This is a genomic window from Brevundimonas sp. MF30-B, from assembly GCF_004683885.1.
Lineage (GTDB): Bacteria > Pseudomonadota > Alphaproteobacteria > Caulobacterales > Caulobacteraceae > Brevundimonas.
On record NZ_CP038440.1, the window covers coordinates 1 to 215,000 of the forward strand.

General features: G+C 68.0%; 197 protein-coding genes, 3 tRNA genes, 2 rRNA genes, 1 other RNA gene and 2 pseudogenes (1 of these 205 running past the window's edge). 87 read left to right on the top strand and 118 right to left on the bottom strand.

The genetic code is table 11. The features are described from left to right. Positions 1–203 precede the first annotated feature (203 nt). The 8 genes from dnaA (at position 204) to dxs (ending at position 9,155) form a co-directional block, all read left to right on the top strand. Entirely contained in the window at positions 204–1,610 is a 1,407-nt protein-coding gene (dnaA, locus tag E4M01_RS00005; protein ID WP_245158314.1) for a chromosomal replication initiator protein DnaA, read from the top strand. 130 nt (positions 1,611–1,740) lie between these two features. Further along, positions 1,741–2,859: a DNA polymerase III subunit beta gene (gene dnaN / locus E4M01_RS00010; protein WP_135065906.1), complete on the top strand. Its 1,119-nt coding sequence runs from the start codon at positions 1,741–1,743 to the stop codon at positions 2,857–2,859. 145 nt (positions 2,860–3,004) lie between these two features. Next, a complete protein-coding gene (recF, locus tag E4M01_RS00015) occupies positions 3,005–4,123 on the top strand; it encodes a DNA replication/repair protein RecF (RefSeq protein WP_135065909.1) in 1,119 nt (372 codons plus the stop codon). 97 nt (positions 4,124–4,220) lie between these two features. Beyond that, a complete protein-coding gene (gene lpdA, locus E4M01_RS00020; RefSeq protein ID WP_135065912.1) occupies positions 4,221–5,630 on the top strand; it encodes a dihydrolipoyl dehydrogenase in 1,410 nt (469 codons plus the stop codon). Between the two features lie 49 nt (positions 5,631–5,679). Beyond that, on the top strand, positions 5,680–5,934 hold the full coding sequence (locus E4M01_RS00025) for an exodeoxyribonuclease VII small subunit (RefSeq protein ID WP_135065915.1): 255 nt from the start codon (positions 5,680–5,682) through the stop codon (positions 5,932–5,934). Then, the gene (locus tag E4M01_RS00030; protein ID WP_135065918.1) at positions 5,934–6,278 is read left to right on the top strand and encodes a tRNA-binding protein; all 345 of its coding nucleotides are present in this window, start codon (positions 5,934–5,936) and stop codon (positions 6,276–6,278) included. The genes E4M01_RS00025 and E4M01_RS00030 overlap by 1 nt, the downstream gene beginning before the upstream one ends. Beyond that, on the top strand, positions 6,275–7,189 hold the full coding sequence (locus E4M01_RS00035) for a polyprenyl synthetase family protein (protein ID WP_135065921.1): 915 nt from the start codon (positions 6,275–6,277) through the stop codon (positions 7,187–7,189). Before E4M01_RS00030 ends, E4M01_RS00035 begins: the two co-directional genes overlap by 4 nt. Before the next feature lie 55 nt (positions 7,190–7,244). Beyond that, positions 7,245–9,155, top strand: a complete 1,911-nt coding sequence (gene dxs / locus E4M01_RS00040) for a 1-deoxy-D-xylulose-5-phosphate synthase (protein ID WP_135065924.1) — start codon at positions 7,245–7,247, stop codon at positions 9,153–9,155. Positions 9,156–9,159: 4 nt separating this feature from the next. Here dxs and E4M01_RS00045 read toward each other — a convergent pair whose 3' ends face one another. Further along, positions 9,160–10,656, bottom strand: coding sequence for a von Willebrand factor type A domain-containing protein (locus tag E4M01_RS00045; protein WP_245158315.1), 1,497 nt, complete (start codon positions 10,654–10,656; stop codon positions 9,160–9,162). A 448-nt stretch (positions 10,657–11,104) separates the two neighbouring features. On the opposite strand from E4M01_RS00045, the gene E4M01_RS00050 reads away from it, so the two are divergent. Beyond that, positions 11,105–12,940, top strand: a complete 1,836-nt coding sequence (locus E4M01_RS00050) for a monovalent cation:proton antiporter-2 (CPA2) family protein (protein ID WP_135065930.1) — start codon at positions 11,105–11,107, stop codon at positions 12,938–12,940. 12 nt (positions 12,941–12,952) lie between these two features. Here E4M01_RS00050 and E4M01_RS00055 read toward each other — a convergent pair whose 3' ends face one another. After that, entirely contained in the window at positions 12,953–13,786 is an 834-nt protein-coding gene (locus E4M01_RS00055) for a metal-dependent hydrolase (protein ID WP_135065933.1), read from the bottom strand. 47 nt (positions 13,787–13,833) lie between these two features. Between E4M01_RS00055 and E4M01_RS00060 the strand changes: the two genes are divergently transcribed. Next, positions 13,834–14,433: a TetR/AcrR family transcriptional regulator gene (locus tag E4M01_RS00060; protein ID WP_135065936.1), complete on the top strand. Its 600-nt coding sequence runs from the start codon at positions 13,834–13,836 to the stop codon at positions 14,431–14,433. A 22-nt stretch (positions 14,434–14,455) separates the two neighbouring features. Here the strand turns inward: E4M01_RS00060 and E4M01_RS00065 are convergent, their stop codons facing one another. The 3 genes from E4M01_RS00065 to E4M01_RS00075 form a co-directional block, all read right to left on the bottom strand. Beyond that, complete coding sequence (locus tag E4M01_RS00065; protein ID WP_135065939.1) at positions 14,456–15,556, bottom strand: hypothetical protein; 1,101 nt, start codon at positions 15,554–15,556, stop codon at positions 14,456–14,458. Between the two features lie 71 nt (positions 15,557–15,627). After that, a complete protein-coding gene (locus E4M01_RS00070; RefSeq protein WP_135065942.1) occupies positions 15,628–15,930 on the bottom strand; it encodes a PadR family transcriptional regulator in 303 nt (100 codons plus the stop codon). Positions 15,931–16,588: 658 nt separating this feature from the next. Continuing rightward, entirely contained in the window at positions 16,589–18,769 is a 2,181-nt protein-coding gene (locus tag E4M01_RS00075) for a malate synthase G (RefSeq protein WP_135065945.1), read from the bottom strand. Positions 18,770–18,902: 133 nt separating this feature from the next. On the opposite strand from E4M01_RS00075, the gene dusA reads away from it, so the two are divergent. From dusA to E4M01_RS00090, 3 genes are all read left to right on the top strand, one after another. Then, a complete protein-coding gene (gene dusA / locus E4M01_RS00080; protein WP_135065948.1) occupies positions 18,903–19,937 on the top strand; it encodes a tRNA dihydrouridine(20/20a) synthase DusA in 1,035 nt (344 codons plus the stop codon). Beyond that, positions 19,934–20,758 carry a sulfite exporter TauE/SafE family protein gene (locus tag E4M01_RS00085; RefSeq protein WP_135065951.1) on the top strand — a complete coding sequence of 275 codons (825 nt, stop codon included), beginning with the start codon at positions 19,934–19,936 and terminating at the stop codon, positions 20,756–20,758. The genes dusA and E4M01_RS00085 overlap by 4 nt, the downstream gene beginning before the upstream one ends. A 365-nt stretch (positions 20,759–21,123) precedes the next feature. Further along, positions 21,124–22,233, top strand: a complete 1,110-nt coding sequence (locus E4M01_RS00090; RefSeq protein ID WP_135065954.1) for a DUF4917 family protein — start codon at positions 21,124–21,126, stop codon at positions 22,231–22,233. A 38-nt stretch (positions 22,234–22,271) separates the two neighbouring features. On the opposite strand, the gene E4M01_RS00095 is transcribed toward E4M01_RS00090, so the two are convergent. The 5 genes from E4M01_RS00095 to E4M01_RS00115 form a co-directional block, all read right to left on the bottom strand. Further along, entirely contained in the window at positions 22,272–23,000 is a 729-nt protein-coding gene (locus tag E4M01_RS00095) for a hypothetical protein (protein ID WP_135065957.1), read from the bottom strand. Positions 23,001–23,006: 6 nt separating this feature from the next. Further along, complete coding sequence (locus E4M01_RS00100; protein ID WP_167765441.1) at positions 23,007–23,504, bottom strand: Panacea domain-containing protein; 498 nt, start codon at positions 23,502–23,504, stop codon at positions 23,007–23,009. 192 nt (positions 23,505–23,696) lie between these two features. After that, complete coding sequence (locus E4M01_RS00105) at positions 23,697–25,352, bottom strand: ADP-ribosylglycohydrolase family protein (protein ID WP_167765443.1); 1,656 nt, start codon at positions 25,350–25,352, stop codon at positions 23,697–23,699. 50 nt (positions 25,353–25,402) lie between these two features. Then, positions 25,403–26,059 carry a DarT ssDNA thymidine ADP-ribosyltransferase family protein gene (locus E4M01_RS00110; RefSeq protein WP_135065965.1) on the bottom strand — a complete coding sequence of 219 codons (657 nt, stop codon included), beginning with the start codon at positions 26,057–26,059 and terminating at the stop codon, positions 25,403–25,405. Next, complete coding sequence (locus E4M01_RS00115; RefSeq protein ID WP_371682906.1) at positions 26,059–27,459, bottom strand: 3'-5' exonuclease; 1,401 nt, start codon at positions 27,457–27,459, stop codon at positions 26,059–26,061. The genes E4M01_RS00110 and E4M01_RS00115 overlap by 1 nt, the downstream gene beginning before the upstream one ends. Before the next feature lie 316 nt (positions 27,460–27,775). On the opposite strand from E4M01_RS00115, the gene E4M01_RS00120 reads away from it, so the two are divergent. Next, positions 27,776–28,963, top strand: a complete 1,188-nt coding sequence (locus E4M01_RS00120; RefSeq protein ID WP_135065968.1) for a DNA cytosine methyltransferase — start codon at positions 27,776–27,778, stop codon at positions 28,961–28,963. Here E4M01_RS00120 and E4M01_RS00125 read toward each other — a convergent pair. Then, a complete protein-coding gene (locus E4M01_RS00125; protein WP_135065971.1) occupies positions 28,950–29,459 on the bottom strand; it encodes a hypothetical protein in 510 nt (169 codons plus the stop codon). The genes E4M01_RS00120 and E4M01_RS00125 overlap by 14 nt on opposite strands. A 340-nt stretch (positions 29,460–29,799) precedes the next feature. Further along, a complete protein-coding gene (locus E4M01_RS00130) occupies positions 29,800–30,030 on the bottom strand; it encodes a helix-turn-helix transcriptional regulator (RefSeq protein ID WP_209316052.1) in 231 nt (76 codons plus the stop codon). Positions 30,031–30,638: 608 nt separating this feature from the next. On the opposite strand from E4M01_RS00130, the gene E4M01_RS00135 reads away from it, so the two are divergent. From E4M01_RS00135 to E4M01_RS00150, 3 genes are all read left to right on the top strand, one after another. Then, positions 30,639–30,911 (top strand): sigma factor-like helix-turn-helix DNA-binding protein, encoded by a 273-nt coding sequence (locus tag E4M01_RS00135; protein WP_135065977.1) that lies wholly within the window; start codon positions 30,639–30,641, stop codon positions 30,909–30,911. Positions 30,912–31,053: 142 nt separating this feature from the next. Next, a complete protein-coding gene (locus E4M01_RS00140; protein WP_167765446.1) occupies positions 31,054–35,496 on the top strand; it encodes an RHS repeat domain-containing protein in 4,443 nt (1,480 codons plus the stop codon). Positions 35,497–36,235: 739 nt separating this feature from the next. Then, complete coding sequence (locus tag E4M01_RS00150; protein WP_209316053.1) at positions 36,236–37,903, top strand: recombinase family protein; 1,668 nt, start codon at positions 36,236–36,238, stop codon at positions 37,901–37,903. Here the strand turns inward: E4M01_RS00150 and E4M01_RS00155 are convergent. Continuing rightward, positions 37,874–37,950 (bottom strand) — tRNA-Arg (locus E4M01_RS00155). The two genes, E4M01_RS00150 and E4M01_RS00155, sit on opposite strands and share 30 nt — an antisense overlap. 165 nt (positions 37,951–38,115) lie before the next feature. On the opposite strand from E4M01_RS00155, the gene trxA reads away from it, so the two are divergent. Beyond that, complete coding sequence (gene trxA, locus E4M01_RS00160) at positions 38,116–38,451, top strand: thioredoxin (RefSeq protein ID WP_135065986.1); 336 nt, start codon at positions 38,116–38,118, stop codon at positions 38,449–38,451. 64 nt (positions 38,452–38,515) lie between these two features. After that, complete coding sequence (locus E4M01_RS00165) at positions 38,516–38,701, top strand: hypothetical protein (RefSeq protein WP_135065989.1); 186 nt, start codon at positions 38,516–38,518, stop codon at positions 38,699–38,701. Positions 38,702–38,705: 4 nt separating this feature from the next. On the opposite strand, the gene E4M01_RS00170 is transcribed toward E4M01_RS00165, so the two are convergent. The 16 genes from E4M01_RS00170 to E4M01_RS00245 all read right to left on the bottom strand — a co-directional run bounded on the left by E4M01_RS00170 (position 38,706) and on the right by E4M01_RS00245 (position 53,095). Next, entirely contained in the window at positions 38,706–39,980 is a 1,275-nt protein-coding gene (locus E4M01_RS00170) for a folylpolyglutamate synthase/dihydrofolate synthase family protein (RefSeq protein ID WP_135065992.1), read from the bottom strand. Between the two features lie 5 nt (positions 39,981–39,985). Then, on the bottom strand, positions 39,986–40,891 hold the full coding sequence (locus E4M01_RS00175; RefSeq protein WP_135065995.1) for an acetyl-CoA carboxylase carboxyltransferase subunit beta: 906 nt from the start codon (positions 40,889–40,891) through the stop codon (positions 39,986–39,988). 123 nt (positions 40,892–41,014) lie between these two features. After that, entirely contained in the window at positions 41,015–41,845 is an 831-nt protein-coding gene (gene trpA / locus E4M01_RS00180; RefSeq protein WP_135065998.1) for a tryptophan synthase subunit alpha, read from the bottom strand. Next, entirely contained in the window at positions 41,842–42,264 is a 423-nt protein-coding gene (locus tag E4M01_RS00185; RefSeq protein ID WP_135066001.1) for a hypothetical protein, read from the bottom strand. The genes trpA and E4M01_RS00185 overlap by 4 nt, the downstream gene beginning before the upstream one ends. A 15-nt stretch (positions 42,265–42,279) precedes the next feature. Continuing rightward, positions 42,280–43,494: a tryptophan synthase subunit beta gene (gene trpB / locus E4M01_RS00190; RefSeq protein ID WP_135066004.1), complete on the bottom strand. Its 1,215-nt coding sequence runs from the start codon at positions 43,492–43,494 to the stop codon at positions 42,280–42,282. Between the two features lie 32 nt (positions 43,495–43,526). Then, positions 43,527–44,165 carry a phosphoribosylanthranilate isomerase gene (locus tag E4M01_RS00195; protein ID WP_135066007.1) on the bottom strand — a complete coding sequence of 213 codons (639 nt, stop codon included), beginning with the start codon at positions 44,163–44,165 and terminating at the stop codon, positions 43,527–43,529. Next, on the bottom strand, positions 44,162–44,575 hold the full coding sequence (locus tag E4M01_RS00200) for a type II toxin-antitoxin system VapC family toxin (protein ID WP_167765448.1): 414 nt from the start codon (positions 44,573–44,575) through the stop codon (positions 44,162–44,164). The genes E4M01_RS00195 and E4M01_RS00200 overlap by 4 nt, the downstream gene beginning before the upstream one ends. Next, the gene (locus tag E4M01_RS00205; RefSeq protein ID WP_135066013.1) at positions 44,572–44,835 is read right to left on the bottom strand and encodes a type II toxin-antitoxin system Phd/YefM family antitoxin; all 264 of its coding nucleotides are present in this window, start codon (positions 44,833–44,835) and stop codon (positions 44,572–44,574) included. The genes E4M01_RS00200 and E4M01_RS00205 overlap by 4 nt, the downstream gene beginning before the upstream one ends. Before the next feature lie 18 nt (positions 44,836–44,853). Then, positions 44,854–46,068 (bottom strand): FAD-binding oxidoreductase, encoded by a 1,215-nt coding sequence (locus tag E4M01_RS00210; RefSeq protein WP_135066016.1) that lies wholly within the window; start codon positions 46,066–46,068, stop codon positions 44,854–44,856. Between the two features lie 54 nt (positions 46,069–46,122). After that, positions 46,123–46,863 carry a pseudouridine synthase gene (locus E4M01_RS00215; protein ID WP_256359963.1) on the bottom strand — a complete coding sequence of 247 codons (741 nt, stop codon included), beginning with the start codon at positions 46,861–46,863 and terminating at the stop codon, positions 46,123–46,125. Next, a complete protein-coding gene (locus E4M01_RS00220) occupies positions 46,860–47,759 on the bottom strand; it encodes a class I SAM-dependent methyltransferase (RefSeq protein ID WP_135066019.1) in 900 nt (299 codons plus the stop codon). Before E4M01_RS00220 ends, E4M01_RS00215 begins: the two co-directional genes overlap by 4 nt. A gap of 70 nt (positions 47,760–47,829) precedes the next feature. Continuing rightward, positions 47,830–48,903: a substrate-binding domain-containing protein gene (locus E4M01_RS00225; RefSeq protein WP_135066022.1), complete on the bottom strand. Its 1,074-nt coding sequence runs from the start codon at positions 48,901–48,903 to the stop codon at positions 47,830–47,832. A gap of 274 nt (positions 48,904–49,177) precedes the next feature. Then, entirely contained in the window at positions 49,178–49,855 is a 678-nt protein-coding gene (locus E4M01_RS00230; RefSeq protein ID WP_135066025.1) for a redoxin domain-containing protein, read from the bottom strand. A gap of 30 nt (positions 49,856–49,885) precedes the next feature. Beyond that, positions 49,886–52,036, bottom strand: a complete 2,151-nt coding sequence (locus tag E4M01_RS00235) for a protein-disulfide reductase DsbD (protein WP_245158316.1) — start codon at positions 52,034–52,036, stop codon at positions 49,886–49,888. Between the two features lie 85 nt (positions 52,037–52,121). Next, positions 52,122–52,586 carry an OmpA family protein gene (locus tag E4M01_RS00240; protein ID WP_135066028.1) on the bottom strand — a complete coding sequence of 155 codons (465 nt, stop codon included), beginning with the start codon at positions 52,584–52,586 and terminating at the stop codon, positions 52,122–52,124. 155 nt (positions 52,587–52,741) lie between these two features. Then, positions 52,742–53,095: a YMGG-like glycine zipper-containing protein gene (locus E4M01_RS00245; RefSeq protein ID WP_135066031.1), complete on the bottom strand. Its 354-nt coding sequence runs from the start codon at positions 53,093–53,095 to the stop codon at positions 52,742–52,744. A gap of 138 nt (positions 53,096–53,233) precedes the next feature. Between E4M01_RS00245 and E4M01_RS00250 the strand changes: the two genes are divergently transcribed. Continuing rightward, on the top strand, positions 53,234–54,184 hold the full coding sequence (locus E4M01_RS00250; protein ID WP_135066034.1) for a diacylglycerol kinase family protein: 951 nt from the start codon (positions 53,234–53,236) through the stop codon (positions 54,182–54,184). Then, positions 54,184–55,035, top strand: a complete 852-nt coding sequence (locus E4M01_RS00255; RefSeq protein ID WP_135066037.1) for a metallophosphoesterase — start codon at positions 54,184–54,186, stop codon at positions 55,033–55,035. Before E4M01_RS00250 ends, E4M01_RS00255 begins: the two co-directional genes overlap by 1 nt. A 13-nt stretch (positions 55,036–55,048) precedes the next feature. On the opposite strand, the gene E4M01_RS00260 is transcribed toward E4M01_RS00255, so the two are convergent. Beyond that, on the bottom strand, positions 55,049–55,903 hold the full coding sequence (locus E4M01_RS00260) for a hypothetical protein (protein WP_135066040.1): 855 nt from the start codon (positions 55,901–55,903) through the stop codon (positions 55,049–55,051). Between the two features lie 90 nt (positions 55,904–55,993). Here E4M01_RS00260 and E4M01_RS00265 point away from each other — a divergent pair, with 90 nt between their 5' ends. Then, a complete protein-coding gene (locus E4M01_RS00265) occupies positions 55,994–57,379 on the top strand; it encodes an SLC13 family permease (RefSeq protein ID WP_135066043.1) in 1,386 nt (461 codons plus the stop codon). Here the strand turns inward: E4M01_RS00265 and E4M01_RS00270 are convergent. The 5 genes from E4M01_RS00270 to E4M01_RS00290 form a co-directional block, all read right to left on the bottom strand. Next, positions 57,376–58,170: an exodeoxyribonuclease III gene (locus E4M01_RS00270; RefSeq protein ID WP_135066046.1), complete on the bottom strand. Its 795-nt coding sequence runs from the start codon at positions 58,168–58,170 to the stop codon at positions 57,376–57,378. The genes E4M01_RS00265 and E4M01_RS00270 overlap by 4 nt on opposite strands. A gap of 289 nt (positions 58,171–58,459) precedes the next feature. After that, a complete protein-coding gene (locus tag E4M01_RS00275; RefSeq protein WP_135066049.1) occupies positions 58,460–59,101 on the bottom strand; it encodes an outer membrane lipoprotein carrier protein LolA in 642 nt (213 codons plus the stop codon). 255 nt (positions 59,102–59,356) lie between these two features. Then, positions 59,357–61,795, bottom strand: a complete 2,439-nt coding sequence (locus E4M01_RS00280; RefSeq protein WP_135066052.1) for a DNA translocase FtsK — start codon at positions 61,793–61,795, stop codon at positions 59,357–59,359. 88 nt (positions 61,796–61,883) lie between these two features. Next, positions 61,884–63,221, bottom strand: coding sequence for an MATE family efflux transporter (locus E4M01_RS00285; protein WP_135066055.1), 1,338 nt, complete (start codon positions 63,219–63,221; stop codon positions 61,884–61,886). A gap of 126 nt (positions 63,222–63,347) precedes the next feature. Beyond that, entirely contained in the window at positions 63,348–63,743 is a 396-nt protein-coding gene (locus E4M01_RS00290; RefSeq protein WP_135066058.1) for a DUF1489 family protein, read from the bottom strand. Between the two features lie 74 nt (positions 63,744–63,817). On the opposite strand from E4M01_RS00290, the gene E4M01_RS00295 reads away from it, so the two are divergent. Continuing rightward, entirely contained in the window at positions 63,818–64,201 is a 384-nt protein-coding gene (locus E4M01_RS00295) for a putative quinol monooxygenase (RefSeq protein ID WP_245158317.1), read from the top strand. A 15-nt stretch (positions 64,202–64,216) separates the two neighbouring features. Here E4M01_RS00295 and E4M01_RS00300 read toward each other — a convergent pair whose 3' ends face one another. The 5 genes from E4M01_RS00300 to E4M01_RS00320 are packed head-to-tail and all read right to left on the bottom strand — an operon-like array spanning position 64,217 to position 69,201. Further along, positions 64,217–64,681, bottom strand: coding sequence for a DUF6265 family protein (locus E4M01_RS00300; RefSeq protein ID WP_135066061.1), 465 nt, complete (start codon positions 64,679–64,681; stop codon positions 64,217–64,219). Between the two features lie 28 nt (positions 64,682–64,709). After that, positions 64,710–65,534, bottom strand: a complete 825-nt coding sequence (locus E4M01_RS00305; protein ID WP_135066064.1) for a helix-turn-helix domain-containing protein — start codon at positions 65,532–65,534, stop codon at positions 64,710–64,712. Beyond that, positions 65,527–67,413, bottom strand: coding sequence for an acetyl/propionyl/methylcrotonyl-CoA carboxylase subunit alpha (locus E4M01_RS00310; protein WP_135066067.1), 1,887 nt, complete (start codon positions 67,411–67,413; stop codon positions 65,527–65,529). The genes E4M01_RS00305 and E4M01_RS00310 overlap by 8 nt, the downstream gene beginning before the upstream one ends. A 31-nt stretch (positions 67,414–67,444) precedes the next feature. Continuing rightward, positions 67,445–68,728, bottom strand: coding sequence for an MFS transporter (locus E4M01_RS00315; RefSeq protein WP_245158318.1), 1,284 nt, complete (start codon positions 68,726–68,728; stop codon positions 67,445–67,447). Next, the gene (locus E4M01_RS00320) at positions 68,725–69,201 is read right to left on the bottom strand and encodes a cupin domain-containing protein (RefSeq protein ID WP_135066070.1); all 477 of its coding nucleotides are present in this window, start codon (positions 69,199–69,201) and stop codon (positions 68,725–68,727) included. The genes E4M01_RS00315 and E4M01_RS00320 overlap by 4 nt, the downstream gene beginning before the upstream one ends. 42 nt (positions 69,202–69,243) lie before the next feature. On the opposite strand from E4M01_RS00320, the gene dapE reads away from it, so the two are divergent. Continuing rightward, the gene (dapE, locus tag E4M01_RS00325; protein WP_135066073.1) at positions 69,244–70,413 is read left to right on the top strand and encodes a succinyl-diaminopimelate desuccinylase; all 1,170 of its coding nucleotides are present in this window, start codon (positions 69,244–69,246) and stop codon (positions 70,411–70,413) included. 45 nt (positions 70,414–70,458) lie between these two features. Here the strand turns inward: dapE and E4M01_RS00330 are convergent, their stop codons facing one another. Together E4M01_RS00330 and E4M01_RS14195 are read right to left on the bottom strand one after the other, a co-directional pair. Then, complete coding sequence (locus E4M01_RS00330) at positions 70,459–70,641, bottom strand: hypothetical protein (RefSeq protein ID WP_135066076.1); 183 nt, start codon at positions 70,639–70,641, stop codon at positions 70,459–70,461. A 53-nt stretch (positions 70,642–70,694) separates the two neighbouring features. After that, the gene (locus E4M01_RS14195; protein ID WP_167765450.1) at positions 70,695–70,856 is read right to left on the bottom strand and encodes a hypothetical protein; all 162 of its coding nucleotides are present in this window, start codon (positions 70,854–70,856) and stop codon (positions 70,695–70,697) included. 106 nt (positions 70,857–70,962) lie between these two features. Here E4M01_RS14195 and E4M01_RS00335 point away from each other — a divergent pair, with 106 nt between their 5' ends. Continuing rightward, on the top strand, positions 70,963–72,249 hold the full coding sequence (locus E4M01_RS00335; protein ID WP_135066079.1) for an MFS transporter: 1,287 nt from the start codon (positions 70,963–70,965) through the stop codon (positions 72,247–72,249). A gap of 40 nt (positions 72,250–72,289) precedes the next feature. After that, a complete protein-coding gene (locus tag E4M01_RS00340; RefSeq protein ID WP_135066082.1) occupies positions 72,290–72,724 on the top strand; it encodes an SRPBCC domain-containing protein in 435 nt (144 codons plus the stop codon). A 21-nt stretch (positions 72,725–72,745) separates the two neighbouring features. Here E4M01_RS00340 and E4M01_RS00345 read toward each other — a convergent pair whose 3' ends face one another. The 15 genes from E4M01_RS00345 to E4M01_RS00415 all read right to left on the bottom strand — a co-directional run bounded on the left by E4M01_RS00345 (position 72,746) and on the right by E4M01_RS00415 (position 90,997). After that, positions 72,746–73,720, bottom strand: a complete 975-nt coding sequence (locus tag E4M01_RS00345) for a type II secretion system F family protein (RefSeq protein ID WP_135066085.1) — start codon at positions 73,718–73,720, stop codon at positions 72,746–72,748. Between the two features lie 10 nt (positions 73,721–73,730). Then, a complete protein-coding gene (locus tag E4M01_RS00350) occupies positions 73,731–74,717 on the bottom strand; it encodes a type II secretion system F family protein (protein ID WP_135066088.1) in 987 nt (328 codons plus the stop codon). Positions 74,718–74,720: 3 nt separating this feature from the next. Beyond that, complete coding sequence (locus tag E4M01_RS00355; protein ID WP_135066091.1) at positions 74,721–76,301, bottom strand: CpaF family protein; 1,581 nt, start codon at positions 76,299–76,301, stop codon at positions 74,721–74,723. 3 nt (positions 76,302–76,304) lie between these two features. Continuing rightward, positions 76,305–77,840, bottom strand: a complete 1,536-nt coding sequence (locus E4M01_RS00360; protein WP_135066094.1) for an AAA family ATPase — start codon at positions 77,838–77,840, stop codon at positions 76,305–76,307. A 10-nt stretch (positions 77,841–77,850) separates the two neighbouring features. Then, positions 77,851–78,531, bottom strand: a complete 681-nt coding sequence (locus E4M01_RS00365) for a CpaD family pilus assembly protein (protein ID WP_135066097.1) — start codon at positions 78,529–78,531, stop codon at positions 77,851–77,853. An 8-nt stretch (positions 78,532–78,539) separates the two neighbouring features. Further along, positions 78,540–80,081, bottom strand: coding sequence for a type II and III secretion system protein family protein (locus tag E4M01_RS00370; RefSeq protein WP_135066100.1), 1,542 nt, complete (start codon positions 80,079–80,081; stop codon positions 78,540–78,542). Further along, positions 80,078–80,977, bottom strand: coding sequence for a Flp pilus assembly protein CpaB (gene cpaB, locus E4M01_RS00375; RefSeq protein ID WP_135066103.1), 900 nt, complete (start codon positions 80,975–80,977; stop codon positions 80,078–80,080). The genes E4M01_RS00370 and cpaB overlap by 4 nt, the downstream gene beginning before the upstream one ends. Positions 80,978–81,110: 133 nt before the next feature. Next, positions 81,111–81,626, bottom strand: a complete 516-nt coding sequence (locus E4M01_RS00380; RefSeq protein ID WP_135066106.1) for a prepilin peptidase — start codon at positions 81,624–81,626, stop codon at positions 81,111–81,113. 114 nt (positions 81,627–81,740) lie between these two features. Then, a complete protein-coding gene (locus E4M01_RS00385) occupies positions 81,741–81,920 on the bottom strand; it encodes a Flp family type IVb pilin (protein WP_135066109.1) in 180 nt (59 codons plus the stop codon). Between the two features lie 197 nt (positions 81,921–82,117). Further along, a complete protein-coding gene (gene glyS / locus E4M01_RS00390; protein ID WP_135066112.1) occupies positions 82,118–84,250 on the bottom strand; it encodes a glycine--tRNA ligase subunit beta in 2,133 nt (710 codons plus the stop codon). Further along, complete coding sequence (locus tag E4M01_RS00395) at positions 84,250–85,137, bottom strand: glycine--tRNA ligase subunit alpha (protein ID WP_135066114.1); 888 nt, start codon at positions 85,135–85,137, stop codon at positions 84,250–84,252. Before E4M01_RS00395 ends, glyS begins: the two co-directional genes overlap by 1 nt. Before the next feature lie 87 nt (positions 85,138–85,224). After that, entirely contained in the window at positions 85,225–86,265 is a 1,041-nt protein-coding gene (locus tag E4M01_RS00400) for a fasciclin domain-containing protein (RefSeq protein WP_135066117.1), read from the bottom strand. 203 nt (positions 86,266–86,468) lie between these two features. Beyond that, complete coding sequence (locus E4M01_RS00405) at positions 86,469–87,353, bottom strand: 4-(cytidine 5'-diphospho)-2-C-methyl-D-erythritol kinase (protein ID WP_135066120.1); 885 nt, start codon at positions 87,351–87,353, stop codon at positions 86,469–86,471. A 2-nt stretch (positions 87,354–87,355) separates the two neighbouring features. Then, a complete protein-coding gene (locus E4M01_RS00410; RefSeq protein WP_135066123.1) occupies positions 87,356–89,275 on the bottom strand; it encodes a tetratricopeptide repeat protein in 1,920 nt (639 codons plus the stop codon). Between the two features lie 66 nt (positions 89,276–89,341). Continuing rightward, a complete protein-coding gene (locus tag E4M01_RS00415; RefSeq protein ID WP_245158322.1) occupies positions 89,342–90,997 on the bottom strand; it encodes an electron transfer flavoprotein-ubiquinone oxidoreductase in 1,656 nt (551 codons plus the stop codon). 189 nt (positions 90,998–91,186) lie between these two features. Between E4M01_RS00415 and E4M01_RS00420 the strand changes: the two genes are divergently transcribed. Both E4M01_RS00420 and E4M01_RS00425 read left to right on the top strand, forming a co-directional pair. Further along, positions 91,187–92,002, top strand: a complete 816-nt coding sequence (locus E4M01_RS00420; protein ID WP_135066129.1) for a uracil-DNA glycosylase family protein — start codon at positions 91,187–91,189, stop codon at positions 92,000–92,002. A gap of 94 nt (positions 92,003–92,096) precedes the next feature. Then, positions 92,097–93,773, top strand: coding sequence for a lytic transglycosylase domain-containing protein (locus E4M01_RS00425; RefSeq protein ID WP_135066132.1), 1,677 nt, complete (start codon positions 92,097–92,099; stop codon positions 93,771–93,773). Between the two features lie 312 nt (positions 93,774–94,085). Here E4M01_RS00425 and purQ read toward each other — a convergent pair whose 3' ends face one another. From purQ to purC, 5 genes are all read right to left on the bottom strand, one after another. Beyond that, a complete protein-coding gene (gene purQ / locus E4M01_RS00430) occupies positions 94,086–94,748 on the bottom strand; it encodes a phosphoribosylformylglycinamidine synthase subunit PurQ (protein ID WP_135066135.1) in 663 nt (220 codons plus the stop codon). A gap of 32 nt (positions 94,749–94,780) precedes the next feature. Beyond that, positions 94,781–96,004 (bottom strand): MFS transporter, encoded by a 1,224-nt coding sequence (locus E4M01_RS00435; RefSeq protein WP_135066138.1) that lies wholly within the window; start codon positions 96,002–96,004, stop codon positions 94,781–94,783. A gap of 93 nt (positions 96,005–96,097) precedes the next feature. Beyond that, on the bottom strand, positions 96,098–96,562 hold the full coding sequence (locus E4M01_RS00440) for a YbhB/YbcL family Raf kinase inhibitor-like protein (RefSeq protein WP_135066141.1): 465 nt from the start codon (positions 96,560–96,562) through the stop codon (positions 96,098–96,100). A 196-nt stretch (positions 96,563–96,758) separates the two neighbouring features. After that, on the bottom strand, positions 96,759–96,995 hold the full coding sequence (gene purS / locus E4M01_RS00445; protein WP_135066144.1) for a phosphoribosylformylglycinamidine synthase subunit PurS: 237 nt from the start codon (positions 96,993–96,995) through the stop codon (positions 96,759–96,761). Then, the gene (gene purC, locus E4M01_RS00450; protein ID WP_135066146.1) at positions 96,995–97,753 is read right to left on the bottom strand and encodes a phosphoribosylaminoimidazolesuccinocarboxamide synthase; all 759 of its coding nucleotides are present in this window, start codon (positions 97,751–97,753) and stop codon (positions 96,995–96,997) included. The genes purS and purC overlap by 1 nt, the downstream gene beginning before the upstream one ends. 262 nt (positions 97,754–98,015) lie before the next feature. Here purC and E4M01_RS00455 point away from each other — a divergent pair, with 262 nt between their 5' ends. Beyond that, complete coding sequence (locus E4M01_RS00455) at positions 98,016–98,339, top strand: DUF1476 domain-containing protein (protein ID WP_135066149.1); 324 nt, start codon at positions 98,016–98,018, stop codon at positions 98,337–98,339. A gap of 158 nt (positions 98,340–98,497) precedes the next feature. Here the strand turns inward: E4M01_RS00455 and E4M01_RS00460 are convergent, their stop codons facing one another. Further along, complete coding sequence (locus E4M01_RS00460; protein WP_135066152.1) at positions 98,498–99,118, bottom strand: fasciclin domain-containing protein; 621 nt, start codon at positions 99,116–99,118, stop codon at positions 98,498–98,500. A 128-nt stretch (positions 99,119–99,246) separates the two neighbouring features. Then, complete coding sequence (purB, locus tag E4M01_RS00465) at positions 99,247–100,548, bottom strand: adenylosuccinate lyase (protein WP_135066155.1); 1,302 nt, start codon at positions 100,546–100,548, stop codon at positions 99,247–99,249. 186 nt (positions 100,549–100,734) lie between these two features. Here purB and E4M01_RS00470 point away from each other — a divergent pair, with 186 nt between their 5' ends. Beyond that, the gene (locus E4M01_RS00470; RefSeq protein WP_135066158.1) at positions 100,735–101,532 is read left to right on the top strand and encodes a hypothetical protein; all 798 of its coding nucleotides are present in this window, start codon (positions 100,735–100,737) and stop codon (positions 101,530–101,532) included. Between the two features lie 10 nt (positions 101,533–101,542). On the opposite strand, the gene E4M01_RS00475 is transcribed toward E4M01_RS00470, so the two are convergent. Continuing rightward, a complete protein-coding gene (locus E4M01_RS00475) occupies positions 101,543–101,695 on the bottom strand; it encodes a hypothetical protein (RefSeq protein ID WP_167765452.1) in 153 nt (50 codons plus the stop codon). Positions 101,696–101,793: 98 nt separating this feature from the next. Here E4M01_RS00475 and purL point away from each other — a divergent pair, with 98 nt between their 5' ends. Further along, a complete protein-coding gene (gene purL, locus E4M01_RS00480) occupies positions 101,794–103,992 on the top strand; it encodes a phosphoribosylformylglycinamidine synthase subunit PurL (protein WP_135066161.1) in 2,199 nt (732 codons plus the stop codon). Continuing rightward, a complete protein-coding gene (locus E4M01_RS00485; RefSeq protein ID WP_135066164.1) occupies positions 103,989–104,435 on the top strand; it encodes a DUF305 domain-containing protein in 447 nt (148 codons plus the stop codon). The genes purL and E4M01_RS00485 overlap by 4 nt, the downstream gene beginning before the upstream one ends. Here E4M01_RS00485 and E4M01_RS00490 read toward each other — a convergent pair whose 3' ends face one another. The 5 genes from E4M01_RS00490 to E4M01_RS00510 form a co-directional block, all read right to left on the bottom strand. Continuing rightward, positions 104,436–105,257 (bottom strand): TIGR00282 family metallophosphoesterase, encoded by an 822-nt coding sequence (locus E4M01_RS00490; RefSeq protein ID WP_135066167.1) that lies wholly within the window; start codon positions 105,255–105,257, stop codon positions 104,436–104,438. It abuts the gene before it with no gap. Then, a complete protein-coding gene (locus E4M01_RS00495; RefSeq protein ID WP_135066170.1) occupies positions 105,254–105,799 on the bottom strand; it encodes a 5-formyltetrahydrofolate cyclo-ligase in 546 nt (181 codons plus the stop codon). Before E4M01_RS00495 ends, E4M01_RS00490 begins: the two co-directional genes overlap by 4 nt. 127 nt (positions 105,800–105,926) lie before the next feature. Continuing rightward, positions 105,927–106,087, bottom strand: a non-coding RNA gene (ssrS, locus tag E4M01_RS00500) — 6S RNA. A 272-nt stretch (positions 106,088–106,359) separates the two neighbouring features. Then, on the bottom strand, positions 106,360–108,060 hold the full coding sequence (recN, locus tag E4M01_RS00505; protein WP_135066173.1) for a DNA repair protein RecN: 1,701 nt from the start codon (positions 108,058–108,060) through the stop codon (positions 106,360–106,362). A 40-nt stretch (positions 108,061–108,100) separates the two neighbouring features. After that, entirely contained in the window at positions 108,101–108,943 is an 843-nt protein-coding gene (locus E4M01_RS00510) for an outer membrane protein assembly factor BamD (protein ID WP_256359965.1), read from the bottom strand. A 195-nt stretch (positions 108,944–109,138) separates the two neighbouring features. On the opposite strand from E4M01_RS00510, the gene E4M01_RS00515 reads away from it, so the two are divergent. From E4M01_RS00515 to ychF, 6 genes and pseudogenes are all read left to right on the top strand, one after another. Next, entirely contained in the window at positions 109,139–110,074 is a 936-nt protein-coding gene (locus tag E4M01_RS00515) for a ribose-phosphate pyrophosphokinase (RefSeq protein ID WP_135066176.1), read from the top strand. Positions 110,075–110,163: 89 nt separating this feature from the next. Beyond that, on the top strand, positions 110,164–111,222 hold the full coding sequence (locus tag E4M01_RS00520) for a hypothetical protein (protein WP_135066179.1): 1,059 nt from the start codon (positions 110,164–110,166) through the stop codon (positions 111,220–111,222). Positions 111,223–111,356: 134 nt separating this feature from the next. Beyond that, positions 111,357–111,962, top strand: a pseudogene (locus E4M01_RS00525) (50S ribosomal protein L25/general stress protein Ctc); the annotation flags it as partial. Between the two features lie 171 nt (positions 111,963–112,133). Beyond that, positions 112,134–112,751, top strand: coding sequence for an aminoacyl-tRNA hydrolase (gene pth / locus E4M01_RS00530; protein ID WP_135066184.1), 618 nt, complete (start codon positions 112,134–112,136; stop codon positions 112,749–112,751). Between the two features lie 17 nt (positions 112,752–112,768). Then, a complete protein-coding gene (locus tag E4M01_RS00535) occupies positions 112,769–113,263 on the top strand; it encodes a copper chaperone PCu(A)C (protein ID WP_245158319.1) in 495 nt (164 codons plus the stop codon). Positions 113,264–113,308: 45 nt separating this feature from the next. Next, positions 113,309–114,406 carry a redox-regulated ATPase YchF gene (gene ychF, locus E4M01_RS00540; protein ID WP_135066190.1) on the top strand — a complete coding sequence of 366 codons (1,098 nt, stop codon included), beginning with the start codon at positions 113,309–113,311 and terminating at the stop codon, positions 114,404–114,406. Here ychF and E4M01_RS00545 read toward each other — a convergent pair whose 3' ends face one another. The 6 genes and pseudogenes from E4M01_RS00545 to E4M01_RS00575 form a co-directional block, all read right to left on the bottom strand. Further along, a complete protein-coding gene (locus E4M01_RS00545; protein ID WP_135066193.1) occupies positions 114,407–114,889 on the bottom strand; it encodes a hypothetical protein in 483 nt (160 codons plus the stop codon). A gap of 30 nt (positions 114,890–114,919) precedes the next feature. Continuing rightward, positions 114,920–117,067 carry a methylmalonyl-CoA mutase gene (gene scpA / locus E4M01_RS00550; RefSeq protein WP_135066196.1) on the bottom strand — a complete coding sequence of 716 codons (2,148 nt, stop codon included), beginning with the start codon at positions 117,065–117,067 and terminating at the stop codon, positions 114,920–114,922. Continuing rightward, a complete protein-coding gene (locus tag E4M01_RS00555) occupies positions 117,064–118,449 on the bottom strand; it encodes a methylmalonyl-CoA mutase family protein (protein ID WP_135066199.1) in 1,386 nt (461 codons plus the stop codon). Before E4M01_RS00555 ends, scpA begins: the two co-directional genes overlap by 4 nt. A gap of 108 nt (positions 118,450–118,557) precedes the next feature. Further along, complete coding sequence (locus E4M01_RS00560; RefSeq protein WP_135066202.1) at positions 118,558–120,732, bottom strand: 3-hydroxyacyl-CoA dehydrogenase NAD-binding domain-containing protein; 2,175 nt, start codon at positions 120,730–120,732, stop codon at positions 118,558–118,560. 16 nt (positions 120,733–120,748) lie between these two features. Then, positions 120,749–121,954, bottom strand: coding sequence for an acetyl-CoA C-acetyltransferase (locus E4M01_RS00565; protein WP_135066205.1), 1,206 nt, complete (start codon positions 121,952–121,954; stop codon positions 120,749–120,751). Between the two features lie 397 nt (positions 121,955–122,351). Then, positions 122,352–123,581 (bottom strand): annotated as a pseudogene (locus tag E4M01_RS00575) (PQQ-dependent sugar dehydrogenase). A 168-nt stretch (positions 123,582–123,749) separates the two neighbouring features. Between E4M01_RS00575 and E4M01_RS00580 the strand changes: the two are divergent. Then, a tRNA-Met gene (locus tag E4M01_RS00580) sits at positions 123,750–123,826 on the top strand. Between the two features lie 176 nt (positions 123,827–124,002). After that, positions 124,003–124,305: a hypothetical protein gene (locus tag E4M01_RS00585; protein ID WP_135066211.1), complete on the top strand. Its 303-nt coding sequence runs from the start codon at positions 124,003–124,005 to the stop codon at positions 124,303–124,305. Here E4M01_RS00585 and E4M01_RS00590 read toward each other — a convergent pair. Further along, a complete protein-coding gene (locus tag E4M01_RS00590) occupies positions 124,302–124,886 on the bottom strand; it encodes a TlpA disulfide reductase family protein (protein WP_135066214.1) in 585 nt (194 codons plus the stop codon). The two genes, E4M01_RS00585 and E4M01_RS00590, sit on opposite strands and share 4 nt — an antisense overlap. A gap of 61 nt (positions 124,887–124,947) precedes the next feature. Here E4M01_RS00590 and argH point away from each other — a divergent pair, with 61 nt between their 5' ends. Genes argH through lysA form a run of 3 tightly spaced genes read left to right on the top strand, consistent with a single transcriptional unit; the run spans position 124,948 to position 127,830 of the window. Continuing rightward, positions 124,948–126,312 carry an argininosuccinate lyase gene (gene argH, locus E4M01_RS00595; RefSeq protein ID WP_135066299.1) on the top strand — a complete coding sequence of 455 codons (1,365 nt, stop codon included), beginning with the start codon at positions 124,948–124,950 and terminating at the stop codon, positions 126,310–126,312. Beyond that, positions 126,309–126,542, top strand: coding sequence for a hypothetical protein (locus tag E4M01_RS00600; RefSeq protein ID WP_135066217.1), 234 nt, complete (start codon positions 126,309–126,311; stop codon positions 126,540–126,542). Before argH ends, E4M01_RS00600 begins: the two co-directional genes overlap by 4 nt. Positions 126,543–126,555: 13 nt before the next feature. Then, on the top strand, positions 126,556–127,830 hold the full coding sequence (gene lysA, locus E4M01_RS00605; protein WP_135066220.1) for a diaminopimelate decarboxylase: 1,275 nt from the start codon (positions 126,556–126,558) through the stop codon (positions 127,828–127,830). Between the two features lie 67 nt (positions 127,831–127,897). Here lysA and E4M01_RS00610 read toward each other — a convergent pair whose 3' ends face one another. The 6 genes from E4M01_RS00610 to E4M01_RS00635 all read right to left on the bottom strand — a co-directional run bounded on the left by E4M01_RS00610 (position 127,898) and on the right by E4M01_RS00635 (position 136,793). After that, on the bottom strand, positions 127,898–130,771 hold the full coding sequence (locus tag E4M01_RS00610) for a pitrilysin family protein (RefSeq protein WP_135066223.1): 2,874 nt from the start codon (positions 130,769–130,771) through the stop codon (positions 127,898–127,900). A 190-nt stretch (positions 130,772–130,961) separates the two neighbouring features. Continuing rightward, a complete protein-coding gene (gene lpdA / locus E4M01_RS00615; RefSeq protein ID WP_245158320.1) occupies positions 130,962–132,356 on the bottom strand; it encodes a dihydrolipoyl dehydrogenase in 1,395 nt (464 codons plus the stop codon). Then, complete coding sequence (locus tag E4M01_RS00620; protein WP_135066229.1) at positions 132,356–132,796, bottom strand: hypothetical protein; 441 nt, start codon at positions 132,794–132,796, stop codon at positions 132,356–132,358. The genes lpdA (E4M01_RS00615) and E4M01_RS00620 overlap by 1 nt, the downstream gene beginning before the upstream one ends. A gap of 1 nt (position 132,797) precedes the next feature. Beyond that, positions 132,798–134,417: a 2-oxo acid dehydrogenase subunit E2 gene (locus E4M01_RS00625; RefSeq protein ID WP_135066232.1), complete on the bottom strand. Its 1,620-nt coding sequence runs from the start codon at positions 134,415–134,417 to the stop codon at positions 132,798–132,800. A gap of 1 nt (position 134,418) precedes the next feature. After that, positions 134,419–135,486, bottom strand: a complete 1,068-nt coding sequence (locus E4M01_RS00630; RefSeq protein WP_135066302.1) for an alpha-ketoacid dehydrogenase subunit beta — start codon at positions 135,484–135,486, stop codon at positions 134,419–134,421. A gap of 59 nt (positions 135,487–135,545) precedes the next feature. Further along, entirely contained in the window at positions 135,546–136,793 is a 1,248-nt protein-coding gene (locus tag E4M01_RS00635) for a thiamine pyrophosphate-dependent enzyme (RefSeq protein WP_135066235.1), read from the bottom strand. 144 nt (positions 136,794–136,937) lie between these two features. On the opposite strand from E4M01_RS00635, the gene E4M01_RS00640 reads away from it, so the two are divergent. Together E4M01_RS00640 and E4M01_RS00645 are read left to right on the top strand one after the other, a co-directional pair. After that, a complete protein-coding gene (locus E4M01_RS00640) occupies positions 136,938–137,423 on the top strand; it encodes an Lrp/AsnC family transcriptional regulator (RefSeq protein WP_135066238.1) in 486 nt (161 codons plus the stop codon). A gap of 163 nt (positions 137,424–137,586) precedes the next feature. Next, positions 137,587–138,525: a pirin family protein gene (locus tag E4M01_RS00645; RefSeq protein WP_135066241.1), complete on the top strand. Its 939-nt coding sequence runs from the start codon at positions 137,587–137,589 to the stop codon at positions 138,523–138,525. Here the strand turns inward: E4M01_RS00645 and E4M01_RS00650 are convergent. Continuing rightward, entirely contained in the window at positions 138,497–138,838 is a 342-nt protein-coding gene (locus E4M01_RS00650) for a UrcA family protein (protein WP_135066244.1), read from the bottom strand. The two genes, E4M01_RS00645 and E4M01_RS00650, sit on opposite strands and share 29 nt — an antisense overlap. A gap of 216 nt (positions 138,839–139,054) precedes the next feature. Between E4M01_RS00650 and typA the strand changes: the two genes are divergently transcribed. Next, positions 139,055–140,887 carry a translational GTPase TypA gene (typA, locus tag E4M01_RS00655; protein WP_135066247.1) on the top strand — a complete coding sequence of 611 codons (1,833 nt, stop codon included), beginning with the start codon at positions 139,055–139,057 and terminating at the stop codon, positions 140,885–140,887. 79 nt (positions 140,888–140,966) lie between these two features. Here the strand turns inward: typA and putA are convergent, their stop codons facing one another. Next, complete coding sequence (gene putA, locus E4M01_RS00660) at positions 140,967–144,122, bottom strand: bifunctional proline dehydrogenase/L-glutamate gamma-semialdehyde dehydrogenase PutA (RefSeq protein ID WP_135066250.1); 3,156 nt, start codon at positions 144,120–144,122, stop codon at positions 140,967–140,969. A gap of 103 nt (positions 144,123–144,225) precedes the next feature. Here putA and E4M01_RS00665 point away from each other — a divergent pair, with 103 nt between their 5' ends. From E4M01_RS00665 to mutM, 4 genes are all read left to right on the top strand, one after another. Then, positions 144,226–144,693: an Lrp/AsnC ligand binding domain-containing protein gene (locus tag E4M01_RS00665; RefSeq protein WP_209316055.1), complete on the top strand. Its 468-nt coding sequence runs from the start codon at positions 144,226–144,228 to the stop codon at positions 144,691–144,693. Between the two features lie 234 nt (positions 144,694–144,927). After that, positions 144,928–146,013 carry a glycosyltransferase family 1 protein gene (locus E4M01_RS00670; protein ID WP_135066253.1) on the top strand — a complete coding sequence of 362 codons (1,086 nt, stop codon included), beginning with the start codon at positions 144,928–144,930 and terminating at the stop codon, positions 146,011–146,013. A gap of 168 nt (positions 146,014–146,181) precedes the next feature. After that, positions 146,182–148,038: a DNA helicase RecQ gene (gene recQ / locus E4M01_RS00675; protein ID WP_135066256.1), complete on the top strand. Its 1,857-nt coding sequence runs from the start codon at positions 146,182–146,184 to the stop codon at positions 148,036–148,038. A 9-nt stretch (positions 148,039–148,047) separates the two neighbouring features. Continuing rightward, on the top strand, positions 148,048–148,911 hold the full coding sequence (mutM, locus tag E4M01_RS00680) for a bifunctional DNA-formamidopyrimidine glycosylase/DNA-(apurinic or apyrimidinic site) lyase (RefSeq protein ID WP_135066259.1): 864 nt from the start codon (positions 148,048–148,050) through the stop codon (positions 148,909–148,911). 4 nt (positions 148,912–148,915) lie between these two features. Here the strand turns inward: mutM and E4M01_RS00685 are convergent, their stop codons facing one another. Beyond that, positions 148,916–149,833 (bottom strand): NAD(P)/FAD-dependent oxidoreductase, encoded by a 918-nt coding sequence (locus E4M01_RS00685; protein ID WP_167765454.1) that lies wholly within the window; start codon positions 149,831–149,833, stop codon positions 148,916–148,918. 109 nt (positions 149,834–149,942) lie between these two features. Here E4M01_RS00685 and E4M01_RS00690 point away from each other — a divergent pair, with 109 nt between their 5' ends. Continuing rightward, entirely contained in the window at positions 149,943–150,731 is a 789-nt protein-coding gene (locus E4M01_RS00690; RefSeq protein WP_135066265.1) for an enoyl-CoA hydratase-related protein, read from the top strand. A gap of 15 nt (positions 150,732–150,746) precedes the next feature. Here E4M01_RS00690 and E4M01_RS00695 read toward each other — a convergent pair whose 3' ends face one another. Next, a complete protein-coding gene (locus E4M01_RS00695; protein ID WP_135066268.1) occupies positions 150,747–151,862 on the bottom strand; it encodes a GTP-binding protein in 1,116 nt (371 codons plus the stop codon). A 39-nt stretch (positions 151,863–151,901) separates the two neighbouring features. Then, complete coding sequence (locus E4M01_RS00700) at positions 151,902–152,813, bottom strand: isopenicillin N synthase family oxygenase (RefSeq protein ID WP_135066308.1); 912 nt, start codon at positions 152,811–152,813, stop codon at positions 151,902–151,904. A gap of 208 nt (positions 152,814–153,021) precedes the next feature. Here E4M01_RS00700 and E4M01_RS00705 point away from each other — a divergent pair, with 208 nt between their 5' ends. Next, on the top strand, positions 153,022–153,696 hold the full coding sequence (locus E4M01_RS00705) for an OmpA family protein (protein WP_135066270.1): 675 nt from the start codon (positions 153,022–153,024) through the stop codon (positions 153,694–153,696). A gap of 231 nt (positions 153,697–153,927) precedes the next feature. On the opposite strand, the gene E4M01_RS00710 is transcribed toward E4M01_RS00705, so the two are convergent. Both E4M01_RS00710 and E4M01_RS00715 read right to left on the bottom strand, forming a co-directional pair. Continuing rightward, positions 153,928–155,232, bottom strand: coding sequence for a UDP-glucose/GDP-mannose dehydrogenase family protein (locus E4M01_RS00710; protein WP_135066273.1), 1,305 nt, complete (start codon positions 155,230–155,232; stop codon positions 153,928–153,930). Positions 155,233–155,407: 175 nt separating this feature from the next. Next, positions 155,408–156,580: an outer membrane beta-barrel protein gene (locus E4M01_RS00715; RefSeq protein ID WP_135280302.1), complete on the bottom strand. Its 1,173-nt coding sequence runs from the start codon at positions 156,578–156,580 to the stop codon at positions 155,408–155,410. Between the two features lie 301 nt (positions 156,581–156,881). On the opposite strand from E4M01_RS00715, the gene E4M01_RS00720 reads away from it, so the two are divergent. Genes E4M01_RS00720 through E4M01_RS00745 form a run of 6 tightly spaced genes read left to right on the top strand, consistent with a single transcriptional unit; the run spans position 156,882 to position 161,567 of the window. Further along, a complete protein-coding gene (locus E4M01_RS00720) occupies positions 156,882–157,652 on the top strand; it encodes an ABC transporter permease (RefSeq protein WP_135066674.1) in 771 nt (256 codons plus the stop codon). Between the two features lie 40 nt (positions 157,653–157,692). After that, complete coding sequence (locus E4M01_RS00725; RefSeq protein ID WP_135066677.1) at positions 157,693–158,856, top strand: chain-length determining protein; 1,164 nt, start codon at positions 157,693–157,695, stop codon at positions 158,854–158,856. Then, positions 158,856–159,533: an ABC transporter ATP-binding protein gene (locus tag E4M01_RS00730; RefSeq protein WP_135066680.1), complete on the top strand. Its 678-nt coding sequence runs from the start codon at positions 158,856–158,858 to the stop codon at positions 159,531–159,533. Before E4M01_RS00725 ends, E4M01_RS00730 begins: the two co-directional genes overlap by 1 nt. After that, a complete protein-coding gene (locus tag E4M01_RS00735) occupies positions 159,530–160,369 on the top strand; it encodes a hypothetical protein (protein WP_135066683.1) in 840 nt (279 codons plus the stop codon). Before E4M01_RS00730 ends, E4M01_RS00735 begins: the two co-directional genes overlap by 4 nt. A gap of 27 nt (positions 160,370–160,396) precedes the next feature. Next, complete coding sequence (locus E4M01_RS00740; RefSeq protein ID WP_135066686.1) at positions 160,397–161,143, top strand: ribonuclease; 747 nt, start codon at positions 160,397–160,399, stop codon at positions 161,141–161,143. 46 nt (positions 161,144–161,189) lie between these two features. Then, on the top strand, positions 161,190–161,567 hold the full coding sequence (locus tag E4M01_RS00745) for a hypothetical protein (RefSeq protein WP_135066689.1): 378 nt from the start codon (positions 161,190–161,192) through the stop codon (positions 161,565–161,567). A 108-nt stretch (positions 161,568–161,675) separates the two neighbouring features. Here the strand turns inward: E4M01_RS00745 and E4M01_RS14200 are convergent, their stop codons facing one another. The 3 genes from E4M01_RS14200 to E4M01_RS00760 form a co-directional block, all read right to left on the bottom strand. After that, on the bottom strand, positions 161,676–162,650 hold the full coding sequence (locus E4M01_RS14200; protein WP_167765467.1) for a hypothetical protein: 975 nt from the start codon (positions 162,648–162,650) through the stop codon (positions 161,676–161,678). Between the two features lie 87 nt (positions 162,651–162,737). After that, positions 162,738–163,505, bottom strand: coding sequence for an ABC transporter permease (locus E4M01_RS00755; RefSeq protein ID WP_135066694.1), 768 nt, complete (start codon positions 163,503–163,505; stop codon positions 162,738–162,740). Beyond that, the gene (locus tag E4M01_RS00760) at positions 163,502–164,455 is read right to left on the bottom strand and encodes an ABC transporter ATP-binding protein (protein ID WP_135066697.1); all 954 of its coding nucleotides are present in this window, start codon (positions 164,453–164,455) and stop codon (positions 163,502–163,504) included. The genes E4M01_RS00755 and E4M01_RS00760 overlap by 4 nt, the downstream gene beginning before the upstream one ends. Before the next feature lie 116 nt (positions 164,456–164,571). Here E4M01_RS00760 and E4M01_RS00765 point away from each other — a divergent pair, with 116 nt between their 5' ends. Next, positions 164,572–165,153, top strand: a complete 582-nt coding sequence (locus E4M01_RS00765) for a biliverdin-producing heme oxygenase (RefSeq protein WP_135066700.1) — start codon at positions 164,572–164,574, stop codon at positions 165,151–165,153. Next, entirely contained in the window at positions 165,141–167,309 is a 2,169-nt protein-coding gene (locus tag E4M01_RS00770; RefSeq protein WP_135066703.1) for a histidine kinase dimerization/phosphoacceptor domain -containing protein, read from the top strand. Before E4M01_RS00765 ends, E4M01_RS00770 begins: the two co-directional genes overlap by 13 nt. A gap of 1 nt (position 167,310) precedes the next feature. On the opposite strand, the gene E4M01_RS00775 is transcribed toward E4M01_RS00770, so the two are convergent. Both E4M01_RS00775 and E4M01_RS00780 read right to left on the bottom strand, forming a co-directional pair. Beyond that, positions 167,311–167,919, bottom strand: a complete 609-nt coding sequence (locus E4M01_RS00775; RefSeq protein WP_135066706.1) for a histidine phosphatase family protein — start codon at positions 167,917–167,919, stop codon at positions 167,311–167,313. Between the two features lie 46 nt (positions 167,920–167,965). Then, positions 167,966–168,886 carry a histone deacetylase family protein gene (locus E4M01_RS00780; RefSeq protein ID WP_135066709.1) on the bottom strand — a complete coding sequence of 307 codons (921 nt, stop codon included), beginning with the start codon at positions 168,884–168,886 and terminating at the stop codon, positions 167,966–167,968. A gap of 55 nt (positions 168,887–168,941) precedes the next feature. Here E4M01_RS00780 and E4M01_RS00785 point away from each other — a divergent pair, with 55 nt between their 5' ends. From E4M01_RS00785 to E4M01_RS00845, 13 genes are all read left to right on the top strand, one after another. Then, entirely contained in the window at positions 168,942–169,469 is a 528-nt protein-coding gene (locus E4M01_RS00785) for a GNAT family N-acetyltransferase (RefSeq protein WP_135066712.1), read from the top strand. 91 nt (positions 169,470–169,560) lie between these two features. Further along, on the top strand, positions 169,561–171,192 hold the full coding sequence (gene fliF / locus E4M01_RS00790; RefSeq protein WP_135066715.1) for a flagellar basal-body MS-ring/collar protein FliF: 1,632 nt from the start codon (positions 169,561–169,563) through the stop codon (positions 171,190–171,192). Positions 171,193–171,206: 14 nt separating this feature from the next. Then, entirely contained in the window at positions 171,207–172,229 is a 1,023-nt protein-coding gene (gene fliG / locus E4M01_RS00795) for a flagellar motor switch protein FliG (protein WP_135066982.1), read from the top strand. Between the two features lies 1 nt (position 172,230). Continuing rightward, positions 172,231–172,884, top strand: a complete 654-nt coding sequence (locus E4M01_RS00800; RefSeq protein ID WP_135066718.1) for a flagellar assembly protein FlbE — start codon at positions 172,231–172,233, stop codon at positions 172,882–172,884. Next, positions 172,884–173,213 carry a flagellar motor switch protein FliN gene (fliN, locus tag E4M01_RS00805; RefSeq protein ID WP_371682907.1) on the top strand — a complete coding sequence of 110 codons (330 nt, stop codon included), beginning with the start codon at positions 172,884–172,886 and terminating at the stop codon, positions 173,211–173,213. The genes E4M01_RS00800 and fliN overlap by 1 nt, the downstream gene beginning before the upstream one ends. A gap of 42 nt (positions 173,214–173,255) precedes the next feature. Beyond that, complete coding sequence (locus E4M01_RS00810; RefSeq protein ID WP_135066721.1) at positions 173,256–174,671, top strand: sigma-54-dependent Fis family transcriptional regulator; 1,416 nt, start codon at positions 173,256–173,258, stop codon at positions 174,669–174,671. A gap of 2 nt (positions 174,672–174,673) precedes the next feature. After that, entirely contained in the window at positions 174,674–175,591 is a 918-nt protein-coding gene (gene bla / locus E4M01_RS00815; RefSeq protein WP_135066724.1) for a class A beta-lactamase, read from the top strand. Beyond that, a complete protein-coding gene (flhA, locus tag E4M01_RS00820; protein ID WP_135066727.1) occupies positions 175,588–177,696 on the top strand; it encodes a flagellar biosynthesis protein FlhA in 2,109 nt (702 codons plus the stop codon). Before bla ends, flhA begins: the two co-directional genes overlap by 4 nt. Positions 177,697–177,734: 38 nt before the next feature. Further along, positions 177,735–179,270 carry a CHASE3 domain-containing protein gene (locus tag E4M01_RS00825; RefSeq protein WP_135066730.1) on the top strand — a complete coding sequence of 512 codons (1,536 nt, stop codon included), beginning with the start codon at positions 177,735–177,737 and terminating at the stop codon, positions 179,268–179,270. Continuing rightward, complete coding sequence (locus E4M01_RS00830; protein ID WP_135066732.1) at positions 179,267–179,692, top strand: response regulator; 426 nt, start codon at positions 179,267–179,269, stop codon at positions 179,690–179,692. Before E4M01_RS00825 ends, E4M01_RS00830 begins: the two co-directional genes overlap by 4 nt. 10 nt (positions 179,693–179,702) lie before the next feature. Continuing rightward, positions 179,703–180,743: a sensor histidine kinase gene (locus tag E4M01_RS00835; RefSeq protein WP_135066735.1), complete on the top strand. Its 1,041-nt coding sequence runs from the start codon at positions 179,703–179,705 to the stop codon at positions 180,741–180,743. A gap of 9 nt (positions 180,744–180,752) precedes the next feature. Continuing rightward, the gene (locus E4M01_RS00840; RefSeq protein WP_135066738.1) at positions 180,753–181,190 is read left to right on the top strand and encodes an NUDIX domain-containing protein; all 438 of its coding nucleotides are present in this window, start codon (positions 180,753–180,755) and stop codon (positions 181,188–181,190) included. 123 nt (positions 181,191–181,313) lie between these two features. After that, complete coding sequence (locus E4M01_RS00845) at positions 181,314–181,493, top strand: CsbD family protein (protein WP_135066739.1); 180 nt, start codon at positions 181,314–181,316, stop codon at positions 181,491–181,493. Between the two features lie 67 nt (positions 181,494–181,560). Here the strand turns inward: E4M01_RS00845 and E4M01_RS00850 are convergent, their stop codons facing one another. Continuing rightward, positions 181,561–182,247 (bottom strand): glutathione S-transferase family protein, encoded by a 687-nt coding sequence (locus tag E4M01_RS00850; protein WP_135066740.1) that lies wholly within the window; start codon positions 182,245–182,247, stop codon positions 181,561–181,563. A 47-nt stretch (positions 182,248–182,294) separates the two neighbouring features. Beyond that, entirely contained in the window at positions 182,295–183,284 is a 990-nt protein-coding gene (locus E4M01_RS00855) for a cation diffusion facilitator family transporter (RefSeq protein WP_135066741.1), read from the bottom strand. A 129-nt stretch (positions 183,285–183,413) separates the two neighbouring features. Between E4M01_RS00855 and E4M01_RS00860 the strand changes: the two genes are divergently transcribed. Further along, positions 183,414–184,220: an undecaprenyl-diphosphate phosphatase gene (locus E4M01_RS00860; protein ID WP_135066742.1), complete on the top strand. Its 807-nt coding sequence runs from the start codon at positions 183,414–183,416 to the stop codon at positions 184,218–184,220. Positions 184,221–184,252: 32 nt separating this feature from the next. On the opposite strand, the gene glk is transcribed toward E4M01_RS00860, so the two are convergent. The 13 genes from glk to E4M01_RS00925 all read right to left on the bottom strand — a co-directional run bounded on the left by glk (position 184,253) and on the right by E4M01_RS00925 (position 197,461). Further along, positions 184,253–185,233 carry a glucokinase gene (gene glk / locus E4M01_RS00865; RefSeq protein ID WP_135066744.1) on the bottom strand — a complete coding sequence of 327 codons (981 nt, stop codon included), beginning with the start codon at positions 185,231–185,233 and terminating at the stop codon, positions 184,253–184,255. A 70-nt stretch (positions 185,234–185,303) separates the two neighbouring features. Next, positions 185,304–187,190, bottom strand: a complete 1,887-nt coding sequence (edd, locus tag E4M01_RS00870) for a phosphogluconate dehydratase (protein WP_135066746.1) — start codon at positions 187,188–187,190, stop codon at positions 185,304–185,306. Further along, complete coding sequence (pgl, locus tag E4M01_RS00875; protein WP_135066748.1) at positions 187,190–187,897, bottom strand: 6-phosphogluconolactonase; 708 nt, start codon at positions 187,895–187,897, stop codon at positions 187,190–187,192. Before pgl ends, edd begins: the two co-directional genes overlap by 1 nt. Further along, a complete protein-coding gene (zwf, locus tag E4M01_RS00880) occupies positions 187,890–189,350 on the bottom strand; it encodes a glucose-6-phosphate dehydrogenase (RefSeq protein ID WP_135066751.1) in 1,461 nt (486 codons plus the stop codon). Before zwf ends, pgl begins: the two co-directional genes overlap by 8 nt. A gap of 42 nt (positions 189,351–189,392) precedes the next feature. Further along, complete coding sequence (gene hisIE / locus E4M01_RS00885; RefSeq protein WP_135066754.1) at positions 189,393–190,016, bottom strand: bifunctional phosphoribosyl-AMP cyclohydrolase/phosphoribosyl-ATP diphosphatase HisIE; 624 nt, start codon at positions 190,014–190,016, stop codon at positions 189,393–189,395. Beyond that, positions 190,013–190,780 (bottom strand): imidazole glycerol phosphate synthase subunit HisF, encoded by a 768-nt coding sequence (gene hisF / locus E4M01_RS00890; RefSeq protein WP_135066757.1) that lies wholly within the window; start codon positions 190,778–190,780, stop codon positions 190,013–190,015. Before hisF ends, hisIE begins: the two co-directional genes overlap by 4 nt. Beyond that, positions 190,780–191,523: a 1-(5-phosphoribosyl)-5-[(5-phosphoribosylamino)methylideneamino]imidazole-4-carboxamide isomerase gene (gene hisA, locus E4M01_RS00895; RefSeq protein WP_135066760.1), complete on the bottom strand. Its 744-nt coding sequence runs from the start codon at positions 191,521–191,523 to the stop codon at positions 190,780–190,782. Before hisA ends, hisF begins: the two co-directional genes overlap by 1 nt. Then, on the bottom strand, positions 191,520–192,116 hold the full coding sequence (hisH, locus tag E4M01_RS00900; RefSeq protein WP_135066763.1) for an imidazole glycerol phosphate synthase subunit HisH: 597 nt from the start codon (positions 192,114–192,116) through the stop codon (positions 191,520–191,522). The genes hisA and hisH overlap by 4 nt, the downstream gene beginning before the upstream one ends. A gap of 157 nt (positions 192,117–192,273) precedes the next feature. Continuing rightward, positions 192,274–193,698 carry an imidazoleglycerol-phosphate dehydratase HisB gene (gene hisB, locus E4M01_RS00905; protein WP_135066766.1) on the bottom strand — a complete coding sequence of 475 codons (1,425 nt, stop codon included), beginning with the start codon at positions 193,696–193,698 and terminating at the stop codon, positions 192,274–192,276. After that, positions 193,695–195,002: a histidinol dehydrogenase gene (gene hisD / locus E4M01_RS00910; protein WP_135066769.1), complete on the bottom strand. Its 1,308-nt coding sequence runs from the start codon at positions 195,000–195,002 to the stop codon at positions 193,695–193,697. Before hisD ends, hisB begins: the two co-directional genes overlap by 4 nt. After that, entirely contained in the window at positions 195,002–195,883 is an 882-nt protein-coding gene (hisG, locus tag E4M01_RS00915) for an ATP phosphoribosyltransferase (protein ID WP_135066772.1), read from the bottom strand. Before hisG ends, hisD begins: the two co-directional genes overlap by 1 nt. Before the next feature lie 9 nt (positions 195,884–195,892). After that, positions 195,893–196,177 (bottom strand): YerC/YecD family TrpR-related protein, encoded by a 285-nt coding sequence (locus E4M01_RS00920; protein ID WP_135066775.1) that lies wholly within the window; start codon positions 196,175–196,177, stop codon positions 195,893–195,895. A gap of 72 nt (positions 196,178–196,249) precedes the next feature. Beyond that, positions 196,250–197,461 carry an NAD(P)/FAD-dependent oxidoreductase gene (locus E4M01_RS00925; RefSeq protein ID WP_135066778.1) on the bottom strand — a complete coding sequence of 404 codons (1,212 nt, stop codon included), beginning with the start codon at positions 197,459–197,461 and terminating at the stop codon, positions 196,250–196,252. A 117-nt stretch (positions 197,462–197,578) separates the two neighbouring features. Between E4M01_RS00925 and E4M01_RS00930 the strand changes: the two genes are divergently transcribed. From E4M01_RS00930 to E4M01_RS14595, 3 genes are all read left to right on the top strand, one after another. Then, positions 197,579–198,757: a VWA domain-containing protein gene (locus tag E4M01_RS00930; RefSeq protein WP_135066781.1), complete on the top strand. Its 1,179-nt coding sequence runs from the start codon at positions 197,579–197,581 to the stop codon at positions 198,755–198,757. A 25-nt stretch (positions 198,758–198,782) separates the two neighbouring features. Then, entirely contained in the window at positions 198,783–199,283 is a 501-nt protein-coding gene (locus E4M01_RS00935) for a hypothetical protein (protein WP_135066784.1), read from the top strand. A 288-nt stretch (positions 199,284–199,571) separates the two neighbouring features. Further along, positions 199,572–199,694, top strand: a complete 123-nt coding sequence (locus tag E4M01_RS14595; protein WP_256359967.1) for a hypothetical protein — start codon at positions 199,572–199,574, stop codon at positions 199,692–199,694. A 5-nt stretch (positions 199,695–199,699) separates the two neighbouring features. On the opposite strand, the gene map is transcribed toward E4M01_RS14595, so the two are convergent. Together map and E4M01_RS00945 are read right to left on the bottom strand one after the other, a co-directional pair. Next, on the bottom strand, positions 199,700–200,464 hold the full coding sequence (map, locus tag E4M01_RS00940; protein WP_135066787.1) for a type I methionyl aminopeptidase: 765 nt from the start codon (positions 200,462–200,464) through the stop codon (positions 199,700–199,702). Next, positions 200,461–200,664, bottom strand: a complete 204-nt coding sequence (locus E4M01_RS00945) for a ParD-like family protein (RefSeq protein ID WP_135066790.1) — start codon at positions 200,662–200,664, stop codon at positions 200,461–200,463. Before E4M01_RS00945 ends, map begins: the two co-directional genes overlap by 4 nt. A gap of 126 nt (positions 200,665–200,790) precedes the next feature. On the opposite strand from E4M01_RS00945, the gene queG reads away from it, so the two are divergent. Further along, on the top strand, positions 200,791–201,864 hold the full coding sequence (gene queG / locus E4M01_RS00950) for a tRNA epoxyqueuosine(34) reductase QueG (RefSeq protein ID WP_135066793.1): 1,074 nt from the start codon (positions 200,791–200,793) through the stop codon (positions 201,862–201,864). On the opposite strand, the gene E4M01_RS00955 is transcribed toward queG, so the two are convergent. Continuing rightward, positions 201,825–202,799, bottom strand: coding sequence for an ABC transporter ATP-binding protein (locus E4M01_RS00955; RefSeq protein WP_135066796.1), 975 nt, complete (start codon positions 202,797–202,799; stop codon positions 201,825–201,827). The genes queG and E4M01_RS00955 overlap by 40 nt on opposite strands. 104 nt (positions 202,800–202,903) lie before the next feature. Here E4M01_RS00955 and E4M01_RS00960 point away from each other — a divergent pair, with 104 nt between their 5' ends. The 5 genes from E4M01_RS00960 to E4M01_RS00980 all read left to right on the top strand — a co-directional run bounded on the left by E4M01_RS00960 (position 202,904) and on the right by E4M01_RS00980 (position 207,586). Beyond that, positions 202,904–203,155, top strand: coding sequence for a zinc-finger domain-containing protein (locus E4M01_RS00960; RefSeq protein WP_135066799.1), 252 nt, complete (start codon positions 202,904–202,906; stop codon positions 203,153–203,155). Between the two features lie 100 nt (positions 203,156–203,255). Beyond that, positions 203,256–203,696, top strand: coding sequence for a VOC family protein (locus tag E4M01_RS00965; protein WP_135066802.1), 441 nt, complete (start codon positions 203,256–203,258; stop codon positions 203,694–203,696). Continuing rightward, entirely contained in the window at positions 203,690–204,307 is a 618-nt protein-coding gene (locus E4M01_RS00970; RefSeq protein WP_135066805.1) for a DUF6655 family protein, read from the top strand. Before E4M01_RS00965 ends, E4M01_RS00970 begins: the two co-directional genes overlap by 7 nt. A gap of 46 nt (positions 204,308–204,353) precedes the next feature. Next, positions 204,354–207,263, top strand: coding sequence for a DNA polymerase I (gene polA / locus E4M01_RS00975; protein WP_135066808.1), 2,910 nt, complete (start codon positions 204,354–204,356; stop codon positions 207,261–207,263). Positions 207,264–207,265: 2 nt separating this feature from the next. Continuing rightward, positions 207,266–207,586, top strand: a complete 321-nt coding sequence (locus E4M01_RS00980; protein WP_135066811.1) for a GNAT family N-acetyltransferase — start codon at positions 207,266–207,268, stop codon at positions 207,584–207,586. 10 nt (positions 207,587–207,596) lie between these two features. On the opposite strand, the gene E4M01_RS00985 is transcribed toward E4M01_RS00980, so the two are convergent. Then, positions 207,597–208,868, bottom strand: a complete 1,272-nt coding sequence (locus tag E4M01_RS00985) for a TadE/TadG family type IV pilus assembly protein (RefSeq protein ID WP_167765471.1) — start codon at positions 208,866–208,868, stop codon at positions 207,597–207,599. A gap of 112 nt (positions 208,869–208,980) precedes the next feature. Here E4M01_RS00985 and E4M01_RS00990 point away from each other — a divergent pair, with 112 nt between their 5' ends. Together E4M01_RS00990 and E4M01_RS00995 are read left to right on the top strand one after the other, a co-directional pair. Next, positions 208,981–210,168 carry an NAD(P)/FAD-dependent oxidoreductase gene (locus E4M01_RS00990; protein ID WP_135066817.1) on the top strand — a complete coding sequence of 396 codons (1,188 nt, stop codon included), beginning with the start codon at positions 208,981–208,983 and terminating at the stop codon, positions 210,166–210,168. Positions 210,169–210,428: 260 nt separating this feature from the next. After that, complete coding sequence (locus E4M01_RS00995) at positions 210,429–210,764, top strand: zf-TFIIB domain-containing protein (RefSeq protein ID WP_135066820.1); 336 nt, start codon at positions 210,429–210,431, stop codon at positions 210,762–210,764. Between the two features lie 69 nt (positions 210,765–210,833). Here E4M01_RS00995 and E4M01_RS01000 read toward each other — a convergent pair whose 3' ends face one another. After that, positions 210,834–211,580 carry a Bax inhibitor-1/YccA family protein gene (locus tag E4M01_RS01000; protein WP_135066822.1) on the bottom strand — a complete coding sequence of 249 codons (747 nt, stop codon included), beginning with the start codon at positions 211,578–211,580 and terminating at the stop codon, positions 210,834–210,836. A 123-nt stretch (positions 211,581–211,703) separates the two neighbouring features. Here E4M01_RS01000 and thpR point away from each other — a divergent pair, with 123 nt between their 5' ends. Further along, complete coding sequence (gene thpR, locus E4M01_RS01005) at positions 211,704–212,240, top strand: RNA 2',3'-cyclic phosphodiesterase (protein WP_135066825.1); 537 nt, start codon at positions 211,704–211,706, stop codon at positions 212,238–212,240. After that, positions 212,237–212,791 carry a GNAT family N-acetyltransferase gene (locus tag E4M01_RS01010; protein ID WP_256359970.1) on the top strand — a complete coding sequence of 185 codons (555 nt, stop codon included), beginning with the start codon at positions 212,237–212,239 and terminating at the stop codon, positions 212,789–212,791. Before thpR ends, E4M01_RS01010 begins: the two co-directional genes overlap by 4 nt. Positions 212,792–212,978: 187 nt before the next feature. Here E4M01_RS01010 and E4M01_RS01015 read toward each other — a convergent pair. The 3 genes from E4M01_RS01015 to E4M01_RS01025 form a co-directional block, all read right to left on the bottom strand. Beyond that, positions 212,979–213,055 (bottom strand) — tRNA-Met (locus E4M01_RS01015). A 57-nt stretch (positions 213,056–213,112) separates the two neighbouring features. Further along, a 5S ribosomal RNA gene (gene rrf, locus E4M01_RS01020) occupies positions 213,113–213,227 on the bottom strand. A 69-nt stretch (positions 213,228–213,296) separates the two neighbouring features. Then, positions 213,297–215,000 (bottom strand): 23S ribosomal RNA (locus E4M01_RS01025); it runs 1,077 nt beyond the window's last position.

The following is a 215,000-nucleotide window of genomic DNA, read 5'->3' on the forward strand; positions in this document are numbered from 1 at the left end:
TGAAGACGGTGCGACGCCGATTTGATCGCGCCGGGTTGGAGCTGTCTGTTCGAGAGTGCGATCCCCCCCGCAAAGCCACCGGCTTCGCGGGACAGGAGAGATCGTCCCGAATGCACGGCCTTCCGAAGGGCGCGGTTCGGTTGGTTTTTCTTTCTGCTGCGGGGCAGGCGGTGATGGTGGGGGCGGTCAGAATGGCGGGTGGCATGACGGATCCGGAACATATCTGGACCGAGGCGGCGGGGCGTCTGAAGACCGAGATCGGCGACGGTCCGTTCAGCTCCTACATCGCGCCTTCGGCGGTGCGTCCCGACGGTCAGGGCAATCTGGTCCTGGTGACGCCGACGGCCTACGCCCGCGACTGGGTGCGCAAGAACGCGCTGCGCCGCATGAACGAGCTGTGGCTGGGCCTGGACGGCTTGAACCGCCGCCTGGAGGTGCGCTGCCGCGCCGAGATGGGCTCGGTCCCGCCGCTGGCCTCGCGCTCGACGCCCGCACCGGCCAACAGCAATGTCGCGTCCGGCCCTCTGCCGACCGTGGCCCCGGTCGCCGACGGCGCCCGCGCCGTGCGCGCCGCCGGGCTGCAGGACCGCCTGACGTTCGACAGCTTTGTCGAGGGTCAGGGCAACGCCTTCGCCTTGGCCATCGCGCGCCAGACCGCGGCCTGGGCCGACGGCCATTTCAACCCGATCTTCTTCTGCGGCCCCTACGGCTACGGCAAGACGCACCTGCTGAACGCCATCGCCTGGGAGGCCCAGCGCCTGCGCCCGGACGCCAAGGTGGTCTATCTGACCGCCGAACGCTTCCTGTCGACCTTCATGCGCGCCATGCAGGATCGGTCGATGGCCGCCTTCAAGGACAGCCTGCGCTCGGCCGACATGCTGCTGCTGGACGACGTGCAGTTCGTGGGCGGAAAGACCTCGACCCAGGAAGAGCTGCTGTCGACCCTGACGGCGCTGATCGAGGACGGCAAACGCATCGTCCTGTCGGCCGACAAGCCTCCAATGGCGCTGAGCGAGATCGAGCCGCGCCTGCGCAGCCATCTGTCGGCGGGCCTGACCTGCCCGGTGGAGGCCGCCGACCGGTCGCTGAAGATCGCCGTGGCCGAGAACCGCCTGCGCGCCCTGGCCGGGCTGGGCGTGATCCAGGGCGAGGCGCGCCCCGAGGTGCTGCAGCACCTGGTGGACCGCACCCCCGGCTCGATGCGCGAGCTTGAGGGCGCGGTGAACACCCTGGCCGCCGCCGCCGGTGCGCGCCTGTCGGGCCTGTCGCTGGACGAGGCCCAGGCGCTCCTGGGCTCGGCGCTCCGCACCGGCCCGGAACGCCGCATCACCGTGGACGAGATCCAGAAGACCGTGGCCGAGCATTTCAGCCTGAAACAAGCCGATCTGCTGAGCGAGCGCCGCACACGCGCCATCGCCCGTCCGCGCCAGATCGCCATGTATCTGTGCAAGCAGAACACGACCCGCTCCTATCCCGATATCGGCCGTCGTTTCGGCGGACGCGATCACACGACCGTCCTGCACGGCGTGCGCAAGATCGAGGAGCTGATGGCGTCCGACGAGCAGATCGTGCGCGACGTCGAGACGCTGACCCGCAAGCTGCGGGGCTGAAGCCTCACACAGGCGGGGACAAGCTGTGGACGCCGTTTCGGCTTCCTTGCCCTCCCCGCCTGATCCGCTAGTGTCCAAGCCCCTCTAGTCGCGGCGACGCTTGAGTCGCCGACCCGGGCGAAGACGACACATGCAACTGACCATCGAACGATCCGCGCTGCTCAAGGCCCTGGGCCACGTCCAGAGCGTCGTCGAACGCCGCAACACCATTCCGATCCTGTCCAATGTGCTGCTGTCGGCCGGACGCGACCGCCTGGCCTTCGCCGCCACCGACCTGGACATGGAGATCGTCGACGAGGCCGAGGCCCAGGTGAACGTCGAGGGCCAGATCACGGCCCCGGCCCACACCCTATACGAGATCGTGCGCAAACTGCCGGACGGCGCCGAGGTCAGCCTGACCTATTCGGGCGACGACCCGCGCCTGGTGGTGTCGGCGGGCCGATCCAAGTTCAACCTGCCGGTCCTGCCGGCCGGCGACTTCCCCGTCATGTCGACCGACACGGCCGGCGCGCGCTTCGCCCTGCCCAAGGAAGACCTGGCGCGGCTGATCGACAAGACCCGCTTCGCCGTCTCGACCGAAGAGACGCGCTACTATCTGAACGGCCTGTATCTGCACACCGTGGCCGAGCAGGGCATCCCCCTGCTGCGCGCGGTGGCGACTGACGGTCACCGCCTGGCCCTGGCCGAGACCCCGGCGCCGGACGGCGCGGCCGGCGGCCCTGGCGTCATTGTGCCGCGCAAGACCATCGACCAGGTCCGCAAGCTGCTGGACGACGGCTCGGGCCCGGTCGAGATCCAGGTCAGCCCCCAGAAGATTCGCTTCGAGTTCGGCCAGGCCAGCCTGACCTCCAAGGTCATCGACGGGGCCTTCCCCGACTATCTGCGCGTCATCCCGCGCGGCAACGACAAGCAGGCCGACATCGACAACTCGGTCTTCGCCTCGGCGGTCGACCGCGTGGCCACCATCTCGGCCGAGAAGAGCCGCTCGGTGAAGCTGGCCTTCGACAACGACCGGGTGAAGCTGACCGTGCGCAACATGGAAGCCGGCCAGGCCGAGGAAGAGGTCGAGATCGGCTATTCCGAAGAGCCGTTCGAGATCGGCTTCAACGCCCGCTATCTGCTGGACGTCGCCGGCCAGATCACCGGCGAGACCGCCCTGTTCAAGTTCGCCGACCCCGCCAGCCCGACCCTGGTCCTCGATCCGGGCGATCCGGGCGTTCAGTACGTGCTGATGCCGCTGCGGGTGTGATCTCAGTGGCGAGTGGCGAGTGATCAGTGGCCAGTGCGTCTGCCGCTGTCGAGCCGTGATCAAGGCGGTTTGCGTGCTGGCTGGGACGACCGATATCGCACAGCCATCTCACCACTCGCCACTAATCACTCGCCACTGACCACCCTTGATCACCTCCCTCACCCTCACGGATTTCCGGTCGTACGAGACCGCCCGGCTGGAGACGGCCGGCGGGGCGGTGGTGCTGCATGGGCCGAACGGCGCGGGCAAGACCAATCTGCTGGAGGCGATCAGCCTGCTGACGCCGGGCAAGGGGCTGCGCGGGGCGACAGCCGCCGAGATGGGCCGCAGAGAGCCCGGCGAGGCGTCGGGGCGGGCCTGGGCCGTGGCGGCGACGCTGCAAGGCCCCGAGGGCGAAACCAAGCTGGGCACCGGCGTACAATCGGCCGGCGCGGCCCGGCGCATCGTGCGGATCGACGGAGAGACAGCGCCGCCCGGACGGATGCTGGACCATCTGCGGCCGATCTGGGCCACGCCCGAGCAGGATCGGCTGTTCTCGGACGCCCGGGCGGCGCGCCTGCGCTTCTTCGATCGGCTGGTGTTCGCCGCCCTCCCCGACCACGCGGCGACCGTGGCGGCCTATGAGAAGGTTTTGAGGGAGCGGCTGCGGCTGCTGACCGACGAGGGACGGCCCGCTGATTCACTGTGGCTGGACGCGCTCGAGGCGCGGCTGGCCGAGACGGGCGCACGCGCCGCGGTGGCGCGGGCCCAGGCGCTGGGCGCGTTGCAAGGCGGGATCGACGCGCGCGGCGACCGCCCCTTTCCCCAGGCCGACCTGGGACTTCAGGGCGAGGCCGAGCAGATGGCGCTGGAAGGCGCGGACGAGGCCGACATTCTCGGGCGGATCGGCGAGGGTCTGGCGCGCAGCCGCGCGCGAGACGCGGCCGCTGGCCGTTCGTTGTACGGCCCGCATCGTTCGGACCTGACGGCGCTTCATCGCGAGAAGAACCGGCCGGCGGCCGAGGGCTCTTCAGGCGAGCAAAAGGCCCTGGTGCTGAACCTGATCCTCGCCCAGGTCGGCCGGCTGGCGGGCCAGGCCGCGCCGCCCGTGCTGTTGCTGGACGAGGCGCCGGCCCATCTTGACGCCGATCGCCGCGCCGCCCTGTTCGACGAGATCGAGGCGCTCGGGCTGCAAGCCTTCATGACCGGCACCGAGGCCGATCTGTTCGACGCCCTGCGGGGGCGCGCGCAGTTCGTGCGGGTCGAAGGCGGACGCCTGGCCTGACACGCTCGGAAACTCCATGTGCGGGGCTGCCGGTTGACCCTCGCGGGCCTGACGCTAGTGTCCGCCCGCCTTCCCCGCGCCCGATCCAGAGGACCCCATGGCCGACGCACAATCCGCATCCTACGACGTGGTCATCATCGGCGGCGGGCCGGGCGGCTATAACGCCGCCATCCGCGCGGGCCAGCTGGGCCTCAAGGCCGCCTGCGTCGAGATGCGCGGCACGCTGGGCGGCACCTGCCTGAACGTCGGCTGCATGCCGTCAAAGGCCCTGCTGCACGCGTCGGAGCTCTATGACCTGGCCAACTCCGAGTTCGCCGGCATCGGCATCGAGGTAAAGCCCAAGCTGAACCTGGGCCAGATGCACAAGGCCAAGGACGACAGCGTCGCGGGCCTGACCAAGGGCATCGAATTCCTGTTCAAGAAGAACAAGGTCGACTGGATCAAGGGCCGCGGCCGCATCGCTGGCAAGGGCAAGGTCGAGGTCGAGGGCGACGCCGGCAAGACCGTGCTGGACGCCAAGCACATCGTCATCGCCACGGGCTCCGAGCCCACCCCGCTGCCGGGCGTCGCCTTCGAGGCGGGCAAGGTGATCGATTCGACCGGCGCCCTGGCTCTGCCGGCCGTGCCCAAGCATCTGATCGTCGTCGGCGCCGGCATCATCGGGCTCGAGCTGGGCTCGGTCTGGCGTCGTCTCGGCGCCCAGGTGACGGTGGTCGAGTTCCTGGACCGCATCACGCCGGGCATGGATTCCGAGGTCGCCACCGCCTTCCAGCGCGGCCTGACCAAACAGGGCATGAGCTTCAAGCTGGGCGCCAAGGTCACCGCCGCCAAGTCGGTCAAGGACGGCGTCGAACTGACCGTCGAGCCCTCGGCCGGCGGCGCCGCCGAGACGCTGAAGGGCGACGTGGTCCTGGTCGCCATCGGCCGCCGGCCCTACACCGCCGATCTGGGCTTGGAGACGGTCGGGATCGAGACCGACAAGCGCGGCTTCATCGCCAACGACCACTTCAAGACCTCGGCCGAGGGCGTCTGGGTCATCGGCGACGTGACGCACGGCCCCATGCTGGCCCATAAGGCCGAGGAAGACGCCGTCGCCGTGATCGAGCTGATCGCGGGCAAGGCCGGGCACGTCGACTATGATCTGGTGCCCAGCGTCGTCTACACCGCCCCGGAAGTCGCCTGGGTCGGCAAGACCGAGGACCAGCTGAAAGAGGCCGGCGTCCAGTACAAGAAGGGCAAATTCCCCTTCGCCGCCAACAGCCGCGCCAAGATCAACCACGAGACCGACGGCTTCGTGAAGGTGCTGGCTGACGCCGCCACCGACCGCGTGCTGGGCGTCCACATCTTCGGGCCTCAGGCCGGCGAGATGATCGGCGAGGCCTGCATCACCATGGCGTTTGGCGGCTCGTCCGAGGACATCGCCCGCACCTGCCACCCCCACCCCACGCGCTCCGAGGCCGTCAAACAGGCCGCCATGGGCGTCGAAGGCTGGACCATGCAGGCCTGATCCGCCTTGCCGGTTGCCGCGTCAGGCCGGCCCTTCTAGGTTGCCGGCCATGACCGACGCCGCACCCCAGACCATCGACGACACCCTCAGCTTCGAGGCCGCCCTGGCGCGGCTGGAGACCATCGTGTCGCGGCTGGAATCCGGCCAGGCGCCGCTGGAGGAATCCATCGCCCTGTACGAAGAGGGCGCGCGGCTGAAGGCCCATTGCGAGGCGCGGCTCAAGGCCGCCCAGCTGCGGGTCGAAAAGATCGTCGTCGGCCCCGACGGCGCCGCGCGCGGCGTCGAGCCGGCGGACTTCGGCTGATGACGGCGCCGGTCATCAGCTTCGACGATTTTCAGAAGGTCGACATCCGCATCGGCCGTGTGGTCAAGGCCGAGCCTTTTCCCGAGGCGCGAAAGCCCGCCTTCAAGCTTCAGATTGATTTCGGACCCGAGATCGGCGTCAAGAAATCCTCGGCTCAGATCACCAAACACTACACCCCCGACCAGCTGGACGGCCGGCTGGTGGCCGCGGTCGTGAACTTCCCGCCGCGCCAGATCGGGCCGGTGATGAGCGAAGTGCTGACGCTCGGCTTTCCAGACGCGGACGGCGAAGTGGTTCTGGTCGGGGTCGATCGCGACGCCGTCGTCGGCGGGAGGCTGTTTTGACCGTCCTGGCCGCCAACTCGCCCGAACAGGCGGTGATCGACCGCGTCGCCGAGACCGCCGACCTGGTCACGGTCGCGCTCGACGAGCTGCTGCCCCGCGCCGACGGGCCGGAATCGCGCCTGACCGAAGCCATGCGCTATGCGGCGCTGGGTCCCGGCAAACGCCTGCGGCCCTTCTTCGCCCTGGAGGCGGCGCGCCTTTTCGAACTGGACGAGCGCGCCGTGCTGCGCGCCGCCTGCGCCCTGGAGTGCGTCCACGCCTATTCGCTGGTCCACGACGACCTGCCCTGCATGGACGATGATGACATCCGTCGCGGCCGGCCGACGCTGCACCGCGCCTATGACGAGGCCACGGCGGTGCTGGCGGGCGATGCGCTGCAGACCGCCGCCTTCGACATCATCCTGCACGAGGACACCCACGAGGATCCGGCGGTGCGCTGCGAACTGGCGGCGCGGCTGTCGCTGGCCTCGGGCGCGCGGGGCATGGCCGGCGGCCAGATGATCGACCTTATCGGCGTGCGCGACGACCTGGGCGGGGTCGCCCGGATGCAGCGTCTCAAGACCGGCGCCCTGTTCGCCTACGCTTTCGAGATCCCGCTGATCGTCGCCGACGCCACCAACGCCCAGCGCCACGCCCTGATCAGCTTCGCCCACGACGTCGGCCTGGCCTATCAGATCGTCGACGACCTGCTGGACGTCGAAGGCGACGAGGCGGTCATGGGCAAAAAGGGCGGCGGCAAGGATGCCGAGCGCGGCAAGACCAACTTCGTCACCCTGCTGGGCGTCGATCAGGCGCGACATAGGGTCGCGCACCTGGCCGACCAGGCCCGCAGCCACCTGGACCTGTTCGGGCACGACGGCGAAATCCTGAAGGCCAGCGTCGACTATGTGCTGAGCAAGCGCCGGGGCTAGGAAAGCCGCCCTCGCATCCCCGCTCGCCTGTCGAGCCGTGAATGGCTAGAACACTCTGATGCTCGATACTCCGCTTCTCGACACCGTCACCTATCCCGCCGACACGCGCGGCCTCTCGACCGAGCAGCTGGCGCAGCTGGCCAGCGAAGTGCGCGCCGAGGTGATCGACGCCGTGTCGGTGACCGGCGGCCATCTGGGCTCGGCGCTGGGCGTGGTCGAGCTGACTGTCGCCCTGCACCATGTGTTCGAGACGCCCAAGGACATCCTGATCTGGGACGTCGGGCATCAGTGCTATCCGCACAAGATCCTGACCGGGCGGCGCGACCGCATCCGCACCCTGCGCCAGGGCGGCGGCCTGTCAGGCTTCACCAAGCGCGCCGAGAGCCAATACGACCCATTCGGCGCGGCCCACGCCTCGACCTCGATCTCGGCGGCTCTGGGCTTCGCCGCCGCGCGCGACGCCAAGGGCCAGGACAACCGCGTCGTGGCGGTGATCGGCGACGGCTCGATGTCGGCGGGCATGGCCTATGAGGCGATGAACAATGCGGCCGAGACCACCGGCCAGCTGACCGTCATCCTGAACGACAATGACATGTCGATCGCGCCGCCCGTCGGCGGGATGAGCGCCTATCTGGCGGGCCTTGTCTCGGGCGGCGCCTATCAGAATTTCCGCCGCTTCGGAAAGAAGGTGGCGGAGCACATGCCCCGCCCCTTCCGCAACGCCGCGCGGAAGGCCGAGGAATACGCCCGGGGCATGGTCACAGGGGGCACCTTCTTCGAGGAGCTGGGCTTCTATTACGTCGGGCCGATCGACGGCCACGACATGGAGACCCTAGTCCCCATCCTGGAGAACGCGCGCGACATCACCGACCGTCCAGTGCTGGTCCACGTCGTGACCCAGAAGGGCAAGGGTTACGCCCCAGCCGAAAGCTCGGCGGACAAATACCATGGGGTGGTCAAGTTCGACGTGGTGTCGGGCCAGCAGGCCAAGGCCAAGTCCAACGCGCCCAGCTACACCAAGGTCTTCGGCACCGAGCTGATCAAGCACGCCCGGCGCGACCCCTCGATCATCGCCATCACCGCAGCCATGCCGGGCGGCACCGGCATCGACCTGTTCGGCCAGGCCTTCCCCGAGCGCACCTTTGACGTCGGCATCGCCGAGCAGCACGCCGTGACCTTCGCCGCCGGCCTGGCTGCAGACGGCATGAAGCCGGTGTGCGCCATCTATTCGACCTTCCTGCAGCGCGGCTACGACCAGGTGGTGCACGACGTGGCCATCCAGTCGCTGCCCGTGCGCTTCGCCATGGACCGGGCGGGCCTGGTCGGCGCCGACGGGGCGACCCACGCGGGCAGCTTTGACATCGGCTATATGGGCGCGCTGCCGGGCATGGTGCTGATGGCCGCCGCCGACGAGGCGGACCTGGCCGCCATGATCGCCACCAGCCTGGAGATCGACGACCGGCCTTCCGCCTTCCGCTATCCGCGCGGCGACGGCGTGGGCGTCGAGATCCCCGAACTGGCCGCCCCGCTGGAAATCGGCCGCGGCCGTATCGTGCGCGAGGGCACGTCCGTCGCCATCCTGAGCCTGGGCACGCGCCTGCAGGAATCGCTCAAGGCCGCCGAGCTGCTGGCCGCGCGCGGCGTATCCGCCACCGTGGCCGACGCCCGCTTCGCCAAGCCGCTGGACGCCGACATGATCCTGCGCCTGGCCCGCGAGCACGAGGCCCTGATCACGGTCGAGGAGGGCGCCATGGGCGGCTTCGGCGCCTTCGTGCTGCAACTTCTGGCCGCGAAGGGCGCGCTGGACACGGGCCTGAAGGTCCGCACCCTGCATCTCCCCGACGTCTTCCAGGATCAGGACAAGCCCGAGCTCATGTATGCCGCGGCCGGCCTGAACGCCGAGCACATCGCCGACGCGGCGGCGCGCGCCATGGGCCTGGACGCCAGCCGCGCAGCGCGGGCCTGATCGCTCAAGGCTCTCGTCGGGCTGGCAGCCTTTCGGCCGACCGCGCCATCTGCACGAAGGCGGCGCGCTCGCCATAGGGATCGTCGCCCCGCGCGCCCTGCGCCTGGTCGATGATGCGGTCCCAACTATAGTCGGCCGACATCCAGGGATCGCCCCTCAGCTTCTGGCCGAAGGCGGCGACGGCCAGGGCCCAGCGGGTCGATTCCGGCGGTTGGGCGCTGACGCGGCCGGTCGCGCGGTTGGCGATCACCTGCTGGATCAGCTCAGAGCGGGCCTGCCCCGGCTGTTTATAGCGGACCTGAACGAAGCCGATCTCGCCCGACGGGTCGCCCCCGCCCCTGCCGATCCGGTTTTCCGGGTAGCGGCGCTCGCCCATCTGGGTCGGACCGCCGACGGGCGTGATTTCGTACAGGGCCGTAATGCTGGCGCCCGAGCCGACCTCACCCGCGTCCACCGCGTCATTGGCGAAGTCCTCTTCGTTCAGCAGACGCGTCTCGTAGCCGATCAACCGCCACTCCGCGACGCGGGCCGGATTGAATTCGACCTGGATCTTCACGTCGTCGGCGATGGGGAAGGCGCCCTTGTCGAACTGCGGCCCAAACAGGCGGCGTGCGTCGTTCAGGTCCCCGACATAGCCCGCCACGCCATTGCCAGCCTGGCTGATCGCCTGCATCCGCGCGTCCTGATAGTTTCCGCGCCCGAAGCCGTAGACCGACAGATAGATGCCGGTCCCGCGCTTGTCGGCGACGTAGTCCTCCAGCCGCTTGTCATCGGTGACCCCGACGTTGAAGTCGCCGTCGGTGAACATCAGGATGCGGTTGACCCGGTTGCGGGCCAGATTGGCCTCGGCCTGGTCATAGGCGTTGGTCATGCCGCGCGCGCCGGCCGTGCCGCCCCGCGCGACCAGGCTCTCGACCGCGCAGCGCATCCTCAGCTTCTGCGAGCCGGGCGTGGGCGCCAGCGTCGTGCCGGCCCCTTCGGCGTAATAGGTGACCGCCACGGTGTCCTCGGGCCGCAGCCGGTCGATGACCAGGTTCATCGACCGCTTGGCCAGCTCCAGCTTGTCGGCGCTGGCCATCGAGCCGGAGACGTCGACCAGGAAGGTCAGGTTCAGCGGGCGGCGCTCACTGGCCGGCAACTCATAGCCCTGCAGGCCGACATGGACGATCTGGCGACCGTCGGACCAGGGCGAGGCGACCACCGCCGTGGTCACGGCGAAGGGCTCACGCGCCGATCGCGGCCGGGCGTAGCCGTAGTCGAAGTAGTTGATCATCTCCTCGACGCGCACGGCGTCGCGCGGCGGCGTCCGCCCCTCGTCGATGAAGCGCCGGACGTTGGCGTAGCTGGCGGTGTCCACGTCGGCCGACAGGGTCGACACCGGTTCGTCCGCCGTGCGCTTGACCGGATTGGGCGTGGCGGAGGGATAGCGCTCGGTGTCGAGGCGCGGCTCGACAAGGGCCCCAGGCGGACCAGGGCGACTGCGCGAGCCGGTTACGACCATGTCCTGCGATGGCGCTACGCTCAGTGAAGGCGGCGGCGGCGGCGGCGCAGGCGGAGGCGGAGGCGGCGCGATCGGGGGAGCGGCCTCGGCGGCGCTCCGGAAAGGCGCGGGTTGCGGCGTCGGGGCCGTGCGCGTCAGGCGCGGAGGCGCGGGGGGCCGCAAATCGAAACCCAAGGGCGCGCACGCGGCAGCGGTTGGGGTTCCGTCTAGCGGCTGCAACGACGTGGCGGGCGCGGGCGCGGCGCCTGGCAAGGTCAGACCCAGCCCCAGCCCGATCACGACCCCACTCCTTGCCCGACGCGTCAGCATGATCATTCCTCCCGGTAGAGAGGTCATCGGGCGGACGCGGTTCGGCGAAACTGTGGCGAAGCGGCGTTTCGTCGCGGTGATCCCTCGCCATCGTGTCCTTTCGGCCCCACTATGCGGTGACGCTTAGTGGGAAGACGCCATGGCCGATCCGCACACTGGTTTGAACCTGGGCCACGCAGCCGCCCTGCTGCTGGCCGGCGTCGTGGCGGTGCCGATCTTCCGAAAGCTGGGGCTGGGGTCGGTGCTGGGCTATCTGGCCGCCGGCCTGGCCATCGGGCCTTTCGGCCTGGGAGTCATCGGCGAGCCACAGACTATTCTGCACGTGGCGGAGTTCGGCGTGGTCATCTTCCTGTTCATCATCGGGCTGGAGATGCGGCCGCGAAGGCTGTGGAATCTGCGGCGCGAGATCTTCGGTCTGGGGGCGGCCCAGGTCACAGTCTGCGGCCTGCTGCTGACCCTGACCGCCATGGCCTTCGGCGTGTCCGCTCCGATCGCCTTCGTGGGCGCCATGGGCTTCGTCCTGTCGTCGACCGCCGTCATCATGCAGATGGTCGAGGAGCGCGGCGAGCTGAGCTCGCCATCGGGCCAGCGCGCCGTGTCCATCCTGCTGCTCGAGGACCTGGCCATCGTGCCCCTCCTGGCCATCGTCGCCGTGCTGGCTTCGGTCACCGGCGTCTCGCACGAGACCGCCCCGCCGCTGTGGAGGACCATCGTCCTGGCCCTCGCCGCCGTCGCCGGCGTGCTGATTGCGGGGCGATGGCTGGTCAATCCGGTGTTCCGCTTCCTGGCGCGCTATGGAGGCCGCGAAGTCATGACGGCCGCCGCCTTGTTGGTGGTGGCCGGCGCCGCCTGGGCCATGCAGATGGGCGGCTTGTCCATGGCCATGGGCGCCTTCCTGGCCGGGGTGCTGCTGTCGGACTCGACCTTCCGGCATCAGCTGGAGGCCGACGTCGAGCCGTTCCGCGCCATCCTGCTGGGGCTGTTCTTCCTCAGCGTCGGCATGTCGCTGGACATGGCGGTGGTGATCGCCGACTGGCGCATCGTCATCGGCGGGGTGATCGCCTTCATGATCGTCAAGGCGATCGGCATCTATGTCATCGCGCGCCTGTTCAAGGCGTCCAACCGGGAGGCGATCGAGCGTGCGGCCCTGTTTGCGCAAGGCGGGGAGTTTGCCTTCGTCCTGTACGCCGCGGCCCTGACCGCCGGACTGTTCGACGCCCGCACAGGCGCGGCCCTGACGGCCATCGTCATCCTGTCCATGGCCCTGACGCCCCTGACCACCCTGCTGCTGCGCTTCCTGCCGGAGGAGCGCGGCGTCTCGGCCGAAGACGCCGACGGGGTCGACGCCGCCGACGGCCTGAAAGGGCGCGTGCTGATCATCGGCTTTGGCCGCTTCGCCCAGGTGGTGTCCCAGCCCCTGTTGGCGCGCGACGTGGACGTGTCGATCATCGAGAACGACGTTGAGATGATCCAGGCCGCCAGCCAGTTCGGCTTCAAGGTCTATTACGGCGACGGCACCCGGCTGGACACACTGCGGGCCTCGGGGGCCGAGCGCGCAGAGGCCGTGCTGGTCTGTGTCGACAAGCCCGAGGCCGCCGACCGCATCGTCGAACTGGTCAAGGAGGACTTCCCCCACACCCGCCTGTTCGTGCGCGCCTATGATCGCGGCCACTCGATCCGCCTGATCCAGGCCGGCGTCGACTATCAGGTGCGCGAGACCTTCGAATCCGCCCTGCGCTTCGGCCAGACGGTGCTGACCGAGCTGGGCCTGGACGAGGAAGAGGCGGCGGAAACCATCGCCGAAGTGCGCCGCCGGGACGAGGCGCGGCTGGATCTGCAGTTGACGGGCGGCCTTCAGGCCGGCCGCCAGCTCATGCGCGGCAACATGGTCACGCCGCAGCCGGCGCCCTACGTCACCCCGCGCCGCGAGGGCCGGCTGCTGAACGAAGAAGAGGTCGAGGCGGCCGAGACCTAGGCGGCCATGCCCTTAGGCAGCTTGGGCCAGGCCCTGCTCCGCCTCGGCGATCAGGGCGCGGTCGTCGGTCTGCCACGGATGGAAGCCCGGCCGGTAGAAGCCGAGGTAGTCGGCTAGCACCAGTCGATACAGCCCCGGCTTCAGCCACAGCCACTGGAACAGCTTGAGCCGGGCGCGCACGCCCGTGATCCCGTCCTGGGCCAGCAGCATCAGCGTCGTCCTGCGCACGGTCGAGGTGAACAGCAGCGTGCTCAGCACCATGGCCCGGCGCCGCAGGTTCCACCGCTTGAACGGAGACAGATCGGCCAGGGCGTGCATCAGCACGTCGTAGGCCACCGCCTTGTGCTCGATCTCCTCGATCGAGTGCCAGCGCCACAGCCGCGCCAGTTCGTCGGGCGCATCCCTCAACAGCTCGGGCCGCGCCAGCAGGGCGTGCGCGAAGGCGGCGGTGAAATGCTCCAGCGCCACGGTCGCAGCCAGCTGGGCGATCGGCGGGCGCGAGCGGGCCAGCGCCAGGCGCGCCTCGACAAAGGCCTCGGCCGCCTCGGTGTCGTAGCCGGCCTGGCGGGTGATGGCGTTGAAGGCGATGTGCTCGCGCGTGTGCGCCCCCTCCTGCACCACGAAGGCGCGGACCTGCTCGCGCAGTTCGGGCGGGCAGTCCTTTTCGAAGCGGCGCACCGACTGGATGAAGAACCGCTCGCCGTCTGGGAAGGTCAGGCTGAGCGCATTCATGACCGCCGTGCCGACCGGATCGCCCATCCACCACCGCGGCGTGGACGGCTCGCGCTCGATTCTGAGCGGCCGGGGGGTTATCTCCAGATCGGCGGGTGAAACGTGAACCGTCATGACGGGCCTTTCGCAGCAGGCCGCCACAATGGGATTAGCTGACATCGATGTCAACTAAACAGAGCCCCGCCCCGCGACGCCGCGGCGCCGTCGCGCGCGAAGAGGCGGTCTCCGCCGCCCGCGACCTGGTCATCGAGGGCGGCCCCTCGGCCATGACGCTGAAGGCGGTGGGCGAGCGCATGGGCGTGGGCCACGCCAATCTGATCCACCATTTCGGCTCGGCCGCGGGCCTGCAGGGCGCGGTGATGGACGCGATGATGCGCGACCTTGCCGAGCGGCTGGGGCCCGAACTGGACATGCGCGAACCGGGCGTGGGCGCCCAGCGCCATATGCTGGACGCGGTGTTCGAGGCCTTCGACGGCGGCGGCGCGGCCCAGGTCGCCGCCTGGCTGGCCCTGGCGCGCGAGACGGAGCGCTCAGACTCCTTCGCCGCCGTGGTGCGCGACCTGGCCGAACGCCTTGCCCGGCTGGGCGGCGACGACCCCGCCGCCCGCGACAAGGCCCGCCGCCTGGTCCTGATCGCCGCCTATATGGCCTTCGCCGACGCCCTGATCGGCCCGGCCCTCAAGACCATGCTCGACGCCCCCGCCGACGAACCCCGCGACCTGGCCCTGGCGGCGGCGAGGGGCGTGATCGAAGGGGCTTGAGGACTTCAGTCTTCGGCCCGGCTTAAAGAACGCCGGGAACGGGGCCGGGACCTTGCAGCAAGGCGCTGTCCATCCGCGCTTGCGGCCCTGCTGACGCCGACGAGGATCCGCCGGCCGCGGCCGCACCTCGGCTCGACAGGCGCCAGGCCCGCGGAAGGCCGATGGCGGCGAGCACATAACCGATGATCGCGCTGCCCCCATAGGCGACCAGGGGCGCCGGGTAATCCGCCACGATCGCGGCGATGATGATCACCGCCCACACAGCGCCAAAAGCAGCGTGCGCCTCTCGATGCTTCGGATCCCTGACGACGCCAAGAATAGCGGGCACGACCAGCAGCAGGGCGCCGATCCAGACCGCAGACCCTGCCCAAAGGCTGGTCGAAAACGCCGTTTGGAAAACGCGATCCACAAACGGCGTCGGCGGCACGACGTCCGGCCTGACCAGTGCGACCGCAAAGCTCGCCGCCGCCACGGCGAGACAGACCAGGCTCGTCCTGTCACGGGTCACAATCAGGGTGGCGGCCAGCCCCGCTACCAGCGCTCCGGCCATCGCCCGATCCGGCTGAAGCGCCAGAGCGACGGCGGCAAGCAAAACCCCTAATCCCGTCAGAACGGTTCGACACCGCGCGAAGCCGACCACCAGAAGAGGAAGCAGGACAAGGCTCGGCTGGATCGAGAGGCCGCCGATGATGATCCAGCGGCGGGCGCCGGACGCTTCGTCGCCGAAGGCGGCCGTCAGAAGCAGTGACGCGCCGATCAAGACTGCCAGAATACCAGCCAGGGGGCGGTCGAGAGGGTCGCGACCCTGAAACGGCAGGGTGAGCACCAAGCCGGCGACAAGAGCGGCGAGGTTCATGGTGATCATGGCGCCGGGCGCGCCCGCAAGCCCGAGGTAAGCCAGGCCAAGGACTGTGGCGGCCACCGCGCATATGAGCGTAACGGCTCGGCCCTGCCCGAAACTCTGAAGCGACATCGCAGATACCTCCGGTGCTGTTCCGCTGCCTGGCGACAGCGCCTGCTGAAATGAATGTCTCACGCCCGTCTTCGCCGCCCAGGCCGCGCATCCGACCGCGAAAAGGAGCGCCGCGCCGGGCTGGTCGATGGCCTCTGCCTCCCGGGCCATGGCCTCGCTCCAGGGCCGCAGATGCGGCGGCGTCCAGGATCGGCAAGCGCGCATGATCCGGTCGGCCGCCCTCATGCGAAGCGCCCCGCCGGCAGGGCGTCAGGTGCAGTGGCCGGAGGGTTCTCGGCCGCCAGCTTTCGCCCGGCCGCCGTAAGGCGATACGCATGTCGCGGCGGACGCCCGCCTTCAGCCGGCAGCCATTGCGCCTCCAGATGGCCCTGGCTCTCCAGACGGATGAGCAGCGGATAAAGCGTTCCCGATTTCAATCCGGTCGCGCGACACAGGTCGTATCCGTGCGACCACCGCGGCCCGGCGTCGGCGAGCATCGCCAGCAGCAGGCGGGCGGCGGGTGAGGGGGCGCGCGTTCGGGTCATGCCAAAAACTCTACATATGTAGAGTTAGAGTCAAGCGTGTTTCAGCGCTGCCTCGTCAGGCGATCATTCTGCCGAATCGCCTTCGCCCGCCGCCTGGTGCTGATCGGGGCAAAACCGGGCCTTCGCCGCCCCCTGATCGGCCTGGCCCTCAACACCATGCTCGGCGTCCCGCGGACGAATGCCGCGATCTGGCCCGGCGGCGGCGAAGGGGGTGATTGAGGGGAGCGTGACTCTCTCGGAAAACTCCCAGGCAGGCGCGTTCAGCGCTGCCGCAATCCAGGTAGTGGACGTAACCCGAGAATACTTTTCAAGACGTCCAGCGTCGTTCGTCTCGCAACTTCCTGATGGCGAATCGAACTGCCCACACACCCGAACGAAGCCAAATCACCGCCATCGCCACGGCCATCAAGCCCGGGCCGATCTGCCCCTCAGTCCACGCGACTACGGCAGACCTCCAGGTCACCCAAGCCGCCAGGGAGCCTATCGCCAAGCCTAAGAGGACGGTCATTCCGACATTGAGCAGACGGGCGGCTCTCTCTTCAATTCCGTCTTGCATGGCGGGCCTGCGCTTTATTTCGGACAATGAATTTCAGTTTGGGTTGGAGCCTCACTTCAGACCATAAGACCACACTTTCCGCCACAGCTCGGCGATCAACGTTCAACCGACACCTCTAGATGCCAAGCGACGCGTGGCCGCCCTAGCCCCCGCCTTCGCCCGTCGCCGCCATTCCGTCAGCAGAAACTCCGTATAGCCGTTGGGCTGGGCCTCGGCCTTGAGCACCAGGTCGCAGGCGGCCCTGAAGGCGGGGCCGTCGAAGGCGGCGGCCATGGGGCGATAGGCGGGGTCGTCGGCGTTCTGGCGGTCGACCACCGCGGCCATCCGCTTCAGCGCCGCCAGCACCTCGGCCTCGGTGGTCACGCCGTGGCGGATCCAATTGCCCAGATGCTGGCTGGAGATGCGCAGCGTGGCCCGGTCCTCCATCAGCCCCACGTCGTGGATGTCGGGCACCTTGGAGCAGCCGACGCCCTGGTCGATCCAGCGCACGACATAGCCCAGCACGCCCTGGCAGTTGTTCTCGATCTCCTGGCGCACCGCCTGGGGCTCGAAGTTGCTTTCGGCCAGCGGCGGGGTCAGGAGAGCCGACAGCGGCGGCGCGGCGCGGTCGCGCAAGGCGTCCTGCACCTCGGCCACGTCCACGGCGTGATAGTGCAGCGCGTGCAGGGTCGCCGCCGTCGGCGACGGCACCCAGGCGGTCGAGGCGCCGGCGCGCGGGTGGCCCAGCTTCTGCTCCAGCATCTCGGCCATGCGGTCGGGCGCGGCCCACATGCCCTTGCCGATCTGGCCCACGCGCTCCAGCCCCGTCGCCAGGCCGGCGTCGACGTTGCCGTCCTCATAGGCCTTGATCCAGGCGGTCTGGCGCATGGCCTCCTTGCGCACCACCGGCCCGGCCGCCGTCACCGAGCGGACCTCGTCGCCCGTCCGGTCCAGGAAGCCGGTGTTGATGAAGACGATGCGCCGCCGCGCGGCGTGGATGCAGGCCCTCAGATTGACGCTGGTGCGCCGCTCCTCGTCCATCACCCCCATCTTCAGCGTCAGGGGCGGCAGGCCCACCATCGCCTCGACCCGGTCGAACAGGGCGTCGGCGAAGGCGACCTCGTCCGGCCCATGCATCTTGGGCCGGACCACATAGACCGAGCCCGCCGCGCTGTTGCGGGCGTCCGGCGCGCGGTTCAGGTCGATGCGGCCGATCAGGCCGACGATGGCGATGTCCAGCAGGCTTTCGGGGATGTCGCGCCCGTCGCCGTCCTTCACCGCATCGGTCATCAGATGAAGGCCGACGTTGCGCACCATCAGAAGCGCCCGACCCTTCAGCGTCCGTTCGCCCCCGCCTGGCGCCCGATAGGTCCGATCCGCACTCATCCGCCGCGTCAGGGTGCGCCCGTCCTTGACCAGGTCGGCCGACAGGTCGCCGCGCATCAGGCCCAGCCAGTTGCGATAGACCAGGGCCTTGTCCTCGGCGTCCACGGCCGCGACGCTGTCCTCGCCGTCGGCGATGACGCTCAGCGCCGACTCCACCAGAATGTCGGCCACGCCCGCCGCGTCGTCGCGCCCGATGCGGTGCGCGCGGTCGATCACGATCTCCAGGTGCAGGCCGTTGTGGACCAGCAGCACGGCCTCGGGCGCGTCTTCGCTTCCGCGCCATCCGGCCAGGGCGGCCGCGTCCTTCAGGCCCGTCTCGCCCCACGGCCCTTCGATGACCAACCGTCCGTCCGCGATGCGATAGGCCGTCGCCTGGGCGTGCGAGCCCTGGCTCAGCGGCGCGGCTTGGTCCAGCAGAGCCCTGCCCTGCGCCACGGCCTTGGCGCCCCGCTCCGGGTCATAGGCCCCGGCCGGCGGCGGCCCGCCCAGCGCGTCGGTGCCGTACAGCGCATCATACAGGCTGCCCCACCGCGCATTGGCGGCGTTCAGAACATAGCGGGCGTTGGTCAGGGGCACGATCAGCTGCGGCCCCGACAGGCGCGCCACCTCGTCGTCCACGCCCGTCGTCTCGACCCGGAAGTCGCGCGGCGCCTCGGTCAGATAGCCGATCTCGCGCAGGAAGGCCTGGTAGGCCTCAGGCTCCGGCGCGCCCGGATGCGCCCCGTGCCAGTCGTCCAGCCGCGCCTGAAGCTCGGCTCGCCGGTCCAGCAGCGCCCGATTGCGGGGCGCGAACTCGGCCAGAAGCTCGGCGAAGCCGCTCCAGAAGCCGTGCGCCGTCACGCCAGCCTCCGGCGCGATCTCGTCCACCAGCGCCTCGATTTCGGGCGCGATCGTCAGTCCGTGCGTCGTGTCAGCCATGTCATCCCCGGGGAGGCGGTTCGACGAACCCTAGCAGCCTGCCCCGGCGTCAGCTGAAATAAAAAGTGATAACGGCGGCTCGACCTTGATCGAATTCGCACCAAGACCCCGCCCGGTGTAGAGAGCGCGCCTGATGTCCGACCCCGCATCCTCGCCCGACCCGCTGGCCCGCGCCCGTCGCCTGTCCGTCGCTCCGATGATGGACTGGACCGATCGGCATTGCCGCGCCCTTCACCGCGCCCTGTCAGCCGAGGCGCTCCTCTACACCGAAATGGTCACGGCCCCGGCGGTGATCCACGGCGACCGCGAACGGCTGCTGGGCTTCGACGTGCTGGAGCATCCGGTTGCCCTGCAGCTGGGCGGATCGGACCCGGCGCAGTTGGCGCAGGCTGCCCGCATTGGCGAGGACTTCGGCTACTACGAGATCAATCTGAACGTCGGCTGCCCGTCTGACCGGGTGCAGTCCGGCCGGTTCGGGGCCTGCCTGATGCGAGAGCCCGAACTGGTGGCCGAATGCATGGCCGCCATCGGTGACGCCGTCTCGGTCCCCGCGACCGTCAAATGCCGCATCGGCGTGGACGATCAGGATCCCGAGGTCAGCCTGTTCGCCACCGTCGACGCCTGCGCCGCCGCGGGCGTCTCGGTCTTCATCGTCCACGCCCGCAAGGCCTGGCTGAAGGGTCTGTCGCCCAAGGAGAACCGCGACGTGCCGCCCTTGGACTACGCCCTGGTCCGCCGGCTGAAGCGCGAGCGGCCGCATCTGTCGATCTCGATCAACGGCGGCGTCGGCTCGCTGGACGAGGCGGAGGCGCATCTGGATGCGGCTGACGGCGTCGCGCTGGACGGGGTCATGATGGGCCGCGCCGCCTATCACGAGCCGGCCCTGCTGGGTCAGGTCGACCGTCGCCTGTTCGGCGCAGCGCGCGACATCGACGCCTTCGAGGCGCTGGAGCGCTATCGCCCCTATCTGGCGGCCCGCCTGGCCGAGGGCGTCGCCCTGCCCGCCATGACGCGGCATATGCTGGGCCTGATGCACGGCCGGCCGGGCGCGCGCGCCTTCCGCAGAATCCTGACGGTCGAATCCATCGCGTCCGGCGCCGGTCTCGAGGTCGTCGACCGCGCCGCCGAGGCTGTGCGCGAAGCCGAAGCCCGGCGCGAGGCGGCGTGAGCCTGGATCTGATCGGTGAATACGCCCTGCTGATCATCGCCCTGGCCGGCGCGGGCGCCGTGGCCGGGGTCATCGGCGGCCTGTTCGGCGTGGGCGGGGGCACGGTGTTGGTGCCCGCCCTGTTCTACGCCTTTTCAGTCATGGGCGTCGGCGGCGAGAGCAATCTGCACGTCGCCATCGGCACCTCGCTGCTGACCATCGTCGCCACCTCCTGGCGGTCGCTGGCGACCCACCGGGCCCACGGCGCGGTGGACGAGGTGGTGCTCAAGAGCTGGACGCCCTGGGTGGCCTTCGGCGGCCTGGTCGGGGCCGCCATCGCGGGCCTGGCCTCCATGGAGGGGCTGGGCCTGGTCTATGGCGTCTGCCTGATCCTGGTGGCCGCGCAGATGGGCCTGTTGCCCGAGCGGTTCGTGCTGCGCCGCGACCTGCCCGAACGCTGGGGCCGCAGAGCGTTGGGGACGGCCATCGGCCTGCTCTCGGCCATGATGGGCGTCGGCGGCGGCAGCCTGGGCGGCATGACCATGACCCTGTGCGGCCGCCCGATCCACCAGGCGGTGTCCACGGCCGCCGGCTTCGGCCTGGCCATCGGCGCGGCATCCGCGGTGGGCTTCGTCTTCTTCGGCTGGAATGCGGGCGGCCGTCCGCCCCTGTCGCTGGGCTACGTCAATGTGCCCGCCGCCGTCATCATGGGCCTTCTGACCGCCCTCACCGCTCCCATCGGCGCGCGCCTGGCGCACCGGCTGAACAAGGCGGTGCTGCGCAAGGCCTTCGCCGTCTATCTGCTCGTCGCGGCGCTTTCGGTGGTCATCAAGGCCCTTTGATCCGACGAGCGCAGCTCAGGATCGGAAGGAGAATGGCGCGCCGCCGTGGACGAAGCTGAGAACTATTCTGCTAGCGTCGCCTTGGCTAGCTGAAGTCCAAAACGCGGCAGTCTCGGTCGCTCGGTTGAGAAGGATTCGCGCGCCTTGGGGCTCTGGCGTCGATTGGCCCCGACGGATGATGCCGAGAACTCGCGTGCGAGATTGGCACTCGATGGCTGACCTCTGGGGTGCGCCATAGTTAGATTTTGTCGCCAGCCCGAAAGCGGAGACGCCAGACGGCCGCACTGACGACCAGTTCGGACTTTTCCTGACCTTTGCAGTTGTGCGACCATCGTCATCACTGACCAACAATAAGAGATCGCTCCGTGCCGGGAATTTCGTTTCAGGAGGCGCTGCGACGCTCAGAAAACCAAAAGCGTCACTTGCTGTTAGGCAACGGCTTCAGCATTGCCCTGTTTGCTGACCGATTCCGCTATGCGTCTCTCTTGGAGAGCACCGACTTCAGCCACAACCACGCCGCACGCCAAGCCTTTGACGCACTAGGGACCACCGATTTCGAGGTCGTAATTCAAGCCCTGCGGCAGATGGTGACCTTGGGGTCTCTCTATGGCCTAGACGAGCGCCAAGCCACCCAAATCGCGAATGACGCCGAAGCTCTGAAGGAGTTGCTCGTTCAAGCCATCGCCGGCCGCCATCCTGACCGGCCCTCTGAGATCAACGAAGGCCAGTATGCATCCTGTCGGCGCTTCCTAGCCCACTTCGGTGGCGAAGGCCGAAGAGGTCGACCTGATCGCCGGGGCCACATCTACACGCTCAACTACGACCTACTGCTCTATTGGACTTTACTCCACGACCATGTCTTGCGGTGGGATGAAGCTAATCCGCTGGCCGCCGTCTTTGAGCCGACAGAGGTTATTCGGCACGACGATGGCTTTCGCGCGCCGCCAGACGATTGGGACGCGCCGTACGTGACTTGGGACGGCGAAGCAAATCACAGTCAATGCGTGTTCTTCCTGCATGGTGCGCTCCATCTCTTCGATCATGGGTTTGATCTGCAGAAGATTTGCTGGGAGCGCGCTGGAGGCCGGCCGCTTGTGGATCAAGTTCGCGAAGCGCTGGATGGCGGTCAGTTCCCGCTTTTTGTGTCGGAAGGTTCAAGCGCCAGCAAATTGAACCGCATCAGGCATTCCGGCTACCTGCACAAAGGGCTTCGCAGTTTCTCGGAAATCTGCCGTAAGGAGGGATCGGCGCTCTTCGTGTTTGGCCATTCATTGGCCGCCAACGACGTACACATACTCGACCATATCGTCCGGGGCAGAGTGCCGGTCGTCTACGTCAGCATGTTTGGCAACGAAGACACCGAAGAAAATCGCGCACTGGCTGCGAACGCTGAGCAGCTTGTGCGTTCGCGCGGTGAGCAATTTCCGCTCGAAGTAGTCTTCTATGACGCCGCGTCGGCGCACGTCTGGAACTGACCGCAAGCGGCGCAACTCCACGCTCATCCGGACACGAGCTACTCGGTGATGCCACCTCGGGGGTCGAACAGGTCCGGACCGCGATCTTGGGGCTTCCGTTCGGCCTTCTGCGCCTCCCTCCGCTCAACCTTTCTCGCGCTGTGAATCTCAAAAGCCGCGAGCAGGATACGCAGAGCGTTCTCCAGCTCCGCCGCTGACACAATCCCGAGGTCGTCGCCGTTGGTAACCTCAACCTCGCGTCCAGCACGCGGCGTCTTCTCCCGCAGGTCCACCCACTCCAAGGCCGCGTCTTTGAAGTCACCGACGAAGAACGTCTGACGCAAGATCGTATTGAAGATGGCGCGCTGGGTCGGATCAAGGGTCCGGCCTTTCCAGCACTGTGCCCAGAGCACCCTCAGGCGACCCTCTTCCACCCAGAACCCCGACGGCCGCACCGGGATGGATACGCCGCTGCCGATGGGGAACAGGTAGTGTTCGCACTCGCGGAACCAGGGCACCTTCTTCTCGGCGGCATAGGGCGCGAACGCTGTGACGAGCCCTCTGTTGGGCGCGATGTTCTTCTGGTGCTTGTCTGCCGCCACCTGGCGCAGTGCCCACTCAAGCGATTGACCTTCCATCAACGGCTTGAAAAGCTTGCGTCCGGGATCGAGCGAAAACGGAATCTGCGCGAGGTCGAGTTTCTCCATCTCCAAGACGGTGGCCTTGATCGTGGGTCTGATCAGGGCCACGGCGTGTTGGAGAGAGGGGGTTTTGCGCAGGTCGGCCATCAGCGGTTACACACGCCTCCTTAAGATATCGCGGTAATATGATTCGGTCAGCGAATCCGGGATGACCATCCCCGGCATTGGGCGGCCTTCAGCCGCGGTCCATACCTGATCCCACGGCGCCCCCGGCTCGTGAGTCTTCTGGACCAACCAGAAGGCGGATTTGGTCCCGTAGAACTTCGTAATCTGTTCGACATGCTGGCGCTCTTGGTCACTAAGTCCGACTTCGACCGGTACGTCCTGTCCCGTCGCTAAGTCGATACGAGTCAGTCGCCCTCTGATTGGCTTGTCCCCAAACGTCCGGAGCTGTCGGTAGACTTGAGGATGGACCGGCCCGTGCTGCCAAGCCTCAAACGCGGAGTCCACCAGTGGCTCGTTGTACTGGGCGAGATACCAAGCGTGCGCGAAGTAGATGATCTTGTTCAAAGGCAGGTTGGACAGCGACAGGCCGTATGCCTCGGCGACGTCGAGGACGGCGTTCGCAATCTCCCTGACGTCTCTCGCCAACCTAGTATCCCTCAAGCTCGCACTGGGCGACTGGATCTATCACCCTCCACCATAGAGCAGTTCGCGATATGTTCCAGCGGCCAACGACCACCACAGGCTAGGTAATGGGAAAAGGAGCCTGCCAGGACACTGGGTGTCCAAGGCCCTATACGTCCTAGGATGCTCCGTGACCCGTGTCTCGCGATCCGGTGCTCAACCTCGCTTTTTCCGCGCAATCTGCGCCTTAGCAACGATAGCGGAGAAGGCGACAGCCATCTGGATCGATCCAGAAACGCGCACGATCCGATTAAAACACTCCCCTGTAACCAGGGGATCAAAGTTGGACCGGATAACACGATCAGTCAGCCCATCGATGAAGTCATCGGGGTCCTTTGGCGTTGGCTCCGGCGGCGCAGGGCTCGCACTCGATTCGTTGCTTGGGGTTCGCAGGCCGCCAATGTTTCCGAGCGGTAGACTTGGTTGGCTGTCCCCAGGTTGGCCAATGACACGAAGAGGCTTTACCGTAACTGCCGAAAGCCGGGGGCCGGGCAACAGTTTGGCAGATAGCGTTCGCGGTGAATTTCGGTGCTTTGCTAGTACCGTTTGACCGAACGGTAGCTGCATCCACTGCCAGACGGTATCCCTCGACGCCATCGGCTCGCTCTGAGGTTCTAGCTCCCCGAGACCCGCCATCCCCAACCGACCATCGGACACAAGACCAACTGCATCGGCTTGGCTCTGTGGTGCCTGCCAAGCCGCTATGTCCGGGTAGTTAAAATGATCTGCTTGATCGCCGACACGAATAGAGAACATGCGCGACGCTTCTGCGATCAAATAATCCCGATCCTGAATGGGCCAAGTAGGTGCCGCCCCCTCCAAGGCGCCCATCATCGCACCGGTCATGGTGCCGATCGTATCCGTATCGCTCATTAGCGCATTGGCGGAGGTCACGACTGCAGCTTGGGCACCGTTGTCTGCATGCAGGAGGCACAACACGCTGGCTGCCATTGCAGTGATGGTGCCCGACCCTCGCAAACGAGGCTCGAAGGCTCCTAGGCTCTCCAATACATCTTGGTAGCGCGAAGGATCAACACTGCGTGCAATGGGTGCAATTGCGTCGAGCTTGCGATGAGCTTCCGTTAGATGATCGTTCAATGCGCTTTCGAGCGAAGAGCTGCCCTCGTTCTCCCAGGCAGGAATCCAGAAGGCAGCGATATGCCTATCGCCGGAGAGAATCTCTGGCAGCTTCTCAAGCTCGCCCAGCAATGCATGCATCGCCTCCACGTCAGGGGCACGCTTTTGCTGAAGACAATATTCCAGGGCGAGGGCATGGAAGGCCGCGCCGACAAACCCATGGACGTGTCCATGCGATGTTATCGCGTTCCGACATACGTCGAGCAACAGTGGTGATCGGGCAGCCGCACCATGACACCACACGTGCGGTTGGACCCGCATCGCCGCGCCATTGCCTCCGCCATTCATGTAGCTTTGGTCTTTGGACTTGAAGAAGTTCGAAAACCAATTCACGTCCTGCCGGACTAAATTCGCCGACGCGGCCTTGCTCCCTCGACCTGCCCCCAAAGCGTAGTTTGGCCAGACGGTGAGCTCTATCTTCGCAAACGTCTCAGGATCAAAGATGCCATCGCCTCTGATCGATCGCGAGGTAGCCAATCTGAGTTGAGTGTCATCGGAATAGGTCCCGGCAGGGAGCTTCGCATCGACGCCCCAAGAACCCCCGATCTTCCGTTTCCAGTCAACGGGCTTTTCGATCCGTGAGCGACCAACGCGGCGCTTAACACCCGCGCCATCGACAAGCTCGGTAGTCCAGCCAAGCGAATCGCCAGCAGCCGCCCAGAGGGCAGAATTCACTATATCGTTGAGGCTAACGCCTGGCGAAATCACCCTCACAGCCTCTCGGTTCAATTGGGCATCCCTTCAAATTTTTTGGGACGAATGACCACCTCTACGTCCGTCCGGTCGAGCATGCGAAGCATGGACTTGACCATATCGCTTTGCTCGTCCTCGGACACATAGATGCGTCGAAGTGATGCGAGGCTGAGCCGGCTGGGGTATAGCACCTCGGCCTGCTGGCAGGTGGTTAAATGATCGGCACGCCCTGCTCGGCGAGCCCACCAGTTACCTTCCCGGTGAATGATCTTGGCGAACAGTTTGGCCAGCCCAGTTGGCCCGGCACCCCGCTCACACCCATCGTATTTGTTATTAGTAGTGCCGAAGAAGACGCCCTCATGTTCGAGAATGATCGCATCGAACGATAATATGACCCACCATACGTCTTCGTCTTTATGCCACCTCTTAGAGATATCGAAGAATGACCGATTAATTTCGCTGATCGACAAGTTTATGTAGTCAAGCCAGTCCTTCGACTTATCGAAATGAACAGACTCCTCGGGACGAAACTTCGCGTTGGCGAACGCAACGTTCTCAAGATACTTGTTCGCTGGGAGAAGTCGTCGAGACAAAACTTCGCCCTCGGCTAACATGCCAACTAATCCGCGTTGAGTAGTGAAGTGCAGCACCTCAGTTATTGATCTATTTCTGATAATTTCACCAAGCATCAGACAATTACCTCTTGATATGTCCCATTTTTTAGGAACTTCATCAAGAAGGATGCCTCACTTGGTTTGTATCCCACGACAACCGTCTCCCTCGCGCGAGCGATAGCAACAGCAAATAATCGCCTCATAACAAGGATTTGGTCGTCTGTATCTTCATCCTCCGCATGCGTATTCACTGTGGACATTCCTAGGATGAAAACGTGGTCGAACTCCAGTCCTTTGGCAGAGTGGAAGGTCGATATCGCGATGTTTACAGAACCGATCGGCCAGTCCTCATTTCGGGTTATGTCCGCAAATGGCAACCCTTGCTTTATTAAATGCGCTTTGATTTCTCTAAGAAATCCGCGGCCTGCTGGCTGAAGGAAGGCAACACTCTCTTTTGTCAGGTCGATGTGTTGTTTGATGTAGTCCGTTGCCCAAGTCATTTGACGCGAGTATTTGCCTTTTAGGACAGTTGGAAGCGGCCCAGGCCGAGCCGCCGCCTTCAGGTTTGGCAACGCTCCGTCATCGTCTGCCAAGACCCCCTCCAAGACACCGGCCGCAAACTGAGCAATCGGCACTGTGTTTCGGTGGTTTGCCACCAAGGAGTGATACCGGTTCGGTCGGATTTCGAATCCAGTTTCCTGCCATGTGAAACCGCGCGCGTAGATTCTCTGGACCGTGTCGATCACGAATGTGGCAGCATGTTCCGGTTCGAGGTGCGCACCAATCGCACGGAGTTGATTGGCCGAGAAATCCTGTGCTTCATCAACGATGACTATATCAATACCTGCAGACTGTTTTGCTGCATACATGGATACTGCTAAGTCATTCCAATCCGCGTATCCGTTATCCAATTTCCATTGGGTATACGGCCGAACAACGTTGGTTAGGATTTTCTCTCTTGCTTCCCGGTCTACCCTGGGTGCGAGCCCGCGACCCGACCGTTCTTTCGTCAGATATTGATCGATGTCAGCGGGCAGAAAGCGACCCAAGAGATAGTCGATCTCCTTAGATAGGTATCCTGAGGTGAGCTTCGTCCCGTCACTCTGCCTGGCTAGGTATGCGTCCCGCTGCTCGTCGGTCAGAATTTTGCGGTGGCCAACATGCGACATTGCCCACTTTGCAAATGTGTCGATTGTAATGATCGACTTGGTCGTCGCTAGCTGCGCCTCCGCTAGTGCAGCTACGTAGCCTTTCAGCGTTCGGTTGAAGGTGAGCACCAGAATACGGACCGGTCTCGCGTCGCCTTGGCGCGCTCGGCGCTCTTCCATCATGAAGCTGAGCGATTTAAGCCTCAGGAGGGCCGTTGACGTTTTCCCGCTGCCTGCGGCGCCCCTTATCACTTCCACCCCGAGTCGGCTCTGACTGATTAGAAGCAGCTGCTCTGCGGTCGGTCTCACGATAGGTAGAGTTTTCACCGCGTTCCCCCAGTTTGCCGCTAACGCTAGCGTGCAATCGATCCGTGGGACACTCTAAATACGCGCACGGCCCCGCGCTTGGGATTTGCCCCGTTGGGCCGAGGGGCGCTGGCTTGCTCATGGGCAGAAATCGCGGCGCGGGCAGTTCTAGCGGGAAGGGAGCAACGGATCAGCCCCGCGACCCTGTGCGCCGTAGAGGTGGAAAAAGTCGCTGCGACCACGACGGGGATTCCCTTGCGTCGGCTCATGGTCCAGAGTGGAACGAGCAGGGAACGCCAACTTAGTCGTTCTCTGAGTAAACGGGACAGGGCGATCTATGACGTTCGAAATTGACGCCGACGAGCGCCTTTACCTTCGCCGTGGCGTCAACGCGCCTTGGTACAAGGCACGAGATCTTAGCGACGTCGAACGGGAACGGTTTCGCCAGATCAGCGAGGCTTCTCGAGAAGCCAAAGCCCGTGCGGAGGCTGGCACAAGCCAGCCCCTCCATCTGGTCCCGACGCCGCGCCTGAATCCGCTTAATTTGATGCCTCAGAAGCCGGCCAACGGCCTTAGGGCGCTCAGCTTATTTAGTGGCGGCGGCGGTCTCGATATCGGGTTCGACCGCGCTGGATGCCAGCATGTGGCCTCCTACGATATTCTCGACATGACTGGTGAGGTGCTGTCGAAGGCCCGGCCCGACTGGAAGGTGTTTTCTGGACCGGCCGGCGACGTGACTTCGGTCGACTGGACCGCTTGGCGGGGTCAGGTGGACGTGCTGCACGGTGGGCCGCCCTGCCAACCATTCAGTCACGCCGGCCGGCAAAAGGGCGAAGATGACGTCCGCGATATGGTGCCCGAGATGGTGCGCACCGTAAAACAGATGCGGCCGCGCGCGTTTGTGCTGGAGAACGTGGCGGGTCTGGGCGCGACGAAGTTCCGGGACTATCTGCAGAAAACCATCTTTGAGCCGTTGCGGCGGACATACGATGTGCAGAGCTTCGTCTTGGAAGCGGCGGATTTCGGGGTGCCTCAGAGGCGGAAACGCCTCTTCTTCGTCGGTTTTCGCGAAGAGGATACTGCGAAGCGGTTCCATGTCCCGCCCCGTACACATGCATTCGGAGGCAACTCCGACATCAAGCGAACGATGGGCGCCCGCGAGGCGCTCGGGCTCCCAGACATTGGGATTGACGGTCTTGCACCCACCATCCGAAGCGGACTCACGGGGCCTCGGCACACGACTAGTGTGGTGAATAGTGCGACGGCGGCGCGACATTGGGCTGAGCTAGGCATTTGGCCGAACGGCGTGGCCAAAGATCGCGAAGCGGCCTCAAGGTTTCCAGCCAAGAACGGCGCTTTCCGTCTGTCCGTGGCAGATTGCATGATCCTCCAGGGCTTCCCTGCGGACTGGCCGATCTTGAACGGCGCCGTCTACCGGGCGCTTGGCCTGATAGGCAATTCAGTGGCACCCCCAATGGGCTATGCCGTGGCCTCAGCAGTCGCAAGGGCGCTTAGGCCGGATTAGCGGCGAGCCAACTACGAACGAGCTTGCGGAGTTCTTCGGCGTAGTTCGAGGTGATCGCGGGCCAGTTGGAGAGGTAGGCCGGGCTGACCTTGGGGTTATTCAGCGTGGAGCCGCGCTCGATCACGTAGCGCAGACGATCACGAAAAATCGCGAGCATGCGCTCGGGCGCGATGTCCTCTGCTTCGCCACGGGCGTCCAGATATTGTGCCGCCGAGTACTGCATCTTGTGTAACTTCCGGGCGTCCGCGAGCGTGTAGGCGGGCTTCTGCCCGAGCACGGCGTACATGTCGTACAATGTGAGGCGGGCCGGAGCCAGTTTGGCCAGTTCGAAATCCGGCCGGATGTACTCCCAGCGATCATCGACCCAAGGCTTCATCGCATCAGGAGAGCCGTACCGGCAGAGCGCCAGGTCGTTTCCAGCATACACGCTGACCAGCCAGTGCTTGGTGCGCCACTTCTCAATATGGTCACGACCGAAGTCGCGAACGGTGGTCAAGCCCCCTCCCGTGGTTATCGACTTCAGCTCAAACTCAAGCTCACGTCCATCGATGCGGAGGATCGCGTCGACCCCGTGGCGTGACCGGTTTGGAGGACGTTCCAAGTTGAACATGTCAACAAGTCGGTTCTCTCTGGCGTCATCCTGAGCAGTCAAAGGGCAGCCCCCGTTCGCTCCGCATTCCTGCGGTAGGTATCTTTATCCGGAGTCGGAAGAACCGAAGGTGGCCGAAGGCTATTCCGCTCGGCCAACGCCGACGGTGGAGCCAACCGACGATTGACGCGGCTGCCGATCCTCGCGCCACTTCTGGGGAGTATGATCATGCTGAGTTGGGGTGAAACTAGCATTTTAGGCGAACGCCTGGGCCTCCGCCCGCGTCTCCTGACAGGAAGATCGCACCAGCAGCTTCGAGCGCAGTCTGCAAGCGTTCGAGTGTCCCAGTCTGCATGCCGCCGCGGCCCGCCTCAAACCTGTGAATCGTGGAGTCGGCGACGCCCGAACGTTCAGCGAGTACCTTCACGCTCAGACCCAGGCCAGCGCGAGCCATCCTGATTTGGGCAGGGCTAATCATTTTCGGCGAAAATCTCCGACTACTTGCAGAATTCCGTTGACTCGGTCGGTGAATTCCGCTGAACTCTAACCGAATTCCTCTGAAACTCCACCGTTCAGCCTGTTCTGAACGACCGGGCGGCTGCGCGGGAGGTCACGCATGCCTAGCCACCAACAGGTACCATTTCCTAACCGGAAGGGGAGACGACGCCTTCCTGACCGTCTTTTGGCCGCTGCCTTCCTCCGCAACGCCCGCACCTTCCATGCCATGGCTTGGACCGAGTCTGATCGCTCAGGGCGGAGATCGGCCTACCCGTGCGCAATCGCCATCGAACTTGGCTTGAAGGCGTACCTCCTCCATCGCGGGTTCTCCGACGACTGGAACCGAACCCATCTGCGTCATGATCTGAGGAAGGCTCTGCGGTGCGCCCGGCTGGCTGGCCTGCGAGACATGCCGGTTGGGTTAGCCGAACTCGCCGCTGTCCTTGGACCGCTCTACGCCTCAGGGGATTTGCGATCCGGTGCGGTCGAGCCCGAGCTAACGATCTCGCTCGAAGCCGCCGACAGGGTGATCAGCCGCTTTCTGGATGGCGTCGAAATCGCCATCGGGATGGAGGGAGGGGCAGGGCCATGAGCCTTGGGGGGGTCCGATGCTGGCTAGGGTTCAGGAGGGCCGCAGAACCGACCGGGCACCGTGTTCTGGTGCGAGCGATCCAGCAACTGCCACCTCAATGCCGCGACGTCTTCATCCTGCATCGCTTCGGGGACATGCCGCTGGAGGAGGTCGCAATGCATCTCGGCATCGACCGTGCATCGGCCGAAGCGCACTTGGCCGAGGCGCTCGTCCGGCTGTGCCGCGCGGTGGACGAGACGGAAGCTCGGCAGTCTTCAGAACGCTCGTGAGGATCGAGGGCAGGATAGGCTTTGCGCCGGCATTGTCTGACAAGCTGCACCTTATCGATCAGGATTGATCCATCCACCCACAACCATGAGGATGACGGCACCCGCTAAACGTGCCATTGTTCGACGAACCGAGGGGTGCGGCATGCGAGCTTGGCTGAGCGTTTTGAGTTTGGCTGTGTGGCTGTTGGCCACCTGGGTCGTGCCGGTGCCGGCGGCTGCACAAACCTACACGCCGCCGACCGGGACACGCGGCTGGTGCACGCCTGTCGGGCCGGGCCAGACGGAGTGTTTCCCGTCGCCTGCCGCAGCCTGCTTTCGGCAATGGCAGGTCTATGGACAGCCGTACATGCCCCCGGCGGGCTCCTACCGCGGCGTGAAGGACCGTTCCTCCTGGAATGCGAAGGAATGCGACTGGCACTATTTCGGGACGCCCGCGCCAACCATCGTACAGTTCCAGTGCAGCGGCGGCTACACGGCCGTCGCTCCAGGCCGATGCGTGCAGGGCTGGAACAACTTTCCCCAATGCCTCCCCAGCGACGGCGCGCCGAACTTCGGAGCCCGCGCGGCGGCGTGCACGCCGCGTCCGATCAGCATTCTCTCGGGCACGAAGACGTTCGACACTGTCGATTTCGAGACCGAGACCGGCTCTCTGCTTGTCGAACGTCACTATAGTTCGCTGGCGTTCGGAGGCGCCGCCGGGACACTTCGTAATCCGCCTGTATCCGCCGGCAACTGGCGCTTTGGGTTCTCAATGGAGCTCCAGCTCACGAGCAACCTGTCGTCAGGTGTCATAACCGTTCTGACACCGCAGGGGTTGTTGCTGCAGTTTCAGCGCCAGCCCGATGGCAGCCTGGCTCCCTACACGACGTCGTCGTATCCAGTTCCCCGCACCGATTATTCGTTGGAACTGGTCGGACCGTGGCCGTCCGCCTTGGCTGATCTGCGGACGACGCCTTCGACCTGGCGGCTGCGGTCGCAGCAAGCGGAATGGATTTTCGTCACGCGCGCCGACCCCGTTTCCGGTCAGTACAACGTGGGCCGCCCCTCCACAATGACCGAGCGGGAGGGCCCGACCTGGACCTTCGCCTATGGGAGCGCCGGCGAGCTGACGACCCTCTCGGATCAGTTCGGCAACAGCCTCGGATTCACCTGGATCATGAGTTCGGCGGGCGCTCAGCATCCACTAGCCGTGTCCGAGATCGCTCTGCCGGGCGGACGGTCGCTTCGGTATTTTTACGAAGACGCGATGGGGGGATCGTCCGGGCCCGACCGACTGATGCGCGTGGACTGGCTCGACGCCTCCAATGTCGTCCAGGACAGTCAGTCGTACGTGTACGGCGACGCTCGCTATCCGACATTCGTCACTGAAATAAGAGATCGCGACGGCGTCGGACGCCAGTTCGTTCAGTACCAGATGGACGGCAAAGCCAGCAGCAGCGGCAAGGCGCTCGGGGCCGAGACCTACGCTGTCTCCTACGCTTCAGCCACGGGGTCTCACACCAGAGTGGTGACGACGCCGCTGGGGCGGAGCGTCACCTACCGCTATTCGGCGGGCGGCTATCCGTTCAACACCAATCTGATCGCCATCGACGAGGCCGCTAGCCCCAATGCGCCGGCAGCGTCGCAGGCCTTCTCCTCGACAGCCTTCCGGCTCACGAGCCAGACGGATCAGGAAGGCCGGGTGACGACCTTCTCTCGAGACGCCGTCGGTCGGCCGACGACCCTTGTCGAGGCCTCGGGCACGCCTTCGTCGCGAACCACGCAAGTTGCCTGGAACGCCGCCTTCAATGTTCCGGACAGCATCGCCCAGCCTGGCCTAACCACCACCTTCACCTACGACGCCGCCGGTCGGATCCTGACCCGCACTCAGACGGACACGACAACGCACGCCACGCCCTACGCAACGAACGGACGAAGCCGGATGTGGACCTACGCCTGGACGGCGGGCGGCCAGCTCGCTTCCGTGGACGGCCCGCTGCCGGGTGCCGCCGATACGGTGAGTTACGGCTACACACCCGAGGGCTGGCTCTCGTCGGTGACCGACGAAGTAGGGCTGGTCACCACCATCACCACGCACGACTGGCGTGGCGCGCCGCTGGCGATGGTGGACCCCAACGGCGTCGAGACCCAAATCACCTACGACATTCGCGGGCGGCCAACCTCTATCCTGATCGATCCGGGGCCATCCCAATCCCTCTATCAGGCAGCTTACGACGCAGCCGGAAATCTGCGCCGCTTGACCCTGCCTGAGGGCGGTTGGCTTGAGTATGTTCATGACGCCGCCGACCGCTTGGTCGAGGTGCGAAATGATCGTGGCGAGAAGCAGACCTTCGACGTCAATGCCCTGGGTGAAGCGACAGCCCAGGAAGTCCGAACGGCTGCGGGCTCGTTGACGTCGAGCGGCGAGCAGGCGTTCGATGAACTGGGTCGACTGATCAGACAGATCGGCGCGGCGTCCCAGACGGCCATCCTAGCCTACGACAAGGTCGGGAACCTAACCCAGGTCACCGATCCCCGCGGCAAGGTGTGGGGCAACCAGTGGGACGCCCTTAACCGCCTTGTCCTCCAGCGCGATCCGGAAAACCATGACAACGCCTACGCCTATGCGCCGAATGACGCCTTGAGCGCCCTGGAGGACGGGCGCGGCCTAGAGACCCAGCGCGTGATCGACGGCTTCGGCCTGACCATCTTCGAAAGCAGCCCGGACCGCGGCGAGCGCACCTACTGGTACGACGCGGCCGACCGGCTGGTGAGGCTGATCGACGCCGACGAGGACGAAACGCTCTACGCTTACGATGCAGCCAGCCGCCAGATATCCGAAACCTTTGTCGATGCCGCGTGGGAAAATATTTCCTTCAGCTACGATAGTGTCGCGGAAGGCAACAACGGCCAGGGGCGGCTGACTGGGGTCACGGACCAATCCGGTACCTCCTCTCTGACTTATGACCGCCAGGGACGCCTGACGCAGAGCCTCAAAACGATCCAGGGCCACACCTACACGCTCGCCTACGCCTACGACACTGACGGCGAAGTGACGCGTGTAACTCTGCCATCCGGGCGGTGGGTCGATTACACGCGCGATCCAGAAGGACGCGTTTCGACGATCAACACTCGTTCAACAGCGCTCGGGGCGCCGACGTCGATTCTGGGCGCAATCGAGTACGCCCCGTTCGGCCCAATGATTAGTGCCGTATTCGGAAACGGCCTGGCGTGGGAGCAGGCCTACGACGGAAATTACTGGCAGACTGGTCTCCGCGTCGGCTCCTCTGCGGGCGACTTGCTGTCCCTGACCTTCGCGCGCAACGAAACCGGCGCATTGACCGGCGTGGGCGACGCCGTGACCGGCGATCGCGGTGCCAGCTTCGGCTACACTGACGACGGTCGACTCCAATACGCGGTGGGAGCCTGGGGCGACGAGAGTTACGGCTATGATGCGTCAGGCAATCGCACCGAGGTCCGTCGCGACGACGGGAGCACAGTCAGCTACGAGTTCGCCCTGACGTCGCCGACCAGGAACAGGATCAATGAGGTTCGCGACACCGGCTGGTCGCTGCTACGAGACCTCAGCTACCGCGACGGCGGCGATCTCTACGCCCAGGACTACACGGGCGGATCGGACCTTGAATACCACTATGGCGCGCGCAAGCGGCTTCTGGGGGTCTCGGAAAACAGCGCGGTCACTGCATCCTACAGCTACGACTATCTGGGCCGGCGCGTGGCCCGGACGCTGGCGGCGTCCGGCCAGACCATCCACTACGTCTTCGACGACCAGGGGCGGCTGCATGGGGAGTATGACGGCGCGACGGGGCAGTTCCTGAAAGAGTATGTCTGGCTGGATGACCGTCTCACGGCGGTGGTCACGCCGGGCGGCACCTCCGGCTTAATCTGGTTTGTGCACACGGGACAGATCGCCGAGCCGTTGCTGGTGACGAATGCGAGCGGCGCGGTAGCCTGGTCGGCGGTCACCGACCCCTGGGGGCAGGCCGCCGTATCAGGCACGCCGCTCGTCGAGCTCGACCTGCGCCTTCCTGGACAGTGGGCGCACGCCGAGACCGGCCTGCATCAAAACTGGATGCGAGACTACGATCCAACACTGGGAAGATACGTTCAGACTGACCCCGCAGGACAGCAGTTCGATTTAAACCTTTACGCCTATGCGATCTCTGACCCGTTGAGCGTGACAGATCCTTACGGCCTGTTTCCCATGATTCCCCACAATCCGGTCCAAACTGCATGGCGCGTCGGACGCGGGTACTATGGATTCTTCCGCAGATGGCGACAGTGGGGACACGAACAGTTCCCTGGTGAAGTAAACTCTCGTTCGCGCCACTGCTCTGTTAGCTGCATAACGGGTAGCCAAACATCCATCCCAATCGCGCGGACGGCAGGGGTTGTGAATGAGGTCCAAGGATTCGTTATTCATGACATTAGACGCCTTCCCTCAAGGCTGAGGCGCGACACGCCCTGGGCATTTCAATGGTCAGACTTGAGCGACAACGAACGGGGCTTCGCGGCGGCTAGATGCTTGCCCATAAATTCTGAGCCTGAGATAGTTAGAAATTGCATACTTCAGTGCACACGGTGAGTTATGGCTATGAGCAGATTATCACTACTGAAACTATCACTTCTGCTTTTACCCGCATCATTATTACTTATGTTGCCATCATGCGATCAGGATGGCATGTCGACGGATGATCCTGTGTGGACCCTGTACAGTTCAAATGAGCACGATCAACGTGTGCACGTTGCGACATTCGATGTCATCGATATGAACGGATCAAAACACAGCAATGAGGCACGCTGCAAAGATGCGGCTTTTATTCACAGCTCATATGCTAAGTCTAAGTATTGGTGTGAAATAGGTCGTTATCGTCGGGGGTAACGGCAGACGACGAAAGGATGTCGTTAAAGAGCAGCGCCGTCCGCCCGCTTCAACCCCGCTTCGCGCCCTACGGGCTGCGGCTGGCGCCGCAGGCGTTGACCCGGTCGGCCGCCGCCGCTGAGGGCTTGGCGTGGATCGATGGATCGATCCGCTTTGCGAGAAAGCGGCGACCGGAGATTTGCGAGGGAAGGGTTACGGGTATGCCCGCAGTTTCAGAGCGATCAGCTTGGCGGCTATGTACGTCCAGCCGTCATCAGAGCCGGAGGCGCGTCGGCGCCGGACTCCGCAAGCCCGGCCAGTTGGCGTACAATCGGCCGTCCGCGTCACAGACACCTGGCCTGATGATCTTCCGATCACGCCGGCCGAGCTTCTGGCGGTGGAGGCGTGGTTTGGCGAGGTGCTCGACGAGATTCTGGGTCCGCGCCTCTGAAAGGAGCCGGACGTGAGCGGTACGATCATTACCCCAGGCGTTCAGACCCGAGCGGCCTTGTACCTTCGCGTCTCGACCGGTCGGCAGGCCGTCAACGACCTTTCCATTCCCGACCAGCGCCGCCAGCTTGAAGCCTACTGCGAGACCAAGGGGTGGGAAGCTACGGCCGAGTACGTCGAGCCGGGCAACACCGCCACCGACGACCGGCGCCCGTCCTTCCAGTCGATGATCGAGGCGGCGCTGACCAAGCCGCCCTCCTTCGACGTGATCGTGGTGCACAGCTTTTCCCGCTTCTTCCGGGATCAGTTCCAGTTCGAGTTCTACGTTCGGAAGCTGGCGAAGAACGGCGTCCGCCTCGTCTCAATCACGCAGGAGCTGGGCGACGACCCTATGAGCGTGATGATGCGTCAGATCATGACGCTCTTCGACGAGTACCAATCCCGCGAGAACGCCAAGCACACCCTGCGAGCCATGAAGGAAAACGCGCGCCAGGGCTTCTGGAACGGCGCCCGGCCGCCCATCGGCTACCGCATCGTCGCGGCCGAGCAGCGGGGAGCCAAGATCAAGAAGACGCTGGAGATCGACCCGCTCCAAGCCGAGACCGTTCGCACCATCTATCGTTGGGCGCTGACCGGCGACGGCGCGCAAGGACCGATGGGGCTGAAGACCATCGCCACGCGGCTGAACGAGCGGAATATCCGGACCCGAGACGGCGGGCGGTGGGGGATCGGCACGGTGCATCAGGTGCTGACCCGCTCGACGTACATGGGCGAGCATCGATTCAACACGCGAGACCACAAGACCAAGACGCCGAAGCCTGAGTCCGAGCACGCGATCATGGCCGTGCCGCCCATCGTGTCGAAGGCGGACTATGAGGCTGTTCGGGCGCGCTTAAAGTCGCGAAACCCCAAGTGGACCCCGCCGCGTGTCTCGACCGGACCGAACCTGCTGACGGGCATCTGCTTCTGTGGCGTCTGCGGCGGCGCGATGACGCTCAGAACCGGCAGGGGGAGCGCTGGCGGCCAGTATCGCTACTACGCCTGTTCGACCAAATCTCGCATGGGCGAGACCGGCTGCACCGGCCTAGCCGTCCCCATGCATAAGCTCGACGACGCGATCATCGACCATCTCGAAACCCGATTGCTCCACCCGGACCGCCTCGCGGCCCTGATGGAGCAGCTTCTGGATCGTCGGGAGGAATGGGCCGGCCAGAGACGCGGTCACATCGCCGAGATGCGCAAGCGCGCCACCGAGGCCGAGGCCAAGCTGAACCGGCTTTATGAAGCCATCGAGAACGGTCTGCTGGCGCCGGACGACGCTTCGCTGAAAGATCGGGTCGCCGAACTTTCCGGCACCCGCGATCAGGCCAGGGCGGACGCCGAGCGGATCAGTGCGTCAGTCGAGCGGTTGGCGCCGACGATCACGCCCGACGCCTTGGCGCGGTTTGCTACCGCTGCCCGGCGCAAGTTGCGGGACAGCACCAGCGGCTATCGGCGAGACCATCTGCGCGCCCTGACCCAGCGAGTGGAGGTCATCAGCAAGACCGAAGCGCGCATCATCGGCTCGCGAACCGAGCTTCTGCGCGCCTTGGCGTCCAGCGATGGTGGGAATTACGCCGCCTCAGGCGGAGTTCTCAGTTTTGAACGGAAGTGGCGCACCCGAAGAGATTCGAACTCCTGACCCCCAGATTCGTAGTCTGGTGCTCTATCCAGCTGAGCTACGGGTGCGTGTCGCCGTTGGCGAGGGCGGGTAACTAGCCGCTGATGCGGGGGGATGCAAGCGCTCCGGGGCGGAAAAGGCGCCTGTGCGGCGGCCACGTTGATTTGGCGGCGATTCGCTCCCACATCTCGGCCAGACATGAGGCGCGCGCGTGCGCCGTTCAGGAGAGTTCCATGGCTACGCTCAAGGTCACCGACGACAGCTTCGACACCGACGTGCTGAAGGCGTCCACCCCCGTGCTGGTGGACTTCTGGGCCGAGTGGTGCGGGCCCTGCAAGCAGATCGGCCCCGCCCTGGAGCAGATCTCGGACGAGCTGGCCGGCCAGGTGACCATCGCCAAGGTCAACATCGACGACAGCCCCATGATCCCGTCTAAGCTGGGCGTGAAGGGCATTCCGACCCTGATGCTGTTCAAGGACGGTCAGATGGCCTCGATGAAGGTCGGCGCCATGCCAAAGGGCAAGATCGTGGAATGGCTGGCCGAGGCCGGGGTGAAAGCCGAGGGCTGACCCTCTCGCCGGGGCGGGCCGTTTGCCGGATACGGCGCGCCCGCCGCCGTGCTAGGTCTCGCGCATGACCGAAGACCCGCGCGAACCCATCGACGACGATAAGACGGACGAGACGCCCGTCCAGCGGGCGCTGCGGCTGAAGAAGGCCGCCATCGACGCCCGGCCCAAACCTCCGCGAGGGGGCGGCTTTCAGCGCGAGCAGTCGGCGCGGATCGCCGCCGGCAAGTCCAAGCCCTGGATGAGCCGCTAGGGCTTCAGTCCGGCCAGGTGTCGCGGCTGGCCCCCAGGACCTCGCCAGCCAGGTACAGAGACCCGCAGATCACCACCCGTCCCGCCCCGAGTCGAAGGGCGGTGCGCAGCGCCTCCTCGACCGAGACGGAAGCGCTGGCCGCCAGGCCGTGGCCGCGCGCGACCGCCGCCAGGGCCGCCGGCTCGGCGCAGGCGCCGTCAAAACCGACGGTGAAGACCGTGGCGTCGGACGCTTTCAGGGCCTCGAAGAAACCGCCCGCGTCCTTGTTGGCCAGAATGCCGACGATCAGGGCGGTGGGACGCGGGGCGCGCGCTTGGCGCTCCGCCAGCGTCCGCGCCAGGGCCTGGGCGGCGTGCGGATTGTGCCCCCCATCCAGCCACAGCTCGGCGTCCGCCGCCTTCGCCGCCTCGCCATAGGGGCCGGCGGATAGCCGCTGCATGCGCGCCGGCCAGCGCACGGCGTTCAGGCCTGCCGCGATCGCGGTCTCGGGCAGGTCCAGCTCCAAGGCCGCGGCCACGGCCAGGCCGGCGTTGTCCATCTGATGCGCGCCCGCCAGCGCCGGCGCGGGCAGGTCCAGAAAACGCTCCTGATCCTGGAAAACCAGCCCGCCCCGCTCGCCCCAGGCGTCGAAATCCACGCCCATCACGGTCAGCGGAGAGCCGACGGCCGCAGCCGCGCCCTCGATGGCCGCCATGGCGACCTCGGCCTGTCGCGCCACCACGCCCCGCGCGCCGGCCTTGAGGATGCCCGCCTTCTCGCGCGCGATGCCGGCCAGGTCCGTGCCCAGAAATTCGGCGTGGTCCAGATCGACCGGCGTGATGAGACTCAGCAGCGGCCGCGCGATGACGTTTGTGGCGTCCAGCACGCCGCCCAGCCCGACCTCGACGATGGCCAGGTCTGCCGGCGTCTCGCTCATGGCCAGAAAGGCGGCGGCCGTCGTGCTTTCGAACACCGTGGCCTCGACGCCTGTCGCTTCCACGCGGTCCAGGGCGGCGTTCAGGGCCGCGTCGTCGATCAGCCGCCCCGCCAGGCGGATGCGCTCGTTGAACCGCACCAGATGCGGCGAGGTGTAGACATGGACGCGCAGGCCCGCCGCTTCCGCCATGGCGCGCAGCAGGGCGACGGTCGAGCCCTTGCCGTTGGTGCCGGCCACGTGGACCACCGGCCCCAGCCGATCCTGCGGATCGCCCAGCGCCGCGCACAGGGCCTGCATACGCTCCAGCGACAGATCGATCTTCTGCGGATGCCGCGCCAGCAGACGGGCGGAGATCGGGTCCACGGCCGTCAGGCGGCCCGGCGCTTGCCGCCCATCAGCATGGACAGGATCAAGCCGAGCGTGCGCGGCAGGTCGTGGCGGGTGACCACGCGGTCGACCATGCCCTTTTCCTGCAGATACTCGGCGCGCTGGAAGCCCGGCGGCAGCTTCTCGCGGATGGTGGTCTCGATCACGCGTGGGCCGGCGAAGCCGATCAGGGCGCCCGGCTCGGCCAGGTGCACGTCGCCCAGCATGGCGTAGGATGCGGTCACGCCGCCGGTGGTCGGGTCGGTCAACACCACGACATAGGGCAGGCCCGCCTGTTTGACCTCCTGCACCGCCAGGGTGGTGCGCGCCATCTGCATCAGGCTGAGCGCGCCTTCCTGCATGCGCGCGCCGCCGGCGGCGGTGAAGCACACCAGCGGAACGCCCCGCTTCACGGCCTCGCGCGCGGCGGCCACGAAAGCCTCGCCCGCCGCCATGCCCAGCGATCCGCCCATGAAGGTGAAGTCCTGGACGATGACCACGGCGGCCTCGCCGTCGACGTCGCCGAAGCCGATGGCCATGGTGTCCTTGCGGCCGGCGGCCTTGCGCGCCGCCGTCAGGCGATCCTTGTACGGCTTGCCGTCCGAAAATTTGAGCGGATCCTCGGGCACGTCCGGCGTCGGGATCGATTCATAGCGCCCGTCGTCGAAGGTGAAGCGCAGGCGCGCCTCGGCGTTGATGCGCATGTGACGCCCGCCCGGCGTGACCCACAGGGCCGCCTCCAGGTCCGAGCGATAGATCATCTCGCCCGTGTCGGGGTCCTTGACCCACAGATTGTCGGGTGTGTCGCGGCGGCTGACGATCTTGCGCACGCCGGGCGCGAAGCGGCTGAGCCAGCCTCCGCGCTTCTCGGGCTGTGGCTTGTCGGCGGGTTTGTTCTTGTCGACCATGGGCGCCGCTTTAGACCATTTTCGTTTCGGTCGAAATCGACCGAACCCAGAACAATGGTCCAAAATCAATCTGAAGCGAATATCTGGGTTCTGTGGGACAGGTCCGACAGAACCGATTTCGCTTTAGACGGTTTCCGTCGCGCGCGCATCCCTGACCGCATCGGCCAGGCGACGGACTTGGGCCAGAACGCGCGGCGCGGCGGGTTCGCCGGCCTCGAGGGCTGAGGCGACCTCATCCACGAACAGGGAACCCACGACCACCGCATCGGCGACCCGCGCGATCTCGGCGGCGCGCTCGGGCGTTCTGACGCCGAAACCGACGGCGACCGGCAGGCCCGAGGCGGTGCGCACCCGCTCCACGGCCGGCGCGACCGAGGCGGCCTGCGCCTCCTTCACGCCGGTCACCCCGGCGACTGACACATAGTAGACGAAGCCCGAGGTGCGCTCGGCCACGACCTTCAGCCGCGCATCGTCCGTCGTCGGCGTGGCCAGGCGGATCAGCGACAGATGGCTGGCGTCCAGCGCGTCGCTCAGCGGCGCGGCCTCCTCGGGCGGGCAATCCACGACGATCAGGCCGTCGACCCCGGCCTGGGCCGCATCGCGCGCAAAGGCGTCATAGCCATAGCTCTCGATGGGATTGAGGTAGCCCATCAGGATCAGGGGCGTCTCGTCGTCGCCGCGCCGGAAGGCGGCGACCAGCTCGAGCGTCGAGGCCAGGGTCATGCCGGCCTTGAGGCCGCGCAGCGCCGCGCGCTGGATCGGCGGTCCCTCGGCCATGGGGTCGGAGAAGGCGAGGCCCAGCTCGATCAGGTCGGCCCCGGCCGCCGGCAGGCCGCGCAGGATCTCCAGCGCCTCCGCCCGGCTGGGATCGCCGGTCATGACATAGGGAATGAAGCCCGCCCGGCCCTCGGCCTTCAGCCGGGCGAAACGGGCGTCGATGCGCGCGGTCGTCATTGGGCGGGCGCAGGCTCCGCAGCGGCCGGCTGGGCGGCGCAGACATCGCCAGGCACGGTCGCGAAACCCAGATAGCCCGGCGCTTCGGGCGTAGCGGGTTGGGCGGTGTCGTAGAAGGCCACCATCTGGAGACCGTCGCAGCCGCCGCCCTCGCGGCGCTTGACCAGGATGACGCGGTTGTCGTCTCCGTCGGCAGGCAGCCAGCCCTGAGCCTCGAAATGACGGATGTATTCGTCAGCCAGTGTTCCGACCACCGCGATCGGCGCGGTCACGCAGAAGGCGCGGCCGGCCAGATTGTGCAGATTGCCGCAGTCCGGCGAGGCCTGGGCCACCCCCAGGATCGGCGTGTCGGTGGCGGGCGCGCCCTGGGCCTGAGCGGCGACGGTCAGGGCGGCGGCGAAGACGGTGGTCAAAATCATGGATGCGGTTCGAGCCTAGAGCTCGACTCCCAGATGCTTGGCTACGGTGAAGATATCCTTGTCGCCCCGGCCCGACAGGACCAGCACGACGTCGCCGCCCTCGCCCACGTCGCGGGCGACTTCGCCGATGCGGGCCAGGGCGTGGGCGGGTTCGAGAGCGGGAATGATCCCCTCCAGCTGCGACATCTGCTGGAAGGCGGCCAGGGCTTCGTCGTCGGTGGCCGAAAGATATTCGCCGCGGCCCAGGTCGTTCAGCCAGGCGTGCTCGGGGCCGATCCCGGGATAGTCCAGGCCGGCGGAGATCGAGTGGCCCTCAAGGATCTGGCCGTCCGCGTCCTGCAGCAGATAGGTGCGGTTGCCGTGCAGCACGCCGGGACGGCCGCCCTTCAGGCTGGCGGCGTGGTCGGGGGTGTCCAGGCCGTGGCCCGCCGCCTCGACCCCGATCAGGCGAACGTCCGTGTCGTCGACGAAGGGGTGGAAGGCGCCGATGGCGTTCGAGCCGCCGCCGATGCAGGCCACCACCGCCTCGGGCAGTTTGCCCATCCGCTCCAGCGACTGCTGCTTGATCTCGCGCCCGATCACCGACTGGAAGTCGCGAACCATGGCCGGATAGGGCGCCGGGCCGGCCGCCGTGCCGATGATGTAATAGGTGTCCTCGACGTTGGTCACCCAGTCGCGCATGGCCTCGTTCATGGCGTCCTTGAGCGTCGCCGCCCCCGCCGTCACGGCCGCGACCTCTGCGCCCATCAGTTTCATGCGGAAGACGTTGGGCTGCTGCCGCTCCACGTCGACCGCGCCCATGTAGACCACGCAAGGCAAGCCGAAGCGCGCGCAGACGGTGGCCGAGGCAACGCCGTGCTGGCCGGCCCCGGTCTCGGCGATGATGCGGGTCTTGCCCATGCGTCGGGCCAGCAGGATCTGGCCCATGCAGTTGTTGATCTTGTGCGCGCCCGTGTGGTTCAGGTCCTCGCGCTTCAGCCAGATGCGCGCGCCGCCGTGATGCTCGGTCAGGCGCTCGGCCAGATACAGGGGGCTGGCGCGGCCGACATAGTGCTCCAGGAAGCCGTCCAGCTCAGCCTGGAAGCTCGGATCGGCCTTGGCCTCGGCATAGGCCGCGTCCAGCTCGTGGATCAGCGGCATCAGGGTTTCGGGCACGAAGCGGCCGCCATAGGGGCCGAAACGGCCCTGGGCGTCGGGCCAGGCGTAGGCGTTGGGCAGGATGGCGTTCACGGGCGTCAATCTTTCGCGGGAAGGCGACGAAATCAGGACCGTTTGACGGCCCGCAGGAAGGCCGCAATCCGGGCCGTGTCCTTAACACCCGGCGCGCTTTCCACACCAGAGGAGACATCGACCGCCTGAGCACCCGTCAGACCCACCGCCTCTGCGACATTATCGGGGTCCAGGCCTCCGGCCAGGAACCATGGTTGGGCGAAGCGCCGCCCGCGCATCAGGGTCCAGTCGAACTTCGCCCCCACGCCGCCGGGCAGGACGGATCCACGGGGCGGCTTGGCGTCGAACATCAGCCAGTCAGCCGCGCCGGCCCATTGCCCCGCCGCATCCAGATCAGAGCCGTCGCGCACCGCCAGCGCCCTGATCACGCCCGCGCCCGTCAGCCGTCGCGCCTCATGCGCCCGGCGCGGCGTCTCGGCTCCGTGCAGCTGGATCAGGTCGGGCTTGAGGATCAGCGCCACTTCGGTCAGCAGGGCGTCGCTCGGATCGACCAGCACTGCGACCACCCTGGCTCGCCCTCGCGCCCGCTCGAACAGGGTCGCGGCGTGGATTGGATCCAGGTGCCGCGGGCTCTTGGGAAACACCACCGCCCCCACGAAGTCCGCCCCGCCCGCCAGGGCCGCGTCCAGCGTCTCGGGCGTCGTCAATCCGCAGATCTTGGCCAAGGTCATGGGACGATGACCTCAACGCCCAGGTCCGCCGCCACCGCCGCCATGCCTGCATCCAGCGTGGCCAGGGCGCCGCCATGCCTGATCACGATGGCGATGTGCAGGGCGTCGGCCGCTCTTAGGCGCACATCGCCACGCACCAGCGTCCTCGCTTCGATCAAGTCGGAATCCTGAACCGACAACACCGTCCTCGACGGCAACCAGCCATCCACCTGTATCTCAAGAGCTCGGCGGGTCCGGTCTTCCAGCTTGCGCATGCGAGACTGGACCGCGAGGGCGGACGAAAATTCGGTCAGCGCCCAGCGGCTCAGGACGATCTCCGGCTGACCCTGCAGCCATCGCGTGACGCGTGCTGTGTGGACATCGTTGCTGAACATGGACACCAGCACGCTGGTGTCGAGATAGGCGGTCAAATCTCTCCGTCCCGCATCTTGCGGACCAGGGTGACGGAGTCGATCGGTTCGCTTGGCGACACTCTGACCTTTTCGAGCCATTCCAGATCGACCGCGCCGTTCGTGCGGGCCGGCGGCTCGGCCGGCTCCAGGCGCGCGATGGGCTTGCCGCGCCGGGTGATGGTCACGGCTTCGCCAGCCAGCATGCGGTCAAGCAGCCGGGGCAGATTGTTCTTGGCTTCGGCGACGGAATAGCTGGACATGGCCATCAAGATAGCCATCTGCGGCCCGCTCCGCAATCAAGGCCGATACAGGTCTGCGTCCGGGTCCGCGCGACCACGAATGCCCGCGGCCACGATCTGGCTTGCGATGACCGAATAGGTGATGCCGTTGCCGCCGAAGCCCATGACCGCCCAGGCGTTGGCCATGGCCGGCACGGGCGCGATCGACGGCAGGCCCGTCGCGCTCTCCCCGAAGGCCCCGGCCCAGGTGTAGTCCACCTCGAACTCCACCTCCGGCAGCAGGTCGCGCAGCTTCTTGGCGATGGTCTCGCACTTGCGCTTCAACTTGACGGGATCCTGATGCGCGGCCGGATCGGCCTCGTCCTCGCCGCCGACGATCAGCCGGCCGTCGCCGCCCATGCGGAAATACAGGTACGGATCGGACGCTTCCCACACCAGGGTCTCGCGCAGCCAGGCCGGACAGCGCAGGCGCGGCTTGGACGCCAGGGCCCAGGTCGAGATCACCTCGGCGCCGGGCGTCGGCACGCCCTTGGGAAACTCGTAGCCGCAGCAGAAGACCACCTGGCGCGCCCGCACCGCATGGCCGGCGTCGGTCAGCAGGGTCACGCCGTCGGGATCGCTGGCGGCCTGTTCGACCTCGACCGGAGAATAGACCATCGCCCCATTCGCCTGCGCCCGCCGCAACAGACCGGCGGCCAGACGCGCCGGGTCGCCGCTGGCCGACCCCTGGCTCAGGATGGCGCCGGTCCGTTCGATGCCGAACCGTTCGCGCACCTCGGCCTTGCCCAGGAAGACGCTCTCCAGGCCCATGGCCGCTCGCGCTTCGGCCTCGGCCTCCAGCGCGCGGAACCCGTATTCGTCGCCCGCCAGATACAGGGTCGCCTTGTCGTTCAGCCCGCAGACGATCCGCTCGTCCGCCACGATCGTCTTCAGCGCATCCACGGCCGAGCTCGAGCGCCGATAGGCCCGCCGGGCCTTCTCGGCCCCGATCCGCTCGGTCAGCGCCGTCAGCGGCAGGTCGATCTCCCATTGCAGCAGGGCTGTCGAGGCGATGGTCGAGCCCATCAGGGGCGGCCGCCGGTCAAGCACGGCGACCGAATGGTCGCGGCTCAGCTCATGGGCCATGAAGGCGCCGCTGATGCCCGCGCCGACGATGGCGACGTCGACGCTGACCGCCCGCTCCAGCGCCTTGACCGGCACGCCCAGCCCATGGCTGTCCGCCCACAGCGAACGGCCGGTGCGCAGATCGCGTTTCAGGGTGGCGCCGGTCATGCTGTCTCCGATCGAGCGGAGCGAAAGGGCGCCAGACCGGCCGAAGTTCCCGCGTTACTCGAAGATGGCCGCGATCTCGTCGGCCGTCATCAGGCGCCACTGACCGGGCGCCAGGTCGTCGGGCAGGCCCAGGCCGCCCAGCCGCTCGCGATGCAGGGTCTCCACATGGTTGCCGACCGCGGCGAACATGCGCCGCACCTGGTGATAGCGCCCCTCGGTCACGGTCAGCAGGGCCTCGGTCGGCGAGACGACCTCAAGCACCGCCGGCGACAGCGGCTTGTCCTCGCCCTCCAGCATCAGTTCGCCGGACGCGAACAGCGCGCCTTCGGTGCCGCTCAGCGGCCGCGCCAGCGTCGCGCGATAGACCTTGGCGACGTGGCGTCTGGGGCTGATTACCCGGTGCAGCAGGTCGCCGTCGTCGGTCAGCAGCAGCAGGCCCGTGGTCTGCTTGTCCAGCCGCCCGATGGTCGAGATCGCCGGATCGCGTGCGCGCCAGCGGTCGGGCAGGACGTCATAGACCAGCGCCCCGTCCTCCTTCCTCGAACAGGTCATGCCCAGCGGCTTGTTCAGCAGGATGACCAGGCCCGCGACCGGGTCCAGCGGCTCGCCGTCCACCAGCATCCGCGTCGGCAGGTCGGGCGTCACCGGAATGCGCTGCGACACGTCCGTCAGATCGCGCCCGTCCAGCTCCACGCCCCCGGCGCGCGCCAGCCGCCCCACCTCGGCCCGCGAGCCATAGCCCATGGACGACAGCAGCTTGTCGACGCGGGCGGTGGGCGTTTTGGATGAACTCACTTCCCCGCCTCGAACAACTTGTAGCCATCGGCTTCGACCACGACCCGGGCCCGCTTGAAGGCGGCGTTCAATTCGGCCTCGTAGGGCAGGTGCCGGTTGGCCACCAGCCACAGCGCCCCGCCCTTGCCCAGCAGGCCGGCGGCCTTGCGGATAAAGGCCTGGCCCAGTCGCCGGTCCTCGGCCCCGCCGTCGTGGAAGGGGGGATTGGTGACGACGAAGTCCAGGTCGCCGCTCTCCTCCATCATCCGCACATCGGCCCAGTCGAAGGCCGCGCGCGGATCCTCGACATTGCGCCGGGCCGCCTCGACGGCGCGGCGGTCGATGTCGATCAAGCGCAGCGACGTCACGGCGGGCGACCGCAGCACGACCGTCGACAGGGCGCCGAAGCCGCAGCCCAGGTCGGCGCCCGCTCCCTTCAGCGGCGGCAGGTGCGCAGCCATGACCGTCGTGCCCCGGTCGATCCGATCCCAGGCGAAGACGCCCGGCCGCGACCAAGCGTCCAGCCCCTCGACCCGCTGCAAGGCGCCGGCGGCGATGGCCGCGTCCAGGCCCTCGATACGCTCGGGTCGGATCACCTGACAGCGGCGGTGGTGCGCCTTGGCGGTCTCGCCGATCTCCAGCCCCCAGGCCTTCAGCTCCTTGCCCAGACGCGAGCCGCCCTTGTCCTTGGGCGCCATGACGTCCAGCCGGCCGCCGGGCTTCAGCACATGCAGCGCCTGGGCCAGCACGGCGCGGCGCTCCAGGGCGCCGGGGGGCGCCAGCATCGCCACGGCGTCGGCCGAGCCTTCCGCCATGTCGTCGAACGAGGCGGAGCCGGGGATCAAGGGCGAGGTCTGCACCGCATCGCCGGGCGGGTCGAAAACCGCCGGCGGGCGGCCGTAAATCAGGCTGGTCATCGCCGGCTCTGTAAACGCAAACCGCCCCGGACGCGATGCATCCGGGGCGGTCTGTTGTCGGGCGTCGCGATCAGGAGGCGGGGCGCGTCATCGACGTGCCGGCCGCCGCCTTGGCCTTCTCGGCCTCGTGCTCGGCCGCCTGCAGCGGGATCAGGCCGCGATCCTGCAGATAGCCGCCGCGCGCCGAGGCGCTGTCGGACATGAACTCGGCCACGAACTGCTCCAGGCCCGGCGTCACGCCAATGTGGGCCTTCTTGACGTAGATGTAGAGGCTGCGCGCCAGCGGATAGGAGCCGTCGGCGATGGTCTCGACCGAGGGGGCCACCCCGTCAATCGTCTCGGCCTTCACCTTGTCCATGTTCTGCTCGAGGAAGGAGAAGCCGAACACGCCCAGCGAACCCGGCGTGCGCGTCAGGGTCGAGACGATGGCGTTGTCGTTCTCGCCCGCGTCGATCCAGGCGTTGTCCTCGCGCAGGGTGTGGGTGATCGTCTCGAAGCGGGTCTTGTCGGATTCGATCGCAGCAACTTGCGGCACCAGGGCGCCGCCGGGCGCCATGCCCAGCTCCAAAAAGGCGTCGCGCGTGCCCGAGGTCGGCGGCGGGCCATAGACCTGGATGCGCTGGCCGGGCAGGCCGGGGTTGACCTGGTTCCAGTTCATCGCCGGGTTGGCGACGAAGCCGCCGGCGCCCGGAACCTCCTTGGCCAGGGCCAGATACAGGTCCTGAAGACGCAGGTCGAAGCTGGCGCCGCCGCGGTCGGTCGCCACGACGATGCCGTCATAGCCGATCTTCAGCTCGATGATGTCGGTGACGCCGTTCTGCTGGCACAGGTCGAACTCCGACGCCTTCATGGGGCGCGAGGCGTTGGCGATGTCCGGCGTGCGCGGCCCCACGCCCTGGCAGAAGGCCTGGATGCCGCCGCCGGTGCCCAGGGCCTCGACGCGCGGCGCGGCCGAGCCCGAGTTCAGACGGTTGAAGTTCTCAGCCACGCGCGTGGCGAACGGGAAGACGGTCGAGGAGCCGGCCGCCCAGATGCCGGCGCGGGTCTGACCGCCGCCCGAGCCGCCGCCCGCGCCATCGCCGCACGCGGCCAGGCTGACGAGGGCGAGGGTGGAAACGGCGACGGCGGCGAAACGGCGGACCATGATCTGCTCCCTGAAAGGTTGGGGCGCTTAGACCAGAGTTTCATGACGGTTCGCTGACGCCGCCATGGCTCGCCGAAACCGGCTCCCCGGACCGCCGTCATGCTCGGACACAATCTATCGTTTTCATTTGTCGTTCCCGGGCTTGTCCCGGGAATCCATAACCTCCCCCGTCGAACACCGGACCGCAGCGCATGACAATCCGGCGACGTGGTTATGGATCCCCGGGACGAGCCCGGGGATGACGAGAGCAAAGAGGTGGAAACTACGCCCCCGATCAGGTCCCGACCGTCTCGGGGTATTTGATCGCGCAGCCGTAGGGCGTGGCGTAGGCGGTTTGGACCGGGCGTCCAGCCTTCATGTCCGCCAGCGCCGCCGAGACATAGTTGGTCGCCCCGTCCAGATCTTCGACCTTGTTGGTCGGGCGGTCGTCGATGCCGCCGACGAAGACCAGGCGGCCCTCCGGGTCGATGATGCGCATGTCGGGCGTGGTCTTGGCGTCATACAGCTTGCCCACCTCGCCCGAGGGGTCGAGCAGCAGATGGGTGAAGCCGGCCTCGAACCGGTCCTTCCAGCCGCGGGCGTCGGCGCCCTCGACATGGCCCTGCGTCCCCGGCGAGGACGAGATGATGGTCAGCCACACCACGCCATCGGCCGTGGCCTGACGCTGCAGCGCCTGCATGGCGCCGGTGTAGTGCTTCTGCACATAGGGACAGCCGTCGTTGGTCCACTCCAGCACGACGGTCCTGCCGCGGAAGTCGGCCAGCGACCGCTGAACCCCCTCGGCGTCGACCAGGGTGAAGGCCGGGGCCATCTGCGCCTGACCCGCTTCGGCGGTCGCGGGCGTGCTTTCGGCGGTCTGGGTGGGGGCGGCTTCCTGCTGCTGGCACGCCGCCAGGGTCAGGGCGGCGGCGCTGGACAGGGCGAGGGCGCGAAGCGTGGCGCGGATGGTCATGGGTCGTTCCTCTCTTTTTTCCGGTTGTCGTCAGTCGTTGGTGATCGCCTGGACCAGCAGGCCGTCGGTCAACAGTTGGGGCAGGATTTCCGGTTCGGCCCGGCCGGGGCGGTACATCAGATACAGCGGCACGCCCGAGCGTCCGTGACGTTCCAGCTCGCGGGTGATGGCGTCGTCGCGCCGCGTCCAGTCGCCGACCAGATAGGCTGCATTGGCTTCTGTCATGGCGCGGTCGACGCGGCCCGACGACAAGGCCGCGCCCTCGTTGATCTTGCAGGTGACGCACCAGTCTGCGGTGAAGTTGACCAGGACGGGCCGCCCCTCGGCCAGGGCCGCCTGCACCGCCTCGGCCGACCAGGGCTGCGACGCCAGGGGACCGGTGGACGAAGCTTCGCCCGACGCCTCGGGCAGGGGCAGGCGCGCGGCGGTGACCGTCGCGCCCACGGCCGCCAGCAAAGCCAGACCCGCGACGACGCTCGAAATCCGGCCGCGTCCGCCCTCGGCCTTCGAGCTCTGGCTCAGACCCCAAAGCCACAGGCCCAGGGCGACCAGCAGCCCCGCCGTGAACAGGCCGGCCAGGGCGATCGGCCCAGCCTGGCGCGAGAAGACCCAGACCAGCCACAGGGCCGCGCCATACATCGGAAAGGCCAGGAGCCCCTTCAGCCGGTCCATCCACGGCCCAGGCCGAGGGAAGCGCCGCAGCAGGGCAGGCGACAGGCTGACCAGCACATAGGGCAGGGCCAGACCCAGCCCCAGCATCAGGAACACCGCCAGCGCCGCCGGCCACGGCATGACCAGGGCGGCCCCCAGTGCGGCGGCCATGAAGGGCGCGGTGCAGGGCGCCGCCACCACCACCGCCAGCACCCCGGTGAAGAAGGCCCCGGCCCCGCCGGGCAGGCGCGCCAGCGGCCCTTGTCCGGCCGACTGCAGCCCCGCGCCCATGGCGAAGACACCCGACAGGTTCAGGCCGACGCCCAGCATCAGCAGGGCCAGCACAGCCACCACCGCCGGCGACTGCAGCTGGAAGCCCCAGCCCACCGCCTCGCCCGCCGCACGCAGGGCGATCAGCGCGCCCGCCAGGACGGCGAACGTCGCCAGCACGCCCAGCAGGAACATCAGCCCGTCGCGCCGCGCCTCGCCCGGCTCATGCGCCGATTTCGCCAGCGACGCCGCCTTCATCGCCAGGATGGGGAAGACGCACGGCATCAGGTTCAGGATCAAGCCGCCCAGCAGGGCCAGCAGCCCCGCCTGGATCAGGCCCGACGCGGTCAGGTTCGATGTCGTGGAAGCGACGCCGTCGTCGGCCGCCAGCGTCGCTCCGCCGGTGGTTCCGGCCAGCGGCTCGCCCGGCTCGGCCCGGATCTCCCAAGCCCCGCGATCCGTGGCCAGCACGCCCTCGACCGGCCCGCTCAACCCCGCCGCGCGGGTCCGCCCGCCGGGCTGCAGCGTCAGGCTCAGCCCCTGCGGCCCCGTCACGCCCGGCTGATCAGCCGGATGGTCGATGACCCCGCCCTCGAACGGAAAGAAGACGGCGCGGCCGACCGGCCCGTCCGCCAGCGGCCCGCCCATGGCGCTCAGCGTCAGGACGCCGTCGCGGGCGGTGATCCGCGCCTCGATCCCGGCGGGACGCGGCGCCTGGGTCAGGACACGTTCGATGATCGCGCCATGCCGCGCCGTCAGCGGCGCCTCGCCCTCGCGAACCGGCAGGTCCAGCGCCAGGGTCATCTCGTCGGGCACGCACATCTGGTCGCTGCAGACCATGAACAGCACGTCGGCGCGGATCGGCAGCACCGTGCCGGCCGCGACCGAGGCGGGAACCTCGATCGGCACGGGCAGATAGACTTCGTCGGAATAGCCGAAGTTCATCAGCGTCATCAGCCGCTGCCGCTCGGGCAGAGGCCAGACGATGGCGCCGGCCTGAAGCCCGGCCGGCAGGCTCCAGTCTATGGTGGTCGGTCCGCCGGAATCGCCGGGATTACGCCAGTAGGTGTGCCAGCCGGGCTCGATCTTCTGGCGCACGGCCACGATCACGGTCGAGCCGGGCGTGGCCCATTGCGTCATCGGGACCAACTCGGCCGAGATCCGTTCAGTGCGTTGCTCGCCGCCCGGCCGCGCCGTCTGGGCCGCGGCGGGCGCGGCCAGCAGGGTCAGCCAGAGCAGGGCGAGGGTCAGCAGGCGCACGCGCGGCCTTTCACAGGGCTGGATCGGTCGCCGATCCTAGACGCCCCGGTCCGTCAGGGCCAATCGCCCGCGTCGCCGCAGGGTCTCAGCGGGCGGGCGCGGCCTCGACCAGCACTTCGGTGCGGCGACGCAGGGGCTCGCGCACCCCGCTCTCGGCCACCGAGCCCTCGTCCCCGGCCGCCGCCACGTCGAACGCCGGTGAGGGCCAGCCGGCGGCTCTCAGCGCCTCGGCCACCGCGCGGGCGCGCCGCTGCGACAGGGTCATATTGGCCTCCGACGCGCCGGTCGCGTCCGCCAGTCCGACCACCGTCACCCGGCTGATGTCGCAGCCCTGCAGCTGGGTCGCCGTCATGCCGATCGCCTCGCGCGCCGCCATGGTCAGCCGCGCCGAGCCGTCGTCGAAATAGATGTCGAACCGCTTGGCCGAACACAGGCTCGGATCGGTCACCAGCTCGGACCGATCGCGGAACACCCCGTCGGCCACCGCACAGCCCGACAGGCCCAGCCCGATCGCCGCCAGCGCCACGAAGCCCAGTCTCGATGTGGTCATGACCACCCTCCCTATCCCCAGCCACTGAAGCCCGCCCCGCGGAAGGCGGCAAGGCTTCTCGGCTCAACCAACCGTTTCGTGAACGAAAAGGGGCGGCTCGCCCAGCGAGCCGCCCCTTCAAATCTGTCAGACCGAACGATCTGATAGGACTACTATCAATAGCGACGCTGACCGTTTTCCCAGTAGCACTCGGTCTGACGGTTGTCGTAACAGTAGTAGTAGCGGCCTTGGTTGTCGCGATAGCGCTGCTGGTTGGCGCGGTCCTGGTTGGAGCCGCGGATGGCGCCGGCGGCGCCGCCCACAACCGCGCCGATCGCGGCGCCGGTGCCGGCATTGCCGCTGCCCGTATTATTGCCGATCACGGCGCCGGCGGCGGCGCCGATGGCGGCTCCGAGGGCGCCCTGACGGACGGCTTCATTATTGGAGCCGCCGTAGCCATACGGATCGCTGGCGCAAGCGGCGGTCGACAGCAGGCCAATGCTGGCCACGGCGATGAGAGCCTTTTTCATATCGGAATCCTTTGTCCCTCAGGGTGTCCCCCTGGCTGCCGAAACGCCGCACCTTCACGGCGGTTCCGGCAACGGTCACGCTTAATCTCTATTATGGCAAAGCTGGGAACGGCCGCGTCAGCCCGGCGTTCGGGCGAGATGGCAGACAACATCATCCAGCCGGCGCCTCCCGAGTCCGACGCCCTAACGCTGACGCCGCATGCCCCACTGCGGCGCGTCATCATGCTGGTGAACCCGCTCTCCGGGTCAGTGGGGCCCAAAGCGGCGGACGAGGCGCGCGCCATTCTTGAGGCCTATGCCTGCAAAGCCGAAGTGGTGGCCCTGGAGGGCGGGCGCTTCGACCAGCAGATCGACGAAGCGCTGGGCGCCAAACCCGACGTGCTGTTCGTTCTGGCGGGCGACGGCACGGCAGGGGCGGCGGCTTCGCGCGCGGGCCCGGACGGCCCGCTGGTCGCGCCCCTGCCCGGCGGCACCATGAACATGCTGCCCAAGGCGCTTTACGGCACAGCCGACTGGAAGCAGGCCCTGAAGTCCGCTCTCGAAGAAGGCGAGGCCCAGGACGTCGCAGGCGGCGTGGTCGAGGACGGCGACCTGCGCGAGCCCTTCTACTGCGCCGCCATTCTGGGATCCCCTGCCCTGTGGGCGCCGGCGCGCGAGGCCGTGCGCTCGGGCAAGCTGAAGCTGGCGCTCCAGTATGCGCGACGGGCCCTGAAGCGCGCCTTTTCCGGGCGCATACGCTACGCCCTGGATGGCGGACCGCGCCGCCGCACCGAAGCCCTTGTGCTTATCAGCCCCATGATCTCCAAGGCCATGGATGGCGATGAGGGCCTGGAAGCCGCAGCCATGGACCCGACCCATGCCGCCGACGCCTTCCGCCTGGCCGCTCACGCCCTGTTCGACGACTGGCGACGAGATCCATCGGTCAGAACCAAATCCACGCGCCTGGCCGCAGTGCGCGCCCGATCGCGCATTCCGGCGGTGATCGACGGCGAGCCGATCCTGCTGTCGAATTCCGCCCAGGTCCGCTTCACGCCCAAGGCGTTTCGCGCGCTTGCCCCTCGCCCGCCGGCGGCCGAGGACAGCGTCTGATGGGGTGCGTTCTTCAGTTTTCGGACATCCATTTCGGCTGCGAGCACAAGCACGCCGTGGCGGCCGCCCTGGACTACGCCCGCGACACCCCCGCCGACCTAACGCTGATCACCGGCGACATCACCCAGCAGGGCTTTCCCAAGGAATTCCAGGCCGCCGGCGAATGGCTGCGCGGCCTGCCCAAGCCGGTGTTTGTCACCGTCGGCAATCACGACGTGCCCTACTGGGACGTGATCGCGCGGATGTTTCATCCCTGGAAGGCCTTCCAGGAGGCGACTGGCCATCCGGCCCACGATCACCAGTTCCTGTCCAACGCCCTGATGGTGCGCGGCGTGACCACGGCGCGTGGCTGGCAGGCGCGGCTGAACTGGTCCAAGGGCGTGATCGATCTGGACCAGACGCGGCGCGCGGCCGCCGCGCTGCGCAAGGCCCCGATCGGTGCCCTGCGCATCCTGGCCTGCCACCATCCGTTGATCGAGATGGCCGGCACGCCGATGACGGGCGACGTCAAACGCGGCGACAAGGCCGCCCTGATCTTCGCCGAGGCCGGGGTTGATCTGATCACCACCGGCCATGTGCACGTGCCCTTCGCCCTGCCGATCGATTTGGCGGACCGCTGCTCCTACGCCATCGGGTGCGGGACGCTGTCGCACCGCGAGCGCGGCGAGCCGCCGAGCTTCAACCGCATCGAATGGGACGCTCACCAGATCACGGTCACCGCGGTCGCCTGGGACGGGCAGCGGTTCGCCGACCACCAGGTCTGGCGCCTGCCCCGCCGTCAGGACACGCGACACCGCGAGACGGCGCCGGACCCCAAGGCGCCGGGCCTGCTGGAAGAAGCGGCCGTCTAAGGCGCGGCGATCGTCATCCGCCGGGCCGCCACTCAGCGAGCTGTCGACCGGTCGAGCCGTCCTCGAACGCCAGCTTGTCGACCTGAACGGCGGCGACGCAGACCGGGCGGGCGTCGCGACCATCGGCTCTACAACGAACTGAACGGCCGTCCGGGAAGGCGCCGATGCGCCCTTCGATCAACACGCGCCATCCGCGCGGAGAGGGCTGGGCCGGCTGGTCGCCCTCGGCCCGAATTAGATGAACATACGGCTGGCCGTCGCGCCGTCCGACGCGTGATCCTTCGATTGGCGAGTATAGGGCCAGGCCCGCCGTCTGCGGCGAAGAAGGCGGCATGAGCAACGGCGGCGGCGCGAGGGGCGTGGCTTCCTCGTCGTCGTGCGGCGCCAAGGGCTGAGGCTCAATCGCGGGCGGCGGCGGGGGGCAGGTGTCCAGCGACAGCCACGGCCGCGTGATCCAGACCCCGTCGGCATTGGCCCACGCCTCGGCTAGGTCAGAGCCCTCGACCGGCGGCGAGGCTAGCCAGTCCGCCGGCGTCATGCGGAGTTCGATGTTCTGTCCGTCCGTGGAGCGCGACCACGAGGCGAAGCCCGGTCGGTCCGGTGTTTCGGACGCGCCCTGACAGCCAAACGGCAGGCGCACGACGAAGCGACGGCCCGCCAGCATCTCGTCGGGCGCCTCGCCCGACGCATAGGTCGAGGCCGCTCGCGCGAGGGCGGCGATCATCTCGGCGCGGTTCAGGGCTGTGGTCGCCGGAGGCGGCGGCGGCGCGGGCGCCTCCGGCGCAGGCTCGGGCCGATCGCGGTCGCACTGGGCCAGGCCGGGCGCGGCCAGCAGCAGGAGCAACGTCGCGTATCTGGTCGAGATCATCCGGAACCTTCCCCCGCTTTCGGTCGCTGATGCAACTTGGCCGCCGACCTTCACCATAAGCGCGCGGCGCGGGGGAAGGGTTCAACCAGAATGAATTTCGACCAGATCGCCGCCCTTGTGGTGCTTGTCTGCGTCGTGGCGGCGATGATCCACGGCAGGCTGCGGCCCGATGTGGTGGCCCTGGCGGGCGCGGCGGTTCTGCTGATGCTGGGCGTCGTGCGTCCGGTCGAGCTTCAGGGCGCCTTCGCCAGCCCGGCCGTCATCGCCCTGGCCGGCCTGTTCGTCATCGCCTACGCCATGGAGCTGTCGGGCCTGCTGGCCTTTCTGATCCGCAAGGCCAAGGGGCTGACAAAGGTTTTCGGCCGTCACGCCATCTGGATGGTGATCGGCCTGTGCGGCTCGGTCGGCGGTTTCCTGAACAACACGCCTGTGGTGGTGCTGGCGGCGCCCGTGATCCGCGACATGGCGCTATCGCTGGGTCTGTCGCCAAAGCGGTTTCTGATGCCCTTGAGCTATGCGGTCATCATGGGTGGCCTGCTGACGCTGATCGGCACCTCGACCAATCTGCTGGTTAACGACATGGCGCGAAACGCCGGCCAGCCGACGTTCGGTCTGTTCGAGATCACCGGCGTGGGCCTGACCATGGCGGTGGTCGGCGGGGCGTATCTCTATTTCTTCGGCGCGCGGATGCTGGACAAGACCGCTACACGCGACGAGGCCGAGATGGCGGCCAAACGAGAGGCGGAGGGCGGCGGGCGCAAGCGGCGCTTCTGGCCGTTCCCGATTCCCCGGCTCGGAGAACAGCGCGCCACCCCCAGCGGATCCGGAGACGCCGTGCTGGGCGACATCGACCTGTACGAGAAGGGCGCCGAGCGTCCGTTAGAGCTGAAGCGGGCGTTGGCGTCGCTGGTGGTGTTCATCGCGGTCGTCGCCGTCGCCGCCTTCGGCATCGCCCCGATCGCGGCTTCCGCCTTTGCGGGCGCGGTGGCCCTGATCCTGATGCGCATCATCACGGCCGAAGAAGCCTACGCGGGCCTGCGGCCTGAAATCCTGCTTCTGATCGCCGGCATGGTGGTGATCGGCTCGTCGCTGGAGGTGACCGGGCTGGCTCAGGCCGGTGCCGACGCTCTGATCGACGTGATCCGCCCCTATGGGCCGTGGGTGGCGCTGTTCATCTTCTACGGCGTGACGCTGTTCGCCACCGACATCCTGTCCAATGCGACGGTGGCCGTGCTGTTCTCGCCCATTGCGGTGGCCATAGCCGTGGCTTTGGGCGTGGACCCGCGCCCCTTCCTGGTGGCGGTGATGATGGCCGCCTCGGCCGCCTTCGCGACGCCGTTCAGCTATCAGACCAATGTGCTGGTCTTCCAAATGGGCAACTACAGCTACATGGACTTCGTAAAGGTCGGTCTGCCGCTGAACCTCATAACCTGGATCACGGGCATGGCGGTGATCCCGGTTTTCTTCCCCTTCTAAACGTCGAGGTCGACCGTGACCGGCGCGTGGTCGGACGGCCGCTCCCATTCGCGCACGTCGTCGTGGATGCGCGCGGTGTCGCGCACGACGGCGGGCGTCAGACCAGGCGAGGTCCAGATGTGGTCCAGGCGCAGGCCGCGGTTGGACTTGCGGAAGTCGGCGGCGCGATAGCTCCACCAGCTGGCCAGCTTCTGCGGCTCGGGGAAGCGGTCGCGCACCACGTCGGCGAAGCCGCCGGTCTCCTGCAACCGGTTCAGGGTCTCGACCTCGATCGGGGTGTGGCTGACGATCTTGGACATGTAGCGGTGGTTCCAGACGTCGTTCTCGCCCGGCGCGATGTTGAAGTCTCCGGCCAGGACCAGGGGCGCCAACTTGTCGCGCGCCGCGACCTCGGCGGTCAGCCGCTCGTAGAAGTCCATCTTGTGATCGAACTTGGGGTTCAGCTCGCGGTCCGGCGTGTCGCCGCCGGCGGGGATGTAGAAGTTCTGCAGTTCCACACCCGCGACCCGCGCCGAGACGCAGCGGGCGTGGCCCAGCTTGCACACCTCAAGCGTCGTGCTGTCGTCGATCGGCAGGCGCGAGGCGATGGCCACGCCGTGCCAGCCTTTCTGACCGGCCACCCGCAGATGTGGCAGGCCCATCTCCTCGAAGGCCTGACGCGGGAACTGATCGGTGGTGCACTTGATCTCCTGCAGCAGCAGGACGTCGGGCGTGCGCTCGGCTGTGAAGCGGGCGACCTGATCGATGCGCAGGCGGACCGAGTTGATGTTCCAGGTGGCGATACGAAGCATGGGGAGGGTGTAGGGACGGCGCCGCCCCGTCTCAAGCCGCGATGAGCACAAGGGCGGTTGCGGCCTCAAGCCGCGAGGCTCCGTGAGCCGCCCCTCGGGTCAAGTCCGAGGGTGACGGGCATAGTTCTGGCCTCTAGCCGCGAGCGACCGTGTCGCCCGCATAGGCCCAAATAAAGAACGCCCGGCGCGGGCGCCGGGCGTGGAGTTCTCTCATCGCCGCCAATGGCGACAGGACGACCGCCGCCGTCCTGTGTTCAAAGTGCCACAGGACGACGAGAAGTCAAATCAGTCAGTTGCGGCCCGGACGGCGGGTCGGGTCGCGCAGCTGGAAGAGGCTGGCGGCCAGGCCGGGCGCATTGCGCAGCGTGGTCAGCTGGGTGCGGGTGCGGGCGCCTTGCGCGTCGGTGATGGTCCATTCCTGCAAGCGCACGGGGTTGCCGGCGAAGGCCAGGATGACCTGGCCGTCGTTCGGACGCCGGCTGTCACGCGCCGTAATGGCGTAGGCGCCGGACGCCATGCGCGTCACGCGGTCGATGCGCACGCCCTGGTCCAGCCGGACCTCGCGCGCCAGGAAGGTCGACAGCGGCGTCTGCGACAGCGGAACCTGGCGGAAAACCTCCAGGCGCGGGTCGTAGCGCATGACGTTGGAGCCGTTGGACACGACCAGCAGGCCCGCGGGGTCGGTGTATTCGAAACGCATGCGGCCGGGCCGCTGAAGCCAGAACTTGCCGCGCCGGACCTGGCCGCCGGGGCCGGTCTCGACGAAGTCGCCCTGGGCCGAGGTCAGGCCCTGCAGATAGGTCTGGGCCTGTTGCAGCACGGCCCGGTCGTCGGCCGACAGGTTCGATTGCGCAAAGGCCGAGGCCGGCAGGGCGGCGAAGGCGGCCAGCGCGCCGGCGCCCAGCGCAAGTTGGCGACGAGAAACAGTCATGGGGGTCCTCCCGTTCGGGATGATTGTCGATGAGGCCGGTATGAAGAGGCGATCTGTCAGGCCGATGACCCAAGCCTGACCATATTCCGGCGCTGCGATGAAGCGCCATTCATCACCGGCGGGTTCCCGCCCGCGATGTTTTTCGCCCTACCGCTCGCCGCGCGGCGGCTCGCTGCATGAGGGCTGTCGCAACTAGAATCTTGCGCTCAAGCAGCGAGGCTCCGCGAGCCGAGCGTAGCGCGCGGCGCAGCCGCCTCAAACAATGGGCGGCGGCCCTGCCAGCACGTCGCGCTTGCCGGCGTGGTTGGCGGGGCTGACCACGCCTTCCTGCTCCATGCGTTCGATCAGGGTGGCGGCGCGGTTGTAGCCGATCTGCAGGCGGCGCTGGACATAGCTGGTCGAGGCCTTGCGGTCGCGGGTGACCACGGCCACGGCGCGGTCGTACAGGTCATCGCCCGAGCCCGAGCCGCCCTCGTCGCCGAAGGCGTTGTCGCCGTCGCCGTCCGGTTCATCGGTGATCAGATCGAGATAGTCCGGCTCGGCCTGGGCGCGCAGGTGCTTGCACACCTCCTCGACCTCCTGGTCCGTCACGAACGGGCCGTGCAGGCGAGTGATGCGGCCGCCGCCGGCCATGTAGAGCATGTCGCCCTGACCCAGCAGCTGCTCGCCGCCCTGTTCGCCCAGGATGGTGCGGCTGTCGATCTTGGAGGTGACCTGGAAGCTGATCCGGGTCGGGAAGTTGGCCTTGATGGTGCCGGTGATGACGTCGACCGACGGGCGTTGCGTGGCCATGATCAGGTGGATGCCGGCGGCGCGGGCCATCTGGGCCAGACGCTGGACCGCGCCTTCCACGTCCTTGCCGGCGACCAGCATCAGGTCGGCCATCTCGTCCATGACCACGACCAGATAGGGCATGGGCTCGGGCCGGATCTTCTCGGACTCGTAGACCGGGCGGCCCTGTTCGTCGAAGCCGGTCTGGACGGTGCGCTCGAAATGCTCGCCCTTGGCCTGAGCCTCCCGGGCGCGGTCGTTGTAGGAGGCGATGTTGCGCACGCCGAGCTTGGACATGCGGCGATAGCGGTCCTCCATCTCGCGCACGGTCCACTTCAGCGCGACGACGGCCTTCTTGGGGTCGGTGACGACCGGCGCCAGCAGGTGCGGAATGCCGTCATAGACCGACAGCTCCAGCATCTTGGGGTCGATCATGATGAAGCGGCACTGCTCGGGCGTCAGCTTGTACAGGATCGACAGGATCATCGCGTTGACCCCGACCGACTTGCCCGAGCCGGTGGTGCCCGCGATCAGCAGGTGGGGCATGCGCGCCAGGTCGGCGACATAGGGCTCGCCGCCGATGGTCTCGCCCAGCGCCAGGGGCAGCAGGTGGCTCTTCCTGTCGTATTCGCCCGACGCCAGCAGGTCGCGCAGATAGACCGTCTCGCGCTTGGCGTTGGGCAGTTCGATGCCGATGGCGTTGCGGCCCTGCACCACCGAGATGCGGCAGGCGCGGGCCGACATGGAGCGGGCGATGTCGTCGGCCAGCGCCACGACCCGGCCGTGCTTCACACCGGGAGCCGGGGCCAGTTCGTACAGGGTGACGACGGGGCCGGGGCGGATCTGATCGATCACGCCGCGCACGCCGAACTCCTGAAGCACGCCCTCCAGCATCTTGGCGTTGGCCTTCAGCGCCTCTTCGTCGACGGCGGCGGCGCGCTGCTGGGGCTTGGACAGGATGCCGAGCGACGGCAGGTCGAACCCTTCGGAGCCCTCGAAGTCGAAGGCGACCTGATCCACGTCGGAGCGGGCGGGCTTGGGCGCCTTGACGGCGGCGACGCGCGGCTCGCTCGGGGGGCGGGCCGACGGGCGCGCGGCGGGGGCGGGGGCAGGCGCGGCGAGAGGGGCCGCACCCGTCGCCATGGGCGCATCCTCCCACGGCGGCAGGTCGTCCTCGGGGTCCGGGCCGGGGTCGACGAAGGGCTCTGGCTCGGGCGCCGGGCGGGGGCGCGCGACCTTGGCGGGCGCCTCGGCGGTCGGGCGATCTGAGGCGGTGCGCTCGGCTGGAGGCGCGGCGCGACGAACGCCGCCGGCGCGCCGCCAGGCCAGCGCCTCGCCGAAGTCGGTCAGGCGGATGCCGGCGGCGAAGCCCAGGCTCCACAGGGCCAGCGGCGCCAGAACGCCGCCGACGATCAGCCGCGCGGCGGGCAGTCCGAGCGCCTCAAGACCGTGCGCTGCCTGGCCGGTGATTGCGTCGCCCCACAGCCCGCCCATGCCCGCGGCCAGGGGCCAGGCGGCCGGGGCTGCAAGCGCGGCCAGGGCCGCGGCCAGCAACAGGGTTCCGCCCGCGGCGGCCAGCACGCGCAGCAGCGTCGGCGCCCAACGGTGCTGAATGGAATCGCCCAGAGCCCCGCCGACGCCAAAGGCCGCCAGCATCAGCACGGCCGGCCAGGCGGCCAGGCCCAGGGACTGCATCGCCAGATCCGCCGCGAACGCGCCGCCGCCGCCCAACCAGTTGGTCGCGGCCCGGCCCGAGGCCACGTTCCAGCTGGGATCGGCCGGATTCCATGACACCAGCGCGACCAGCAGCAGCATCGCCGCCAGGGCTTGCAGGATGGCGCGGAAACGCACGGCGAAGGGCGCCTTCCACACCAGGCGGGCGCTGAACCAGGCCTGACGGCCAAGGGCGAGGGCGGCGGACATGAAGGAGCGTGCGGCTTTCGGCTGGCGAAGTTGGCGGCCAGCATCGACCCGGCATGGTTAAACCGGCTTTAAGGCTTGGCGCGAAACCTCAGGACAAGGCCAGGCGCCGACTGACCCGCAGAAACCGCAGCGTCAGCAAGCCGCCCGAAATCAGGCTGGCGATGATGACGGCCCAAACCAGGCCGTTGACCCCGATCGAATGGGCCAGGACCCAGCCGAGCGGCGTCATCACCAGTGTGTAGGCGATGAAGTGCAGTCCCGTGGGCCACCAGACGTCGCCGGCCGCACGGTTGGCCTGGGCGGCGACCACCTGGATGGCGTCGGCCACGAAGAACAGGGTCGCCAAGGCCAGGGCCGGAGCAGCCACCGCCACCAGGGCCGGGTCGCGATTGTACGCCTGGGTCAGCCACTGCGCCGTCGGCCAGACGAACAGGGCGATGACCAGGCCCAGCACCGCCACCACCACTATCCCCGCCAGGCCCGCACGGCGCGCCCCGGCGGCGTCATTGGCCCCATAGGCGCGGCCCACCAGCACCGCCGTGGCCGACGACAAGCCCATGGGCACCATGAAGACGATGGCCGAGATGTTCAGCACCACCGTCCAGGCCGAGGTCTCGATGGCGCCCAGTTGGCCGGCGATGAAGGTCATGGCCCCGAAGGCGGCGACCTCGATGAAGTAGGAGCTGCCGGCGCCGTAGCCGACCTTGCGCTGCTCGCGCTCGGCCGCGACGTCGCGCTTGGGCCGGTGGAATATGCCCAGCGCCCGCGCCTCGGGTAGGCGCAGGATGTACCAGATCAGAAACACGGCCAGCGCCAGCCGCGCCCCAAAGGTGGCCCAGGCCGAGGCGAAGGCGCCGTCCATGCCCAGTCCCAACAAGTCGGGCACCAGCACCAGGTTCAGCAGCAGGTTGACGCCATTGGCCACCCACATGGCCCACATCCCCGCCTTGGGCCGATCCAGCGCCTCCAGGAAGAACTGCGCCGCCACAGACACCAGATAGGCCGGCATCGAGAGGGCGAAGATGATCAGAGGCGCGCGCGCGCCCTCGGCTAGTCCGTCGGCCAGGCCCGCCCGATCCAGCGCCCACGGTCCGATCAGCATCAGGCCGATCATCGAGACGACGCCGATCTGCAGCGAATAGGCCACCCCGCGCCGGAACACGGCCCCGACCTCGCCGCGACGCCCTTCTCCCAGCAGGCGCGCGGTTATGACCTGCACCCCCATCATCAAGCCGACGGCGGTGGTGACGATGATGGCCGACGGCGTCCACGCCAGGGCGTGATAGGCCAGCTCCTCGCCCGCATAGTTGCCCACCACGATGGCGTCGGTCAGGCCCATGGTCATGATGCCGATGCGCGCCACCACCACCGGCCAGGCCAGGGTCAAGAGGTCGCGCAGGGTCGTGCGGGTGGCGGTGGAAATCATGAAGTGACGAGTGACGACTGACGAGTGGCGAGGGATGGCCAGGGGCCCAAAACGGCGCCGGGTCAGCTCGAATGCGGCGCTCTATAGCGGCTTTCTCGCCACTCGCCACACGTCACTCGCCATTGCCTACCAGGCCCCCAACTCCCGCAGTTCACGGGCCAGGTCGTCGGGCAGGTCGGTGGCGTCGGCGACGGTCAGGTCGGGCGGCACGTCCTTGTCGAAATAGCGCCAGCCCTGAAAGGGCCGACGCGCGACCGGCGCGGTGCGCACCACCGTCGGCTCCAGGGTGATCTCGCAGCGGCTGGTCTTGCCGGTCCCTATGGTGCGGATGTCGGCGACAGGCTGGCGGCACAGGATCACGCCTTTCACCACCCAGTACAGCGAGCCGCCGTCCTCGACCTCGACCGCGCGCTTGGGCGTCATGCGCGTGTGCACGATCAGCCGCTTGCCGCCGGCGGCGCGGCGCTCCAGCCATTCGACATCGGGAACGCCGACGGCCAGCTTGATCAGATGAAGAGGCATGGCGCGGCCTGTAGCATCCGATTCATGGCGACGGCAGGGCGGACATGGCGTTGATCCTGGCCTAACGTGTCGGCATGGACCTGGATCGCAGACAGACCCTCGGCGCGGCCTTCGGCCTGGCTCTGACCGCGACCGCCGCACCCGCATCTGGAGAGACGCCCATGTATGGATTGATCGGTCGAATGAAGGCCCAGCCCGGCCAGCGCGACGCCTTGGCCGCCATTCTGCTGGAAGGCACGACCGAGATGCCGGGCTGCCGCAGCTATGTGGTGGCGCGCGACCCCGCCGATCCGAACGGCTTGTGGGTCACCGAAGTCTGGGATTCGGCCGAGAGCCACCGCGCGTCGCTCTCTCTGCCCGCTGTGCAGTCGGTCATCGCACGCGGCCGTCCGTTGATCGCCGGCTTTGACAGCCAGACGGAGACCGAGCCGGTGGGCGGCTTTGGATTGGCCGGTTAGTCGTTCGGTCCGCGATCATGCCGGGCAGCGCGCGTTCAGGTCCGCCTTCCGAAAACGCCAGTCGACAGAGCTGGCCTGTCCGTCGATCTCGCCCTCGATCCGCGCGTTCAGGACGTCGCCTTCGCGCTCGTAGATGATCCGCTTGGGAAAGTCGTCATCGGCCGCCTGTTCGAAAACGACGCGGCCGGGCCCGCTGGAGACGACGAAAAAGACGGTGGCTGGCGCGCCGCCCGGTTGGGCGAAGTAGGCGAGCGGCGCGGTCGGCGTGTCGTCCGCCGGCGCGATGCGCGACTGCTCGAACCCCACGCGGTCGCCGCGCACCGTGACCGTCACCCCCGCCATCAGACCCAGACGAGGGTCGGTCCAGACCTCCGACACTTCGCGCCCGGCGTCGCAGGCCAGCCAGTAGCCGCTCATCCAGTCCAGGTTCGGGCGCAGGGCGGCGTCCAGGGCGGCGGCGGCGACGAGAGCGGTCAGCATGGCGGGTTTCCTTGGCAAGCCCCGCAACCTAGCCCGTGGACGTCACCGCCGGCTTGTAGGTTTGCGACGCGATGGCTCGGGCCAGCTCGATCTGATCGCGGGCCCAGACCGTGGCGGTGCAGCCGAGGAAGCGGCGGAAGTCCCGCGCCATCTGCGGCTGGTCGAAATAGCCCGCATCCAGGCCCGCCGACAGCCACCCAGCCGCGTCCGGCCCCAGCGCCCGGTCAAACACCCGGCGGAACCGCGCCACCGAGCGCAGCAGGCGCGGCGAGACCCCCGTCCGGTCCAGGAAGCGGCGCTGCAGGGTCCGTGTCGCGGCTCCGGTGCGGCTGACCTCGCCCGCCTCGATCGCGTCGACCTGGGCGCGGACGGCGGGGTCCAGCGTCCACTCGGCCCAAGCGCGCTGGGCGTCGAGCCAGTCGAGCATCAGAGCCGCCTGGGCGGCCGGTCGACCCGGCGGCGGTTTCAGTCCGGCCAGCCGGGCGGTCATATCCAGCCGACGGTCGGTCGCTTCGGCCAAAGACGCGCCCAGCCAGTCCCGCGCGCCGTCCGGGCGAAAGCGGATGGCGACCAGCTCCACGGGGCCGACGGGGCGAATGGCCATGGGCCGCGTCATCTGGCCGGCGAAGACGGCGGGCGGTTGGAGCCGGAAGACGCCGTCCTCGCCCTGCTCCTCGTAGGGCGCGCCCAGGTCCAGGATCAGTTCGGGACAGCCGTCCGGGGCGATGCGCTGAACCATGGTCGACGGCGCCGGCGCGGCGTAGGTCCAGGCCTTGCGCACCCAAGGCTTCAGGGCGTCAGGCGGGTCGAACTCTTCGTAGCGTTCGCCCGCCGTCATGGTCGTGTCAGGCATGCGCCGCCTCGACGCGCGCCAGAACGGCGCCTTCCGCGGCCTGGTCGCCGACCGAGACGTTGAACTCCGCCACCACGCCGTCGAAGGGGGCGGTCAGGGCATGCTCCATCTTCATGGCCTCCAGCACCACGACGGGCTGGCCCTTGGTCACAGTGTCGCCCGCCTTGACCGGGGCGGCGACGATCTTGCCCGGCATAGGGGCGCGCAGGCTGCCGTCGGAGGCTGAGCCGGCGGTGGCCCCTCGCAGCGCGTGTCGGGACACCTCGTGGGCATCGCCGCCGTGAAAGACGACGAACCCTCCATCAATCTCCGGGCCATAGCGAACGACTGGATAGTTGTTCTGATATGGAGCCTGGTGTCTCACACCATCGACGAAGAAGGTTTGCTGCGTCACCGCAGCGGCGTTCAGACGGAAGCCCGACGCGCCGTACTCAGAGTCCCAAACATCGCTGGAATCGACCTCGCGAGACCGCCACAAAAGATCACTGGCGTCCTGGATCAGCGCATCCGAAAGGTCGACGGCTGTCAGCGCCCCCTCCTCCGCTGCGATGAAGCCGGTGTCCACATCGCCCTCGACAAAGCGCGGGTGATCCAGACAGCGTGCCAGGAAGCCGGCGTTGGTGCGCACCGGCCAGACCTCGACCTCGCGGCAGGCGACGGCCAGGCGGGCGGCGGCGGCCTCGCGCGTATCGTCATGCACGATCAGCTTGGCGATCATCGGATCGTAGAACTGGCTGACCTCGCCGCCCTGTTCGACGCCGGTGTCGACGCGGATGTCGTCAGGCAGGACGAAGTGATCCAGCCGGCCGATCGACGGCAGGAAGCCGTTGGCCGGGTCCTCGGCGTAGAGGCGGGCCTCCATGGCCCGTCCGTTGATCGGAATGTCGGCCTGTTTCAGCGGGATCGGCTCACCGGCGGCGACGCGCAGCTGCCATTCGACCAGGTCGACGCCGGTGATGGCCTCGGTCACCGGATGCTCGACCTGCAGCCGGGTGTTCATCTCCATGAACCAGATGCGGTCGGCCTTCAGGCCGTCCGAGGCGTCGGCGATGAATTCGATGGTGCCGGCGCCGACGTAGTTCACCGCCTGGGCGGCGCGCACGGCGGCGGCGGTGACGGCGTCGCGGGTGGCCTGGTCCATGCCGGGCGCGGGCGCTTCTTCGATCACCTTCTGGTGTCGGCGCTGCAGCGAGCAGTCGCGCTCGTGCAGATGGACGACCGTGCCGTGGCTGTCGCCGAAGACCTGCACCTCGATATGGCGCGGACGGGTGATGTAGCTCTCGATCAGCACGCGCGGATCGCCGAAGGACGACTGCCCCTCGCGCTGGGCCGAGGCCAGGGCGCCCGCGAAGTCCTCGGCCTTGTCGACCAGACGCATGCCCTTGCCGCCGCCGCCAGCGACGGCCTTGATCAGCACCGGATAGCCGATGCGGGCCGCCTCGGCGCTCAGCGTCTCGAGCGACTGGTCCTCGCCCTGATAGCCGGGCGTGACGGGCACGCCCGCCTCGATCATCAGCTTTTTCGCCGCGTCCTTCAGGCCCATGGCGCGGATCGACGACGGGTGCGGGCCGATCCACACGATGCCGGCGGCCATCACCGCCTCGGCGAAGTCGGCGTTCTCGCTCAGGAAGCCATAGCCCGGATGGATGGCCTCGGCCCCGGTCGCCTTGGCGGCGGCCAGCACCTTGTCGGCGTCCAGATAGCTTTCGCGCGCGGGCGCCGGCCCGAGCAGCACCGCCTCGTCGGCCTCGCGCACATGCAGGGCGCGGGCGTCGGCTTCGGAGTGGACGGCGATGGTGCGCAGGCCCAGGCGGCGGGCGGTGCGGAACACGCGACAGGCGATTTCGCCGCGATTGGCGACCAGGACGGACTTGAACATTTGTCCTCTCTAGCCGCGCCGCGCGCGTCTGTCAGGTCAGCCGATCGGCCTTTCGCAGGTCGGGGAACAGCTTGGCCCATACGCCGACCGAGGCCAGGGCGCCGACCCCGCCGAACACCGCCGCGCCGATGGGCCCCAGGAAGCGCACCGCCACGCCGGAATAGGCCTCGCCCAGCTCGTTGGACGCGCCGATGAACAACATGGAGACCGACGACACCCGGCCGCGCATATGGTCGGGCGTCGCCAGCTGGATCAGGGTCTGGCGGATGTTGACGCTGATCATGTCAGCCGCCCCGCCGACGAACAGCGCCAGGCCGGACAGCCATACGCTCTTGGACAGGCCGAAGGTCAGGGTGCACAGGCCGAATACGGCGACGGCCATGAACATCCAGCGCCCGCCGTGCTTCACGATGGGGAAGCGGCTTAGATAGACCGCCATCAGCAGGGCCCCGACGCCGAACGACGCCCTCAGCAGGCCGAAGCCGACCGCGCCGACATGCAGGATGTCGCGCGCGAAGATCGGCGTCAGCAGGGCCACGCCCGCCAGCAGCACGACGATCAGGTCCAGCGAGATGGCGCCCAGAACGATCTTGGTCTTCCAGACATAGCTCAGCCCCTCGCGCACCTGGGCGACGGCCGAAATACGCTCGCCGGTCAGGTGGGGCCGGCCGCTGGTGCGGATCAGCAGCAGGCAGGCGATGCCCACGAAGAACATGGCCAGGGACGTAGCGTAGGCCAGCGGCACCGACAGCCCCACGATCACCCCGCCCAGGGCCGGGCCGGCGATGGCGCCGGTCTGAAACGCGATGGACTGGGCCGCGATGGCCGGCGGCAGGGCGCGGCGGCCCACGACCATCGGCAGAAAGGCCTGGCTGGCCGGGGCCAGGAAGGCCCGCGCCGCGCCGAACACGGCGGCGACGATCAGCAGCCCCCACAGCGGCGGCGATCCGTGCAGAGCCATGAGCAGAAAAGCCAGGGCGCACATCGATTCCACGAAGACCGAGATGGTCACCGTGTGCTTGCGGTCGCGCCGGTCCGCCATGGCGCCGGCCGGAAGCGTGAAGGCCAGGAGCGGCAGGAACTGACACAGCCCGACCAGGCCCAGATACAGGCTGGCCTGCTCGATTGGATGGTCGCGCCGCGCGATCTCATAGACCTGCCACAGCAGGGCCGACGACTGGATCTGGATGCCCAGCACCGCGACCACGCGGCCCAGCCACAGCAGCTTGAAGTCGCGAATGGCCCAGGGGCTGGCCGGCCCCTCGGGCGGCGGGGGCGACTGAACCGGCTGGGTCGTCTCGATCGTCTCGCTCACGTGCGGCGCGCCTGTCTGGGATAGGGCGCGCCATCCCGATGGAAATAGCGGTCGGCGCCCTCGGGCAGGACCATGTCGATGTCGGGATAGTCGCAGGCGTCGGTGACCGGCGACCGCGTGCCGACCTCCAGCAGAACCGCGTCCTCCGCGGACCGGTTCTCGATCTTGTGACCGTTGGCGACGCCCGCCTTGAAGCCCGCGCAGTCGCCGGTGCGCAGCACCGTCTCGCCGTCATCCTCGACCAGCACCACCTCGCCTTCCAGCACCCAGACGAACTCATCCTCCGAGGCGTGCCAGTGGCGCTGGCTTGACCAGGCGCCAGGCGGCAGAATCAGTCGGTTGACGCCGAACTGGGTCAGTCCCGCCGCATCGCCCAGCCGCCAGCGGCGGCGCGCCTTGCAGGGCCCGGCGTGTTCCTCGGGATAGGCGGTTCCGTGGCCCGTGGGGGCGGTGTCGAGGTCGATACGGGGCATGGCGCTTCTCGCGGTCGCGAGATGCTCCTAAAGCATGGTCTCATGAGCCGCGCATCAAATCCTGTGATCGATCCTGTCGAACTGACCCGCGACCTGATCCGCCGCCCCTCGGTCACCCCGGCGGACGCCGGGGCCATGGATGTGCTGGAAGAGGCGCTGACCGCCCTGGGCTTCACCTGCCGGCGGATGCCGTTCGAGAACATCGAGAACCTTTACGCTCGACGTGGGACGGCCTCGCCCAACCTCTGTTTCGCGGGCCACACCGACGTGGTGCCGACCGGCCCGGCCGAGGCCTGGAGCGCGGCGCCGTTCGAGGCCGAGGTTCGCGAGGGCGTGATCTACGGACGGGGCGCGGTGGACATGAAGGGCGGCATCGCCGCCTGGGTCGGGGCCGTATCGCGGATCCTGGCCGAGGGCGAACCTGAGGGCTCGCTTTCCTTCCTGATCACCGGCGACGAGGAAGGCCCCGCCCTGCACGGGACCAAGCGCGTGGTCGAGGCCCTGATGGCCGAGGGTGAGGTCATCGACGCCTGCATTGTCGGCGAACCGTCGTCGGCCCAGCGGCTGGGCGACATGATCAAGGTCGGCCGGCGCGGCTCGTTGAACACCTGGATCACCGTCCATGGAAAGCAGGGCCATGTCGCCTATCCCGACCGCGCGGCTAACCCCGCGCCCGTGCTGGCGCGGCTGTTGGCACGGCTGGACGCGCACACCCTGGACGAAGGCTACCCGGAGTTTCCGCCGTCGAACCTCGAGATCACCACCATCGACATCGGCAATCCGGCGACCAACATCATTCCGGCCGAGGCGCGCGCGCGGCTGAACATCCGCTTCAATCCCACCCACACCGGCGACGGGCTGATCGACTGGCTGAACCGCGAGGCGGGCGAGGCCCAGGCGGCGTCGGGTCTGCGCATCGAACTGGAGCACCTGTGCTCGGGCGAGGCGTTCCTGACCCAGGCCGGGGATTTCGTGGGCGCGGTGCAGACCGCCGTGGAGCAGTCTCTGGGCGTGCGGCCCGAGGCCTCGACCACCGGCGGAACGTCCGACGCGCGCTTCATCCGCGCCCTGTGCCCGGTGCTGGAGCTGGGTCTGGTCGGCCAGACCATGCACCAGATCGACGAGCGCGTGCCCGAGGCTGAGGTGCGCGCCTTGTCCGAGACTTACGAGGCGGTGATCCGCGCCGTGACGGACCGCCTGTCGGCCAATTGAAAAGGGCGGCCCGAAGACCGCCCTGTCCATCATCTGATTTCGAAGTCAGCTGCCGGTGCCGAAACCCTTCGGTCCGCCGGCGCCTGCCGATCCGGCCCCGCCAGTGGCCGGCGCGGCGGGTTCGACGCCTGCCTGGGCGACGCGCGGCTTCGGCGGCGTTTGGACAGCAGTGTCGTCCTCGTCGCGATCGGCTTCAGGCGGGGTCTGGTCCAGGTTCTGATCGGTCATGTGGGTCTCCTCGGGTTCCCAAAATGAACCCCTCGACCGCGCAGCCGGTTCCGTCAGCGCAGGAGCAGGTCGAGCACCAGCATGGCCCCAAGGAACACGGCGCCGAACGCGACCAGAAAGAAGATCAACGCGCGCAGCCATTCGGCGACCGGCGACGGCGGCGGCTCTTCGGGGCCGCCGCGGGGCGGCATCTTGACTGGCAGGGCCGTGGTCATGCGTTGTTCCACCCAGGATGCGCATCATAGGTCGATCAGCGTTACCCGGCGGTGAATCCCGCCGCAGAAGCGTGACGAACCGTCGCAGCACGCCTATGAATGGCCCGTGAACCTGCGATCCCCCGCCTTCGCCATCCTGTTCTTCGTCAGCCTCATCGCGGCGGCCGGCAATATGGCGCTGCAGTCGGTGCTGCCTCTGATCGGGCGCGAGTTTGGCCTGGCCGACACCCTGGTCGCCGCCGCCTTCGCCGTGTCGGCCCTGCTCTGGACCTTGACCTCGCCGCACTGGGCGCGCCTGTCCGACACCCTGGGTCGCAAGCGGGTGATGATGATCGGCCTGTCGGGCTTCGTTCTGTCGATGTCCGGCTTCGGCCTGGCCACCACGGCGGGGCTTCAGGGCTGGCTCGGCGCTGTCGCCGCCTTCGTGCTCATGGCTGTGGCGCGCTCGCTGTACGGCCTGTTCGGCTCGGCGGCGCCGATCGCCTCGCAAGCCTATGTCGCCGACCGCACGACGCCGGCTCAGCGCACCCAGGCCATGTCGCTGCTGGCTTCGGCCCAGGGCCTCGGCACGGTTGTGGGGCCGACCTTGGCGCCCTTTCTGGTGCTGCCGGTCATCGGCCTGGCCGGCCCGCTCTACGTCTTCGCCGCCATCGGCCTGATCGTGCTGATCGTGGTGTGGCGTCGGCTGCCGTCGGGCGACGTGGTGCGCACCCCATCCACCAGCGGCCGCCGCGACGGTGCGGGCAAGGGCCTGTGGCGGGACCCGCGGGTGCGGGACTTCCTGCTGTTCGGGCTTCTGGTCACCGGCGCCCAGGCGATCAACATCTCGGTCCTGGGCTTTCACGTCATCGACGAGATGGCGGCCGCCGGAACCGGACGAGACCAGGTCGCCCCCTTCATCGCCTTGGCCATGTTCGCCGGGGCGACCGCCACCCTGCTGGCGCAATGGGGCCTGATCCCGCTGCTGAAGCTTGAGCCGCGCGACCTTATGCGTTGGGGTGCGGGCCTGGCCCTGGTCGGCAACCTGATGAGCATCGCGGCGCCGGGCTACTACGGCGTGGTCATCGCCTATGCAGTTGTCTCCATGGGCGCAGGCTTCGCACGGCCCGGCTTCACCGCCGGGTCGTCGCTGGCGGTCGGCCCGTCGGAACAGGGCGCCGTGGCCGGTCTGATGATGTCGCTGGCGGGGCTCAGCTTCCTGGCGCCGCCCGTCATCGGCGTCGCCCTGTATCAACTGGCCGAACCGGCGCCCTTCGTCGCCAACGGCCTGTTCCTGGCGCTGGCCCTGGCGGCCTGCCTGTTCAGCCCTGCGCTGAAGCGAGGCCTGCCGATCGAGGCCGATGCGTCGGATCAGCCGCCAGCGTCACAGCCCGGCCCCGAGGGTGGTCGCTGAGGCCTTCCTTCGGCCTCGCGCGCGTGGCAGACGAAAAATCATGACCACGACCGCGAAGATCGAGAAACGCATCGGCGTCCAGGCCAGTCCGGAGCGCATTTGGGAAGTGCTCAGCGACCTGTCCGGCTGGGATCGCTGGAACCCCTATGAGACCCGCCTGGACGGCGCCATCGCCTTCGGCGGCCGCGTCAGCCTGGACGAGGCTTTCCCCGAACTTCCGCCCCGCCGGGTCGAGGCTCAGGTGGGCGAATGGGAGCCCGGCGGGCAGCTGGTCTGGCTGGAGAACCGCGGCTGGCTGTTCCGCTCGATCCGCTATTACGAGATCGAGCGCCTGGATGCGCGGAGCTGCATCGTCGCTAACGGGGTCATCTTCCAGGGTTTGCGCGGCGAGCTGTTCCACGACAAGCACCGCGCCGGTATCCGCACCGCCCTGGAGACCATCTGCGAGCGGCTGAAGCACGAGGCCGAAAGCTGACCTCCCGGCGCATCCGCGCCGTCAGCCGCCCTTGGACATGGTGTCCTGGATGTTGATGATCGCCGGCGTCAGGATGACGATGAACAGAACCGGCAGGAAGAACAGGATCATCGGCACCGTCAGCTTGGCGGGCAGGGCCGCCGCCTTCTTCTCGGCCGCCGAAAGACGCAGTTCCCGGTTCTCCTTGGCCATGGTCCGCAAGGCGGCGCCCAGGGGCGTGCCGTAAGTCTCGGCCTGGGTCATGGCGGTGGCGACCGACTTCACGCCTGGATGGTCGGTCCGCTTGGCCAGGCCTTCGTAAGCCAGGCGTCGATCCGGCAGATAGCTGAGTTCAGCAGCCAGCAGGGTCAATTCCTCGGCCAGGTCGATCGAGGCGCCCCCGATCTCCTGGCTGACCTTCTGGATCGCCTGCTCGATGGACATGCCCGCCTCAACGCAGATCAGCAGCAGGTCCAGCGCGTCGGGGAAGGCCTGCATGATCGAGGTCTTGCGCTTGGCGATGCGGTTCGAGAGATAGATGTTCGGCGCATAGAAGCCGATCACTGCGGCGAACATCACCGCCGTCAGCCGGCTCATGACCGGAAGACCGAAATCGTTGAAGGCGAACAGGTAGAAGGCGGCGAACGCCAGGAACACGAACGGCAGGGTGAACCGGAAGAAGTAGAAGGTCGTCAGCGGCTTGGGCCCCCGATACCCGGCCTGAGCCATCTTCTCGACGACCTTGGGGTCCTCCAGCAGCTTGGTCAGGTTCAGCTGTTCGACGATCTTCTTCTTGAAGCCGTCGTCGGTGTGACGCAGGCCCGAGCCGCTCTGGGCGCCGATGGCCGCGCGGGAGCGACGCTTCAGTTCGTCCCGCCGCTCCGCGACCGCCTGCATCCGCTTCTCGAGCTTCAGCCCGCCGCCGAAGGATCCCGCCAGCGTCAGCAGGGTGGCGAAGACCAGCAGGCCCACGCCGAGGCTGAGCAGGTTCTGGGCGTCGGTAAAGAAGGCGATCATCGCGCTGCCATCAGAACTTGAAGGAGATCATCTTTTTCATGACGAAGACGCCGAGGCTCATCATCATGACCGCGACCAGAAGCATGAACTGGCCGCGACGGTCGGTGAACAGCAGCATCATGTAGGCGGGCGTCGTAAGGGTGACGAGGATCATCACCGCTGGCGGCAGCGAGCCGATGATGCCGGCCGAGGCCGTGGCCTCCGACGACAGGGCCTTGATCTTCTCGCCCATCATCCGTCGCGCGCGGAGCACGGTCGACAGATTACCCAGCGCCTCGGCCAGGTTGCCGCCCGTCTTCTGCTGAATGGCGATGACGATGGCGAAGAACTTCAGCTCCGGCGTCGGCATGCGCTCGTACATCTTGTCCAGCGCCTGCCCCAGAGTCAGGCCCACGCCCAAACCTTCGACCAGGGTCTGGAACTCCGGTCCCAGCGGCGCGGGACTTTCGCGGGCGATGATCTTGAAGCAGTCCTGCACCGGCAGGCCCGACTTGATGCCGCGCACGATCACATCGACGGCGTTGGGGAACTCCAGCGAGAACTTCTTCATCCGCCGCTTGCCCAGGAAGCCCACCACCCACCGCGGCAGGCCGAAGCCGACGACGAAGCCGACGCCCAGGGCGATCAGGATGTTGCCACCCAGCGCCAGCGGCACGAGGAAGGCGAACACGCCCAGCCCGACGCTGATGAGGATGAAGGTCCGCATCGACCATTTCAGCCCAGCGTGCTTCAGCTTGGCCGCCAGGGTCATGCGCGCCTTGCGCTCGCGCCGCTCGACCTCCTGCAACTGGGTCATGATCGCCTTGCGGCGCGCCTCGGGCGTGTTGGCCGCAGCCTGGGCCGCGGCCTTCTTCATGGCGGACGGATTGGTCTTGACCACGCCCAGCCCCTGAGCGCGCTTGAGCGCCTGGGTTCCCCCGTCGTCTCCGCCGACGAAGACCCAGCCCAGACTCGCGATGACGATGAAGCCGAGGACGCCGGCGAGGATTTCCAGCATCACCTACTCCGCCGCGTCCAGGGCTTCGGCCAGTTCACGCTCCAACCCGTAGTAACGCGCGCGGTCCCAGAAGCGCGGGCGCGCGATGCCGGTCGAGCGGTGGCGGCCGATGATCTTGCCGTTCGCGTCCTCGCCGGTGATTTCGTACAGGAACAGATCCTGGGTCACGATCACATCGCCTTCCAGACCCACCACCTCTGTGATGTGGGTGATGCGGCGCGAGCCGTCGCGCAAGCGCGCGGCCTGGACGATGACGTCGACCGAACCGACGATCATCTCGCGGATGGTCTTGGACGGCAGGCCGTAGCCGCCCATGGTGATCATCGACTCCATCCGGCTGATGGCTTCGCGCGGACTGTTGGCGTGCAGCGTGCCCATCGAGCCGTCGTGGCCGGTGTTCATGGCCTGCAGCAGGTCGAAGGCCTCTGGGCCGCGCACCTCGCCGACGATGATCCGCTCGGGACGCATCCGCAGACAGTTCTTGACCAGATCGCGCATGGTGATCTGGCCCTGACCTTCCAGGTTCGGCGGCCGAGTCTCCAGACGAACCACGTGCGGCTGCTGCAGCTGCAGCTCGGCGGCGTCCTCGCAGGTGATGACGCGCTCGGTCGGGTCGATGAAGGCCGTCAGGGTGTTCAGCAGGGTGGTCTTGCCCGAGCCGGTGCCGCCCGAGATGACGAGATTGCATCGCGAGGCGCCGATGACGCCCAGGACGCGCGCGCCCTCGGGGCTGATGGAGGCGTACTCCACCAGATTCTTCATCGTCAGCTTGTCTTTCTTGAATTTCCGGATCGTCAGCGTCGGGCCGTCGATCGCCAGCGGCGGGGCGATGACGTTGACGCGCGAACCGTCCGCCAGACGGGCGTCGCAGATCGGCGAGCTTTCGTCCACGCGGCGGCCGACCTGGCTCACGATCCGCTGGCAGATGTTCATCAACTGGCCGTTGTCGCGGAAGCGGATGTTGGTCAGCTGGACCTTGCCGCCGACCTCGATGAACACCCGCCCGGCGCCATTGACCATGATGTCGGCGATGTCGTCGCGCGCCAGCAGGGGCTCGAGCGGGCCGTAGCCCAAGACGTCGTTGACGATGTCCTGGACCAGATGCTCCTGCTCGGCGACCGACATGGAGACGTTCTTGATCGCCACCAGCTCGGCGACGATGTCGCGGATCTCTTCCGACGCCGTCTTCTGATCCAGCTGCGCCAGTTGGGCCAGGTCGATGGTGTTCATCAACGCGTTGAAGATCGTGGTCTTCGTGGCGTGATAATAGTCCGACTGCTCACGCACGATCTCGGCGACCTGCTGAGCCTTCTTCAGCTGCTCCAGGCCGGGCGTGGCCTTGGGGCCGGGGCCCGAGGGCTGGGCCGGGGCGGCCTGCGGCTTGGGCCGCGACGCCAGGGCGTCCAGCCGGTCAGGCTTGGCCTCTGTTCCCGGCTGGGCGCTGGGCGAGGCGCCGCTGGGGCCGAAAGGCTGGGCGGCGGCGGCCTTGTCGAAGGCTTCGGCCGGATCGGGGGCAGGCGCGCTGGCTGGCCGGGGCGCCGTCGCCACGCCGCCTTCGACCGTTCCTGTGCGCTTTCCGAACACGCGTCAGCTCTTCTTCTTGAACAAACCGGCGAACATCGACTGGCCTTTGGCCTTGGCGGGCTTGGCCGAGGTCTTGGCGCCCTTCGGCCCCGCGATGGCTGGAAGCTCGCGACGGCTGACGATCTGGGCCAGCGCCTGAAAGGCCTCTGCGGCCTTGGACTTGGCGCCCGCGTCCAGGATCATCTGGCCGTTGTTGGCCGCAGTGCCGAACAGCTTGGCGTCGAACGGAATGACCAGGGAGGGGTGCACGCCCAGGGCGGCGCCGAACTCCTTGGCCGGGATCTCAGGGCGGCCCGGCACGCCGACCTGGTTCAGCACCAGACGCGGGGGCGCATCGTTGGGGCGGGCCTGCTTGATCAGGTCGATCATGTTCTTGGCGTTGCGCAGCGAGGCCAGATCGGGCGCCGCCACGATGACCACCTCGTCGGCCGAGACCAGGGTCTTGCGCATCCACCCCGACCACAGGTGCGGCAGGTCCAGCACCACGAAGGGCGCCGTGGAGCGAATGCGGCTGGTCACCTCGTCGAAGGCGTCCGGCGAGATGTCCCAGTCGGCGTCCAGCGTCGCCGGGGCGGCGAACAGGCTCAGCTTGTCGGTGCAGCGCGCCATCATGCGGTCCAGCAGGGTCGCGTCCAGGCGGTCGGGCTGGTTCAGGGCGTCGGCCACGCCGGCCAGCGGGTCCTGGTTGAAGTCCAGGCCGGCGGTGCCGAACGGCAGGTCGTAGTCGACGATGACCGTATTAGCGCCGATCCGCTCGGAGATGGCGTAGGCGGTGTTGTGGGCGATGGCCGAGGCTCCGGCGCCGCCGCGTGCGCCGACGAAGGCGATGGTGCGGCCGACGAAGGGCTGGGCCGGGTCGTTGAACAGGCCGCCGATGGCCGAAATCAGCTGCAGCGGCTGGACCGGCGCGACCAGGTATTCGCTTACGCCCCGGCGCATCAGCTCGCGGAACAGAAGGATGTCGTTGGCGGCGCCGATGACGATGACCTTCGTGCCTGCGTCGCAGACTTCGGCCAACTGATCGACCTGAGCCAGCAGCGTGTGCGGGTCATCGAGACATTCGACGATGATCAGCGGCGGGGTGGGCTCGTGCAGATAGGCCTCGATCGCGGCCGGCACGCCGCCGACGCGGATCTGGGTCGTGGCGCGCGACAGGCGACGGTCCTGACCGGCGCGCTCGGCCGAGGCCAGGGTGTCCTGCCGCTCGGCGAAGACATGGATGGCGATCCGCGGGACCGAGACCTCCACCGAATGATCGCTCAGCCCAGACAGGGTCAGTCCGGTGGGGGCCGGCGCCGGCGCGGCCTGCAGCGCCTGGGCGGCGCCGGCGACCAGTTCGCCGACCGGATTGAAGCCCGGCTCCGGATCGGCTCCCGACGGGATCGGGCCCGTCGTCGGAGAGGTGAACTGCAACGGCTCGCGCGGCGCTGCGGCCGGGGCCGCCGGCTGATCCGTCAGGGGATCCGGCTCGAACGAGATGTCCAGATCGAACTCGTCGTCGAATCCGTCGGTCGGTCGCGGGGCGAAGGCGTTGCTCATCGGTCGAACCCTACTGGACGGCCTGGGCCACGCCGGAACTGCTGAGCAGCTGTTCCTGCGGCGCGGAGGTCGCGCGGCCCTGGCGGTAGTTGTCGAAGACCACGCTGCGGCGCCCGGCCTCGGCGGAGGTCATGCCGCGCGGCTCCACGATGTCGCGCGGGTTGGCGATCTGCGCAGCTAGGTTGGCGTTGACCGCGCAGCCGAAGTTGGCGGTGGAGCGGTTGTCGAAATTCCGCGAGAGGTTGCCCCATTCCACGCCGCACTGAGGCACGACGGCGCGCACCGTTTCGAAGCCCACCAGAACCGGCGACCGGGCGTCAGGTCCAGCATAGCCGACGACCCGGATCATCGATCCCGGCACGCCTAGTCCTTCCAGCGCGCTGCGGGTGCTCCAGGCCATCTGAGACGCTGTCGTGTCCGCGCCGGCCGGGGCTTCGATCACGAGGGCGGGCGCGCCAGAAGCCGCGAACCGCTCGACCAGGCCGCGCAGGTGGCTGTGCTGGTTGGCGGAGAGTCCGTCGGCGTGTACGGCGAGCGCGATGCGGTCCAGACCGGGCTCGACCTGCAGACTGTACCGGGCCGTCGGCAGGATCGGCTCGGGACCCTGGCCGCCGGCGGAGGGGGACACGCAGCCCGCCAGCGCGACGCCGCCAAGCGCGAGGCTGAGAGCCAGGGGACGTGTAAGGTTCATGGCGCGTCTCACTCGATCACATAGCCCACGGGCCCCTGCCAGCCGCCGCCGGGACGGGCGGCGGGAGCGGGCGAGCCATAGACCTGGTTCAGTTGGCCAAAGAGGAGGGTCTGGGCGTCATTGGCGATGCGCAGGCCGTCCGCGGGAGTCTGCATCCGACCGGGCGTGGTCGGCGATACGATGTAGGGCTCGACGATGACGACCAGTTCGGTCTCGCCGTTCAGATAGTCGCGCGAGCGGAACAGGGCGCCCAGCACCGGCACGGACATCAGCCCGGGCAGGGCGTCGATCGACTGGCGAGTCTGCTCCTGCAACAGGCCCGCGATCATCATCGAACCGCCGGAGGGCATTTCGACGGTGTTGGAGACGCGCCGCGTGTTGAACGCCGCCAGGGTGATGGGGCTGGTCGTGCCGGCGCCGATCGTGAGGGCGCCCTGGTTCGAGAGCTCCGAGACCTCGGCTGTGATCTGCAGCGAGATGCGGCCTTCGGAAAGGACGATCGGTCGGAAGGCCAGGCTGATGCCGTAAGGCTTGTAGGTGACCTGCACCTGGCCGTCGCGATCGCGGCCGGACGGGACAGGCACCTCGCCGCCCGCCAGGAAGCTGGCGTTCTCGCCGTTGACCGACGTCAGGTTGGGTTCGGCCAGCGTCCGCACCAGGCCGACGCGTTCGAACGCCTTGAGCGTGGCCTCGCCCTTGTTCAGACCGTCCGAGCCCGGACCGGTTCCCGGTTGGGCCGTGTCGAAGTTGCTCGAGTCCTGAGGTCCGCGGACGACGAACGGGCACATGGCGTCGGCGGGGAAGGGCGGGCCGCAGGGGCGCATCTGTTGAAAATTGGTGGTCGTGTCGTCCAGCCAGCCCGTAGTGGCGCCGCCTAGAAGTCCGCCGTTCACGCCGAAGGTCGCGGCCTGGCCGAAAAGGAACTGCGCCCCGTCGATCCGGCCCAGAACCGCCCGGGTGTCGAAGCCCAGCTGCTTCACCGCGCTGCGCTGCACCTCGACGATGCGGACCTTGAGCGTCACCTGGTCCGATCCCGCCAGCGAGATCATGTTCAGAACCTTCTCGGGCGACGACACGAAGGCGCGGGCCACCTGCGCGGCGCGCTCCGCTTCGCCGGGGCTGGAGGCCCGGCCTGTCAGGATGATGCTGTCATTGACGGCCTCGGCGCGGATCTCAGAGCCGGGCACCACGCGCGCCAGGGTGTCTTGAAGCGCGCCCACCCCCGCGTCCACCCGGATGCGCAGCGACAGGATGGTGCGGCCGGCCGCATCCAGGAACACCGCGTCGCTCTCGCCCGGCTGCAGGCCGATGATCGTGACGCGCCGCGCCGAATGCTGCAGCGCCTCTGCGACCTGCGGATTGGAGATGATGGTGTCGCGCGCGTCGGTCGGCAGATCCACCGCCATCGAGCTGCCGCGCGGCAGGTTGACCATCTGGGGCGCGGCCCCGGTGGCCACGGACCGGCTCTGGGCCATCGCCGCAGTGGGCGCGGGCGCAAGGCCTCCCGTGGCGATCAGCGCCGCGCAGGCGGCAGCGATAAGCCGATTCATTGGACCACCACGACGTCAGGCGCGCCGCCGCGATAGACGCGGACGGCCGAGCTTTGGGTTTTCTGGGCGTTGACCTGGCCGGAAGGACCCGAGGTGTCCGCGTACGAGCGCAGCAGGAGCGACAGCTCCCCCTCGGACTTGGCCAGGGCCAGGGCTTCGGCGTCTCGCGGTCCCACTTCGAGAGTGGCGGTCGCGCCGACCACCGCCTGCTGGTCGTCCCCGGCGCGCGTGGTCTGGTCGATGGCCAGCACCTTGATGTTCTGCATCACGGTCGCAGAGGAGAACCGGCTCCGGCCGGACTGATCGCCGGCGACGTCCGCCAGGCGCATTTCGCGTGTCAGCAGCACATCGACACGATCGCCGGGCAGGATGAAGCCGCCGGCGGCGGTCTCGACCGAGACCCGCACGGCGATGGCCCGCATGCCGGGCTCGAGATAGGCGGCCATGTAGCCGCTGTCCCCTGCCCTCACGATCTTGCGCGCGACAATGGGCTCGCCGGCCAGGATGCTTTCCCGCACCACGGCTCCGACATAGTCGCCCTTGGCGCCCGGAGAGTTGATCTCGGCCGCGGCGCGCGCCACGCGGGCGACCGCGCCTTCGGGCTTGGCCGGCTCGGCGGCGGCGTTTTCGTCCAGAGGCGCGGCGCCGTCGGTGATGTAGGCCGGATTGATGTCGGCCACGACCCATTCCTTCCAGGTCATGTCGGCTTCGGCCAGCCGCGCCCCGGGCGCCAGGTCGCGCGCTGCGACCAGGACGTTGGCGCGCGGGCGGGTGTCGACCGCCGCCGTGGCCACGGCGACGGGCTCGCCGGACGATCCCATGGCGCGCACCACCAAGGCCAGGCCTATGGCGGAAACGGCGGCGATGCAGACGACGACGATGCGAGCGGGCTTCATCCAGAACCTCCGGCGATCGGGGGCGCTGTCGGAGTCCCACTCCTCGCCCCCTGCCGTTAACGACAATGGAGCCATGGTGTTAACGGCCCCCTAAATCCAGGAAAACGACGGTCCGCAGACCGGCGCCGCCGGCTCAGGCGCCGGTGAACAGCTGGACCAGCGGCGAGCTTGGAAAGGCCAGCAGAACCCCTGCGGCGATGGCCACGCCATAGGGAATGTCGCCCTTGGGCCGCATCAGCTGCGCGATCCAGCCCGGCGTGCCCGCGTGCACATAGCGAGGCGCATAGGCTCGCGCGGACATCAGGATCAGGCAGAACAGTCCGCCGATCATGGCCGTGTAAGCCAGGAAGAACAGACTGCCGGTCAGGCCCATCCAGAGACTGGCCGCCGCCATCAGCTTGGCGTCGCCGCCGCCGATCCAGTTCAGGGCGAAAAGACCGGCGCCCAGCACGAGCGCCCCGGCCGCCACCCCCAGATGGCCCGCCAGGCTCCACCCATCCAGGCCTGCCGCCAGGGCGGCCGGAAAGAACCCCGCCAGCAGGGCCAGCGAAATCCAGTTGGGTATCTTCATCGTCGTCAGGTCGTGCAGGCCCGCGACGATCGTCAGGGCCGGAAGGATCGACAGCAGGATGAGGGTGACGGTGTCCATGACCGCCAACCTTGCATCCATCACGTTAAATAATGACTGCCGACCGCGCATGCGAAAGGGGCCGGAGCGTTTCCGCTCCGGCCCCCTCATCCGCCTTGGATGCGACGCCTGCGATTACTCGCCGGCTTCGCCGCCCATGCCGGTCACGACGGCGTTGAACTTCTCTTTGATCGTGCCGCCCAGAGCGGTCACGGCCGAGATGATGACGACAGCGATCAGAGCGGCGATCAGGCCGTACTCGATGGCGGTGGCGCCCGATTCGTCTTTGGCGAAGCGCGAGATGAACTTGGTCATTTTGAATCCCTGTTTGATGGCAAAGCGAGCAACTTGGAAATGGGGGACGACGGTCGCCCGCTTTCTCCCCCGAACGCAGGGTGACAATCGCAGGCCCGAGTTAAGGCTGCGTGCCCGTTCATGGTTATTGCGCGTTTACTTCAACCTGGCCGTCTCATCGCCCGAGACGGCCCTTCCGCCCCCTTCGTCCGGGCAGATCAGCCAGCGATCTGGCCGAAGTCGGCGACCTGGCCCATCACGTCTCGCACCTGGCCCAGCAGCTTGAGCCGGTTTTCGCGCTCGGCCGGCACGTCGGAGTTGACCATAACCCCTTCGAAAAAGGCGTCGACCGGCGCGCGCAGCCCCGACAGGGCCTTCATGGCGGCGGCGAAGTCCTCGGCTTCAAGCGCCTGATCCACCGCCGTGCGGGCCGCGCCGACGGCGAAGGCCAGGGTGGTTTCGGCCTCGGGCTGGTTCGGCAGGCCGGTCTGGACCATGCCGGTCGGCAGGTCGCCCTTCTTGGCCTCGGCCCGCAGGATGTTGGACGCCCGCTTGTAGCCCGCCAGCAAATTGGCCCCGTCGTCCGTCTCCAGGAACGCCCCCAGCGCCTCGACCCGCCGCACGATGCGCACCAGATCGTCGTCGCCCAGCGCGAACACCGCATCCACGAGATCGTGCCGCTGTCCCTGGTCGCGCAGGAGGACCTTCAGGCGGTCGGCGAAGAAGGCCTGCATATCACGTTCGACGGGGCCGTAGATCTCCCGCCGGAACTGGTCACCTTGACTAATGAAATCGATAGCCGCCGCAGGCATCGTGCCAGAGGCAAGCATTGTGTCCTCGGGTAGCATCCAGAAGGTGCTAACTGCCGGACCCGGCAACGGCATCCGGATCTGGTTCTCCAGCACCAGCCGGATCACCCCCAGCGCCGCGCGACGCAGCGCAAACGGATCCTTCGAACCCGTCGGCTTCTCGTCGATGGCGAAGAAGCCGACCAGGGTGTCCAGCTTGTCGGCCAGGGCCACCGCCACGGTCAGGGGCGCGGTCGGGACCGTGTCGTTCGGTCCCTGGGGCTTGTAGTGGTCGCGGATGGCGTCGGCGATGGCGTCGCCATGCTCGGCGCGGGCGTAATAGCCGCCCATCACGCCCTGCAGTTCCGGGAACTCGCCGACCATGCCTGAGGCCAGGTCGGCCTTGGCCAGGCGGGCGGCCTGTTCGGCCTGGTCCGGGTCGGCGCCAACCAGTGGGGCGATCTCGCGGGCCAGGGCGGCGATGCGGTCGACCCGCTGCCCCATGTCACCCAGCTTGGCGTGGAAGGTCACGCCCTTCAGCTTTTCGTTCCAGGCGTCGAAGCCGACCTTCTGGTCCTCGTCCCAGAAGAAGCGGGCGTCGTTCAGGCGGGCCGACAGCACGCGCGAATTGCCCGCCGCCAGCGCCTTGCCGCCGTCCGACGCCTCGACGTTGGCCACCACGACGAAATGCGGGGCTAGGCCGTCGCAGGCCGGATCGCGCACGGCGAAATACTTCTGGTGCACCTTCATCGACAGGCGCACCACCTCGGGCGGCAGGTCCAGGAACTGCGGGTCCATGTCGCCCAGGATCGGGGTCGGCCATTCCGCCAGGCCCGACACCTCGTCCAGCAGGCCGTCGTCATCGACCAGGGCCAGGCCCTTGTCGGCGCAGACCGCCTTGGCCTGCTCCAGAATGCGCAGCCGCCGGTCGGCGGCGTCCAGCAGCACGAACTCGCGCTCCAGCTTCTGGCGATAGTCGGCGAAATCCTTGACCGCGAACGGCTGGCCCGACCCTAGGAAGCGGTGACCCTCGGTCACGTTGCTGCTCTCGATAAGCTGAGCGCCGTTCGTCTCGCTGAAGTTTACGATCTCACCATCAAATATGAAGAGCACCCGCTTGATGGGCCTAACCCATCTGGCACTCCCAGTTCCCCAGCGCATGGACTTGGGCCAAGGAAAGTTTCCTAAAATGCTGAACAGCATGCTCGGGAGCACGTCTTTCGTTCGCTGACCGCGGCTGCTGATCTGGGCGAACAGGACGCCGTCGCGTTCGACCAGCTGCTCGCGCGTCAGGCCGGTCTTGCGCAGAAAGCCTTCCAGCGCCTGGGGCGGAGCCGAGGCCTTGGGCCCCTTCAGCTCTTCCTCGCGATCCGGCGTCGCGGTCGGCAGGCCGTCGATGACCAGCGTCAGCCGCCGGGGCCCCGCATAGGTCGTCAGCGCCTCCCACGTCAGGCCGGCGGCCTTCAGCCGTTCGCCCGCCATCCGCTCCAGATCGCGCGCGGCCCCCGCCTGCATGCGCGCGGGGATTTCTTCCGAGAAGATTTCGATGAGCAGTTGGGGCATCAGGCGGTCTTCCGCTCTTCTTCGACCTGCGCCAGGGCGCAGGCTTTGCACAGGTCGCGAATGCGGCCGATGTAGCTCTGACGTTCGGCCACGGCGATCGCGCCGCGCGCATCCATCAAGTTGAACAGGTGCGAGGCCTTCAGCACCTGGTCATAGGCCGGCAGCACCAGCGCCTGGCCCTGCGGTCCCTTCATGCCCAGCAGACGGCGGCTCTCGGCCTCCATGTCCTCGAAGCGACGCTTCAGCCCCTCGACGTCATAGCCGTGAAAATTGGCTTCCGATTGCTGACGCTCGTTCTCCAGGAAGACCTCGCCATAGGTCAAACCGTCCTTGTTGAACTTCAGGTCATAGACGTTGTCGACGCCCTGGACGTACATGGCCAGGCGCTCCAGCCCGTAGGTCAGCTCGCCCGACACCACATCGACCTCGATGCCGCCGACGCCCTGGAAATAGGTGAACTGCGTCACCTCCATCCCGTCGCACCAGACCTCCCAGCCCAGGCCCCAGGCGCCCACCGTGGGGTTCTCCCAGTCGTCCTCGACGAAGCGGATGTCGTGCAGCTTGGGATCGATGCCGATCGCCTTCAGCGAGCCCAGGTACAGATCCTGAAGATCGTCGGGATTCGGCTTCAGGATCACTTGATACTGGTAATAATGCTGCAGCCGGTTGGGGTTCTCGCCATAGCGGCCGTCGCCGGGGCGGCGGCTGGGCTGCACATAGGCGGCCTTCCAGGGCTTTGAGCCCAGCGCGCGCAGCACCGTCGCGGGGTGCAGCGTGCCGGCCCCGACCTCGATGTCATAGGGCTGCAGGATGGCGCAGCCCTGGTCGCCCCAGTAGCGGTGCAGGGTCAGGATCAGGTCCTGGAAAGACAGCGGTTCGGTGGTCACGGCGGCTCGTTTCGCGGGCGCAAAAAAGACGGCGGACACTAAGGTCCGCCGCCCTCCAACTCAACCTGAATGGTCGAGGTTCTGCAATCAGGACTGGGGCGCGGGTGTCGGAGCCGGAGCCACTTCCTCGTCCTCGTCATCCTGCTGGCCGTCGGTATCCTGCTGGCCGTCGGTCGGGTTGACGACCGGGGGCGAGGCGACCGTGGTGGTGTTGGTCGTCACCTCGCCGTTAGGCGCGGTGGCCGGGGTGGTCGACGGCGTCATGGTGGCTTCACCCGCCGGAGCGCCGGCCGGGGCCATGCTGCTGTCGGTCGGGCGCACTTCGCCCGGCGCGGCCGGAGCCGTCTCGGTGTCATACGCCTCGGTCGACGCTTCGGCGTCCATGGTCGCGGCCGGTGCGGTCGTGGCCTCGGCGTCATCCGCCGGAGCAGCTTCGGTCGTCTCGGCGTCGCCCATGGCGGCCTGCGAAGCGGCCGGGACCAGCAGGCGGTCGATCGAGAAGACCGCGCCGTTCGAGGCGTCCAGGCCGGCGTTGGTGATGGTGGCCTCGTCGATCTTCAGCTGATCGCCTGTGCCGTCCAGTTGCACCTGGGTGCGGGCGGCGGTTTCGACCGGGCCGCGGGCGCCCTGGATCTGGCTGGCCTCAACGTCGGCGACGATCACGTGATACAGCAGGATCTGACGCAGCTCATTGACGTTGGCCGGGTCCATCAGACGGGTGCGCTCGGCTTCCGGCAGGGCCGCGAAGGCCGCGTCGGTCGGGGCGAAGATCGAGATGGCCGGGCGCGTGTTCAGGGTCTCGGTCAGTTGCGCGGCGTCCAGCGCGGCCAGCAGGGTGGTGAACTCGCCTTGAGCCCGCAGCACGTCGACCACGGTGTTGGCTTCGGCCGTCTGGTTGGCCGCCTGCGGCGCCTGGGCGGCCGGCGCGGGCTGGGTGGCGGTCATCGGCGCCGGATCGGCCATCGACGACGGCGCGGCCGGCATCGAGGGGTCAGGCTGAGCCGGGGTGGTCGGCGCCGGGACGGGCTGCGGCTGGGCCGGCATCGTCTGGGCGTCCTGAGCGAAGGCGGCCGGGGCGGCCAGCAGGGCGACGGTGGCGGAGGCGGTGAGAAGACGGGTGCGGAGCATGGCGATGTCCTTCTTTTTGATATGTCGGGGGCGGATCGCGGCGCTGTGATGCACGCGATCGGAATAAGCACGACTGCGTGATGAAAGCCGCAGCCCCCGTCTGAAGTTCCATATGGCGCACCCGCGACATCTCGCCACGACCTACGCGCGGTGATCTCAAGGTGATCTCAAGGCGGACCGCACAATACGGCCCCGCTTGCGCCCTAAAGCTTGGCCGATGCCGAAAAGTCGCCCAGCATCACCGGCTTGATCCACCAATCGCCATAAGTGTTCCTCAAGGCCTCTGCGGCGACCCGAGCGGCTTCGGGCGTATCGAACAAGGCGAAAGCGGTCGCGCCCGAGCCCGACATGCGGGTCAGACGCGCGCCCTCCAGCGCACCGACAGCTTCGAGCGTCGCCGCGATCGCCGGCTCGAGCATTACGGCTGGGGCCTCCAGGTCGTTACGCTGCTGAGCCAGCCAGTCGATCACCCGTGAAGGGCTCCAGTCGCTCGGCACGTCCGGCCGATCCGCAGCGCGCGCGGGGCCGGCGTCATAGGCGGCGTAGACCGCACCGGTCGGCGACGGCGCGCCCGGATTGACTAACAGCGCCGGCAGCGGCGGCAGGCGCGGCTCGAACGTCAGACGCTCGCCATGCCCCTCGGCCCAGGCGGCGCGGGCGTGCAGGCACATGGCCCCATCGGCCCCCAGACGCGCCGCGATCCGCGCCAGCGCCGCATCGTCCATGTCCAGGCCCAGCGCCTCGCGCGCCAGCTTAAGCGCCGCGCCGGCGTCGGACGACCCGCCCCCCACGCCCGAGGCGATCGGCAGCCGCTTGTCCAGGATCAGGCGAAACGGCGTGGACCGACCTGTCGCCTCCCCCAGCGCCCGAACCGCGCGCAGGATCAGATTGTCCTCGCCCGCCGACAGCTCCGCGCCGAACGGGCCAACGATCTCCAGCGACAGCCCGTCCGCCGGCTCAAGCGTGAGTTGGTCGCCGTCGTCGGCGAAGGCGACCAGGCTGGCCAGCGGGTGCAGGCCCTGATCGTCCAGCGGCCCGACGTGCAGGAACAGATTGACCTTGGCCGGGGCCGTCGCGTGGCTCCGCACGGTCAGATCGAGGCGCCCGCGCCGCCGACGTCGGGCTCGCTTTCGCCGGCCAGCTTGCGCTCGACCTGCGCGCGGCGCTCATCGTCGGGGTTCAGGGCCAGGACCCGGGTCCACTGGAACCTCGCCTCGCGCTGACGGCCCACCTGCCAATAGGCGTCGCCAAGATGGTCGTTGATCTCTGCGTTGGCCGGCTCCTTGGCTACGGCGCCCTCCAACTGCTCCACCGCCTCCGTGAAGCGGCCCAGCCGGTAATAGCCCCAGCCGAGCGAGTCCTGGATGTTGCCGTTGTCGGGCTCGGCGGCATGCGCGCGCTCGATCATGGCCAGGCCCTCGGGCACCCGTCGGCCGCTGTCGACCCAGAGGTAGCCCAGGTAGTTCAGCGCCGTCGCATTGTCCGGCTGCTGCTGCAAGGCGGCCCACAGCTCGGCCTCCGCCTCGGTCACCAGCCCTTGCGATTCATAGGCCGCGCCGCGCAGGAAGCGGGTCTGGAAACCCTGATCGGCCGTGTTCAGCAGCGGACCGTTCAACAGCACTAGGGCGTCCTCGTGCCGGTCCAAGCTCATCAGCTGACCCGCCAGCAGATAGGCGATCTCGGCGCTTTCGGGCTGGGCGGCGCGCGCCTGCTCCAGTTCGCGCACGGCGTCGGCCGGTTCGTCCTCACGCGCATGCAGCAAGGCCATCTGCAGCCGCGCCGTCGCATAGGCGGCTGGGTCGGCCGGCCGGACTTCGGACCAGGCCGCCAGGGCCGCCCGCGTCAATTGGGCTTCGGCGAGCACCTGCCCGAGTTGCAGGCGCGTGACGTCCTGGGGCGCAACATCCAGCGCCAGCCGCAGATAGACGGCGGCGAACTCGTGCGCCCCCTGCGCGGCGACCTGTTCGGCCGCCGTGGCCAGCGCCCCCGCCACGCCTTCCCGCAGGGTCGGCGCCGCGGGGGCTCTGCCGCCTGACGCGGCGCGCTCGCGATCCGCCCTCAGCTCGTTGCGCCCGGCGGCGATCAGCGCATCGTACTGGGCCACCGCATCGTCGCGCCGCCCGCGCCGTTCCAGGAACCCCGCATAGGCGCGCCGAAAGGCTGGACCGGCGGTGGGATCCGCGACCAGCTCGCGATACATGGCGTCGGCTTCGTCGTGGCGGCGACGGTGCTCCAGAAGCAGCGCGCGATTGCCGCGCAGCACCCAGCCGGTCGGGCCGCTCAGTCCGCGGGGCTGGATCAGGGCGAGGTTCCAGTCGCCGGCTTCGGCCGCGATCCACGGCAGAGCGTACAGCGCCGCCAGGGCGTGGGGCTGGCCCACCGGATCGGTCGTCAGCCGGGACAGGGCTCCCCGCGCATCGCCGCCGGCGTAGGTCTGAATCGCGGCCACCAGCTTGCCCGCCTGGGAGAAGGTGGGAGACACGCCCTCGCCGTCCGGAGTGATCCGCCCGGCCAACTCCAGGTCGCCGCCCAGCAGCAGGGCGCTGAAGGCCTGCTCCCGAATGCGCGGCTGTTCGGGGGCCAGCGCCAGCGCCTGGCTTAGCCGCCTAGCCCCTTCAGCCCCTTCGCCGGAGCCCATGGCGTTGCGCCCCGACAAGAACAGGCCGTAGACCGAGCGATCCTGCGCGTCGGTCGGCGCCGGCGCCCAGGTTTCGGGAATCGGCGGCGTTTCAGGCGCAGCCCCCGTCGCATCGGACCCGGCCGGCGCCTCTTCATCGGGAGCGAGTTCCGGCGCCGCGTCGTCCGCTGTCGGCGGCGGCGTCACAATGATCGCGGGCGGCAGGGCGCTCGGGTCCGACTGCTCGGGCGTCTGCTGCGCCGGCCCCGTGCGCGGCGCCGGGTCAGTCTGGATAGAGCCCGGCGGCAAGGCCTGCGCCGTCGCAGCGCCCGCCGTCGCCAGAGCCAGCACGGTCATGGAAGTCGCGATCAGGCGTGAGCGAGAGACAGTCATGCCTCGAACCCTTCACGCTTTTCCCGCGCCGGGCAAGGCTGGATGACCCGCCCGGCGCGGTTGCGATCACATGTTCGGATAGTTCGGCCCGCCGCCGCCTTCGGGCGTGGTCCAGACGATGTTCTGCGACGGATCCTTGATGTCGCAGGTTTTGCAGTGGACGCAGTTCTGAGCGTTGATGACGAAGCGAGGATCGGTCTTGGCCGCCTCGTCGGCATAGACCACCTCGTACACGCCCGCGGGGCAGTACAGCCGCGCCGGCTCGCCGTATTTGGGCAGATTCACCTGGATCGGAACGGCGGGGTCCAGCAGCTTCAGGTGCGCTGGCTGCTCCTCGGCGTGATTGGTGTTCGACACGAAGACCGAGCTCAGCTTGTCAAAGCTCAGCTTCCCGTCCGGCTTGGGATAGGCGATCGGCTGATGCTTGGCCGCCGGTTCGGTCGAGGCCGCGTCGGTCTTGCCGTGGCGCAGCGTCGGGATCGGCGAGACGCCGCCCAGCAGGGTGCGGCACCACATGTCGACCATGCCCAGCGCCCCGCCCAGGGTGGTGCCGAACTTCGACAACAGCGGCTTGGCGTTCCGGACCCGCGACAGCTCCTTATAGACCCAGCTCTTCTCATAGGCGGTCTGATAGGCGTCCAGCACGTCGCCCGCGCGGCCCGCGATGACGGCGTCATAGGCGGCGTCGGCGGCCAGCATGCCCGTCTTCATGGCGTTGTGGCTGCCCTTGATGCGCGGGACGTTCACAAAGCCCGCCGAACAGCCGATCAGCGCGCCGCCCGGGAAGGCCAGCTTGGGCACGGACTGGAACCCGCCCTCGGTGATCGCACGGGCGCCGTACGAAATGCGCGTGCCGCCTTCCAGGTGCGGCGCGATCGAGGGGTGATGCTTGAAGCGCTGGAACTCGTCGAACGGCGACAGGAACGGGTTCTTGTAGTTCAGATGCACCACGTAGCCGATGGCCACATAGCGGTCGCCGAAATGGTACATGAAGCTGCCGCCGCCGGTGTGCTCGTCCAGCGGCCAGCCGGTCGTGTGCTGGGCCAGGCCGGGCTGGTGCTGCTCGGCGGGCACCTGCCACAGCTCCTTGAGCCCGATGCCGAACTTCTGCGGATCGGCGGCGTCGCACAGATTGTGGCGGGCCATGATGGTCTTGGCCAGCGAGCCGCGCACGCCTTCGCCGATGAACACGTATTTGCCGTGCAGTTCGATGCCGGGCTGGAAATCCGCCGTGGGCCTGCCCTCGCGGTCGATGCCGAACACGCCGGCGACAACACCCTTCACCCGGCCGGTCTCTTCTTCCCAGACCACGTGGCTGGCGGCCATGCCGGGATAGACCTCGACGCCCAGCGCCTCGGCCTGTTCGGCCAGCCAGCGACAGACATTGCCCAGCGAGGCGATGTAGCAGCCATCGTTGTGCATGAAGGGCGGCAACAGCGGCATGGGCAGCGGCAGTTCGCCCATCGGCCCAAGCAGTAGAAAGCGATCCTTGGTGACCGGCGTCTCCAGCGGCGCGCCGCGCTCCTTCCAGTCGGGGATCAACTCGTTCAGCGCCTTGGGGTCGATCACGGCGCCGGACAGGATGTGCCCGCCGATCTCGGCCGACTTCTCCAGAACTGCGACGGAGATGTCCTTGCCGTCCTTTTCCGCACGCTGTTTCAGACGGATGGCGGCCGACAGGCCGGCCGGGCCGGCGCCGACGATGACGACGTCATACTCCATCACCTCGCGCTCGACACCCGACAGGGCCTCCAGCGGCGGCAGCTTGTCGATCACCGCTTCTTGCCAGGCGTTCTCGGCGCCGCCTTCGATCGCTTCCTCGGCCATTCAGGCTGAATCCCTGTTCTTGTCGTGGTTATCCGCCTTATCGGAAGGTGACGCGGCGGCGGTCAAGGTTTAACCCTCACGGCGATGAACGATCAGATCGCCGATCCGTCGCATGACTACAGGGTCGCAGAGGCCTTGCTGGCCTTCTGGGCCGACGCGGGCGTGGACGCGTGCCTGGAAGACGCGCCGATCGACCGCACCCATGTGGCCCCTGCGCCCGCCGCAAAGGCGGTGGCGCGCGCGACGGCCTCTGTCACGCCCCTGGTTCAGACCGGCGACGCCCTGGGCGAGGCGCGCCGGCTGGCCGCCTCCGCCACGACGCTGGACGAACTGGCCGCCGCGGTCGCCGCCTTCACCGGCTGCCCCCTGTCCGGCATGGGCGCGACCCAGGCCGTGTTCGGTCGTGGAAATCCTGATGCGACGGTCCTGGTGATCGGCGAGGGGCCGGGCGCCGAAGAGGACCGTCAGGGCCAGCCCTTCGTGGGCAAGGCCGGCCAGCTGCTGGACCGGATGCTCGCCGCCGCCGGCCTGACCGACCGCGTGTTCATCACCAACACTGTCTTCTGGCGCCCGCCGGGCAACCGCACGCCGACGCCTCAGGAACAGGCCGTCTGCGCTCCTTTCGTCGAGCGCGCCTTCGCCATTCTGAAACCGCGCGCGGTGCTGCTGCTGGGCGCCGCAGCGGCCAAGTCGGTGCTGCAAGTGGATGAGGGCATCATGCGACTGCGCGGAAACTGGCACGACTGGCGCCTGGCCGAGGGCGCGGTCTCGGCGCCCGCCATGCCGACGCTGCACCCCGCCTTTCTTTTGCGCCAACCTCAGGCGAAGAAGGCCGCATGGGCCGATCTACTGGCCCTGGCCGCTCGCCTGGATGGCGAAATGCTTGAGCCGGATTCGTGATTCCGGCATGATGAGCGGCTGACGACCATCGCCTTGCACTTAGCGCCCAACCCGAATCGAGACGGGACGACGCCGCAACAGGGGGCCGCCGCATATGTTCCGTTTCCGTCGCGTGGCTCTGGCTCCGCTGGTCGCCGCCGTGTTCGCCACAGGCCTCTCGACTGCGCCCGCCCCCGCGCTGGCCGAAGCGGAGGCCGCGCGCCGCCCCTTGGCCGCCTCCGAGGTCGGGCCGCTCAGCGCCCTCAGTTCGGCGGACCGTCTTAGCTACACCACCGCCTTCGACGCCCTGCGCCGTGGCGACCTGGAACTGGCCCGCGCCTCGGCCAGACAGGCCCAGGACCGCGTCCTGCTGGGCCAGGTCGAGTTCGAAAGGCTGTTCCATCGCAACCATGCAGCCACATACGACGAACTGGCGGCCTGGCTCGAAACCTATGCCGACACGCCAGAGGCTCCGCGCGTCTACGCCTTGGCCCTGCGTCGCCGGCCCGACGGCGCGCCCGAGCCGCGTCGCCCCGCCGGCGTAGGCGGCCGGACCTGGGACAGCGTGGCGTCCGGTGAAAACCCTGAAAAGGCCGCCCGCATCCGGCTGAACGCCGACGACCTGTCCGGCGCCGTCGAACTGGGCCGCCAAACCGGAGACTGGTGGACGGTCGGCCTGGCCCAATGGCGCCTCAACGACTTCTCCGAGGCCTTCAGGTCTTTCGAACGGGTGGCGCTCGATCCCACCGAGGATCCCTGGGTCCGCGCCGGCGCCGCCTTCTGGTCCGCCCGCGCCGCCGCTCAGAGCGGCCGTCAGGACCGCATCAACGAGTATCTGCGGCTTGCGGCGCGTTGGCCGGCCAGCTTCTACGGACAGATCGCCCTGCGGCAGCTCGGCGAAGAGCCGCTGATCGAGAACCTCGGCCCGCGCCCCTATCACGCTGAGGTCCGCCACGCGTCGCTGCGCGCCGAGCCGGACGGCGCCTATGCGGCCGATCCTGTCGAATTGCACGCCTTCCTGCAGTCCGACGAGAAGGCGCGCCGAGCCTTGGCCTTTTACGAAGTCGGCCGCCGAGGCGACGCCGAAAGCGCGGTGCGCCAGGGTCTGCGCGGCGCGGTCGAGGATACGGCCCGGCGCATGTGGACAAGCCTGGCGCGGCTGATGTCGTCGGGCGCAGAAGAGGACGCCGCTCGGATCGACGCCACCCGCTACCCGCTCCCGGTTCTGGAGCCCGAGGGCGGCTTCACCGTCGAGCGCGCGCTGGTCTACGCCATAGCCCGCAAGGAGACGGGGTTCGAGGCCAACGCACGCTCCGGCGCAGGCGCCTATGGCGTCATGCAGGTTATGCCCGCCACCGCCGCCGAACTGACCGGCGACCGGGGCTTCGTCAGCCAGCCCGAGCGGTTGTTCGATCCCGCCGTTAATCTGAGGCTGGGCCAGGCCTATGTGAACCGAATGCTCCAGCTTCCGGCGTTTCAGGGCGATCTGCTTAAGGCCGTAGCCTCATACAACGCCGGACCCGGCCCCATGCTGGCTGCGATCCGCAGGCTGGGACCGGACGCAGATCCGCTGCTTCTCATCGAAACCATCGACGTGCCTCAGGCCCGCGACTACGTCGAAAAAGTCGTCGCCGCCTATTGGATATATCAGCGAATGCTGGGCGGACCGCTCAACACCCTGGACGCCGCAGCCTCCGGCGCCCGCACCGTCCCGATCGGTCTGGACTATGCGGCGCCCCCGCGCCCGACGCTTGAAATGGCCCTCGCCGCCGGGGCCGAAGGCGGCCGCTAGATCAGGCTCGTCAACAGCAGACCGAACACGCAGCCGCCCATCAGCGTGAAGCCCAGGACGCTCAGCAGCCGCTTCAGCAGAGGCGACGAGGGTGGACAGGACGCGACGGCCATGGCGGCTCTCCTAGACGAGCCCTTCTAACCCGCCTGCCTTAAATCGGCGTCAGCGGGAATGGTTTCCGCAGGTTTACGCCCTTTGCGGTTCTCCTGCTCGGGTGTCGGCGCGGCCGCCGCCCGCTCGAACGGCGTGGCCACATGGGGAGTCGCGCAGGCGGACACCATCAGCGCCGCAGCCAGCGCGAGGCGAGTATTCTCAGGCCGCTGCGTAGATGGAGCGGAACAGGGTCGCGCCGTCGGCGGAGCCCAGCTCGGCCTCGAAGGCGCGGTCAGGGTGGGGCATCATGCCCAGCACATTGCCGCGTGCATTCTGGATGCCCGCGATGTCGGCGACCGAGCCGTTGGGATTGTCGACGTAGCGGAACACGACCTGGCCCTCGCCCTCGAGCCGGGCCAGGGTCTCGGCGTCGGCGTAGTAGTTTCCGTCGCCGTTGCCCTGGGTCATCACCACCTCGCGCTGGCCCTGATAGCCGGAGGTGAACCGAGTCTGGCCGTTGGCGACCGTCAGGCTGATCGGCTTGCAGACGTATTTGAGGCCCGAGTTGCGCAGCAAGGCGCCGGGCAGCAGGCCCGCTTCGCACAGGATTTGGAAGCCGTTGCAGATGCCGACCACGGCAACGCCGTCGTCGGCGGCCTTCTTGACCGCCTGCATGATGGGGGCCTGGGCCGCCATGGCGCCGCAACGCAGATAGTCGCCGTAGGAGAAGCCGCCGGGCAGGACGATCAGGTCCAGGTCGTCCGGCAGTTCGGTCTCGGCGTGCCAGACCATGTGGACCCGCTCGCCGGTCGAGCGTTCGACGGCGACCTTGCAGTCGCGATCGCAGTTGGAACCGGGGAAGACGATGACGGCTGCGCTCATGGGCGGGCGTCTAGCACCTCTCGCGGGCGATGTCAGGCCGTGCGCGACGGACGCCCGGTGCGCCACGCCACGACCCAGATCAGGAAGCCCGCCAGCGACAGGCCGACGCCGACCCAGCCGGTCGAAATCCAGCCCCAGCCGGCCGCCACGGCCATGCCGGCCAGCAGCGGCCCCAGCGCATTGGCGAAGTTGAAGGCCGAGTGGTTCAGCGCCGCGGCCAGGGTCTGGGCGTCGCCGGCCACGTCCATCAGCCGGGTCTGCAGCACCGAGCCCAGGCCGCCGCCGCCGCCGATCAGGAAGACGACGACGAACATGGCCCACAGATGCGGCGCGGCGAAGGGATACAGCGCCAGCGCAAAGGCGCTCCACAGCAGCAGGCCGCCGGCCGCCGGCATGCCGAATCGATCCGCCGCCCAGCCGGCGACGAGATTGCCCGCCACCATGCCCAGGCCGAAAACGGCGAAGACCCAGGGCAGGATTTCGGGACCGGCCCCGGTCACCGCCGTCAGGGTCGAGGCCAGATAGGCGTAGACCGCGAACAGGCCGCCGAAGCCGACGGCGCCGACCCCCAGGGTCAGCCAGACCTGGCCGCGCTTCAAGGCGCCCAGTTCGCGCCACGGCGTGGCGTCGCGGTGAGCCGGGTCGCGCGGGGCGAACAGGGCGATCAGGCTCATGGTCAGGATGGCCAGGCCGGCGACGATGGCGAAGGTCCAGCGCCAGCCGTGGGCCTGGCTGATGGCGTTGACGGCCGGCACGCCTATCACCGTGCCGATGGTCAGCCCCAGCAAGGTGGTCGACACCGCCCGGCTGCGCAGGCGCAGGGGCACCAGAGACGCCGCGACCAGGGCGGCGACGCCGAAATAGGCCCCGTGCGGCACGCCCGACAGGAAGCGGAACACCAGCATCCACTCGTAAGTCGGGGCCAGCGCGCTCAGCCCGTTGCCGACGGCGAACAGGGCCATGAAGCCGATCAGCAGCAGCCAGCGCGGCGCGCGGGCGCCCAGCACCGCCAGGATCGGCGCGCCGACCACCACGCCGGCGGCGTAGGCGCTGATGACGTGGCCGGCAGTCGGCTCATCGACGCCCAGGCCGGCGGCGAAGGCCGGGAGCACGCTCATGGCCGCGAACTCGGTCACGCCGATGGCGAACCCGCCCATGCCCAGCGCCGCCAGCACCAGGGCGATGCAGGCGGGCGAGCGAGATGCGGGCGGGGCGCCGCACTCGACGGGGTCGAGGCAGGAGGAGGCGTCGGCCATGGGCGGCGCTTTCAGACGAGAAATGCGGGAATTGCTGCGCTGCAAAATAGGGCCGCGCGCAAACGCTTCAACCGCCCATCGGCCTGTCGGCGATCAACCTTTGTTTTCGTAGGTGGCCGTGATCGAGGCCTTGGCGAGCGTGTGGAAGTGCAGGTTGAAGCCGTATTTGGCGCCCGAGTCCTCGGACGTCACCTCCAGCTTTTCAGTGTCGACCGCGAAGACGGTGAAGATGTAGCGGTGCGGGCCGTGGCCGGGGGGCGGGGCGGCGCCGCCGAAGCCGGGCTCGCCATAGTCGGTGCGACCCTCGACCGCGCCGGCCGGGACCGGGCCGCCGGACGGGATTTCACTGACGTCGGCGGGAATGTTGGCCACCGTCCAGTGCCAGAAGCCCGAGCCGGTCGGCGCATCGGGGTCATAACAGGTGATGGCGAAGGACTTGGTCCCCTCGGGCGCGCCCGACCACGCGAGATGCGGCGAGGTGTTGCCCTTGGCTTGAACCTGGGCGTCGGGAAGCGTGTCGCCGTCCTTGAAATCGGTCGAGGTCAGGGTGAAGGCCATCAAGTCGCTCCTGCGTGTCTGAGGGGTGAACTCAGCCTAACGCGCGAAGGCGATCAAGGGTTGGCTTCAGTGGCCCTGCGCCTGTTCGGTGAAGGCGCTGTCGTCCATCAGACCGCCCGCCATGGCGGTGGCGAAGACCGCCACGCCGATGACGACGAACAGGGCGACGAACAGCTTCATCAGCCGCTTCATGGCCCTACTCGACCTCGATCCGGTAGGATTCGATGACGGTGTTGGCCAGCAGGGTCTCGGCCATGCGCTTGGCCTCGGCGGCCGGGTCTTCGGCGCCGGTCAGGTCGAACTCGATCAGCTTGCCGACGCGGGCGTTGGCGACGCCGGACCAGCCCAGGCCCTGCAGGGCGCCCTCGACGGCCTTGCCCTGCACGTCCAGAACGCCGGGCTTGAGGAAGACGCGAACCTTGACCCTGGCCATCAGTGCAGTCCCCCCTGGATCACGGTCGGCATGCCCTTCATGATGCCCAGGCGGCGCGCGACCTCGGTGTAGCTCTCGATCACATTGCCCAAGTCGCGACGGAAGCGATCCTTGTCCAGCTTCTCGCCGGTTGTGGCGTCCCACAGTCGGCAGCTGTCGGGGCTGATCTCGTCGGCCAGCAGGACGCGGGCGAAGTCGTTCTCCCAGACGCGGCCGAACTCGATCTTGAAGTCCACCAGGGTGATGCCGACGGCGCCGAACATGCCCGACAGATAGTCGTTCACGCGCACCGTCATGGCCAGCATGTCGTCCAACTCCTGGGTCGAGGCCCAGTTGAAGGCGGTGATGTGCTCCTCGGTGACCATCGGGTCGCCGAGCTCGTCCTTCTTGAGGTAGAATTCGATGATCGAGCGGGGCAGGGGCGTGCCTTCCTCGATGCCCAGACGCTGGCTCATCGAGCCGGCGACGATGTTGCGGCACACCACTTCCAGCGGAATGATCTCGACCTCGCGGATCAGCTGTTCGCGCAGGTTCAGCCGCTTGATGAAGTGGTTGGTCACGCCGATGCCGTTCAGGCGCGACATGATGAATTCGCTGATCTGATTGTTGATGACGCCCTTGCCTTCCAGCGTGGCCTTCTTCTGGGCGTTGAAGGCGGTGGCGTCGTCCTTGAAGTACTGGATCAGGGTGCCGGGCTCGGGTCCTTCGTAAAGGATCTTGGCCTTGCCCTCGTAGAGCTTCTTGCGCTTGGCGTTCATCTTGAGCCCCGGGGGAGCGGTGGGCGCGCCTCCAGAAACAAAAAAAGCGCGGCCGGAGCTGAGGTCCGGGCGGCGCGATCTCGGAATCGGTCGACGCTGAAAAGGATCGCGGCCTTCTTAGCCGAAGGCCGCGCGCGACACAAACGACACGCGAGCCCAAAGGCTTACCGGAGGCTAACGGAACGTGTTGCGTTCGGACGGCAGCGGTCTATAGACGGCGGCGGCGCCAAGACCGGGCGCCGATGCGGAGCCTATGACGCCTATGACCACCTTCGACGATCGGGAAAAGGCCTTCGAAGCCAAATTCGCCCTCGATCAAGAGCAGGAGTTCAAGGCTATCGCGCGCCGGAACAAGATGCTGGGTCTGTGGGCCGCCGAGAAAATGGGTCTGTCGGCCGAGAGCGCCGAGCAGTACGCCAACGCCGTAGTCAGAGCCGATTTCGAGCAGCCGGGCGACGACGACGTGTTCCGCAAGATCGCCGGCGACATCAAGGGCTCGGGCCTGAGCGTGTCCGAGGGCGAAATCCTGTCCAAGATGGACGAGTTCGCCTCCATGGCCCGGGATTCGATCCGCGCCGGCGAGTAGGCGCTTCCCGCCACAACGAATTCTGACAAATGAAAAGGGCCGCACTCGGGGAAGTGCGGCCCTTCTTCCGTTCGCCCTTGGGGGGAAAAGGGGTCCCGGGATTTTGCGTCTCGCGCCCCCTGAAAACTCGTCAGGGGGCGTTTGGTTGCAGACGCGGCTTACGCGGGCATCAGCACCGTATCGATGACGTGAACAACGCCGTTCGACTGGCCGACATCAGCCTGGGTGATGGTCGAGGTTCCGCCGGCGCCGTCGGTGATGGTCCAACGGCCGCCGCCCGCATCGCGCACGGTCAGGGTGTCGCCCTGGACGGTGGTCAGGGTGGCCACGCCGTTGTTGGCCTGGGCCTGGGCGGCGATGTCGGCGGCGGTCAAGCGGCCGGGCACCACGTGATAGGTCAGAATGCCGCGCAGGGCGTCGCGCTGCGCCGGCTGCATCAGGCCTTCACGGGTGTCGGCCGGGATCTTTTCGAAGGCGCCGTTGTCGGGCGCGAAGACGGTGAAGGGGCCCGGACCCTGCAGGGTCTCGACGAGGCCGGCCGCCTGGACCGCGCTGACAAGGGTCGTCAGGTTCGAGGCCTTGGAGGCGTTGGCGACGATGTTGTCGTTGGGGCTCATGGCGGCGCCGCCGACCATGGGATCGGTCGTGGCCGGGGCCATGGCCATGTCGTCGGCCGGCGCGGCGTCCGTGGCGGGCGTCTGGGTGTTGTCGCCGCACGCGGCCAGGGCCAGCAGGGCGGCAGTCGATACGGCGGCGGCGCCGAAGCGGGTGATCTTCATGGCGTGTTTCTCTCCTGTAACGCCGACTTGATCGCGACGTCGCAGCAGTTACCCCTCAGCGCGGAAAAAGATGCATGGCCGCGACAATTGTGATCACGCCGCCGTGACACGACGCCATCTTGCCGGCTCTATTCGGCCCCGAAGACGCGCCGGAACACGGTGTCGACATGTTTGGTGTGGTAGCCGAGATCGAACAGGGCCTCGAGATCGCCGGCAGGGAGAGTGACGCGGTCGTCGGCTTTCAGAAAGTCGATGAAGCGGCCTTCGCCGCGCCAGACCTTCATGGCGTTCTCCTGAACGGCGGCATAGGCGTCCTCGCGCGACACCCCTGCCTGCGTCAGGGCCAGCATGACCCGTTGCGAGAAGACCAGGCCGCCCAGGCGGTCCAGGTTCTTCTGCATGTTCTCGGGATAGATGTTCAGCCGCTCGACCACGCCGGCCAGGCGATGCAGGGCGAAGTCCAGGTGGATGGTGGCGTCCGGCCCGATGCCGCGCTCGACCGACGAGTGGCTGATGTCGCGCTCGTGCCACAGGGCGACATTCTCCATCGCCGGCGTCACGGCCGAACGCACCAGGCGCGCCAGGCCGGTCAGGTTCTCGGTCAGGATCGGGTTGCGCTTGTGCGGCATGGCCGACGAGCCCTTCTGACCCTTGTCGAAAAACTCCTCGGCCTCCAGCACCTCGGTGCGCTGCAGATGGCGGATTTCGGTGGCCAGGCGCTCAATGGACGAAGCCACGACGCCGAGGGCGGCGAAATAGGCGGCGTGCCGGTCGCGCGGAATGACCTGGGTCGAGACCGGCTCGACGGCCAGCCCCATTTTTTCCGCGACATAGTCTTCGACCGCCGGATCGACATTGGCGAAGGTGCCGACGGCGCCGGAGATGGCGCAGGTGGCGATCTCTTCGCGCGCCGTGACCAGGCGGCGACGGGCGCGCTGGAACTCGGCGTGGTAGCCGGCCAGCTTCAGGCCGAAAGTCACCGGTTCGGCGTGGATGCCGTGCGAGCGTCCGACGGTGACGGTGTATTTGTGTTCCTTGGCGCGAGTCTCCAGCGCCGCCAGAACGCGGTCGACGCCGCCCAGCAGCAGGTCGGTGGCGCGCGCCAGCTGGACCGCGAAACAGGTGTCCAGCACGTCCGACGACGTCATGCCCTGGTGCAGGAAGCGGGCTTCCTCGCCCGCCGTCTCCGACACATGGGTCAGGAAGGCGATGACGTCATGCTTGGTGGTGCGCTCGATCTCGTCGATGCGGTCGGCGTCCCACACCACGTCCTTGCCCTTGGACCACAGGGCCTGCGCCGCCTCGGTCGGAATGACGCCCAGTTCGGCCATCTTGGTGGCGGCGTGGGCCTCGATCTCGAACCAGATCGAGTACTTGGTCTCTTGCGACCACAGGGCGACGGCTTCGGGGCGTGAGTAACGACTGATCATGGACGCCGCGTGTCGGTCGTGAGAGCGCACGAGTCAAGGCGAGCCCCACGCTGCGCTGCCGCTGCCGGACAGGCGGCCCCTCGACGGCCGCTTCGGCGCGCGGCACGGCGGCAATCGCTTCTTCCCATCCGTTGAACCTCGCGCCTGCCCATGCGTAATGAGGGCGAAGCTTAGCCGGAGAGCCGCATGTCCTCGATCATCCGTCCCAATCCGCGCCAGCGGACCCGCCGGCTGCTGGTGCTGGTCGCGGCTGTCTTCGCCATCATGGTTCCTGTCGCCCAGAACCTGGCCGGCTGGGGCCTGACCCAGGCCGAGTTCGCCGCCGACGGCGATTCGACCCTGCGCGTGGCGGGCTACGCCTTTTCGATCTGGGGCCTGATCTATCTCGGCATCCTGGCCTACGCCCTCCGACTGATGCTGCCGCAGACCGGCGAAAGTCCGCTGATCAGCCACATGGCGTTTCCGTCCATCGTGGCCTTCTTCGGCATCGGCCTGTGGATCATCGTCGCGGCGCTGAACCTCAAGGTCGCCAGCGTCGGCGTGATCTTCGCCGCGCTTCTAGCCCTGCTGATCCCGCTGCTGCTGGCGTCGCGGGCCATTCGGTCGCTGCCCTTGCGCGACGGCGACCGCCTGTTCCTGGCTTGGCCCCTGGCCGCCCTGGCCGGCTGGCTGACCATCGCCGCGCCGCTGAACCTGCTGACCACCGCCACGGCCCTGGACGCCCTGCCGACGATGCTGTCGCCGACGGCTTGGGCCATTCTGGCCATCGTCGCGGTGGTCCTGGTCGCCCTGGCCGTGACGTGGGCGCTGCGGCTGATGGCCTATCCCCTCCCCATCGCCTGGGGCCTGATCGGCGCCTTTGTGGCCGAACAGGAGCGCAATCCAACGGTCGGCTTCACCGCCCTGGCCGCCGCCGTGTTGCTGATCATCGGCGCGGTCATGCTTGTGTTCCGCCTCCAACGCGGCGTCGACCGCGCCCGCTGAGGCGAGGGGGTCAGACCCCCTCGCCGTCCTCCCCCTCTTCGCCGTCTTCGTTCGTCTTCTGCAGGCGTTCGGCCAGGGCCGAGGCCCCGGCGTCGTCCGCGGCGATCTCGGGCGCGTCGTCGTCTTCGGGCGTGGCGGCGGGGTCGAGGGGCTGATCGGTCATGGCGCGTCTCCTGTTGTCGCCCTCGACAAGCGCGCGCCAGCCCCGATGTTCCACGCCGAGGCTGACAGATCGCCCCGCGACGGCTAGAAGCGCGGCCCATGAGCGCGCCCGAAAAGACCACCGCCGAACTCGCCGCCGAATACGGCCTGGCACCCAATGAGTATCAGGTCCTGCTGGACCGGCTGGGCCGCGAGCCCAACCAGGTCGAACTGGGCGTCTTCTCGGTCATGTGGTCCGAGCACTGCTCCTACAAATCCTCCAAGACACAGCTGATGAAGTTCCCCGTCACGGGTGAGCGCGTCATCTGCGGCCCAGGCGAGAACGCCGGCGTCATCGACATCGACGACGGCGACGCCTGCATCTTCAAGATGGAAAGCCACAACCATCCCTCCTACATCGAGCCCTATCAGGGCGCGGCGACGGGCGTGGGCGGCATCATGCGCGATGTCTTCACCATGGGCGCGCGCCCGGTGGCCCTGCTGAACGCGCTGCGCTTCGGCGATCCCAGCCACGAGAAGTCCAGGCGTCTGGTCAAGGGCGTGGTCGCCGGCATCGGCGGCTACGGCAACTGCGTCGGCGTGCCGACCGTCGCGGGGGAAACGAACTTCCACAAGGGCTACAACGGCAACATCCTGGTCAACGCCATGTGCGTCGGCCTGGCCCGCGCCGACGAGATCTATTACTCGGCCGCGCCGGAAGCCGGTCATGACGTGGTGTACTTCGGCTCCAAGACCGGCCGCGACGGCATCCACGGCGCGACCATGTCCTCGACCGAGTTCGACGACGAATCCGAGTCGAAGCGCCCCACCGTCCAGGTCGGCGACCCCTTCGCCGAAAAGCTGCTGATCGAGGCCACGCTGGAGCTGATGGCGTCGGGCGCCGTGGCCGCCATTCAGGACATGGGCGCGGCGGGCCTGACCTCTTCCTCGGTCGAAATGGCCGGCAAGGGCGGCGTCGGCGTCGAGCTGGACCTGGACAAGGTGCCTCAGCGCGAAACCGGCATGACCGCTTATGAGATGATGCTGTCGGAAAGCCAGGAGCGGATGCTGGCGGTCCTGAAGCCCGGCCGCGAGGCCGACGGCCACCGCATCTTTCAGAAATGGGGCCTGGACTTCGCCGTCATCGGCAAGACCACCGACACCGGCCATCTGGTCCTGAAGCACCACGGCGAAACCGTCTGCGACGTGCCCCTGGCTCCGCTGTTCGACGACGCGCCGCTATACGACCGCCCTTGGGTCCAGCCCGAACTGCATCCGCGCCTCGCGCCCGCCGACGTGCCGGCCCCCGAGAGCTGGGCCGACGCCGTGCTGAACGTCGTCTGCTGCCCCGACATGGCCTCCAAGCGCTGGATCTGGGAGCAGTACGACCGCCACGTCATGGCCGACACCCTGCACGACTCGGCCACCGGGGCCGACGCCGGCATCGTGCGCGTCCACGGCACCGACAAGGGCCTGGCCGTCACCTCGGACTGCACCCCCCGCTATGTCCAGAACGATCCCTACGAGGGCGGCAAGCAGGCCGTGGCCGAGGCCTGGCGCAACCTGACCGCCGTGGGCAGCCGTCCCATCGCCATCACCGACAACCTGAACTTCGGCAATCCGCAGCGCCCCGAGATCATGGGCCAGATCGTCCGCGCCACCGACGGCATGGCCGAGGCCTGCCGGGCGCTGGACTTCCCCGTCGTGAGCGGCAACGTCAGCCTCTATAACGAGACCAACGGCGTCGCCATTCCGCCGACCCCGACGGTCGGCGCCGTGGGCCTGCTGCCCAACTATGACGTGGCGGCCGGTTTCGGCGGCCTGGCCGAGGGCGAGGTCCTGGTCCTGATCGGCGAGACGGTCGGCGAACTGGGCGCCAGCCTGTATCTGCGCGAGCTCCTGGGCCGCGAAGACGGCGCTCCGCCGCCCGTCGACCTGGCCCTGGAGCGCAAGACCGGCGACTTCGTGCGCGGCCTGATCGAGAGCGGCGACCTGACCTGCGTGCACGACCTGTCGGACGGCGGCCTGATCGGCGCGGCCGCCGACATGGCCCTGGCGTCGGACGTCGGCGTCGAGCTGGACGCCACCAGCGCCACCCACGCCCACATCTTCCTCTTTGGCGAGGACCAGGCCCGCTATCTGGTCGGCGTCTCGGACCCGACCGACCTGATCGCCCGCGCCCAGGCCGCCGGCCTGCACGCTTCGGTCGTCGGCCGCGCCGTCGGCCGCGACTTCTCGTCCGGCGAACTGTTCCGCATCCCGCTGGATCATATGCGCGAGATGCACGAAAGCTGGATGCCGAACTGGATCGAAGGATGACCATGCGCCGTCTGTTTCTAGCCACCGCCCTGCCCCTGCTGCTCGTCGCCTGCGACGGCGGCGGCGATCCGGTTCAGCAGGCCCTGCGCGACGCCTCGGCCGAGCGCCAGGCCGCGACGGTCACCGATGGCGAGATTTCCGGCCCGGCCCCGGTCGACCACGCGGCGATGGGGCATGGCTCGGCCGCCGGCCCCACGCCCGGCGACCAGGCCTTCGCGGCCTCTGAGGCTGAAATGCACCGCCTGATGGCCGAAGCCTCGGGCGAGACGGTGGATCAGTCCTACATCGCCAAGATGATCGCCCACCACCAGGGCGCCGTCGCCATGGCCGAGGTCGCCCTGCGCGACAGCCGCGACCCCGAAATCCGCCGCATGGCTCAAGCCGTCATCGACGCCCAGACCCAAGAAATCGCCGAAATGCGCGCCTGGCGTCCGGCCGGCTGATCAGACGACCGGCACCGCCTGGCTAAGGCGGCCGCCTACGCGGATCGGCTCGACGCGGGTGGCCAGGCCCGTCCTGTCGTCTGTCTCGACATAGACGCCGCAGATCGTAGCCGGGCCCGAAGCGGGCGTGTAGCGCCCGCCGGAAATCCGCGTGGTGAAGCGCCGCAGCGGCTCTTCCTTCTCGTTGCCGATGACGCTGTCATAGTCGCAGCAGCCGCCGGCGTCGGTCTGATAGGCCGTGCCGCCCGGCAGGATCTGGCAGTCGGCGGTCGGCACATGGGTGTGAGTGCCCACCACCAGCGACGCCCGGCCGTCGCAGAAGTGGCCCATGGCCATCTTCTCGCTGGTCGCCTCGCAGTGCATGTCCACGATCACGGCGTCGGCCACGGCGCCCAGGGGGGCGGCGGCCAGTTCTCGCTCCACGGCGCCGAACGGATCGTCCATGGGGTCCATGTGCACCCGGCCCAGCACGTTCATGACCAGGACGGTGCGCCCGGAATGGGTCTCGAACAGATTGGCGCCGGCGCCCGGCGCATCCATCAGGCGCGGATAGTTGGCCGGGCGGATCAGGCGCGGCTCGCGCACGATATAGGTCAGGGCCTCGCGCTGGTCCCAGCTGTGGTTGCCCAGCGTCAGGCAGTCGGCGCCGGCCATGAACAGCTCACGCGCCGTATTTTCGGTGATGCCGAATCCACCGGCGGCGTTCTCGGCGTTGACCACCACGAAATCGAGCTTCAGGTCCCGCTTCAGCCCCGGCAGGTGGTCGCTCAGACCATCCCGCCCCGACTTGCCGACCACATCACCGAAAAACGCCAGTCTCATGGGAAGGCGGTATAGCCGGTCTCGGTCAGAACGCCATGCAGGCGGATGTCATGGGGCTCGATCTCCAGCCGCTCGACCTGCTGCCCGGCATAGGCCAGGCCGATGCGGACAATGTGCGGCAAGGCCGCGAAGGTCCGATCATAGTAGCCCCCGCCTTGCCCCAACCGCCCGCCTGAGCCGTCAAAGGCCAGCAGCGGCGTGACGATCAGGTCGGGGATGACCGTGGCCGCCAGCGGCAACGGCGCTGGACAGCCCGCCGCGTCCATCTCCAACGGCTCGCCGGGCGACCAGGCGCGAAACACCATCGCCGCGTCGCGCTCAATCACCACCGGCAGACACAGCATCCGCCCCGTGGCCAGGAGCGCGCGAGCCAGGGGCTGCGGGTCCATCTCCGACCCCATGGCGCGATAAAGGGCCACGCAGGGGCCCTGGGGCAGGTCGCTGGCATGATCCGCCACGCGCTCGCCCGCCAACGGATCCGCCCCCGCCAGCCGCTTTCGCAGGCCGCGCATCTCCGCGCGCAGTTCGGATTTGGAGGTCATGAACGCGATCCGAACGCCGAGCCGCTGGATGCTCGGGTCAAGCCCGAGCATGACGGCGAAATACGGGGCTTCTCCCCCTCAAGCAGCGAGCCGCCGCGCGGCGAGCGATAGGGGAAACAACAAGGTTGGCGGCGCCGCAAGAACCGTGGAGGACTGTTCAATCCTCTCGACCTGGGTAGCCAGGTGGGCGCCGTGTGCCCAGGCCCTCGAGCCCAGTCAGGGACAGCTCCCTTCGAGTGAATTAAGGTCGCGAGGATAAGTCGCCTCCGACGAGAGCCGCAGCAAGACCCGCCATCCGACAAGATAGGCCTTTGCAGGCCCCCGCTCAATGGGCGACGGATGGCGAGTTGCCTACCCGACGCCTGCGGGCGAAAACCTTTCGCGTCAGCAAGTTGGCAGGCCGCGCAACGGAAATATCAATCCCCCCTCCGAGCGCTGATATAATGCGCCCGCCTACCCGCTCACCCTCGCCTGCGCAGCGATGAGCGGAAGTGAGAAGGGGCCGGTTTCACACTATTCAGACTATTCAGACTCTGTTTTTTGTCCCGGCTGTCTGAACCTCACCCGATCAGCACGCGCGCCGCCGCCCGCGCCTCGTCGGTGATCTCCGCGCCCGAAAGCATGCGGGCGATCTCTTCGCGCCGAGCGGCCTCGTCCAGCGTATCGACCGTGGTGTGGGTCTGGCCGTCGCGGTCGGCCTTGCGGACCTTCCAGTGGGCATGGCCGCGCGCCGCCACCTGGGGGCTGTGCGTCACGACCAAGACCTGGGCGCCGCGCGACAGCCGCTCCAGCCGCCCGCCCACGGCCTCGGCCACGGCGCCGCCGACGCCCTGGTCGACCTCGTCGAAGATCATTACTGGCTGACGCTGGTCCTCGCGGCCCGCCAGGGCCGCCTTCATCGCCAGGGCGAAGCGCGCCAGCTCCCCGCCCGAGGCCACGGCGTCCAGCGGGCCGAAGTCCTGGCCCGCGTTGGTGGCGATCTGGAAGCGGGCGGTTTCGACCCCCTGCGGCCCGCGCCGGCCGTCGGCCACAGGCTCCAGCGCCACGCGGAACCGCGCGCGCTCCAGCTTCAGCGGCGCCAGTTCGGCCATCACGGCCTCGGTCAGCCGCTCGGCGGCCGCCTCCCGGCCCGAGCTCAGCATCGCGGCCGCCACATCATAGGCCTCGGTCGCGGCAGCCGTAGCGCGGGCGGCTTCCGACAGAGCGTCTTCGCCGTCCTCGATCAGACGCAGCTGCTCGCGGTAGCGCAGGCGCAGTGCCGGCAGGGCGTCGACCGTTGTGTTCAGCTTGCGGGCGGCGGCGCGCAGGGCGAACAGCCGCTCCTCGGCCTTGTCCAGCCGACCGGGCTCGAAGTCAAAAGCGTCGGCGGCCGCGTCCACGGCGGCGACCGCCTCGGTCGCCTCGACCAGGGCGCGATCCACGGCTTCCGCCGCCGCCGCCAGGCGCACGATCACCGGGTGGTCGGCCTCGGCCCCGGCCTGGACCGCGCGCTGGCGGGCGTGTTCGACAGCCCTAAGCGCGGCGGCCAGCTTCTGGCTCAGCTTGTCGCCGCCCAGCGACTGGCGCGCATCGGCCAGGTCGGCGATGCCCTTTTCGGCGGCGCCCAGAATGGCCCGCTCGCCGGCCAGTTCGGTCTCTTCGTCCTCGCGCGGGTCCAGGTCGTCCAGATCGGCCAGGTTCAGCGCGATCTCCTCGGCGCGAGCGCGGGCGTCGGCCGCCTGGGCCTTCAGCTCGGCCAGCCTCGCCTCCGCCGCCTTCAGCCGCTCGGCCGCCTGGGCCACGCCCTTCAGCTGCGGCTCCAGCCCGCCATAGGCGTCCAGCAAGCCCCGATGGGTCTTCCAGTCCAGCAGGCCCACGGTCTCGTGCTGGCCGTGCACCTCGACCAGTTGCGCCCCGACCTCGCGCAGAACGCCGACGCCGGTCGGCTGATCGTTGACGAAGGCGCGGCTGCGGCCGTCGGCGGACACCACTCGGCGCAGGATCAGGTCCTCGCCCGACCGCACCTCGACGCCGCGCTCGCTCAGCAGTTCGATCAGGGCGGGATCGTCCGGCGCCTCGAACACGGCCGTGGCGGTTCCCTGACGGGCGCCGGCCCGCACGAGGCCCGCATCGCCTCGCCCGCCCAGCGCCAAGCCCAGGGCGTCGAGGATGATCGACTTGCCCGCCCCGGTCTCGCCGGTCAGCACGGTGAGACCACCCTGAACCTCGAGGTCCAGGGCGTCCACCAGCACGATGTCACGGATGAATAGAGCGGTCAGCATGGGGCGCGGTGATTCGAGTACCGGCCCATCCTACTGATGTTCAGCCCGGAAGGATCCGCCGCAGCCAGCTTTCGCGACGGCCGGTCGGAGCCACTTCCGGCGACTGCCCCCGCTGGGTCAGCAGCGCGTAGGCCTCGGCGTACCAGGGGCTGCCCGGATAGTTGTGGCCCAGAACCGCACCGTTGCGCGTCGCCTCTTCGGTCAGGCCCATCATCAGATTGACCTCGACCAGCCGGTACAGGGCCTCGGCCGTGTGCGAGGTGCGCTGGAAGTCCGGATTAGCGATCACGGCCTTGTAGCGGTTCACCGCCGCCAGCGGCTGGTTGGCGCGCTGGTAATAGCGGCCGATGTTCATTTCCTTGCCCGCGAGTTGGTCGTTGACCATGTCGATCTTGACCTGGGCGTCCGTGGCGTAGGAGGTCCCCGGATAGCGCCGGATCACATCGCGCAGGCCCAGAAGCGCAGCTTCGGAAAACGCCTGGTCGCGACCTACGTCGACGATCTGCTCGAAGTTGCAGATCGCCCGCATGTAGAAGGCGTAGGCCGCCGAGGGATTGCCCGGGAAGAGCTGGATGAAGCGATCCGCCGCCGCGATGGCGTCGGTATAGGCGCCGTTCTGATAATGGGCGTAGATCTGCATCATGATCGCCCGCCGCGCCCATTCGGAATAGGGATGCTGGCGCTCGACCTCCTGGAAATAGTCGATGGCGTCGGCCCAGCGCCGCCGCTCCAGCCGCTCGTAGCCGGTGTTGTAGAGAAGCTCGACCGGCCTTTCTTCATAGGCCAGCTTCGCTCGGGTGCGGGAGCCCGAACAGGCCGAAACCCCGATGACGATCATCATGGCCAGAACCGCGACGGAAACAGCGGACTTGGAAGAGCGCAAGCGAGGACCTCGTAAACCTGTCGCCGGGACGCCTCCGACGATGAGCGGCGATCTCTAGCATCGCGGGACGGATCGCGCCAAGGCGATACGAAAACCGCGCCCTGCGGGTTGATGCGCCCCGGATCGCTGCATAAAGAGCGCCGCAGGTGGAGCTCACCGTCATTGGCAGCGATGACGGCGAAAGGATGACCGGCCATGAAACTGCTCGCAGGCAATTCCAACCGGACCCTCGCCCAGGCCATCGCGGACCACCTGGACATGCCCCTGACCCGCGCCCAGGTGAAACGCTTCGCCGACAACGAAGTCTTCGCCATGATCGAAGAGAACGTCCGCGGCGAGGACGTGTTCGTGATCCAGTCGACCTCCTATCCGGCCAACGACAACCTGATGGAGCTGCTGATCATGATGGACGCCCTGGTGCGGGCGTCCGCCAAGCGGATCACGGCAGTCATGCCCTATTACGGCTATGCGCGTCAGGATCGGAAGACGGACGGGCGCACGCCGATCTCGGCCAAGCTGGTGGCCAATCTGGTGACGCGCGCGGGCGCCGACCGCGTTCTGACCATGGACCTTCATGCCGGCCAGATTCAGGGCTTCTTCGACATCCCCACTGACAATCTGGTGGCGACACCGGTGCTGGCCCGCGACGTGCGCGATCACTATCCGCGCGGACAGGAGTTGATGATCGTCTCGCCGGACGTAGGCGGCGTGGTGCGCGCCCGCTCTCTGGCCAAGCGCCTCGACGCCGATCTCGCCATCGTCGACAAACGCCGCCCGCGCGCTGGCGAAAGCGAAGTCATGAACATCATCGGTGATGTGGAGGGCCGCCGCTGCATCCTGTTCGACGACATCGTCGATTCGGGCGGCACCCTGGTGAACGCCGCCAAGGCGCTGATCGACCGCGGCGCCGTGGAGGTGTCGGCCTACATCAGCCACGGCGTCCTGTCCGGCCCCGCCGTCAGCCGGGTCGCGGACGGGCCGTTGAAGGAACTGGTGATCACCGACTCCATCGAGCAGCCTGACGAAGTTTTGAACTGCTCGAAAATCCGCCGTGTTTCAGTGGCTCCGCTGATTGGCGAAGCTATCCGTCGGATCGCGAACGAGGAATCGGTGTCCAAGCTGTTCGATTAATCATCGAATAACCATTCCCCTCGCGATATAAGCGTCTCGATCCAGTGCTCGGCGCGGCCGCGCCGTGTTTACCAATGAGGGACGCCTCCATGCGCCACGAAACGCTGCGCCGCGGTCTGACTGCGGCCGCCTTCGCCGCCGCCGCCCTGCTCGCCGCCTGCTCCACGCCCGAGCCGGAAGCGCCGCCCGCTCCGCCTCCGCCCCCGCCGCCGCCCGCCGTGTCGCTGAACGACAGCGTGGCGCAGGCCGCCTCCATCTACGTCACCTTCATGCGCGAGGCGCGCACCCTGTCGGCGCCGTTCGCCGACGCGGAATCCATCCAGTCCGCGCTGCGCAAGGGCGCCGCTTATGACGCGCCGCAGCTGTCGCGCGGCATGATCGCCTATGGCGCCATCCTGGCCCTGCAGTCGCCCGAGTTCGTGGCTGGCGTGCGCACCTATGCCGCCGATCCGACCCAACGTCAGGAGATCGTCAACCGGATCATCGCCGACCCCGCCTACGCCGCCACCTTCCCCGGCGCAGCCTCAGCCGCAGGCCTGATCTCGGATGTTCTGGGCGGCGACGCCATAGCCATGACGGCCATCGCCGAGGCGATCGAGAATGACGCCTATACGATCCAGGAGCGTAATGACCCCCGCAGGCGCTGGGCCATCACCCCGGTGGCTAATCGCGAGGATCGCCTGGCGCGCGTCAAGGTGCTGTCGGAAGACGACCTGCTGCCCTCGGCCGAGGAATCGGCGCGCCTGTTCGCCGCGGCGCACAGCGGCACGGGCTTGGGCGTGACATCGGCCACGGGCGCCCCGCCCTATACGCCGGCCACAGTTCGTTCGCTGGCCTTAGCGGCTCTGGCGGCGCTTGGCGCAGCCGGCGACAATGCGCGGGTCAACACCGACGCCCTGCAGGTCGAGCTGAACAGCGAATCCTGCCTGACCATGTCCAAGCTGATGCTGTTCCAGTGCCTCGCGGCCTCTCGCCCCAGCTATGAGGACATCTTCTGCGCCGGCCGTCACGTCGCCCGCGACCTGGGAACCTGCGTGGCCCAGGCCGCCGGTCCGGCACCGACCCGTCTGCAGCCGATCAGCGTGACGCTTCCCACCGCCGCCGTGGCGTCCGCCGCCCCGGTCACGCCTGCGCCGGCCGCGAACTGAGCGCGCATCCGGGCGGGGCGGTTGCGCCCCGCCGCCGATGCGTGTAATAGCCCGCGCTCTTGAATTCGAGGGTGAACACCCCGCCGCGCGGGCCCTTTCGTTGGCGCGGCGTTTCTGTTGTTGAGGCGAGCCAGATGGCCGAGATCATTCTGAACGTCGACGTCCGTGACGGCGTGGGCACCGGCGGCGCTCGCGCCGCGCGTCGCGCCGGCATGGTGCCCGGCATCCTGTACGGCGGCGACAAGGCCCCCGTCGCCATCTCCGTCGACGAGAAGGCGTTCCGCAAGAATCTGTACACCGGCAAGCTGCTGGGCCACCTGGTCACGCTGAAATATGGTGACGAGACCCAGCCGGTCATCGCCCGCGACGTGCAGTTCGACCCGGTGTCGGATCGCCCGATGCACTTCGACCTGATGCGCGTCGACGAGAAGCAGACCATCAAGATCGAAGTGCCGGTCCACTTCATCAACCAGGATGAGTGCAAGGCTTTCCGCCAGGGCGGTTCGCTGGAGATCGTACGCCACACCGTCGAAATCTCGGTCCGGGCCGACCACATTCCGGAAGACCTGGTCGTCGATCTCGCCGGCCATAAGCTGGGCGATTCGATCCGCATCTCGGATATCAAGCTGCCCAAGGGCGTCGAGCCGACCATCACAGACCGCGACTTCATGATCGCCTCGATCAAGGTCTCGTCGGCCGCCCTGTCCGAAGCCGCTGATGAAGCCGCCGACGCCGAGGCCGCCGAGGCTGAAGCCGCCGCCGCCGACGAAGTGCCCGCCACCGAGCAGGCCGACGGTGAGGAAGCCGCCGCCGAGGGCGAAAAGTCCGAAGGCTGAGCCGCCTACGGCTGATCGTTTCGAGACGGCCCCTTCCGGCGACGGACGGGGCCGTTTCCTTTTCCGGAAGGGCTCATGATCATCATCGCCGGCCTGGGCAATCCGGGTCCGAAATATCAGAACAACCGCCACAACATCGGTTTCATGGCGGCAGACGCCATCGCCGACCGCTGGCGCTTCGGCGCCGCGCGGGCGAAGTTCCAGTCCGTCGTGGCCGAGGGCGAGGTCCAGACCCCCGCCGGCGCGCAGCGCGTTCTGCTGATGAAGCCCCAGACCTATATGAACGAGAGCGGCCGGGCCGTCGGCGAGGCCGCGCGTTTCTACAAGGTCGATCCGTCGCAGGTCATTGTCTTTCACGACGAGATCGACCTGGCGCCGGGGCGTTTCCGCATGAAGACAGGCGGCGGAGCGGCCGGTCAGAACGGCGTGCGGTCGCTCATAAGCCAGCTTGGGCCTGATTTTCGCCGCGCGCGCATGGGAATCGGCCATCCGGGCGAGAAACACCTTGTCATGCCGCACGTGCTGGGCGACTTCCATAAGGCAGAGCTTGGCTGGCTGGAGGCGATGCTGAACGCCAGCGCCGACGCCCTGCCCTTCGCGGTCGCCGGTGACGACGAGCGCTATCAGGCCGAGGTCATGCGTCTGGCCCCGGCCCCCAAATTCAGCCCGCGCCAGGCCGCGCGCGGCGAATGACGACGAGGAGCCGATCGATGTCCCTGTCCCGTTTCCTGCCTGTCGCCCTGGCCGGCCTGACCCTCTCAGCCTGCGGTCGCGACGCCGCTTCGCCGGCCACCGAGCAGGAGGTCGAAAAGACCGGCGCCGCCGTGGCCGTCACCGAGGCCTGGTGCCGCCCGACGCCCAACGGCGTGGCCGTCGGCGCCTGCTACGTCAGCCTCACGGCGCCGAGGAAGGACCGCCTGGTCGAAGTGCGCTCGCCCGTGAGCGACGACATCCAAATCCACGAGATGCGCACCGAAGGCGGCGTGATGCGGATGGGCATCCTGCCTGACGGACTGGAGCTGCCAGCCGGCCGCACCGTCACCCTGCGCCCCGGCGCCGAACATCTGATGCTGATGGACCTGAGCCAGCCGCTCACGATCGGGGAGGCGGCCGAACTGACCCTGATCTTCCAGAACGCCCCAGATGTCACAGTCCAGGCCGATGTCCGCGAGCCGGTCGCCGCATCGAGCGATCCCGGCGCCTAACGCTCGTCCGAACACTTCGCCGCCACAGCGGCTCCAAGGAACACCATGGCTCTCAAAGTCGCGATCGTCGGCCTGCCCAACGTCGGCAAGTCCACCCTGTTCAACGCCCTGACCAAGACGGCGGCGGCCCAGGCGGCCAACTATCCGTTCTGCACGATCGAGCCGAACACCGGCGACGTGGCCGTGCCCGAGGCGCGGCTGAACGTGCTGGCCGAGATCGCCGGATCGAAGGAGATCATCCCCGCTCGCATCACCTTCGTGGACGTGGCCGGCCTGGTGCGCGGCGCTTCCAGGGGCGAGGGCCTGGGCAACCAGTTCCTGGCCAACATCCGCGACTGCGACGCCGTGGCCTTCGTCGCCCGCTGCTTCGTCGATGACGACATCACTCACGTCGAGAACCGGATCGATCCGATCGCCGACCTCGAGATCATCGAGACCGAGCTGATGCTGGCCGACCTCGAGAGCTTGGAGCGTCGCCGCGTTCAGACCGAGAAGCGCGCCAAGGGCGGCGACAAGGAAAGCCAGCTGAACCTGAAGCTGATCGACCTAGCCCTGGCCCAGCTGAGCGCCGGCAAGCCCGCGCGTCTGGCCGAGGTGTCCAAGGAAGACCGCAAGGCGTGGGATATGCTGCAACTGCTGACCGCCCTACCCGCCCTCTATGTCGCTAACGTCGAGGAGGCCTCGGCCGACAAGGGCAACGAACTGTCGGCTCAAGTGGCGGAACGCGCCAAGGCCGACAACGCTGAGACGGTCGTCATTTCGGCTCAGATCGAATCCGAGATCGCCGTGCTGGACGACGCCGAGCAGGCCGAGTTCCTGGAGACCCTGGGCTTGGAGGAGCCCGGCCTGAACCGTCTGATCCGCGGCGCCTACAGCCTGCTGGGCCTGCAGACCTATTTCACGGTCGGCCCCAAGGAAGCCCGCGCCTGGACCATTCCCGTGGGCGCCACCGCCCCCCAGGCGGCCGGCGTGATCCACACGGATTTCGAGAAGGGCTTCATCCGCGCCGAGACCATCGCCTACGACGACTATGTCGCTCTGAAGGGCGAGAGCGGCGCCAAGGCCGCCGGCAAGATGCGCGCTGAAGGCAAGCCTTACGTCGTCAAGGACGGCGACGTCATGCACTTCCTGTTCAACACCTGATCAACGGTCCGGTGCGGCGCTCACGCGGGGGGTGTCGGCCAGGGTGGTGCAGCGGGTCAGGGCGACCTGGGCGCGGCCTCGATCCAGATAGGTCAAGGTCATGACCTGGTCGTTTACGACCATGCGTACGCGTTCGTTCGAAGTCATGCCCTCGGCCACGCAAGCCAGGGCGGCCTCATAGCCTCCGTCGCGCTGATCGATGCGGGTGATGTCGCAGGCGTTTTCATAGCCCTCGAACCGGGTTGTGGTGATGTTGATCGGCTGCTGGTCGCCACGCGGCGCGGCGCACCATTCGACGTTCGCCGCCCATCGTCCGACGAAGTTGGCCGGCCCCGCTCCGGGAAGATTGGCCGCCACCGTCGAAGGGCCGGCGGAAGGCCCGGCCGGACCGGGGGCGGCGGGCGACACGGTCGAGGGGGCGTCGCCATCGCCGCAGGCGCCGAGGCCGAGCATCACGGCCAGTGCGATTGCATGAGGTCTCATCCCGACTGAACGCCGCGTCCCGATTTGAGTTCAGGCTGGCCGCTGCGCATAGCCCAGGCGCTGGTTCAGCCGGTCGATCAGGTCGATGGCCGTCTCGGCCACCACGGAGCCGGGCGGATAGACCGCCGCCACGCCCGCGTCGAGCAGGGGCTGAACGTCGGCGGGCGGAATGACGCCGCCGACCACCACCATAATGTCCTCTCGGCCCAGCTTCTTCAGCTCGGCCATCAGGGCGGGCGCCAGGGTCAGGTGACCCGCCGCCAGGGACGAGGCGCCCACGGCGTGGACGTTCTTCTCGACCGCCTCGCGCGCGGCCTCCTCAGGCGTCTGGAACAGGGCGCCGGCGGTCGCCTCCAGACCCAGGTCGCCATAGGCCGTGGCGATCACCTTCTGGCCCCGATCGTGGCCGTCCTGGCCCAGTTTGGCGATCAGGATGCGGGGCGGGCCGCCGTCGTTCTCGACAAAGGCGGCGACCATGTCGCGGGCCCGCGACACGCGCGGATCGGCCCCCGCCTCGCGGCCATAGACGCCGGATACCGTCTTCACCGTCGCCACATGGCGGCCAAAGGCGGCCTCCAGCGCATCCGAGATCTCGCCCACCGTGGCCTTGGCCCGCGCCGCCTCGATGGCCAGCTGCAACAGGTTGGCGTCGCCTTTCGCGCCCTCGGTCAGGGCGTTCAGCGCAGCTTGCGTCGCCGCCTCGTCGCGCTCGGCCCGCAGCCGCTTCAGCTTGTCGATCTGGGCGGCCAGAACGGCGGCGTTGTCGACCTTCAGCACCGGAATGTCGTCGGCCTGGTCGTTGATGTAGCGGTTGACGCCCACGACCGTCTGCTGACCAGTGTCTATGCGGGCCTGGGTCTTGGCCGCAGCCTCTTCGATGCGCAGCTTGGGTATGCCGGCCTCGATGGCCTTGGCCATGCCGCCCAACCGATCCACCTCGGCCATGTGGGCGCGCGCGCGCTCGGCCAGGTCGTGGGTCAGACGCTCGACGTAGTGGCTGCCGCCCCACGGGTCGATGACGCGCGTCAGGCCGGTTTCCTGCTGCAACAGGATCTGGGTGTTGCGGGCGATGCGGGCCGAGAAGTCGGTGGGCAGCGCCAGGGCCTCGTCCAGCGAGTTGGTGTGCAGGCTTTGCGTCTGGCCGCCCGCGGCCGCCATGGCTTCGACCATGGTGCGCGACACGTTGTTGAACACATCCTGGGCCGCCAGGGACCAGCCAGAGGTCTGGCAGTGCGCGCGCAGAGACAGGCTGCGCGGGTCCGACGGTGCGAACCGCTCGGCCACCTTCTCGGCCCACAGAAGGCGGCCGGCGCGCATCTTGGCCACCTCCATGAAGTAGTTCATGCCGATGGCCCAGAAGAAGCTGAGACGCGGCGCGAACCGGTCCACCGTCATGCCGGCGTCCACGCCCGCCTGAATGTACTCCAGCCCGTCCGCCAGGGTGTAGGCCAACTCCAAGTCCGCCGAGGCCCCCGCCTCCTGCATGTGGTAGCCGCTGATGGAGATGGAGTTGAAGCGCGGCGCGTGCTCGGCCGTCCAGGCGAAGATGTCCGAGATGATCCGCATCGAAGACAGAGGCGGATAGATGTAGGTGTTGCGGACCATGAACTCTTTGAGGATGTCGTTCTGGATGGTCCCGGTCAGCTGGGCCGGCGCCACACCCTGCTCCTCGGCCGCGACGACGTAGAGCGCCAGCACCGGCAGGACGGCGCCGTTCATCGTCATGGACACCGACATCTGATCCAGCGGAATGCCGTCGAACAGCGTGCGCATGTCGTAGATGCTGTCGATGGCGACGCCCGCCATGCCCACGTCGCCCGGCACGCGCGGGTGATCCGAATCGTAGCCGCGGTGCGTAGCCAGGTCGAAGGCGATCGACAGCCCCTTCTGACCCGCCGCCAGATTGCGGCGATAGAAGGCGTTGGACTCCTCGGCCGTCGAAAAGCCGGCGTACTGGCGGATGGTCCACGGGTTGGACGCATACATGGTCGGATACGGCCCGCGCATGTAGGGCGCGAAGCCCGGCAGGCCGTGGATCGCCTCGATGCCCTCAAGGGCGTCGGGACCATAGGCGGTCTGGATCGACAGGCCCTCGGGCGTCAGCCAGGGGTCGCGCGCCGGACCTGACGCCGTGGCGGAAAGGTCGAGCGGCAGTTTGGCGAAATCAGGCGTTTTCATCGGCCGGCCTCCGCCTGGACTTCAAAGGGTTCGGCGAGCCGGACCGGGGTCAGGGCGCCCGGGGCGGTCTCGATCGCTTGCACAGAGGTCTCGACCGAAATCGGCCGCGGGTCGGGGTCGACGAATTGGGTGACGCCGATAATCTGGGCGGCGCCGTCCTTCAGCGCCGCTTCGGCCTGGGCGCGGGCGCGGGCGACGCGGGGCTGGATCAGGCCGGCCTTGAGGGTTTCGACCACGCCGCCTTCGGATTCGATCCATTGGAACTCGGCCCAGGCGGCCTGGGCCAGGTCGCGGGTGCGGTGATCCAGAAACCAGCTGCCTGCGGCCGGGTCGTCGACGCGGCCCAGGTTGGCTTCCTCCATCAGGACCAGCTGCGTGTTGCGGGCCTGGCGCCGCGCGAAGGCGTCGGGGCGGCCCTTCGCGCGGGTGAAGCCGTCCAGGACGACGGCATCGGCGCCCCCTGCCCCGCCCGCGAAACCTGCGGCGGTCAGGCGCAGCAGATTGGGCCAAGGATCGCGGCGGCTGAGCATGCGGCGTGACGAGCGCGCCTCGATCACGGCGGGCGTCTCCGCCCCGAAGGCGCGGCTGACGTTGGCCCACAGCAGGCGCAGCGCCCGCAACGCGCACAGGCTGTCAAAATACTGCTGATCCACCGCCAGGCCCAAGACGACGCCGTTCAGCGCACGGTCGCGGTCCAGCCCGGCCTCCATGCCCACGCGGACGTAGCTGGCGGCGGACGCCAGAGCGAAGGCCAGGGACTGAGCCAGCGAACCGCCGGCTTCGTGCGCCACCTGGCCGGACGCCAGGAAGAACCGCGCTTCGGGATAGGCCCCGGCGTGGCGCGCGGCGGTGTTGGCCGCCAGCGTCACGTGATCCTCGATCGGGCGCGGCGAGGCGCCGGCCCGCGCGAAGGCGGAGATGGGGTCCATGTGGAACAGCAGCTGCGCGCGCGGCGAGCCCTTGGCCACGACCGCCAGGGCATTGGCCGCATCCGGCCCGTCGATGCCGGCGTCCAGCGCGACCGGGGCCAGCTCCAGCGCCACACCGTCCAGCGCCCGGCCCAGCGGTTCCGGATCGGCCAGAACTGCGCCCGAGATCAGCAGGCTGGCGGCGCCGTTCTGAAGTTCAGTCAGGGCCGCCGCGTTGACGGCGGCGGGGTCGTCGCCCTCGACCGTCGCGCGCAAGTCCCAGGCGCGGCCCTCGGCATCCGAAGCGCGCGGCGCGGACAGTGCGCCGCCGCCATTGGCCGGGGAATACAGCGGCCGGATCGCCAGACCGTCGGCGTCCAGATGCACCAAGCCTTCCAGCGGCCGGCCCTTCAGCGCCTTTTCAGCCTCGACGCGCCAGTCGGCCGGGGTCGGGGTGGGAAAGGTCTGAGGCATCGGGTCTCCACGGGGCGTTTGGACCCCGCATATGGGCCAGCGACGCCCTGCCCGTCCAGCCCGCCGGTCGGGCGACGGCCTTTGCCGGCCGACGCCCGGTGGTCTCGATCAGGCCGCCTGCTTCTGACCGGCGAACCTGCCGTAGAAGGTTTCGCCCTTGGCGGCCATGTCGCGCAGCAGCTGCGGCGGGCTGAAGCGCTCGCCGTATTTGGCGGCATAGGCGTCGGCCTGTTCGACGAAGGCCTTGAGGCCGATCTGGTCGATCATGGTGATCGGGCCGCCGGTCCAGGGCGCGAAGCCCCAGGCCAGGATGGCGCCCACATCGGCCTCGCGCGGATCGTCAATCACGCCCTCTTCCCAGCAGCGCGCGACCTCGACCGCCTGGCGGTACAGGAGGCGGCGCTTCTGGTCCTCGACCAGTTCGGGCGTCGAGTCGTTGATGGTGACTGGCGCCAGTTCCGACAGACCCTTCCACAGCGTCTTGGGCTTGGTGTCATAGTCGTAGAAGCCCTTGCCGTTCTTGCGGCCGTAACGGCCCAGTTCTTCGACCATTTTCTCGACGATCTGCGCGCCGGGCAGCGGCACATAGGCGTCGCCCAGGTCGGCCTTGGTCTGTTTCGACACCTTGACCGAGAGGTCCAGCGCCACGTCGTCGTGCATTTCCAGCGGACCGCGCGGCATGCCGGTGGCGCGGCCGATGTTGTCGATCAGGGCGGGGGCGTAGCCCTCCTCCAGCATCGCCAGACCCTCGGCGACATAGGTGGCGAAGCAGCGCGAGGTGTAGAAGCCGCGGCCGTCGTTGACGACGATCGGCGTCTTGCGGATCTTCATGACGTAGTCCAGCGACTTGGCGAGCGCCGCCGGGCCGGTCTTTTCGCCCATGATGATCTCGACCAGCATCATCTTGTCGACCGGCGAGAAGAAATGGATGCCGATGAAGTCCTCGGGCCGCACCGACGCCTCGGACAGGCCCGAGATCGGCAGGGTCGAGGTGTTGGAGCCGAACACGGCGCCCGGCGCCAGCTGGGCCTCGGCGCGCTTGGTCACCTCGGCCTTGATCTCGCGGTTTTCGAACACCGCCTCGATCACCAGGTCGGAACCCTTGATCAGGTCATAGTCGGTGGTCGCCGTGATGGAGCCGAGCAGGGCGTCGTACTTGTCCTGGGTCAGCTGACCGCGCGAGAGGCGCTTCTTCAGCAGTTCCTCGACATGGGCCTTGCCCTTGTCGGCCGCCTCCTGGTCGCGGTCGATCAGGATGGTCTCGATCCCGGCCATGGCCTGCACATAGGCGATGCCCGCGCCCATCATGCCGGCGCCCAGCACAGCGACCTTCTTGGGATCGGACTTGGGCTGATCGGCCGGACGCACCGCGCCCTTGTCCAGCTCCTGTTTCGACAGGAACAGCGAGCGGATCATCCCTTGAGCCTGCGGCGTCATGAGGGTCTTGATGAAGTAGCGCGTCTCGATGCGCAGCGCCGCGTCCATCGGCACCTGCACGCCTTCGTAGACGGCCTTCATCAGGTTGGTGACGGCGGGATAGTTGCCGTAGCTCTGCTTCCTGACCATGGCGTTGCCGACCAGGAAGTTCTGGATGCCGGCCGGGTGATAGGGGCCGCCGCCGGGCAGTTTGAAGCTCTTCTCGTCCCACGGCTGGACGGCCTTTCCGCCGCCCTTGATCCAGGCCTTGGCGGCCTCGACCGACTGGCCCTTCTCGACCACCTCATGGACGATGCCCGCGCCCTTGGCGTCGTTGGGGCGGAAGGACTTGCCCTCGCTCATGGCCATCATGGCCGCCTGCACGCCGACCAGGCGCGTCAGGCGCTGGGTGCCGCCGCCGCCGGGGAACAGGCCGACCTTGATCTCGGGCAGGCCCAGTTGGATCTTGTTGTCGTTCTCGACCACGCGGTAGTGGCAGGCCAGCGTCAGCTCCAGCCCGCCGCCCAGGGCCAGGCCGTTGATGGCGGCCGCCACCGGCTTGCCGCAGGTCTCGAGAGCGCGCAGGGCGCCGTTCAGCCGCCAGCCCGCGTCATAGGCCGCCTGCAGATCCGAGCCGCCCAGCATGCCCGAAGCCATGTCGCCCAGGTCCGCTCCGGCGCAGAAGCCCGAAGTCTTGCCCGAGGTCAGCACCGCGCCCTTGATGGCGTCGTCGGTCTTCACCCGTTCGACCCATTCTGGGATCTCGGCCATGACCTTGCCGGTAAGGGTGTTCATCGAGCGGCCCGGCACATCGAAGATGATGAGCGCAATGCCGTCGGCGTCGACGTCGATCTTGAAGTTTTCCATAGTCAGTTCCCTCGGATCAGACGCGTTCGATGACGGTGGCGGTGCCCATGCCGCCGCCGATGCACAGGGTGATCAGGGCGGTTTCCTTGTTCGAGCGCTCAAGCTCGTCCAGAACCACGCCGGTGATCATGGCGCCGGTGGCGCCCAGCGGGTGGCCCATGGCGATGGCGCCGCCGCAGACGTTGATCTGGTCATGCGGGATGTCCAGCGCCTGCATGAAGCGCAGCACGACGGCGGCGAAAGCCTCGTTTAGCTCCCACAGGTCGATGTCGGACTTGGCCATGCCCAGCCGGCCCAGCAGCTTGTTGGCCACGAACTCGGGGCCCGTCAGCATGATCGACGGCTCCGAGCCGATCGAGGCGGCGCCCCGGATCTTGGCGCGCGGCTTCAGGCCCAGGGCCTTTCCGGCCTCCAGCGTGCCGATGAGCACGCCGGCCGAACCGTCCACGATGCCCGAGCTGTTGCCCGGCGTGTGCACGTGGTTGACGCGCTCAACCTCGGGGTAGCGCTGCTGGATCACCGCGTCGAAGGCCATCTCGCCCATCATGGCGAAGGACGGGTTCAGCGCGCCCAGGGTCTGCATGTCGGTGTTGGGGCGGATGGTCTCGTCGCGGTCCAGCTGGACCAGGCCCAGCTGGTTCTTGACCGGAACGACCGATTTCGAGAACCGGCCCTCTTCCCAGGACCGGGCCGAACGCTTGTGACTCTCGACCGAATAGGCGTCCACGTCGTCGCGGCTGAAGCCCCATTTGGAGGCGATCATGTCGGCCGACACGCCCTGCGGCACGAAATAGGTCGGGAAGGCCGAGGACGGATCGACCGGCCAGGCGCCGCCATCGCTGCCCATCGGCACCCGGCTCATCGCCTCGACGCCGCCGCCGACGGCGAACTCGGCCTCGCCGGACTTCACCTTGGCTGCCGCCATGTTCACGGCTTCCAGGCCCGAGGCGCAGAAGCGGTTGATCTGGACGCCCGCCGTGGTCTGGGCCCAGCCGGCGTTCAGCACGGCGGTGCGGGCGATGTCGGCGCCCTGTTCGCCCACGGGCGAAACGCAGCCCAGGATGACGTCGTCGACTTTGGAGGTATCCAGATTGTTGCGCTCGCGCAGCGCCTCCAGCACCTGCGAGGCCAGGCTCAGCGCCGTGATCTCGTGCAGGCTGCCGTCCTTCTTGCCCTTGCCGCGGGGCGTGCGAACTGCGTCGAAGATATAGGCGTCGGCCATGGGCGTCTCACTGGCTGAGGCCCCCAGGTTCGATCCGTCAGCCGTCGCGCGTCAGGCAGGCCATGGGGGGCGAGTGCGGAATAGAAACTCGCCCGCCAAAAACCCTACGTTTACGTCAACGTCAAGTAAGAAGCGCGTCAGCGGGGGCGGTCTTCGATCCGCGAAGGCGCCTCGTTGATCCGGCAGGCGAAGTCCCGCGCTGCATAACCCGTGCTGGCCCCCGTCGGCGTGAGAGCGCCTCGGCGAGCTTGGCAATCCGCTTCGAGACGATCCAACTCGGCTTGATACCGGTTAGTCGCACCGGCTCCTGCGCAGGCGCTTAAGAGTAGGCCTGCCGCCAGGGACGTCGACAGCAACAACAAGCGATTCATCAGCAAAATTCCTTGATCCAGTCGCTTCAACGCGCGGCGAGGCGAACCAGTTTGCCGTCTCTCTCATCCGTGATCACCCAGACCGCCCCGTCGGATCCGACCTTCACGTCTCGAATGCGTTCGCCCAAATCGGTCAGCAGCCTCTCCTCACCCGTGACGCGGCCATCTTCGATCACCAGTCGCGAGACGTGCTTGTCCTTCAACTGCGCCACCAGCAGGTTCCCGTTCCAGCCAGGGAACATCTAGCCCTCGTAGAAGGCGGCGTTGCCGGGGGCCGGCGAGGGGTCCCAGTAATACACCGGCTGCTCCGTCCCCTCGCGCGCCGTAACGGCCTCGGGAATGGCCTGACCGCTGTACTCGACGCCGTAGGCGACTTCGGGCCAGCCGTAGTTCTTGCCGGCCTCGGTCAGATTGACCTCGTCGCCGCCGCGCGTGCCGTGCTCAACCGTATAGAGCGCGCCCGTGTTCGGCTGGATCGCCGCGCCCTGGACGTTGCGGTGGCCCAACGACCAGATCTCGGGCAAGGCGCCCTGCTGATTGACGAAGGGATTGTCAGCCGGAACCGAGCCGTCGGCGTTGATGCGGATCACCTTGCCCATGTGCGAGCCCAGGTCCTGCGCCTGGGGCCGCATCGGCCGGTCAGACCGCTCGCCCAGAGTGATGAACAGGTGGCCGTCGCGGCCGAACGCAAGGGCCGAGCCGAAATGCTTGTCGCCGTCATAGGTCGGCTGAGCGCGGAAGATGACCTGGGCGTTCTCAACCGAACGGCCGTCGTCGGCCAGGCGGCCGCGCGCCACCGCCGTGCCGTTGCCGCCGTCGCGCGGCTCGGCGTAGCTCCAGTAGATCAGCCGATCCTGGGCGAAGGTCGGTCCGACGATCACGTCCAGCAGGCCGCCCTGGCCCCGCGCATCGACGCGCGGCAGGCCGGTGATCGGCTCGCCGATGTTGCCCTCTGCGGTGATGATGCGCAGGCGGCCGGGACGCTCGGTGACCAGCCAGCGGCCGTCAGGCAGCAGGGCCAGACCCCAGGGATGCTCCAGCCCCTCGGCCACGACCGAATGGCTCATGGCCTGCTGCGTCGTGACGCCGGGCGCGCGGGTCTGTCCCTCGAAGGCCGGAGTCTGGCCGGTCCCTTGCGCCGCGCGCGTTTCAACGGGCTGACCGGGCTGGGCGGCCTGCTGGGTCTCGCCGTTGGCGCCGCAGGCGGCGGCCAGAACGAGCAGGGAGGCGGAAGCGGCGGCGATCATCGGGCGCATGGCGATCCTTCGTAGGCGGAAAATGGGAAGTCGATCCGACAACACATAAGGCCACGCTAGCGTTGCGCACGCGCGGCGTCACGTCGCGCCGCAAAGGCCCCTTGAATGCGACCGCCTGCGACGATATAGGCACGCCCTCCCGCGCGATCCCCTGATCGCGAGCGCCGGGGCTGGGTAGCTCAGATGGTTAGAGCGGTGGATTCATAACCCACAGGTCGGCGGTTCGATCCCGCCCCCAGCCACCATCGCCCATCCCCATCGAGGGACGGCGTATTCATTCCGCGATCGCTCGTCTTCGATGCGCTCAAGGGCCTGAACCTCGAGCACCCCGTTGCGCTTTCGCCTCGGCAGGCGATCTGAAACCTCGTCCCCTGCCAGGCGTTAAAGCCAAGGTTCAGTCCTGCTTCTCGGAGAGCGCTCCATGATCCGTTTCGCCCGTCCTGCCGCCGTCGCCTTGTCGGGTGTGGTGCTGTTCGCCGCTGCGGCCTGCACCGAAACCGAGCAGAACCAGGCCGAGGCTGAAGCTCGAGCGGCGGGAGATCAGGCCCAGGAGGCCGCCGCCAAGGCCGGCGAAGTGGTCGAGGCCGGCGCCATGAAGGCGGCTCGGGCGGTCGAGCGCGGCGCCGGCGACGTGGCCGCTCGTCTTGAGCGGAACCAGGCCGAGGCCGCCGCCGAGGGCCGCGAGGGCGCCATTGATCCGGCCACGGACCAGCGCGTCCGCTAGGCCAAGGCGGTTTCGTCCAGCAGAGCCTGGACGAGGCTCTTGGCTTCGTCGCCCGACCAGTCGGCCTCCCCGACCTTCAACGCCCTGGTTCGCCCCAGCCGGTCTATCAGCACTGTCTGGGGCATCTTCCCGCCTGCGCCGAAGGCGAAGGGCAGGCGGAAGTTCGGCTCGGCGTAATATGATAGAGGCGGGTTTTCGCCGATGAAGGCGCGGGCCTGGGTCGTCGCCGTGTCGCCGACATCGACGCTGACCGGCACGACCTGGACGTCGGCATTGTCTGCGAAGTGGCGGGCCAGTGCGGCCAGCGTCGGCATCTCCAGCCGGCACGGCGCGCACCAGGTGGCCCAGAGATTCAGCACCACCACCTTGCCCGCGAAATCGGCGATGCGGACCTCGCGACCGTCGGCGTCCAGGAAGGGGATGTCGGGCGCCGGCGCCGAATCCGGGATCTCAAGCCCGCCCAGGGCGCGACGGTTCAGGCCGCCTTGACGGTTGTCGCCGCCGCCGCACGCCGCTAGGGCAAGGGCCAGGCCGCCGCCGGCGGTCATCGCCAACGCCCGCCGCCTCGAGAGTTCCGTCATGAATTCGCGTCCTGATGCCGATGCGGCGACTAACGCCCCCGCGAACAGCGCGGGTCAAGACATGTGGGGCGGACGCTTTTCGTCGCGGCCGGCCGACATCATGCAGGCCATCAACGTCTCGATCGGCGTGGATCGGCGGCTGTGGGCCCAGGACCTGGCCGGCTCGCGCGCCCACTGCCGCATGCTGATCCAGCAGGGCATCGTCTCCGCCGCCGACGGCGAGGCCATCCTGAAGGGACTGGATCAGGTCCAGGCGGAGATCGAAGGCGGGACCTTCCCCTTCCGCGACCAGTTCGAAGACATCCACATGAACGTGGAGGCGCGCCTGTCGGAGCTGATCGGCGAGCCGTCGGGCCGCCTGCACACCGCGCGCAGCCGCAACGACCAAGTCGCCACCGACTTCCGCCTGTGGGTGCGCGACGCCTGCGACCGCACGGTCGCCCAGCTGCAGGCCCTGCAGTCGGTCCTGCTGGACCGGGCCGAACAGCACGCGGGCGACCTGATGCCCGGCTTCACCCATCTTCAGACCGCCCAGCCGGTGACGCTGGGCCATCACCTGATGGCCTATGTCGAGATGTTCGGCCGCGACGCGGGTCGCTTCGCCGATGCCCGCACGCGCATGAACGAAAGCCCTCTGGGCGCCGCGGCGCTGGCCGGCTCGCCGTTTCCGATCGATCGCCAGATGACGGCGGCCGAGTTGGGCTTCGACCGGCCGATGGGCAATTCGCTGGACGCCGTGTCGGATCGCGACTTCGCGCTGGAGAGCCTGGCCGCCGCCTCGATCTGCGCCGGCCACCTGTCGCGTTTCGCCGAAGAGATCGTGGTGTGGATGACGCCCATGTTCGGCTTCGCCAGCCTGCCCGACGACCTGACCACCGGCTCGTCCATCATGCCGCAGAAGCGCAACCCCGACGCCGCCGAACTGGTGCGCGCCAAGACGGGGCGGGTGCTGGGGGCGTTCGTCGCCCTGTCGACTGTCATGAAGGGCCTGCCGCTGGCCTATTCCAAGGACATGCAGGAGGACAAGCCGCCAGTGTTCGAGGCGTTCGATGCGCTGGACCTGGCGCTGAAAGCCATGACCGCCATGGTCCGTGCGCTGCGTCCCGACACGGGGCGCATGGCGGCGGCGGCCGGCGCGGGCTTCTCGACAGCCACAGACCTGGCCGACTGGCTGGTGCGCGAGCTGAACCTGCCGTTCCGTCGGGCGCACCACGTCACGGGCGCGGCGGTCAAGCGGGCCGAGGCTCTGGGCGTCGGCTTGGCCGATTTGTCGCTGGCGGAACTGCAATCGCTTGAACCGGGCGTGACCGAAGCGGTTTACAAGGTGCTGAGCCCCGAGGCTTCCTGCGCCAGCCGCCAGAGTTTCGGCGGCACGGCGCCGGACCAGGTCCGGGCCCGCATCGCATCCTGGAGAGAGCGCCTGTGAAAAAGTTCCTGATCCTCGCCGGCGCCGCCGCGCTTTTGTCCACTGCCGCCTGCGGCCGCATGGCCGATCTGGAGAGCCCGCGCGAGACCGAGCGCGCGCCGCGCGACGCCAACGCCCCAGCCCTTCCCGATCCCGCGACCGTCAACCGCCCGTCCAGCCAGCTGCCGATCGACGGCGGCCCGCCCAACCTGATCGGCGGCACCGCCGCCGGCCGCGAACAGCCGCGCTAGGGCGAAGCCGACCTTGCATCACTTCGACGTTCGGGACGGCGCCCTGCACGCCGAGGGCGTTTCGCTCGAGACGATCGCGGCCGAGGTCGGCACGCCGGTCTATGTCTATTCGGCCGCGACGCTGCGCCGTCACTACGGGCTGCTGCGCGACGCCTGCGACGCCTATCGAGGCGCGCTGGGCGACGCCCTGATCGCCTTTGCGGTCAAAGCCAACTCCAACCTGTCGGTGCTGGCGACCCTGGCGCGCCTGGGCTGCGGCGCCGACACGGTGTCGGAGGGCGAGATCCGCCGCGCCCTGGCCGCGGGCGTGCCGGCCGAACGCATCATCTTCTCGGGCGTGGGCAAGACCGATGCGGAGCTGGCCTTCGCTATCCAGGCCGGCGTGCGCCAGATCAATCTGGAGTCGGGCGCCGAGCTGGACCGCCTGATCGCCGTGGCCGCCTCGCTTAAGGCGCTGCCCGAGGTGGCCGTGCGGGTCAATCCCGACGTCGGCGCCGGCGGTCACGCCAAGATCACCACGGGCGGAAAGGGCGACAAGTTCGGCGTGCCGGTTCAGGAGGCGATGGACCTCTACGCCCGCGCCTCGGCCTCGCCGCACGTTCGGCCGGTGGGCCTGGCCTGTCACATCGGCAGCCAGATCACGACGCTGGAGCCGCTGCGCGCCGCCTTCCAGGTGCTGCGCGACATGACCGAGCGTCTGCGCGGCCAGGGTCTGGAGGTCACGCGCCTCGATCTGGGCGGCGGCCTGGGCGTGCCCTATTACGGCGACGCCGCCACGCCCGCGCCGGCCGATTATGTCGCCATGGTCGCCGGGGTGCTGGACGGCCTGGAGGTCGAGGCCGCCTTCGAGCCCGGCCGTCTGCTGGCCGCCAACGCCGGGGTCCTGGTCAGCCGCGTGATCCAGGTGACGGAGCGGACGGACGGCCGTCGCTTCCTGGTGCTGGACGCGGCCATGAACGATCTGATGCGGCCCGCTCTGTACGACGCCTTCCATGCGCTGGAGCCGGTGCGCGCCCGCGCGGGAGAGGCCGCGCCGCACGACATCGTCGGCCCGGTCTGCGAGACCGGCGACACCTTCGCGCGCGACCGCGACCTGCCGCCCTTCCAGGCCGGCGACCTGGCCGTCTTCATGAGCGCCGGCGCCTATGGGGCGGTCATGGCCAGCGAATACAACACGCGGCCGCTGGTCCCCGAGGTGCTGGTTGACGGCGAGCGCTGGGCCGTGGTGCGCCCGCGTCCCAGCTACGACGCCATCCTGGCGCGCGAGCCGTTGGCCGACTGGCTCTGACGCCAAAGAAGAGGCCGGCCGGAGCGAACTCCGACCGGCCCTTCCGTGCCCCCAAGGTCGCCCCTGGTTATTGAGCCGCAGGCGTCGCGGGCGCGGCCGCGGCCGGAGCGGCGGACCGCACCTCGACCGGCATGCCCAGCGCGTCCAGCTGCGGCTTGACCGTCGCGGCGTCTCCGACGACCACCCACACGAAGCGCGAGGGGTCGATGTTGGCGCGCGCGGCGGCGTCCATCTCGGCCGCCGTCAGGGCGTTGATGCGGCCCGCCAGCGTTTCCTGATAGTCGTCCGGCCGGCCATACAGCGCGTTCGAGCGCAGGGCGCCCAGGATCTGCGCCGAGGTCTCGTAGCTGCCCGCCAGGCCGCGGGTGTCGCCCAGCACGGTGCGCTCGCGTTCGGCCGGGGTGACGCCCTCGGCGGTCAGGAAGCGGTTGTACTGATCGACCAGCGCCTGGATCGCCTCGCCAGTCCGGTTGGCCTGGACGGGCGCATTGATGATGTAGGGCATGCGGTGTTCGAACTGGCTGATCGAGCCGCGCACGCCGTAGGACCAGCCCTTGGTCTCGCGCAGGTCGGCGTTGATCCGCGACAGGAAGTCCGTGCCCAGCACCACGTTGGCGGTGTTGAGCGTCAGATTGTCGTCGGTGCCCGACACCGGCAGGACGAAGCCGCCCTGAATCAGCGACTGTGGCGACTGCGGCCGGTCGATCAGGACGATGCGGTTGGTCGTGGCCGGAATATCGGCCGCGAAGCTCTTGGTCCCCTTGGGCGTCGACGGCGCGCGCCAGTCGCCGAAGGCGGCTTCCAGCTTGGGCGTCAGCTCCGACAGCGGCAGGTCCGAAACCACGAACATCTGCATGTTGTCCGGGCGGATCCACGAGGCGTGTTCATTGACGAGGTCGTTGCGCGTCAGGGCGCGGATGACCGGCTCGTCGCCCGAGCCGTTGAACGGACGGCCGTAGGGGTTGGCTTCGCCGTACAGCAGGCCCGGCAGGGCGCGGCCGGCCAGGCCGGCGGGCTGGGTCCGCTCATTGGCGAGCGCGGTCAGACGCTGAGCACGCAGACGCTCGACCTCGGCCGGCGCGAAGGCGGGATTGCGCACCACCTCCGACAGCAGGGCCAGCGACGGCTCCAGGTTGGTGGTCACAGCCGACAGGGTGGCGGTCGTGCGGTCCATGGACGAGCCGACGTTGATCGAGGCGCCCAGACGCTCCTTGGCCTCGGCGAGGGCGTTGGAGTCGCGCGTGGTGGTGCCTTCCTCCATCACGTTCAGCATCAGGGTGTGCGCGCCGAGACGGTCGGCGCGGTCGGCCGTGACGCCGGCGTTGAAGTCCAGCGACACGCGGGTCACCGGCACGGTGGTCGACTGGGCGTAGACGACCTGCACGCCGTTCGACAGGGTGGCGCGCTCGACGGCCGGGAAGTCGATGTTGGCGACCTCGCCGATCTGGGGCGCCGGGTCGCGCTGAACGCGCTGGATCTCGGCGGCGGGCGCCGGCGTGGCGCCCGACGGCGTGGCGGCGGCCTCGACATAGGCCTCGCGCTCGCCGGCGCGGACGATCTGGCTGTAGACCGGCCGGCTCAGCCACTTCTGCATGGCGGCCTGGACCTGGGCCGGCGTCACCGCCGCATAGGCCTGCAGCTCCTTCTTGTAGAAGTCGGGATCGCCGGCATACAGCTGGCCTTCGGCCAGGACTGAGGCCTTGCCGTTGGCCATTTCCAGGCTCTGGATCCGGCGCGAGGCGTACTGGGTCACGACCCGGTCGATCTCGTCCTGGGTCGGGCCGTTGGCGATCAGATCGGCCAGGACGGCGTCCATGCGCTGAGCCACCGCGGCCTCGTCCTCGCCCGGCTTGACCATGGCGGAATAGCTGAACATCCCGACGCGCTGGAAGGCCGAGTTGCCGGCCGACACGCTCGAGGCGGTCTGGTCGCCGCGCACCAGGGCGTTGTCCAGACGCGAGCTGGCCAGACCGCCCAGGATGGAGGCGCCGACGCTCAGCGGCACCGCATCCGCGTCCAGCATGCCCGGCACAGCCCAGGTGCGGCTGATGCGGGTCTGGGCCACGCGATCGTGCAGAACCTGCTCGACCGGGGCCGCCAGGGTCGGGACGTCGGCCTGGGCGGGGTCATTGACCGGGCCGCGCGGGATGTGGCCGAAATACTGATTCATCAGGCGACGGGCGGTCGCCTCGTCGATGTCGCCCGACAGGACCACCACGGCGTTGTTCGGGCCGTAGTTGTCACGGAACCAGTCGCGCACCGTCTCCAGGCTGGCGGCGTCCAGGTCAGCCATCGAACCGATGGTCGAGTGGCGATAGGGGTGTCCCTCGGGGAACAGAGCTTCCAGCGTGGCGTAGTAGGTCAGGCCGTAGGGCTGGTTGTCGCCCTGGCGCTTTTCGTTCTGGACGACGCCGCGTTGCAGATCGAGCACCTCCTGGCCGACCTGGCCCAGCAGGTGGCCCATGCGGTCGCTTTCCATGAACAGGGTGTATTCCAGCGCCGGGGTCGGCACGGTCTGGAAGTAGTTGGTGCGGTCGAACCAGGTCGTGCCGTTCAGGCCCGTGGCGCCGGCGGCGCTCATGGTCTGGATGTGGCTGGTGGGCGAGTTCTCGGAACCGCCGAACATCAGGTGTTCGAACAGGTGGGCGAAGCCGGTCGAGCCCTTGGGCTCGTCCTTGGAGCCGACGTTGTACCAGACCGACACGGCCACGACCGGCGCCTTGCGATCCTCGTGGACCAGCACGGTCAGGCCGTTGTCCAGCTGGAAGCGCGACCACGGAATATCGACGCGGGCGACCAGCTCGGACACGGGCGCGCCGCGCAGTTCGGCGGCCTGGGCGGCCGTCAGGGCCGGCGGGGCCTCCCCGGCGGCACGGGCCAGGACGGGGGTGGTCGGCGCCAGAAGGGCGGCTGCGGCGACAAGCGGAAAGACACGGCGCATGGACGAAGGATCCTCGTGAGCGATGATGCGGGCGAACCTTAACGACCGATCCGCCCACGGCAACGCGCGACAGCGATTCATGAACAAAGGTTCATGTGAGGGCCGCGAGCCCCGCGCCGCGCGCGCAGCGAACTTCAGATGCCGGCCGCGTCGGGTCGGGCGGTCCCGAAGGGCCGACGACCGCGGCCCATCAAAGATGAATCGCGTGGCCCAGCGCCCGCAGGCTGGCTTCGTGGAAGGCTTCGCCCAGCGTCGGGTGGACGTGGATGGTTCCGGCCACATCCTCCAGCACCGCGCCCATCTCCAGCATCTGGGCGAAGCTGTTCGACAGCTCCGAGACGTGCTGGCCGACGGCCTGGACGCCCAGCAGACGGTGATCGCTCTTCGACGCGATGACGCGCACGAAGCCGCCGTCCTCGCCCGCCTCGATGGCCAGGGCGCGGCCGATCGCCATCAGCGGGAAGACCGCCTGGATCACGTCGTCGCGGCCCTCGACCTCCTGCGGGCCCAGGCCGGCGAAGACGATCTCGGGCTCGGTGAAGCAGACGGCGGCGATGGTGACGGGATGAAAGCGCTTGTCGTGACCGGCGATGATTTCGGCGACGACCTCGCCCTGGGCCGAGCCCTTGTGGGCCAGCATGGGTTCGCCGGTCAGGTCGCCGACGGCCCAGACATTCTTCATGCTGGTGGCGCAGCGGTCGTCGATCTTCACGAACGGGCCAGCCATGGCCACGCCCATGTTCTCGAGGCCGAAGCCTTGGGTGCGCGGCTTGCGGCCGACCGTGACCAGCACCTTGTCGGCGTCCAGCTTGATCGCCTGACCGTCCTGGGTCGTGACGCTGAGCTTGCCCTTCTCGAACCCGCCCGCCTTGGCGCCCAGCATCAGTTTGACGCCGTGCTTCTCCATCCACTTGGCCACGGGATCAGTTAGAGCCTTGTCGTAGAGCGGCAGGATGCGCTCGGCCATTTCGACCACCGTGACCTCGGCGCCGAGTTTGCGATAGGCGATGCCCAGCTCCAGCCCGATGTAGCCGCCGCCGACCACCACCAGCTTGCCCGGCACCGCGTCCAGCGACAGGGCCTCGGTCGACGAGATCACATCGCCGCCGAACTTCAGGAACGGCAGCTCGACCGGCTCGGATCCCGTGGCCAGGATGACGTGCTCGGCGGTGATGGTGATGTCGCCGTCGTCGGTCTTCACCGTGCAGGTCTTGGCGTCCGAGAAGGTGGCCCAGCCCTTGACGACCTTGACCTTGGCTTTCTTCAGCAGGGCCGCGACGCCGCCGTTCAGCTTGCGGACGATGCCGTCCTTCCACGCCACCGTCTGGCTCATGTCGATGGCCGGTGCGGACGCCGTGATGCCCAGCGTGCCGCCATCGGCCGCCTTGGCCACGGTCTCGAACTTGTTGGCCGCGTGGATGATCGCCTTGGAGGGGATGCAGCCGACGTTCAGGCAGGTCCCGCCCAAGCCGTCGCCGCCATCCACCAGCACGGTGTCCAGTCCGAGCTGGCCGCAACGGATGCCCGCGACATAGCCGCCGGTGCCGGCGCCGATGATGAGGACTTTGGTTTTGAGGGTTTGCATCAACGTTCAGCTTCTCGAAGAGCAGTCCGCGCCTGCCGGTGAACAGAGGGGATTCGTATGTCTTGCAGGGGGTAGCTTGAGATCGCGCGAGCGACGCCGTTCTCGTCATTTCGCGCAAAGACGACGATGATTTCCTCTCGCCTTGGACGCGTAATGCAGTGAAGCGTCTGGTCCTCTACCGACGGCAAGAGGCCTTCGCCCCTGGCCACGGCCACGGGGGTCACCGTGCGGACGGAGTTGAACGGGTCGTCGGCGGATGGCCGACTGGGAGACGCGCGAGCGATGAAGATGGTGTCGGCTTCAGCTGCCAGGTTGCGCTGGGAAATCCTGTAGATTTTCTCGCGTTCAGACGGCGTCCACGTGGCGATTGAACATGCCATGGCGGGCGAAGCGCCCAAGATCAAAATGGCCGAAACCGCTGCCGACAGCACATATCTCATGTCACCCCATCCACAACGTCGCCGGATGCTCCAGCAGGCCCTTGATGCGCTGGACGAACACCGCCGCGTCATGCCCATCGACGATACGGTGATCGAAGCTGGAGGACAGGTTCATCATCTTGCGCACGACCATCTGGCCGTCCCGGACCACGACCCGTTCCTGGATCTTGTTGGGGCCGATGATGGCGACCTCGGGGTGGTTGATGATGGGGGTGTGGGTGATGCCGCCCAGCGTGCCCAGCGAGGTGATGGTGATGGTCGAGCCCGACAGCTCCTCGCGCTTGGCCGAGCCGTCCTTGGCGGCGCCCGAGACCCGGGCGATCTCCAGGGCGGTGTCGTAGGGGTCGCGCGCCTCGGCGTGGCGAACCACCGGCACCATCAGCCCGTTCGGCGTCTGGGCGGCGATGCCCAGATGGACCGGGGCGTGCTGGGTCAGGACGCCGGCCTCGTCGTCGTAGGTGGCGTTGATCTGCGGCTGGTCGCGCAGAGCGACCACGATGGCGCGGGCGATGAAGGGCAGGACGTTCAGCTTGGGCTGGTCCTTGGCCTTGGTCGCGTTCAGGTGAGCGCGGAGCTCCTCCAGCGCCGTGACGTCGATCTCCTCGACATAGGTGATGTGCGGGATGCGGCGCACGCTCTCGGCCATCTTCTCCGCGATCTTGCGGCGCAGGCCGATGATGCGGACCTCGGTCGTCCCGTCCGCCTTGGCGTAGGTCGAGGCCGACGATCCGCCGGTCGAGACGCCGCGGCCTCCGCCCGAGACATAGGCGTCCAGGTCGCCGTGTTCGATGCGGCCGGCGGGGCCGGAGCCGGGCACGAACTGCAGCTCGACGCCCAGGTCGCGCGCGCGCTGGCGCACGGAGGGCGAGGCGAGCGGGCGCTGGGCCGGATCACGGGTGGTGAAGGCTTCGGCCTGCGGCTTCGCGGCGGCCTTCGGTGTGGAAGCGGGCGCAGCCTTGGGAGCGGGCGCCGGGGCCTCGACCTTGGGCGTCGGGGAAGCCGCTGGAGCCGCCGTCACATTGCCCTTGCCTTGAACCTGGAAGCTGACCAGCGGGCCGCCGACGGGCAGTTGTTGACCGGCTTCGCCGTGCAGGGCGACGACCGTGCCAGCCACCGGCGAGGTGATCTCCACCGTCGCCTTGTCGGTCATGATCTCGGCCAGGATCTGGTCTTCCTCGACCGCGTCGCCGACCTTGACGCGCCAGCCGACCAGTTCGGCCTCGGCGGTGCCTTCGCCCACGTCGGGCAGTTTGAAGACGTGGTTGGCGCCCGCCGCGGGCTGGGCCGGCGACGGTGCGGTTTTCGGCGCCTCGACCGGAGCGGGGGCGGCCTCGACCTTGGGCGCGGGCGCGGGTTCGTCGGCCGACGCATTGCCGGCGCCCTCAACCTCGAACTCCACCAGCGGACCGCGCACGGGCAGCATCTCGCCAGGCTCGCCGTGCAGGGTGGTGACCTTGCCGGACACCGGGGCGGTGATCTCGACGGTGGCCTTGTCGGTCATGACGTCGGCGACGATCTGGTCTTCCTCGACCACATCTCCGACCTTGACGTGCCAGCCGACCAGTTCGGCCTCGGCGGTGCCTTCGCCCACGTCGGGCAGCTTGAAGACGAAACGACCCATCTCAGCGACCTCCCGACATGACGGACTTCAGCGCTTCGGCGACCCGCTCGGGGCCGGGGAAATACTCCCACTCGAACGCGTGCGGATAGGGCGTGTCCCAGCCGGTCACGCGCGCGATCGGCGCCTCCAGGTGATAGAAGCAGCGCTCCTGCACCAGGGCCGACAGCTCGGCGCCGAAGCCCGAGGTGCGCGGCGCCTCGTGCACGATGACGCAGCGGCCGGTCTTCTTCACGCTGGCCTCGATGGCTTCGATGTCCAGCGGCACGAGCGAGCGCAGGTCGATGACCTCGGCGTCCACGCCCGCGTGCTCGGCGCCCGCCAGAGAGACCCACACCATGGTGCCATAGGCCAGGATGGTGACGTCATTGCCCTCGCGCATGACGCGCGCCTTGCCCAGCGGCTCGACGAACTTGCCGGTCGGGACCTGGGCCAGCTCCTGGGCCTTCCAGGGCGACACCGGCTTTTCGTGCCAGCCGTCGAAGGGACCGTTGTACAGGCGCTTGGGCTCGAAGAAGATGACCGGATCGTCGTCCTCGATGGCGGCCGTCAGCAGGCCCTTGGCGTCATAGGGGTTGGACGGGATCACCACCTTCAGGCCGGCGATGTGGGTAAACAGGCTCTCCGGGCTCTGGCTGTGCGTCTGGCCGCCGAAGATGCCGCCGCCATAGGGGCTGCGGATCGTGATGGGGCTGGTGAACATCCCGCCCGAGCGATAGCGCAGCTTGGCCGCCTCCGACACGATCTGGTCGTAGGCCGGATAGATGTAGTCGGCGAACTGGATCTCCACGACCGGGCGCAGACCGTAGGCGCCCATGCCGATTGCGGCGCCGACGATGCCCGTCTCCGAGATCGGGGCGTCGAAGCTGCGGGTCAGGCCGTGCTTCTTCTGCAGGTGGTCGGTCACGCGGAAGACGCCGCCGAAATAGCCCGCGTCCTCGCCAAAGCTGAGGACCGAGGGGTCCTCGCTCATCTTGGCGTCCAGAGCCGAGTTCAGAGCCTGGATCATGTTCATGGGCTGGACGCCCGAGGCCGGGGCCTCGGACCTGGGCGCATTGTTCTGATCGACCATGTCGGGCTCGACGCCGTCGGTGCGGTCGGACTCGGTGAAGGTGGTTTGCTCGCTCATGATCAGACCCCCACTTCGCGGCGCTGTTCGACCAGGCGCCAGTCCTCGGTGGCGAACACCTCCTCGAACATCGTCTTCACGCTGGGGCGTGACTGGCCGAGCGTGCCGATGGCTTCGGATTCCTTGCCGGCGGCGCGAACCTGGTCGGCGGCGTCCTTCTCGGCGGCTTCATGCTGTTCGTCGGACCATTCGCCCAGCGCGATCAGATGCTGCTTCAGCCGCGCCAGCGGGTCGCCCAGCGGCCACTTCTCGTGCTCGTCGCCGGGCCGATAGCGGCTGGGGTCGTCCGAGGTCGAGTGCGGCGCACCGCGATAGGTGAACAGTTCGATCAGCGTGGCGCCCAGGTTGGCGCGCGCGCGCTCTTCGGCCCAGCGGGTCGCGGCCCAGACGGCCAGGAAATCGTTTCCGTCCACCCGCAGCGACGGCAGGCCGTAGCCGAGCCCCTTGGAGGCGAAGGTCGTCTCCATCCCGCCGGCGATGCCCTGGAAAGAGCTGATGGCCCATTGATTGTTGACGATGTTCAGGATCACCGGCGCCCGATAGACGGCGGCGAAGGTCAGGGCCGAATGGAAGTCGCTTTCGGCGGTCGAACCGTCGCCGATCCAGGTGATGGCCAGCTTGTCATCGCCCTTGTAGGCGCTGGCCATGGCCCAGCCCACGGCCTGCGGATACTGGGTGCCCAGATTGCCCGAGATCGTGAAGAAGCCGTAGTCCTTGGACGAATACATGATCGGCAGCTGGCGGCCTTTGATCGGGTCCGCCGCGTTCGAATAGATCTGGTTCATCATGTCGACGAGCGGATAGCCGCGCGCGATCAGAAGCCCCTGCTGGCGATAAGTGGGAAAGCCCATGTTCTCGCGGCCCAGCACCATGCCCTGGGCGACCGCGATGGCCTCTTCGCCGGTGCACTTCATGTAGAAGCTGGTCTTGCCCTGGCGGTGGGCGCGATGCATCCGATCGTCGAAGGCGCGGGTCAGCACCATGGCCTTCAGGCCGCGGCGCAGGGTCTCGGGGTCCAGACGCGGGTCCCACGGCCCGACCGCGCGGCCCTCGTCGTCCAGCACGCGCACCAGGCGGAAGGCGTGATCGCGCATCGCCTCGGCCTTGGCCGTCGGCTCGGGTCGATCGACTGCGCCGGCGGGGTCCAGTTTCAGGTGGCTGAAGTCCGGCGCATCGCCGGGCCGTCCGGGCGGTTCGGGCACGCGCAGCGAGAGCGAGACCGAGTTGCGGGCCTTTTGGGTGTCAGTCATGCATCCTGCCGTCTGGTTGATCCGACCGCGTTTCCTCAGCACCGCATTTAGCACGGGCCGCAACGAGAGGCTCGCTCAAAAACGCCTTGCAACTCGCCGTTCTCGGGTATTTTATTGCGCCATAACGATAAACGGAGAAACGCCGTGGTTGACACCTTGGATCCCATCGACGCCCGCATTCTGGACATTCTGCAACAGGACGCAGGCCTGTCGGTGGCCGAGGTGGCGGATCGGGTCGGCCTGTCGGCTTCGCCGTGCTGGCGCCGGATCAAGAGGCTGGAGGATTCCGGCCTGATCCGCAAGCGCGTCACCCTGCTGGACGCCGCAAAGCTGGGCCTGGATTTCGAGGTCTACGCCATCGTCAAGCTGAGCCTGCCGTCAACCGACAACCTGGACGCCTTCGAAAGCGCCGTCTCGGCCTGGCCCGAGGTCGTCCAGTGCGCCACCATCACCGGACGCGAGGATTATGTGCTGCGGATCATCACCTCAGACATGCACGCCTTCGACCGTTTCCTGCGCGAAAAGCTGCTCAGCCTGGGAATCGTGTCCGACTGCGAAAGCCACATCGTCACCCGCGGCGTGAAGGACGTCACCGCCCTGCCGCTGGGCCTGGTCAGTCCGCACGTTTGATCCCTCCTAGCCGTCACCCTCGGGCTTGACCCGAGGGTCCAGCTGACGGGGCTGTCGAGGGTGCTGGATGCTCGGATCAAGTCCGAGCATGACGGCAGATGGCAGGGCTTGGCGCGACGGCACGCGCGGTCGCATACTCCCCGCACCAACAGGGGAAACGCTCATGATCGAGATGGTGATCGACGCCCGCCGCAAGGACCTGGGCGGTTTCGAGGTGGGGCGTGTCCTGCCATTCCATGCGCGGCGCATGGTCGGCCCGTTCATTTTTCTGGACCAGATGGGGCCGGCCGAGTTCGCCCCGGGCTCCGACGCCATCAATGTGCGGCCGCACCCGCACATCGGCCTGTCGACCCTGACCTATCTGTTCGAGGGCGAGATCATGCACCGCGACAGCCTGGGCTACACCCAGCCGATCCGTCCGGGCGAGGTCAACTGGATGACGGCCGGCAAGGGCATCGTCCACTCGGAACGCACCGATCCCCTGAAGAAGAGCCAGGGCGGCCCCATGCACGGCATGCAGGCCTGGATCGCCCTGCCTGACGAGGCCGAGGACATCGATCCGTCGTTCGACCACCACGCCGAGGCCGACCTGCCCGCCTATGAGAACAACGGCCTGTTCGCGCGGCTGGTGGCGGGCGAGGCCTACGGCGCGTCGGCCGGCGTGGCGATCCAGTCGCCCCTGTTCTATGTCCACTGGGAGATGAAGGCCGGGGTCAAGACCGCGCCGCCGCCCGGCCGCGGCGCCGGCGGCTATTCCGAACGGGCCCTGTTCGTCGCGCGCGGCCAGATCGAGGTCGGCGACCGCACCTTCCATGCCGGCCAGCTGATCGTGCTGGAGCCCGACGCCCAGCCGACCGTGCGCGCCTCGACCGACGCCAGCGTCATGGCCCTGGGCGGCGAGCCGGTGGGGCAGCGGCTGATCTGGTGGAACTTCGTCGCCTCGAGCCAGGCGCGCATCGACGCCGCCAAGGCCGACTGGCAGGCAGGCCGCATGAAGCTGCCGACCGAGGACGACCTGGAGTTCATTCCTCTGCCGGACACGCCCTCGACGCCCGAGCCCGCCCCGGCCGGGGTCAAGCCCGAGCCGACGCACCCGGTCTGACCGGGCGCGGCCAAGGCCGGTTCAACGCCCTGGCGCCGCCGGCGCGCACAAACCTCAGCTGATCCTCCCAAGGCAAGGCGCGCACGACCCTGCCTCGCATCTCCCGCTCGCAGACCAGGGGCGTGTCCACATGGTCCGGCGTCACGGTCGCCCGGTGGATTTCGCATAAGTCGCGGCTGGCGGCGCGGATGCGGTCGGCCATCTCGGCAGCGTGGGCCGGCCGCGCGGGGTCCAGCCCGCCCAGATTCACCCGCATGTCGGGCGCTTCGCTCGTCATCATCAGGCCCGCCAGGGTCAGGGTCGTCATCAGCATGGTCGCCTCCGTCCTGGACCTTTCGTCCATGATACAAGGAGGCGCCGTCCCAGGCCGCCAGATGCGGCCGCGCGGATGAAATAACCGTAAGGTCCCCAAACCGCCCGGTCTGGCGTTTCGGGGCGCTTGCCTGTAAGAGGCGCCGCTTCTCCCCGACACCGCATCTTGCAGCGGCCCGGACCTTCCGTGGCCGAACACAGTCCGCCCGAGCCTGACATGAACCTTCGCAACGTCGCCATCATCGCCCACGTCGACCACGGCAAGACCACCCTGGTGGATCAGCTCCTGGCCCAGTCCGGCGTCTTTCGAGCCAATGAGGCGACGACCGAGCGCGCCATGGACTCCAACGACCAGGAGAAGGAGCGCGGCATCACCATCCTGGCCAAGTGCACCTCGGTGCTCTGGAACGGCAAGGCGGGCGAGACGCGCATCAACATCATCGACACGCCCGGACACGCCGACTTCGGCGGCGAGGTCGAGCGCATCCTGGGCATGGTGGACGGCTGCGTCATTCTGGTGGACGCCGAAGAGGGCGTCATGCCCCAGACCAAGTTCGTGCTGACCAAGGCCCTGAAGATGGGCCTGCGTCCGATCCTTTGCATCAACAAGGTCGACCGCGCCCACGCCGATCCGGACCGCGTGCACAACGAGACCTTCGACCTGTTCGCCGCCATCGGCGCGACCGACGAGCAGCTGGACTTTCCGCACATCTACGCCTCGGGCCGCAACGGCTGGGCGACGCTGGACCTGAACGTCCCGAACGACAACCTGGCCCCTCTGTTCGACCTGATTGTGGACCATGTGCCGCCGCCGGCGGTGCAGGCCAACAAGGACAAGCCGTTCCAGATGCTGAACGTGCTGATCGAGAGCGACCCCTTCCTGGGCCGCCTGCTGACCGGCCGGATCGAGAGCGGCAAGGCCATCCCGGGCATGGCGATCCACGCCCTGGACCGTGACGGCAAGGAAATCGAGCGCGGCCGCATCACCAAGGTGCTGGCCTTCCGCGGCCTGAAGCGTCAGGCCCTGGACGAAGGTTCGGAAGCGGGCGACATCGTGGCCATCGCCGGCATGTCCAAGGCGACCGTGGCCGACACCCTGTGCGCCATGGAAGTCACCGACGCTCTGCCCGCGCAGCCGATCGACCCGCCGACCATCTCCATGACCGTGGGCGTCAACGACAGCCCGCTGGCCGGCCGCGAAGGCGACAAGGTCCAGTCGCGCGTCATCCGCGACCGACTGCTGAAGGAAGCCGAAGCCAACGTCGCCATCCGCGTCACCACCACCGAGGGCGGCGACGCCTATGAGGTGGCAGGCCGCGGCGAACTGCAGCTGGGCGTGCTGATCGAGAACATGCGCCGCGAAGGTTTCGAGGTGTCGATCTCGCGTCCGCGCGTGGTGTTCCAGACCGGCGAGAACGGCGAGAAGCTGGAGCCCATCGAGGACGTCATGATCGACGTCGACGACGAGTTCTCGGGCATCGTCATCGAGAAGCTGGCGGCCCGTAAGGCCGAAATGACCGATATGGGCCCGTCGGGCGCCGGCAAGACCCGCATCCAGCTGAAATGCCCCTCGCGCTCGCTGATCGGCTATCAGGGCGAATTCCTGACCGACACGCGCGGCTCGGGCGTGCTGAACCGCGTGTTCTCGCACTACGAACCCTACAAGGGCGAGATCGCAGGCCGTCTGAAGGGCGTGCTGATCTCCAACTCGGACGGCGACACGGCGGCCTTCGCCCTGTGGAACCTGGAGGACCGCGGCGTCATGTTCGTCGGCGCCGGCGAGAAGACCTACCAGGGCATGATCATCGGCGAGAACAGCCGCTGGGACGACCTGGACGTCAACCCGATCAAGGGCAAGCAGCTGACCAACGTCCGCGCCGCCGGCAAGGACGAGGCCGTGCGCCTGACCCCGCCGCGCAAGATGAGCCTGGAACAGGCCATCGCCTATATCGAGGAAGACGAACTGGTCGAGGTCACGCCCAAGTCGATCCGCCTGCGCAAGCAGACGCTGAACCCCTCGTTCCGCAAGAAGCGCGTCCGTCCGGACTAAGCGCCGGTCGATCGTCGAGACAAAAAAAGGGGGCCGGTTCACCGGCCCCCTTCTTCGTATCCGCGATCGAGGTTCCGCCTCAGAGATTCAGCAGCGCCGGATCGCCGCCCTGGGCCGCGATGTTGATGGTGATGGCCTTTTCCGCCGCATAGCGGATCAGGCTGTTGGGGCCGCCCGCCTTGGGTCCGGTGCCCGACAGGCCCTCGCCGCCGAACGGCTGGACGCCGACCACCGCGCCGGTGATCGAGCGGTTGACGTAGACGTTGCCGGCCGGAACCAGGCGTGTCACCTCTTCGGCGAAGGCCTCGATGCGGCTGTGCACGCCCAGCGTCAGGCCGAAGCCACGCGCCGCCAGCTTGCCCGCCACCGTCTCCAGGCTGTCGGGGTCGTAGCGATAGATGTGCAGGACGGGGCCGAATACCTCGCGCTCCAGGAAGTCCGGGGTCGGGATCTCGGCGATGACGGGAGCGAAATAGTCGCCGGCCCCTGCCCCCGCATTGGCGCTGGGGGCCAGTTCGGCGCGGGCGATGACGGCGGCCTCCTGCTCCAGGCGGGCTAGGTGACGCTCAAGCGACTCACGCGACTCAGCGTCGATGACCGGGCCGATGTCGGTGGCCGGGTCGGATGGGTCGCCCACGACCTGGGCCGCCAGCGCGCCCTTGAGACCAGCGATAAGCTCCTCCGCCGAATCCTTGGGCACATAGAGGATGCGCAGGGCCGAGCAGCGCTGGCCGGCCGAGCCGAAGGCGGAGGCGATGACGTCGTCCAGCACCTGTTCGCGCAGGGCCGTGGTGTCCACGAACATGCCGTTCAGGCCGCCCGTCTCGGCGATGAACGGGATGATGGCGCCGGGGCGAGCCGCGATGGACTTGTTGATGGCCCAGGCCGTGTCGGTGCCGCCGGTGAAGGCGACGCCGTCGATGCCATGGTGGCTGACCAGCTTGGCGCCGACCGTGTCGCCGCGTCCGGGCGTCAGGGCCAGCAGATCGGCCTTCAGACCCGCCTTGTGGAAAAGGCGCACTGCCTCGGCGGCGACCAGCGGCGTCTGTTCGGCCGGCTTGGCCAGCACCGCATTGCCGGCGGCCAGCGCGGCCGCCACCTGACCGGTGAAGATCGCCAGTGGGAAGTTCCACGGGCTGATGCAGGCGAACACCCCGCGACCGTGCAGCATCAGCTGATTGGTCTCGCCGACCGGACCGGTCAGGGTCTCAGGCCCGGCGAACTGGGTCTCGGCCAGCATCGCATAGTAGCGGCAGAAGTCGGCGGCCTCGCGCACCTCGGCGACGCCGTCGTTCAGCGTCTTGCCCGCCTCGCGGCTGAGCAGGGCGACGAAGCGGTCCATCTCGCCTTCCAGGGCGTCGGCCATGGCGCGCAGCACGGCCGCGCGCGCCGCGCCGCCCGAGCGGTCCCAGGCGATCTGCGCCTTGGAGGCCAGTTCGACCGCGCGGTCGATGTCGGCGGCCGAGGCCTCGGAGACATGACCCAGAACGCTGCCACGATCGGCGGGGTTGGTGACGTCCTGCGCATTCTCACCAGCCAGCAGCACGCCGCCGACGATGGGACCGGAGTTGATCTTCTCGCGGTCGATCAGATCCAGGGCGAGCGCATGGCGGTCGCGTTGGGCGGCCTGCGAATAGTCGCGGCCGAGGGAGTTCAGGCGGTTTCCGTACATCTGTTGAGGGACCGGGATCTTGGGGTGGGGGCCGGGCGCGGCTTCCACCACGGCGATGGGATCGAAGGCGACGGCAGAGGCGGGCACACGCTCGTCCAGCAGGGCGTGCACGAAGGAGGAGTTGGCGCCGTTCTCCAGCAGGCGGCGCACCAGATAGGGCAGCAGCTCTTCATGGCCGCCGACAGGGGCGTAGGCGCGCACGACCACGCGCTGGCCTTTCCAGGCCTCTTCGGCGGCTTCGTACAGAGGCTCGCCCATGCCATGAAGGCGCTGAAACTCGACGTCGACGTCCGCCTCCGTCGCCATGCGATGCACGGCGGCCAGAGAGACTGCGTTGTGGGTGGCGAACTGTCCGTAAAGATGGGGCGCGGCGTCCAGCATGATGCGGGCGCACACCAGATAGTTCAAATCCGTCGCCGCCTTGGTTGTGAAGACCGGATAGTCGGGACGGCCGGCGACCTGGGCGCGCTTGATCTCGGTGTCCCAATAGGCGCCCTTCACCAGGCGGACCATCAGGCGGCGCTTGGCCGACCGCGCCAGCTCGGCCAGGCGTCCGATCACCTCGGGCGCACGCTTCTGATAGGCCTGAACGGCCAGGCCCAGGCCTTTCCAGTCGCCCAGCTCGGGCTCGCGGGCCAGCCGCTCCAGCAGCTTCAGCGACAGGGCCAGGCGGTCGGCCTCCTCGGCGTCCATGCAGAAGTTGATGTCGTAGCCTGCGGCGATGATCGCCAGCCGCTTGATGCGGGGATACAGCTCGTCCCACACTCGATCCTCGTGCACCGCCTCATAGCGGGGCGACAGGGCCGACAGCTTGACGGAAACGCCGTGCCCCGTCTGGGGACCGCGCATGTCCGGGCGGTCCTTGCGGGCCTTGCCGACCGCGTGGATGGAGTCGGCGTAGATGCGCTCGTAGCGCTCGGCGTCGGCGGCGGTGCGCGCGCCCTCGCCCAGCATGTCGAAGCTGCACAGCCAGCCGTTGCGGTTGGCCCGCTTCAGGGCGCCCCCGATGGTGCGGCCAAGCACGAACTGTTCGCCCATCATGCGAACGGCGGCCGCCACGGCCTGGCGGATCACGGGCTCGCCGATGCGGCCAGCCACGCGCTTCAGGAAGCCGGGCAGGTCGCGCCTGGCGTCCTCGTCCACGTCCACCAGCCGGCCGGTCAGCATCAAGCCCCAGGTCGAGGCGTTGACGAACAGGCTGTCGGACTGACCCAGATGCTTGGCCCAATCGGCCGAGCCGATCTTCTCGGCGATCAGGCGGTCGCGGGTGTCCTCGTCGGGGGTGCGCAGCAGGGCCTCGGCCAGGCACATCAGCGCCAGGCCCTCGCGGGTGCCCAGCGAGAACTCCTGCAGGAAGCTTTCAACCACCCCCTGGCGGTCGGCGCTCTTGCGAGCGCGCTCGACCAAATCGACCGCATCCTCGACCACGGCGGCGCGCTGTTCGGGGGTCAGCGGCGTGCGCGACAGCAGATCGCAGACAGCGTCTCGTTCGTCGCGGAATTTGTGCCGATCCAACTGGTCCCAGTGAGCCAGGTCAGAGGGCTTGAAGTCCGACGGCGACATCGCGTTTCTCATGCTGTTGCTGAGCGCCCTATAGGGCTGACCGAACCGAATGTCCGTCGTATGATAACCGCAGCACTCGAAGATCGTTCGGCGAAAACCTGAAATGACCATGCAGACTCTGGACGCCGTTGATCGCCGCCTGCTGCGGGTGCTGCAGGTGGAGGGTCGGATCTCAAACGCCGAGCTGGCCAAGCGCTGCAATCTGTCGCCTGCCGCCTGTTTCGAGCGGGTGCGGCGGCTGCGCGAGCGCCGGGTCATCACCGGCTACGCGGCCCTGATCGATCCCGCGATGGCGGGGCGCGGCCTGCTGATCTTCGTCGAGGTGCTGCTGGACCGGACCACCGGCGACGTTTTCGAGGCCTTCGCCGCCGCCGTGCGCGCCCAGCCCGAGGTGCTGGAGTGCCACATGGTCGCCGGCGGCTTCGACTATCTGATCAAGGCCCGCGTCGGCGACATGGACGCCTATCGCGCCTTTCTGGGCGACGTCCTGGTCAAGATGCCCGGCGTGCGCGAGACCCGGACCTACGCCGTGCTGGAGGAGGTGAAGTCCACGACCGTGCTGCCGCTGTGACCGTCCTCTACCCGGTCCCCCCGCGAAGGCGGAGGTTCAGATGATCCAAGGTCGAGTCCGGCGCCGACTGGATCCCCGCCTTCGCGGGGGGAGCGGAAAATTGGTGGGATCGCGCTCAAGCCCCGAAATCCAGTTGACCGAACGACAGCGCCCAGACAACCAAGTCTCGCCATCGTCATCCTGAGACGCTAGAGCTTGTCGCCCCGCGAACGGCTGGAAGGCCCGTCCGACTGCATGCGTATCGTCTTGGCCACCGACGCCTGGGAGCCCCAGGTCAACGGCGTCGTCCGCACCCTGACCCGCACCGTGGCCGAGTGCCGCGCCATGGGTCATGAGGTCGAGGTCATCGAACCCAGCCAGTTCAAGACCATCCCCTGCCCCACCTATCCGGAAATCCGCCTGGCCCTGGGCGCCGAGGAGGAAATCCGCGAGCGGCTGCGCGCCTTCGAGCCCGAGGCGGTGCACATCGCCACCGAAGGCCCCATCGGCATCGCCACACGGCGCATCTGCGTGGAGTGGAAGCTGCCGTTCACGACCAGCTATCACACCAAGTTCCCCGAATATGTCTCGGCCAGGTTCCCGATCCCGGTGCAGGTCGGCTACGCCTATATGAAGTGGTTCCACAAGCCGTCCGGCCGGCTGATGGTGGCGACCCCGACGCTACGCGACGAGCTGGTCGAGCATGGCTTCAAGAACGTCTCGCCCTGGTCGCGCGGGGTGGACACCGAACTGTTCCGCCCGGACCTGGAGCCCATATACGCCGAGATGGGCGGAGCAGACTGGCCGCGCCCGTTCTTCCTGAACGTCGGCCGGGTGGCGGTCGAAAAGAACATCGAGGCCTTCCTCGAAACCGACCTGCCGGGCACCAAGATCATCGTCGGGGACGGCCCGGCGCGCACCGATCTTCAGGCCAAATATCCCGAGGCCAAGTTCCTGGGCGCCAAGTTCGGCGAGGATCTGGCGCGGTGCTTCGCCGACGCCGACGTCTTCGTCTTCCCCAGCTGGACCGACACCTTTGGCCTGGTGATTCTGGAGGCCATGGGCACGGGCACGCCGGTCGCCGCCTATCCCGCTCACGGGCCCATCGACATCATCCCGGGCTCGAACGCCGGCGCCATCGACGACGACCTGAAGACCGCCTGTCTGGAAGCGCTGAAGTGCGACCGGGCGGACGTTCGCGCCTATGCGGAGAAGTTCAGCTGGCGCGCCTCGGCCGAACAGTTCGTGGAGAATCTTCAGCCCTATCCCGAGCCCGAGCGTGGCCGCTTCTGGCGGCGGCTGCGGCGGATCGCGCGGCTGAGACGCAAGGCGGCGGCGTAATAGCTCCCTGCCCCCTTGAAGGGGGAAGGGTCGGGGATGGGGGTGTGCGGCAGGACATCGGTGTCGCCCGCGCCCGACTTCACCCATCGCGTCCGACACCCCCACCCAACCCTCCCCCATCAAGGGGGAGGGCTTTCGTGGTCCCGCTCAATCCGGCACAAGCCCCCGATGCCTGACGACTCACGCCCGCACGACCCGCTCGCCCCTGCGCGAGAGGTGCTGACGCGCGTCTGGGGCCATGCGGACTTTCGCGGCCTCCAGGCCAAGGTGGTAAACGAGGCCCTGGCCGGGCGCGACGTCATGGCCGTGCTGCCGACCGGCGGCGGCAAGTCGGTCTGCTATCAGATCCCGGCCATGCTGCGCCCCGGCGTCGGCCTGGTGGTGTCGCCGCTGATCGCCCTGATGACCGACCAGGTGGAAGCGCTGAAACAGCAAGGCGTGGCCGCCGCCCGGCTGGATTCCGGCGTGTCGATGGACGACCGCTCGGCCATCTGGCGCGCCGCGCGAGCGGGCGAGCTGGACCTGCTTTACGTCTCGCCCGAAGGCCTGGCCCAGCCGCACATGATCGACCGGCTGCACGACATCGACCTGTCGCTGATCGCCATCGACGAGGCGCACTGCGTCTCGCAATGGGGCCACGACTTCCGTCCCGACTATCGCACCCTGGGCCGGCTGGCCGAGCTGTTCCCCGGCGTGCCGCGCATCGCCGTGACCGCGACCGCCGACGCCCGCACGCGCGAGGACATCGTCGCCTCCCTGAGGCTGGGCGAGGCCCGCGTCTTCGTCGACAGCTTCGCGCGTCCGAACCTGCAGCTGGCGGCCGAGCGCAAGGAGAGCGCCTCGCGCGCCAAGACCGATCAGAAGGTCATCGACCTGGTATGCGCCCGCGCTGGCCGGTCGGGCGTCGTCTATTGCGGCAGCCGCGACGGCTGCGAACGCGTGGCCCAGGCGCTGCGGGACGCCGGGACCAACGCCATCGCCTATCACGCCGGCATGGATGCTAGAGAACGCGACCGGCGGCTGGAGCGCTTCCTGGCCGAGGACGGGGCGGTGATGGTGGCGACCATCGCCTTCGGCATGGGGGTCGACAAGCCGGACGTGCGCTTTGTCGTCCACGCCGATCCGCCGGGCAGCCTGGAGGCCTATTGGCAGGAGATCGGCCGTGCGGGCCGCGACGGCGAGCCGGCCGAGGGCATCACCCTTTATGGCCCCTCCGACATCGCCTGGAGCCTGCGCCGCATGGAAGGCCGGGCCATGGCCGAAGAGATCAAGGCGGTGCAGACCCGCAAGGTGCGCCAGCTGTTCGCCATGCTGGACGGCGCGGCCTGTCGTCCTCAGGCGGTGCGGCGCTACTTTGGCGAGACGGACGCCGAACCGTGCGGCGTGTGCGACATCTGCGGCGACCCGCCCCGCACCTATGACGCCCTGGTCCCGGCCCAGAAGGCGCTGGCGGCGGTGCAGCGGCTGGGCGAGCGGTTCGGACGCGGCCGGGTGGTCGATCACCTGACAGGCCGCACCAAGGACGTTCAGCAGTGGGAGACGGCCCTTTCGACCTGGTCCATCGGCGCGGACCTGTCGATCACGGCCTGGCGCGACGTCATCGACCACCTGATGTTTGAGGGCCTGCTGGTCGAGGATCCCAACGAGGGCAAGCCGCTGATCCGCCTGGGCGACGCCGAGGCGGTGCGCGCCGTCTATCGCGGCGAGACGCCGGTGCGGGTGCGCGAACCCGTGATCCGCTCGGCGGTCGAGCGCCCCCGCCGCAACGCCGGCCGCAACCTGGCGGTCGAGGCGCTGGATACGGACGTGCGCACCCGCTTCGACATGCTGCGCGCCTGGCGCCGCGACCGGGCGGCCGAACAGCACGTGCCGCCCTATGTCATCTTCCAGGACAAGACACTGGTCGAAATCGCCATCGCCGAACCCCGCAGCCTGGACGCCCTGGCCCGCATCTCCGGCGTCGGCGCCGGCAAGCTGGACCGCTACGGCAAGGGCGTGCTGGATGTGCTGACGTCCGGCCAGTAGGGAGCCGCCATGCCTGAACTGCCCGAAGTCGAGACCGTGCGCCGGGGGCTGGAGCCCGTGTTGGCCGGCGCGCGGCTGACGCGGGTGCGGATCAATCGGCCCGACCTGCGGTTTCCGTTTCCCGAACGGTTCGTCGAACGGCTGGAGGGGGCGACGGTCGAGCGGATCGAGCGTCGGGCCAAATATCTGCTGATGCCCCTGTCGACCGGCGAGACCTGGGTCACCCACCTGGGCATGACCGGCCGCTTCACCCTAGACGGGACTCAGCTGGGCGAGTTCGAGGAGCCCGCGCCCATCGCCGGCAAACATGAGCATTTCAGCGCCTGCGCCACGCGCGACGGCGCGACCACGCGGATCGGTTTCGCCGACGCCCGGCGGTTCGGCTTCATGGGCCTGATCGCGACAGAGGCCGTGGAGGCCCATCCCTGGTTCGCCGCCCTGGGCCCCGAGCCGCTGGGCAACGGCTTTTCGGGCGCGCATCTGGCCGAGGCGTTCAAGGGCAAGAGCCAGAACATCAAGGTCAGCCTGCTGGATCAGCGCACCGTGGCGGGGCTGGGCAACATCTACGTCTGCGAGGCCCTGTATCGCGCACGCATTTCGCCTCTGGTCGCGGCCGGCAAGATCACGCGTCCCAGGCTGGAGCGGCTGGCGGTGGAGGTGGTGGCGGTGCTGCGCGACGCCATCGAGGCGGGCGGCTCGACCCTGCGCGACTTCGCTAACGCCGACGGCGGCCAGGGCTATTTCCAGCATCGCTTCGACGTCTATGGCCGCGAGGGCGAGCCGTGTCGGGGAGACGGCTGCACGGGCGTGGTCAAGCGCATCGTCCAGGGCGGTCGCTCGACCTTCTACTGCCCCAGCTGCCAGAAGCGCTGAGCGGTCACGTCCTCAAGGTGTGGCCTTCCTGTTCGCGCAGCCAGTTGTGCGCCTTGGTCGCCGCGATGGCGCCGTGGCCCATGGCGACGGTGATCTGATCCAGCCCCTCGACCACGTCGCCGGCCGCCCACAGACCCTCCACGCCCGCGCCGAACGGGCTCTCGGGCGCCAGGCAATCGCCCTGCCCCTGCGGCGCGCCCAGGCGCACGGCGAGCTCGCTGCGCGGCCGCAGACCCAGGGCGGGATACAGGGTGTCGACCGTGACCACCTGCCCGCCTTCCAGGTGCACCACCACGCGGTCGGGGTGAGGCTCCAGTCGATCCAGCGCGCCCTGCAACACCCGGACGCCGGCGGCCTTCAGCTGGGCCGTTTCATCGGCGGTCAGCTCCGACCAGTTCAGCGGCATCAGCGTCACGTTCGAGGTGAACTGACGCAGGAAAAGCGCCTCGGCCGCGCCGTTGCTGTCGCAGCCGATGACGCCCATGACGCGGTCGGTGCCCTCATAGCCGTCGCAGATGGGACAGTATCGCAGGACGCCGTCGGCGATGGCGCGCTGGTGCACCTCGGCCGGCAGATCGACCTCGTTCATGTCCACCCCAGTCGCCACGATCACCGCCCGCGCCGTCCAGGAGTCCTGGGCAGCGGTTAGGATGAAGCCGTCGGGGCCGCGCGAGATGTCGTCAATGCGCGCCTCGAAGATCTCGGCGCCGACCTCGGTCGCCTGACGCTGCATCAGATTGACCAGGGCGCGGCCGGCGATGCCGTCAGGAAAGCCCGGCACATTGTGAGCCATGGGTCCGCGCAGCGCGCGACTGGTCCCGTCGTGCAGCACCGCCACCCGCCGGTGATAGCGCGCCAGATACAGCGCCGCCGTCAGCCCCGCCGGCCCCGCGCCCACAATCGCCACATCCGCAGTCTGCATCGCACGCCTCCCGCCGCGAGTGCGCAACGGCGACGCTTGGCGGCGGTTCCCGGCCTTCACCCCTGGCCCGCGACGCGGTAAGCCCGGGGCGAACCCGAGGAGACCCGCCATGGCCGACACTTATGACAACCTGCTGATCGAGCGTCACGCCGACGGCTATGCGGTGGTCACGCTGAACCGGCCCGAGGCGCTGAATGCGCTGAACTCGGCCCTGTTCAAGGATCTGGCGGACTTCCTGGACGCGGTGGAGCACGACGACGCGGTGCGCTGCCTGATCCTGACCGGCTCGGGCGAGAAGGCCTTCGCCGCCGGCGCCGACATCAAGGAGATGGCGGACCAGACCTATGCCCAGATGTACACGGGCAACTATTTCGCCCTGGGCCACGACCGGATCACCCGGTTCAGGAAGCCGATCATCGCCGCCGTCAACGGCTTTGCGCTGGGCGGCGGCTGCGAGCTGGCCATGCTGTGCGACTTCATCATCGCCAGCGAAAAGGCGAAGTTCGGCCAGCCCGAGATCAACCTGGGCGTCGCGCCCGGCATCGGCGGCTCGCAGCGCCTGACCCGGCTGGTGGGCAAGTCCAAAGCCATGGACATGGTCCTGACCGCCCGCATGATGGACGCTCAGGAAGCCGAGCGCGCCGGCCTGGCCAGCCGCGTCTTCCCCCACGACGTCCTGCTGGACGAAGCCCGCACGATCGCCGCCCGCATCGCGGCCCAAAGCCCCCTGGCCGTCATGGCCAACAAGGAGATGGTCAACGCCGCCCTAGAGACGACCCTGACCCAGGGCGTCCAGTTCGAACGCCGCCTGTTCCACTCCCTTTTCGCCTTCGAGGACCAGAAGGAAGGCATGGCCGCCTTCGTGGAGAAGCGGAAGCCGGGGTTCAAGGGGCGGTAAGCCCCTCGCCGAGGCCTAGGCCGCGCAGGCCTCGAAGCCCGCCCTCAGCGCCTTCTCATCCAGGTCGCGGCCGATGAAGACGGCGCGGCTCCAGCGGCGTTCGTCGGGGCCCCATTCGCGTTGCAGGTCGCCTTCCAGGATCATGTGGACGGCCTGGAAGACCAGGCGGCGGTCCTCGCCCTTCACGTCGATGATGCCCTTGGCGCGCAGGATGTTCTGGCCCTGCTCGCCCAGCAGGCGGTCAAGCCAGGCAGTGAACTTCTGGCCGTCGATGGGCCGGTCCAGCGAAAGGGATATGCCTTTGATGTCGTCCTGGTGCGCGTGGCCGCGCGCGCCGTGGCCGTGGTCGTGATCGTGGTCGTGGTCGTGATCGTGGTCGTGGTCGTGATCGTGGTCGTGGTCGTGCTCATGATGGTCGTGGTCGTGGTCGTGGCCGCAGTGCTCGTCGTGCACATGGCCGGCCTCGCCGTGCGGCGGATTGGCGAACTCGGGCTTGACCTCCAGGATGCGGGCCAGGTCGAAGGCGCCCAGGCCCAGCACCTGATCCAGCGGCACGTTGGAGCGTTCGGCGCGGGTGATGGGGGCCAGCGGGTTCAACGCGCGCAAGCGGGCCTCGACCTGGGCCAGCTCGGCCTCGGAGGCCAGGTCCACCTTGTTCAGAATGATGCGGTCGGCGAAGGCGACCTGCTCGCGCGCCTCTTTGGAGTCGTCCAGGCGCGCCATGACGTGTTTGGCGTCGACCAGGGCGGTGACGCTGTCCAGCACGGTCTTGGCCTTCACATCGTCGTCGACGAAGAAGGTCTGGGCGACCGGGCCGGGATCCGCCAGGCCCGTGGTCTCCACGATGATGGCGTCAAACGCCGGCTTGCCGGGCCGCTGGCGCTTCATCAGCCCCGAGACCACGCGGATCAGGTCGCCGCGCACCGTGCAGCAGACGCAGCCGTTATTCATCTCGAACACGTCCTCGTCGGCGCCGACGACCAGGTCGTTGTCGATGCCGATCTCGCCGAACTCGTTGACGATGACGGCGTAGCGCTTGCCGTGATCCTCGGTGAGGATGCGGTTCAAAAGGGTGGTCTTGCCGGCGCCGAGGTAGCCGGTCAGCACGGTCACGGGGATCTTATCACTCATCCCCGCTAGATGGCCGCACCAGCCGCCGATGGAAAGGGGTCAGATCAGACGGATTTCCTTCAGGCGCTCGGTCAGGAAATCCTCGGCCATGATCGCCTTGCCCGCATAGCGATCCGGATTGTCGGGCGTGATCGTGGACGGCAGGCTCTCGATCACGAAGTCCGGGTTGAAGTGCAGGAAGAAGGGCGTCGAATAGCGGGCGAAGCTGGCCCGCTCGGGCGCCGGATTGATCACCCGGTGGCTGGTCGACGGCAGGACATGGTTGGTCAGCCGCTGCAGCATGTCGCCGATGTTGACCACCAGGGCGCCCGGCGGCGGAGCAATGTCCAGCCACGCGCCGTCGGCGTCCTTCAGCTGCAGGCCGGCCTCTTCGGCGCCCAGCAGCAGGGTGATGACGTTGATGTCCTCGTGCGCCCCGGCGCGCACGCCCGACGCGCCCGCCGGCACCGGCGGATAGTGCAGCATGCGCAGGATCGAATTGCCCAGCTGGACCTTGTCGGCGAAATAGTCGTCGCCGAGGTTCAGATAGCGGGCGATGGCCTTCAGGATCTTGGCGCCCAGGTCGTCCATGGCCTCGAACATGCCGTACAGGTGGGTGCGGAAGCCCTCGACCTCGGTCGGCCAGACGTTGTCGCGCATGTACTGGCGATAGGGGTGGCCCTGGGGCAGCTCGCGGCCGACGTGCCAGAACTCCTTCAGATCGACGGTCGCCGCGCCCTTGGCCGCCTCTACGCCGAACGGCGTCAGGCCGCGCGCGCCGCCGGTGCCCGGCTGGTGATACTGGCGCTTGACGTCCTCGGGCAGGGCGAAGAAGGCCTTGGAGTCGTCGATGGCGGCCTCGATCACCCCTTCGTCCAGTCCGTGGTCGGCGATGACGGCGAAGCCATAAGTCTTGAACGACGCGCCGAGCTTGTCGGCGAAGGCCTGGAAGTCGGTGTCGTACAGGATCATCGACACGGGTTCGATGCGGCGCTTTTCGGCGGTGGGGCTCACGGTCTCGCTCACGGCAGGGCCTCGGGATTGGATCGGGCGATGTCCATACCGCCTAATCCAGGAAATTGGCAGACCGGCGCCCGTTCATCTCAGGGTCAGACTGGAACCTTCACCATAAGCCTGCGTTTTTGCGCCAATGCCGTCTTCAACGAAAGAAAGCCATTTCATGCGCTCGAAAATCTTCCTCGCCGGCGCCTGCGTCACCGCCCTGCTGGGCGCCACCGCCTGCACCACGACGGACCCGTACCGTTCCGACCCGCAACGCAACAACACCGCCACGGGGGCCCTGGCCGGCGCCGTCGGCGGGGCCCTGCTGGGCTACCTGACTAACACCTCCAACTCCGAACAGGGTCGCCGCAACGCTCTGATCGGCGCCGGCGTCGGCGCCCTGGGCGGCGCGGCCGTTGGCCAGTACATGGACCGCCAGCAGCGCGCGCTGGAAGCCGAGCTATCGGGCACAGGCGTGGGCGTGGCGCGTCAGGGCGACAACCTGATCCTGCGCATGCCGTCGGACGTGACCTTCGCCACCAACCAGTCGGACATCCAGCCGCGCTTCGTCTCCACCCTGAACGACGTGGCCCGGGTGCTGCAGGAATACGACCGCTCGACCGTCGACGTGGTCGGCCACACCGACTCCTCGGGCGGCGATGCGATCAACCAGCCCCTGTCGGAGCGTCGCGCCGGCTCGGTGGCCGGCTATCTGATCCAGCAGGGCGTCATGCCCGAGCGCCTGATCGTGCGCGGCGTCTCGAGCCGCAATCCGATCGCGGACAACGGCACGCCGGAGGGCCGCGCCCAGAACCGCCGCGTCGAAATCCTGATCCGCCCCTTCCAGGGCTGATCTGACGCCGACTGAATGACAGAGGTCGCCCGGTTTGCGCCGGGCGGCCTTTTTCTTGCCCGCCACGCGGATGTGAATTGCCCCCGGCGCGCGGCGGTGGCCTCGTGGCGTTCGATGAAACCGGATCGCGACCTGCTGACTGACCACGCCGCTGCGGCCCTGATAGCGGTGGTCTGCGCCGTCGTCACCGCGGCGCTGGTGATCGCCGTCGGCGGCCGGCTTCTCGGCTGATCAGGCCCGCCCGATCGAGGCGTAGCGGAAGCCGCGGGCCCGCAGGTCGTCGGGACGATAGACGTTTCTCAGATCCACCATCACCGGCTGGTTCATCAGCAGTTTGATGCGGTCCAGGTCCAGGGCGCGGAACTGGTCCCATTCCGTCAGGATGACGACCACGTCGGCCCCCTCGACGGCGGCATAGGCGCCTGAGACGAAATCGACCCCGTCCAGCAGCTTGGCCGCCTCCTCCATGCCCTCCGGATCATAGGCTCGGACCCGCGCGCCCGCCGCCAGCAGCGCCGGCGCCACGTCCAGCGACGGGGCGTCGCGCATGTCGTCGGTGTTCGGCTTGAAGGTCAGGCCCAGCAAGGCGACGGTCTTGCCCTTCAAGCCGCCGGGCAGGGCCTCGGCGACGCGATCGGCCATGGCCTTCTTGCGCGCGTCATTGACCTGGACGGTCGTCTCGATCAGCCGGACAGGCGAACCGGCGTCCGTCGCCGTGCGCACCAGGGCCAGGGTGTCCTTGGGAAAGCAGCTGCCGCCATAACCCGGGCCGGCGTGCAGGAACTTGGCCCCGATCCGGTTGTCCAGACCGATGCCGCGCGCCACCTGCTGTACGTCGGCGCCGACCGCTTCGCACAGGTCGGCCATCTCGTTGATGAAGGTGATCTTCATCGCCAGGAAGGCGTTTGCGGCGTACTTGATCAGCTCAGACGTCCGCCGCGCGGTGAACAGGATCGGCGTCTCGTTCAGATAAAGCGGACGGTAGAGTTCGGTCATCACCTTGCGCGCGCGTTCGTCGTCCGTGCCGACGACCACGCGGTCAGGCCGCTTGAAATCCTCGATGGCGGCGCCTTCGCGCAGGAACTCCGGGTTCGAGACCACGGCGAACTCAGCGTCTGGGCGGTGCTCGCGAATGATCCGCTCGATCTCGTCGCCGGTGCCGACGGGCACCGTGGACTTGGTCACAATGACGGTGAATCCCTCGATCAGGCCGGCGATTTCTTCGGCCGCAGCGTGGACGTAGCTGAGGTCGGCGTGGCCGTCGCCCCGTCGCGACGGCGTGCCTACGGCGATGAAGACAGCGTCGGCCCGGCGAATGGCCTCGGCGCCGTCCAAGGCGAACGACAGCCGGCCGGCGCGCACGTTGGACGCCACCAGATCCTCCAGCCCCGGCTCGAAGATCGGGATCTCGCCCTTCTCCAGCCGTTCGATCTTGGAGGGATCCTTGTCGACGCAGACCACATCGTGACCGAAGTCGGCGAAACAGGCTCCTGACACCAGGCCCACATAACCGGTTCCGATCATCGCCACGCGCATGGGTCGCACCTCTTCTGGTCAGGGGACGCCAGATAGCCGCCCCAGCGAGGCCTGACCACCCGCGATATGGCGCGCAAAGCAAAACCGCCGATCCCTTTCGGAACCGGCGGCCTTGTCTTGCATAAACCGCTCCGTCTCCGATCCCGAGGGATCGAAGACGGGCCAAACATCGAACTTAGAAGTTGATGTTGATGGTGGCGCGACGGTTGAGCGGCTCGCGCACGCCGTCGGCGGTCGGGCGGGCCAGCTGCGTTTCACCGCGGCCGTCCAGCGAGATCACGCCGCCGTTGACGCCTTGGGCGACCAGGGCGTCGGCCACGGTGCGGGCGCGACGGTTGGACAGACCCAGGTTGTAGGCCGCCGAACCCGAGGAGTCGGTGTGACCGACGACCAGGATGCGGGTCGGGGTGCCCGACTTGGCGTGGTTGGCCGCTTGCGTGATGATCGAGCGGGCTTCGGCCGTCAGGTCCGAGCGATCCCAGTCGAAGTACACCACGAACTCACGCGCCTGGACCGGCGGAGGCGGCGGCGGCGGGGGAGGCGGCGGCGGGGGCGGAGGCGGCGGCGGGGGCGGCGGGGGCGGCGGGGGCGGAGGCGGCGCAGCGGTCGGGCCGAAGCTGTACCGCAGACCCAGGGTCACCGTGTGGCTGTTCTTGTACTCGCCGTCCCAGGTGCCGAAGTTGGTGGTCGGCGTGAAGGTGGTGGTGTCGAACGACATGTCGCCGATCAGATAGCGATAGGTCAGGTCGATGTTGGCGCGCTCGCCCAGGGCGAAGGCGACGCCGGCCAAGGCTTGGGCGGCGAACTTGGTGGAACTGTCGTCAGCGCCGAACACATCGGCCGGCGTGCGGACCGGCGTGCGGACAATCCCGTAGGCGTCCGTGCTGACATGGTTGATGCCGGCTCCAAGGCCGACGAACGGACGCAGGCCCCAGAACTCCGTGCCGAAATCATAAATGACGTTGGCCATAAGCGTGGTCGCCGTGATCCCGCCTTCGGGCGAGTGGCACGGGCCGGTGGCCGGCGTGACGTTGCAGAGACCCGACGGCGCGACGTCGCTGCCGCGACGCACGGTGCCGATGTCGCCCGAGCGGTAGCCGCCTTCCAGTTCCACACGCCAGTTCGGGTTGAAACGATAGCCGAGACGCGCGAACGCCGCCCAGCCGTCATTGACTTCCCAGTCCCATTCCACGCCGGTCGCCGAGGACTCGAGCGCCAGGGGGTCGATCGTGTGCCAGCCGGCGTCGATCGCGCCGTACCATCCGTTCGGCTCGGCCGAAGCGGCCCCGGCCGAAAGCGCCAGGGCGCCAGCAGCGCTCGAAGCCAAAATCAGTGTCTTAACACGCATAGGTGAGAACCCCTCCGCAGCAATTGACCAATGCGGCGGTCACGCCGCCTCAATTGGGTCATAACAGCCAATCTTTCGCAGGTCGAGGCGCAAACGACGCCGCATGGCCACGCTTTCCCATGGGCGTGTCATTGAAGCTACAGCGGAATTTCGAGAAGCGGCGTTAACCTATACGCCCTTGCTTCGCGGCACTCGGTGGATAAGCCTTCCGTTTTACGATCCGCTACGAGGACGAGGTCGCCTTTTCGGCCCAATCCTGTCTTTAAAGCCCGGTCTCAACGGTTTGGACTGCTGACCCCCAATGATGGCTCTCATTCGACAGAAGCGCATCATCTCGGCGCTGGTTCTGCGCGAAATGACCACCCGCTTTGGGCGCGAGGGGCTGGGCTTTGTCTGGGTCGTGGGCGAGCCGCTGCTGTTCTGCTTCGGCGTGATCCTCATGTGGTCGCTTATCAAGTCGGAGTACGAGCACGGCATTCGGTTGGCGCCGTTCGTGATGACGGGCTACATGTCGCTCCTGCTGTTCCGCCATCAGATCAGCTTCGCCATGGGCGCGCTGCAGGCCAACATCGGCCTGCTGTACCATCGGCAGTTGAGAATCCTGCATTTCTACATCGCGCGAGGCGTGCTGGAGTTTTTGGGGGCCACGGCAGCTTTCGTGGTCGTCTATGTGACGCTGATGGCCGCGGGCCAGCTTTCGCCTCCGCAGGACTGGTTGCTGCTGCTGGGCGGCTGGCTTCTTCTGGGCTGGATGGGCTTCGGCCTCGCACTCGTCTTCGCCGCGCTGTCGCTGCGTTTCGAGTTGATGGAGCGTCTCGTGCCGGTGCTGACTTACGCCCTGATCCCGTTCTCGGGCGCGTTCGCCATGACAGCCTGGCTGCCCGAGCCCTATCGTTCGGCCTATCTGTGGATCCCGCTGCCGCACGGCGTGGAAATGGTGCGCGCAGGGGTGTTCGGCGAGTTCGTGCCGACATACTACGATCCCGTCTACGCTCTCGCCTGGGGCTCGGGCTTCATCGTGATCGGGCTGTTGCTGATGGCCGGCGCCAAGGACAGAGTGCTTGCCGAATGATCGGCGGCGGCGCACAAGCCCGGTCTCTTTCGGGGATTTCATGACTGATCCGCAGCTGAACTACGTCGGGCCGATCCCAAAGGCCCTGACGCATGACCGCAAGCCCAAGCCCTGGTGGCGTCGCGTGCCGTGGCCGATACTTCTGGTCGTCGGCCTGCCCACCTTTCTGGCGGCGATCTACTTCCTGCTGGTGGCTTCCCCGCGCTACGTATCGGAAGCTCGGTTCATCGTGCGCAGCGTGAACGGCCCGCAGATCTCCCCGATCGGCGTGGCGCTTCAGGGGGTGGGGCTCAGCCCGGCTCAGACGGACGCCTACGCCGTCCACGATTACGTCCGATCCTCAGAAGGCCTGCGCGATCTGCGGCGTCGCTTCGACATGCGCGCCATCCTGGGTCCCAGTAGTGCGGACATGTTCAGCCGCTATCCGCGCCCAGGCGAGAGTTTGTCCGAAGAGAGCATGCGCAAGGCGCTGCACCGCTTCGTGACCGTGGGCTACGACTCGACGACCGGCATCAGCACGCTGCGCGTCGAGGCGTTTCGTCCGGAAGACGCCCGTGCGGTCAACGCGACCCTGCTCTCCGGCGGCGAACAACTCATCAACCGGCTGAACGACCGCTCGACCGCGTCGGCCATCGCCGAGGCTGAAAGCAACCGCGATCTGGCCCAGACGCGCGTCGCAGAGGCCCAGCAGCAGCTGGTCGCATTCCGCAATCGCGAGCGTTTCCTGGACCCCGTCGTCGCCGCTACCGAGTCGGCTGAGTTGATCGGGGGCCTGACGTCCACCCTGGCCCAATTGCGAGCCGAGAGAGCGCTGTTGGCGGCCGAGGCGCCGCAGAGCCCGCAGCTGCCCGCCCTGGACGGCCGCATTCGGGCCTATGAAACGCAAATCGAGACCGAACGGGCGAAAATGGCCGGCGATGCGGATTCTCTGGCGCCGAAGCTGAGCGTCTATGAAGATCTGGTCCGCGCCCGCGAATACGCCGAACGCGAACTGGCGCAGGCGTCGACCGCCTTGGTCACCGCGCAGCAGGAATCCCGCCGGCAGCAGCTCTATCTCGAGCGGGTCGTTCAGCCCAACCTGCCCGACGAGGCCATCGAGCCGCGTCGGTGGCTGGCGGTTCTGACCGTGTTCCTGGCTTCGTTTCTGGCCTACGGCGTGGGCTGGCTGATCTGGGCCGGCGTCCGCGAGCACAGGCAGCACTGATGGAGGCGGCCGTCGCACAGTCGATCGGCCTGAGCGTTGAGGGGGTTTCCAAGGCCTACCCCCCTTCGACGCGCCGCATCTTCAAGGACCTCAGCTTCAACTTGCCCCGCAGTGGACGGCTGGCGCTGCTTGGGCGCAACGGCCAAGGCAAGACCACCCTGATCCGGCTGCTCGGGGGCGTGCAGAATCCGACCGAAGGCCGCATCCGCTGGATGATGTCGCCTTCCTGGCCGATCGGTTTCGGAGGCGGGTTTCAGGGGAGCCTGACGGGGTCGGACAACGTCCAGTTTCTGGCGCGTCTCTATGACCGGGATTACAAGGAGCTGTTGGCCCGCGTGGATGATTTCGCCGAGCTGGGCCGGTCGCTGCGCCAGCCCGTCAAGCACTACTCCTCGGGCATGCGCGCGCGGCTGGCCTTCGGCCTGTCGCTGGCCATCGAGTTCGACTGCTATCTGATCGACGAGCTTGTGGCGGTCGGGGATGCCCGCTTCCAGCAGAAGTGCCGAGAAGAGCTGTTCGAACGACGGGGAGACCGCGCCTTCATCCTGGCATCGCACAGCCCGGAACTCATTCGTGAACACTGCGACCGCGCGCTCATCCTGGAGAGCGGCAAGGCCAAGCTGTTCGACGACATCGAGGAGGCGATCGAAATCTACACCTGGCTTCGCGCCGCATGAGCCCTTCGCCAGTCCTCACGATCGTCCTGCCGCCGTCGGTGGTGGGCCAGAGTTGGCGCGACGCGGTCGAGAAGGCGGCCGTCGACCGTCATGCGTCCGTCGACGTCGTGACCCAATGCCCCGACGTCAGCGCAAGCGGCGGCGCCCTCATCATTATCGAGCAGCCCAGAACCCTCTGGCGAAGCTTCCAGGACCAAGACCGAGACGCCAAGCCTCGGGATGTGCTCACCAAGGTTTCGTCGCTTCTGGCGGAGACCTCTCAGGCTGTCGCGAACGGAGCGGACACGCGCGCCGCAGAGGCGCTGAGCCACGCCATGGGCGAACTCGGTTCGGTCTCCCGCGCGCCAGCGGCGATCGAGGCTGTCGACGACCCTGCGCTTGATTTCTATTCAAACCAGCCTCCGGCGATCGGAGCCTCCGCCTATTGGGGCGTCCAGCATTTCTCCTACCCTGTGGGCGGCGGGTTCGACGGGGGCGGACCCGACATGGACCTGACCGGGCGGTTTCGAATTCTGGTCCATGGCCCCTACATCGTCCTGCCGCCGGGCCTCTGGCAGGTCGAGGCGCAGTTCGAGGTCGATCCCGAACGCGGCGTCACTCGGCTGCGGTTCGAATGGGGCGTCGGCGATGACCTTGATATCGCGTCAGTCCAGATCGACAGGCCGGGCGTGTATTCCATGGCCCTGACGCGCCTCTGGAGCGTGGCTGGCCCTGCCCAGCTCCGAATCTGGTCCGAGCACGCCGCCTTCCAGGGGCATATGCGCTTCAAGGGCTGCTTCATTAGACGCCTGCCCGATCCGCACCCGGCCATGGACGCAGGCTCCGCGGCGCCTTAGGGCGTCGGCCGCCGCTCGAGGTCTGGAATGCGCCACGTCTTCGTCAGCCTGATCGCCCTGGCCGTCGCGGCCTGCGACGCCCATTCTCCGACGCCCACTCCGGCGACGGCGATCGAGGTCTGCGCGGCGCCCGCCGACCTGCGGGCGCCGCGCCCCTACCAAGTCCCTGCGGACGAGGTGGTGGACCATGTGCCGACCGCCTACCACCTGTTGGCCGTCAGCTGGTCGCCGCAAGCGTGCCGAACGGGCGCGGGCTATCCGGACGCTCGGCATCAGTGCGGCGCCAACCAATTTGGCCTGACGCTGCACGGCCTGTGGCCCAACGGCGCGGTCGGCCAGCCCTATCCCCGTTACTGCAATCCCGATGCGGCGCGGGAGTCGCTGAGGATCGAGACCGTGAGGCGTCATTTCTGCATGACGCCGTCACCCGAACTGCAGCAGCACGAATGGGCCGCGCACGGCACCTGCGGCTGGGACACCCCCGAGGCCTATTTCGCCGACGCCGCGAGATTATGGAATGCGCTTGAACGGCCGGATCTGGAAGCGATTCCGGCTGATCGGTTAACCGCCGGCGCCATCCGCCGCGCGTTCGCCGAAGCCAACCCCGGCCTGTCGGAGAGGTCAGTCATCGTGTCGGCGGCCGACGGATGGTTCCGCGAGGCGCGCCTCTGCTACGGCCTGGACGACCGCTTCATCCCCTGCCCCGGCTCGCTGGGCCCGTCGGACGCTACGCCCTTGAGGCTGGCCGCGCGCGGGACAGCAACGCGCCGTTAACCGAAGGGGAGCAGCCTTCGCCTTCCGACCCGGAGCGCGCGTCATCATGTCCACGGTCCTGACCCAGAGCTATCGCCGTCAGCGTGACCATTTCGAGCCGAGCGACATCGATCCTCAGGAGCAGCGCCGTCTAAGGGGCCTGCTGGAGCAGATCGACTACGCCGCCTTCGTCGCCAACCGAGAAGTGATCGGCCAGACCCTGTCGGGTGTCGGACCTGAGAGTTTCCAGAAGCTGGCGGTGCTGACGGCCACGGCGCGGGCGAAATGGTCGGCAGAAGCTCTGCGGCTGGCCCACTCCGGCGCGCCAGTTACGCCGGACCAGGCCGCCCGCCTGACAGCCTTCCGCACCGCCTATGAAGAGCTGTCCGAAGCCTATGAGGCCCTGCGACGCTTGGTCGAGCGCGGCTACGTCGTCCTGCCCTGAGGCGGTCGAGATCGCGCGGCAATAAGCCGGGACTGGGATTCCGTCTGACTTCAAACCTCCGTCGCCCTCGGGCTTGCGCCGAGCGTGTCGGGGCTAAAGGTTCACGACCTAATCCAGCGGCGGCGGCCGCGTGATGATGGGCGCGTTGGGATCTGTCTGAGGCGGCCGCGCGGGCGTCGGCGCCGGACCGGCGGGCGCGGGCGCGATTTCGATCAGGGGCGCGGTCTGAATGGCCGGCGCGGGCGCTTCGGCGGCCGGCGGTTCAGGCTGCGGTTGCTGTTGCTCGGCCGCCGGCCGCGGCGGCTCCGCCCGCGTCGGGGCCGGCGTCGAAGTCGTCGCGCTGGGCGTCGGAGTTGAGGTCGCGGTGGGCGCCGGTGCGGCGGCCGGGGTGTCAACCGAAGCGAGGACTTCAGGCGCAGGCGTCTCGGCCGGGGTAAGCGCGGGCGCGGCTTCGACGAGCGGCGTCTCGACCGCTGCGGGGGCGACATCGGCGTTGTCAGGACGGGTCAGCAGCAGGGCGCCCAAGGCCACCACCACCGCGCCGACACCCATGGCGGCGTAGACCGGCGCACGGCTGCGGCGCGCGGGCTTGCCGGCGTAGGCGGGCGCGACAGGCGCCGCGGCGGACGGCGCGCGCGCGGCTTCTCGGCTGGGGGCGGCATCGGACAGGAAGGCCGGCTCTCGGACCGCCTCAGGTGCGAGCGCGACCGGCGGGGCCGTGTCCGCGATCGGCGCCGGAGCGTCGGGCTCGACGGGTGGCAGGGGGCGCGGGGTGCGGTCGACCGGGGCGGAGGCGGCAGGCGCGGACGGGCGGACCTGAGCCGGCGTCGGGGCGGACGGTTGAGGCGCGGGCGGCTGCGGCGCCGGCGCGGGTGTCGGCAGCGCCTGCGGAATGAGAGAGCCCCTCAGGATCGAGGCGGCCGGTCGCGCGGGCTGAGGCTGGCGCGAGGGTGGCTCGGGCAGCGGCGGCAGCGGCTCGCCTCTTGAGGTCTTACCGCTGGGCAACGGCCCCGCCCGGAAGGCGGTCTGCGGCGGGCGGCCCCACTGGACCGGGCGGCGGGCGAAGGGAGTGTCGTCGGACATCGGCTCTCTGGGATCGGGCGTCTGGCGGCGAAAGGCCTGCGAAGATGGCGGCACCGTGGCGGTCGACTGGGGCCGCTTGATGACGGATCAGGCCTTGAGTCGATAACCCGTCTTGAAGATCAGGCCCACCACCGCCAGGCAGGCGAAGAAGAAGCCCAGCGTGGCCAGCAGGCTGATCGCCACCCCCACGTCCGACGTGCCGTAGAAGGCCCAGCGGAAACCCGAGATCAGATACACCACCGGGTTGAACAGGGTCACCGTCCGCCAGGGCTCGGCCAGCATGTCGATCGAATAGAAGGCTCCGCCCAGAAAGGTCAGCGGCGTCACGATCAGCATGGGGATGAATTGCAGTTGCTCGAAGCCGTCCGCCCAGACGCCGATGATGAAGCCGAACAGGCTGAAGGTCACCGAGATCAGGATCAGGAAGGCCATCATCCATAAGGGGTGCAGGATCTGCAGCGGCACGAAGAAGCTGGCCGTGCCCAGGATGATCAGCCCCAGCACCGCCGACTTGGTCGCCGCCGCGCCGACATAGGCCAGCACGATCTCCAGCGACGACACGGGCGCGGAAAGGATCTCGTAGATTGTGCCGGTGAACTTCGGAAAGTAGATGCCGAACGAGGCGTTGAAGATCGACTGGGTGAACAGGCTGAGCATGATCAGCCCCGGCACGATGAAGGCGCCGTAGGGGACGCCGTCCACCTCCTGCATGCGGCTGCCGATGGCCCCGCCGAAGACGACGAAATACAGGGCCGTGGTGATGACCGGCGTGACCACCGACTGCCACAGGGTGCGCAGCGCACGCGCCATCTCGAAGCGGTAGATGGCCCAGACTCCATAGGCGTTGAAGCTCATCGAGCGGCCTCCTGAGCCTGCGGTCGGCCGTTCTGATGCACCAAGCCGACGAAGATGTCCTCGAGCGAGCTCTGGCGGGTGTTCAGATCCTTGAAGCCGATGTTCAGTCCCTCGAGCCGTCGGATCAGGCCGGGCACGCCGGTGTCCTCGGCGTTGGCGTCAAAGACGTATTCCAGCTCGCCGCCATCGGCCTTGAGCGCCGGCTTCCACTCCGCCAGTTCGGCGGGAATGGCCGCCAGCGGCTCGGACAGGTTCAGCGTCAGGGTCTTCTTGCCCAACTTCTTCATCAGGGCGCGGGTCTCTTCGACCAGGATCAGCTCGCCCTTCAGGATGACGCCCACCCGGTCGGCCATCTCCTCGGCCTCCTCGATGTAGTGGGTTGTCAGAATGATGGTGACGCCGCGCTCGCGAAGGCGACGCACCATGGCCCACATGTCGCGGCGCAGCTCCACGTCCACCCCGGCGGTGGGTTCGTCCAGGAACAGGATGTCCGGTTCGTGGCTCAGAGCCTTGGCGATCATGACCCGGCGCTTCATGCCGCCCGAAAGGGTCATCATCTTAGAGTCCTTCTTGTCCCACAGGCTCAGGTCCTTGAGCAGCTGTTCGATGAAGGCAGGATGGGGCGCTTTCCCGAACAGGCCGCGCGAGAAGGTGACCGTGGCCCACACCGTTTCGAAGGCGTCGGTGGTCAGCTCTTGCGGCACAAGACCGATGCGCGACCGGGCCTGGCGGTAGTCGCGGCGGATGTCGAAGCCGTCGGCCGTGACCGTGCCGGTCGAGGCGTTGACGATCCCGCAGACGATGGAGATCAGCGTGGTCTTGCCGGCGCCGTTGGGCCCCAGCAGGGCGAAGATCTCGCCCTTGCGGATGTTCAGGTCCACGCGCTTGAGCGCCTGAAGGCCGGACTTGTAGGTCTTGGTCAGACCTTCGATGGCGATGACCGACTGCATTTGCCCTCCCCTACGACTGCGGCGCCCCGTCGCAGACAGGCCATCAGATAGGGCGGCGAAGCCTCGCGCTCAAGGCGGCTCGCTTTTCGTCGACGGCATGCAATAAAATAGCGCCAATGGCCCAGCCTCAGATCATCGAACTCCTTCGCACGCAGACCGGCGCAGCCCACCAGGCGCTGGAAGACGGGATCGATCTGGAGCGGCGGCTGGATCAAACGACGGGCCGGGTCGCCATTGTGCGCGGCTTTCATCAGCTGCACGCCGCCGCCGAGGCGGTGCTGGCGCCCTGGCTGGCTTCAGTCGCCGGTCTGGATTTCGCCGGACGCCGGCGTGCGCAGACAGTCTGCAATGATCTGAAGGCGCTGGGTGCGAAACCCGGTTCCCAGGCCAGGCCGCCCGTGATCGACAGCCTCGGCCGGGCGCTTGGCTGGTTCTATGTGCTGGAGGGATCTTCGCTGGGCGGACGGACCATCCACAAGGGGCTCACGACGCGGGGCCATGACCTGACCGGCCTGTCCTTCTTTGATCCTTACGGTGAGACGGTGGGCGCGCGATGGCGGGATTTCGTCGCGGTGCTCGACCGCGAAACCCAATCCGGCCAAGCTCGTTCTGAAGACATCGTCCAGGGCGCCTGCGAAGCCTTCGCCTTCGCCCATAGTCTGCTCGCCGCGCCCAAGGAAGCCGCATGTCCGCCGTGATGGAGCCTTTGGGCGCGCAGGATGCGCCCGGTGTTGATCTGACCGGCTGCGACCGCGAACCCATCCACATCCCCGGCGCCATCCAGCCGCATGGCCTGATGCTGGTGGTCGACGACCAGCATCAGGTGATCCAGGGCGCTGGCCGCATCGAGGCGCTGACCGGGCGCACGGACTGGGTGAACGCGCCGTTGGAGGGCGTTCTCGACATCGACATCGCCAAGGCGCTGCACCGGCTCGATGGGATCGCTGAGACAGGTTACCTCGGCCGTTGGCGGTCCCGCGAGCACCTGGACTATGACGTCATCGTCCACCGCGCAGGCGATCTGCGTCTGATCGAGGTGGAGCAGAGCTCCCAGTCCGCCTTTCTTGGCGTGGAACTGCTGTCGCGTCTGGACGCCGCGGGCGCCGCCCTGGAGAGGGCGGCCAGTTCGTCGGCCCTGTGCGAGCGCGCCGCTGACGAGTTCCGCAGCCTGACCGGCTTTGACCGGGTGATGATCTACCGTTTCCTCGACGACGACGCAGGCCGCGTGCTGGCGGAATCACGCACCGAGGGCATGCCCTCGTTCCTGAACCACCACTTCCCGGCTTCGGACATCCCCAAACAGGCGCGGGCGCTGTATCTGCGTAACACGGTGCGGGTGATCCCGGACGTGCTCTACACGCCCCAGCCGCTGCGACCTGAGCGCGAGGGGCCGCCGCTGGACATGAGCGACTGCGGCCTGCGCAGCGTGTCTCCGGTGCATATGCAGTACATGAAAAACATGGGCATCCGAGCCACCGCCTCGGTCTCCATCGTGATGGACGGCGTGCTTTGGGGTCTGGTCGCTTGCCACAGCCGTCGGCCGCAGTTGCTGACCTATGAGCTGAGGGTTGCGTGCGCGACCCTGGCCCGCGGCCTGGCTCGCCAACTGAAGGCCAAGGGGGACGCCGAAACTTTGCGCGAGCGCCTACGCCTGCGGTCCCAGGAAGATGAGCTGATGGCGGCGATGCCGCTGGACATGCCGATCAGCGATGCTCTTTCTCGACGAATCGGTGATTTGATCAGCCTGGTCGACGCCGACGGCGGGGCGGTGGTGCGCGGATCAAGAGTGTCGACCCAGGGGGTCTGTCCGCCGGACGCAGCGGTGTCCGAAATGGCGCGCTGGGTCGCGGACCGCCGGGATCCGCGCCCGATCTTCACCCACACTCTGGCGGCCGTCCACGCCCCGGCCGGAGACTGGGCGGACAAGGCCAGCGGCCTCCTGGCCTTCGTACTGCCGAGCGAGGAGCCGACGGTGGTCATGGCCTTCCGCGCCGAGCAGGTCGAGACGGTGCGCTGGGCCGGGGATCCGCACGCGGCGATCAAAGACGGGCCGGACGGCGCCCTGACGCCGCGCCGGTCCTTCGCTGACTGGGCAGAAACGGTTCGCGGCCGCAGCCGCCGCTGGCGTAATGCCGAGGTGGAAGCCGCCGCCCGTTTGCGCGACGCCCTGATGGACCTGACGTCGGTGCGCAGCCTGCGCACCCTGAACCGAGCGCTTCAGGAAAGCGTCGCCGATCGGGACAGCCGGCTGCGGCAGCAGGACTTCCTGCTTCGCGAGGTCAACCACCGGGTCCAGAACAGCCTGCAGCTCATCTCCAGCTTCCTGGCGCTGCAAGCCCGCAGCCACGGCGAAGGCCCGGCCTCCGACGTTCTGCACGAGGCGCGCCGTCGCGTTCGCGCCGTGTCGCTGGTGCACAGCCGGCTCTATCGCTCGGATCAGTTCGAGACGATCGACCTTTCGCGCTATTTCGGCGAGTTGATCGACGAGATGGGGCAATCGATGGGCCCGGAGTGGGCCCGGGCCTTCACGCTGGACCTGTCGCCCATCTGCGTGGAGACCAGTCGCGCCGTGACCTTGGGTCTGGTGCTGACCGAGTTGATCATCAACGCGCAGAAGTACGCCTATGACGGGGAGGCCGGACCGATCCAGGTCACCCTGGAGGAAGAGCGCGCCAGCCTTCGGCTGATCGTCGAGGACGAGGGACGCGGCGGGCATAAGGCGGGCGAAGGCTTCGGCTCGCGCATGATCGAAAGCCTGGTCGGGCAGCTGGGGGGCGCGCTGGAGTATAGGTCCGCCAAGCCCGGCCTGCGCGCAGTCGTCAGCGCGCCGATCGCATCGGCGGCCCTCGCCTAGGTCAGCGCTTCACGAAGCGCCGCTGAGACCAGTATCTGAAGCCCTGATTGTGCGTCAGCCGCCAGCCGCGCGCCTTCAGGCGGCGTCCGACCATATGGTTGAAATAGCCGTGCGCCAGCACCAGCACGTCCTGGCCGGCCTCGGCGCGGGCGATCAGCAGCGCGGCGGCCTGATCGGCGCGCACCTCGGCTTGAGCGCGGGTCTCCTGGCCCTCGTGGTGGTTGAAGGCGTGCCACCAGAAGCGCGACACCACCCCCCACCAGCGCGGCGACAGCTTCAGCCAGTTCGGTGCCTTGGGCGGCGGCAGCGGCGCCTCGATGAACAGAGCGTCGCTCATCACCTCGCGTCCGGCGGCGACGGCGGCGGCGGTTTCCTGGGCGCGGCGCCTTGTCGAGGCGTAGATGGCGCCCGCACCCTCGGCCGTGGCCAACAGCTCAGCCGGCGGTGTCTGGCCGGCCAGCAGGCCGCCGACCTCATAGCGCCCCCACCAGTCTCGATACTGGGCCGAGGTCATGGTGCATTTGCGCGAAAGCGCCGGCTCGCCATGGCGGGCCAGCACGATGGCGCCGGGCTTGGCGGTCGAGGATGCGGAGACGCTGGGGGACGACATGGCCAACGGACGAAACGGAGGCGAAACCTCGCCGCTCTGACGTCCTTCAGTCCTCCCCGAGAGCCCGAACATGGGCGGCGGCCGAACGGCCCAGCCCTTCAAGGTCGTAGCCGCCCTCCAGCGAGGCCGCAACCTTTCCTGCGCACGTCGCGCGCGCCACCTCGACCACGGCGCGCGTGGCCCAGGCGAAGTCCTCGGCCTCCAGCGACTGATGCGCCAGCGGATCGCGCCTGTGAGCATCGAAACCGGCCGAGATCAGGATCAGGTCGGGGCGGAACGCCTCCAGCCCCGGCATCAGCCGGCCGGAAAAGGCCGCCCGCCATTGTTCGCGCGCGACATGCGGCGCAACCGTGGCGTTGACGATATTGCCCACGCCCGTCTCCGACTCCGCGCCGGTGCCAGGATAAAGGGGCCATTGGTGGATGGAGGCCAGGAACAGGCTGTCGTCCGCCTCGAACGCCGCCTGGGTGCCGTTTCCGTGGTGCACGTCGAAATCCACCACCGCCACCCGCGCCATCCCCTCGGCCTGAGCCACGCGCGCGGCGACCGCGACGCTGGAGAACAGGCAGAAGCCCATGGCCCGGTCCGGCTCGGCATGGTGGCCGGGCGGGCGCACGGCGGCGAAAGCGCGGGTCGTTTCGCCCCGCGCGATGGCCCGCACGGCGTCGATCGCCGCCCCGGCCGCCAGGCGCGCGGCCCGCACGCTGCCGGGCGACAGCACGGTGTCGGCGTCGAGCGCCGCCATGCCTTGAGCGGGCGAGGCATCCAGGATGCGCCGCACATGGTCGGCGGGATGAACGCGCTCCAGATCGGCGACCGACGCCTCCTGCGCCAAGCGACGGTCGGCGCCCAGGCCGGCGTCGTCCAGGGCGTCGATCACCGCCTTCAGCCGCTGAGGCCGCTCGGGGTGGCCGTCGCCGGGCCGATGGTCGACCATGTCGGGATGGGTGAACAGCGTGGCGCTCATGCCCCCGACAATAGGCCGGTTTCGGGCCATTCGTCTGCATCCTATAAGCACGCGCATGACCGACGCCCTGATCCGCCCCGCCCGCCCAGACGACGCCGAGGCCCTGGGTGTGCTCGGGCGCCAGACCTTCATCGACACCTTCGTGGAAGGCTTCGGCATTCCCTATCCCGCCGATGACCTGGCCGCCTTCCTGGACGCGTCGTTCAGCCCGGCGGCGACCGCCTCCAAGCTAGCCGAGCCGGGCGCCGCCTGGTGGGTGGCCGAGCGCGACGGCGAGTTGCTGGCCTTCGCCAATACGGGGCCCAACACCCTGCCCCATCCCGACGCCCGACCCGACCACGCGGAACTGCGGCGTCTCTATGTGTCCAAGTCCGCACAGGGCCTGAGCCTGGGCACGCGTCTTCTGACTGTGTCGCTGGAGTGGATGCAGGCGCACACCACCGGCCCGCTGTGGATCGGCGTGTGGAGCGGCAACCTGAAAGCCCAGAAGCTTTACGCCGCACACGGCTTCTTCAAGGCCGGCGAGTATCAGTACCCGGTGGGCTCCTGGCTGGATGACGAGTTCATCCTGCGCAGAGGTTAGCGCGTCCCTTAACGCGGCGTTTACCACGCGGGCGGCAGTTTCTGCCTAGCGGGTCGATCTGGTCCTCCCGCCAGTTCGGGGCGGGGTGCGCGTGGGCGGCTTCACGGCGGCGTTGCAGAGATTCGGGATCGGCCGCTTGGCGGCGGTGCTGGGCGTCGCCGCGGGCGTCGCCGCAGTGCTGGTCGCCGTCATGCTGCGCATCGGCCAGGCGCCCGACGCCCTGCTCTATTCCAACCTCGACCTGCGCGAGGCCGGCGAGATCACGTCGTCGCTCGAGCAGTCCGGCATCAAATATTCCACGCGCGGCGACGGTTCGACCATCATGGTCAACCGCGACGAGGTCGGCAAAGCGCGCCTGATGCTGGCCGGCAAGGGGCTCGTGACCTCCGGTTCGGTCGGCTACGAAATCTTCGACAACCAGTCGGTTCTGGGCCAGACCGAATTCCAGCAGAACATCGCCGAACAGCGCGCCCTGCAGGGCGAGCTGGCCCGCACCATCCTGTCGATGCGCGGCATCACCTCGGCCCGCGTGCAGATCGCCATGCCGCGCCGCGAGCTGTTCCAGACCGCCGCCGCCGATCCGACCGCCGCCGTCGTGGTGGGCGTCGGCGCGCGCGAGCTGAGCCCTGATCAGGTCAACGCCATCCGCAACGTCGTCGCCTCGTCGGTGCCGAACCTGAAGCCCGAAAAGGTCACCGTCACCGACACCGCCAACCGCACCCTGGCGGCCGGGTCGGACGGACAGAGCTTCAACTCGGCCACCGCCGAGACCGCCAAGGCCAACACCGAGGCCCAGATGCAGGCCCGCATCAAGGACCTGGTCGAGGGCGTCGTCGGCGCCGGGGCCGCGCGCGTCACCGTGGCGGCCGACATCGACCATAGCCGCTCCACCACTCAGGAGCAGCGCTTCGACCCCGACGGCCAGGTCGTCCGCTCGACCTCGACCAACGGCTCGCAGAGCCAGGACACCTCGGGCATGGCCGACGGCGGCGCGACCGCCACAAACAACATCCCGGGCGGCGAGGCGCCCACCGCGACGCCGCTGGGCTCGACCCGCAACGACAACACCGAGACCACCAACTACGAGATCTCCAACACCACCACGACCACGGTGAAGGAGCCCGGCGAGGTGCGGAAGCTGTCGGTTTCGGTCGCCGTCGACGGCGTCTGGACCCCGCCCGCCGAGGCCGGCGGCGAGCCGACCTATGCGCCGCGCTCAGAAGAAGACATGACCCGGATCAAGAGCCTGGTCGCCGCCGCCGTCGGCATCAACACCGAGCGGGGCGACACGCTGGAGGTCATCAATGTCCGCTTCAACCGCGAGGCCCTGCCGGGCGGCGCGTCGGAGGCGGCGGGCCTGCTGGACGGCTTCACCAAGAACGACATCATGCGCGGCGTCGAACTGGCCGTGCTGCTGATCACCGGCCTGCTGCTGATCTTCTTCGTCCTGCGGCCGCTGCTGAAGACCGCGTCCGGTGCCGGCGGCGTGCCAGCCCTGGCGGGCCCCGGCGGCGGAACCATGCAGGTGACCTCTCTGGAGACCACCATGGTCGGCGGTCAGCCGCAACTGACGGCGCCCAAGTCCGAGATGGAGCAGCGGCTCGACATCGCCCGCATCGAGGGGCAGGTGAAGGCCTCGTCCATCAAGAAGGTGGCCGAGTTCGTCGACAAGCACCCCGAGGAATCGACCGCGATCCTGCGCAGCTGGGTGCATGAAGGCTGATGGCGGCGCGGCTGATCAACAAGAAGCCGGCGGTCGAGGACGCCAGGAAGCTGACGGGGCCCGAGAAGGCCGCCGTCATCCTGCTGTCCCTGGGCGAGGACCACGGCAAGCTGTGGCAGAACCTCGACGACGACGAGGTCAAGGAAATCTCCCAGGCCATGGCGGGCCTTGGCACGGTCAGCGCCAGCGTGGTGGAGGAGCTGCTGATCGAATTCGTGTCCGGCGCCGCCGGTTCGGGCTCGGTCATGGGCAGCTTCGAACAGACTCAGAAGCTGCTGGCCGCCTTTATGCCCGGCGACCGCGTCGAAGGGCTGATGGAGGAGATCCGCGGTCCAGCCGGCCGGACCATGTGGGACAAGCTCGGCAATGTGAATGAGGCCGTCCTCGCCAACTATTTGAAGAACGAGTATCCCCAGACGGTCGCGGTCGTCCTGTCCAAGATTAAGCCCGAGCACGCCGCCCGGGTCCTGACCGCCCTGCCCGAGGACTTTGCCCTGGAGTGCGTCCAGCGCATGCTGCGCATGGAGCCGGTGCAGCGCGAAATCCTGGATAAGATCGAACAGACCCTGCGCACCGAATTCATGTCGAACCTGGCCCGCACCTCCAAGCGCGACAGCCACGAGATGATGGCCGACATCTTCAACAGCTTCGACCGCCAGACCGAAGCGCGCTTCATCGGCGCCCTGGAGGAACGCAACCGCGAGGCGGCGGAGCGCATCCGCGCCCTGATGTTCGTGTTCGAAGACCTGTCCAAGCTGGACCCGGGCGGGGTGCAGACCCTGTTGCGCGCGGTCGAGAAAGATCAGTTGGGCCTGGCGCTGAAGGGCGCGTCGGAATCGCTGCGCGAAATGTTCTTCTCCAACATGAGCGAGCGCGCGTCGAAGATCATGCGCGAGGACATGGAGTCGATGGGGCCGGTGCGTCTGAAGGACGTGGACACCGCCCAGATGGCCATGGTCCAGGCCGCCAAGGATCTGGCCGCCAAGGGCGACATCATCCTGGCCGGCTCGGGCGCCGACGACGAGTTGATCTACTGACATGACCCAGCCGCTCAATAGCCGCCCGTTCGCCTTCGACACAGAGTTCGACGCCCTGGGCGTGATCGTCGCCGCCTCCAGCTTCCGGCCGACCAAGCGATCCTACTCGCCAGCCGAGGTCGACGCCCTGGTGGCCCAGGCCCGCGCAGAGGCGCGCGAACAGGCCCTGGCCGAGTCCGCAGGTCTTCAGGCCATGGCCCTGTCGACGGTCGCCCAGTGCGTGTCCGAATCCGCCGCCGCCCTGGCCGCCGTCTCCGAGGCCCACCGCGCCCAGTCGGCGCAACTGGCCATGGCCTGCGCCCGCATCGTCGCCGCCGCCGCGCTGGATCGACTGCCGACCGGGGCTCTGACAGCCGCGCTGGAGGCGCTGGGGCAGGAGATCGACGCCTCGCCGCGTCTGGTCGTGCGCATGGCCAGTCTGAACGACGACAGCCGCGCCGCCATCGAGCGTCAGTGCGCCGACGCCGGCTTCACCGGCTTGGTCGCCTTCCGCGACGAGCCCGGCCACCCGGCCGCCTTCCAGCTGGAATGGTCAGACGGCCGCGCCGACTTCGCGCCCGACGAGGCCTTCGCCCGCATGTCCGCCGCCTTGACCGCCGCCCTCGCGGCCGAAGCCGGCCACGCCGAAAATCTGAACGAGCCGGGAACAGTCTGATGTCCGACGCCATGTCTCTCGAGGAGTTCTCCGACTCCAACGCCCTGACCACCCCAGACGAGGGCGGCGAAAAGTCCGCCACCGACCTGGCCACCGTCTTCGACGTGCCGGTCAACATCTCGGCGGTGCTGGGCAAGTCGCACATGTCGGTCGCCCAGTTGCTGAAGCTGAACCGCGGCTCGGTGCTGGAGCTGGACCGCAAGGTGGGCGAGGCCATCGACATCTTCGTCAACAACCGTCTGGTCGCGCGCGGCGAGGTGGTGGTGGTCGAAGACCGCCTGGGCGTGACCATGACGGAAATCATCAAGACCGAGGATTCCGGCGCCTGATCGGCCGCCGTTTCTCCGGACAGGACTTAGAGGAGAAGACCCATGCGGCTTCTGGTGGTTGGCAGGCTCAGCGGACAGCTGGCGACGGCGGTGAAGATGGCCATGGCCCACGGCGCCAAGGTGCAGCACGTCGAGCGCGGCGATCAGGCGACCGAACAGCTGCGCCGCGGCCAGGGCGCCGACCTGCTGATGGTCGACTACCGCGTCGACATCGCCGCTTTGATCGCGGCCAACGACGCTGAACGCATCCATGTGCCGGTCGTGGCCTGCGGCGTGGACGCCGACGCCGCCGACGCCGCCGGGGCCATCCGCGCCGGCGCAAAGGAGTTCATCCCCCTGCCGCCCGAGGCGGACCTGATCGCTGCGGTGCTGTCGGCCGTGGCCGACGACGAGCGGCCGATGATCTCCGCCGATCCGGCGATGAAGGCCGTTATCGGCCTGGCCGACCAGGTCGCGCGGTCCGAAGCCTCCATTCTGATCACCGGCGAAAGCGGCGTCGGCAAGGAGGTGATGGCCCGTCACCTGCACACCGGCTCCAAGCGTGCGGACAAGCCGTTCATCAGCGTCAACTGCGCGGCCATTCCCGACAACCTGCTGGAATCCGAACTGTTCGGCCACGAGAAGGGCGCCTTCACCGGCGCCGTGGCCCGCCGCATCGGCAAGTTCGAGGAAGCCGACGGCGGCACCCTGCTGCTGGACGAAATCTCCGAAATGGACGTGCGCCTGCAAGCCAAGCTGCTGCGCGCGATCCAGGAGAGGGTCATCGACCGCGTGGGCGGGACCAAGCCGGTGCCGGTCAACATCCGCATCATCGCCACCTCCAACCGCGACCTGGCCAAGTCGGTCGCCGAGGGCGCGTTTCGCGAAGACCTGCTGTACCGGCTGAACGTCGTGAACCTGCGCCTTCCGGCCCTGCGCGAGCGGCCGGGCGACATCGCCGTGCTGGCCGATCACTTCGTCAAGAAATACGCCGCCGCCAACGGCGTGCCGGTCAAGCCGATCTCGGCCGAGGCGCGGCGCGCCCTGATGGGCCACCGCTGGGCGGGCAACGTCCGCGAGCTGGAGAACGCCATGCACCGCGCCGTCCTGTTGGCGGTCGGACCCGAGATCGACGTCGAGGCCATCCGCCTGCCCGACGGCCAGCCCCTGCTGAACAGCGGCCCGGCGCCCGCCGCCTCCGGTTCGGTCGGCGCGGGCTATGACGCCGGCCCGGCCGGCCGCGCGGCCCAAACCGCCGACGCCCTGTCGCGCGCCCATGTCGGCCAGACCGTGGCGCAGATGGAGAAGACCCTGATCCTGGACACGCTGCAGCACTGTCTGGGCAACCGCACCCACGCGGCCAACATCCTGGGCATTTCGATCCGCACCCTGCGCAACAAGCTGAACGAATACGCCGACGAGGGGACCGCCATCCCCGCCCCTCAGTCCGGCGTCGCCGCCTCTGGCTACGCGGCCTGACCATGCCCCCCCGCGCGGACCGCAGAAGCGTCCTGTTCGCCCTCTCCGCCCTGCCGTTCGCCGGCGCAGGCCTGACCGCCTGCGCGCGCGCCGAAACGGCTGCGCAGGTGCCTGACGCCGCGCCCGAGCGGCTGGACCTGTCCGCGCTCGAGACCCGCCCCGGCGACCGCCTGGGCTTCGCGGTGCACGACCTGGCCTCGGGCCGTCGCCTGGCCTGGCGCGGCGAGGAACGGTTCGTCTACTGCTCAACCTTCAAGATGTATCTGGCCGCCGCGACCCTGCTCCGCGTCCAGGCGGGCGAGGAACGTCTCGACCGCGCCATCGCGATCACCCGCGCGGACATGATTAACCACGCCCCGACCACCGAACCGGCGGTGGGTTCGACCCTGACCGTCGAACAGTTGATGAAGGGCACGGTCGAGCTCAGCGACAATCCCGCCGCCAACATCCTGATCCGCGAGATGGGCGGCCTGGACGCCCTGCGCGCCTTCTATCTCGGCCTGGGCGACGACAGCACCACCGTCGACCGGCTGGAACCCGAGATGAACCGGCTGGACGGCGACAAGGACACCATCCAGCCGCTGCAGTCCGCCGCCAACATCCGCCGCCTGCTGGTCGATAGCGACACGCCGCTGAACGCGGACTCCAAGGCGCGGCTGATGCGCTGGCTGATCGACACCCCGACCGGGACGAACCGGATCAAGGCGGGCGCGCCGCCAGGCTGGACCGTCGCGCACAAGACCGGCACCGGCGGGTACGGCCCGGTCAACGACATCGGCCTGATCCAAACCCCTGGCCGGCCGCCCATCGTCATCGCCGCCTATTTCCACGGCGCGCCTGGCGGGTCGGACGCTGCCGGAGAGGCCGCCATCGCCGAGGCGACACGCCGCGCGCTGACCGCCCTGGGAACGCCCGCATGACCGACGCCGTGCTGATGAAGGACGGCATGGCGCGCCCCTCGGGCAAGGATGTGCGCGGCTGGCTGCTGCGCGGCGAGGTCGCCATGGCGGTGGGCGTCATCGGCGTCATCCTGCTGCTGATCCTGCCGATTCCGAAGTTCCTGCTGGACGTGCTGCTGGCGCTGTCGCTGACCTCGTCGGTGCTGGTGCTGATGACGGCGGTTGCGATGAAGCGCCCGCTGGATTTCGCCATCTTCCCGACGGTGCTGCTGGTCACCACCCTGTTCCGTCTGGGGCTGAACCTGGCCTCGACGCGCCTGGTGCTGACCCACGGCCACGAGGGCCACGGCGCGGCCGGTCAGGTGATCCAGGCGTTCGGCGCGCTGATGATGGGCGGCAGCTTCATCATCGGCCTGATCATCTTCGCCATCATCCTGGTGGTGAACTTCGTGGTGATCACCAAGGGCTCGACCCGCATCGCCGAGGTCTCGGCCCGCTTCACCCTGGACTCCATGCCGGGCAAGCAGATGGCCATCGACGCCGACCTGTCGTCGGGCCTGATCACCGAGGACCAGGCCAAGCTGCGCCGCAAGGAGCTGGAGCAGGAATCGACCTTCTTCGGCGCCATGGACGGCGCCTCCAAATTTGTGCGCGGCGACGCCGTGGCCGGTCTGATCATCGTCTTCATCAACATCATCGGCGGCATGCTGATCGGCGTGATGCAGCACGGCATGAGCGCCGGCGACGCCGCCAACGCCTATATTCAGCTGACCGTCGGCGACGGCCTGGTGACCCAGGTGCCGGCCATCATCATCTCGATCGCCGCCGGCTTCCTGGTGTCGAAGGCGGGCGTCGAAGGCTCTGCTGACAAGGCGCTGGTCGCGCAGCTGGCGACCAACCCGGTGTCGCTGGGCGTGGTGTCGGCCGCGTCCGGCCTGATCGGCCTGATCCCCGGCATGCCCCTGCTGCCGTTTGCCGCCCTGTCGCTGGGCACCGGCGTGCTGGCCTGGCGGCTGGGTCGGGCGCGGCTCAAGCCTCAGCCGACCGAGGCGGAGATCGCCGCCGCCAACGCCCCGCCCAAGGAGGACGTCGAGGAGCCGATCGGCACGGCGCTCGCCATCGACGAGGTCAAGATCGAGCTGGGCTATTCGCTGCTGGCGCTTATCAACGACCTGGAGGGCCGCCGCCTGACCGATCAGGTCCGCGCCCTGCGTCGCTCGCTGGCGCAGGAGTACGGCTTCGTCATGCCATCCGTGCGCATCCTGGACAATATGCGCCTGCCCAGCCAGGGCTACGCCATCCGCATCAAGGAGATGGAGGCCGGCGCCGGAGAGGTCCGCCTGGGCTCGCTGATGGCCATGGACCCGGCAGGCCGCCAGGTCGAACTGCCGGGCGAGCACACCAAGGAGCCCGCCTTCGGCTTGCCCGCGACCTGGATCGACGAATCCCTGCGCGAGGACGCCACCTTCCGCGGCTACACCATCGTCGATCCGTCGACGGTGCTGACCACGCACCTGACCGAGATCCTGAAGGAGAACATGGCCGACCTGCTCTCCTACGCCGAGGTGCAGAAGCTGCTGAAGGAGCTTCAGGGCGAGGAGAAGAAGCTGGTCGAGGAGCTGATCCCCTCGGTCGTCACCGTCACCACCCTGCAACGCGTGCTGCAGTCGCTGCTGCGCGAAAAGGTCTCGATCCGCGACCTGGCCTCGATCCTGGAAGGTTTGGCCGAGGCGGCGCCGCACACCTCGTCGGTCACCCAGCTGGTCGAGCACGTCCGCACCCGCCTGGCGCGTCAGCTGTGCTGGCAGCACAAGGGCATGGACGGCGCCCTGCCCATCGTCACCCTGTCGCCCGAATGGGAGCAGGCCTTCGCCGAGAGCCTGGTCGGCCCGGGCGAAGACAAGCAGCTGGCCATGGCGCCGTCACGGCTTCAGGACTTCATCCGCTCGGTGCGCGACGTGTTCGAGCGCGCCGCCATGTCGGGCGAGACCGGCGTGCTGCTGACCAGCCCCCAAACCCGCCCCTACGTCCGCTCGATCATCGAGCGGTTCCGCGGTCAGACGGTGGTGATGAGCCAGAACGAGGTGCACCCCCGCGCGCGTCTGCGCACCATCGGGGCGGTCTGACTGGACAAGCCCGACGCGCCCCGCCAAAGCTTCGGCGCATGAGCTGGGCCTTTCGCCAATCCCTGTCGGCCCTGGGCCGCTTCCTGCGCACCCCGTCGCTCAGCCGCACGATCGTCGCGCTGCTGACGGTGTCTCTGGCCCTGCTGCTCCTGATCAATGCGACGACGCTTGTGATGATCCAGCGCACCGCCGCCTTCAACGAGACGGTCGAGGACGGGCTACAGATCCGCCTGCAGGCCAAGGAGGCGCTGAACCTTCTGGTCGATGCGGAGACGGGCCAGCGAGGTTATCTGCTGACAGGCCGCGAAGAGTATCTGCGGATTCACAACGAGGCGCTGGAAGCTCTGCCGCCGGTGATGGAGTATCTGGATACGGCGACGCTGGATGATCCGGACCTGGCCCAGCGGCTGCTTCGTGTGCGCGAGATGGCCGACCAGCGCCTCGAGATCATGGAGCGAAGCATCGCTCTGTCGCGCGAGGGCCGCATCGGCGAAGCCGTACAGGTCGTGCGGTCCGGCGAAGGCAAGGCGCTGATGGACGCTATGCGCGCCGAGATCGCCGCCGTCGATGAGATCAAGGCCACGCGTCTGCAGTTTCGAACCCGTCAGTCGGAATGGGCGTCGGGGTTCACAGCCTTCATCAACGCCATGGGCGGCGTGCTGATTGTCATCTTCGCCGGAATGAGCCTGTGGCTGATGCGGCGCTATATCTTCGAACTGCAATCGGCCCGGGACGAAGTAAGCGCGCTGAACACGGGCCTTGAAGGCAAGGTCCGGGACCGCACCGCCGCCCTGACCCGCGCCAACGAGGAGATCCAGCGCTTCGCCTACATCGTCAGCCACGACCTGCGCGCGCCTCTAGTCAATGTGATGGGGTACACCTCCGAGCTGGAACAGGCCGGCAAGGCGCTGGAGCTGCAGATCAACAGGCTGGAGACGGCCAGTCCGGACCTGATCGAACAGGACGCCGTCATCGCCGTGCGCGAAGACGTGCCGGAGGCCATCGGCTTCATCCGCGCCTCGACCGGCAAGATGGACCGGCTGATCAACGCCATCCTGAAGCTGTCGCGAGACGGTCGGCGCACCCTGACGCCCGAGCCGCTGGACATGACCGAGATCTCGCAGACCATCGCCGACAGCGTGCGTCACCAGACCGACGCCGCCGACGCCGAGATCGTGGTCGCCCCCCTGCCCGGCCTGGTCAGCGACCGCCTGGCCGTCGAGCAGATCTTCGGCAATCTGATAGACAACGCCGTCAAATATCTGGACCCCGACCGACCCGGGCTGATCCGCATCGAGGGCGACGACCTCCCGGGCGGAGCCTGGGTGGAGTACCGCGTCATCGACAACGGCCGCGGCATATCCGAACGCGATCACGAGCGCATCTTCGAATTGTTCCGCCGCTCGGGCCGCCAGGATCGTCCGGGCGAAGGCCTGGGCCTGGCCTTCGTACGCAACAGCGCGCGCCGCCTGGGCGGCGACGTCGAAATCGAGTCCGAGCTTGGCAAGGGCTCGACTTTCCGTCTGAAATTCCCCAAACGCCTCATCCTGTCAGAGACCGGAGACACCCTATGACCACGCCTGTGAAGATCGTCATGGTCGAGGACGACCACGGTCACGCCAAGCTGATCGAAAAGAACATCCGGCGGGCCAACATCTCCAATGAGATCGCCCACTTCGCCGACGGCGGTTCGGCGATCGACTATCTCTTCTCGGCCGAGGTCCGGGCCAACGGTCCCATGCTCATTCTGCTGGACCTGAACCTTCCCGATATGTCGGGCACCGACATCCTGGAGAGGGTCAAGAGCGACGAACGCCTGCGTCGCGCTCCGGTCGTTATCCTCACCACCACCGACGACAAGGTCGAGATCCAGCGCTGCTACGACCTGGGCTGCAATGTCTACATCACCAAGCCCGTGGACTACGAAAGCTTCGCCGGCGCCATCCGCCAACTGGGCCTGTTCCTGTCGGTGATGCAGGCGCCAGAGATTGAGTGATCGGGACAGAGTGACGGAGATCACCACCCCTATCCGGCTGCTCTACATCGACGACGACCGCGGCCTGTCGCGGCTGGTCGAGAAGGAGCTGGGCCGCCACGGCTACGCCGTGACCTGCGCGCCCGACGGGGATGCGGGGCTGGAGACGCTGCGCGGCGGCGGCTTCGACATCTGCGCGCTGGACCACTACATGCCCGGCCGCGAGGGGCTGGACGTGCTGCCCGAGATCGTCGCCCTGCCCGAGGCGCCGCCGGTGGTCTATGTCACCGGGGCCCAGGAGGGCCGGATCGCCGTGGCCGCTCTGCGCGCCGGCGCCGCCGATTACGTGATCAAGGACGTCAGCGAGGACTTCACCGCCCTGCTGCGCTCGGCGCTGGAAGACGCCCTGACCCGCCGCCGCCTGGAGCGCGCCAACGCCGAGGCCCAGGAGCAGGTCCGCATCGCCCGCGACCGCGCCGAGGCCATGCTGCGCGAGGTCAACCACCGGGTCGGCAACTCTCTTCAGCTGGTTTCCAGCTTCATGGCCCTGCAGATGCGCCAGCTGGGCGACGAGGGCGCGCGCTCCGCCCTGCGCGAGGCCCAGGCCCGCATCGAGGCCGTGGCCCACGTCCACCGCCGCCTTTACGCCTCGGGCGACATGTCGACCGTGGCGATGGACGAATATCTGTGCGGTCTGATCGACGAGCTGGGCAAGTCCGTCGGGCCGGCCGGCGAGGCGCCGCGCCTAACGCTTCAGGCCGCGCCGATCTGCGTCAGCACAGACCAGGCCGTATCGTTGGGCGTGGTGGTGACGGAACTGGTCACCAACGCCGTCAAATACGCCTATGCGCCGGGCGAGACCGGCGAAATCCGCATCATCCTGAAACAGGGCGCCGACGGCCGCGCCTTGCTGACGGTCGAGGACGACGGCCCCGGCTTGGGCGACGGATCGGTCAAGGGAACCGGCCTGGGCGGCAAGATCATCTCGGCCATGGCCCAGGGTCTGCGCTCGGCGGTCGAATTCGACACGGCGCACAAAGGTGTCCGAGCCCGCTTGGCGTTCGACCTTTAAGCTGTCGCCATGCTCGATTTCGGCCCTCGCAATCCCGCCCTGACCTATCGCCACCGCGCCGCCGCCTTCGGCCTGGTGGAGCGCGACGGCCGGCTGGCTTGCGTTCGGGTGGAGCGCGAGAGCGGCGCCTATTTCGACCTGCCCGGCGGGGCCGTGGACGGCGCCGAAACGGAGGCCGAGGCCCTGGCGCGCGAGTTCATCGAGGAGACTGGCCTGACCATCACGCCGCGCGACCGTATCGCCGAGGCCGGCCAGCACTTCCTGAAGTCGGACGGCGAGCCCGTCTACAATGTCGGCGGATTCTGGACCGCCGAGGTCGTCTCGGAGGATGCGGCCGCCAAGTGCGAGGACGACCATCAGTTGGTTTGGCTCGACCCCGCCTACGCCCTGGCCCACCTGCGCCACGACGCCCACGCCTGGGCTGTCGCCGCCTGGATGCGGCGCTGATCATCCGGTTCCATGGGCCAGGTCACGAAAGCGTGGCCAGTCGATCCGGAACGCCTTGAGCAAAAAGCCGTTTTCTCGTCCGAAGCGCGGCCATGACGGCCCGCAACCGGAAGGATGATCATCATGGCCGATCACGATCGCGTCGAAGGCGCCGCCAAGAACATGGGCGGCAAGGTCAAAGAAGCCGCAGGCAATGTCACCGGCGACGAGAAGCTGAAAGCCGAAGGCAAGGCGGATCAGCTCGAGGGCAAGGTCCAGAACACCGTCGGCGGGGTGAAGGACGCCCTGCGCGGCAAGGACTGATCTGGCCCCTCAGGATGACGTCCGGACGCCGCCGCAAGGCGGCGTCTTTTTTTGCATGCTTCGCCGATCAGAAGTCGAGGTCGTCATACCAGGAAGCGGGCGCTGATCCCGGGAACCGATCGGCCAGGAGGGTGCGGAATCCGGGCCGCGATTTGACTTTGGAGTACCACAGCTTGAGCGACGGCCAGACGCCCCAATTGACCTCGCCGAAATAGTCCAGCACCGACAGATGGGCGGCGGCGACCAGGTCCGCCTGGCTGAGCCGCCGCCCGGCCAGCCATTCGCGGGCCGAGGCCAGGGGCTCCAGCTCGCCCAGATGCGCGCGCAGCGCCTCGCGCCCCTCGCGCAGCAGCCGGGCGTCGGGCGAGCCCAGACGCAGCAGCGGCTTCTCCATCCGCTCGTGCAGCAGGACGGCGTTGACCTCGTCCATGAAGCGGCGCTCGAACCAGCCGACCAGACGGCGCGCCTCGGCGCGCTCGGCGGGGTCGGAAGCCAGCAGCAGGTCGCCCTTGGCGCGGTCCTCGATCCAGCCGAAGATGGCGGCGGTCTCGCACAGGGTCAGCGACTTGCCGCGTTCGGTGACCTCAAGAACCGGCGGCATGCCCGAGGGGTTCATGTCGCCCAGGGGGCAATCGGGCTCCCACGGGCGGACGGCCGTCTCCTGAAACTCGATTTTGGCTTCGCCCAGCGCCAGACGCGCCGCGCGAGAGGCGGGGTCGAAGGCGAAGTGGAACAGGACGGCGGTCGCGGACATCGTCTGAAAGTCCTGCGCCCGACAGGCTTAAGGACGTGTTTACCGCGTCACGACCAGGGACCGCTCGGCGCGGGGGCGGACGCGGGGATGGGCGCATGAGCTTCACGCGACACTCCGCCCCTGGGGTCGGCGTGGATCAGGATGTCGGCGCCCGGGAAGCGCTCGGCGATGCGGCCCTCGGCCTCGACCACGATGGCGTGGGCCTGTTCCAGCGTCAGGGCGGGATCCAGGTCGACATGCATCTGCACGATCAGCACAGGGCCTGAGCGGCGCGCGCGCAGCTGATGCACCCCGCCGACACGGGGATCGGCCAGCACCGCCTGGGCCACCGCGGCGCGGTCCTCGGCTGGTGCGGCGCGATCCAGCAGTTGGTCAGCGGCGGGGCGAAGCACGCCCAGCGCGCCCCAGAACAGCCAGACCGCCACGATCAGCCCGGCCGCCGCATCCAGTCCGGGCGCGCCGAGATAGGCACCCGAGACGAGGCCGATCAGCACCACGACATTGGCGGCCAGATCGGCGCTGTAGTGGGCGCGGTCGCCGGTGACGGCCAGCGAGCCGCTGGCCTTGATGGCGCGGGTCTGCATCCACACCAGCCAGGCGGTGACGCCGATGGCGATGACCATGACCCCGACGGCCCAGCCGCCCGAGGTCACCGGGCGCGGGTCGGCGATGCGCTGAACCGCCTCCCAGCCGATGAAGATGGCTGACGCGAACACCAGGCCCGCCTGGACCAGGGCGGCCATGGCCTCACCCTTGCCGCGACCGTAGCGATGCTGCTCGTCAGGCGGGGCGGCGGCCCAGCGCACGGCGAAGAAGGTGGCCAGCGAAGCGAACAGGTCCAGCGCCGAGTCCGCCAGCGACGCCAGCACGGCCACCGACCCCGAGGCGCCCAGGGCGAAGGTCTTGAGCAGGATCAGCCCCAGCGCCACGGCGACCGAGATGCGCGTGATCCTCCGCGTCGCCAGCCGGCCGGCGGCCAAGGAATCGACCGGGGTGTCGGGCGCGGGCGGCGGCGTGTCTGAGGCGGGCGTGCTCATGACCCGCCTTGTCGCGCAAATCGCGCCGGCTCGCCACCACCCGGACAGAGAACCGAAATAGGCGCCGCCCCCGTCTCGCGCGCCCGGTCGCGAGCCGCTAGGGAGAGGGTCTCAACCTTGGGAGACGAGATGTCGGACTGGCTGTCGGCGCTGATCCTGGGCCTGGTCGAGGGCCTGACCGAATTCATCCCCGTGTCGTCGACCGGGCACCTGCTGCTGCTGGGCCATTTCATCGGCTTCCAGAGCACGGGCAAGACGTTCGAGATCGTCATCCAGCTGGGCGCGATCCTGGCCATCATCAGCATCTATCTGAAGCGGCTGTGGGTGCTGGCCATCCGCTGGCCCACCGATCCCAAGGTGCGACACTTCCTGATCGGCATCGGCCTGGCCTTTTTGCCGGCCGCCTTCGCCGGGGTGGTGATGTACGACATCATCAAGGAGATTTTCTTCGAGACGCCCGCCATCATCTGCATCGCCCTGATCGTCGGCGGGGTGCTCTTGCTGCTGCTGGACCGGATGAAGAAGGTCCCGACCTATCTGAACGCCGAGACCTATCCGTTCCGGGTCTATCTGCTGATCGGCCTGTTCCAGTGCCTGGCCCTGCTGCCGGGCGTGTCGCGCTCGGGCGCCACCATCGCCGGCGGCCTGCTGCTGGGGACCGACAAGCGCTCGGCGGCGGAGTTCACCTTCTTCCTGGCCCTGCCGACCATGGGCGGGGCGGTGGCCTATGACCTGTTCCAGAACCGAAATCTGCTGGACTTCACCGATCTGGGTCTGATCGCCGTCGGGTTCGTCGCCGCCTTCGTCACCGCCCTGCTCGTGGTTCGGTTCCTGCTCGACTTCGTGTCGCGCCACGGCTTTGCGCCCTTCGCCTGGTGGCGGATCGCGGTCGGCGTGGCGGGCCTGGTCGGCCTGGCGCTCACCGGGGCTTTCTGAGCCGGTCTACGCGGGACCAGACACCCAGCCCCTCAGGACTGCGAAGCGGCGAAGGCCACGCGTGCGGCGCCCAAAAGCGCGGCGTGCTTGTGCAGAATGACCTGCGTCGGAATGGCCTTCATATAGTCCTGATACCGGCCCTTGCGCTCGAACCGTTCGCGGAACGGGCTGGCCTGGAGGAAGTCCAAGATGCGCGGCGCGATGCCGCCGCCGACATAGACCCCGCCACGCGCGCCCGTCGTCAGGGCGATGTCTCCGGCCACGGCGCCCAGGATGGCGCAGAAGCGCGCCAGGGTGTGACCGCAGGCGCTGCGCGGATCGGCCAGGGCGTCAGCCGTGATCTGGGCCGGGTCGTCGATGTGGGTCTCGCGGCCTTCGATCTCGGCGATGGCGCGGTGCATGTTCAGCAGGCCCGGCCCGCAGATAAGCCGCTCGATCGACACCCGGCCATAGCGGCGGCGCAGGATTCGCAGGATCTCGTCCTCGACCTCGTCGCCCGGCGCGAAACAGGCGTGGCCGCCCTCGCTGGGCATGGCCATCTCGCGGCCCGAGGCGTCGCGCACCAGGGCCGAGACGCCGAAACCGGTGCCGGGCCCCAGCACGGCGATGGTCGCGTGCGGATCGCCCTGCTCGGGTCCGCCCAGCGAGGCCAGCTCTTCCTTGGGCACCACCGGCGCGCCCCAGGCCACCGCCTCGAAGTCGTTGATCAGCTTGGCCGGCGTCAGGCCCAGCGTGCTCAGTTCGGTTTCCGTCACCGCCCAGGGCGAGTTGGTCAGGTCGATGGCCCCGTCCGTCACCGGCCCCGCCACCGCGATCACGCCGGACGTCGGCCGCGTGTCGCACCCCTTCAGATAGGCCTCCACCCCCTCCAGGAAGGTCGGATAGCTTTCGGCCGGAAAGCTGTCGTGGTGCTCCAGCACCGGCCGGCCTTCCTCAAGCCGCGCCAGGGCGAAACGGGCGTTTGTCCCGCCCACGTCGCCGACCAGCACGATGTCGTCCTTGGAGGGTTTCATCCTGAATCCTTTTTGGCCCTATCGCTCGGCTCGCGGAGCCTCGCTGCTTGAGGGCGCCCGATCTTGGCGATCAGGCGTCCACGGCTCGGTCGTTGACGTTGTTGTCGGGCGGGGTGTCGATCTGGGCGCTGCCGCCCGGCGTTTCGGTGAAACAGACCGAGGCGCCTTCCTCGGCGGTGCTCACGACCTGGCGGAAGGCGCCGAACAGCTCGCGGCCATAGCCCCAGGCCGAGCCCGTGGCGTGGGCGTCGGACCGCCGGGCCGGCGCGCGGGCGTTCAGGTCCACGCCCACCGTCGTCAGCACCCCGGCCTCTGGATCCAGCCGGATGATGTCGCCGTCCTGGACCCGCGCCAGCAACCCGCCGGCCAGGGCCTCGGGGCTGACGTGGATCGCCGCCGGGGTCTTGCCCGAGGCGCCGGACATCCGCCCGTCGGTGACGAAGGCGACCTTGAAGCCCTTATCCTGAAGCACGCTGAGCGCCGGCGACAGGCTGTGCAGCTCGGGCATGCCGTTCGCCTTGGGCCCCTGGAAGCGCAGCACGACCACCACGTCGCGGTCCAGCTTGCCGTCCCGGAACGCCTGCAGCGCGTCTTCCTGGGTTTCGAACACGGCGGCGGGCGCCTCGACGATCCGGTTCTCGGGCTTGACCGCGCTGATCTTGATCACGGCCCGGCCCAGGTCGCCCTGGACCAGCCGCAGACCGCCCTCGCGGTCGAATGGATCCGAGGCGGGACGCAGGATCGACAGGTCCAGGCTCTCCTCGACGCCGTCCTTCCAGACCAGTTCGCCGTCGATCATCGCCGGCTCCTGGAAATAGGCCTCGATGCCGGCGCCCATCACGGTCTGGACGTCGCTGTGGATGTGACCCGCCTTCGCCAGTTCGCGCGCCACGAAGGCCACGCCGCCGGCGGCCTGGAAGGCGTTCACATCGGCCGAGCCGTTGGGATAGACGCGCGCCAGCAGCGGCGTCACCGACGACAGCTCGTCCATGTCGGTCCAGTCGATCAGCACCCCCGCCGAGCGCGCCATGGCGACCAGGTGGATGGCGTGGTTGGTCGATCCGCCCGTAGCCAGCAGAGCCACGATCATGTTGACGATGGACTTCTCGGAGATGACGTCGGCCATCCGCCCACGCCCCTCGCGCGCCAGCTCGACCGCCCGCTTGGCCGCCGCCGCCGTCAGGGCGTCGCGCAGGCCGGTCTCGGGGTGGACGAAGGCGGTGGAGGGCAGGTGCAACCCGCCCAGCTCCATCATCATCTGGTTGGAGTTGGCCGTGCCGTAGAAGGTGCAGGTGCCGGGCGAATGATAGCTGCCGATCTCGCTTTCCAGCAGGGTCGCGCGGTCCACCTTGTCCTGGGCGTACAGGGCGCGGATGCGCGCCTTCTCCGCATTGGGAATGCCCGACGGCATGGGGCCGGCCGGGGCGAAGACCACCGGCAGATGGCCGAACGCCAAGGCGCCCATGAACAGGCCGGGGACGATCTTGTCGCAGACGCCCAGCATCAGGCCGGCGTCGAAGGCGTCGTGGGTCAGGGCGACGCCCGTCGACATGGCGATCACGTCGCGGCTGAACAGGCTCAGCTCCATGCCGGGCCGACCCTGGGTCACGCCGTCGCACATGGCCGGGGTGCCGCCCGCGACCTGGGCCGTGGCGTTCACTTCGCGCACCGCCTGGCGGACGATCTCGGGAAAGCGCTCGAACGGCTGATGGGCGGACAGCATGTCGTTGTAGGCGGTGACGACGCCAACGTTGGGCTGGGCGCCCGACATGGCGTTCAGCTTGTCCTTGACCGGGGCGCCGGCGAAGGCGTGGGCCCAGTTGGCGCAGCTCAGCTTGGCGCGGCCGGGCCGGGACGATCCGGCGGCGTCCATGCGGCGCAGATAGTCGGCGCGTGTCTCGGCGCTGCGTTCGACGATGCGGGCGGTGACGCGTTCGACGACGGGGTTCAGGGCCATCAGGCGGCCTCCGTCCAATAGACTTCAAGGGGCGTATTCGCCGCGATCAGGGCGGCGATGGGCGTGACGGCGGGATCGCCCTGGGCCTCACGCTCGAACACCGCGCGCTTCTCGGTGCCGGTGATGGCGAGGATCACGCGCCCGGCCTGGGCCAGATAGGGCAGGTTGATCGACAGCCGCTCCATCGACGGCGCCATGCCGTCGCGGCCTTGAGGCACGCCGTAGACGGCGGGCGGCAAGCCAGGGATCAGCAGGGTCTTCAGCGTGGGGTTTTGGGGGAACATGGAGCAGATATGGCCATCGCCCCCCATGCCGAGAAGGACCGCGTCGAAACGCGCACCCTCGGCCGCCAGGGCCTGCGTCGCCAGGGCTGCCGCGCGATCCACCGTCACCTCGGGGTGGAACAGCGGCACGAAGCGCGCGGCCGAGGCGGGTCCGGTAAGCAGGGCCCGCTTCAGCAGGGCGGCGTTGGACTCCGGCGAGCTCTCGGGGACGTAGCGCTCGTCGATCAGGGTGGCCGTGACGCGCGACCAGTCGATCTGCGCCTGCCGCATCCGCTCATAGATCGGCGCCGGCGTCGATCCGCCCGACCCGGCGAAGACCGCGCGGCCGTTGGCTGCGATGGCCTGGGCCATTGTCTCGATCAGGCGGTCGGCGCAGGCCTGAGCCCAGTCGGCGGCGGTCGGAAGCGTCCGGAACTCAGTCATTGCGCGTATTCCACTGGCGGCCCGTGCGCGACAGCAGCAGGTCGGCGCTTTCCGGACCCCAGGTCCCCGGCTGATAGTCTTCGGTCTTGATGCCGGCCCCAGCCCAGGCCTCCGCAACCTCGTCGACCCAGCGCCACGCCTGCTCGGCCTCGTCGCGGCGCACGAACAAGGTGGAGTCGCCGTTCATGGCGTCCAGCAACAGGCGCTCATAGGCGATGCGGCGGCGCGGCGGCGCGGCGTTCTTGCCGTCCACCCCCCAAGACAGGCTCATCTGGATCGGCTGCAGCTTCATGCGCCGCTCCAACCCCGGCTGCTTGTTCATGACCGACAGCGAGATGTCCTCGTCGGGCTGAAGCTCGATGATCAGTCGGTTGTCCTGAACCTGGCCGCGCTCGCCGTGGCCGAAGATGGAGTGCGGCACGGCTTTGAACTGGATGACGATCTCGGTGCGCTTCTCGGCCAGGCGCTTGCCGGTGCGCATGAAGAAGGGCACGCCGGCCCAGCGCCAGTTGTCGACGTCGGCGCGGATAGCCACGAAGGTCTCTGTGTCTGAAGGCTCGCCGCGCTCCTCGTCATAGCCCTTGACCGGTTTTCCATCGACCTCGCCGGCGACGTATTGGCCGCGTACGGTGACGCGCTCGGCCTCCTCGGGCGTGATGCGGCGCAGGGACCGCAGCACCTTGACCTTCTCGTTGCGCACCGAGTCGGGGTCCAGGTCGCTGGGGGGCTCCATGGCGACCAGGCACAGCAGCTGCAGCATGTGGTTCTGCAGCATGTCCTTCAGGGCGCCGTACTCGTCGTAATAGGGCCAGCGGTCGCCGACGCCCACGGTCTCGCCCACCGTGATCTGGACGTGGTCGACGGTCAGATTGTTCCACAGCGGCTCGAACACGACGTTGCCGAACCGCAGGGCGATCAGGTTCTGGACGGTCTCCTTGCCCAGATAGTGGTCGATGCGGAACACCTGGTCCTCGCGGAACGCCTCGGCCACGGCGTCGTCGATCTCGAGGAAGGAGGCCAGGTCGCGGCCGACCGGCTTCTCCAGCACGATGCGGCAGTTGCGCTCGGCTAGGCCGGCGCCCTTCATCGCCTTGACGATGCGGGCGTACAGCGAGGGCGACACGGCTAGGAAGGAGGTGACCTCGCCGTCGCCGACCTTGGCCTTCAGCGGCTTCAGGCTTTTGGCGTCGGTGGCGTCGACCGCCAGATAGTCCAGCCGCGTCTCCAGCCGGGACCAGGCCTCGGCGTCCCAGGCGTCGGCCGCCTCAGCGCGAGGCTGGACCGCCTCGCGCACCTTGGCGACATATTCCTCGGCGGTTTCCTCGGAGCGCGCGGCGCCGATGATCTTGAGCCCCTCGGCCAAAAGGCCGTCGCGCTCCAGGAAGTAGAGCGACGGCAGAAGCATCCGCATCGCCAGGTCGCCGCCGCCGCCGAAGAGCACCAATGCCGCCATGCGCGATCGTTTCCTTCCAGGAGCGCGGCCCGATGACCGCCTTCAGGGTGAGTGTTTGGCCGTTGCGGCCCGCGAGGCCAACACGTCCAGGACATCCTGAAACACCATGTTACGGGCGCGCAGCAGGACGAGCAGGTGATAGACCAAATCCGCGGCCTCGCTGGCGAGTTCCGAATCCGGTCCAGCGGCGCCGGCCAGGGCCGTTTCGACACCCTCTTCGCCGACCTTCTGGGCCACGCGCTTGGACCCCTCGGCGATCAGGCGGGCGGTCCAGCTTTCGGCCGGATCGGCGCCGGCCCGTTCGGCGATGGTCTGCTCCAGGCGCGCCACGCGGCCCAGGCCCGGCGCGTCCTCGTCGCCGAAACAGCTGATGCGGTTCAGGTGGCAGGCGTTGCCGACGGGGCGGACCTTCACCACCAGGGCGTCGCCGTCGCAGTCGGGCGTGATCGAAACCACGTGCAGCCGGTCGCCCGAGGTCTCGCCCTTCCTCCACCGCCCGCCGCGCGAGCGCGAGAAGAAGGTGGCCTCACCGGATTGGATCGTCTCGTTCAGGGCGGCGCGGTCCATATAGGCAAGGGTCAGCACCTGCAGGGTCGCGGCGTCCTGCACCACGGCCGGGATCAGGCCGTCGCCCTTGGCGAAATCAAGCGCTTCGGGATCAATCACAGCCGCACCTCCACGCCTTCGTCGGCGAGATATCGCTTCAGGTCGGGGATGGCGATGGCGCCGGTGTGAAAGACGCTGGCGGCCAGGGCGCCCGATACGTCGGCCGTGTCGAACACGTCCCGGAAATCCTGCGGCGAGCCGGCCCCGCCCGAGGCCACCAGCGGAATGGTCAGGCGCGTGCGCGCCGCGGCCAGCTGTTCGACATCGTAGCCCTTTCGCACCCCGTCGCGGTCGATGCAGTTCAGCACGATCTCGCCGGCGCCGAGCTGTTGGGCCTGCACGATCCACTCCATTGTCAGCCATCCCGCCCCGCGGCGGCGGTCGGGATCGCCCGTGTACTGGTGCACGCGCCAGTCGCCGTCCTCGAACACGCTGTCGACGCCGACGACGACGCACTGTCGGCCCAGGCGCTCGGCCATTTCGCCTATCAGCTCGGGACGCTCCAGGGCCGGCGAGTTGATCGAGACCTTGTCCGCGCCGTGATCCAGGCATCGCGCGGCCTGATCGACCGATCGGACGCCGCCCGCCACGCAGAAGGGGATGTCCAGCAGACGCGCCACGTCCTCGACCCAGCCGTAGTCCAGCGTGCGGCCCTCGGGGCTGGCGGTGATGTCGTAGAAGACCAGTTCGTCGGCGCCTTGGTCGCGATAGCGCGCGGCAAGTTCTGCGGCGTCGCCCATGTCGCGGTGCCCCTCGAAGCGCACCCCCTTGACCACGCGGCCGTCCTTGACGTCCAGGCACGGGATGATGCGGCGCGCGACCATCAGTCCCGCTCGCGGCGCGCGGCCGTGATGGCGTCCGGCAGGGCGAAGCGGCCCTCATAGATCGCCCGGCCGACAATCACCCCGTGACAGCCCAGCGCCTTGATGGCGGTGATGTCGTCCAACGTCGCCACCCCGCCCGAAGCCTGAAGCACCAGATCGGGCCGGCGCATCCGGATGTCGGACAGCAGCTCCAGATTTGGCCCCGTCAGCGCCCCGTCGCGCGAAACGTCGGTGACGAGGACGTGCTTGATGCGGCCGACCGGATAGCGGTCCAGAACGCTGAACAGGTCCAGGCCCGAAGACTGGGTCCAGCCCTTCAGCGCCGGCGTCGGCACGCCGTCCTCGATGCGGACGTCGAAGGCCAGGGTCAGGTGCTCGGGCCCGAAGCGGTCCAGCCATTCCAGCACAGTCTCGGGCTGGCTGGCGGCCAGCGATCCCACGACCACGCGATCCACGCCCGCATCGAGCAGGGCCTCGACATCCGACACGGCGCGCACACCGCCGCCCGACTGGACCTTGAGGTCGATAGCCTGGGCCAGTTCGCCGATCAGGGCGTGCTGGCGCGCCTCACCGGCTTCGGCGCCGTCCAGATCGACGATGTGCACCCATTCGGCGCCGCCGGCCGCAAAGACGGCCAGACGCGCGGGCGGCTGGTCGTCATAGGTCGTCGCCTCGTCGAACCGGCCCTGCATCAGGCGCACGCAGACGCCGCCGCGCAGGTCGATGGCGGGATAGACGATCATGCGGGCAGCTCCAGAAAGTTCTTCAGAATGCGCGCTCCGGCCTGGCTGGAGCGTTCGGGGTGGAACTGACAGCCCCACCGATTGTCACGCCGCACCACCGCCGGCACCGGCCCGCCGTAGTCGGCGCGCGCCAGGGTGGCGGGGCCATCAGGGCAGACGAAGCCGTGCACGAAATAGGCGTAAGCGCCGTCCTCGATGCCCTCCAGCAGCGGATCCTCGCGCTCGATCGCCAGCGGCGACCAACCCATGTGCGGCACGGGCCTGTCGGCGGCCGGAACCATGGCCTCTACCCGACCGGGGATCAGGCCCAACAGCTCGGCCTCGCCCTCAGCGCTGGTCTCGAACAGCAGCTGCTGACCCAGACAGACGCCCAGGAAGGGACGCTCGAACGCCCGAATTGGGGCAATCAGCTCCAGTTCGCGCAGCCGGCCCATGGCGTAGGCGGCCGCGCCCACGCCGGGCAGGATCAGCCGCTCGGCCTCGGCGATCTCGTCGGCCGTCGCGACCAGCCGCACACGCGCGCCCAGCCGTTCCAGCGCGAACCGCACCGAGGCTGTGTTGCCCGCGCCATAGGCGATGAGGGACACGTTCATCCTTCTCCCCTCGTGGGAGAAGGTGGGCGCAGGAGGTGCTCGGATGAGGGGGTGGTTTCCAGCAGAGCGACGACGGAAGACAAGGTGGGCGTCCCCCTCATCCGTCTCGCTTCGCGAGCCACCTTCTCCCACGAGGGGAGAAGGGCGAATGTCGCCATCACAGCACCCCCTTGGTCGACGGCACCGCGTCGCCTTCGATGCGGATGGCCTGACGCAGGGCGCGGCCCAGGGCCTTGAAGACAGCCTCGGTCTTGTGGTGGTCGTCGTCGCCGGTGACCGTGACGTGGATCGCCGCGCCCAGGTGCTCGGCCAGCGACCGGATGACGTGGGCCGTCAGATCGGTGCGGTAGTCGCCGATGAAGGGCGTGTCGAACGCGCCCTGAAACACTGGATACGGCCGCCCGGACAGATCAATCGACACGCTGGCGTTCGCCTCGTCCATCGGCAGGACGAAGCCGTAGCGGGCGATGCCCCTGCGCTCGCCCAGCGCCTGTTTCAGCGCCTGACCCAGGGCGATGGCGGAATCCTCGATGGTGTGGTGTGGGTCGGTGTACAGGTCGCCTTCGCACGACAGACGCAGCGAGAAACCGCCGTGGGCGGCGACCTGCTCCAGCATATGATCGAAGAAGCCGACGCCGGTCTCGATGCGGACCGGGCCGCTCGAGTCCAGATCGACGGCGCAGACGATGCGCGTCTCCTTGGTGTCGCGCACGGCTTCGCCCAGACGGTGCGGGCGGCGGCGATCCGAGGCCAGGCCGAAGGCGGCCAGCACCCGGTCGTTGACCTCGGCCTTCAGCGACACGGGCAGACGCAGGCGCTCGCCCGACAGGTCGGCCTGGACGCCATAGGTCGTGAGCGCCGCCAGCGCGGCGGCGGGGTCGGCCGGTTGAGCGACGATGATCGGACCGACGCCGGGCTCGACCCGCATTTGACGCGACAGGGCGTCGACCAGCCGCCCGCGTTCGCGCCGCACGCCGGCGATGCGCGCCTGCGTCTCTATCATCCGCGACGGGTCCAGCGCCTGCAGCGCCAGCCGGATCAGCGGTTCGGGCAGGGCGTAGGGCTCCAGAACCGACGCGAGCCGCGCCAGGGTCGCCGGCTGGGCGATCGCCGCGCCGACGCGCGCGCCGGCCAGGCCATAGGCCAGCGACAGGCTGCGCAGCACGACCAGGTTGGAGTGGTCAGCGGCCACGGTGGCGGCCGAGGCGCTGTCGGAAAATTCGATCAGCCCTTCGTCGACGACGAGCAGAGCGGGAGCGGTCCGCGCCGCCATCTCGGCGACCGCGTCGGGCGATCCGAGGGCGCGCACGACGACGGCCACGGTCGGGCCGCGCGACGGATAGATGGCCGCCAGGGCCGCATAGGGCTCGCCCTTCGGCGCCTCGACCGAGCCGCTTTCGCGAGCAGCCAGACGCCAGACCAGCTCCAGCCCGTGGGTCAGGCCGCGCACCGGCAGGACCTGTTCGACCGGCGCGGCGTAAATCGCGGCCATGCGCGCAGCCAACGTCCTAGCCTCGGCCGGATAGCGGTCCAGGCCGTCACCGCCGGACACCAGCGGAGGAAAGGGCGCGGGCAGGCTCATCCCTCGCTCCTCAGATCGGCCGAGCGGGCGTGGGCCTCCAGGCCTTCCAGACGCGCCAGACGCGCCGCGATGGGGCCCAGGGCGCGGGCGCCGGCGGCGTTCACCTGCTGGATCGACATGCTGGTCATGAAGCTGGCGGTGGTCACGCCGCCCAGGGTGCGCGCGGCTCCGTCGGTCGGCAGGACGTGGCTGGGTCCGGCGGCGTAGTCGCCCAGGGTCTCGGCGGCGTGGCGACCGACAAAGACCGCGCCGGCGGCCTGGATGGCGGGGACCATCTCCTCGGCCTCCTCGACCTGAAGCGCCAGGTGCTCGGGGCCGTACAGATTGATCGCCTCGACGGCGGCGTCCAGGTCGCGCACCAGGATGGCGCGGCCTTCCTCCAGCGAGGCGCGCGCGATCGCTTCGCGCGGCAGGCCGGCGACCTGGCGTTCGACCTCGGTCAGGACATAGTCGAGATTGGCGCGGCTGGTGGAGACCAGGATGACCTGGGCGTCCGCATCGTGCTCGGCCTGGCTCAGCAGGTCGGCGGCGGCGATCTCGGGTGCCGAGTCGCGGTCGATCACGACCATGAGCTCGGACGGACCTGCGGGCATATCCACGGCCGGGCCGCCCGGCAGGGCCGAAGCCTGCTTCTTGGCCTCGGCGACATAGACATTGCCGGGCCCGAACAGCTTGTCGCACGGTGGAATGAAGCCGTCGTCCAGCTGGACGCCGAAGGTCAGGGCGGCGATGGCCTGGGCACCGCCGATCAGCCAGATGGCGTCCAGCCCAGCCTCGCCCGCAGCCAGGATCATGGCCGGATGCACGCCGCCGTCTCGGTCGGGCGGGGTGACCGCCACGCGCGTTTCCACCCCGGCCACGCCGGCGGGAATGGCCAGCATCATCAGCGACGAGAACAAGGGCGTCGCTCCGCCGGGCGCATAGAGGCCGGCCCGCCCGATCGGCCGCCAGGCCAGTTTGGAGCGCACGCCGGGCGTCGTCTCGATCCAGGCCGTGTCGTCGGGCCGCGTCGCCTGATGGAAGACGCGGATGTTGTCAGCGGCCAGACGCAGGGCACGCGCATCGGCGGGCGCCAGGGCGGACCGCGCCTCGGCCACGGCCTGGTCGGTGACGGCGATGCGTCGGGGCGGAGCCTTGTCCAGCTTGACGGCCCAGTCGACCACGGCCGCGCCGCCGCGATCGCGCACGTCGTCCATGATGGCGCGCACTGTGTCAGTCACGTCGCCGGCGGTGCGGCGCGCGGGGCGGGCGAGGGCGGCGGCCTTGCCGGCCGCGTCGAGAGAAGTCCAGTCGATCCGCTTCATCACATCATCTTCTCGATGGGCAGGACCAGGATGGCCGAGGCGCCCTCGGCCTTCAGCGCCTCCAGCGTCTCCCAGAAGACCGCCTCCTGGCACACGGCGTGGACGGCCACGGCGTCTTCGCGGCCCGACAAGGGCATGACGGTCGGCGAACCTGCGCCCGGCAGGATGGCGGTGATACGGTCCAGGGCGGATCGCGGCGCGTTCAGCATGACGTATTTGGCGCCTTGCGAGGACACCACGCCGGCCATCCGCTCGATGACGCTCTCCAGCAGGTCGGTCAGCTCGGGTTCGGGCGCGATGGGCGAGCGGATCAGCACCGCCTGGCTCTCCAGCACCGTGTCCTGGGCCTTGAGGCCGTTGGCCTCCAGGGTCGCGCCGGTCGACACCAGATCGCAGATGGCGGCGGCCAGCTTAAGCCGGGGCGCGACCTCGACGGCGCCGCGCATGGTCACGATCTCGGCCGACACGCCCCGCTCGTCCAGGAAGCGGCGCAGGATCTTCGGATAGGAGGTGGCGATGCGCAGTCCATCCAGCGAGGTCGCGCCCTCATAGGCCAGGGCCGGCGGCGTCGCGATCTTCAGCGTGCAGCGGCCGAAGCCCAGCGGCATGATGATTTCTGCATTGGCCCCGCCGTTCTTGCCTTCCTCGAGCACGTTCTCGCCGACGATCCCCAGGTCGCAGACGCCGTCCGCGACAAACGTCGGAATGTCGTCGTCGCGCACCCGCAGCAGGTCGATCGGATAGTTCTCCACCCGATACAGCAGGTCGTTGTGGCCCTTGACCCACTTCAGACCCGCGTCGCGGATCAGGTCCAGGCTGCGGTCGGCCAGACGGCCGGATTTCTGGACGGCGATGCGAAGCCGTCCCTGCACGGTGCTCATGTCGGTTGCTCAGTCTTTCAGGCGGTCCAGCACCAGGCGATAGCCCTGGTGCGGCATGTCTTTCAGGGACCGGGCGACGCGCACCACGGTGGTTGGGCTGGCCGAGGCTTCGGCGGCGATCTCGCGATAGGACAGCGCGCCCGCATCCAGCAGCCGCGCCACGCGCCAGCGCTCGGCGAAGGCGCGCAGTTCCGACGGCGTGCACAGATCGGTCAGAAAGGCGTCGACCTCCTGCGGCGTCCTGAGGCTCAGGAGCGCGTCATAAAGGGCGGCGCGGTCGGGCGGGATGGTCATGGCGCGTTCCATTATGCTGTAACGATGGAACGGTCAAGGCGCGGAAGTCACCGTCGCAAATCTGCTTCAAGCTCAGTCGGGCGAGCCGACCGCCTTCATGGAGATGCCGGGGTCGGCCAGCCTATCGGCGTCCACCAGCGCGGCCTTACCGATCAGGAGCCGCCCACCCATGAACTCGGCGGGCGCATTGACCGCCTCCACGCACAAAAGCCGATCACCCCTCAGGTGAAACACGGCGAAGCCCGGCGACGTCGGATCACCGCGAACGATCTGGCGGTCGGCGCCGTAAGGCAGGCCGGCGATCTGAAGTTTGACGTCGTATTGGTCCGACCAGAACCAGGGCGTCTCCGGCGGCGGCGACGGGCGGCCGACGATGGAGGCCGCAGCCTGCTTGGCCTGCTCAAGCGCGTTCGGCACGCTCTCCAATCGGTGGCGGGCCCCGTCATGGACAGGCACGGGCCGGTTGGCGACATCCCCTATCGCATAGATGAACGGGTCGGAGCTGCGCGATGCCTCGTCGACGATCACGCCGTTGTCGCAGGCCAGGCCGGCCGACGCCGCCAGGCCGTCACACGACTCAGCGCCGATCCCCACCAGAATGACGTCGGCGCGGATCTCGCTTTCGTCGCTCAAACGCACAACGCCCGCGGCAAGCGATCGCACCTGAGCAGAGGTGATGATGTCTACGCCGTGGGCCCGATGCAGGGCGGTGAAGAAGTCGGACAAGGGCCTGGACGCCACCCGCGCCAGCACCCGGTCGAGGCGTTCGATCACCACCGCCTGGGCGCCTAGCGCGCGGGCGGAGGCCGCCGCCTCAAGCCCAACATAGCCGCCCCCGACGACCGCAAGCCGCCTCCCCGGGCCCAGCGCATTCTTCAGGCGCTCCGCGTCCGCCAGGGTCCGCAGCTCCAAGAGGCCTGGATCGTCTCCGCCGGGAATCGGCAACCGTCGCGCGGTCGAGCCGGTGGCCAGCACCAGCACGTCGTACGTCTCCACAGCGCCATCGGCGAAGGTGGCCGCCCGCGCCGCCGCATCGATGCCGACCGCCCTGACGCCCAGGCGCAGTTCGATGTCGTGCGCCGCGTAGAAGCTTTCCGGCCTCAGCAGCAGGTCGTCCAAACCCGCCTCGCCCTTGAGCCAGGCCTTGGACAGGGGCGGTCTTTGGTAGGGCGCCGCCGGCTCCTCCCCCGCCAGCACGATCGGTCCGGCGTGCCCGTACTGACGTAACAAGGCGGCCAGCGAACCACCCGCGTGGCCGGCTCCAATGATGAGAACCTTGGTCATGCCGCCCGATACGCCATCTCATTCGCTGTGGCGATGGTCGGGCAGCCATGGTCCAAGACGATTCTCCGACGGTTTGGTCTATAGTCGGCCCATGACCCCGCGCCCGGAGCCCCGCTGATGCTGCTGCCCTTCTTCGAGGCCCTGAGGCAGGCGCGCGTGCCGGTGTCGGTCAAGGAGTGGCTGCACCTGATGGAGGCTATGGATCGCGACCTGGCCGGGCGGCGGGTCGAGGACTTCTACCATCTGTCGCGCGCGGTGCTGGTCAAGGACGAGAAGCACTACGACCGGTTCGACCAGGCCTTCGGCAAGGCGTTCAAGGGGCTGGAGACGATCAGTGCGGGCGAGGAGATCTCGGCCGACATCCCCGAGGACTGGCTGCGGCTGCTGAACGAAAAATATCTGACGGACGAAGAGAAGGCCGAGATCGAGGCGCTCGGCGGCTTTGACAAGCTGATGGAGACGCTGAAGCAGCGTCTGGAGGAGCAGCACGGCCGCCACGAGGGCGGCAACAAGTGGATCGGCACCGGCGGGACCAGTCCCTTCGGCCACGGCGGCTACAATCCCGAGGGCGTGCGCATAGGCGGGCCCGGCCGGCAGGGCCGTGCGGTCAAGGTCTGGGAGAAGCGCGAGTATCGCAATCTGGACGACACGGTCGAATTGGGCACGCGCAACATCAAGGTGGCGCTGCGCCGCCTGCGCCGGTTTGCGCGCCAAGGCGCGGCCGAGGAACTGGACATCGACGGCACCATCGACGGCACGGCGCGCCAGGGCTGGCTGGACATCCACATGCGGCCCGAGCGGCGCAACACGATCAAGGTGCTGCTGTTCCTGGACGTCGGCGGCTCGATGGACGCCCATGTGAAGCTCTGCGAGGAGCTCTTCTCGGCGGCGCGCACCGAGTTCAAGAACCTGGAGTTCTTCTACTTCCACAACTGCCTCTACGAAGGGGTGTGGAAGGACAATCGCCGCCGCCACGCCGAGCGCACGCCGACCTGGGATCTGATCCACAAATACCCCGGCGACTGGCGCGCCATCTTTGTCGGCGATGCGACCATGAGCCCCTATGAGGTCACCATGCCCGGCGGCTCGGTCGAGCACTGGAACGAGGAGGCCGGCGCCGTGTGGCTGAAGCGGGCGCGCGAGCAGTGGGACAAGTCCGTGTGGCTGAATCCGACGCCCGAGAAATACTGGAGCTACACCGCATCGGTCGGCCTGATCGGCGAGGTGATGGAGCAGCGGATGTTCCCCCTGACGCTGGACGGGCTGGACCGGGCCATGCGGAGCCTGACAAGGTAGGGCTTCACACGCGGGAGGAACGGCGATGCTGGGCGCGATGATGGCGGCGGGACTACTGATGCAGCAGGTGGTCTGGGGCGCGCCGGCGGCCGCGCCGGCTCCCGAGCCTGAACCCGCGCCGGCTGTGGCCTCGACCGTGCCCGACTGGGGGCGAGCCGATCCCTTTGCCTGGGAGCGGTCGCAATGCAGCCCGCTGATCCGCGCAGCCGGTGAAGGCGCCGACGCCTGTCAGGCGCGGGTGCGCGCGACCTTGCGCGCTGAACTGGGCGATGACGCCCTGCCGGCCGCAATGCGCACCCAGCCGATGGAGGAGTGCGGCCCGGCGGGCGAGGCCGGCCGCTATCAGACCCAATGTCTGCCGCGCGAACGCACTGCCCAGGCGACCCCGACCGCGCCGCCTGAGCGCCGCTGCGACGTCCGCCCCCAGCGCACGGGCCGCGACGGCGCGGTAGGCTTTCAGGAAGTCTGCGAACCCCGGCCCGGCGAACAGCAGGGCCTCAGGATTAATCTCGGTGGGCGGGATTAGACCGTTCTATGGGAGCATCGATGTGAAAGCGTTCTGGTTGGGCGTCCGGGCGGGCTGGCGAGAGAGCGGTCTCGGCCCGGCCGGCGTTGTTGCGTGCGCTTGCTTCGGCGCCGTCGCTGCGGCGGTGCTGCTGGTCATGCGAGCGGTAGTCTGACGCACGCATGCTAACCCGTTCGAGGCCATATTCGGCGAGCTGCGCCGGCCCCGCCCAGCGCCAGACGCACTAGGGCCACGCAGTTGCGCGCCGTGTCGCATCGACAGGTTTCGCCCGCGATCTAGGGTTGCCGAATGAACGAAGCACCCTCGACCCGACCGACCGCCTTGCGCCGCCTCGGCTCCGTCATCGCCTGGACCGCCACGATCGCGCTGCCGATCCTGATATTCGCCCGCTACCAGGGTTGGATCGGCTAGGCGCGCTACGCGCCCGCCTCGTCCGGCCGCAGGGTCAGGACGCGCACGCCCGTCTTTGTCACCGCGACCGTGTGTTCGAACTGGGCCGACAGCTTTCCATCCTCGGTGACCACGGTCCAGCCGTCGTCCAGGGTGTCGACCCGGCGGCCGCCCTGGTTCAGCATCGGTTCGATGGTGAAGGTCATGCCTTCGCGCAGGGTCAGGCCGGTCCCCGCCTTTCCGAAGTGCAGGATCTGGGGATCTTCGTGCATCTCGCGCCCGATGCCGTGGCCGCAATAGTCGCGCACGACGGAATAGCCCGCCTGGCGGGCGTGGCGTTCGACCGCGTGGCCGATGTCGCCCAGGCGCGCGCCGGGGCGCACCGCGCGAATGCCCTTCCACATCGCCTCATAGGTCGTCCGCACCAGGCGTCTCGCAGGGGCATGGACAGCGCCGATCAGATAGGTCTTGCTGGAGTCGGCGATGAAGCCGTCCTTCTCCAGCGTGATGTCCAGATTGACGATGTCCCCGCCCTTCAGGACGTCGTCGGTCGAGGGCACGCCGTGGCAGACGACCTGGTTGATCGAACTGTTCAGCACGAAGCCATAGCCGTACTGGCCCTTGCTGGCCGGCCGGGCCTTCAGCTCGTCGACGATGAAGGTCTCGACCCTGTCGTTGATCTCCAAGGTGTTCAGACCGGTCAGGTCCAGTTGGTCCAGGTGGGTGAAGACCGACGCCAGCAGACGGCCGGACTGGGCCATCAGCTCGATCTCTTGCGGCGTCTTGATCATGCCGCTGCGCGGTTCGGGTCGACGCCGGCTGCCTTCAGCTCGCGCGCCATCAGCTCTTGAAACGACAGGCCGGGGTTCAGCTCGCACAGCATGCCCAGCCTGATCCAGAAGGCGGCCTGGCCGTTGATCGAGCGGCATGAGGCCTTGCTGGCGCGGCGCAGCTGTTCGTGCAGCTCATCCTCGATATTGACGATGCCCATGGGGCGGCTCCGACTATATGTTTTATATATTATTTGTATACGTTTCGACAGGCGACGCAAGGAGACGAGCGCAGCCCGCACGCTGCGCCATCACACCGCTTGGTCATTCGTGCTACTGCCCCGCCCGTGAGCGAGCGCCTGAAATCCTTCATTCGCGAGCGGGCTGCAGCGCTCGGCTTTGAGGCGTGCCGCTTCGCCTCGGCGGCCGCGCCGTGGGACGCCGGCGAGCGGCTGGCGCATTTCGTGGGCGAAGGCCGGCATGGCGACATGGGCTGGATGGAGACGACGCTGGAGCGGCGCGCCCACCCCACCGCCATGTGGCCCCAGGCGAAGACGGCGGTGGTGCTGGGCCTGAACTACGGGCCCGAGGCCGATCCCCTGCCGCAGATGGCCGATAGGTCGGCGGGCTATCTGTCGGTCTATGCGCGCGGCGACGACTATCACGAGATCATCAAGGGCCGACTCAAGACCCTGGCGGGGCAAATGGCGGCCCGCACCGGCCAGGACGTGAAGGTCTTCGTCGACACCGCGCCCCTGATGGAGAAGCCTCTGGCCCAGCGCGCCGGCCTGGGCTGGCAGGGCAAGCACACCAATTTGCTGAGCCGCAAGCACGGCAACTGGCTGTTCCTCGGCTCCATCCTGACCACGGCCGAGATCGAGCCGGATGTGCCCGAGGGCGAGCATTGCGGCTCGTGCACCGCCTGTCTGGACGCCTGTCCGACCGCCGCCTTTCCCGCGCCGTTCCAGCTGGATGCGCGGCGCTGCCTGTCCTACCTGACCATCGAGTTCGCCGGACCCTGGCCGGAAGAGTTTCGCGTGGCGACCGGCTCGCGCATCTACGGCTGCGATGACTGCCTGGCGGTCTGCCCGTGGAACAAGTTCGCCTCGGGCGCACGCGAGGCCCGGCTGCACGCCCGCGAGGCCCTGAACGCGCCGCGCCTGGCGGACCTGCTGGCGCTGGACGACCCCGCCTTCCGCGCTCTGTTCGCCAAGAGCCCGGTCAAGCGCATCGGCCGCGACCGCTTCATCCGCAATGTGCTCTACGCCGCCGGCAATGCGGGCGATGCGGCGCTGATCGCGCCGGTGGACGCACTGCGGGGTGATCCGAACCCCGTGGTGCGCGACGCGGCCGACTGGGCGCTGAGCCGCCTCTCAGGATCTCAGTCCTGGGTCGGCGCGGGCTTGGTGTCATCGCCGTAGGTCAGAGCCAGAAAGACGTCTTCCAGGTCCGGGTCCTCGGTGGTGATGTCGGCGATGGTCACACCGGCGGCGCGCACGGCGGCCAGCACCTGTTCGACCGACGCCTGCCCCTTGCGATAGGTGACGACGAAGGCGCCGTTAGGCCGGGCCACGGCCTCGAACCCGTTCAGCGCCGGCAGCCCGGTCAGTTCGCCTTCCGGCGTCACCACGACGTTGCGCGTGTCCAGCCGGCGCAGCAGCTGCACGGTCGGTTCGCAGGCCACGACCTCGCCGCGGTTGACGATGGCGATGGTGTCGCAGAGTTCCTGCGCTTCTTCCAGATAGTGGGTCGTCAGCACGATGGTGACGCCCTCGGCGTTGATGCGCCGGACGTATTCCCACAGCTGACGGCGCAGTTCGACGTCCACGCCGGCCGTCGGCTCGTCCAGGATCAGGATGGGCGGATTGTGCACCAGGGCCTTGGCCACCATCAGACGGCGCTTCATCCCGCCCGACAGCGCGCGCACATAGGCGTTGGCCTTGTCCGACAGGCCCAGCGCAGCCAGGAGCTCGTCGGACCGCCGCTCGTTGGCCGGCACCCCGTAGAAGCCGGCCTGCACCTCCAGCGACTCGCGCGGGGTGAAGAAGACGTCGGCCACAATCTCCTGAGGCACCACGCCCAGCGCGGCGCGGGCGTCGCGCGGCTGGCGGTCGATGTCGCGGCCCCAGATTGAGACCTGACCGTCGGACTTGTTCACCACGCCGGCCAGGATGTTGATCAGCGTCGACTTGCCGGCGCCGTTGGGGCCCAGAAGACCGAACATCGAGCCGCGCGGGATGACCAGATCCACGCCCTTCAGCGCGGTCTTGGCGGGCGACTTCTTGGACGCGGCGTAGGTCTTCTTCAGCCCCCGGACTTCGATGGCGTTGTCAGGCAGGGCGGCGGCGTCGAACATCGGCGGGCGTCTCGGCTTGGAATGGGGGCGCGGCGGTTTGACCCGGTCCCGTGCGCGGCATAGGTATGCCCCCAACCCCTCAACGCCAAGGCCGCGTCACCAAAATGCCGACCCGCTCAGCGCCCGTCCCCGCTCAGTCCCTCATTCCACCGCCCGAGCAGATCGTCGTCCCCACCAAGCGCGTGGCCTGCGACGGGGGCGGCGGCGCCCTCGGCCATCCGCTGGTCTATATGGACATGGGCGAGGACGACTTCGTGGAGTGCGCCTATTGCGACCGCCGCTTCGTCCTGGCCGCCGACGCGCACCCCGAGGACGAGTATCACGACCCTGCAGCCCGGCCACCCGAGGCGCACTGAACCGCGTCTGACGCAGCCGTTACGACATTTGAGCCCGCGTTCTCCCCGCGGCGCCGTATAGAACCGTCTCGCCGCCCCCTCCCCGGCCGGAGACCTATCCATGCGCTATCTGCACACCATGGTCCGCGTGACGGACATCGACGCCTCGCTGCGCTTCTACTGCGACCTGCTGGGTCTGCAGGAGGTGCGGCGCATGGAGAACGAGGCCGGGCGTTTCACCCTGGTCTTTCTGGCGGCGCCCAAGGATCTGGACCGGTCGGCCGCTGAGCGTTCGCCCGAGGTGGAGCTGACGTTCAACTGGGACCCCGAGACCTATTCCGGCGGCCGCAACTTCGGCCACCTGGCCTACAAGGTCGACGACATCTACGCCGCCTGCCAGCGGCTGATGGATGGCGGTGTCACGATCAACCGTCCGCCGCGCGACGGCCGCATGGCCTTTGTGCGGTCGCCGGACGGCATTTCGGTCGAGCTGCTGCAGGAAGGCGAGCCTCTGGCTCCAGCCGAGCCCTGGGCCTCGATGGCGAACACGGGCGAATGGTGAGCCTGCGTCGTCTGGCGCCGTTGGCGCCGCTGGCCCTGCTGGCCGCCTGCGCCTCGACCACCGAGACTCACCCGTCGAGGACCGCGACCGAGCAAATTCTGGTCGCGCGCGCCGCCGATCGCGCGGTCGAGGGCCTGACCATCCCCGCGCCGATCTCGGCTCGGGTCTTCGTCGACGACGCCTATTTCCGCGCCGAGAACGCGCCGTACGCCGTCAGCGCCATCCGGGGCGCGCTTTCAGAGGCCGGCTATTCCCTGGCCAACAACCGCGACCAGGCCGACGTCATTTTCGAGCTGCGCGCCGGCGCCCTTTCGCTGGAGCAGATGCGGCGCGTCTTCGGCCTGCCGGAGATGCGGGTGCCGATCAACGACACCTTCAACATCGTCTCCCTGCCCGAGCTGTCGATCTACAGCCACCGCGACCGCGTCGGCGTGGCCGAGTTTTCGGGCTTCATCTACGAAGCGAAGACAGGCGCTCCGCTGGGCGGCGTCACGCCGATGATCGGCCGATACCGCATCCGCAGCCACAAGCTGTTCATGATGTTCACCTTTGGACAGCAGGCGGCCCAGCCCGGAGAGCGCGAGCCCGGGTCGAGCTGGAAAGAGTTCTGATCGAAGGCGGCTGACGTGAAGCGATCCGCCTCCTATGTTCGCCGCCATGACCGACGCCGCATCCGAATCCGCTGACCGCACCCTGACGCAGGACGGCCCGCCGCTGCGGCTGTGGATGATCGACGCCTCGGCCTATATCTTCCGCGCCTATCACGCCCTGCCGCCCCTGACGCGCAAGTCTGACGGCCTGCCGGTCGGGGCGGTCCAGGGCTACTGCAACATGCTGTGGAAGCTGCTCAAGGACATGAAGGGCGAGGACGGGCCGACCCATCTGGTCGCCATCTTCGACCATTCCGAGAAGACGTTCAGGAACACCCTGTACGATCAGTACAAGGCCCACCGCCCGCCGCCGCCCGAGGACCTCGTGCCGCAGTTCCCGATGGTGCGAGAGGCGACGGCGGCCTTTGGCGTCCATTGCGTCGAACTGCCCGGCTATGAGGCCGACGACCTGATCGCCACCTATGCCTGCAAGGCCCGCGACGCCGGCGGCGAGGCCGTCATCGTCTCATCCGACAAAGACCTGATGCAGCTGATCGGGCCGACGGTGGTCATGTACGACCCGATGAAGGACCGACGACTGGGCGAAGAGGCGGTGATGGAGAAGTTCGGCGTGACGCCGGACAAGATGGTCGATCTTCAAGCCCTGATCGGCGACAGCGTCGACAACGTGCCCGGCGCGCCCGGCATCGGACCCAAGACCGCCGCCCAGCTTCTGGACGAATACGGCGACCTCGATACGCTGCTGGCGCGCGCCGAAGAGATCAAACAGCCCAAGCGGCGTCAGACCCTGATCGACTTCGCCGACCAGATCCGCCTGTCGCGCGAACTAGTCCGGCTGACCTGCGATGCGCCGGCGCCGGAGGCCATCGACGACTTCGTCGTGCGCGACCCCGATCCCGAGACCCTGGGCGCCTTCCTGGAGAAGATGGAGTTCCGAGGCCTCAGCCGTCGGGTGGGCGACGGCAAGGCCCCTGCGCGCGAGGGCTCGGCCTTCGTGCGTCAGCCCACGGCCCCCGTTCTGACGCCGCGCTACGCCCCCGCCGAGGTGGCGACGCCGGCCGAGCCGCAGTCCTTCGACCATGACGCCTATGAGTGCGTGCAGACCCTCGAGGCGCTGGACGCCTGGATCGAGCGGGCGCGGGCGGCGGGCGTGGTCGGCTTCGACACCGAGACTGACGCCCTGTCGGCCACCCACGCCGGCCTGTGCGGCGTGTCCCTGGCCGTCGGGCCCAATCAGGCCTGCTATATCCCGCTGACCCATGAAGCCGAGCCTACCGGCGACGGCGGCCTGGATTTCGGCGGGGACGTCAACGCGGACGGCGGCGGCTGCGCGCCGGTCCTGACCCAGATCGACAAGGCCGAGGCCCTGGCCCGGCTCAAGACCCTGCTTGAGGACCCGTCGGTCCTGAAGGTGGGGCAGAACATCAAATACGACCTCGCCGTCATGGCCCGGCGCGGCATCCGCGTGTCGCCGATCGAGGACACCATGTTGGTGTCGTATGTGCTGGAAGGCGGGCTCCACGGCCACGGCATGGACGAACTGGCCCGTCTGCACCTGGGTCACGAGCCGATCACCTTCAAATCGGTGGCCGGGACCGGCAAGAGCCAGAAGAGCTTCAAGCACGTCGAGCTGAAGCCGGCGACGGGCTACGCCGCCGAGGACGCCGACGTGACCCTGCGCCTGTGGCGGCTGCTGCGGCCACGCCTGGCCGCCGAAGGGCTGACCACCGTCTATGAGACGCTGGAGCGGGGAATGCCCGCCGTCCTGGCGGACATGGAGCTGGCCGGCATCCGCGTGGACCCCGAGCGTCTGCGCCGCCTGTCATCGGAGTTCGGGCTGAAGATGGCCGAGCTGGAGGCCAAGGCCCACGAACTGGCCGGCCGGCCGTTCAACGTCGGCTCACCGCGCCAGATCGGCGAGATACTGTTCGGCGAGCTGAGCCTGCCCGGCGGCAAGAAGACCGCCTCCGGCCAGTGGGGCACCGACGCCTCGGTGCTGGAAGACCTGGCCCTGACCCACGACCTGCCGCGCGCCATCCTGGACTGGCGCCAGCTCTCCAAGTTGAAGGGCACATACACCGACGCCCTGTCGGCGGCGGCCGATCCAAAGACCGATCGGGTCCACACCTCCTATCAGCTGGCGGCCGCCACGACGGGCCGCCTGGCCTCCTCTGATCCCAACCTTCAGAACATCCCGATCCGCACCGAGACGGGCCGTCAGATCCGCCAGGCCTTCATCGCCGCGCCCGGCCATGTGCTGATCTCGGCCGACTACAGCCAGATCGAGCTGCGCCTTCTGGCCCACATCGGCGACATCCCCGAGTTGAAGCGCGCCTTCAAGGCTGGGCTCGACATTCACGCCGCGACCGCTAGCGAGATGTTCGGCGTGCCGGTCGAGGGCATGCCGGCCGAGACGCGCCGCCGCGCCAAGGCCATCAACTTCGGCATCGTCTACGGCATCTCCGCCTTCGGCCTGGCAAACCAGCTGGGCATCGATCAGGGCGAGGCCGGGGCCTATATCAAGACCTATTTCGAGCGCTTCCCCGGCATCCGAGAATACATGGACCGCACCCGCGCGGAGGTGCGCCAGGCGGGCTTCGTCTCGACCCTCTTCGGCCGCAAGATCCACATTCCGGCGATCCACTCCAAGTCGGGCGCCGAGCGTCAGTTCGGCGAGCGGGCGGCCATCAACGCCCCGATCCAGGGCGCGGCCGCCGATATCATCCGCCGCGCCATGATCCGCATGCCCGGCGCGCTGCGAGACGCGGGCCTTCAGACCCGCATGCTGCTTCAGGTCCACGACGAACTGGTGTTCGAGGCTCCCGAGGCCGAGGCCGAGGCGGCGCGCGTATTGATCCGCCGCGTCATGGAGACCGCCGCCGAACCGGCTGTGGCGCTCAGCGTGCCGCTGGAGGTCGAAGCCAAGGCCGCCGCCAACTGGGACGAGGCCCACTGATCATGACCGACGCCTTCACCCCCGACCCCGACATCCGCGACGACCGCGAGGCCAAGCGCTACGCCCTGGACATCGACGGCCAGACCGCCGTGGTCATGTACAACGAGGCCGGCGGCGGCCTGATGATCACCGAGACCCTCGTGCCCGTTCCGCTGGAAGGCCGGGGCATAGCCAGCCGCATGGCGCGGCATGTGCTGGGCGACATTCGTCAACGTGGCCTGCTGGTCCTGCCGACCTGCCCGTTCTTTGCGGGTTATCTGCAGAAGCACCCCGAGTGGACGGACATCGTCCACCCGACCTATCGGATCATACTGGGTCTTTAGGCCTGGGTTGCTAGTTGGTCAGACGCGTGGGTCCGCCGCCCGTCGCACGATTGCCCACGCCTCCTGGCACTGGGACCGAAGACGAGGCGTAGTCGGCGTTGATCGCCAGGCGCCGGCCGCCCTCGACCCGCAGCTCACGAGATACGACGACCGTCCACGGCGTCGTATCATTCGAATTCTGCCCGCCCGGCACGATTAGACGTGTGCCTGGCGCATAGACCACGCCCTCAAGCCGCTCGATATTGTTGAAGTCCAGCTTGAAGTCGGCCGTGCGCGCAGGGTCGATGGCCAACACGAAGCCTGCCCAACCCTGAAGCTCGAGCAGGCCGCCCTGGTTGCCGGTCAGCGACAACCGATCAACCCGGCCGTCGGAGAAATCGACCTTCACGTCCTTCCAGAAGACCAGAGTTACGTTGTCGCCCTCGATCTTGGCGTTTTTCTTCAGCTGAAGCTCGCCGGACTTGAAGTGATGCACACCAGGCATGAAGCGCAGAGTGCCGTTCTCGATGTCGAAATGGCGGCAGTGAACGCCCGGCAAGACCGGCCAAACCTGAGCGGCCTTGTCCACCTTCACAGACGTAACCCCGGTGCACAGCGCCGGCGGTCCGCCCGCAAAAACACCGGCGAGGGGATCCGGCACCAGCGGCGCGTTCGATCCCGTCTGGCCAGAGGCCCCTCCGCCCTTGATCTTGCCGGACGCCTGGACCGCGGCGGCGTCGATCAACCCTTTTGGGTCCAACTGAATGTCGCGGTTGGAGTGGGTCAGGCAGGAGCGTGCGACGATCTCGCCGTCCTTCATGTGCAGGGCGTTGCCGCTGCTTTCGCTGAGCATCAGCACGCACAAGGGCGTGGCGCCAAGCTGTTCGGCGATGGCCTCGGCCTTGATGACGAATCCGCCGGGCGGCAGCATGTTGCCGAAGAACGATGTACGGCGCGCCACAAGGCTGACCTTGACGCCCGACCGGCCGTCGCGCGCCTCGATGAATTGGAAGTCAGCGGATTCGAGCGTCGCCGTCAGGTCCTTGGCCTGCTCCATCGTTCCGGCCCTGGCCCGCGTGAGCAGCTGTTCGTTGGCGCCGATGCGCATCTGGCCGGCCGTGTTCAGGGCGGCCGTGTCGGCCAGCTCCTGAAGTCTGCCGCGATCGTTCGTGAGCGAGCGCAGTTCGACCGCCACCAGCACGATCAGGATCAAGGCGGGGACGGACAGCCCGAAGATCAGCGCAACCGAGCCCTCGGTGCGGCGGCCAAGGCGACACAAGAGGGCGGCGAGATGGCTCGTCATGGGCATCCGACGCTTACGAGAACAGTCGTCTTTCTAAGCCACGGAAAATGAACAATTCCCTCCCGCCACTGCGAAACTTGACCGAATTCAGGCGTCGTGCGCTAAGAGCGCGATGATGGCTCAGACTTTCGACGTGCTGATTGTCGGCGCAGGAGCGGCCGGCATGATGTGCGCCATCGAGGCCGGCCGTCGCGGCCGCCGAGTGCGCATCGTGGACCACGCCCGCGCGCCGGGCGAGAAGATCCGGATCTCCGGCGGCGGCCGGTGCAACTTCACGAACCTTGGGACCGGGCCCGCGAATTTTCTGGGTGAGAACCCGCGCTTCGCCACTTCGGCCCTGCGCCGCTACACACCACGCGATTTCATCGCCAAACTCGATAAGGCGGGGGTCGCCTGGCACGAGAAGACGCTAGGACAACTGTTTTGCGATGACAGCGCGCGCCAGATCGTCGATCTGCTGACAAGCGAGATGAGGCAGGCGGGCGCGACATTGAGCTTGTCGACCGGCGTTCAGTCGCTGGATCGACGCGGCGAGCGCTGGCGGGTCGTGTTGTCCGATGGCTCTGCAGTCGAAGCCGCTTCACTGGTCATCGCGACAGGCGGGAAATCGATCCCGAAGATGGGCGCCACCGGCTGGGCCTATGAAACGGCGCGCGCCCTCGGTTTGACCGTGACCGAGACTCGTCCAGCACTGGTTCCGCTGACCTTCGAGCCTGGCTTGCTGGAGCAGACTCGCACGCTGGCGGGCGTCGCGGTCGACGCCGTCGCCGCTCACGGCCGGACGCGATTCCGCGAAGGCCTGCTGTTCACCCATCGCGGTCTGAGCGGGCCGTCGATCCTGCAGATCTCCAGCTACTGGCGCGAAGGCGAGGCGGTCACTGTCAACCTGGCCCCGGACATCGATCTGTTCGACGCCCTGCGCAAGGCCAAGGCGACCAACGGCCGGCAGGCGGTGCACACCGCGCTGGCCACGCACGTGCCGCGCCGGCTGGCGGAGTGGGTGGCGGAGCGCGAAGGGATGGCCGGCAATCTGGCGGATCAGTCCGACAAGGCGCTGCGCCGGCTTGAGACGGCGGTCAACGCCTGGACGCTCAAGCCGGTCGGTTCCGAAGGATACCGCACCGCCGAAGTCACTCTGGGCGGCGTGGCCACCGCAGACCTGGATCAGCAGACACTGCAGGCCAAGCGTCAGCCTGGGCTGTTCGTGATCGGCGAAGCGGTCGACATGACCGGCTGGCTGGGCGGTTATAATTTCCAGTGGGCCTGGGCCTCGGGCTGGGCCGCCGGCCAGTCCTGCTGAGCCGCGACTTTCTGACGCGCGCCATGATGGCGCCTTGATCTGAAGAACTCCGATTTGCGAGTGTGCCTAGCGCCTTGGTCGGGGCCAGAGCTTCCTGCTTGCCGCGATCATGGAGCCGGGCGCGCCCCGACCGTCAAGCTGGCCCAATCCGGCTGGTCGCGGGCCGCCCACCTCCCTCACGCAACTTGCGACGCCACGACGCATTTCCGCCGCTGGAGCCAGGTCTCATCTGCGAGGCTTGAGCCAAGGAAAGGCGACCCATGCCCCTGTTGATGTGTCCCAACGACAATGCGCCGATGCAGACCCTAGATCGATCCGGGGTCCAGTTCGACATGTGCCCGACCTGCCGCGGGGTCTGGCTAGATCGTGGTGAGCTGGAAAAGCTGATGGCCTCGGCGACCGAGGACGGTCGCGCCTCGGCGCCAGCCGCCCAGCCGATCCCCGCGCCCTATCCGCCGGCACAGCCCCATGCCCAGCCTTGGGGCGCGCCTCAGGGCTATCGCGACGATCGCCGCTACAAGGACGAGCGCTATCGGGACGATGAGTACCGCTACAAGAAGAAGAAGCGCGACAGCATTTTCGACATCTTCGACTGACCGGTCGCGGATGCAAAAAGGGCCCCGGCGGATCGCCGGGGCCCTTTCCGTTTGCGGGTCGCGCCGCGCCTATTCGCGCTGGCCTAAGAAGGCCAGGAGGAATTGGAACAGATTGATGAAGTTGATGAACAGGCTCAGCGCACCGAAGCCGGTCGCCACGCCCATCGCCGCCTGGTCGCCGCCCAGGGCGTAATAAGTCATCTTCAGGCGCTGGGTGTCATAGGCGATCAGGCCCGAGAACAGCAGCACGCCCACGCCCGAGATGATCAGGTACATGACGCCCGACTGGATGAACATGTTGACCACCATGGCGATGATCAGTCCGATCACGCCCATGATCAGGAAGGTGCCCATGCCCGTCAGGTTCTTCTTGGTCGTATAGCCGAACAGGCTCAGGCCGCCGAAGGCCGCTGCCGTCACCAGGAAGGTCGAGGCCACCGAGGTGCCCGTATAGCGCAGGAAGACGATGCCCAGGCCCGCGCCGATCGTGGCGACCACGGCCCAGTACAGCAGGTTCACCCCGCCGGCCGTCGGGTTCTTCATGAAGAACATCGAGCCGAACAGCATGACCAGCGGCGAAAATTGCACGATCATGCCGAGCGGCGTCAGGGCCACGCGGCCGTCCGGCTGCAGGCTGAACAGATACTGCTGCACCTCGGGCACGTTTCCGGTGAGATAGGCCAGACCCGCAGCGACCAGCAGGCCGATCGCCAGCTTGTTGTATATGCCCAGCATGAAGGCGCGCAGGCCCGCGTCCACCGACATGTCGGCGGTCTGCGGAAGCGGCCGGGCGTAGCCGTTATTGAAGTCGCTCATGGCGATATCGTCTCCTTGTCCGGGAAGGCTCCCGGGTCTTGCTCGAAATATCGGTCCGAGCGACCGCTCATGCAAGCGCAACGGCCCTTTCAGCACCTGGTTTCGCCCGCTACCAAGGGTCGCATGGTTCGACTGTTCACGGCCCTCGAAATCCCGCCGGATGTCGCGGACGCCCTGGCGCGCCGTCAATCCGGCCTGCCCGGAGCGCGCTGGCGTCCGGCCGAGGCGCTGCACGTCACCCTGGCCTTCTATGGCGAGGTGTCCGAGCGCACGGCCGACGACCTGGCGGCGGAGCTGTCGCGCATACCCGCCGGCCGGTTCGACATCGCCCTGAGGGGCGTCGGCGCCTTCGGCGACGCGCACCGCAGCCATACGCTCTGGGCGGGGCTGGAGCGCAGCGAGCCGCTGGCGACCCTCGCCGCGCGTTGCCACGCCGCCGGCAAGCGGGCCGGCATACCGATGGAGGCGCGCGACTACCGCCCTCACGTGACCCTGGCCTATCTGAAGCCCCAGGCCAATCCGGACCGGATCGGCGCCTGGATCACCGGCCACAATCTGCTGGTCTCCCCCCCCATCCCCGTCCTGCGTTTCGGCCTTTACTCCAGCGTGCTTACGTCTGACGGCAGCCAGTATGCGCTTGAAAGGGAGTATCCGCTTTGATCGCCGCACAGATCGCTCCTGGCCCGACGCGCGAGACCGAACGCCTGATCCTGCGCCCCACGGCGATGGAGGACTTTCCGCGCTGGGCGGAGGCCATGGCGCACGAGAGCGCCCGCTTCATCGGGGGCCCCATGGCGCCCGAGGCGTCGTGGCGCGGCTTCATGACCGTAGCCGGGGCCTGGGCTCTCACCGGCGTGTCCATGTTCTCAATGATCGACAAGGCCACGGGCCTGTGGATGGGCCGCATCGGCCCTTGGCGTCCCGAAGGCTGGCCGGGCAACGAGGTGGGGTACGGCGTCCATCCCGAGGCCCGGGGCAAGGGGCTGGCCTATGAGGCGGCGGTTGCGGCCATGGATTACGCCTTCGACGTGCTGGACTGGCCGGACGTCATCCATTGCATCGACCCGGCCAACGTCGCGTCCCAAGCCCTTGCGAGCCGCCTGGGCTCCTCGCTGATCGGCCCCACCAAACTGCCGCCGCCTTACGATCACGTGTCGCCGGACAAGTGGGGCCAGAGCCGCGAGCACTGGCGCGCGGCGCGTCGGTCTTAGGACGGGGCGGGCGTGACCTGACTGCGCATTTCGGTGGAATGCCGCCGCCCGGCCTTCGTAATCCGGCGGAACGACGAGCAGCTCAATCCTACCGGCTTTGGCGTCGCGCTCGGCGCCGCTCAATGGGTCGGCTGGAGGTCGATACAGAAACACCCCCGAAGCGCAAGCTCCAGGGGTGTCTTTTGTTTGGGTGCGGGAGCAGGATTTGAACCTGCGACCTTCAGGTTATGAGCCTGACGAGCTACCGGGCTGCTCCATCCCGCGGCAAACGGTCGTGTGAAGGAAGAGGGTTCAAGAAGCTCAACAATATCTGTCAGGTAGACCCGGCGACGACCTACTCTCCCGCGCCTTAAGACGAAGTACCATCGGCTCTGGAGGGCTTAACGACCGAGTTCGGAATGGGATCGGGTGGGGAACCTCCGACATAGTCACCAGGTCAACCGGACAGATATTGTTGAGAAGACATCGCCTTGGCGGCGTAAAACCGAATGAGTTTTGCTGAGAAACGATCAAGCCGATCGGATTATTAGTACCAGTAAGCTTCACACGTCACCGCGCTTCCACACCTGGCCTATCAACGTGGTAGTCTTCCACGATCCTCAGCGAAGCCTTGTTTTGAGGTTAGTTTCCCGCTTAGATGCTTTCAGCGGTTATCTATTCCATACTTAGCTACCCTGCTGCGCGGCTGGCGCCACGACAGGTCCACCAGAGGTATGTCCATCCCGGTCCTCTCGTACTAGGGACAGATCCTCTCAAGCTTCGAACACCCACGGCAGATAGGGACCAAACTGTCTCACGACGTTCTGAACCCAGCTCACGTACCACTTTAAATGGCGAACAGCCATACCCTTGGGACCTGCTCCAGCCCCAGGATGTGATGAGCCGACATCGAGGTGCCAAACTTTGCCGTCGATATGGACTCTTGGGCAAAATCAGCCTGTTATCCCTAGAGTACCTTTTATCCGTTGAGCGATGGCCCTTCCACGCGGGACCACCGGATCACTATGGCCGACTTTCGTCTCTGCTCGACTTGTCAGTCTCGCAGTCAGGCGGGCTTATGCCATTGCACTCGACGACCGATTTCCGACCGGTCTGAGCCCACCATCGCGCGCCTCCGTTACACTTTAGGAGGCGACCGCCCCAGTCAAACTACCCACCACGCCATGTCCCGGGACCGGATAACGGTCCTCGGTTAGACGTCAACGACAGTAAGGGTGGTATTTCAAGGATGGCTCCACCAGAGCTGGCGCCCCGGCTTCATAGCCTCCCACCTATCCTACACATACGGTCGCTAACGCCAAGGCGAAGCTATAGTAAAGGTTCATAGGGTCTTTCCGTCTGACCGCGGGAACCCCGCATCTTCACGGGGAATTCAATTTCACTGAGCCTGTGCTGGAGACAGTGGGGAAGTCGTTACGCCATTCGTGCAGGTCGGAACTTACCCGACAAGGAATTTCGCTACCTTAGGACCGTTATAGTTACGGCCGCCGTTTACCTGGGCTTCAGTTCGGAGCTTGCACTCCTCCCTTTAACCTTCAGGCACCGGGCAGGCGTCAGACCCTATACGTCGCATTGCTGCTTCGCAGAGCCCTGTGTTTTTGCTAAACAGTCGCTACCCCCTGGCTTGTGCCACTCATTCTTGGTTGCCCAAGGTGAGTCACGCTTATTCCGAAGTTACGCGTGCAATTTGCCGAGTTCCTTCAGCACAGTTCTCTCAAGCGCCTTGGTATGCTCTACCTGACCACCTGTGTCGGTTTCGGGTACGGTCTCTGCTGGAGTTATTTCCAGGGACAACGCCACCGCCGGGAGAAATCCAATAATCCCCGACGACTTATGCCATCCGTCACTTCCAGCTGGTGCAGGAATATTTACCTGCTTCCCATCGACTACGCTTTTCAGCCTCGCCTTAGGGGCCGACTAACCCTGCGCAGATTAGCTTTACGCAGGAACCCTTGGTCTTTCGGCGACAGTGTTTCTCACACTGTTTATCGTTACTCATGTCAGCATTCTCACTTCCGATACCTCCAGCCGACCTCACGATCGACCTTCACCGGCTTACGGAACGCTCCGCTACCGCTTGCAGTAAACTGCAAACCCATACCTTCGGCGCACGGCTTTAGCCCCGTTACATTTTCCGCGCAGGATCGCTTGATCAGTGAGCTGTTACGCTTTCTTTAAAGGATGGCTGCTTCTAAGCCAACCTCCTGAT

Bases quoted from the DNA above. Each gene is read 5' to 3' on its own strand.
- lpdA (WP_245158320.1), bottom strand. From the start codon at position 132,356: ATGCAAACCCTCAAAACCAAAGTCCTCATCATCGGCGCCGGCACCGGC.
- E4M01_RS00240 (WP_135066028.1), bottom strand. From the start codon at position 52,586: ATGACCACATCGAGACTGGGCTTCGTGGCGCTGGCGGCGATCGGGCTG.
- dnaN (WP_135065906.1), top strand. From the start codon at position 1,741: ATGCAACTGACCATCGAACGATCCGCGCTGCTCAAGGCCCTGGGCCAC.
- E4M01_RS00830 (WP_135066732.1), top strand. From the start codon at position 179,267: ATGACCACGCCTGTGAAGATCGTCATGGTCGAGGACGACCACGGTCAC.
- E4M01_RS00095 (WP_135065957.1), bottom strand. From the start codon at position 23,000: ATGGCCGACCTGCGCAAAACCCCCTCTCTCCAACACGCCGTGGCCCTG.
- E4M01_RS00165 (WP_135065989.1), top strand. From the start codon at position 38,516: ATGACCGAAGACCCGCGCGAACCCATCGACGACGATAAGACGGACGAG.
- hisG (WP_135066772.1), bottom strand. From the start codon at position 195,883: ATGAGCACCGTGCAGGGACGGCTTCGCATCGCCGTCCAGAAATCCGGC.
- thpR (WP_135066825.1), top strand. From the start codon at position 211,704: ATGGTTCGACTGTTCACGGCCCTCGAAATCCCGCCGGATGTCGCGGAC.
- E4M01_RS00780 (WP_135066709.1), bottom strand. From the start codon at position 168,886: ATGAGCGCCACGCTGTTCACCCATCCCGACATGGTCGACCATCGGCCC.
- E4M01_RS00175 (WP_135065995.1), bottom strand. From the start codon at position 40,891: ATGGTCGACAAGAACAAACCCGCCGACAAGCCACAGCCCGAGAAGCGC.
- scpA (WP_135066196.1), bottom strand. From the start codon at position 117,067: ATGAAAACGCCTGATTTCGCCAAACTGCCGCTCGACCTTTCCGCCACG.
- E4M01_RS00055 (WP_135065933.1), bottom strand. From the start codon at position 13,786: ATGACGGTTCACGTTTCACCCGCCGATCTGGAGATAACCCCCCGGCCG.
- pgl (WP_135066748.1), bottom strand. From the start codon at position 187,897: ATGACTGAGTTCCGGACGCTTCCGACCGCCGCCGACTGGGCTCAGGCC.
- E4M01_RS00990 (WP_135066817.1), top strand. From the start codon at position 208,981: ATGATGGCTCAGACTTTCGACGTGCTGATTGTCGGCGCAGGAGCGGCC.
- recN (WP_135066173.1), bottom strand. From the start codon at position 108,060: ATGCTGACCGCTCTATTCATCCGTGACATCGTGCTGGTGGACGCCCTG.
- E4M01_RS00625 (WP_135066232.1), bottom strand. From the start codon at position 134,417: ATGGGTCGTTTCGTCTTCAAGCTGCCCGACGTGGGCGAAGGCACCGCC.
- dapE (WP_135066073.1), top strand. From the start codon at position 69,244: ATGAGCCGCGCATCAAATCCTGTGATCGATCCTGTCGAACTGACCCGC.
- mutM (WP_135066259.1), top strand. From the start codon at position 148,048: ATGCCTGAACTGCCCGAAGTCGAGACCGTGCGCCGGGGGCTGGAGCCC.
- E4M01_RS01000 (WP_135066822.1), bottom strand. From the start codon at position 211,580: ATGAGCGACTTCAATAACGGCTACGCCCGGCCGCTTCCGCAGACCGCC.
- cpaB (WP_135066103.1), bottom strand. From the start codon at position 80,977: ATGAAGCCCGCTCGCATCGTCGTCGTCTGCATCGCCGCCGTTTCCGCC.
- E4M01_RS00195 (WP_135066007.1), bottom strand. From the start codon at position 44,165: ATGACCTTGGCCAAGATCTGCGGATTGACGACGCCCGAGACGCTGGAC.
- E4M01_RS00455 (WP_135066149.1), top strand. From the start codon at position 98,016: ATGACCACCTTCGACGATCGGGAAAAGGCCTTCGAAGCCAAATTCGCC.
- E4M01_RS00850 (WP_135066740.1), bottom strand. From the start codon at position 182,247: ATGTCCGCGACCGCCGTCCTGTTCCACTTCGCCTTCGACCCCGCCTCT.
- E4M01_RS00275 (WP_135066049.1), bottom strand. From the start codon at position 59,101: ATGACTGTTTCTCGTCGCCAACTTGCGCTGGGCGCCGGCGCGCTGGCC.
- E4M01_RS00255 (WP_135066037.1), top strand. From the start codon at position 54,184: ATGGGGTGCGTTCTTCAGTTTTCGGACATCCATTTCGGCTGCGAGCAC.
- E4M01_RS00620 (WP_135066229.1), bottom strand. From the start codon at position 132,796: ATGAGATATGTGCTGTCGGCAGCGGTTTCGGCCATTTTGATCTTGGGC.
- E4M01_RS00800 (WP_135066718.1), top strand. From the start codon at position 172,231: ATGACCCAGCCGCTCAATAGCCGCCCGTTCGCCTTCGACACAGAGTTC.
- E4M01_RS00665 (WP_209316055.1), top strand. From the start codon at position 144,226: ATGACCATGCAGACTCTGGACGCCGTTGATCGCCGCCTGCTGCGGGTG.
- bla (WP_135066724.1), top strand. From the start codon at position 174,674: ATGCCCCCCCGCGCGGACCGCAGAAGCGTCCTGTTCGCCCTCTCCGCC.
- E4M01_RS00140 (WP_167765446.1), top strand. From the start codon at position 31,054: ATGCGAGCTTGGCTGAGCGTTTTGAGTTTGGCTGTGTGGCTGTTGGCC.
- E4M01_RS00765 (WP_135066700.1), top strand. From the start codon at position 164,572: ATGGCCCAGCCTCAGATCATCGAACTCCTTCGCACGCAGACCGGCGCA.
- E4M01_RS00945 (WP_135066790.1), bottom strand. From the start codon at position 200,664: ATGGGCATCGTCAATATCGAGGATGAGCTGCACGAACAGCTGCGCCGC.
- E4M01_RS00245 (WP_135066031.1), bottom strand. From the start codon at position 53,095: ATGAAAAAGGCTCTCATCGCCGTGGCCAGCATTGGCCTGCTGTCGACC.
- E4M01_RS00295 (WP_245158317.1), top strand. From the start codon at position 63,818: ATGGACCTGGATCGCAGACAGACCCTCGGCGCGGCCTTCGGCCTGGCT.
- E4M01_RS00925 (WP_135066778.1), bottom strand. From the start codon at position 197,461: ATGACCAAGGTTCTCATCATTGGAGCCGGCCACGCGGGTGGTTCGCTG.
- E4M01_RS00030 (WP_135065918.1), top strand. From the start codon at position 5,934: ATGACGGCGCCGGTCATCAGCTTCGACGATTTTCAGAAGGTCGACATC.
- E4M01_RS00775 (WP_135066706.1), bottom strand. From the start codon at position 167,919: ATGTCGTCCCCCAGCGTCTCCGCATCCTCGACCGCCAAGCCCGGCGCC.
- E4M01_RS00730 (WP_135066680.1), top strand. From the start codon at position 158,856: ATGGAGGCGGCCGTCGCACAGTCGATCGGCCTGAGCGTTGAGGGGGTT.
- E4M01_RS00955 (WP_135066796.1), bottom strand. From the start codon at position 202,799: ATGTTCGACGCCGCCGCCCTGCCTGACAACGCCATCGAAGTCCGGGGG.
- typA (WP_135066247.1), top strand. From the start codon at position 139,055: ATGAACCTTCGCAACGTCGCCATCATCGCCCACGTCGACCACGGCAAG.
- E4M01_RS00380 (WP_135066106.1), bottom strand. From the start codon at position 81,626: ATGGACACCGTCACCCTCATCCTGCTGTCGATCCTTCCGGCCCTGACG.
- putA (WP_135066250.1), bottom strand. From the start codon at position 144,122: ATGTCGCCGTCGGACTTCAAGCCCTCTGACCTGGCTCACTGGGACCAG.
- ychF (WP_135066190.1), top strand. From the start codon at position 113,309: ATGGCTCTCAAAGTCGCGATCGTCGGCCTGCCCAACGTCGGCAAGTCC.
- E4M01_RS00385 (WP_135066109.1), bottom strand. From the start codon at position 81,920: ATGACCAAGTTCATCTCGCGCTTCGCCAAAGACGAATCGGGCGCCACC.
- E4M01_RS00995 (WP_135066820.1), top strand. From the start codon at position 210,429: ATGCCCCTGTTGATGTGTCCCAACGACAATGCGCCGATGCAGACCCTA.
- purC (WP_135066146.1), bottom strand. From the start codon at position 97,753: ATGAACGCCAAGCGCAAGAAGCTCTACGAGGGCAAGGCCAAGATCCTT.
- E4M01_RS00135 (WP_135065977.1), top strand. From the start codon at position 30,639: ATGAGCCTTGGGGGGGTCCGATGCTGGCTAGGGTTCAGGAGGGCCGCA.
- E4M01_RS00845 (WP_135066739.1), top strand. From the start codon at position 181,314: ATGGCCGATCACGATCGCGTCGAAGGCGCCGCCAAGAACATGGGCGGC.
- E4M01_RS00415 (WP_245158322.1), bottom strand. From the start codon at position 90,997: ATGGAGTATGACGTCGTCATCGTCGGCGCCGGCCCGGCCGGCCTGTCG.
- E4M01_RS00590 (WP_135066214.1), bottom strand. From the start codon at position 124,886: ATGACGGAACTCTCGAGGCGGCGGGCGTTGGCGATGACCGCCGGCGGC.
- E4M01_RS00065 (WP_135065939.1), bottom strand. From the start codon at position 15,556: ATGGCCCGGGAGGCAGAGGCCATCGACCAGCCCGGCGCGGCGCTCCTT.
- E4M01_RS00685 (WP_167765454.1), bottom strand. From the start codon at position 149,833: ATGCAGACTGCGGATGTGGCGATTGTGGGCGCGGGGCCGGCGGGGCTG.
- E4M01_RS00410 (WP_135066123.1), bottom strand. From the start codon at position 89,275: ATGACTGTCTCTCGCTCACGCCTGATCGCGACTTCCATGACCGTGCTG.
- glk (WP_135066744.1), bottom strand. From the start codon at position 185,233: ATGAAACCCTCCAAGGACGACATCGTGCTGGTCGGCGACGTGGGCGGG.
- E4M01_RS00700 (WP_135066308.1), bottom strand. From the start codon at position 152,813: ATGATCCTGTACGACACCGACTTCCAGGCCTTCGCCGACAAGCTCGGC.
- purQ (WP_135066135.1), bottom strand. From the start codon at position 94,748: ATGAGCGCAGCCGTCATCGTCTTCCCCGGTTCCAACTGCGATCGCGAC.
- polA (WP_135066808.1), top strand. From the start codon at position 204,354: ATGACCGACGCCGCATCCGAATCCGCTGACCGCACCCTGACGCAGGAC.
- E4M01_RS00130 (WP_209316052.1), bottom strand. From the start codon at position 30,030: ATGATTAGCCCTGCCCAAATCAGGATGGCTCGCGCTGGCCTGGGTCTG.
- E4M01_RS00920 (WP_135066775.1), bottom strand. From the start codon at position 196,177: ATGACCATCCCGCCCGACCGCGCCGCCCTTTATGACGCGCTCCTGAGC.
- E4M01_RS00715 (WP_135280302.1), bottom strand. From the start codon at position 156,580: ATGCGTGTTAAGACACTGATTTTGGCTTCGAGCGCTGCTGGCGCCCTG.
- hisA (WP_135066760.1), bottom strand. From the start codon at position 191,523: ATGATCGTCTATCCCGCCATCGACCTGCGCGGCGGCGTCTGCGTGCGC.
- E4M01_RS00440 (WP_135066141.1), bottom strand. From the start codon at position 96,562: ATGGCCTTCACCCTGACCTCGACCGATTTCAAGGACGGCGACACGCTT.
- E4M01_RS00280 (WP_135066052.1), bottom strand. From the start codon at position 61,795: ATGTCCGCCGCCCTCGCCCTTGGCCGTCAGGCCTGGTTCAGCGCCCGC.
- hisB (WP_135066766.1), bottom strand. From the start codon at position 193,698: ATGAGCCTGCCCGCGCCCTTTCCTCCGCTGGTGTCCGGCGGTGACGGC.
- E4M01_RS14195 (WP_167765450.1), bottom strand. From the start codon at position 70,856: ATGACCACGGCCCTGCCAGTCAAGATGCCGCCCCGCGGCGGCCCCGAA.
- glyS (WP_135066112.1), bottom strand. From the start codon at position 84,250: ATGCCCCAACTGCTCATCGAAATCTTCTCGGAAGAAATCCCCGCGCGC.
- E4M01_RS00045 (WP_245158315.1), bottom strand. From the start codon at position 10,656: ATGGTCGTAACCGGCTCGCGCAGTCGCCCTGGTCCGCCTGGGGCCCTT.
- E4M01_RS00710 (WP_135066273.1), bottom strand. From the start codon at position 155,232: ATGCGCGTGGCGATGATCGGAACCGGTTATGTGGGCCTGGTGTCAGGA.
- E4M01_RS00310 (WP_135066067.1), bottom strand. From the start codon at position 67,413: ATGTTCAAGTCCGTCCTGGTCGCCAATCGCGGCGAAATCGCCTGTCGC.
- E4M01_RS00695 (WP_135066268.1), bottom strand. From the start codon at position 151,862: ATGAGTGATAAGATCCCCGTGACCGTGCTGACCGGCTACCTCGGCGCC.
- E4M01_RS00285 (WP_135066055.1), bottom strand. From the start codon at position 63,221: ATGATTTCCACCGCCACCCGCACGACCCTGCGCGACCTCTTGACCCTG.
- E4M01_RS00060 (WP_135065936.1), top strand. From the start codon at position 13,834: ATGTCAACTAAACAGAGCCCCGCCCCGCGACGCCGCGGCGCCGTCGCG.
- lpdA (WP_135065912.1), top strand. From the start codon at position 4,221: ATGGCCGACGCACAATCCGCATCCTACGACGTGGTCATCATCGGCGGC.
- E4M01_RS00205 (WP_135066013.1), bottom strand. From the start codon at position 44,835: ATGGCTATCTTGATGGCCATGTCCAGCTATTCCGTCGCCGAAGCCAAG.
- E4M01_RS00470 (WP_135066158.1), top strand. From the start codon at position 100,735: ATGTCCTCGATCATCCGTCCCAATCCGCGCCAGCGGACCCGCCGGCTG.
- E4M01_RS00610 (WP_135066223.1), bottom strand. From the start codon at position 130,771: ATGCGCCGTGTCTTTCCGCTTGTCGCCGCAGCCGCCCTTCTGGCGCCG.
- E4M01_RS00110 (WP_135065965.1), bottom strand. From the start codon at position 26,059: ATGCTTGGTGAAATTATCAGAAATAGATCAATAACTGAGGTGCTGCAC.
- E4M01_RS00365 (WP_135066097.1), bottom strand. From the start codon at position 78,531: ATGAACCTTACACGTCCCCTGGCTCTCAGCCTCGCGCTTGGCGGCGTC.
- E4M01_RS00425 (WP_135066132.1), top strand. From the start codon at position 92,097: ATGTTCCGTTTCCGTCGCGTGGCTCTGGCTCCGCTGGTCGCCGCCGTG.
- purS (WP_135066144.1), bottom strand. From the start codon at position 96,995: ATGGCCAGGGTCAAGGTTCGCGTCTTCCTCAAGCCCGGCGTTCTGGAC.
- E4M01_RS00840 (WP_135066738.1), top strand. From the start codon at position 180,753: ATGCTCGATTTCGGCCCTCGCAATCCCGCCCTGACCTATCGCCACCGC.
- purL (WP_135066161.1), top strand. From the start codon at position 101,794: ATGAGCGCGCCCGAAAAGACCACCGCCGAACTCGCCGCCGAATACGGC.
- E4M01_RS00320 (WP_135066070.1), bottom strand. From the start codon at position 69,201: ATGCCCCGTATCGACCTCGACACCGCCCCCACGGGCCACGGAACCGCC.
- hisH (WP_135066763.1), bottom strand. From the start codon at position 192,116: ATGAACGTGTCCCTCATCGCCTATGGCGCGGGCAACACAGCCTCGGTG.
- E4M01_RS00515 (WP_135066176.1), top strand. From the start codon at position 109,139: ATGAAACTGCTCGCAGGCAATTCCAACCGGACCCTCGCCCAGGCCATC.
- hisF (WP_135066757.1), bottom strand. From the start codon at position 190,780: ATGGTCGCGCGCCGCATCATCCCGTGCCTGGACGTCAAGGACGGCCGC.
- E4M01_RS00745 (WP_135066689.1), top strand. From the start codon at position 161,190: ATGTCCACGGTCCTGACCCAGAGCTATCGCCGTCAGCGTGACCATTTC.
- E4M01_RS00545 (WP_135066193.1), bottom strand. From the start codon at position 114,889: ATGAGACCTCATGCAATCGCACTGGCCGTGATGCTCGGCCTCGGCGCC.
- E4M01_RS00960 (WP_135066799.1), top strand. From the start codon at position 202,904: ATGCCGACCCGCTCAGCGCCCGTCCCCGCTCAGTCCCTCATTCCACCG.
- E4M01_RS00810 (WP_135066721.1), top strand. From the start codon at position 173,256: ATGCGGCTTCTGGTGGTTGGCAGGCTCAGCGGACAGCTGGCGACGGCG.
- E4M01_RS00970 (WP_135066805.1), top strand. From the start codon at position 203,690: ATGGTGAGCCTGCGTCGTCTGGCGCCGTTGGCGCCGCTGGCCCTGCTG.
- E4M01_RS00120 (WP_135065968.1), top strand. From the start codon at position 27,776: ATGACGTTCGAAATTGACGCCGACGAGCGCCTTTACCTTCGCCGTGGC.
- E4M01_RS00370 (WP_135066100.1), bottom strand. From the start codon at position 80,081: ATGAATCGGCTTATCGCTGCCGCCTGCGCGGCGCTGATCGCCACGGGA.
- E4M01_RS00520 (WP_135066179.1), top strand. From the start codon at position 110,164: ATGCGCCACGAAACGCTGCGCCGCGGTCTGACTGCGGCCGCCTTCGCC.
- E4M01_RS00705 (WP_135066270.1), top strand. From the start codon at position 153,022: ATGCGCTCGAAAATCTTCCTCGCCGGCGCCTGCGTCACCGCCCTGCTG.
- E4M01_RS00935 (WP_135066784.1), top strand. From the start codon at position 198,783: ATGCTGGGCGCGATGATGGCGGCGGGACTACTGATGCAGCAGGTGGTC.
- E4M01_RS00250 (WP_135066034.1), top strand. From the start codon at position 53,234: ATGGCAGACAACATCATCCAGCCGGCGCCTCCCGAGTCCGACGCCCTA.
- E4M01_RS00565 (WP_135066205.1), bottom strand. From the start codon at position 121,954: ATGGCCGACGCCTATATCTTCGACGCAGTTCGCACGCCCCGCGGCAAG.
- E4M01_RS00270 (WP_135066046.1), bottom strand. From the start codon at position 58,170: ATGCTTCGTATCGCCACCTGGAACATCAACTCGGTCCGCCTGCGCATC.
- E4M01_RS00400 (WP_135066117.1), bottom strand. From the start codon at position 86,265: ATGCTCCGCACCCGTCTTCTCACCGCCTCCGCCACCGTCGCCCTGCTG.
- E4M01_RS00860 (WP_135066742.1), top strand. From the start codon at position 183,414: ATGTCGGACTGGCTGTCGGCGCTGATCCTGGGCCTGGTCGAGGGCCTG.
- argH (WP_135066299.1), top strand. From the start codon at position 124,948: ATGTGGGGCGGACGCTTTTCGTCGCGGCCGGCCGACATCATGCAGGCC.
- E4M01_RS00485 (WP_135066164.1), top strand. From the start codon at position 103,989: ATGACCATGCGCCGTCTGTTTCTAGCCACCGCCCTGCCCCTGCTGCTC.
- E4M01_RS00475 (WP_167765452.1), bottom strand. From the start codon at position 101,695: ATGACCGATCAGCCCCTCGACCCCGCCGCCACGCCCGAAGACGACGAC.
- E4M01_RS00070 (WP_135065942.1), bottom strand. From the start codon at position 15,930: ATGACCCGAACGCGCGCCCCCTCACCCGCCGCCCGCCTGCTGCTGGCG.
- E4M01_RS00305 (WP_135066064.1), bottom strand. From the start codon at position 65,534: ATGCCTGACACGACCATGACGGCGGGCGAACGCTACGAAGAGTTCGAC.
- E4M01_RS00290 (WP_135066058.1), bottom strand. From the start codon at position 63,743: ATGCCTCTTCATCTGATCAAGCTGGCCGTCGGCGTTCCCGATGTCGAA.
- E4M01_RS00740 (WP_135066686.1), top strand. From the start codon at position 160,397: ATGCGCCACGTCTTCGTCAGCCTGATCGCCCTGGCCGTCGCGGCCTGC.
- zwf (WP_135066751.1), bottom strand. From the start codon at position 189,350: ATGGCGGCATTGGTGCTCTTCGGCGGCGGCGGCGACCTGGCGATGCGG.
- E4M01_RS00720 (WP_135066674.1), top strand. From the start codon at position 156,882: ATGATGGCTCTCATTCGACAGAAGCGCATCATCTCGGCGCTGGTTCTG.
- E4M01_RS00930 (WP_135066781.1), top strand. From the start codon at position 197,579: ATGCTGCTGCCCTTCTTCGAGGCCCTGAGGCAGGCGCGCGTGCCGGTG.
- edd (WP_135066746.1), bottom strand. From the start codon at position 187,190: ATGGCCCTGAACCCCGTCGTCGAACGCGTCACCGCCCGCATCGTCGAA.
- E4M01_RS00690 (WP_135066265.1), top strand. From the start codon at position 149,943: ATGGCCGACACTTATGACAACCTGCTGATCGAGCGTCACGCCGACGGC.
- E4M01_RS00330 (WP_135066076.1), bottom strand. From the start codon at position 70,641: ATGACCGATCAGAACCTGGACCAGACCCCGCCTGAAGCCGATCGCGAC.
- E4M01_RS00460 (WP_135066152.1), bottom strand. From the start codon at position 99,118: ATGAAGATCACCCGCTTCGGCGCCGCCGCCGTATCGACTGCCGCCCTG.
- map (WP_135066787.1), bottom strand. From the start codon at position 200,464: ATGATCAAGACGCCGCAAGAGATCGAGCTGATGGCCCAGTCCGGCCGT.
- E4M01_RS00965 (WP_135066802.1), top strand. From the start codon at position 203,256: ATGCGCTATCTGCACACCATGGTCCGCGTGACGGACATCGACGCCTCG.
- E4M01_RS00230 (WP_135066025.1), bottom strand. From the start codon at position 49,855: ATGACCATCCGCGCCACGCTTCGCGCCCTCGCCCTGTCCAGCGCCGCC.
- E4M01_RS00725 (WP_135066677.1), top strand. From the start codon at position 157,693: ATGACTGATCCGCAGCTGAACTACGTCGGGCCGATCCCAAAGGCCCTG.
- E4M01_RS00760 (WP_135066697.1), bottom strand. From the start codon at position 164,455: ATGCAGTCGGTCATCGCCATCGAAGGTCTGACCAAGACCTACAAGTCC.
- E4M01_RS00770 (WP_135066703.1), top strand. From the start codon at position 165,141: ATGTCCGCCGTGATGGAGCCTTTGGGCGCGCAGGATGCGCCCGGTGTT.
- E4M01_RS00670 (WP_135066253.1), top strand. From the start codon at position 144,928: ATGCGTATCGTCTTGGCCACCGACGCCTGGGAGCCCCAGGTCAACGGC.
- E4M01_RS00435 (WP_135066138.1), bottom strand. From the start codon at position 96,004: ATGGCCGACGCCTCCTCCTGCCTCGACCCCGTCGAGTGCGGCGCCCCG.
- E4M01_RS00560 (WP_135066202.1), bottom strand. From the start codon at position 120,732: ATGGAAAACTTCAAGATCGACGTCGACGCCGACGGCATTGCGCTCATC.
- E4M01_RS00210 (WP_135066016.1), bottom strand. From the start codon at position 46,068: ATGACCGGCGCCACCCTGAAACGCGATCTGCGCACCGGCCGTTCGCTG.
- E4M01_RS00825 (WP_135066730.1), top strand. From the start codon at position 177,735: ATGAGCTGGGCCTTTCGCCAATCCCTGTCGGCCCTGGGCCGCTTCCTG.
- E4M01_RS00555 (WP_135066199.1), bottom strand. From the start codon at position 118,449: ATGCCTCAGACCTTTCCCACCCCGACCCCGGCCGACTGGCGCGTCGAG.
- pth (WP_135066184.1), top strand. From the start codon at position 112,134: ATGATCATCATCGCCGGCCTGGGCAATCCGGGTCCGAAATATCAGAAC.
- E4M01_RS00585 (WP_135066211.1), top strand. From the start codon at position 124,003: ATGATCCGTTTCGCCCGTCCTGCCGCCGTCGCCTTGTCGGGTGTGGTG.
- trpA (WP_135065998.1), bottom strand. From the start codon at position 41,845: ATGACGACCGCGCGCATCGACGCCCGTTTCGCCCGGCTGAAGGCCGAG.
- E4M01_RS00350 (WP_135066088.1), bottom strand. From the start codon at position 74,717: ATGCTGGAAATCCTCGCCGGCGTCCTCGGCTTCATCGTCATCGCGAGT.
- flhA (WP_135066727.1), top strand. From the start codon at position 175,588: ATGACCGACGCCGTGCTGATGAAGGACGGCATGGCGCGCCCCTCGGGC.
- E4M01_RS00185 (WP_135066001.1), bottom strand. From the start codon at position 42,264: ATGATTTTGACCACCGTCTTCGCCGCCGCCCTGACCGTCGCCGCTCAG.
- E4M01_RS14595 (WP_256359967.1), top strand. From the start codon at position 199,572: ATGAACGAAGCACCCTCGACCCGACCGACCGCCTTGCGCCGCCTCGGC.
- trxA (WP_135065986.1), top strand. From the start codon at position 38,116: ATGGCTACGCTCAAGGTCACCGACGACAGCTTCGACACCGACGTGCTG.
- E4M01_RS00260 (WP_135066040.1), bottom strand. From the start codon at position 55,903: ATGATCTCGACCAGATACGCGACGTTGCTCCTGCTGCTGGCCGCGCCC.
- E4M01_RS00735 (WP_135066683.1), top strand. From the start codon at position 159,530: ATGAGCCCTTCGCCAGTCCTCACGATCGTCCTGCCGCCGTCGGTGGTG.
- E4M01_RS00855 (WP_135066741.1), bottom strand. From the start codon at position 183,284: ATGAGCACGCCCGCCTCAGACACGCCGCCGCCCGCGCCCGACACCCCG.
- E4M01_RS00650 (WP_135066244.1), bottom strand. From the start codon at position 138,838: ATGCTGATGACGACCCTGACCCTGGCGGGCCTGATGATGACGAGCGAA.
- E4M01_RS00755 (WP_135066694.1), bottom strand. From the start codon at position 163,505: ATGAGCTTCAACGCCTATGGAGTCTGGGCCATCTACCGCTTCGAGATG.
- E4M01_RS00985 (WP_167765471.1), bottom strand. From the start codon at position 208,868: ATGACGAGCCATCTCGCCGCCCTCTTGTGTCGCCTTGGCCGCCGCACC.
- E4M01_RS00980 (WP_135066811.1), top strand. From the start codon at position 207,266: ATGACCGACGCCTTCACCCCCGACCCCGACATCCGCGACGACCGCGAG.
- dnaA (WP_245158314.1), top strand. From the start codon at position 204: ATGACGGATCCGGAACATATCTGGACCGAGGCGGCGGGGCGTCTGAAG.
- recQ (WP_135066256.1), top strand. From the start codon at position 146,182: ATGCCTGACGACTCACGCCCGCACGACCCGCTCGCCCCTGCGCGAGAG.
- E4M01_RS00220 (WP_135066019.1), bottom strand. From the start codon at position 47,759: ATGACCAGCCTGATTTACGGCCGCCCGCCGGCGGTTTTCGACCCGCCC.
- E4M01_RS00495 (WP_135066170.1), bottom strand. From the start codon at position 105,799: ATGACCTCCAAATCCGAACTGCGCGCGGAGATGCGCGGCCTGCGAAAG.
- E4M01_RS00785 (WP_135066712.1), top strand. From the start codon at position 168,942: ATGACCGACGCCCTGATCCGCCCCGCCCGCCCAGACGACGCCGAGGCC.
- E4M01_RS00075 (WP_135065945.1), bottom strand. From the start codon at position 18,769: ATGGCTGACACGACGCACGGACTGACGATCGCGCCCGAAATCGAGGCG.
- E4M01_RS00300 (WP_135066061.1), bottom strand. From the start codon at position 64,681: ATGCTGACCGCTCTCGTCGCCGCCGCCGCCCTGGACGCCGCCCTGCGC.
- E4M01_RS00345 (WP_135066085.1), bottom strand. From the start codon at position 73,720: ATGATCGCCTTCTTTACCGACGCCCAGAACCTGCTCAGCCTCGGCGTG.
- E4M01_RS00630 (WP_135066302.1), bottom strand. From the start codon at position 135,486: ATGGTCGATCAGAACAATGCGCCCAGGTCCGAGGCCCCGGCCTCGGGC.
- E4M01_RS00645 (WP_135066241.1), top strand. From the start codon at position 137,587: ATGATCGAGATGGTGATCGACGCCCGCCGCAAGGACCTGGGCGGTTTC.
- E4M01_RS00225 (WP_135066022.1), bottom strand. From the start codon at position 48,903: ATGGTCCGCCGTTTCGCCGCCGTCGCCGTTTCCACCCTCGCCCTCGTC.
- E4M01_RS00535 (WP_245158319.1), top strand. From the start codon at position 112,769: ATGTCCCTGTCCCGTTTCCTGCCTGTCGCCCTGGCCGGCCTGACCCTC.
- E4M01_RS00490 (WP_135066167.1), bottom strand. From the start codon at position 105,257: ATGAGACTGGCGTTTTTCGGTGATGTGGTCGGCAAGTCGGGGCGGGAT.
- hisD (WP_135066769.1), bottom strand. From the start codon at position 195,002: ATGAAGCGGATCGACTGGACTTCTCTCGACGCGGCCGGCAAGGCCGCC.
- E4M01_RS00050 (WP_135065930.1), top strand. From the start codon at position 11,105: ATGGCCGATCCGCACACTGGTTTGAACCTGGGCCACGCAGCCGCCCTG.
- E4M01_RS00265 (WP_135066043.1), top strand. From the start codon at position 55,994: ATGAATTTCGACCAGATCGCCGCCCTTGTGGTGCTTGTCTGCGTCGTG.
- dusA (WP_135065948.1), top strand. From the start codon at position 18,903: ATGTCCGACCCCGCATCCTCGCCCGACCCGCTGGCCCGCGCCCGTCGC.
- E4M01_RS00025 (WP_135065915.1), top strand. From the start codon at position 5,680: ATGACCGACGCCGCACCCCAGACCATCGACGACACCCTCAGCTTCGAG.
- E4M01_RS00360 (WP_135066094.1), bottom strand. From the start codon at position 77,840: ATGAGCAACGCCTTCGCCCCGCGACCGACCGACGGATTCGACGACGAG.
- purB (WP_135066155.1), bottom strand. From the start codon at position 100,548: ATGATCAGTCGTTACTCACGCCCCGAAGCCGTCGCCCTGTGGTCGCAA.
- E4M01_RS00340 (WP_135066082.1), top strand. From the start codon at position 72,290: ATGACCACGACCGCGAAGATCGAGAAACGCATCGGCGTCCAGGCCAGT.
- E4M01_RS14200 (WP_167765467.1), bottom strand. From the start codon at position 162,650: ATGTCCGACGACACTCCCTTCGCCCGCCGCCCGGTCCAGTGGGGCCGC.
- fliN (WP_371682907.1), top strand. From the start codon at position 172,884: ATGTCCGACGCCATGTCTCTCGAGGAGTTCTCCGACTCCAACGCCCTG.
- E4M01_RS00635 (WP_135066235.1), bottom strand. From the start codon at position 136,793: ATGACTGACACCCAAAAGGCCCGCAACTCGGTCTCGCTCTCGCTGCGC.
- E4M01_RS00420 (WP_135066129.1), top strand. From the start codon at position 91,187: ATGAACGATCAGATCGCCGATCCGTCGCATGACTACAGGGTCGCAGAG.